This window comes from Tenacibaculum sp. M341, assembly GCF_004337695.1.
GTDB lineage: Bacteria > Bacteroidota > Bacteroidia > Flavobacteriales > Flavobacteriaceae > Polaribacter.
On record NZ_SJXJ01000003.1, the window covers coordinates 115343 to 346028 of the forward strand.

At 29.9% G+C, this 230686-nt stretch carries 222 protein-coding genes, 1 tRNA gene, 1 pseudogene and 1 riboswitch (1 of these 225 only partly in view); of the genes and pseudogenes, 102 read left to right on the plus strand and 122 right to left on the minus strand.

Annotated elements, in window-relative coordinates; all coding sequences use genetic code 11:
• From EYW44_RS04030 to EYW44_RS22085, 12 genes are all read left to right on the plus strand, one after another.
• Positions 1-993 carry the 3' portion of a hypothetical protein gene (locus tag EYW44_RS04030; protein WP_132722387.1) on the plus strand. The gene continues 387 nt to the left of window position 1, outside the view, so only the last 993 of its 1380 coding nucleotides appear in the window; its start codon lies beyond the left edge, outside the window; it ends in the stop codon at positions 991-993.
• Between the two features lie 10 nt (positions 994-1003).
• The gene (locus EYW44_RS04035; protein WP_132722388.1) at positions 1004-1723 is read left to right on the plus strand and encodes a hypothetical protein; all 720 of its coding nucleotides are present in this window, start codon (positions 1004-1006) and stop codon (positions 1721-1723) included.
• Positions 1720-2004, plus strand: coding sequence for a helix-turn-helix transcriptional regulator (locus EYW44_RS04040; protein ID WP_132722389.1), 285 nt, complete (start codon positions 1720-1722; stop codon positions 2002-2004). The genes EYW44_RS04035 and EYW44_RS04040 overlap by 4 nt, the downstream gene beginning before the upstream one ends.
• Positions 2004-2330 (plus strand): hypothetical protein, encoded by a 327-nt coding sequence (locus EYW44_RS04045; protein WP_132722390.1) that lies wholly within the window; start codon positions 2004-2006, stop codon positions 2328-2330. Before EYW44_RS04040 ends, EYW44_RS04045 begins: the two co-directional genes overlap by 1 nt.
• Positions 2331-2455: 125 nt before the next feature.
• A complete protein-coding gene (locus EYW44_RS04050; RefSeq protein WP_132722391.1) occupies positions 2456-2995 on the plus strand; it encodes a hypothetical protein in 540 nt (179 codons plus the stop codon).
• Complete coding sequence (locus tag EYW44_RS04055; protein WP_132722392.1) at positions 2992-3810, plus strand: relaxase/mobilization nuclease domain-containing protein; 819 nt, start codon at positions 2992-2994, stop codon at positions 3808-3810. Before EYW44_RS04050 ends, EYW44_RS04055 begins: the two co-directional genes overlap by 4 nt.
• Positions 3811-3821: 11 nt before the next feature.
• Positions 3822-5138, plus strand: a complete 1317-nt coding sequence (locus tag EYW44_RS04060; RefSeq protein WP_132722393.1) for a type IV secretory system conjugative DNA transfer family protein — start codon at positions 3822-3824, stop codon at positions 5136-5138.
• A gap of 18 nt (positions 5139-5156) precedes the next feature.
• Positions 5157-5471: a hypothetical protein gene (locus EYW44_RS04065; RefSeq protein ID WP_132722394.1), complete on the plus strand. Its 315-nt coding sequence runs from the start codon at positions 5157-5159 to the stop codon at positions 5469-5471.
• Positions 5472-5569: 98 nt separating this feature from the next.
• A complete protein-coding gene (locus tag EYW44_RS04070; protein WP_132722395.1) occupies positions 5570-5794 on the plus strand; it encodes a hypothetical protein in 225 nt (74 codons plus the stop codon).
• Positions 5794-6069, plus strand: coding sequence for a type II toxin-antitoxin system RelE/ParE family toxin (locus EYW44_RS22855; RefSeq protein ID WP_132722396.1), 276 nt, complete (start codon positions 5794-5796; stop codon positions 6067-6069). The genes EYW44_RS04070 and EYW44_RS22855 overlap by 1 nt, the downstream gene beginning before the upstream one ends.
• A gap of 102 nt (positions 6070-6171) precedes the next feature.
• Positions 6172-6714 (plus strand): hypothetical protein, encoded by a 543-nt coding sequence (locus EYW44_RS04080; RefSeq protein WP_132722397.1) that lies wholly within the window; start codon positions 6172-6174, stop codon positions 6712-6714.
• Positions 6715-7077: 363 nt separating this feature from the next.
• Entirely contained in the window at positions 7078-7215 is a 138-nt protein-coding gene (locus EYW44_RS22085; RefSeq protein ID WP_165872151.1) for a hypothetical protein, read from the plus strand.
• 78 nt (positions 7216-7293) lie between these two features.
• Here the strand turns inward: EYW44_RS22085 and EYW44_RS04085 are convergent, their stop codons facing one another.
• From EYW44_RS04085 to EYW44_RS04105, 5 genes are all read right to left on the minus strand, one after another.
• Positions 7294-7521, minus strand: a complete 228-nt coding sequence (locus EYW44_RS04085; protein WP_132722398.1) for a hypothetical protein — start codon at positions 7519-7521, stop codon at positions 7294-7296.
• A gap of 125 nt (positions 7522-7646) precedes the next feature.
• Positions 7647-7952, minus strand: coding sequence for a DUF2958 domain-containing protein (locus EYW44_RS04090; RefSeq protein WP_165872152.1), 306 nt, complete (start codon positions 7950-7952; stop codon positions 7647-7649).
• 212 nt (positions 7953-8164) lie between these two features.
• Entirely contained in the window at positions 8165-10231 is a 2067-nt protein-coding gene (locus EYW44_RS04095) for a hypothetical protein (protein ID WP_132722400.1), read from the minus strand.
• Between the two features lie 399 nt (positions 10232-10630).
• Complete coding sequence (locus EYW44_RS04100; protein WP_132722401.1) at positions 10631-11062, minus strand: hypothetical protein; 432 nt, start codon at positions 11060-11062, stop codon at positions 10631-10633.
• Between the two features lie 349 nt (positions 11063-11411).
• Positions 11412-11771, minus strand: a complete 360-nt coding sequence (locus EYW44_RS04105) for a hypothetical protein (RefSeq protein WP_132722402.1) — start codon at positions 11769-11771, stop codon at positions 11412-11414.
• 578 nt (positions 11772-12349) lie between these two features.
• On the opposite strand from EYW44_RS04105, the gene EYW44_RS04110 reads away from it, so the two are divergent.
• Positions 12350-13285, plus strand: a complete 936-nt coding sequence (locus EYW44_RS04110; protein WP_132722403.1) for a tyrosine-type recombinase/integrase — start codon at positions 12350-12352, stop codon at positions 13283-13285.
• Here EYW44_RS04110 and EYW44_RS04115 read toward each other — a convergent pair.
• Complete coding sequence (locus tag EYW44_RS04115; RefSeq protein WP_132722404.1) at positions 13239-14126, minus strand: tyrosine-type recombinase/integrase; 888 nt, start codon at positions 14124-14126, stop codon at positions 13239-13241. The genes EYW44_RS04110 and EYW44_RS04115 overlap by 47 nt on opposite strands.
• Positions 14127-14245: 119 nt before the next feature.
• On the minus strand, positions 14246-14710 hold the full coding sequence (locus EYW44_RS04120; RefSeq protein WP_132722405.1) for a JAB domain-containing protein: 465 nt from the start codon (positions 14708-14710) through the stop codon (positions 14246-14248).
• Between the two features lie 382 nt (positions 14711-15092).
• Between EYW44_RS04120 and EYW44_RS04125 the strand changes: the two genes are divergently transcribed.
• The 4 genes from EYW44_RS04125 to EYW44_RS04140 all read left to right on the plus strand — a co-directional run bounded on the left by EYW44_RS04125 (position 15093) and on the right by EYW44_RS04140 (position 22214).
• A complete protein-coding gene (locus EYW44_RS04125; RefSeq protein ID WP_132722406.1) occupies positions 15093-16760 on the plus strand; it encodes a UvrD-helicase domain-containing protein in 1668 nt (555 codons plus the stop codon).
• Positions 16761-16976: 216 nt separating this feature from the next.
• Entirely contained in the window at positions 16977-19694 is a 2718-nt protein-coding gene (locus EYW44_RS04130; protein ID WP_132722407.1) for a hypothetical protein, read from the plus strand.
• 15 nt (positions 19695-19709) lie between these two features.
• Entirely contained in the window at positions 19710-20966 is a 1257-nt protein-coding gene (locus tag EYW44_RS04135; RefSeq protein ID WP_132722408.1) for a phosphoribosyltransferase-like protein, read from the plus strand.
• Between the two features lie 153 nt (positions 20967-21119).
• Positions 21120-22214 carry a reverse transcriptase family protein gene (locus EYW44_RS04140; RefSeq protein ID WP_132722409.1) on the plus strand — a complete coding sequence of 365 codons (1095 nt, stop codon included), beginning with the start codon at positions 21120-21122 and terminating at the stop codon, positions 22212-22214.
• A 1-nt stretch (position 22215) separates the two neighbouring features.
• Here EYW44_RS04140 and EYW44_RS04145 read toward each other — a convergent pair whose 3' ends face one another.
• A complete protein-coding gene (locus tag EYW44_RS04145) occupies positions 22216-23556 on the minus strand; it encodes a site-specific integrase (RefSeq protein ID WP_132722410.1) in 1341 nt (446 codons plus the stop codon).
• 487 nt (positions 23557-24043) lie between these two features.
• Here EYW44_RS04145 and EYW44_RS04150 point away from each other — a divergent pair, with 487 nt between their 5' ends.
• The 7 genes from EYW44_RS04150 (at position 24044) to EYW44_RS22095 (ending at position 39269) form a co-directional block, all read left to right on the plus strand.
• Positions 24044-25699 carry a tetratricopeptide repeat protein gene (locus EYW44_RS04150; RefSeq protein WP_132722411.1) on the plus strand — a complete coding sequence of 552 codons (1656 nt, stop codon included), beginning with the start codon at positions 24044-24046 and terminating at the stop codon, positions 25697-25699.
• Between the two features lie 188 nt (positions 25700-25887).
• A complete protein-coding gene (locus EYW44_RS04155; RefSeq protein ID WP_132722412.1) occupies positions 25888-32886 on the plus strand; it encodes a hypothetical protein in 6999 nt (2332 codons plus the stop codon).
• 610 nt (positions 32887-33496) lie between these two features.
• Positions 33497-35467: a hypothetical protein gene (locus tag EYW44_RS04160; protein WP_132722413.1), complete on the plus strand. Its 1971-nt coding sequence runs from the start codon at positions 33497-33499 to the stop codon at positions 35465-35467.
• Positions 35468-35477: 10 nt separating this feature from the next.
• Complete coding sequence (locus EYW44_RS04165) at positions 35478-36344, plus strand: hemagglutinin protein (RefSeq protein WP_132722414.1); 867 nt, start codon at positions 35478-35480, stop codon at positions 36342-36344.
• A 240-nt stretch (positions 36345-36584) separates the two neighbouring features.
• Positions 36585-36749, plus strand: a complete 165-nt coding sequence (locus tag EYW44_RS22090; RefSeq protein ID WP_165872153.1) for a hypothetical protein — start codon at positions 36585-36587, stop codon at positions 36747-36749.
• 110 nt (positions 36750-36859) lie between these two features.
• Positions 36860-39082, plus strand: a complete 2223-nt coding sequence (locus tag EYW44_RS04175; RefSeq protein ID WP_165872154.1) for a T9SS type A sorting domain-containing protein — start codon at positions 36860-36862, stop codon at positions 39080-39082.
• A gap of 22 nt (positions 39083-39104) precedes the next feature.
• Positions 39105-39269 carry a hypothetical protein gene (locus tag EYW44_RS22095; RefSeq protein WP_165872155.1) on the plus strand — a complete coding sequence of 55 codons (165 nt, stop codon included), beginning with the start codon at positions 39105-39107 and terminating at the stop codon, positions 39267-39269.
• 109 nt (positions 39270-39378) lie between these two features.
• Here EYW44_RS22095 and EYW44_RS04180 read toward each other — a convergent pair whose 3' ends face one another.
• The gene (locus EYW44_RS04180; protein WP_132722417.1) at positions 39379-40227 is read right to left on the minus strand and encodes a universal stress protein; all 849 of its coding nucleotides are present in this window, start codon (positions 40225-40227) and stop codon (positions 39379-39381) included.
• 157 nt (positions 40228-40384) lie between these two features.
• Between EYW44_RS04180 and cysC the strand changes: the two genes are divergently transcribed.
• A complete protein-coding gene (gene cysC, locus EYW44_RS04185; RefSeq protein ID WP_132722418.1) occupies positions 40385-40930 on the plus strand; it encodes an adenylyl-sulfate kinase in 546 nt (181 codons plus the stop codon).
• On the opposite strand, the gene EYW44_RS04190 is transcribed toward cysC, so the two are convergent.
• From EYW44_RS04190 to EYW44_RS04215, 6 genes are read right to left on the minus strand one after another with little or no spacing between them, the layout of a single operon-like run.
• The gene (locus EYW44_RS04190) at positions 40931-42001 is read right to left on the minus strand and encodes an STM4014 family protein (RefSeq protein ID WP_132722419.1); all 1071 of its coding nucleotides are present in this window, start codon (positions 41999-42001) and stop codon (positions 40931-40933) included.
• Positions 42002-42013: 12 nt separating this feature from the next.
• The gene (locus EYW44_RS04195; RefSeq protein ID WP_132722420.1) at positions 42014-43126 is read right to left on the minus strand and encodes a WGR domain-containing protein; all 1113 of its coding nucleotides are present in this window, start codon (positions 43124-43126) and stop codon (positions 42014-42016) included.
• 3 nt (positions 43127-43129) lie between these two features.
• Entirely contained in the window at positions 43130-43978 is an 849-nt protein-coding gene (locus tag EYW44_RS04200; protein ID WP_132722421.1) for an STM4011 family radical SAM protein, read from the minus strand.
• Positions 43969-45273 (minus strand): STM4012 family radical SAM protein, encoded by a 1305-nt coding sequence (locus tag EYW44_RS04205; protein WP_132722422.1) that lies wholly within the window; start codon positions 45271-45273, stop codon positions 43969-43971. Before EYW44_RS04205 ends, EYW44_RS04200 begins: the two co-directional genes overlap by 10 nt.
• Positions 45267-46070, minus strand: a complete 804-nt coding sequence (locus tag EYW44_RS04210; protein ID WP_132722423.1) for an STM4013/SEN3800 family hydrolase — start codon at positions 46068-46070, stop codon at positions 45267-45269. Before EYW44_RS04210 ends, EYW44_RS04205 begins: the two co-directional genes overlap by 7 nt.
• Positions 46071-46072: 2 nt before the next feature.
• On the minus strand, positions 46073-46705 hold the full coding sequence (locus EYW44_RS04215; protein WP_132722424.1) for an HAD family hydrolase: 633 nt from the start codon (positions 46703-46705) through the stop codon (positions 46073-46075).
• Positions 46706-47034: 329 nt separating this feature from the next.
• On the opposite strand from EYW44_RS04215, the gene EYW44_RS04220 reads away from it, so the two are divergent.
• The 6 genes from EYW44_RS04220 (at position 47035) to EYW44_RS04245 (ending at position 53814) form a co-directional block, all read left to right on the plus strand.
• On the plus strand, positions 47035-49020 hold the full coding sequence (locus tag EYW44_RS04220; protein WP_132722425.1) for a WD40/YVTN/BNR-like repeat-containing protein: 1986 nt from the start codon (positions 47035-47037) through the stop codon (positions 49018-49020).
• A 222-nt stretch (positions 49021-49242) separates the two neighbouring features.
• Positions 49243-49824: a hypothetical protein gene (locus EYW44_RS04225; RefSeq protein WP_132722426.1), complete on the plus strand. Its 582-nt coding sequence runs from the start codon at positions 49243-49245 to the stop codon at positions 49822-49824.
• A 209-nt stretch (positions 49825-50033) separates the two neighbouring features.
• Complete coding sequence (locus tag EYW44_RS04230) at positions 50034-50480, plus strand: hypothetical protein (protein ID WP_132722427.1); 447 nt, start codon at positions 50034-50036, stop codon at positions 50478-50480.
• A gap of 224 nt (positions 50481-50704) precedes the next feature.
• The gene (locus EYW44_RS04235) at positions 50705-51421 is read left to right on the plus strand and encodes a hypothetical protein (protein ID WP_132722428.1); all 717 of its coding nucleotides are present in this window, start codon (positions 50705-50707) and stop codon (positions 51419-51421) included.
• Between the two features lie 212 nt (positions 51422-51633).
• On the plus strand, positions 51634-52302 hold the full coding sequence (locus EYW44_RS04240; RefSeq protein WP_132722429.1) for a DUF7822 domain-containing protein: 669 nt from the start codon (positions 51634-51636) through the stop codon (positions 52300-52302).
• A gap of 174 nt (positions 52303-52476) precedes the next feature.
• On the plus strand, positions 52477-53814 hold the full coding sequence (locus tag EYW44_RS04245; protein WP_132722430.1) for a toxin-antitoxin system YwqK family antitoxin: 1338 nt from the start codon (positions 52477-52479) through the stop codon (positions 53812-53814).
• A gap of 111 nt (positions 53815-53925) precedes the next feature.
• Here EYW44_RS04245 and EYW44_RS22915 read toward each other — a convergent pair.
• Positions 53926-54050 (minus strand): annotated as a pseudogene (locus tag EYW44_RS22915) (transposase); the annotation flags it as partial.
• A 199-nt stretch (positions 54051-54249) separates the two neighbouring features.
• Between EYW44_RS22915 and EYW44_RS04250 the strand changes: the two are divergent.
• The 15 genes from EYW44_RS04250 to EYW44_RS04320 all read left to right on the plus strand — a co-directional run bounded on the left by EYW44_RS04250 (position 54250) and on the right by EYW44_RS04320 (position 70484).
• Positions 54250-54783: a hypothetical protein gene (locus tag EYW44_RS04250; protein WP_132722431.1), complete on the plus strand. Its 534-nt coding sequence runs from the start codon at positions 54250-54252 to the stop codon at positions 54781-54783.
• Between the two features lie 464 nt (positions 54784-55247).
• A complete protein-coding gene (locus EYW44_RS04255) occupies positions 55248-55700 on the plus strand; it encodes a hypothetical protein (RefSeq protein ID WP_132722432.1) in 453 nt (150 codons plus the stop codon).
• A gap of 188 nt (positions 55701-55888) precedes the next feature.
• A complete protein-coding gene (locus EYW44_RS04260) occupies positions 55889-56413 on the plus strand; it encodes a hypothetical protein (protein WP_132722433.1) in 525 nt (174 codons plus the stop codon).
• Positions 56414-56463: 50 nt separating this feature from the next.
• The gene (locus EYW44_RS04265; RefSeq protein WP_132722434.1) at positions 56464-57087 is read left to right on the plus strand and encodes a hypothetical protein; all 624 of its coding nucleotides are present in this window, start codon (positions 56464-56466) and stop codon (positions 57085-57087) included.
• 322 nt (positions 57088-57409) lie between these two features.
• Positions 57410-58615: a carboxypeptidase-like regulatory domain-containing protein gene (locus EYW44_RS04270; RefSeq protein WP_132722435.1), complete on the plus strand. Its 1206-nt coding sequence runs from the start codon at positions 57410-57412 to the stop codon at positions 58613-58615.
• A gap of 146 nt (positions 58616-58761) precedes the next feature.
• Positions 58762-59571: a helix-turn-helix transcriptional regulator gene (locus tag EYW44_RS04275; RefSeq protein ID WP_132722436.1), complete on the plus strand. Its 810-nt coding sequence runs from the start codon at positions 58762-58764 to the stop codon at positions 59569-59571.
• An 80-nt stretch (positions 59572-59651) separates the two neighbouring features.
• Positions 59652-60587, plus strand: a complete 936-nt coding sequence (locus EYW44_RS04280; protein ID WP_132722437.1) for a CPBP family intramembrane glutamic endopeptidase — start codon at positions 59652-59654, stop codon at positions 60585-60587.
• A gap of 212 nt (positions 60588-60799) precedes the next feature.
• The gene (locus EYW44_RS04285; RefSeq protein WP_132722438.1) at positions 60800-61177 is read left to right on the plus strand and encodes an HU family DNA-binding protein; all 378 of its coding nucleotides are present in this window, start codon (positions 60800-60802) and stop codon (positions 61175-61177) included.
• Between the two features lie 601 nt (positions 61178-61778).
• Positions 61779-63830 (plus strand): DUF262 domain-containing protein, encoded by a 2052-nt coding sequence (locus EYW44_RS04290; protein WP_132722439.1) that lies wholly within the window; start codon positions 61779-61781, stop codon positions 63828-63830.
• Between the two features lie 155 nt (positions 63831-63985).
• Entirely contained in the window at positions 63986-64726 is a 741-nt protein-coding gene (locus EYW44_RS04295; protein WP_132722440.1) for a hypothetical protein, read from the plus strand.
• Positions 64727-65145: 419 nt separating this feature from the next.
• Positions 65146-65349, plus strand: a complete 204-nt coding sequence (locus EYW44_RS04300; RefSeq protein WP_132722441.1) for a helix-turn-helix transcriptional regulator — start codon at positions 65146-65148, stop codon at positions 65347-65349.
• Entirely contained in the window at positions 65350-66558 is a 1209-nt protein-coding gene (locus EYW44_RS04305) for a DNA cytosine methyltransferase (protein ID WP_132722442.1), read from the plus strand.
• Complete coding sequence (locus tag EYW44_RS04310) at positions 66558-69116, plus strand: sensor histidine kinase (protein ID WP_132722443.1); 2559 nt, start codon at positions 66558-66560, stop codon at positions 69114-69116. Before EYW44_RS04305 ends, EYW44_RS04310 begins: the two co-directional genes overlap by 1 nt.
• Positions 69113-69826, plus strand: a complete 714-nt coding sequence (locus EYW44_RS04315) for a hypothetical protein (protein WP_132722444.1) — start codon at positions 69113-69115, stop codon at positions 69824-69826. The genes EYW44_RS04310 and EYW44_RS04315 overlap by 4 nt, the downstream gene beginning before the upstream one ends.
• Complete coding sequence (locus tag EYW44_RS04320) at positions 69819-70484, plus strand: hypothetical protein (RefSeq protein WP_132722445.1); 666 nt, start codon at positions 69819-69821, stop codon at positions 70482-70484. Before EYW44_RS04315 ends, EYW44_RS04320 begins: the two co-directional genes overlap by 8 nt.
• Before the next feature lie 20 nt (positions 70485-70504).
• Here EYW44_RS04320 and EYW44_RS04325 read toward each other — a convergent pair whose 3' ends face one another.
• The 3 genes from EYW44_RS04325 to EYW44_RS04335 form a co-directional block, all read right to left on the minus strand.
• Positions 70505-71401 (minus strand): mechanosensitive ion channel family protein, encoded by an 897-nt coding sequence (locus tag EYW44_RS04325; RefSeq protein ID WP_132722446.1) that lies wholly within the window; start codon positions 71399-71401, stop codon positions 70505-70507.
• A gap of 60 nt (positions 71402-71461) precedes the next feature.
• A complete protein-coding gene (gene rpsU / locus EYW44_RS04330) occupies positions 71462-71656 on the minus strand; it encodes a 30S ribosomal protein S21 (RefSeq protein ID WP_132722447.1) in 195 nt (64 codons plus the stop codon).
• A gap of 82 nt (positions 71657-71738) precedes the next feature.
• Positions 71739-71900, minus strand: coding sequence for a DUF1328 domain-containing protein (locus EYW44_RS04335; RefSeq protein WP_132722448.1), 162 nt, complete (start codon positions 71898-71900; stop codon positions 71739-71741).
• Positions 71901-72095: 195 nt separating this feature from the next.
• On the opposite strand from EYW44_RS04335, the gene EYW44_RS22100 reads away from it, so the two are divergent.
• From EYW44_RS22100 to cls, 3 genes are read left to right on the plus strand one after another with little or no spacing between them, the layout of a single operon-like run.
• Positions 72096-72263 (plus strand): hypothetical protein, encoded by a 168-nt coding sequence (locus tag EYW44_RS22100; protein WP_165872156.1) that lies wholly within the window; start codon positions 72096-72098, stop codon positions 72261-72263.
• Positions 72264-72269: 6 nt separating this feature from the next.
• The gene (locus EYW44_RS04340; protein ID WP_132722449.1) at positions 72270-72902 is read left to right on the plus strand and encodes an SOS response-associated peptidase family protein; all 633 of its coding nucleotides are present in this window, start codon (positions 72270-72272) and stop codon (positions 72900-72902) included.
• Entirely contained in the window at positions 72902-74311 is a 1410-nt protein-coding gene (gene cls, locus EYW44_RS04345; RefSeq protein ID WP_132722450.1) for a cardiolipin synthase, read from the plus strand. Before EYW44_RS04340 ends, cls begins: the two co-directional genes overlap by 1 nt.
• Here cls and EYW44_RS04350 read toward each other — a convergent pair.
• Both EYW44_RS04350 and EYW44_RS04355 read right to left on the minus strand, forming a co-directional pair.
• Positions 74303-75097, minus strand: coding sequence for a patatin-like phospholipase family protein (locus EYW44_RS04350; RefSeq protein WP_132722451.1), 795 nt, complete (start codon positions 75095-75097; stop codon positions 74303-74305). The two genes, cls and EYW44_RS04350, sit on opposite strands and share 9 nt — an antisense overlap.
• A gap of 112 nt (positions 75098-75209) precedes the next feature.
• Positions 75210-76247, minus strand: coding sequence for a helix-turn-helix domain-containing protein (locus EYW44_RS04355; protein ID WP_132722452.1), 1038 nt, complete (start codon positions 76245-76247; stop codon positions 75210-75212).
• A gap of 205 nt (positions 76248-76452) precedes the next feature.
• Here EYW44_RS04355 and EYW44_RS04360 point away from each other — a divergent pair, with 205 nt between their 5' ends.
• Positions 76453-76905, plus strand: a complete 453-nt coding sequence (locus EYW44_RS04360; RefSeq protein ID WP_132722453.1) for a ferritin-like domain-containing protein — start codon at positions 76453-76455, stop codon at positions 76903-76905.
• A gap of 72 nt (positions 76906-76977) precedes the next feature.
• Here EYW44_RS04360 and EYW44_RS04365 read toward each other — a convergent pair whose 3' ends face one another.
• From EYW44_RS04365 to EYW44_RS04400, 8 genes are all read right to left on the minus strand, one after another.
• Positions 76978-77748, minus strand: a complete 771-nt coding sequence (locus EYW44_RS04365) for a class I SAM-dependent methyltransferase (RefSeq protein ID WP_132722454.1) — start codon at positions 77746-77748, stop codon at positions 76978-76980.
• 36 nt (positions 77749-77784) lie between these two features.
• The gene (gene map / locus EYW44_RS04370; RefSeq protein WP_132722455.1) at positions 77785-78597 is read right to left on the minus strand and encodes a type I methionyl aminopeptidase; all 813 of its coding nucleotides are present in this window, start codon (positions 78595-78597) and stop codon (positions 77785-77787) included.
• 72 nt (positions 78598-78669) lie between these two features.
• Positions 78670-79218 (minus strand): thioredoxin family protein, encoded by a 549-nt coding sequence (locus EYW44_RS04375; protein ID WP_132722456.1) that lies wholly within the window; start codon positions 79216-79218, stop codon positions 78670-78672.
• A gap of 1 nt (position 79219) precedes the next feature.
• Positions 79220-80737 (minus strand): 2,3-bisphosphoglycerate-independent phosphoglycerate mutase, encoded by a 1518-nt coding sequence (gene gpmI / locus EYW44_RS04380; protein ID WP_132722457.1) that lies wholly within the window; start codon positions 80735-80737, stop codon positions 79220-79222.
• A 48-nt stretch (positions 80738-80785) separates the two neighbouring features.
• Positions 80786-81052 carry a hypothetical protein gene (locus EYW44_RS04385; RefSeq protein WP_132722458.1) on the minus strand — a complete coding sequence of 89 codons (267 nt, stop codon included), beginning with the start codon at positions 81050-81052 and terminating at the stop codon, positions 80786-80788.
• A gap of 26 nt (positions 81053-81078) precedes the next feature.
• Positions 81079-81333: a hypothetical protein gene (locus EYW44_RS04390; RefSeq protein WP_132722459.1), complete on the minus strand. Its 255-nt coding sequence runs from the start codon at positions 81331-81333 to the stop codon at positions 81079-81081.
• 11 nt (positions 81334-81344) lie between these two features.
• Positions 81345-81599, minus strand: coding sequence for a hypothetical protein (locus EYW44_RS04395; protein WP_132722460.1), 255 nt, complete (start codon positions 81597-81599; stop codon positions 81345-81347).
• Positions 81600-81719: 120 nt separating this feature from the next.
• Entirely contained in the window at positions 81720-82499 is a 780-nt protein-coding gene (locus EYW44_RS04400; RefSeq protein ID WP_132722461.1) for a M48 family metalloprotease, read from the minus strand.
• Positions 82500-82606: 107 nt separating this feature from the next.
• Between EYW44_RS04400 and EYW44_RS04405 the strand changes: the two genes are divergently transcribed.
• Positions 82607-84367, plus strand: a complete 1761-nt coding sequence (locus EYW44_RS04405; protein WP_132722462.1) for an aromatic amino acid hydroxylase — start codon at positions 82607-82609, stop codon at positions 84365-84367.
• Complete coding sequence (locus EYW44_RS04410; protein WP_243643601.1) at positions 84367-84678, plus strand: rhodanese-like domain-containing protein; 312 nt, start codon at positions 84367-84369, stop codon at positions 84676-84678. Before EYW44_RS04405 ends, EYW44_RS04410 begins: the two co-directional genes overlap by 1 nt.
• Positions 84679-84858: 180 nt before the next feature.
• Here the strand turns inward: EYW44_RS04410 and EYW44_RS04415 are convergent, their stop codons facing one another.
• The 4 genes from EYW44_RS04415 to EYW44_RS04430 all read right to left on the minus strand — a co-directional run bounded on the left by EYW44_RS04415 (position 84859) and on the right by EYW44_RS04430 (position 87440).
• Entirely contained in the window at positions 84859-85404 is a 546-nt protein-coding gene (locus tag EYW44_RS04415) for a hypothetical protein (RefSeq protein WP_132722464.1), read from the minus strand.
• Between the two features lie 25 nt (positions 85405-85429).
• Positions 85430-85819 (minus strand): hypothetical protein, encoded by a 390-nt coding sequence (locus tag EYW44_RS04420; protein WP_132722465.1) that lies wholly within the window; start codon positions 85817-85819, stop codon positions 85430-85432.
• Between the two features lie 32 nt (positions 85820-85851).
• Positions 85852-86610, minus strand: coding sequence for an N-acetylmuramoyl-L-alanine amidase (locus EYW44_RS04425; RefSeq protein ID WP_132722466.1), 759 nt, complete (start codon positions 86608-86610; stop codon positions 85852-85854).
• 98 nt (positions 86611-86708) lie between these two features.
• Entirely contained in the window at positions 86709-87440 is a 732-nt protein-coding gene (locus EYW44_RS04430; protein ID WP_132722467.1) for a S24 family peptidase, read from the minus strand.
• A 654-nt stretch (positions 87441-88094) separates the two neighbouring features.
• Here EYW44_RS04430 and EYW44_RS22105 point away from each other — a divergent pair.
• The 6 genes from EYW44_RS22105 to EYW44_RS04455 all read left to right on the plus strand — a co-directional run bounded on the left by EYW44_RS22105 (position 88095) and on the right by EYW44_RS04455 (position 89864).
• On the plus strand, positions 88095-88247 hold the full coding sequence (locus tag EYW44_RS22105) for a hypothetical protein (RefSeq protein WP_165872157.1): 153 nt from the start codon (positions 88095-88097) through the stop codon (positions 88245-88247).
• Entirely contained in the window at positions 88234-88485 is a 252-nt protein-coding gene (locus tag EYW44_RS04435; protein ID WP_132722468.1) for a hypothetical protein, read from the plus strand. The genes EYW44_RS22105 and EYW44_RS04435 overlap by 14 nt, the downstream gene beginning before the upstream one ends.
• 12 nt (positions 88486-88497) lie before the next feature.
• Positions 88498-89145 carry a DUF3164 family protein gene (locus EYW44_RS04440; protein WP_132722469.1) on the plus strand — a complete coding sequence of 216 codons (648 nt, stop codon included), beginning with the start codon at positions 88498-88500 and terminating at the stop codon, positions 89143-89145.
• 4 nt (positions 89146-89149) lie between these two features.
• Entirely contained in the window at positions 89150-89335 is a 186-nt protein-coding gene (locus EYW44_RS04445) for a hypothetical protein (RefSeq protein ID WP_132722470.1), read from the plus strand.
• Positions 89322-89543, plus strand: a complete 222-nt coding sequence (locus tag EYW44_RS04450; RefSeq protein ID WP_132722471.1) for a hypothetical protein — start codon at positions 89322-89324, stop codon at positions 89541-89543. The genes EYW44_RS04445 and EYW44_RS04450 overlap by 14 nt, the downstream gene beginning before the upstream one ends.
• A gap of 108 nt (positions 89544-89651) precedes the next feature.
• Positions 89652-89864 (plus strand): hypothetical protein, encoded by a 213-nt coding sequence (locus EYW44_RS04455; protein ID WP_132722472.1) that lies wholly within the window; start codon positions 89652-89654, stop codon positions 89862-89864.
• A gap of 96 nt (positions 89865-89960) precedes the next feature.
• Here the strand turns inward: EYW44_RS04455 and EYW44_RS04460 are convergent, their stop codons facing one another.
• Positions 89961-90419 carry a hypothetical protein gene (locus EYW44_RS04460; protein WP_132722473.1) on the minus strand — a complete coding sequence of 153 codons (459 nt, stop codon included), beginning with the start codon at positions 90417-90419 and terminating at the stop codon, positions 89961-89963.
• Between the two features lie 24 nt (positions 90420-90443).
• A complete protein-coding gene (locus EYW44_RS04465) occupies positions 90444-90731 on the minus strand; it encodes an oxidase (RefSeq protein WP_132722474.1) in 288 nt (95 codons plus the stop codon).
• 278 nt (positions 90732-91009) lie between these two features.
• On the opposite strand from EYW44_RS04465, the gene EYW44_RS04470 reads away from it, so the two are divergent.
• From EYW44_RS04470 to EYW44_RS04585, 24 genes are all read left to right on the plus strand, one after another.
• A complete protein-coding gene (locus EYW44_RS04470) occupies positions 91010-91468 on the plus strand; it encodes an N-acetylmuramoyl-L-alanine amidase (protein WP_132722475.1) in 459 nt (152 codons plus the stop codon).
• 195 nt (positions 91469-91663) lie between these two features.
• Complete coding sequence (locus tag EYW44_RS04475) at positions 91664-92833, plus strand: DUF2586 family protein (RefSeq protein ID WP_132722476.1); 1170 nt, start codon at positions 91664-91666, stop codon at positions 92831-92833.
• A gap of 38 nt (positions 92834-92871) precedes the next feature.
• A complete protein-coding gene (locus tag EYW44_RS04480; protein ID WP_132722477.1) occupies positions 92872-93297 on the plus strand; it encodes a hypothetical protein in 426 nt (141 codons plus the stop codon).
• 174 nt (positions 93298-93471) lie between these two features.
• Entirely contained in the window at positions 93472-93762 is a 291-nt protein-coding gene (locus EYW44_RS04485; RefSeq protein WP_132722478.1) for a hypothetical protein, read from the plus strand.
• A gap of 168 nt (positions 93763-93930) precedes the next feature.
• Entirely contained in the window at positions 93931-95781 is a 1851-nt protein-coding gene (locus EYW44_RS04490; RefSeq protein WP_132722479.1) for a phage tail protein, read from the plus strand.
• A 2-nt stretch (positions 95782-95783) separates the two neighbouring features.
• Positions 95784-96323, plus strand: a complete 540-nt coding sequence (locus EYW44_RS04495; protein WP_132722480.1) for a DUF6046 domain-containing protein — start codon at positions 95784-95786, stop codon at positions 96321-96323.
• Between the two features lie 10 nt (positions 96324-96333).
• The gene (locus tag EYW44_RS04500; protein ID WP_132722481.1) at positions 96334-97395 is read left to right on the plus strand and encodes a late control protein; all 1062 of its coding nucleotides are present in this window, start codon (positions 96334-96336) and stop codon (positions 97393-97395) included.
• A gap of 2 nt (positions 97396-97397) precedes the next feature.
• Positions 97398-97976, plus strand: a complete 579-nt coding sequence (locus EYW44_RS04505) for a hypothetical protein (RefSeq protein ID WP_132722482.1) — start codon at positions 97398-97400, stop codon at positions 97974-97976.
• A gap of 4 nt (positions 97977-97980) precedes the next feature.
• Positions 97981-98169 (plus strand): hypothetical protein, encoded by a 189-nt coding sequence (locus EYW44_RS04510; RefSeq protein WP_132722483.1) that lies wholly within the window; start codon positions 97981-97983, stop codon positions 98167-98169.
• A 1-nt stretch (position 98170) separates the two neighbouring features.
• Positions 98171-98488 (plus strand): hypothetical protein, encoded by a 318-nt coding sequence (locus EYW44_RS04515; RefSeq protein WP_132722484.1) that lies wholly within the window; start codon positions 98171-98173, stop codon positions 98486-98488.
• Positions 98489-98601: 113 nt separating this feature from the next.
• Positions 98602-99018 (plus strand): hypothetical protein, encoded by a 417-nt coding sequence (locus tag EYW44_RS04520; protein ID WP_132722485.1) that lies wholly within the window; start codon positions 98602-98604, stop codon positions 99016-99018.
• A gap of 26 nt (positions 99019-99044) precedes the next feature.
• On the plus strand, positions 99045-99893 hold the full coding sequence (locus EYW44_RS04525; RefSeq protein ID WP_132722486.1) for a nucleotidyltransferase: 849 nt from the start codon (positions 99045-99047) through the stop codon (positions 99891-99893).
• Entirely contained in the window at positions 99883-100350 is a 468-nt protein-coding gene (locus EYW44_RS04530) for a hypothetical protein (RefSeq protein ID WP_132722487.1), read from the plus strand. The genes EYW44_RS04525 and EYW44_RS04530 overlap by 11 nt, the downstream gene beginning before the upstream one ends.
• A complete protein-coding gene (locus EYW44_RS04535) occupies positions 100347-101297 on the plus strand; it encodes a phage baseplate protein (RefSeq protein ID WP_132722488.1) in 951 nt (316 codons plus the stop codon). The genes EYW44_RS04530 and EYW44_RS04535 overlap by 4 nt, the downstream gene beginning before the upstream one ends.
• A 33-nt stretch (positions 101298-101330) precedes the next feature.
• A complete protein-coding gene (locus EYW44_RS04540) occupies positions 101331-101705 on the plus strand; it encodes a hypothetical protein (RefSeq protein WP_132722489.1) in 375 nt (124 codons plus the stop codon).
• A gap of 36 nt (positions 101706-101741) precedes the next feature.
• Positions 101742-102782 (plus strand): hypothetical protein, encoded by a 1041-nt coding sequence (locus EYW44_RS04545; protein WP_132722490.1) that lies wholly within the window; start codon positions 101742-101744, stop codon positions 102780-102782.
• Positions 102783-102784: 2 nt separating this feature from the next.
• Positions 102785-104116, plus strand: coding sequence for a hypothetical protein (locus tag EYW44_RS04550; protein ID WP_132722491.1), 1332 nt, complete (start codon positions 102785-102787; stop codon positions 104114-104116).
• A gap of 12 nt (positions 104117-104128) precedes the next feature.
• Positions 104129-106372 carry a hypothetical protein gene (locus EYW44_RS04555; RefSeq protein WP_132722492.1) on the plus strand — a complete coding sequence of 748 codons (2244 nt, stop codon included), beginning with the start codon at positions 104129-104131 and terminating at the stop codon, positions 106370-106372.
• A 7-nt stretch (positions 106373-106379) separates the two neighbouring features.
• A complete protein-coding gene (locus tag EYW44_RS04560) occupies positions 106380-107963 on the plus strand; it encodes a hypothetical protein (RefSeq protein ID WP_132722493.1) in 1584 nt (527 codons plus the stop codon).
• A gap of 49 nt (positions 107964-108012) precedes the next feature.
• A complete protein-coding gene (locus EYW44_RS04565; protein WP_132722494.1) occupies positions 108013-108894 on the plus strand; it encodes a nucleotidyltransferase in 882 nt (293 codons plus the stop codon).
• A complete protein-coding gene (locus EYW44_RS04570) occupies positions 108884-109384 on the plus strand; it encodes a hypothetical protein (protein ID WP_132722495.1) in 501 nt (166 codons plus the stop codon). The genes EYW44_RS04565 and EYW44_RS04570 overlap by 11 nt, the downstream gene beginning before the upstream one ends.
• Positions 109384-110460 carry a hypothetical protein gene (locus tag EYW44_RS04575; protein WP_132722496.1) on the plus strand — a complete coding sequence of 359 codons (1077 nt, stop codon included), beginning with the start codon at positions 109384-109386 and terminating at the stop codon, positions 110458-110460. The genes EYW44_RS04570 and EYW44_RS04575 overlap by 1 nt, the downstream gene beginning before the upstream one ends.
• 209 nt (positions 110461-110669) lie before the next feature.
• Positions 110670-111245 carry a phosphatase PAP2 family protein gene (locus tag EYW44_RS04580; RefSeq protein WP_132722497.1) on the plus strand — a complete coding sequence of 192 codons (576 nt, stop codon included), beginning with the start codon at positions 110670-110672 and terminating at the stop codon, positions 111243-111245.
• A 111-nt stretch (positions 111246-111356) separates the two neighbouring features.
• Positions 111357-111429: transfer RNA gene (locus EYW44_RS04585), tRNA-Met, on the plus strand.
• A 56-nt stretch (positions 111430-111485) separates the two neighbouring features.
• On the opposite strand, the gene EYW44_RS04590 is transcribed toward EYW44_RS04585, so the two are convergent.
• Genes EYW44_RS04590 through EYW44_RS04635 form a run of 10 tightly spaced genes read right to left on the minus strand, consistent with a single transcriptional unit; the run spans position 111486 to position 119032 of the window.
• Entirely contained in the window at positions 111486-112454 is a 969-nt protein-coding gene (locus tag EYW44_RS04590; protein ID WP_132722498.1) for a succinylglutamate desuccinylase/aspartoacylase family protein, read from the minus strand.
• Positions 112454-113878 carry a hypothetical protein gene (locus EYW44_RS04595; protein ID WP_132722499.1) on the minus strand — a complete coding sequence of 475 codons (1425 nt, stop codon included), beginning with the start codon at positions 113876-113878 and terminating at the stop codon, positions 112454-112456. The genes EYW44_RS04590 and EYW44_RS04595 overlap by 1 nt, the downstream gene beginning before the upstream one ends.
• A gap of 35 nt (positions 113879-113913) precedes the next feature.
• Positions 113914-114336: a TerB family tellurite resistance protein gene (locus tag EYW44_RS04600; RefSeq protein WP_132722500.1), complete on the minus strand. Its 423-nt coding sequence runs from the start codon at positions 114334-114336 to the stop codon at positions 113914-113916.
• Positions 114337-114374: 38 nt separating this feature from the next.
• Positions 114375-114677, minus strand: a complete 303-nt coding sequence (locus EYW44_RS04605) for a hypothetical protein (RefSeq protein WP_132722501.1) — start codon at positions 114675-114677, stop codon at positions 114375-114377.
• 47 nt (positions 114678-114724) lie between these two features.
• Entirely contained in the window at positions 114725-115135 is a 411-nt protein-coding gene (locus EYW44_RS04610) for a VOC family protein (RefSeq protein WP_132722502.1), read from the minus strand.
• A 2-nt stretch (positions 115136-115137) separates the two neighbouring features.
• Entirely contained in the window at positions 115138-115398 is a 261-nt protein-coding gene (locus EYW44_RS04615; protein ID WP_132722503.1) for a hypothetical protein, read from the minus strand.
• Positions 115399-115409: 11 nt separating this feature from the next.
• Complete coding sequence (locus EYW44_RS04620; protein WP_132722504.1) at positions 115410-115682, minus strand: hypothetical protein; 273 nt, start codon at positions 115680-115682, stop codon at positions 115410-115412.
• A 4-nt stretch (positions 115683-115686) separates the two neighbouring features.
• Positions 115687-116667 carry a deoxyhypusine synthase family protein gene (locus tag EYW44_RS04625; protein WP_132722505.1) on the minus strand — a complete coding sequence of 327 codons (981 nt, stop codon included), beginning with the start codon at positions 116665-116667 and terminating at the stop codon, positions 115687-115689.
• A 27-nt stretch (positions 116668-116694) separates the two neighbouring features.
• Positions 116695-117642 carry an agmatinase gene (gene speB, locus EYW44_RS04630; protein ID WP_132722506.1) on the minus strand — a complete coding sequence of 316 codons (948 nt, stop codon included), beginning with the start codon at positions 117640-117642 and terminating at the stop codon, positions 116695-116697.
• A complete protein-coding gene (locus tag EYW44_RS04635; protein ID WP_132722507.1) occupies positions 117629-119032 on the minus strand; it encodes an arginine decarboxylase in 1404 nt (467 codons plus the stop codon). The genes speB and EYW44_RS04635 overlap by 14 nt, the downstream gene beginning before the upstream one ends.
• A 515-nt stretch (positions 119033-119547) precedes the next feature.
• Here EYW44_RS04635 and EYW44_RS04640 point away from each other — a divergent pair.
• The 6 genes from EYW44_RS04640 (at position 119548) to EYW44_RS04665 (ending at position 129215) form a co-directional block, all read left to right on the plus strand.
• Positions 119548-121764, plus strand: coding sequence for a TonB-dependent receptor (locus tag EYW44_RS04640; protein ID WP_132722508.1), 2217 nt, complete (start codon positions 119548-119550; stop codon positions 121762-121764).
• A gap of 841 nt (positions 121765-122605) precedes the next feature.
• A complete protein-coding gene (locus tag EYW44_RS04645; protein WP_132722509.1) occupies positions 122606-124906 on the plus strand; it encodes an FdhF/YdeP family oxidoreductase in 2301 nt (766 codons plus the stop codon).
• Between the two features lie 603 nt (positions 124907-125509).
• Positions 125510-125696, plus strand: a riboswitch (cobalamin riboswitch).
• Between the two features lie 195 nt (positions 125697-125891).
• Positions 125892-126722 (plus strand): (2Fe-2S) ferredoxin domain-containing protein, encoded by an 831-nt coding sequence (locus EYW44_RS04650; RefSeq protein ID WP_132722510.1) that lies wholly within the window; start codon positions 125892-125894, stop codon positions 126720-126722.
• Positions 126712-127533, plus strand: coding sequence for an SDR family oxidoreductase (locus tag EYW44_RS04655; RefSeq protein WP_132722511.1), 822 nt, complete (start codon positions 126712-126714; stop codon positions 127531-127533). Before EYW44_RS04650 ends, EYW44_RS04655 begins: the two co-directional genes overlap by 11 nt.
• Before the next feature lie 2 nt (positions 127534-127535).
• On the plus strand, positions 127536-128273 hold the full coding sequence (gene cobA / locus EYW44_RS04660) for a uroporphyrinogen-III C-methyltransferase (protein WP_132722512.1): 738 nt from the start codon (positions 127536-127538) through the stop codon (positions 128271-128273).
• Between the two features lie 3 nt (positions 128274-128276).
• A complete protein-coding gene (locus EYW44_RS04665; protein ID WP_132722513.1) occupies positions 128277-129215 on the plus strand; it encodes a sirohydrochlorin chelatase in 939 nt (312 codons plus the stop codon).
• Positions 129216-129334: 119 nt separating this feature from the next.
• Here EYW44_RS04665 and EYW44_RS04670 read toward each other — a convergent pair whose 3' ends face one another.
• The 3 genes from EYW44_RS04670 to EYW44_RS04680 form a co-directional block, all read right to left on the minus strand.
• Positions 129335-129901: a hypothetical protein gene (locus EYW44_RS04670; RefSeq protein ID WP_132722514.1), complete on the minus strand. Its 567-nt coding sequence runs from the start codon at positions 129899-129901 to the stop codon at positions 129335-129337.
• Between the two features lie 42 nt (positions 129902-129943).
• Positions 129944-130246, minus strand: a complete 303-nt coding sequence (locus tag EYW44_RS04675; RefSeq protein ID WP_132722515.1) for a hypothetical protein — start codon at positions 130244-130246, stop codon at positions 129944-129946.
• 137 nt (positions 130247-130383) lie between these two features.
• The gene (locus EYW44_RS04680; protein WP_132722516.1) at positions 130384-131058 is read right to left on the minus strand and encodes an NAD(P)H-dependent oxidoreductase; all 675 of its coding nucleotides are present in this window, start codon (positions 131056-131058) and stop codon (positions 130384-130386) included.
• A 100-nt stretch (positions 131059-131158) separates the two neighbouring features.
• Here EYW44_RS04680 and EYW44_RS04685 point away from each other — a divergent pair, with 100 nt between their 5' ends.
• Positions 131159-131491 carry a winged helix-turn-helix transcriptional regulator gene (locus tag EYW44_RS04685; RefSeq protein WP_132722517.1) on the plus strand — a complete coding sequence of 111 codons (333 nt, stop codon included), beginning with the start codon at positions 131159-131161 and terminating at the stop codon, positions 131489-131491.
• A 47-nt stretch (positions 131492-131538) separates the two neighbouring features.
• Here EYW44_RS04685 and EYW44_RS04690 read toward each other — a convergent pair whose 3' ends face one another.
• Positions 131539-132585 (minus strand): hypothetical protein, encoded by a 1047-nt coding sequence (locus EYW44_RS04690; protein ID WP_132722518.1) that lies wholly within the window; start codon positions 132583-132585, stop codon positions 131539-131541.
• A 156-nt stretch (positions 132586-132741) separates the two neighbouring features.
• On the opposite strand from EYW44_RS04690, the gene EYW44_RS04695 reads away from it, so the two are divergent.
• Positions 132742-133401, plus strand: coding sequence for a pirin family protein (locus tag EYW44_RS04695; protein ID WP_132722519.1), 660 nt, complete (start codon positions 132742-132744; stop codon positions 133399-133401).
• Positions 133402-133553: 152 nt separating this feature from the next.
• The gene (locus EYW44_RS04700; RefSeq protein WP_132722520.1) at positions 133554-134630 is read left to right on the plus strand and encodes an energy transducer TonB; all 1077 of its coding nucleotides are present in this window, start codon (positions 133554-133556) and stop codon (positions 134628-134630) included.
• An 80-nt stretch (positions 134631-134710) separates the two neighbouring features.
• On the opposite strand, the gene EYW44_RS04705 is transcribed toward EYW44_RS04700, so the two are convergent.
• From EYW44_RS04705 to cobW, 34 genes are all read right to left on the minus strand, one after another.
• Complete coding sequence (locus EYW44_RS04705) at positions 134711-135829, minus strand: transglutaminase domain-containing protein (protein ID WP_132722521.1); 1119 nt, start codon at positions 135827-135829, stop codon at positions 134711-134713.
• Between the two features lie 70 nt (positions 135830-135899).
• A complete protein-coding gene (locus EYW44_RS04710) occupies positions 135900-136619 on the minus strand; it encodes a DUF4097 family beta strand repeat-containing protein (protein ID WP_132722522.1) in 720 nt (239 codons plus the stop codon).
• A 39-nt stretch (positions 136620-136658) separates the two neighbouring features.
• Positions 136659-137456 carry a DUF4097 family beta strand repeat-containing protein gene (locus EYW44_RS04715; protein ID WP_132722523.1) on the minus strand — a complete coding sequence of 266 codons (798 nt, stop codon included), beginning with the start codon at positions 137454-137456 and terminating at the stop codon, positions 136659-136661.
• An 8-nt stretch (positions 137457-137464) separates the two neighbouring features.
• Positions 137465-138238, minus strand: a complete 774-nt coding sequence (locus EYW44_RS04720; protein ID WP_132722524.1) for a HEAT repeat domain-containing protein — start codon at positions 138236-138238, stop codon at positions 137465-137467.
• Positions 138228-138782: an RNA polymerase sigma factor gene (locus EYW44_RS04725; RefSeq protein ID WP_132722525.1), complete on the minus strand. Its 555-nt coding sequence runs from the start codon at positions 138780-138782 to the stop codon at positions 138228-138230. The genes EYW44_RS04720 and EYW44_RS04725 overlap by 11 nt, the downstream gene beginning before the upstream one ends.
• A 213-nt stretch (positions 138783-138995) precedes the next feature.
• A complete protein-coding gene (locus EYW44_RS04730; protein ID WP_132722526.1) occupies positions 138996-139247 on the minus strand; it encodes a zinc-ribbon domain-containing protein in 252 nt (83 codons plus the stop codon).
• 643 nt (positions 139248-139890) lie between these two features.
• Positions 139891-143034 (minus strand): VPS10 domain-containing protein, encoded by a 3144-nt coding sequence (locus EYW44_RS04735; RefSeq protein WP_132722527.1) that lies wholly within the window; start codon positions 143032-143034, stop codon positions 139891-139893.
• 173 nt (positions 143035-143207) lie between these two features.
• Entirely contained in the window at positions 143208-144692 is a 1485-nt protein-coding gene (locus EYW44_RS04740) for a hypothetical protein (protein ID WP_132722528.1), read from the minus strand.
• 89 nt (positions 144693-144781) lie between these two features.
• Positions 144782-145240 (minus strand): c-type cytochrome, encoded by a 459-nt coding sequence (locus EYW44_RS04745; protein WP_132722529.1) that lies wholly within the window; start codon positions 145238-145240, stop codon positions 144782-144784.
• A gap of 13 nt (positions 145241-145253) precedes the next feature.
• The gene (locus EYW44_RS04750) at positions 145254-145469 is read right to left on the minus strand and encodes a hypothetical protein (protein WP_132722530.1); all 216 of its coding nucleotides are present in this window, start codon (positions 145467-145469) and stop codon (positions 145254-145256) included.
• Positions 145470-145502: 33 nt separating this feature from the next.
• Positions 145503-146114, minus strand: a complete 612-nt coding sequence (locus tag EYW44_RS04755; RefSeq protein WP_132722531.1) for a hypothetical protein — start codon at positions 146112-146114, stop codon at positions 145503-145505.
• A gap of 100 nt (positions 146115-146214) precedes the next feature.
• A complete protein-coding gene (locus EYW44_RS04760) occupies positions 146215-146898 on the minus strand; it encodes a VOC family protein (protein ID WP_132722532.1) in 684 nt (227 codons plus the stop codon).
• A gap of 199 nt (positions 146899-147097) precedes the next feature.
• Positions 147098-147655 (minus strand): SMI1/KNR4 family protein, encoded by a 558-nt coding sequence (locus EYW44_RS04765; RefSeq protein ID WP_132722533.1) that lies wholly within the window; start codon positions 147653-147655, stop codon positions 147098-147100.
• 399 nt (positions 147656-148054) lie between these two features.
• Positions 148055-148261, minus strand: coding sequence for a hypothetical protein (locus EYW44_RS04770; RefSeq protein ID WP_132722534.1), 207 nt, complete (start codon positions 148259-148261; stop codon positions 148055-148057).
• A 260-nt stretch (positions 148262-148521) separates the two neighbouring features.
• On the minus strand, positions 148522-149445 hold the full coding sequence (locus tag EYW44_RS04775) for an SMI1/KNR4 family protein (protein WP_132722535.1): 924 nt from the start codon (positions 149443-149445) through the stop codon (positions 148522-148524).
• A 558-nt stretch (positions 149446-150003) separates the two neighbouring features.
• Positions 150004-150204 carry a hypothetical protein gene (locus EYW44_RS04780; RefSeq protein ID WP_132722536.1) on the minus strand — a complete coding sequence of 67 codons (201 nt, stop codon included), beginning with the start codon at positions 150202-150204 and terminating at the stop codon, positions 150004-150006.
• Positions 150205-150766: 562 nt separating this feature from the next.
• Complete coding sequence (locus EYW44_RS04785; RefSeq protein WP_132722537.1) at positions 150767-152875, minus strand: reverse transcriptase domain-containing protein; 2109 nt, start codon at positions 152873-152875, stop codon at positions 150767-150769.
• A gap of 135 nt (positions 152876-153010) precedes the next feature.
• Positions 153011-156757: a cobaltochelatase subunit CobN gene (gene cobN, locus EYW44_RS04790; RefSeq protein ID WP_132722538.1), complete on the minus strand. Its 3747-nt coding sequence runs from the start codon at positions 156755-156757 to the stop codon at positions 153011-153013.
• Between the two features lie 12 nt (positions 156758-156769).
• Positions 156770-158059: a cobyrinate a,c-diamide synthase gene (locus EYW44_RS04795; RefSeq protein ID WP_132722539.1), complete on the minus strand. Its 1290-nt coding sequence runs from the start codon at positions 158057-158059 to the stop codon at positions 156770-156772.
• 3 nt (positions 158060-158062) lie between these two features.
• Positions 158063-159733 (minus strand): VWA domain-containing protein, encoded by a 1671-nt coding sequence (locus EYW44_RS04800; RefSeq protein ID WP_132722540.1) that lies wholly within the window; start codon positions 159731-159733, stop codon positions 158063-158065.
• A gap of 1 nt (position 159734) precedes the next feature.
• On the minus strand, positions 159735-160445 hold the full coding sequence (locus tag EYW44_RS04805) for a hypothetical protein (protein ID WP_132722541.1): 711 nt from the start codon (positions 160443-160445) through the stop codon (positions 159735-159737).
• Positions 160442-161542: a cobalt-precorrin-5B (C(1))-methyltransferase gene (locus EYW44_RS04810; RefSeq protein WP_132722542.1), complete on the minus strand. Its 1101-nt coding sequence runs from the start codon at positions 161540-161542 to the stop codon at positions 160442-160444. The genes EYW44_RS04805 and EYW44_RS04810 overlap by 4 nt, the downstream gene beginning before the upstream one ends.
• A gap of 190 nt (positions 161543-161732) precedes the next feature.
• A complete protein-coding gene (locus EYW44_RS04815) occupies positions 161733-162095 on the minus strand; it encodes a hypothetical protein (protein WP_132722543.1) in 363 nt (120 codons plus the stop codon).
• A 161-nt stretch (positions 162096-162256) separates the two neighbouring features.
• Positions 162257-162991 (minus strand): precorrin-6A/cobalt-precorrin-6A reductase, encoded by a 735-nt coding sequence (locus EYW44_RS04820; protein ID WP_132722544.1) that lies wholly within the window; start codon positions 162989-162991, stop codon positions 162257-162259.
• A 71-nt stretch (positions 162992-163062) separates the two neighbouring features.
• Positions 163063-164910, minus strand: a complete 1848-nt coding sequence (cobM, locus tag EYW44_RS04825) for a precorrin-4 C(11)-methyltransferase (RefSeq protein ID WP_243643602.1) — start codon at positions 164908-164910, stop codon at positions 163063-163065.
• A gap of 7 nt (positions 164911-164917) precedes the next feature.
• Positions 164918-166099: a precorrin-6y C5,15-methyltransferase (decarboxylating) subunit CbiE gene (gene cbiE, locus EYW44_RS04830; protein ID WP_132722545.1), complete on the minus strand. Its 1182-nt coding sequence runs from the start codon at positions 166097-166099 to the stop codon at positions 164918-164920.
• 11 nt (positions 166100-166110) lie between these two features.
• Positions 166111-166779: a hypothetical protein gene (locus tag EYW44_RS04835; protein WP_132722546.1), complete on the minus strand. Its 669-nt coding sequence runs from the start codon at positions 166777-166779 to the stop codon at positions 166111-166113.
• Positions 166772-169792 carry an HsdM family class I SAM-dependent methyltransferase gene (locus tag EYW44_RS04840; RefSeq protein WP_132722547.1) on the minus strand — a complete coding sequence of 1007 codons (3021 nt, stop codon included), beginning with the start codon at positions 169790-169792 and terminating at the stop codon, positions 166772-166774. Before EYW44_RS04840 ends, EYW44_RS04835 begins: the two co-directional genes overlap by 8 nt.
• A 38-nt stretch (positions 169793-169830) precedes the next feature.
• Positions 169831-170487, minus strand: coding sequence for a 5,6-dimethylbenzimidazole synthase (gene bluB / locus EYW44_RS04845; RefSeq protein WP_132722548.1), 657 nt, complete (start codon positions 170485-170487; stop codon positions 169831-169833).
• 189 nt (positions 170488-170676) lie between these two features.
• The gene (locus EYW44_RS04850) at positions 170677-170952 is read right to left on the minus strand and encodes a GIY-YIG nuclease family protein (RefSeq protein WP_165872158.1); all 276 of its coding nucleotides are present in this window, start codon (positions 170950-170952) and stop codon (positions 170677-170679) included.
• A gap of 293 nt (positions 170953-171245) precedes the next feature.
• Positions 171246-172610 carry a precorrin-3B C(17)-methyltransferase gene (gene cobJ / locus EYW44_RS04855; protein ID WP_132722549.1) on the minus strand — a complete coding sequence of 455 codons (1365 nt, stop codon included), beginning with the start codon at positions 172608-172610 and terminating at the stop codon, positions 171246-171248.
• On the minus strand, positions 172603-173349 hold the full coding sequence (gene cobI / locus EYW44_RS04860) for a precorrin-2 C(20)-methyltransferase (RefSeq protein WP_132722550.1): 747 nt from the start codon (positions 173347-173349) through the stop codon (positions 172603-172605). Before cobI ends, cobJ begins: the two co-directional genes overlap by 8 nt.
• On the minus strand, positions 173307-173891 hold the full coding sequence (locus EYW44_RS04865; protein WP_132722551.1) for a cob(I)yrinic acid a,c-diamide adenosyltransferase: 585 nt from the start codon (positions 173889-173891) through the stop codon (positions 173307-173309). Before EYW44_RS04865 ends, cobI begins: the two co-directional genes overlap by 43 nt.
• A gap of 12 nt (positions 173892-173903) precedes the next feature.
• Complete coding sequence (gene cobW / locus EYW44_RS04870; RefSeq protein ID WP_132722552.1) at positions 173904-175010, minus strand: cobalamin biosynthesis protein CobW; 1107 nt, start codon at positions 175008-175010, stop codon at positions 173904-173906.
• Positions 175011-175529: 519 nt separating this feature from the next.
• Between cobW and EYW44_RS04875 the strand changes: the two genes are divergently transcribed.
• Positions 175530-176891, plus strand: a complete 1362-nt coding sequence (locus tag EYW44_RS04875; protein WP_132722553.1) for a TlpA family protein disulfide reductase — start codon at positions 175530-175532, stop codon at positions 176889-176891.
• A gap of 113 nt (positions 176892-177004) precedes the next feature.
• Here the strand turns inward: EYW44_RS04875 and EYW44_RS04880 are convergent, their stop codons facing one another.
• The gene (locus tag EYW44_RS04880; protein WP_132722554.1) at positions 177005-179680 is read right to left on the minus strand and encodes a T9SS type A sorting domain-containing protein; all 2676 of its coding nucleotides are present in this window, start codon (positions 179678-179680) and stop codon (positions 177005-177007) included.
• Positions 179681-180235: 555 nt separating this feature from the next.
• On the opposite strand from EYW44_RS04880, the gene EYW44_RS04885 reads away from it, so the two are divergent.
• A complete protein-coding gene (locus tag EYW44_RS04885) occupies positions 180236-180730 on the plus strand; it encodes a SixA phosphatase family protein (RefSeq protein ID WP_132722555.1) in 495 nt (164 codons plus the stop codon).
• A 111-nt stretch (positions 180731-180841) separates the two neighbouring features.
• Here the strand turns inward: EYW44_RS04885 and EYW44_RS04890 are convergent, their stop codons facing one another.
• The 17 genes from EYW44_RS04890 to EYW44_RS04970 all read right to left on the minus strand — a co-directional run bounded on the left by EYW44_RS04890 (position 180842) and on the right by EYW44_RS04970 (position 199779).
• Positions 180842-182260 (minus strand): T9SS type A sorting domain-containing protein, encoded by a 1419-nt coding sequence (locus EYW44_RS04890; RefSeq protein ID WP_132722556.1) that lies wholly within the window; start codon positions 182258-182260, stop codon positions 180842-180844.
• A 585-nt stretch (positions 182261-182845) separates the two neighbouring features.
• Positions 182846-183382: an AAA family ATPase gene (locus EYW44_RS04895; RefSeq protein WP_132722557.1), complete on the minus strand. Its 537-nt coding sequence runs from the start codon at positions 183380-183382 to the stop codon at positions 182846-182848.
• A 16-nt stretch (positions 183383-183398) separates the two neighbouring features.
• Positions 183399-183893: a MepB family protein gene (locus EYW44_RS04900; RefSeq protein WP_132722558.1), complete on the minus strand. Its 495-nt coding sequence runs from the start codon at positions 183891-183893 to the stop codon at positions 183399-183401.
• 28 nt (positions 183894-183921) lie between these two features.
• Entirely contained in the window at positions 183922-184869 is a 948-nt protein-coding gene (cbiB, locus tag EYW44_RS04905) for an adenosylcobinamide-phosphate synthase CbiB (protein ID WP_132722559.1), read from the minus strand.
• Positions 184857-185882, minus strand: coding sequence for a pyridoxal phosphate-dependent aminotransferase (locus EYW44_RS04910; RefSeq protein ID WP_132722560.1), 1026 nt, complete (start codon positions 185880-185882; stop codon positions 184857-184859). The genes cbiB and EYW44_RS04910 overlap by 13 nt, the downstream gene beginning before the upstream one ends.
• Before the next feature lie 18 nt (positions 185883-185900).
• Positions 185901-187376: a cobyric acid synthase gene (locus tag EYW44_RS04915; RefSeq protein WP_207893747.1), complete on the minus strand. Its 1476-nt coding sequence runs from the start codon at positions 187374-187376 to the stop codon at positions 185901-185903.
• A gap of 89 nt (positions 187377-187465) precedes the next feature.
• Entirely contained in the window at positions 187466-190102 is a 2637-nt protein-coding gene (locus tag EYW44_RS04920) for a TonB-dependent receptor (protein ID WP_132722561.1), read from the minus strand.
• An 18-nt stretch (positions 190103-190120) separates the two neighbouring features.
• Positions 190121-191062, minus strand: coding sequence for a FecR family protein (locus EYW44_RS04925; RefSeq protein WP_132722562.1), 942 nt, complete (start codon positions 191060-191062; stop codon positions 190121-190123).
• A gap of 81 nt (positions 191063-191143) precedes the next feature.
• The gene (locus EYW44_RS04930) at positions 191144-191662 is read right to left on the minus strand and encodes an RNA polymerase sigma factor (protein ID WP_132722563.1); all 519 of its coding nucleotides are present in this window, start codon (positions 191660-191662) and stop codon (positions 191144-191146) included.
• Positions 191663-191778: 116 nt separating this feature from the next.
• Positions 191779-192576: a glutamate racemase gene (gene murI, locus EYW44_RS04935; protein WP_132722564.1), complete on the minus strand. Its 798-nt coding sequence runs from the start codon at positions 192574-192576 to the stop codon at positions 191779-191781.
• A gap of 70 nt (positions 192577-192646) precedes the next feature.
• Entirely contained in the window at positions 192647-193156 is a 510-nt protein-coding gene (locus EYW44_RS04940) for an OmpH family outer membrane protein (protein ID WP_132722565.1), read from the minus strand.
• A gap of 45 nt (positions 193157-193201) precedes the next feature.
• The gene (locus EYW44_RS04945) at positions 193202-194017 is read right to left on the minus strand and encodes an OmpH family outer membrane protein (protein WP_132722566.1); all 816 of its coding nucleotides are present in this window, start codon (positions 194015-194017) and stop codon (positions 193202-193204) included.
• 63 nt (positions 194018-194080) lie between these two features.
• Positions 194081-196642 (minus strand): outer membrane protein assembly factor BamA, encoded by a 2562-nt coding sequence (gene bamA / locus EYW44_RS04950; protein ID WP_132722567.1) that lies wholly within the window; start codon positions 196640-196642, stop codon positions 194081-194083.
• The gene (locus EYW44_RS04955; protein ID WP_132722568.1) at positions 196635-197387 is read right to left on the minus strand and encodes an isoprenyl transferase; all 753 of its coding nucleotides are present in this window, start codon (positions 197385-197387) and stop codon (positions 196635-196637) included. Before EYW44_RS04955 ends, bamA begins: the two co-directional genes overlap by 8 nt.
• A gap of 4 nt (positions 197388-197391) precedes the next feature.
• Positions 197392-198081: a DUF6089 family protein gene (locus tag EYW44_RS04960; RefSeq protein ID WP_132722569.1), complete on the minus strand. Its 690-nt coding sequence runs from the start codon at positions 198079-198081 to the stop codon at positions 197392-197394.
• A 105-nt stretch (positions 198082-198186) separates the two neighbouring features.
• Positions 198187-199086 carry an NAD kinase gene (locus EYW44_RS04965; RefSeq protein WP_132722570.1) on the minus strand — a complete coding sequence of 300 codons (900 nt, stop codon included), beginning with the start codon at positions 199084-199086 and terminating at the stop codon, positions 198187-198189.
• Between the two features lie 33 nt (positions 199087-199119).
• Positions 199120-199779 (minus strand): CBS domain-containing protein, encoded by a 660-nt coding sequence (locus tag EYW44_RS04970; protein ID WP_132722571.1) that lies wholly within the window; start codon positions 199777-199779, stop codon positions 199120-199122.
• Positions 199780-199839: 60 nt separating this feature from the next.
• Between EYW44_RS04970 and EYW44_RS04975 the strand changes: the two genes are divergently transcribed.
• Together EYW44_RS04975 and EYW44_RS04980 are read left to right on the plus strand one after the other, a co-directional pair.
• On the plus strand, positions 199840-200553 hold the full coding sequence (locus tag EYW44_RS04975) for a pyridoxine 5'-phosphate synthase (RefSeq protein ID WP_132722572.1): 714 nt from the start codon (positions 199840-199842) through the stop codon (positions 200551-200553).
• Positions 200554-200555: 2 nt separating this feature from the next.
• A complete protein-coding gene (locus tag EYW44_RS04980) occupies positions 200556-201326 on the plus strand; it encodes an alpha/beta fold hydrolase (RefSeq protein ID WP_207893748.1) in 771 nt (256 codons plus the stop codon).
• Positions 201327-201411: 85 nt separating this feature from the next.
• Here the strand turns inward: EYW44_RS04980 and EYW44_RS04985 are convergent, their stop codons facing one another.
• Both EYW44_RS04985 and EYW44_RS04990 read right to left on the minus strand, forming a co-directional pair.
• Entirely contained in the window at positions 201412-202221 is an 810-nt protein-coding gene (locus EYW44_RS04985) for a TerC family protein (protein WP_132722574.1), read from the minus strand.
• Between the two features lie 224 nt (positions 202222-202445).
• The gene (locus EYW44_RS04990; protein WP_132722575.1) at positions 202446-202703 is read right to left on the minus strand and encodes a hypothetical protein; all 258 of its coding nucleotides are present in this window, start codon (positions 202701-202703) and stop codon (positions 202446-202448) included.
• A gap of 143 nt (positions 202704-202846) precedes the next feature.
• Here EYW44_RS04990 and EYW44_RS04995 point away from each other — a divergent pair, with 143 nt between their 5' ends.
• Both EYW44_RS04995 and tig read left to right on the plus strand, forming a co-directional pair.
• Positions 202847-203233, plus strand: a complete 387-nt coding sequence (locus EYW44_RS04995) for a hypothetical protein (protein WP_132722576.1) — start codon at positions 202847-202849, stop codon at positions 203231-203233.
• A gap of 531 nt (positions 203234-203764) precedes the next feature.
• Positions 203765-205087 carry a trigger factor gene (gene tig, locus EYW44_RS05000; RefSeq protein WP_132722577.1) on the plus strand — a complete coding sequence of 441 codons (1323 nt, stop codon included), beginning with the start codon at positions 203765-203767 and terminating at the stop codon, positions 205085-205087.
• A gap of 58 nt (positions 205088-205145) precedes the next feature.
• Here the strand turns inward: tig and EYW44_RS05005 are convergent, their stop codons facing one another.
• From EYW44_RS05005 to EYW44_RS05015, 3 genes are all read right to left on the minus strand, one after another.
• Positions 205146-205808 carry a CPBP family intramembrane glutamic endopeptidase gene (locus tag EYW44_RS05005; RefSeq protein WP_132722578.1) on the minus strand — a complete coding sequence of 221 codons (663 nt, stop codon included), beginning with the start codon at positions 205806-205808 and terminating at the stop codon, positions 205146-205148.
• A gap of 118 nt (positions 205809-205926) precedes the next feature.
• Positions 205927-206736, minus strand: a complete 810-nt coding sequence (locus EYW44_RS05010; RefSeq protein WP_132722579.1) for a LytR/AlgR family response regulator transcription factor — start codon at positions 206734-206736, stop codon at positions 205927-205929.
• A 75-nt stretch (positions 206737-206811) separates the two neighbouring features.
• Entirely contained in the window at positions 206812-207273 is a 462-nt protein-coding gene (locus tag EYW44_RS05015; protein WP_132722580.1) for a Na(+)-translocating NADH-quinone reductase subunit F, read from the minus strand.
• A gap of 67 nt (positions 207274-207340) precedes the next feature.
• Here EYW44_RS05015 and EYW44_RS05020 point away from each other — a divergent pair, with 67 nt between their 5' ends.
• From EYW44_RS05020 to EYW44_RS05030, 3 genes are all read left to right on the plus strand, one after another.
• Positions 207341-208696, plus strand: coding sequence for a DEAD/DEAH box helicase (locus tag EYW44_RS05020; RefSeq protein WP_132722581.1), 1356 nt, complete (start codon positions 207341-207343; stop codon positions 208694-208696).
• A gap of 1 nt (position 208697) precedes the next feature.
• On the plus strand, positions 208698-209063 hold the full coding sequence (locus tag EYW44_RS05025; RefSeq protein ID WP_132722582.1) for a Na(+)-translocating NADH-quinone reductase subunit F: 366 nt from the start codon (positions 208698-208700) through the stop codon (positions 209061-209063).
• A gap of 326 nt (positions 209064-209389) precedes the next feature.
• Complete coding sequence (locus EYW44_RS05030) at positions 209390-209953, plus strand: uracil-DNA glycosylase family protein (protein ID WP_132722583.1); 564 nt, start codon at positions 209390-209392, stop codon at positions 209951-209953.
• Between the two features lie 70 nt (positions 209954-210023).
• On the opposite strand, the gene EYW44_RS05035 is transcribed toward EYW44_RS05030, so the two are convergent.
• The 7 genes from EYW44_RS05035 to EYW44_RS05065 form a co-directional block, all read right to left on the minus strand.
• Positions 210024-211166: a hypothetical protein gene (locus EYW44_RS05035; RefSeq protein WP_132722584.1), complete on the minus strand. Its 1143-nt coding sequence runs from the start codon at positions 211164-211166 to the stop codon at positions 210024-210026.
• 314 nt (positions 211167-211480) lie between these two features.
• A complete protein-coding gene (locus tag EYW44_RS05040) occupies positions 211481-211717 on the minus strand; it encodes a hypothetical protein (protein WP_132722585.1) in 237 nt (78 codons plus the stop codon).
• A gap of 65 nt (positions 211718-211782) precedes the next feature.
• Positions 211783-213111: a DUF6734 family protein gene (locus EYW44_RS05045; protein WP_132722586.1), complete on the minus strand. Its 1329-nt coding sequence runs from the start codon at positions 213109-213111 to the stop codon at positions 211783-211785.
• A gap of 82 nt (positions 213112-213193) precedes the next feature.
• Positions 213194-213418, minus strand: coding sequence for a hypothetical protein (locus EYW44_RS05050; RefSeq protein WP_132722587.1), 225 nt, complete (start codon positions 213416-213418; stop codon positions 213194-213196).
• A 577-nt stretch (positions 213419-213995) separates the two neighbouring features.
• Complete coding sequence (locus tag EYW44_RS05055) at positions 213996-215009, minus strand: SH3 domain-containing protein (protein ID WP_132722588.1); 1014 nt, start codon at positions 215007-215009, stop codon at positions 213996-213998.
• A 10-nt stretch (positions 215010-215019) separates the two neighbouring features.
• A complete protein-coding gene (gene polA, locus EYW44_RS05060; RefSeq protein WP_132722589.1) occupies positions 215020-217839 on the minus strand; it encodes a DNA polymerase I in 2820 nt (939 codons plus the stop codon).
• Positions 217840-218243: 404 nt separating this feature from the next.
• Positions 218244-219263, minus strand: coding sequence for a matrixin family metalloprotease (locus tag EYW44_RS05065; RefSeq protein ID WP_132722590.1), 1020 nt, complete (start codon positions 219261-219263; stop codon positions 218244-218246).
• Between the two features lie 272 nt (positions 219264-219535).
• On the opposite strand from EYW44_RS05065, the gene EYW44_RS05070 reads away from it, so the two are divergent.
• Positions 219536-220756 carry a metallophosphoesterase gene (locus EYW44_RS05070; RefSeq protein ID WP_132722591.1) on the plus strand — a complete coding sequence of 407 codons (1221 nt, stop codon included), beginning with the start codon at positions 219536-219538 and terminating at the stop codon, positions 220754-220756.
• A gap of 87 nt (positions 220757-220843) precedes the next feature.
• Complete coding sequence (locus EYW44_RS05075) at positions 220844-221137, plus strand: thioredoxin family protein (RefSeq protein WP_132722592.1); 294 nt, start codon at positions 220844-220846, stop codon at positions 221135-221137.
• A 520-nt stretch (positions 221138-221657) separates the two neighbouring features.
• On the opposite strand, the gene EYW44_RS05080 is transcribed toward EYW44_RS05075, so the two are convergent.
• From EYW44_RS05080 to EYW44_RS05120, 9 genes are all read right to left on the minus strand, one after another.
• Entirely contained in the window at positions 221658-222233 is a 576-nt protein-coding gene (locus EYW44_RS05080; RefSeq protein WP_132722593.1) for a hypothetical protein, read from the minus strand.
• Positions 222234-222395: 162 nt separating this feature from the next.
• On the minus strand, positions 222396-223631 hold the full coding sequence (locus tag EYW44_RS05085; protein WP_132722594.1) for a hypothetical protein: 1236 nt from the start codon (positions 223629-223631) through the stop codon (positions 222396-222398).
• A gap of 212 nt (positions 223632-223843) precedes the next feature.
• Complete coding sequence (locus tag EYW44_RS05090; RefSeq protein ID WP_132722595.1) at positions 223844-225679, minus strand: AIPR family protein; 1836 nt, start codon at positions 225677-225679, stop codon at positions 223844-223846.
• 334 nt (positions 225680-226013) lie between these two features.
• Positions 226014-226523, minus strand: a complete 510-nt coding sequence (locus EYW44_RS05095; RefSeq protein WP_132722596.1) for a hypothetical protein — start codon at positions 226521-226523, stop codon at positions 226014-226016.
• 41 nt (positions 226524-226564) lie between these two features.
• Complete coding sequence (locus EYW44_RS05100; protein ID WP_132722597.1) at positions 226565-227035, minus strand: DUF3291 domain-containing protein; 471 nt, start codon at positions 227033-227035, stop codon at positions 226565-226567.
• A 101-nt stretch (positions 227036-227136) separates the two neighbouring features.
• Entirely contained in the window at positions 227137-227667 is a 531-nt protein-coding gene (locus EYW44_RS05105) for a hypothetical protein (protein WP_132722598.1), read from the minus strand.
• Positions 227668-227745: 78 nt separating this feature from the next.
• Entirely contained in the window at positions 227746-228459 is a 714-nt protein-coding gene (locus EYW44_RS05110; protein WP_132722599.1) for a hypothetical protein, read from the minus strand.
• Between the two features lie 207 nt (positions 228460-228666).
• Positions 228667-229266 (minus strand): hypothetical protein, encoded by a 600-nt coding sequence (locus tag EYW44_RS05115; protein WP_132722600.1) that lies wholly within the window; start codon positions 229264-229266, stop codon positions 228667-228669.
• Positions 229267-229363: 97 nt separating this feature from the next.
• Complete coding sequence (locus EYW44_RS05120) at positions 229364-229930, minus strand: hypothetical protein (RefSeq protein ID WP_132722601.1); 567 nt, start codon at positions 229928-229930, stop codon at positions 229364-229366.
• Between the last annotated feature and the right edge of the window lie 756 nt (positions 229931-230686).

Here is a 230686-nt window from a genome sequence, read left to right on the forward strand (position 1 = left end):
AAGGAGTCAAAAATAAAACCTCAGTCTATTCCAGATGAGGTATATATCAGAAAGTACGAATTGTCGGATAAACCAAACAGATTCAAGCCCATTGAATTTAATCGTCATCTAAACGAAGAAATAGACGAGTCGGCTTACGAATTAGGAAAGACGTTTAGAGTTAATTTTCAGCATCTAGAAAAAACAGAATTACCAGAAGCCGTTGTGCCGGAAATTTTTGTTCCGAGAACTTTTAATATTCTGAATTACTTTAAATCTGTTTCGATAGCAGGATATTTTATTTCTGCTTTTGTTGGGATTATTATTGAGGGATTAATCTGGTATTTGACGGGAAGAAACGTAATGAATTTAGATTCTACAAGCTCAATTATCATTGCTTTTGGTCCTATGGTAGTGGTTTCGGCTTTGGTGCTGTTGTGTTTTAAGCGTATTGAAGTGTACCTGCGTACCATAGCAAAAGTACCAATAGCTTTTATGATTACAGTTGCCGTAACGGTACTTGTAGTATTAAGTTTTGGTGTTTTATCTGCATTTCATACTGATAAGAAAGCAGAAACAGCGCAAACAGAACGATTAGCCGAAGAACTGACCCAAAAGCAAGGAGCATTATTTCTTGATGATGAAAACACGACTTTAAAAGCAGAAATAGCAGAGCTTCAGAAGGAAATTAACGAAAGAAATAGTGAAACGAAACCTTGGCTTATAAAATTACTCAGTTACATCGCTTTGTCTCTTTTCGGTATTTGTATGCTGTTATGTTCTTTGATATTAAAGATAGTGCTGATAGTGGCAGGAAAAGTAGTATATCTACGATACTATGCCGAGCAATATACATCAGAAGCAGATAGAATTGTAAGAGATTATTCTGTTTGGTATCAGCAATTAGAAAACGCATACATACTACGAAACGAGTTGGTTCATCTTGTGTGTAAGAAACACATATGCGAGCAATTGTTAATGCAAAACCCAGAAGACAAAGATTATAACCTTTAAAAACACGTTTATGAAAAATATATTTTTAGCATTTTTTTATTTTTTTGCTGTTTTCAGCAACGCACAGAAAAATCATGTATCTATTTATGTAGACCAATCTACTTCGGTTACGATTGATAAAAAGAAACTTTCTAAATACCTCCGCCGTTATATGGTGGGGTATTTGAAAGGGAAGAAGACGGTTACGGTTGAGGTAAAACTTATTTTTGATAACACTGCAAGTCTTACTAATACTACTGTTTTTGAATTTACTCCGCCGATGTTTCGCTCCAGTTTATATTCGGAGGAGCAAAAAGGATTACAGCGCAGACTTCACAAAGCGGGAGTGCAACAGTATACGTTGCTGTTTATCAAAAAAACGGTTGATTTTATCCTCCAATTAGATGGGAAAAGTAATAGTACTGAAATCTTGGAAATACTCGTACCTCTATCAAGATTGAAGCATCCATCTACGGTTTTGATTATAAGCGATATGATTCAGGAATCTGCCATAGCAAACCTAACTAAAGAGAAAATTGAAAACGAAGCTCAAATGGTAGCTTTAGCGAACCAAAATATACAGGTTTTAAAGCAGAAATATACGCTTTCTAAGAGCTTAAAAAGTATAAGTGTAATTTGTGTCATGCCAGTTCCGCAAAGCTCGCAAAACGCTTTATATGGCTTTTTGGAATCGTATTGGACAACAGTTTTTACTTCTTTTGGTATCACTACAAAATTTGAAGTGCTATGATAGGGGATTTAAACAACATGCGAACACTGATTTTAAGCGACGAAAAAACGTTTTTCAAACTGTTAGAAAAATTCTACCAGCAATTAAAATCGAAGGACGAAATGGAGGAGTTCTATACCGAAAAAGAGGCAATGCAGTTACTAGGGATTTCGAGTAAATCTACATTGTTTCAGTATCGTAGTAACGGACTCGCTTATTATCAGATTGGCAAGCGGGTTATACTTTACAAAAAGAGTGAAGTCATTGATTTTATTGAGAAACATAAAGTATCAGGATTCTAATGGAAACAAAAGAAAATTTAGAATCTGTAAAATTATGTTTTTCAAGGGGGTATAATCTTGGGAAATTAATAACGAAAGGTGATTTTCAGGAACTACAAGAAAAGTTAGAAGCTAAGGCTTTGGATAAAAGTTCGAAGAACTACTTCAAGTTTAGAGCTTTGTCTTTGGGTTTCAACACGGCTTTGAGAGACAGAAAATTACTTCTTGAAAAACCCAAGAAACTCGAATCTTTAAAGAAACTGATTGATGTGATGCCGAATGTATGGGAAGACAAATGGAAAAAGAAGGGCAAGGATAAGGACAACGAAATGGAGATAGACTTCTAATACTCCAAGGGAATGATAAGAAAGGCGTGCAAGCCACGTCTTTTCTTTTCTATAGCAGAAAAATTTTAGCGAATATAAAAATCTATGTTAGAAGGTTTACCGCCTTCTCTCATAACAGAATACTTATGTCTAATTTTAAGGAATATTTAATTTCACTTGGCAAGCTCAATGCCTCAAAAGAGGAAAAAGAAGAGCTAAGAAAAAAGTACCGTAAAGATTACCACAAGCGTTACAACCAGAAGCGAAAAACCAACTCTAAACTTTTACAAATTTGGATGGAAGCGCCTGAATTTACAGCCCTTTCTAGTGATGCAAAAGAGCTAGGTTTGAGTGCAGGGGACTTTGTAAGAAACCTGATTAAAGCCTACAAGGAAAAGAGCTACATACTTCCAGACGAAGAAGTGATGTATGACCTCATTGTGTGTCTTTCTCAGTTGTCTACGAATCTTCAAGAAATAGCCTACTTGTGCAATACAGAAAAGGCAGTGAACTACGAACAGATTCAAGAAGTAAAGCGAATCTTTTTGAGAATAGAAGAAATGACGTTAGCTCATTTTAGACCTCTTAATTTAGAAGATTACATAAAGAATGAGGTGTCTAAAAACCCAAGATTTATAGACAATTTAGAGCGCATGATAGCAGATTATAAACGAATGGGGCTATGATTATAAAACAGATACCGTATCATGGTACTTTTGAAAAAATCATAGATTATATAGACCGTGGGGCACATAATGAAAATGATCTTTCTTTTTTTCGAAACATCCAAGTAAGTACGGGCAACACAAGGCAAGCGGTACTCAATTCTTTTATTGAAAACGACCGATATAGAGGGCGAAAAATAAGAACCCGAGGACAGCATGTTATTTTATCTTTTCATCACCTTGATAGAGACAATGTAACTCCCGAAATAATTCAGGATTTGGTTGCTAAATTCCTTGAAACACGCAGATATGACAAATGTGTAACGTATGGGCGAGTTCATGAAGAAAAAAATATTCATGTACATCTCTATGTTTCTCAGAATTATTTCTTGAAAAATAAATCTTGTGATCTTGCGAAGGTAAAATACTTAGTTCAAAATAGGACCATCTCTGAGTACTTGGAGCAGAAATACAGCAAGGAGTTACCTAATTCTTATTTGTATCACAAACCACGAGAAAAAGAGCGAAAACCTTTTCAGAAGACAAAGAAGTCTTCGCTTAAAAATGAGCTAATAGACAAATTAGAACTCATTGTGGAAGAAGCAAATAATCTCAGTCATTTGAACGAGCTTATTAAAGATAGATACCAAGATATAGAGCTTTATGAGCGAGGAAAGAATCAGTACTACGGTATCAAATACGGGAAGCTCAAATTTCGACTTGGTACGGTAATACGACCAGAGCAGTTAGAAGTATTAAAACGTCTGGAACAACTACGAGAAATCAGAGGAAGAAACCGAGAAAGAGACGATTTCTCACCATCATTAACACGTTAAAAAAAATATTTATGAGTTTATACGAAACACTTTTTAATAAACAACAAAACAATTCAGAATTTGGAGAATCTAGATTTATGAATTGGTCAGAAAAACGAAAGTTTTTCAAAACGAATGCCCGAGACGGATATTTGCTGGACGGAAAACAATCGCTCCTCAAAAAACACATCCCGACTCATTGCCTTACGGTCTCTGCTACCGGTGGAGGAAAAAGTGTGGTGCTAACGGGACAATTATTAAATCTTACGGCTAAAGATAAAGTGAGCTGTATAGTCGTTGATCCATCTGGAGAGACACAGAAAATCACTCAAGGCTGGCTTAAAAAACAAGGTTTTACCATAAAAAGCCTTAATCTTAATGATATTAACCAGAGTGAGCAATTTAACCCATTAGAAAGGGCTTTAAAGCAAGAAAACGGTATACAAGAAACAACAGTTTTACTAATTGAAGGCAAAGAGGATTTCTGGACGTTGAGCGCCCGCTCGATTACCGAATTGGTTATTGAAGCCGTTCTTAACGCCAAACAAGAAGAATTTCCAAAAAATTTATCATCGGTGTTAAAAATAATTCATCTTTTGACGGTAAAACCAGATGAGATAAACAAGTTTATGGCGAGCTATCTTTCAGATGATAAGTATTTGGCATACGCTTCATTTTTAAGCACCGAACCGAAAGTTAGGTCTAGTATACTGGCTACGGTAAAAGCGTCTCTTTCAAAGCTCAATAGTCATACTCTGCAATACATCACGGAACAAGACACCATAGATTTTGAAACGCTTAGAAAAGAAAAAACGATAATTTTTATTTCTGCCAGAGAGGATAAAGTGAAAAAATATTTTGGGTTTATTTTAAACCTCTTTGTAACCCAATTATTAGAGTACGCTTTAGAGATGCCAGAGGAAAACGATTTAGACTTACATTTCTATCTCGACGAATTTGCTACGTTCAATTTAGGTGAAAAAAGCTTCCCTGAGATACTCCCAATCCTCAGAAGAAGGCGTTGTGCTGTCTTTATGTATTTGCAAGAAGCTTTTTCTCAGTTAGAACAAAATTATGGAAAATCGGGGGCAAAAATCATTCTCGCTAATTCTTTAAATAAAATCATATTCGGAAAAACATCAGTAGAGACCTCAAAATATGTTGAATCTTTATTGGGAACTACTACGAAAGAAATCAACGGAAATTTACGAGCTATGCCACTTATGTCGGCACAAGAAGTACGAGGTATTAAGCAATGGGAGTTTTTGTATATCAATGGAGGGAATTTTAATAAGATGAAGGTTAAACCGTGGTTTAAATCCCATTTAAAACGAAGAGCAAATTTGTAAATATAAAAAGCAGAAATTATGGAATTTGAATTGATAAAACACAGTGTTATAAATTTTGTAGGAAACGTAGTTGTGTACTTTCTATTGGCAATGATGGTATCGTTTATTATTTCGATATGCTTTGGTATTAAGAATGATTATTTGCCCTTTGGCTGGGTAAAAAAGATATTTGATAGTTGGATAAAGCCAATGTTTGATTGGTTGTTTGAAAAAACACTTTTACTTGGGAAAATACTTTTCAAATTAATCGTATTTACCTTAGAAAGATTAGTTATCTTACTGGCAGATGTCTTCGGGAAGTTCTTTGAACTTTTAAGAAATCCTGAAGATTGATTTTCATTATCATGAATCAAATAGTTAACGTAAAAGCTGATAGATTTTCTATCGGCTTTTTTGTTGCGGAAACGAAAAGGTTTTATTAGAATAGAAATATGCAACAATTTACTATTGACGGCGACATACAATTTTCAAAAAAGCATTTTAATAATATAGAAGAGCTTATACTTGAAATATCTGTTCTTCATAAACCTGTATTTGAAAGAAAAGACTACGTAGTACCGGAACACCATAAAAAGCTTTTGGATAAGCTTATAAAAGAAGCAGAAGAAGACGGATATAAAGGGTATAGCCGAGAAGAGTTTATGGCAATGCTATAATGTATACATTCGTTTTTCGTAGTAAAGTCTATACAAACATAAAAGACATAGAATCTCATTACAATTCTATTGATGTAGACTTGTACAGCTCATTTTTGAGTGATTTTAATAGCTTACTCGATAGAATTATTATTTTCCCTGAAATCTATCAATTATCATATAAAAATATACGCATAGGTTTTCTGGAAGCTTTTCCTTATGGAATACATTACGAAATAATAGATGATAAAATTATTATCTATGCAATTTTACATACGAGCCAAGAAATAAAATAATAAAAATAAAGTACAATTTGACTCTTCAAATAACGCTTTGTAAGTATTGTTATAGTTGTTCTTTTTTATTAAATTTATGAGAATAACAATAAAAGTATTGATATGATAAATATAAGTTTTGGAGGAATAAAGAACACTCTTAGTTCTATAAGTTTAATTAGCTTTAAATTCGAGATAAATAAAAATAAAGTTGAACAATATAATAATGAATTTGATTGGGGAAAAGTAGAATTAATTGCTCCCATTTCGAGATTCTATGAAATTCCAGATTTTGATGTAGAGAATTCTACTATGAATCCAGATTTAGTGATTCCGTTTTATAATGTGGTAATGAAATTAATTATTGATTTTGATTTTACAGATGGAGAATTTGAATATTTTAAATCCAATTTAGGATTAAAAGAAGCTCGTAATAAATCAGAATTAATAGAAGGTGTAATTACTAAAAAAGATAATATTACGAGAAATGATTCTAGGTATCGTCTTGGTTTTAGAAGTGTATATTACATATTAAATAACAATTTAGAAGATATTAGCTACGAATACGTGTGGGAACTAAACAAAATACTAAAACCTTTTTTTACATCTTATAAGCATAAAGAGCTTTTCGTAACAGGTTTATCATTGAATGAAAATAAGTGTTAAATACTACTTTTAAAAAAGTGCATATACAAAACATAAAAAAAACACGAATTGTGTACTTACACAGTTCGTGTTTTTTTTATTCCTTATAAGCTGGGGAGTTGAGAGGGCGAAGAGCCTTCTCACAAGTACGGAATTTGAAAGTAATACATGAAAAATAGACTGCAATTTATTGTTGTTATTTTTTGTGTATTACAAATTCCTTACTTGCATGAGTATTTCTGTTGAAATCACACAATTCTAATACTCATTGTCCACGCGAAAAAAAATGAAGCGTAAAAATAATTTCAGCAAAGCTATCCGTATATTTTTTGATAATATTTTGAAAATGTTTATCTTTAAATGTAACCCGAAAAACAAAATATTATGGCTCCAAAAGGAAGTGATTATTCAAAAGATGAATTAGACAATCATTCTAATCAGTTAAATGATAATAATGATGCATACTGGCAATCTAGAGGAGAAGATGAAAGACCAGATGATTGGGAAGATAGAAATGATTAAAAAATCAAAAAGCCTTTTCGGAAGAAGAGGCTTTTTAAGTTTTACACAACGGTTACATAAACATATTTACAGAGTAAATCATTCAAACAAATCCATGGTGTAACGTTTTGTTAGTACGCTAAGAGTCTGAGAAAGTTCATGTGCTTCGTCATTTAAACTCTTTGCGCTCTCTTCATCCCGAACTGACAACGCTAGATCCGCTCCAAACTTCAGAATTTCAATTTCTTTATTTAAAAAGTGGTAGAATTTCGGGAACTCACTTGCGAAGAGTTGTGTTTTTTCTTCTATTTCTTCGATTGTATTCATAAAATATAGATTTTAATTCGTTACCCTATTTCAATACCATGAAAATCTATATTTACAGAATTTTTCTTTTGAACATAAAAAAGCTCCGGAAGGAGCTTTTTAAAAAATAGAGAAAAGAAAAATTCTTATCCGTGAATTTCTTTGATTTCCGAGAACCGTTGCTCTTCAAAAGAAACATCTCTCTCAATTCCAAGTCCAAACTGAGATTTATAGGCTTTCATTTCGGTAAGAGAAGTATAGCCCCATTCGTCATGTCCAAGATCAGTAACGTAGCAAAATATACAATTGTCTTCTGGATAGTATTCTGATACATACCAAGTACCAGAGCCAGCTGGATTAAACAGTTTTGTAACGACAATAGGGTCTCTAGTGTCGGCTTGTCTTCCGATTTCTTCAAAGCGTTTACGTATTTCATTTGTTAAAAGTTCCATGATAGAAAAAATTAAAATTATGTCCTGCGTAAACATCCTTTAAGCGTTAAAAACAAGGTGGAACTCGAAGAGGTAAAACCTTGCTTTTTATAAGTCTTACAGGATTAGCTTTGGGCGTTATTTTATTTTTCTATGAAACTTGCGCAGATGAAGGAAGAGTTATAGTAAAAAGAATAAAAGAGCCTCTTGCGAAGCTCTTTTCTGTTGAAGTTTTATTGACATTCAATTGGAGTACCATCTTCTAAAATAATTCCTAACTGAACAGATGTGTTTGGAGAAATTACGGTGAATGTACCATCATTATTATCGTTTATGAATCCTGCATCAAAATATCTTCTCTTTTCTATATTTCCATAAAAAGTTACAATATCTGAGAGTTTGAAATCTGATGATAATTTGAATATAGCTCCAATATTTTTATTATTAGAAAAATCAATACCCACAGAAGTAAAATCTCTCGAATAAGTACTTCCAAGTAACCAAAATTCTCCATTTGGTCTTTGTGAAACATTATAAAAAGTATTTGTTTGGTCTATATTATCTTGTGCTGAATTGTTGTTTGGTATTCTTTTATCCAGTCTAAAACTTTGGAGAATATTAATATTTGAATCAATTTTATAGACATCAAAATACCAAGTGCTCAAATCTGATACATTTGGAGCATTATTAATCCCAATAATAAAATTACCATCAGGTGTTTCTTGTATAAACCTCATAGATGGCGAAGTTGTTTCATTTAAGAATTTTTCTGAAGTTATTATTTTATTCTCAATATTATACCTCGCAAAATAAACACCAATGGAGCTCAATCCTTCTGATATATCTCCAGTTAGCATAATTTCACTGTCGTTCAGTACAAATATTTTTCCGATATAGGTTCTTTCTGGTCTAAATTGAGGCTCTAAAGTATCTTTGCTTATAATATTTAGATCAGAATCAAACCAATAGAAATAGGTGATAACCGTGACTAAAGTAGGAGCCTTGCTTATAACAGCCAGATATTTATCTCCTACTTTAGTGAATGAAGAACTTCTAAGGTCATTTTGGGTTGGTTCTAAATATTTACTTATAACATTACCGTTTAAATCTAATTTAACACTTCCTATATTTTTAAAGCCATGTCCAATAGCATAAATATAACCATCATCTAATACTGCATCACTAAAATAACGAAACTCATCCGGACTTTCTACTCGATATTCCCATACTTTATTTCCCTGTTTGGTAAAACGCGCTATGTACCCAAAATCATTTGAAAAACCACCTTCTTGTATACGTCCAACAGTTATAAAATCTCCATTATCCAAAAACAAAGTTTTTATACTCCCGTCTGATAGAAAGAATAACCGTTTATGAGCAGAAAATCTATCTGTTTTAATATCAATTTCGGAACTCTGAAAAACGTTTCCATCAGTTTTTTTTACTTCAAGTTTAATAGTGTAGTTTGTGTCATTTAAAACATTAAATCTATGTGTTAACTCTTGACTCGAAAGTAAGACTTCTTGATTCACGTTATTATCAGTATCTCTCACAATCAGTTTATATGAATCAACATTCAAAGCCTCATCCCATTTGATATCTAGATAACAAGCAGTAGCTTTTTCTATGCTTATATTTTTTAGTACAAAAAATATTCTGTATATAATTTCATATCTCTGATTCTTAACCGTAATATCTGTAGGTGACTGCAGTGCATTGAAAGTATCTCCAGCTTTTACGGTTGCTAAAGCTCCTTCTGAAACTTCTATTTCTTTTACCTTAATTAAGGTTGTTCCATAAGGTAGTTTTGAGTTTAATTCTATTTTTCCATCACTTACGGATGTGGTAATCTCCTCTCCATTTGCTTCAAGAACCAATTTTAAAATTTCAATTTTTGTTTCTCTAGATAGAGTTAAGGTAAACTCTTTTTTTACCTCTCTATTTTGCGCTGTAATAATAATTTTATGATTTATTTCTTCTGTCGAAAGACTTTTGCCTACTGTTATATTTGACTTTGCACCATCTGAGATTTGAATAGACTTAACCTTTAAAAACTGAATGTAAAAAGGTATCTCAGAATCCATTGTTATTTCCCCATTTGCGGATATAGAAGTAGTATACTCAACATTTTCAGCTTCTAGAGTTAAATGTATAATATTGGCTTCTTCGGATAATATCTTTTCATCTGGACTACATCCAAACACGATATTAATAAGAATTAAGACTAAAATGAGTTTCCAATTTTTAGTATTTCTAAAAAAAGAATCAAAAGTGTTCGTTTTTAATTTTAATAGATACATAATTTTATTTTTGTTGCTTACAGGAGCTAAAAGCGATTAGTAAAAGGTTGAAAAATTATGGCAACAAAAAAGTGTGCTCCTAGTACTATATTATAAACCCTACCAACTCAGGCATCGCCAAACGCCACGGAGAATAGGAATATGCATAGAAAGCACACCGAATCGGCATGCAGTCTTACTATTCTTTCTCCTAATTAAAATTGGCGATTTCGAGTTAGAGAAATAGTAACACGTTAATGTTGTATTATATGTATGTTAAAAATTACTTTCTTATAATATATTGTTTCTAAAAAATTTGATCTCAAATATAATTATTTTGCTGTATCCCTCAGCAAAAAACAAACAAAAAACCCCGTTCTAGTAAGAACGAGGTTTTCTAACTTCAGAAGTTTTAAAGAGCTACAACTCAAAATCAATAAGCTGCTTCTCAATTTCGCGTTTTCTACTTTCTAATGTAGATTTTAAATGATTGGTTACGATGTGAATCAAATTTGTATTAGTGGTCATAAAGGATAGTTTTTGTGAATCCACAATCTCGAAACTCGCCGAATCTGACTGATTGTACTTGAACTTATTCAGTTCAGAAAGTGTATTGTTTAAGCGTTCTCTTTGATGTGCTAAACCTTTCATCTGCTCAAATTTCAGCATGCGATCGTCTAGATTTACCAGTGGTTTTACAATTTCTTGTACTGGTTGCGGTTTCGAAGCTTCTTTGGTAATAGGAGTTGGTTTTTCGCCGATAGCTTCTTTTGCTAATTTTTCTTGTACATCTTTTTTCGCTGTTGTTACTTTTTTTGCACTTCCGTTTTGTTTTACTGTAGCTGTTGCCATAATGATTAAAATTTTAAATGAAACTTATTTTTTTGTGCAGATACCTGTTATATAGAAGTGGTATCAAACACATGCCAAACACAGTTGCTGGCGGATGAAAAAGACAGGTCAGAAGGAATATTATTTTGAGAAAGCGAAGCCAAAAAAATATTTCTTCTCCCGCAGGGCATGGACTTGTAAAAAGCGGTAAGAGAGCAACTAAATTGTATGTGTTTGTAGCCACTTACAACAGGTAGATGCACGAAATACGATTCGTAAATTTTGTTATAGCTACACAAAAAACATAGAAAACAGCAAAAAACACAACTTAAAAAAGCTGTATTCTTTGAATTGATAAAGAAACGAAGGACTATATTTCAAATCCTAGTTCTCCTGCAAGTTCATAAGCTGTTTGTTCAATAGCAAACCAACAGAATATAGTTTTTAGATCAAAATTTTGCTTCATAATTTCTCCAAAATAGTAAGAATGCTCTATACGAATCTCTTCTATTTCATCGTAATGTGTATCATAGAAATGATGAGTATGACGGTAAAAGATATATTTACTAATTAAATCATTAATCTGAAACATAGGTAATTCCTGAAAAAACTCTTCTATATCTTCTTTGTAGGATTCTAAAATATCTTTTGCTACTTGAGATCGTAATGAAAGAGGTTCTTTTGCTATTGCCTGTAGTTTTTCAAAGCTTGTGTTTTTTGATGCATTCATAATAAAAAAATGAAGGTTAAATACATCAAGTCTAAAATCTCGAAGGCTTAAAAGTCAAAAGGACACTCTTTGAATAAGAGGCAAACATTTGATCTTTTAAAAAGCCGAAAGAGATAGTCTTGAAATGTATGTACCGATTCTTTGTTATGAAATATGAAAGCTCACTGGAATTATAAACGTGAGTATTGTTATGAAAAAGTGTTACCCTTAAAAAGAGATAGAAATAAATTCAATCATTTTTTAAAGGTCATAGAAATTTCTTTTTAAAATGTTTTGACAGAGGTTAAAAACGGGTTAGTATTTCGACGTGCCTGATGGCTCTTGAAAGTTTTAAACATTTTAGAGAAATACAAAATCACAAAAAGCTGAACTAACCTTATAAATAAGCGAAAAAAGGCAAAAAAAATACGGCGGGATTAGCTCAGTTGGTTAGAGCACCGGGTTGTGGTTCTGACAGTCATTAAATTGTTGAAAAGTAAAAACAGTTTAAGCCTTTGTCAGAAAGTGATTATAGAGTATCTTAAAAAGTAGAAAATATTTCAAATTCGTCGGGTATATAAATTATATACTTTGAAATAATGAATTCTATTATACAATTACATCATCAATACAGTAATTTCTGTCTCACTTTTAAAGGTCATTCCCCTAATACAGTTAGGGGAGAATTTCATAATATAAAGCAATTTGTAGAGTTGCTCCAATTAGACAATATTCATCAAATAAATAAACCTTTGGTTGAAAGGTATATTATGGATAGAAGGATAAAAAAGAATTGGAAACCCTCAACAACAAGAAATAATATTCAAGCATTACAAAGTTTTCTTGAATACTGTAAACAAGAAGGATTTATCGAAGAAAATCCTATTCGAGAAATACCAATGCCCAAACTTCATAAGAAATTACCCAAAGCTTTGGATAGAGAAGATGCAATGCGATTAATTGATTGGACATACATTGCTCCTTTTCGATATGCTTTTAATAGAATTCGTTGCAGAGCAATAATAGCTATGTTTATTTACACTGGTATTCGAAAATCTGAACTACTCAATTTAAAGCTTACTGATGTAAGAATGAGAGATAAAATACTGCGAGTAGAATGTGGTAAAGGAGGAAAAGACCGTTTAATTCCTCTAAATGAAAAGTTGATTTCTATTTTGAATGAATATTTGACAGCTAGAGTTAAAAATAAGAAAACAACACCATATTTTTTTGCGTCTTTACGGAGAGATTATAGGCTTGGAGCGATGACTATTCGGAGAATATTCGACCGTTTGAAATCCGATTTGAATTTAAGTGTTTACCCTCATAAACTAAGACATACATTTGCTACATTAATGTTAGAAGGGAACTGTGATATTTATGCGTTATCAAAGATGATGGGACATAGTGATCTAAAAACAACCACTATATATTTGGCAATAACCACAAGACACTTAAAAGACCAAATCAACAAACATCCTTTGGGAGCTACAGTAGATTTGCCCCACAAAAAACTTCTTTCAGATTCTTTTTAGAGACAGATAAATAAATTTCTGTAGTTGAAACAGAAGAATGACCTAACATTTCTTTTACCATATATAGCCCTATTCCTGCATTTATTGCATTTCTAGCAAATGTATGACGTAAAGGATGTGGGCTAAATTTGATTCCAGAAATTTTACTAATCTTCTGGCAAAACCCTTGAATAGTCTTCTTGCTTATTTTTGAAGGAGTACGAAGACTTTGAAAAAACCATGAGGATTTCATTTTTATCTTTTCTCTATCTGCGAGATACCTTTTAAGTATTGGAATCAATTTTGGATAAATAGGAACTATTCGCTCTTTTCTACCTTTTCCAAAACGGATAATAATTTCTTTAGTACTTATATTAACATCTTCTAATTTGAGGTTAATAAGTTCATTTAATCTAATACCTGTAAAAAGAAAAGTAGCTATAATCGCTATATTCCTAGTTTTTTCAATATTGTACCGCCATTCAAAATATTCTGTGTGAAATAAAATAGATTGTACTTGTTCTTTGGTTAAAAAACGAGGTAATACTTTGGGTACTTTTGGTTTGCTAATTTTACAAATAGGGTTTTCTTGGATGAATCCATGTGTTCTGCAATACTCAAAAAATGTTTTTAAATATTGCCTGTTATTTCTAAATGTTCGAGAACTCCATAAACGTTTTTCTTTTTGAGAGTATAAAAAGTCTCTTGAGATTTGAGTGTCTATTTTTCTAAGATTATCAATATCAGCGAAAAGGAAAAGCTTTTTAGTTATATTTATAATGTCTTTTGTTGTTCTAGGGTTAATCTCTTTTTCATACAAAGCGTATCTTTTAAAACCAGTGATGTAGTTGTCTAAAAACATATTATAAGAGAGAAAATGTATCGTTTGTCGTTATACCTTCCTTTCTAAAAACGACCAAAAGAAAAATACCTAGAGAGAAAATCTTTCTAGGTATCTAATATTTTGAAAAAGTATTCTCATTACAAAACTCCTTCATCTGCAAAACTGTAATAACCTTGTTCTGTAATAATCAAGTGGTCTAATAATTTTAAATCTAAAACTTTGCTTGCTTCTTTAATCTTTTCAGTAAGCTGTTTATCTGAAAGTGATGGTTTAAGCTTTCCAGATGGGTGGTTGTGAACTAAAACAAAACCTACAGATCGAGTTAGTAAAGCTCCTTGCATCAAAATTCTCACATCAACTAAAGTCGAATTAATACCCCCAACAGAAAGGAGATAGTAGCCTACAATATTATTGCCATTATCCAAATATAAGGCGTACATGTATTCTCGGTAATTAATCTGCTCTACAGGAATAATTTGACGAATACATTGATTCGCTTGTTTGGAACTGCTGATTTTTTGAAAAGGGGTTTTAAGCTTCTTTGTATATGATAATTGTATTTCGTTGATTTTAAAAAGTTCTGTTGTAGGACGATTTTCCATAATACCGTTATTTTGATGAATAATTCTTTGGCATTACACTCATCTTTACAGCGGAAATAAAACAAGGAGGAACTCGAAGAGGCAAATCCTTGTTGTTTTTCGTAAAGATGAAATTCGACAAAGAATTTTCAGTGAAATGGTATTGAGACATAGTCTATAAAGAATTTTAAGTTATAGAGTTCACTTGTATGAAATAGGTTTTTTGTATAGGAAATGTAGTTCCTGTTATAATGTTCAATTCTATTAGGTCTTTATATTGTATAAAGAGCTATTTTTTTTATATTTATCTATTCATATATACCCCGAAATAGTAAAAAATAAATTAAAGCTAAATCTTTTTTTAAAAGATTTGTTTTAGCGTTTTTAATATACCAAATAATAGATGAACTTTATTCCTACAAGAGAACAGGAACAGATATTTAATTTTTTCAAAAAAAGCAATGAGAATGGAATGATAGATGCCGTTGCTGGTAGTGGAAAAACAAGTACTATTATTAAAGGGATAGATTATATCCCAAATAATAACTCAATACTCTTTTGCGCATTCAATAAGAAAATACAAGAAGAAATAAAGCAGAAAACAAAGAAGTATGATAACGTTTTTGTAAGGACAACATATTCTTTAGGATTAAAAATTTTAAAGGAAAATTATTTGTCATTTAAAAAACAAAAAGTTAATACTTCGAAGTATTTCAGTATTCTACAAGGAAAACTTAGAACAGATAGTAAAGGAAATTATCTTAATAAATTAGACCTCATAGATGACTTTGAGAATATTAAAAAAATATACTACAAAGAAAAAGATAAAGAAGAACAAGACTTGTTTTATAAAACTTTTTATTCAAATTGCTTTAGGTTAATAGATCTTCTGAGGTATACATTGAGTTATGGTAAAACTGTAGAGGTTTTTAAATCGTTAATAGATAGATATGCGATTGAAATAGATACTAATAACTTAAAATTAGTGAGTTTATATTTTTCTATTATTAATGAATTAATAATAGAAGGAAATAGCAAAGCTATTAAATTTGGAATTTTTGATTTTGCGGATATGATTTTTCTGCCTTGTGAGTTAAAACTTGTATCTAATATTAAGTATGATGTTGTTTTTATTGATGAATGTCAAGATTTATCTAATGCTCAATTAAAAATAATAAACAAATTTAAAAAAAAAGAAGGAAGAATCTTTGCAGTAGGCGATCCTTATCAATCTATATACGGCTTTGCTGGAGCATCACCTGAATCATTTAATAATATAAAGAACTTTTTTAAGCCAAAGATGTTTAAGCTGACGAACTGTTTTCGGTGTTCAAAATCAATTGTCGAGTTAGCTAAAAAGATTAGAAGTGATATTGAAACAAAAAATAAAGATGAGGGAGTGGTAATTAATATTAAGTATGAAGAACTATTGAACTATGTGAAAGCTAATGATTTTATATTATCTAGAGGAAATTCAGATTTATTTGAAGTTCTTTTTTTGTTACTTACAAATAATATAAAATGTAATATTCTTGGACGACAGGAAATACTTGCTCAACTGAAAAAAATAATCCCAGATAAGAAATTTAATGACCCTAAATATTATGAAGAATTACCTCTTCATCTTAATAAAATTTATAAATCAAAAGAAAAAAAATTAGGAAATGACCCAGGTAATTATGAAAAACTAGCGAATATAAAAGATGCTATTGATATTTTGGAAATCTGTTTTTTCAATATTGAAAGTGTTTTGACCTTAAATGCTTTATTTAAGCATATAGAACAATTAATGAGCTCTAAAAATGAAGATGCTGTAATTTTATCCTCGATTCATAGAGCAAAAGGATTAGAAGCTGAGAGAGTATTTATAATAGGATATAATAAGTTACCTATTGAGGTAGAAGGAATGTCTCAATGGCAAAAATATCAAGAAAATTGTTTAAAATATGTTGCTATAACAAGAGCAGAAAAAACATTGTTTTTAACAACAGGTATTCCAGAGGATAATAATAATTACTTTATAGAAAATAATGAGATTAGCCTTAGTGTAAGCGATGAGGATATATTTTAAAAATAAGAGAAGCAAAGAAATTATAAGGTTTTCCGTAATAATTTGCCTTGAGAAGAAATTACCTTGCAAAAGAGAATTCTAAAGATTGAGTTTAAAAAAAATGTAAAAAGAAAGAATGTATGTTTTTGACAGAATTATCAATAATTAACCATGAATATTTAATATTAGAATAGTATGTAAATCTAATATTTTAACAAAAAACTTAAAGCTATTTATATGGGAGGACAAGAAGGTCTAAGAGGGTATATAATACAAACTATTGTAGGGGTAATTGAATCTTTAGATGATAAAGAAAATTGGGAGAAAGTTACGCTAGAACCTAACGAAGAACTTGAAAAAGTTGATGTTTTGTGGGAATACTCAAATAATAAAAAAAAGGCTGTTCAAGTAAAATCTTCGATAAATGACATAGGGTATTCTGATGCATTAAAATGGATTGAAGAACTAAAAGAAGATATGCCAGACGCAAGTGAATATCAATTGTATTTAGTAGGCTCTCTTCAAAGAAAATTGAAAAATGAACTTAAGAAAAATAATGACATTATAAATGAAGCTTGTGTAAAAGTTAGAGCTCTAGAATATGATAGCTTAAATACTTTGATAGTAGATAGAATAGAGACTTTTTTATACAAGAGAGATCAAGATAAAATTGATATTAATGTTAGAAAAATCATGTCATTAGCATTAAAAGATGTGTTTATTGAAAATTCTCTAAAAGGAAAAGAGTTTACAAAAGATGGGGTGGAAGAAATTTTAATGAATATTATCAATGATATAAAAAAACAAGCAGAGAAGCATCTTTATAGTTATCTCAAAAAAGAGCCTAATAATTATTCCGAATCATTTGATTCGGAACACTTAGTGGTTGCTAATTTTTTAAGCTTGATAGGTTGGAATAATTTTAATTATAAACAAAAATATATTGAATACAACGATAAAACTGGAGTAGACGATGAGTTTATTGTAGATTTTTGCAGTTTTGATGAAGATAAACTAAAGGATAATAATTTGAATTTTATTTATGTTCAATCTTTAATAGCCAATTCATATGAGGATATAAATAAAAAAGATATAGTGAAATTATATGAATCATTAGGGAAAGTTTCCGAAGGTTTCGAAAAAAAACAATCTATTTTAGAAGACAAGACATATTCTAAACAAGCAATTCATTTTTTATTATCAAAGGAGGTAAATGAAGGGAATGATAGTTTTAAACATAAAATAAGAAGTTTTGATAATAAAAAACATAGTCTAAAGGATTATATCTATTATTCGATAGATAATAGGCAGTTATATTTTTTATACCGTTCTATCGTTACAGCTAAAGCTTATCGTTCAGATTCACCTATTAAATTTTTATATCCACAAACTGAAGATATTGTTTCTGAAAGCAAAATAGGTAAAAGAGAAAACTATCTGCCACCACAATTTTTGAGTTCATCTATTTTACCAATTGTAAAAGAAAATAAAGATAGAATTAGTATTCTGATTTTTTGTAATGATGTCTATTCTCCTGTTAACTTAAAAAAGGTTGTTTGGCTTACTATCTCAATTACTTCTGGTTTTGCTAATGAATATCTTCTATATTTTCCAGAATATATAGAAGATAATGATACAAAGAATGAGGTTAAGGATATACTTAGAGATTTTGAAGATAAATTGTTGTTAGAGAAGGTTAGTGTGCATAGGTTAAGTGAAATAAATACTAGGTTTGTTAAAGAACAACCCTTGCATATTAACAAAGATTATTACATTGATGAGTCTGTTGATGAATCTAAATTAGAAGAAGTTAATTATACTCCTAATAATGATTTTTTGAATAATTATTTACCGTACGGTAGTCTGATTAAACCATTTCTGAATTCAGAAAGAATTAAATCAGATGATTTAAGAGATTTTCTTGCAAGAGAGAAAGGTATTTATTTCAGAGGTTCTGATAAAACAAAAATTATTGAGACAATGACTAAAATCTTATTTAGTCCTTCTGATATTGAAAGTTTAACCAAGCTTGTACTTTCTAAAAAGTTAAAGACTAAAGAGGTACCTAAACTTCCTTATGTTACATTGCAGAAAATGGAAACAGAAATTTTAGAGGATATTATAAAGAAATCAATCCCTGATATTAAGTATAATATCAACGAAAAGTTAGAATCTAAGAAAGCTAAGCTAACAGATGTTCAGGTTAAAACAGAAGGTGATAACGTGATGCTGGAGATTTTTATTGAAGAATATGATCCTAATAAGCAAGCAATGTTAAGTAAGGTACAGAGTGTAGAAAGAGTTTTATTTAAAAATAAAGAAAATAGTATTGAACCTATACAGGAGTTTCAAACTATACTAGGAGGACAGTTAACTAAAACTTCTTTAAATTTAATAGAAAGTAATCTTAAGTATAGGAATATTATTAAAGAAATTACTGAGGAAATAAAATTTAAAGATGATTTTTCTTCAAATGAGGAAAGAGTTCTTTTCTTATTAAGTTTTGTAGAACTAAATAATCATAGTGTATTTAAAAGTGTTGATCTTATAGTTTCAAATTATGCCCTAGATGAAACTTTAAATATTCCCGAAGAGTTGAGGGATAAAGCCGGGAAAAATATCATTACCTCTATTAGAGGTAAAAAATTACAAGAAATTAATGAACTAAAAGATGAAAACATAAGGAAATTTATTTTGTTAGAAAAAATTAAGGTACTATATAAGTTTAATCATATTCAAACTAAAGTAAGTGGTAAGATGGAAGTAGAGATAAATTTTTCTGGAGCATTAAAGAATAAGCCAGAACCAGATGGTAGGATGAGTCTAAAGTTTCATATTACTCCTTACAGGGATAGTATGAAAAACATAACTAATCAAAAAACATTTGAGTCTACCTTGAAAGATGTTTTTTATGATTTTCAGAAAGATAAATTGAGAGAGTTTGGTAAGTTATAATAAAATGGATTTAAGATGATAATTAATGAAATTGATGAATTCCGAATTAATACTATATGTAAAAGGTTGAAAAATTCAGTAACTCAGATTGAAGTTGTGAATTGGTTAAAAAATTTTAAAGACCATGATGTAGATAAAGCATTATTAATTCTTGAAAAATTAGAATTCATAACGGAAAATGAAATTATTGAATTATATGATTCAAAATTGAAAAGAATACTTGAAAATAATCAAGATAATATAATAATACATGCAGTGTGTGATTATGGGAAGAGTAGTACACTTATGGTCTATTATTTGAAAAAAACACCAACTTATAATAAATTTGAGTATAGGATTGTGTTTTACTATCATTATTCTAATTTTAAACATAAAATTAAAAATATAAGTTCTAAAACAAGTATTGTTTTTTTAGATGACTTTTCTGGTTCAGGTAAACAGTTTGTTAATTATTATAAAACCTATGTAAAACCTCAAATTAAAAATGTTAAAAAGATAAATCAATTAACTTTTCTTACTTTGTTTTATTTAAAAAGAGCTAAATCATATATTCAAAGGTTTTGTTCAGAAATAGAAATGGTCGGTGAAGTTAGAAATCCAGCATTCCACTCAAAAGGTTCTGTATTTGGATATAGAAAATCGATGTTACCGTTAAGGAAATTCTCATATGAATATGGAAAGGAATTATTTTCTATATACAACAAGAAAGAAAAAACAAATGAAGTATATCCATTAGGATATAAGAATAGTCAAGCCTTAATAGTATTTGCATATAATCCTCCAAATAATACTTTGCCAATTATTTGGTCAAGTAAAAATTGGGTTCCATTATATCCAAGAGTTTCAGAAAATAAGATGTCTGAATCTAAAAAAATTAGAAAAAAGTTAGCTCATGAAATTGGACTTATAAAAGAAATCGAGGTGTCTAATGTTTTTTATTCTGGAGAAAAGGATTTGGGATGGAGAACAATAAACTTTATAACTAAAACAGACTTTATAACCTATTCAATAATGAAGATGATAAGACAGAAGAGAACTATACCTGTGATTTGTCAAATCTTAGGAATTACAGAAGATGATTATAAAAATATAATTTCTGAAAAAGATGAAGTTTTTGAAACAAGTAACTCATTAACTGATTATGGGGATAATATTTATTTGGAGGTTAAAAAACAATTAAAACTTGTGAGGAAAGAAATTAAGAATAATAGTTGTGTTTTCGAAATAAAAGAAAATAACTATTTACCAAAAGAATTTAAAGGAGTGACATGATAGATTTAGCTGTATTTTTACTAGAAATGGTAAAAAGCTAGGACTAGTTGTCTATAGTTGTATTAATGTTAGCTTATATCGTTTAAATAGTGCAACGCTAAAGGTTACACTATTCAAAGCAGAGCTTTGTCAAATGAGATCGTAAATTTTATCATGTCCACTTCTTTACATAAAATAGTAGAACAAATAAATCAAAGTAATCATGGGAATGATTATAAAGAAAAATTAATTGAATATTCGCAGAATTTAAGTTCTAATAATTTACCTATAATTTTTGATGCATATCACTTGGCGTATTCAATAGGAATAGAACCTTATAGATTAATAAATTTAATAAGAGATAGGGATGATTTATATAATACATATAAGGTTAGGAAAAAAAGTGGAGGATATAGGTGGATTATGAGTCCGATGGAGGAATTAAAAATTGTACAGACATGGATTAAAGTAAATATTTTAGATAAAGTTAATATTCATGAATCAGCAAATGGTTTTATTAAAGATAGATCTATTGTTACTAATGCGAATAAACATGTAAAAAAAGAGACAATTTTAAATATTGATCTTTATAGGTTCTTTGATACGATATCTGAAAAAAGAGTTTACCATTTATTTAAAAAGTTAGGTTACACAGAAAAACTGTCGTATGATTTTTCTAGGCTCTTATGTGTAAATACTCCTAAAAAATATTGGAAAGAAATCAAGAGGGAAAATAGACTAAGAAAAAAAGTTATTAGAATGAAACCTTCTGTTTTGCCTCAAGGAGCACCTACCAGTCCAATAATTTCTAATTTATTGTGTTTAAAATTAGATCAAGTTTTGTATAAATACTGTGAGAAATCAAATTTAGATTATACCAGATATGCTGATGATATAACTATTTCAGGCAACAAAAAGAGTATGCCAAAACTAAAGAAAATAAAATCGATTATTAGGCAAAATGGGTTTACAGTTAATATAAACAAAATACGCTTTACTTCAAAACATAAAAAGCAAACTGTTACTGGTTTAACAGTTAATGATGGTGTCTATGTAGATAAAAGAATTATTAAAGAAATTAATCAAGAACTTTACTATTGCATTAAATACGGATATAAGTCGCACTTAGAATTTAAGTTCAAAGATTCAAAAATTAAATCTAATTACAAAGATTGGTTATATGGTAAAATATGTTTTGTTTATTCAGTCGAAAAAGAAAAAGGGCAACAATTACTGAAAAAATTTAACATGATAGATTGGAATATTTAAGCTAAGAATTCAAAACCATATCCAAAGCATCATCAGCCTCTTTATGAATAAAATTAGCCTGATAGTTAATAGTAGTTTTTAAATTACTATGGCGATATAGTTTTTGAAGCATTAGTGGGTTTATTTTGTCTCCTGCTATGTTTCCAAAAGTATGACGAGCTATATGGTTTGAAAGATTTTTTTCAATACTGCATTTTTCAGCAATTCTTTTGAGGTATTTGTTAAAAAGCTTAGAAGCGTTACGAGTTTTTACGAAAATATCTTCTTTGCTTTTTTGGTCTGCTTTTTTCAGAAAAGGAAAAACATAGTCTGTGTTCTTTTCTTTATCCTTTGCATATAATGATAATATAGCTAAAGCTTTATCGGGAATTTTTAAGCTGACTGGTTTTTCGTTTTTGTTCATTTCATAGTAAAGCCTGCCATCTACAAAATTGAACCATTTGAGTTCTAGTACATCCGAAATACGGACACCTGCAAAATAGTAAGAGAATAAAAATACGTTTTTTGTATGCCAAATAGAGGTATGAGGCTCTAAAGTTAGTTTTTCAATCTTTTCAACCTCTTTTTTCGTAAGCCCTATTTTATTACTGGATTTAATACGTATTTTTTCATTTTCACCGGCAAAGGGATAGTTTTTATTATCAGTAATACCTTCTTTAATAGCTAAATTGTATAGTGTTCTGATAAAAATAAGCTGGTTTGTGATGGTTCTTGGCTTTTGCTCTAAGTACGAGGCACAAAATATTTTGTACTTATTGATAAAGTTCGTGTTTATATCTTGAAACATTAGAGATTTGTTTTTCGAAAAAGCTTTGATTTCATCCGAAGTAGTGTTTTGATATTTACGAGCCTTAGAAATACGCTTTTTTCTACGTTCTCTAATCTCATCCATTACCAAAAGTTTTGGTTCAACAGGATTATGGTTTAGATATTCTTGTATGTTATGTAATATAGATAGTTCAGCTTTAGCAACTGAGAAAGTTCCTTTGGTGTATTTATCATTAATTCTGTCCGAAGCTAACTGAAAAAAAGAAACATTTGAACCTTTTCGTTTTACCTTTGTTTGTATTTGCTGTGTGGTTAGGTTTTCTTCGCTTGTTTCTGCATCCAAAAGAGTAGCATGAGCTTCACTCAGCTTTTTAAGCAGTAGGTTATTAAGTCGAGTAGAATTGGGATGCGACTTTTTTACGGTAGATGATTTAGCGTTCCAATCTTTCTCAAAGATATACTCACCGGTAAATATATATCTCGGTTTTCTGTTTTTTGTAATTCTTAGTGCTAGGGGACAAGAGCCGTCTTTTTTCTTGTCGTGTTTCCAGAGTATTATTTTTACTGATGCCATAGGTGGTTTTTTACATCGTAAAGATATAAAATAGTGTTATATTTACCTAAAACATACCTAAAACATTTTTCGATTTTATATGTATTTAAACGTATCTAAATGAATTTTATAAAACTATAAATGATTGATATAAAGTACTTTAATCTTTTTTTAAACTCATAAAGACAAGGCTCATAACCCGAAGGTCACAGGTTCGAGTCCTGTTCCCGCTACTAGATTTGAAAAGCTTCCAAGAAATTGGAAGCTTTTTTTGTTAGAATAAAATTCATTTTTATGGTATTGTTTTACAAAGTACTTAAATATGAATAAAGCTAAGGTTTGTTAGTATGCTTCTAAGTAAATCAAATGTAATGTATAATTGTTTGATTTTTAGTTGTGAAATTAGTATCTTAAAATTGTTGTTTTAGAAATTAATTACATTAATGTTATTGCTTAATGTAGGTTTCAAGATGAAATAGAAAAAGTTATTTTTTAATTTTTAAATTGAATGCAAAAACTCATTTTATTATTTTTCTTTATTGGTTTTAGTTCCTTTTCACAAGAGAAGGATTCTATTGTAATAGATTTTGAAAATAAAATAAACAATGCTCCTAATGATTCTTTAAAAGTACACTACCTTTTAGGTTTAGGAACCTATCAAAAAAGTAGGAATACAGATAAATTACCTACATACCATCAGCAGATTAGAGAAATATTTAAAAGAAAGAGTTACAACAATATCAAAGATCTTAAAACATTACTCATACAATCTGGAGTATACAAAAGAAGATCTTTAGATTTTTCAGGAGCATTAAAAGATTATTTAGCAGCTCAAAAAATTATTATCGAAACAAATGATTCCATATATCTAGGGGTAAATTATGGAAATATTGCTATGCTATATAAGTTTAATAACGAGTGCGATAAAGCAATTGTTAACTTTAAAAAGGCTATTGAAACTAATACTAACAATAAAAATCACAGATTATTAGGTCTTAATTATAGCAACATTGCAAAATGTTATGCAGAAATGGACCAGATAGATTCTGCTTTTTATGCTTTTGATAAAGGAATTTATCATTCAAAATTATCTGGAGCTTATGATGTTTTGCAAGGTGTGTATGGTAATAAATCAAGTTTGTTATTAGATCAAAAAAGATATAAAGAATCGCTTCCATTGCAACTCGATTTTTTAAAATATACTAAAAATGTTAACAAGCATTTATCTGTAACCATTACTAGTAGAAATCTTGCTAAAACATATTTTCAGTTAAAAGATAATGAGAAAGCTTTGTTATACGCAAATGAAGCAATCAAGTTAGGAACCAAAATAAATATGATGAGTCGTATTTATGATGTATATAAAATAAGAGGAGAAATATACAGATCAATAGGTAAATTAGATTTAGCGTTTAATGATTTAACTACCTACAATAAAATTCAAAAGGAAATAAATGTTGTAAATAATGCGAAAAAGTTTAAAGAAATTGAAATGACGCATTCTTTTGAAAAAGTTCGAATAACAGATAGTATAGTTAATGCAGAAGAAAGAAGAAGAATAGAATTGCAATTAGAAAAAGAAGAAATACAAAAACAATTGTATTTAGCGAGTTTAGTAATTATATGCATAGTAGGTTTACTAGCGCTGTATTTAGGATATCTACTATACTTAAGAATAAAAAAGAAAAATAAAATTAAACAAGAACAGTTGTTTAATGAAATTAACGATTTAAATACAGAAGTTACCACTAAAAAAGAAGAGGTAAATGAGTTGTTAACAGAAACTCTAATTCATTTAAGAACTAAAGAAAAATTGGCAGAAGATTTATCCAAGCTTTCCAAAGACGAGGAAGGAGTAAACTTAAAAAGTATTATCGCCGATTTAAAATCAGATAAACTAGAAGATTCCAAAATTGTTGTTTTAAAACAGAATATAGAAACTCTTAATTACAACTTTTTAAAAACATTAAAAAGTAGACATCCAAATCTAACCAAAACTGATATTGAAGTTTGTTCTTTCATTAAAATAGGTCTTTCAAGAAAAGAAATTTCGAGTTTAAGAAAAACAAGTATCGATGCTATAAAATCAACACGTTTTAGATTGAAAAAAAAATTACAACTCTCCAAAGATGACTCTTTAGACAATTATATTCGATCTCTTTAAATCTTAAACTTTTTACTTTTTTAGTTCTTTTTTACAATTAAAGGAAGTGAAAATAAAAAACAAAAACCCTTGTTTAACAAGGAGTTTTGTTTTTTGCACCCTTTTTTGCACCCCGTGATTTCTTTTTCAAAACTCAAAAATGAAATAGTATTGCAGCGTATTTGAACTCAAAATCCCAAAAGTAAATTATGAAGAAAAATATACTCTTAATAACTATTTTATATTCTCTGTTTGGTTATAGTCAAGACTCTTGTACACTAGACGAAACTAAATTAACAGGGACATTTACCACAACTTCAGTTGATGGTACAAAGATTAAAGCAAGTGATGCTGCTTCAAACCATAGATTTGGAGAGCGAGTTGCTATTGATGGCAATATTGCTGTTACCGTATCTCGAAGTAATGGTGAAGCAGCAGGGAAAGTATATGTATATACTAATGATGGTGCAGGAAATTGGTCACAACAAACTATACTAACAGCTAGTGATGGCTTTGTAGGTGATAATTTTGGATCAAGTATCGCTTTACAGGGTAATTACTTAGTTGTTGGAGCTAGTGCTCAAACCAACTCCTCTGCAGTAGACACTGGCGCGGCTTATTTATTTGAATACGACGGTTCAACTACTTGGACTGAAGTAGCTATTTTCGAACCTAGTGATGGAAGTTCTGATGATCGTTTTGGAGTGTCGGCTTCTATAGAAGGAAATATGGTGTTAATTGGTGCTAGAAATGGCTCTGTGGGAGGTTGTGCCTATTTATATGAAAATGATGGAACAGGAACATTTACATATACAGAAACCAAACTAGAACCTCAAGTACAATCTAATTATTCTGGTGCTCGTTTTGGTCATGATGTGTTAATTAAAGACGGTCGTGCTTATGTTAGTGGTCCTTATGATTATTCTTCTGTAGGGAATGCTTCAGCAGGATCAGTTCAAATATGGGATCAAGCTAATGATGGAACTTGGTCACGTACACATCGTTTACGAGGGACATTAACTAATGAAGCTTTTGGATGGAGTATTGATGTAGAGGGTGATTATTTAGCAATAGGTGCTATGAAATTTGAAACCAGTTCTACCTCTACAACTAACGAAGGAAGAGTATATGTTTATAAAGCAGACATAAATGGAGATTATTTAGACTCAAATAGAGTCATGATCCAAAATACAGATAAAGATAGTTTTGCTGATCAACGTCTTGGAACAGATGTAGCCATAGAAAATGAATTTTTATATGTGGGTACTTGGGGAGACGGAAAAACTAACGGAGATGCAGTATATATTTTTAAAGATAATGGCACCAATAATTGGTCTCAATTAACAAAATTAACATCTGGTAATGGATGGGATGAGTTCTCAAATAGAGCAGTAGCAGTTTCTTATTCATATTTACTTATTGGGCAAAATGAAGATGATTCACCGTCAAATTCAGGTGCAATTCATTTTGTTCCTTTAGCAAGTACTGTAACACCAACAGCTTCAATTACTGGGTTTACTGATGCTTTTATAGGTCAAAATAATGCAACTATAACACTTAATTTTTCTGATGAAGCTACTAGAACAGAAATTCAATTTAGCGTAGATGGCGGAGTAACCTATCCTTATACATTTAACGATGATTTAGGAACAGCTGATATCACTAATTTAGGTGTAGGTTCTTATGATTTAAAAGCTAGGTTTAATAATGGTTCTTGTGAGTTAGATTTAGGAGCAGTAACTATAATCCAAGCGACTTATACAGCTATACCAGATGCAAATTTTGAAGCTCGATTAGAAGCTTTAGGATATGACGATATTTCTGGTGATGGACAAGTACCTACTTCTTTAATTGAAGTAGTTACTGAACTACAGTTAGCCGGTCAGAATATTACAGATCTTACAGGTATAGAAGATTTTACTGCATTGGAAGAGTTAAAAGCAAACGGAAATAATATTACTATGGTTGACTTATCTAGTAACACTGCTTTAAAATTGTTTCAAATGACAAGTAGTTCTTCTCTTGGTTCTATTAACGTAAGTAATAATCCAGTATTAGAAGATCTTCAAATTCGATCTTTAGCTAGTGCTATCGATATTTCTAACCTTACTGCCTTAGATCGTTTTGCCTGTGTAGACTGTACATTTACAACTTTAGATACTAGCGGTAATCCAAATCTTCGACATTTAGATCTTGAAGATACACCAGTTACTACACTGAATCTAAGCACAAATACTAAATTAGAAGTTCTAGAACTAGAAAACACAAGTTTAGTAGCATTAGATTTATCAAAAAATACTTCATTTAAATATTTGTATGCGCAAGATATCACAACACTTACATCATTAAATATCCAAAATGGAAACAATACAAATGTTAGCGCTTTTGATATTATAGGTACACCTATACTATGTGTGATTGTTGATGATTTAGCTTATAGTACAACTAACTGGACTAATATTGATATTACTACGAGTTTTAGTGATACATACTGTGAATACACTGCTATTTCAGACGCCAATTTTGAAGCTGCATTAAATACTTTAGGTTATGATGATATTGCAAATGATGGACAAGTACCAACAACATTGATTAAAGTTGTTACCTCATTAGATGTAAGTAATCAAAATATTGCTGATTTAACAGGTATTCAGGATTTCACTGAACTTACAGATTTGAATGTAGAAACGAATGTATTAACAAGTTTAGATTTAAGTAGTAATGTTAATCTTCAGAATTTAAATTTTGACAACAATAATATTACAACTTTAAATTTAGGGTCAATCTCAAAATTAGTTAGTATTGAAGGAAGGTATAATCAATTATCAACAATTGATTTAAGTCAAAATCCTGATTTAACATTTATCAACTTAAGAGATAATTTATTTACTACCGTAAATGTAGCTAGTAATCCTCTTTTAGAAACGATTAATTTAAGAGCTTGTTCGAACTTAACAAGTATTGATATTAGTAATAATCCAAACGTAAAGAGCCTATTTTTTCAAGATACCGCTTTAACAGGATTAGATGTTTCTCAGAATCCGTTATTAGAAACAATTGTAATTGAACGTGTAAACTTCAACTCAATTGATGTTTCTAATTTATCAGCTTTAACACAGCTTAGAATTGCAGATAATAATTTTACTTCTTTAGATGTTTCAAACAATCCTGCATTAGTTCGATTAGAGTGTGAGAATAACAACCTTACCTATTTAAATCTTAAAAATGGTAATAATACCAACATGCCTAATTCTGATTTTATAGCTACAGGAAATTCTTCACTGACTTGTATTTTAGTAGATGATGCAACTTGGAGTACTACAAATTGGACAAACATTGATGGAACAGCTAGTTTTAATGATAACTATTGTCGTTATACTGCTATTCCAGACGCAACTTTTGAAGCTAGATTAGAAGCTTTAGGTTATGATGATATTTCTGGAGATGGTCAAGTTCCAACGGCTTTAATTGAAACAGTAACTTCATTAACTGTAAACGACCTTGGAATTAATGAATTAACAGGAATTGAAGATTTTACGGCATTAGTTACATTAAATGCAAGGGGTAATAATTTTACTACATTAGATATGAGTCAAAATGTTGTATTAGAACACTTATACATTAATGCTAACAGTTTATCTTCAATCGATGTGTCTAAAAATATTGTTTTAAGAAATTTAAATATTGGTTCTAATAGTATTACTTCACTAGATTTATCTAACAACCCAGATCTTAGAGATTTATGGGTGCAAGGAAATAAAGGGTTAACTTCTTTAGATTTGAGTAAGAATCTTGAATTAAGAGAATTATACACTTACAGTTCTGGTGTGTCAATGTTGGATTTAAGTATTCATACAGAACTTAGAATACTTTCTGCTTATAGAACTTCAATTACTACAATTGACCTTTCTAATAATATTGAATTAAGATCATTGCGTGTTGATGAAACGAATCTTTTATCATTAGATTTAACCAATAATACGAAACTTGAATCGTTACGTGTGAATGATACAGGTATTACTAATTTAGACTTAAGTAACAATAATGTATTAGGAGGGTTGCATGCTCATGATACTAATTTAACGTATTTAAATGTAAAAAATGGAAATAATACCAATGTAGGAAATTTTAGAATAGAAAATAATCCAAGTTTAAGCTGTGTTTTAGTAGATGATGCATCTTACAGTACTACAAACTGGACAGATAAAGAAGACACTACAAGTTTTAGTGATACCTATTGTAGATATACAGCTATTCCTGATGCAAATTTTGAAGCTGCTTTAGAATCATTAGGTTATGATGATATTTCTGGTGATGGACAAGTACCTACTGTTTTGATTAATACAGTAACTAGTTTAAATGTAAATGCTAAAAATATTGCAGATCTAACTGGTATTGAAGATTTTCTTGCCTTAGAAATATTACAATGTGTTAGCAATACATTAACCAATTTAGATCTTTCAAAAAATACAGCTTTAAAGACATTATGGACTAAGTTTACACCTGTAGCAACACTTAACATTAGCGGTTGTACACAATTAGATCAGCTAGTATGTTCATTCAATAACCTTTCAAGTTTAGACATTTCAACTAATACAGCATTAACCTATTTAGAATGTAAAAACAATAACTTAACAACCTTAAATGTTTCAACTAATATTGCATTAGAAGATATACGTTGTGGAAACAACAGTTTAACAGCACTAGATGTTACTACTAATACAGCGCTAACATCTTTCTGGTGTCAAGATAATTCTATTACAGATTTAGATCTTACTAATCAGAAAGGACTAGTTTCAATTACAGTAAACAACAACAATTTATCTAGTTTAAACGTAAAAAATGGTAATAATGCTAATGTTACTGATTTTATTGCAACTGGAAATACAAATTTAACCTGTATTAATGTTGACGATACTGCTTATAGTACAACAAATTGGTTGGGAATAGATGACACTGCTAATTTTAGTAGTACAGGTTGTCGTTACACACAAATACCTGATACTAATTTTGAAACAGAGTTAGAAGCTTTAGGTTATGACGATGTTTCTGGTGACGGACAAGTACCAACAGGGTTAATTGAAGTGGTAACAAGTTTAGCACTTCCAAATAAGGGGATCAATGATTTAACAGGAATCGAAGATTTTATAGCTTTAACATCTCTAAACTGTAGATTGAATAACTTAACGGCTATAAATGTAACTCAAAACACTCTTTTAAAAACATTAACTGCTGATAGTAACTCTATCAATTCAATTGATCTGTCTAAAAATACAGCTTTAGAAATTTTAAACTTAGCGGGGAGTAACTTAACCGCATTAGATCTTACTAACAACACTTCGCTACGTAAATTATTAGTAAATGGTAATGGTGGATTAACAAGTTTAAATATTAGTCAGAATACAAAACTGGTCGAATTTAAGGGGTATTCTACGAATATTACTTCTTTTGATTTCAGCGTTCATCCTGATTTAGAAACAGTAGAATGCTACGGTACACAAATTAGTACTATTGATTTCTCTAATAATTCTGAGTTACGAGTGCTACGTGTTGATAATACAAATATTACCGAATTGGATTTAAGTAATAATCCAAAGATTGAAACATTGCGTGTAAATGATACAGATATAACATCTTTAGATTTAAGTAAGCAAACAGTTTTGAAAAATTTATATGCACATGATGCCAATTTAAGTTACTTAAATGTGAAAAACGGAAACAACACAAATGTTACCACGTTTAGGGCAGAAGATAATCCTAACTTAACTTGTGTTATTGTTGATGATGCTACATATAGCACAACAAATTGGACTGATATTGATGATACTGTAGGTTTTACTGATAATTATTGTCGTTATACAGCTATTCCAGATGCTAATTTTGAAGCTGCTTTAGAAAGCTTGGGTTATGACGATATTTCAAATGATGGACAGGTTCCAACAATATTAATTGAAGAAATTACAACGTTAAATGTAACTAATTTATCGATCACAGATTTTACAGGAATTGAAGATTTTGTAGGACTTACTTCTTTAGATGTTGGAAATAATAGTGCTATAAGTATAGATCTTACTAATTTAACTTTATTAGAGTATTTAAGATTAGATGCTATGTCGTTAACATCAATAGATCTTTCTAAAAATACAGCATTAGTTGATCTACGTCTTTCATATAATACAGGGATATCGACTCTTGATTTATCCAATAATACATTGCTAGAAACAGCACATATTGGTAACAATAGTCTAACAACTATCGACCTTAGTAAGAACGTTTTGTTATATGAATTAAGAATGTCAGGAAATGATTTAACTACTCTTGATTTATCAAGCAATACTGCATTAAAAGAATTAAACTTATCAGGTAACAAACTAACCTATTTAAACCTTAAGAGTGCCAATAACACTACTATTGAGAATATTCATCTTAGAGGCAATTTACTAAGTTGTGTTCTAGTTGATGATGCTTCATATAGTAGTACTTGGTGGTTTGATAAAGACAACGGAACAAGTTATAGTGATACAAATTGTGGAGATATTCAACTAGCATTAAAGGTGTATTTACAAGGAGCATATATAAATCCGAATTCAGGAGAAGATAGTTTAATGCGTGACGACTTAAGAGTTGTCGGGGGAACTTTTGGGAAAACTTCTCCTTATTCGGATGATGCTACCATTTCAGACGCCATTCAATTAGGTGATGCAGGGGCTGATTCTATGGTAGATTGGGTGTGGGTTGAATTGAGAGATGCCGATAATCCAAGTACAATTATAGCTGGTAAATCAGGAGTCTTACAACGTGATGGAGAAATTGTAGAGCCAACTGATGATCGTGTTACTCCGCTGTTATTTGATGTAACATCAGATGATTACTACATTGTAATAAAGCATAGAAATCATTTAAGTGTAATGACCTCATCAACTGTAAGTTTATCAACAACCACAATTAATGTAGATTTAACTACAGATAGTACTACTGTTTCAGGAGAAACAAATGCTTTAGCAGATATGGGATCTGGAATATATGCAATGATCTCTGGTGATTTTGATGAAAATGGTCAAATTCAAAATATTGATACAAATGCCATTATCCAATTACTGGGAGTGTCTGGGTATAATAAAGCTGATTTAGATATGAACGGTCAGGTACAAAATGCTGATATCAATAATTTATTAAATCCAAATGTTGGTAAAGGAGAGCAGTTTTAATATTAAAAATAGTGCTTAAAGTTCTTTTGTCACCTCGAGCGCAGTCGAGAGGTTATTTTTGGTAGCTTAATTACTAGAAATTATTACTTGGATCGCTTTCATCATAGAAGTACATTATTAAAAATTCAAATACATTTTTATAAATCAATTGTAATTACAAGAGGTAATATTATTTTCTAATAGTTATTATCTCTTGTTAAAAAAAATCAAAGTCAATACAGCAATTAGGTTTTACTAAACGAAAAATTAATTTTCTGTAAAATGAATTAGTAGTAAACTATATTCTAAACACAAATTTCACAACATTTTTATAAGTCAAAAAGTATAGGGGTGCATAAAAAACACCTCTAAATAACCAGTAAAATAAGGGGTTTTGATTTTTGCACCCTTTTTTGCACCCTATGATTTCTTTTTTAAATCTTTAAAATGAAATAGTATTGCACTGTTGTTTTACCGGAGTGTTTAAAACTTTAAAAAAGAGAAAATATTCATGAGTTTATAAAATCTGATGAGCAACAATTTTAAAAACATAAACAAGAGAAAAGTTAAAAAAAGGACCACAATTTTTCTCTGAACATAAAAATAAGAACATAAATAAAATACCCTACACATGAAACTTAAAAAAGATGTAAAAAATAATTTTAGCTCGAATGATGTGAAGAGATTGAGTGCATTTTTATGCTTATTTCTTTTTTCTTTAATCGCGTATTCACAAACTCCACAAGGATTCAATTACCAATCGGTAGTAAGAAATGCTGCGGGAGAAGTATTGTCAAGCACCAATGTAGGTGTACAATTTAAACTACATGAAGCAACAACAGACGGAACAGTGGTTTATACTGAAACTCATACAGCAACTACCAATGCATATGGGGTTTTTAATTTAATAGTAGGTCAAGGGACTACAGCAGATGCTTTTTTAACGATAGATTGGTCATCTAATAATCATTTTTTAGAAGTAAGTATCGATACTGCGGGTGGAACAACTTATGTAAGTATGGGAACAACACAGTTACTAAGTGTTCCTTATGCATTACAAGCAAAATATGTAGAAAATGGAGATGATCTTGGAAATCATACACTAACAGAAAATTTGAAAATTGGAGGTAACTGGATCTCTAATGACGGAGATGATGAAGGTTTGTTAATAGGAGATGCAGGAAGAGTAACCACTTCCAATAAATTATTTCTTGGAAGTAATATTAATTTAGATGCACACTGGATTAATGGTGATGGAACCGATAATAAAGGTATTCAATTTGATACGAATGGAAATACTAACTTAGGTGGAAATTTAAAACTAAGTGATAATTGGATTTCTAATGATGGAGATGACGAAGGTATAAAGATATTAGATAATGGTACTATTGAGCTTACAGGTAATATTAAATTAGGTGATAATTGGCTTAATAACGATGGTGGTAGCGAAGGATTACAATTTGATACTGATGGTAATGTAACTTCATCAGGAAAAGTGACTTTAGGAGGTAACTTACAAACCAACTCAAATTGGATTTCAAATGATGGAGATAATGAAGGTATTGCAATTCTAGCTAATGGAAACGTAGGAATTGGAGAATCGAATCCACAAACCAGTTTAGATGTCGCAGATACTGCGGTTATTGGTAATATTGCTGTAGGTACTCAAAGTTCTGATCAAAGCGCTTCAAATCAAAAAGATCAAGGTTTTACTACGACCAATTGGTTATATACTTCAACTATTGAATCTGTTGGAGAACGTGATAATTCTTCAACATTAATAACTGTTGGTGCAGGTAGTACATTTGGTAAAAATGACGAAATTCATTTTGTTACAAACGGAAAAGATCAAGTAAATATCAAAGATGGATTGTTAAATGTTTCGGGAGATGTAAAAACAACTGGAAATTTTGAATTTGATGGTGTTTTGACAACTACCTCTACAGAAAATCAAATCTTTGGATCATACGATGATACAAGTAACCTTTCAAACTTAAGTAATAGAAATGTAATTATAGGTCATCAAGCAGCAGAAGGTGCACAATCAGGAAGAAGTAATGTTGTAATAGGTTATTTTGCTGGATATAACTTACAAGGAGATTCTAATGTTCTTATAGGAACTGCTGCAGGAGCAGCTGGCGGAGGATTCTCTAATCAACTACATATTAGAGATCTTGTTTACGGAGAATTTGATAATGATTTATTACAGGTAAAAGGAGAATTAAAAGTTGATGAAAATATTGCGACTGACGGAAATGTAATTATTGATGAAGATGGTGATGATCTTAGAGCAGCTGGCGCAGCTAATAATGTAGAAATGATATCGCTAATTATAAGTGCAGATGGTTCTATTAATTCAAATGTTACAGGTTCAAGTGGTATTACAACTTCTTTAAGTGATGAAACATATACCATCAATTACAATAATCATTTTTCAGATATACCAGCAGTAACAATTACTTGTCTTTCAACTACAGCAAGAACTAGAATAGGTCAAATCATAACGCTTGGTCAAGGAAAAGTAACCTATAAGGTTAAAAGTGAAAATAATAATTCCGAAACAGATGCTATGACGATTGTAAACATCGTTGGTAAAAGATAATACTAATGTTATGAAAAAAAATATATTCATTTTAGCATTACTTCTTTCTACCTCTTTGTCTTCTCAAACCATAGAAAGAACTGTAATTGGATCTAGTGGTACTACTTTGAGTAATGCAAGTGCAAGTTTAGATTTTACAGTTGGGGAATTAGTAGTAGCAACAAGTTCAAATGGAACCACAATATTAAATCAAGGATTTCATCAGGAGGAAATTATACTTAAAATAAAATTGTCACCAGTAGCTTTTTTACAAGGTCCTTTAACAACATCAGGAACAACTGTAATGGATGATAGTTTAAGAAGTAATAGTTTGTTACCTACTACGAGTCCGTATGCGGATGCAATTATTTGCGATGCTGCTGTTTTTGATGTAACAGGTAATAACGCAATTATTGATTGGGTCTGGATCACTTTAAGAGATAAAAATGACAGAACAATAATTCTAGCAAGTCAGTCTGCATTATTACAAGCCGACGGTGATGTTGTGAATGTTGATGGAGTATCTGAATTAAAACTAGCGTCAGCTGCCGATAGTTATTATGTAGCTATTAATCACAGAAATCATTTAGGAGTAATGAGTGCAAGTGCAATATCTCTTAATACTACCACAACAGCCACAGTAAATCTTAGTGATGCAACAACTTCAGTATTTGGAGGAACAAATTCAGTTATTGATATGGGTAATGGAATATGGGCAATGATTTCTGGTGATTTTGATGAAAATGGTCAAATTCAAAATACAGATACCAATGCTGTGATTCAATTGTTAGGAGTTTCAACATATAATAAAGCTGATTTGAATATGAATGGGCAGGTTCAAAATTCTGATATCAATAATCTTTTGCAACCGAATATCGGTAAAGGAGAACAGTTTTAAACAATACAATTCAATGATTATATAAATTATAAAACTACTAACTACTACAAACATGGAATTTAACTGTGCTAATTTTCATGTTACTTCTGAGCATTGGGCAATATCTCTCTTAGCCCAATGCCATTCAGAATACATAAAAAAGGATGTTGATGTAAATGGTCAAAATCTAACAAACAAACATAATAAATATTCAAAATACCAATCATTGGTAAAGGAGAACAACTTTAATCCCAAACGCTTATGAGGCTAATTAAAAACAGAAGATTTACAGTTAGAAAAGTGACTAGAAAGTTTGCTTATCTACCTATAATGTACAGAGGAAGCTTATTCTGGTTATCAAAGGTTAAAATAGAGAAAGCATTCAATGGAATGTCAATGAGAGTAATCAGTATTCAAAGGGCATAAAAGCTTAAACAAACAATTAAGTCCGTTCCCCTGGTAAAATTATATCCATATATAGTTTGCGTAGGGAACCCGGGGTGAAACGGACCATTTCAAAAAATAATTTTTAGATGATGAGAAATTTACTATTCATATTTTTAGCTGTTTTTTCAACTCAGTTATTTTCACAAAACATTAGTTTTTCATTTGCAAATGCAAGAAATACTAACGACGGAACGAATGATTATTATGAAGCAGATATTTACATTGCTTCTGATACAGATTTCATAGTAGGATCAGGACAAATTTATTTCAATTACAATACAGAGGCATTTGGAGAAAATGTACATACCAATACCAATTTTGAAATGCTAAGACCTACTGGTTCAATTTTAGAAACAAGAATTTTAGGTGCAATTGATGCTTATCAATCATTTATAGTAAATGACAATACAACTTCAAGAGTTTCTACTTCGTTTCAACAATTGGCGAGTAGCGGAACTATGGGAATGCCAGTAGTAAATAGTACGCCACAGCATTTATATAGTATTAAAATTAAATATGCAGATGTAAGTAAAGATCCTAATGTTTCTTTTGAAACAGGGGGAGTGTTTTTAGATCAATTTTATACGGCTTGCGGACCAACAGCAGATACTACTTTTGCTTCTGCAAATTGTACTTCTAATCCAGGAACGCAAATAACAGGTGATAGTTATGATTCAGCAGGAGCTGCGCTTCCTATAGATGTAAACTGGACGGGTGCTTCTAGTGCTTTTTGGGGAATAACGTCAAATTGGAGTGATACAGTCATTCCAGATGCAACCAGAAATGTGACAGTTCCTGATGTAGCTAATGATCCAATTTTAAATTCTGGAAATTATGTAACGAATGATTTAATTATTAACTCAGGTGCAGATTTAACTATAGATAATAATGGACGTTTAAATGTTAATGGAAATTTATCCAATGATGGAGCTATTATTTTAAATGCTGATGCAAGTAATAGCAGTGTTTTTATAGTAGAAGGATCGGCAACAGGACAAGTTACTTTTCAGCAAGATGGTTTAGTAGCTAATGAGTGGACGGTTATTACTGCACCAGTGAGCGGACAAAGCATTAAAGAATTTGCAGAAAACGCAGCAAATGATATTCGTAAGAATACATCAGTAACCCCAAATAGATATGCAATTGCTTATTATGATGATAGCAATGCTGATGGAGCTAAATGGGTGTATTATACTGCAGATGATTTATCATCAAGCGCATTAACATTTGAATTAGGAAAAGGATACGCAATATCTAGAGCAACAAACGGAGGAGTTTCTTTTACAGGAACTATTAATACAGGAGATGTTACAGAATCTGTAGCAGAAAGTAAGTGGAATGCTGTAGGAAATCCTTATACAGCTTATCTTCCTATTAATGATATTTCAGGAGAAAATTTTATAGCTGCTAACAGCAGTAAATTCGACCCTTCTTTTATGGCTGTTTACACTTGGGATGCTACTCAAAATAAATATGCAGCAATATCATTATTAGATGCAGAAAGTAAAATAGCACCAGGACAAGGATTTTTTATTAGAACAAATTCAGGTGTTACAGATGTAACTTTTAATGCGAATCAAAGAGGGCTTCCTGTATCAACAGGATCGTCAACAAGAGGAGATAATGATAATGAAGATTTTTCAATTGAACTTTTAGCACAGTCAGGTGAAAATATGGTAGCTACTAAAATTATGTATTCAAATTCTGGGACTAAAGGATTAGATGCCGGGTATGATATCGGGAATTTTAGCGGAGCTAGTTTTGATGTTTTTTCAAAGTTAGTTGAAGGTAATTCAGAAGAGAATTATACAATTCAATCTTTACCAGCTGATGGCTATCAAGAAGTAGTAATACCAATTGGAGTGGTAGCTCAAAAAGATGAAGAGATTATATTCTCTGTAAACACCAATAAATTGCCAACAGATGCTACTATTTATTTAGAGGATAAACAAACAAACACGTTTAATGAAATTACCCAAGGTAGTTTTGCAGTTACCCTTAATGAAACATTAAAAGGTACAGGTAGATTTTATTTACACGCTTCAGGAAAAACATTAAGTTCAGATGATACAGTTATTAATAATGAAAGTATTTCAATTTTTAAATCAGCTAAAAACCAAATAACTATTACAGGAGTAGATACAAATGCAACAATAAAAGTATACTCAATATTAGGTAAAGAAGTTTCAAATACTCAAATAGTGTCTGGAACAACAGCGACAGTCAGTTTAGAGAATTTGTCAGTTGGAATTTACATAGTTAAACTTCAAACTGAACATTCAGAAATCAGTAAAAAAATTGTTTTAGAGTAGTTTTTATATAACAAAAAGAATCATGAAGAATAATAAACAACAAGATAATATTTCACGTAAAGAAGCTTTACAAAAAATAGGAAATTACGGAAAGTACACAGCATTAACAGCATTAGGTACGTATTTAATACTAAACCCTAAACAAGCTCAAGCAGCTTCGCCAGAAGCTCCAGGGGATGGATTTTAATTATTTTTTAAAAAAAAGGCTCTCAGTTTACTGAGAGCCTTTTCTGGCATTCGGGGGGCGTGTTTCCTTTACTTTCCAGAACTAGTAAAGAAAAAATATTATTAATGTTTTAATTTTTTAAATCGTGTAATGTAAGTACAGGAACGCTTGCGTTATAACCCAGCTCCTTAACCATTGGTTTGGTAAAAACAGAATCAAAAAAAGCATGCTTAGAATTAATAAAAGTGATCATTCCGCTTTCTCTACTTTGAATGAATAATTGCAAACCTTCATTAATATTTTTTGTTTTTAAATAATGAAAAGAGTATTCAATACCATCAAAACATTCTTCTAACAATAGTTTTTTATCTTTTTGTTCTTCAGATAACTCACTTTCTGCACCAACGTGTAAAACTCTTACAGGTGCATTGGTTATTTTCGATATTTCTAATAAGTAGCTTAATTCACGTTGTTTGTATGAAGTTTTAAAACTTGTAGGGAATACAATTTCGTTTGGTTTTTTAAAAACAACATCATTAGGAACAACCAGTACTGGGCAGTTTCTTACTTTTTCCATCATTTCCACGGTGTTACTACCTACAACACTATCAAGATCATTGGTCTTACCTTTGCTGCTAACAATAACTATTTCTATGTCTTTGTCATCAATAAAGTTTTTTACAGCTTCTAAAGGAGAGTTGTAAGCATTTACAGTAAAATATTCATGCTTCTCATATGGTCCATTAGCTTTTATTTGTGCTAACATTTTTTCTAGTCCCTCATAAGAAATTTCTTTTGCATTTTCATAAGCAGTGTCTCCAGGAGTAGGAACAATAAAATTAGATAAAAGGCTATCTGTTTGAAACGCGTTTAATATGTAAAAATCTACTTTTTCATATTTATATAATTCGCTGGCATAATTAATTGCTGACCAAGAATTTTTAGAGAAGTCTGTTGGTATTAATATCTTTTTTTTCATGGTGAATCTGCTTTTTAGTTAGGTCAAAAATAGATTGCTTTATCATTTTAAAAAATGACCATTATCAGTTTTTGAAAAAAGGTAGTAGAAAACAAGAAGTTTTTAATACGCCGATTTATTATCATATTTTTGATGAAGCAAGTTGATGTAAATAGTTATGAAACTAAAAAAAGGAACTGTTATTTGGCTTTTTGGTTTGTCAGGAGCCGGAAAAACTACTTTGGCAGAAGCTCTTAATGAAAAGTTAGTACAGGAAGGTTTTTTAACCAAAAGGTTAGATGGAGATGTACTTCGAAAAGGTTTAAATTCAGATTTAGGCTTTGAAGAAAGTGATAGAAAAGAAAATATTAGAAGAGTAGCAGAGGTTGCTAAGTTATTTTCAGAAATGGGAGTTATAACGATCTGTTCATTTATTACCCCCAAAGAAACATTAAGAAGTTTAGTAAAAGATATTATTGGAAGCGATAAAGTAATTGATGTTTTTGTTGATTGTTCTCTTGAAGAATGTATTAAACGAGATGTAAAAGGATTGTATAAAAAAGCCCTGAATAAAGAAATTTTAAATTTTACAGGAATTGATGCTGTTTTTGAAACTCCAGTACATCATAGCTTAACTGTGAATACAGAGAATCAAACAATTGAAAAAAGTGTATTATCAATTGAGCTATTTTTGAATGGAACTACAGTTTTAGAAACAAAGTAATTATTTAAAGAACAAAGCACATTGCTCGTGCGTAGTTAAGTTGTTTTTATTCGTAATGTTCAATAACATATCTCCAAAAGCATTAATTTCTAGTACATATACTTGTTTTTTAGGAGTTAAAAGTACATCTACACCCGCATAAAATAATTTAGGATAGCAACTCATAGCTTGTTCAGCAATTGTTTTAATCTTATGAATCGTATCAGTAGTTAAATTTAAGGAGTCTAAGTTTAATTTTTCATTCCCTAAATGCAAATTAGTTATAGTGTGTTTGCTACCTCTAGGTACTATAAATTCTGCTTTTCCATTGATAACAACTACTCTAAAATCAATATTTAAGTTTTGATGTTTAAATTTTGGCAACCATAATTCTATGTGCAAGGAATTGAAAGGTATTTTATTCCAGATATTATTGATGCTTTTTTCGGTATGATAACGTTTCAGTTTTAAACTATTGAATAAATGATGCTCTTTTAAATCAATGGTAGTATGTAACTGAATGTTTTTTTCGTCTTTGTATCTAAAAGCCATGACTCCAGAAGCAGACGATCCAGCTTTAGGTTTTAAAAATACCTGATGTATTTGTTGTTGTTGCATTATTTGTTTCAAATGCGAGTAAGAATTACAAGTCAAATGTGGAGGTACAGCTACACCATTTGTATGTAAATGTTTGGTAGTTTTAGATTTATCAAATACAGCTAAAATATCTAAAGGATCGTTAATAAATGTAATTTGATACTGTTTTTCTAAGTGTTTAATAGAAGTAAGTAAAACTTCCCATCCCTTTAGCCATAAATTAAAATCAGCAATCTGTCCGAAAAGAAAAGTTTTATTTAAAACAATGTTTCTTTCGGTTTCATTACTACAAGCTAATAATAGAATTTGTTGATAGGTTTCAAAATCTTCCCCTGCAGATTCTAAGCGAATACAGTATTTTGTGTGTTTAGAAAGAGAAAAGTTATGGTTGATAATATCAATATAACTAATAGAAATCAGCTCTTTTTGTAGAGCTGATTTCCAAAATTGAATTCGCCTTGAATTTTTAGGCGCTATTATAATGTGTTGTTCCAAATACGTTACAAATTATTCACCAACCTCAACATAATACCACTCGTCTTCAATAGCATCCTCATAATAATCTGAGTATTCAAAACTACCTTTGCTACCAAATCGCTTGCGAAGTGAATCGGTTTGCTCTTCAGTCATATAATGAAAATCACAATTTAATCGATCTAGTTGATCTAATTTTTCATTTCTTAATAATGATTCACCACCTTCTTTTTTCAAAACTCCCATTGAAATATCTAGTACCTTAATTCGGTCTAAAATTTCATGATTTTCAAGTGCTAGCACAATATCATCTTGAATTTCAGAATTCATAAGACCTAAATGTTGTAAGCTAGGGAAAGGCTTGTCTGCAAGTAATTTTTGAACAGTTTCTTTAGTTACAGTTGCACCATAATCAGAAGTTCCAAACCAAATTTCTAAATATTCTAAACTAGTTAATGAGTTTTTAGAATTAGCGATATTTTGAATTAATTCATCATCTAAACCTCCAGATTGAATCGTTAATAGTTTTAAGTTAGGTAAATCAAAATTTCCCATTGTTAAACCATTTCCTCCTTTAATTCTTAGCGTTTCTATATGGCTATAAGCTTTAAGAAAATCTTCAAAATCTGATTGTTGAATCCAAGATATTTCATTCTCTTCAGATTCAATATCACCTATGTAAAAGTGTTTCACATTAGAAAAACGGTCTTTATGCTCTACTAAAAAATCTAAAATATGTTTACTGCTTTTATCATATCCTTCTTCCCACATACCAATAATGATTTCTTCAACCTCATCACTATTTTCTTGTTTGATAAAACTGTTTAAAAGCTCTAAAATTTCAGGATCATCTTCATATTCATAAGAGATGAATTTATAAGCATATTCAGGATTCACCTTGTCGTTTAAAGAGTAGGTTTTAACAGGTCTAGAAGGAGCGCTAACAGCTTTGTAACCCTTTTTTTCTTTGGAAGCAATTAGTTTGTTCGCATCTTTTAATGCAGCTTCTTCAGAGTCAAAAGTTTTTGTTTTTTGTGTGCCTTGTGTTCCTATTTTACCATAGGTTACGGTGTGGTTATTACCGTCGACTGAAATTTCCCAAAATTTTTGAGAACTACCATCTTTAAATTCTAAATGTTTTTTCATAGTTTATGACTTTATAATTCGAGTTAATAATTCGTTTCCGTAGATTTCTTTTAAGTTAAGCTGATCCAGATTCATGTATCCAATATAACAGCCACAAGTGTTATTTGGGCATTGCGTTTTTTGAGTTAAATCGCTTAAATTATGTGTGTAAATATTACCTAGTTTACGTTTCACAAAATGGCAAGGATATACATCTCCTTCTCCAGTAATTGAAAAACTAGTATACCCAGCTTGACAAGGTTTGTTTAATGAATTATGACGTGTATTATTAATTTTAAAATACGGATCTATTTGTGATAACCAAGCTTGTTCGTTTTCACTATAATAATTTTCTTCTCTTTTGTATGCGTTAATCCAAAGATACCTATCGTTAAGAGAGGTTTTTAATTTTTCAATCGCTTCATAATGCGATTTCATTCCTACAACTCCCACACTAAATTGTATGTTTTGCTCAATTAAATACTGACATTTATTGATGAACTTTTCAAAGTCAACCTCATCAGGATGATACGTAACCCAAAGTCTAAAAGTATCAGGATTAACCTCTTTTATCCATTGTAGTTTACAAGATAAATTCGTTTGAATAGAGATAAGTTTTACTTGTTGCATATGGCTCAAATTGATCATTGCTTTTTGATAATAAGGCCTTATCAATCCTTCTCCCCAAGGAGTTAATAAAATCCTTAAGTTTTCAGTTCTTTCTTCAGCCCAATTTACAAAATTGTGTAAACATTCTTTGTCGTACGCTAATTCTTCACGCGTATTTTTCTTTTTGGCAAACGGACAATAATGACAATCGTAATTACAACTATCTAAGCTCCCTCTGTAAAGTATGTTCCAATTTACTTCCATTCAAAATCGCTCATTAATTGTTTGCTGTTTTCTGAATATAATGCCGGACCAATCACATCTTCGTAGCACATACCTTCTTGGTTTAAAGAGAAAACATTAGTCGTTATTTCTGTAAGCCAATTTCTTTCTTGAAGTTCGTTTAATATATGAAATTCTTCAAACGGACTTTTATCAAAGGTTTCCTCATAAAGAGCTATATTTAGCGTACCACCATCGGTTAAAGATTTTATTAAAAAACGACGCTTCTGTTCTTCAATATTTAAACGCACACCGTAATTAACACTTTTAAAGTGTTTGGTGCTCATGTATTCATTAATAATGGTTTTTATTTCTTTACGTTTTACAGCATAATCAGTACTGTAATGAAGATTTTTAGTGTATGAGCGTGCACCAGCACCAATACCAATCATATTGTCAGTAATTGCAGAGTAACCTGTGTTTGGGCGACAGTCAATAGCTTCTTTTCTTCTAAAACAACGCATGCTAGTTTGAATGTATCCATTGTTTAACAGAAAATCTCTTCCTGTAATATAAAGTTCAAATTGATGTTGGCTTTCTTTTTGATTTTTAACTCCAAGTCCTGTTAGTTTTCTTATATATAAAGGATATAAAAAAATCTCAGTAGGTTGGTAATGAATTGTTTTTTCTAAAGAGTATAAAAATGATTCTTTAGTTTGATTATGGGTTCCGTATATCAAATCTAAATTAAATTCTTCAACACCAGCTTGCGCTATGTTTTCAACTGCTTTTAATGTGGTTTCTATTTTTTGCGGTCTCCCTAATGCATCCATTTCATCTTGAATCCAAGACTGAATTCCCATACTCAATCTAGCTATTTTGTACGATTTAATGAGAGCTATTTTTTCTGAACTCAACGTTTTGGGTGATGCTTCAATAGACCCAAAAAATTGTTTAGGGTTTACGCCAAAATCAACAATACTCTTAAACAACAACTCAAGTTCATCAACAGTTAAAAAAGTAGGAGTACCACCACCAATTGCAAAGTTCTTTACATGTAAATTAGGAATTACTTCAGAAATTTGTGCCATTTGTAACTGTAGCGTTTCAATGTATTTAGACACTCTTTCTTTCGGATTTGAAACGGTAAAAAGGTTACAAAAACCACAACGCATTTCGCAAAACGGAATGTGTGTGTAAAAGAATGCTGAGTTTTCTTCTTTCCAAATATCTTTTAATTGAATAGGAGAGAAGGTTCTGTAAGTAGATTTATGTGGATACGAATACGTGTATCCTTGATATGGTTTTGTGATGTCTAAAGTATCGGAAACTAACATTTGCTAAGGTATTCTAAATAAGGTACAGTCATTACAGTTTCATGTGCATTTCTATGCCCCCAATGGTCATGCTCACCATAGGCAGTTCCATGATCGCTGCAAACGATAATCAATTTATTAGTGTTACGTGTTTTTAAACGCTCTTGTAATATTGATAACTGACTATCTACATATTGCAATGCAGCAGCATGGGTTTCAATATCATCGTTTTGCTTTCCTTCTAAATAAAAATGAGTGGGTTGGTGTGTAGCAGATATATTAATAAATAAACACAAAGGATTAACATCATTTAAATATTTTTCAGCTGTTTTAAATTGAAAAAAAGTAGAATCTTTTTCGGTAACACCAAGTTGTTCGTTCCATTCACTATGTTGAAACATTCCTGGTAACACATTTCCTATGGCATTTTTCTTATTAAAAAAACCAACACCTCCAATACAAACTGTTGTATAACCTTTGTTAGCAAGTGCTTCTATAAAGTTAGATTCTTTAAAAACAAAGGTGTTTTTATTGGTAGATTCACTGCCTTCAAAACTACTCGCAAAAAGGCGAGGCGTAATTTGTTGACCAATTTTGGTAGGTAAAAAACCTGAAAAAAAGGCAAGGTGTGCAGGATAGGTAAAACTAGCGGGAGTATATCTTTTTTCCCAGCCAGCGTTTGGTAACCACTTAGAAAAATTAGGTAGTTTACCTTCATTAAATAATTGCTGACTAACATCGTAACGCAATGAGTCTAATGTAATAAAGATAATATCGTAGTTAGGTATTATAGTATTAAGGTTGATATTTGCAAGCATAGCTACAGGCAATTTTTGTTTTCCCGAAGATACGGTATTAAATCGTTTAACGAAAAAATACAATCATCAATAATTGAAGTTCGGTGGTGTGATAACCATATGCTTTTCCAACCTAATTTTTTGGGTGCTAAATAATCCTGTTTGTAATGATCTCCAATAAAAATGAATTCATTTGGAGAACAATTCATTTCTTCTTGTATGTGTTTGTAAAATTCAGGATTAGGTTTTTTGTATCCTACAGCTTCAGATATGAATACACGATCTGCATATTGTAAAAGGTCAGCTTTTTTTAGCTTGTTCATTTGATTTGTAGTCCCTCCGTTGGAACCAATTACTATACGATAGCTTTTTTTTAGTGTTGCTAGTATTTCTAAAATATTTTGATTTTTACTAATGAAGTTGTGTAATTCATTAGCACATTTTTTTATTAAAAAGTCAGATGTAAAGGCAAGCTCATATTTTATGATTAACCAGTTGTAAAAATGACGGCGAGATGTATATCCCCAATTATCATAATATAAAATCAAGTCTTTGTCAATAGTGTTCAACTTTGGTAATACGTTGTTTTCTAACCATAACCAATAGGCTTTATTTCTATTGATAAGTGTGTTATCTAAGTCAAAAACTAAAATCATATGATAAATGTATTAATGAATTCATTAGTGCAATTTTTTTACTACAGTTTCAAGTTGTTTTGTGAATAATATCGTTTTAATTTTTTTCTAAATATAATTGAAAAAGAGGGTAAAAATGAAAAAGCATTTACTCTCTTTAATACTTAACTTTTATATTTGTTGTATAATGGAATAAGCACAATTGTGTTTAGGACTATGTTGCCCACAATTATGACAAAATTCCGTAACATCAATGAACTGAATAGTTAACTAACTGAAAAGCATAGTTCACTCGATCTGAATTTTTAAATTGGATAAGTAGAATTAGTTTCGTGCAAACGAATGAAACAATGAGAAAATTATTATTCATAATATTTATTTTACCACTATCTATTTTTAGTCAAGATAGCTATTTAGCAAACCTTCCAATTAGTGGAGCAATTTCTGAAATTGGTGTATCACCTTCAGAAAAAATATGGCTTGCTACGAAAGCAGGTAACACCTACTATACAGATAAAATTGGCGAATTATGGAGTTTTGGTCCGTTTGGAACAAAAGACCCTTTATCAATGGGGGGTAGAGGAACTTTTGAGCGTGTAAACTTCTTTACAGAAAAAATAATAATGATTTCTGGTTACATACATGGAGAAAATTCTAATACAGATTTTGTCTACAGGTCGGAAGATGGTGGATTAAATTGGGATAAAATAAAGTTTGGTAAAAGTAGTTGGATTGATGCTGCTTACATTAACGATAATGGAAAAGCTTGGATGAGTGGAAATTCTCAACTCATTTATTATAGTCAAGATTATGGTAAGACTTGGGAAAGCTTTGGAAAAGCAGGAAATGAAAATGCATTAAGATTCAATACAATTCATTTTGCCAAAAACGAAAAAACAGGATTGTTCGGTTCTTTTTGGAATATCATTTACAAGACCACTGACAATTGTGAATCTTGGGAGAGATTACCTACACCATTAGACCAAAAGAAATATAAAAGGCTTTCTAAAGAACATAGACCTGACATAAGAAAAACAAGAATTTTTGGCGATTATTATATTATCAATCAACAAGGGAACATCTTCTATACAAAAAGCAATACTATTAACTGGATAGAATTACCAAATATATCAGACTTTGAAACCGCATCTGATGAATTTATTTATTTAATTGACAAGGATTTGAAAATTGATTTAAGAGATTCAGAATTCCTTTCTATATGGAAATCGGATAAAAAATTGAGTAGCACACCTTCTGCTATAAACACAAAAAACAAAAGTCTTTTCGTTTTTACTTACGAAGAAATTTATAAAATCAACAAGAATGATTTTATAGTCTCAAAACTTATGACAAATGAAGTGCCAATCAGAGAACCTTATTTAAAAGTTAATTATGGAGGAGAAGAAATTGGATTCGATGGAACTTCTGTTTTAAGATTTGATAAAAATAGAACGGAATGGTATCGATATATGGAATTACCTATTAACGTTTCAAACGCTGTTATTTTCGATAACCAAATTGTAATTGCGGACAATTATTTAGAAAAAAGGTTTATTATAAATATTGATGAGCAAAAAATTTCTGAATACGAACTTCCAAAATCACTATTTAATCTATCGTTAAATAATATAGAAAAGTTCTCTATCGAAATAGGAAGTCAAGGTTGTTTTCATAACGACAGGCAATTTAGAGAGTATAGATTAAAAAACAATTCATTTAAACTCTATAAAAAAGATAAACGATTTCTATCCAAAATGGGTAAAGAAATAAATCCTCAATTATTAAATGATATAGTTGTCGAAATTGATAATTCTCGTTTTAAAAAACTAACTGCAAACGATTTAGGAGTTTCAAAAAAAGATTTGGATAACTTCAAAGATTTCATTGATAAAGAAGAACAGAAAATAAAGAAAAAAGGTTACGACCGTTTTGACAACGACAATTATTACACTTTTCCAGGTGAGAGCACAGATTTTAATTTTTACAAAAATGTAGCTGACAGATTTGATTCAATTCCAGATGCTGTCATTAACCAAGTATTTAATACTGGATATGGAAATTGGAGTACTACAATTGTTTGGAGAAAAATTACAATTGATTTTAAAAATGGAGAAGTCTTGACTATTGAAAATTCAGACGATAAACCAAATTATTTATATACACCTTGGATTATAAACTTTAATGGATTAATTATAAAAAGTAACTCTTTAAAATTAGGTAAATTGATTAATGACCTAACTAACGAAGATTTATTTTCTGATGTTTCAAAAGAAAAAAATTACGCTATCTATAAGGTCGCTGATTTTCTCTACAAACAGTCATTGAACAAAAAATAACTGTGGGCAAAAACGTGTATTAAACATAGCTAATAATTACTTAACTGAAAGGTTTTGTATATTTAGAAAGTCCGCCAAATCTTTTAATTAGGCTTTTAAAAAAGAGAAAAGTTAAAAACAGAATATAAAAAATTCGGCCCTGTGTTAATCCGAAACGTTAGTTTCTTTTTTGCTCACTACGTTTCATAAACAAGACCGTTGTAACTATTTAGAAGAAAATTAATGAAGAAACCTAAAATGATATCCAAAATTAGTATCAAAGATGATATAAATGAAGATTCTGGTTTTGGAGAAGTTCTAATAGGAATGAATATCTATTACTTTAAACAGATTTTTAATGAAAGTAAACAGTATAATTCTAAGAACAAAAAAGACTGGAACTTGTATACTTCTGAAGGATTATTACATTTTGTACACCTAGATTATAAAAATTACTTTAGGTTAGATTTTAATACTGTTATTGGTAAACTTAGTAGTGTAACTTATAAGTTGGGATATAAAGGGAAATTATGGAGTAAGGTAAAACCTGGAATCAAATTAAAAAAGCTACTAAAATATTCTCCTTATGAAGAATATGAAATTTATGATGGTATTCTAGTCTTTAAGGAACAAACAAATATCTTATTCAATATCGAAAGTGATTTTTATGGCGATGATAATCCTGAGTATAATGAGATAAAAAATAAAGTAATAATTGAAATAACGATAAGGAATCGAGAACTAGGTTATTATAATAATCAATATGGAGACATTCCTGAATTATGGGCAAAAAGTAAACCTAACGAAATAGGATTAAAAAACTAGCTACAACACGATTTGTACAATATGTTTAATGAATTTTTTTACTACAGTTTCAAGTTGTTTTGTGAATAATACTGTTTTAATTTTTTTCTAAATATAATTGAAAAAGAGGGTAAAAATGAAAAAGCATTTACTCTCTTTAATACTTAACTTTTATATTTGTTGTATAATGGAATAAACACAATTGTGTTTAGCATTACATTACCTGTAATATGAAAAACGCAATACTAATACTGACTTTATTTTTTTCAATCGTTAGTTATGCTTGCGACTGTGATGGAATTTTAACAATTGAAAAAGCATTCAAACAGTCCGAAAAAGTATTTACTGGAAAAATAATTAGTGTAGAACCTTATAATTCTACAGTGTATGAAAATGGAGATGAAACGATTGAGGAATATTCTAATGTTAAAGTGAAGATTGAATTAACTAATTCGTTTAAAGGAGATTCAAAAAATATGGTTGAAATCATAACAGGAATTGGTGGTGGAGATTGTGGATATGACTTTATTGTTGGAGAAGAATATCTGATTTTCGCATATGACAACGGAATTTATACAGATAAGAATGACGGAATTATGGAAACAACTATTTGTGATGGAAATGGAAAAGTATCTAACAGAAAAAAATGGATGAACTATTTAAAAAAACTGAAATAAATACTACAGGTAACACGGGTGTATAAAACATAGCTAATAACTGCTAAACCTGAAGATTTGTGTATGTTTAGTAAGACCGTCAAATTTTTAAATTTGGCTTTTAGAGTAGAAAAATTAAAAACAGAATATAAAAATTCGGCTCTGTGTTAATCCGAAACGTTAGTTTCTTTTTACACGCTACGTTTCATATACAAGTCCGTTAGCTACAATTAAAAAATAAAACTTTGAACAAAGAACAAAAAACAAATACTTGGAAATTACTTTTTATTATCTCTCCTGCCATATTATTTGGAAACATTGCTGAAATATTAGATGATAAGAATATAGCTTTTACCGTTGGTTTAACAATTATTGGAGTTTCATTAGGATTTTTAGCTCATTATTTAACTAAGAAAAAAACTTTGTCTATTAAAATTATAGCACTAAGTATTTTAATAATAATTCCTTTAAGTATTATTGTTTTTAATGTGGAAAATGAATTAGAAAAAAAATGGTCAAATCAGATTATAAATACAATTGAATTTTCGTCACCAACTGTGTTAAAATTAATCAATTCTGACATTCCTGAAAACCTTAAAGAATACTATAATAAACTTGAAATATACAACGACGGAAAAAAAGACAAATCAATCATTCTTTATACTATAGAGCTTAAAGATGAAAACATTGACTTAAAAAACTATTTCGAACAATACTTGGAGACTTTTAAAGTAAAAATCCCAAATATTAAAACTGTAGATATAATTGAACAGATAGAATCTGAAAATGATATTCTGACTAAATTTAAATTTAGCACAAAAAATGAGACATTGAATGGTTACTCACGTTTTATTAAAAAAGACAGAAATTTAAATATGTTTTGGTTAGTTCCTTTTTCTAAAAGTTACACGGAAAAATACATTGAAAAGTTTAATAAAAATATTTTGACACAAAAACTGTAGCTAAGAATGGCTGTAATTAATACGGGGTTTAGTGTTTAATCCAAAGTTTAGTATATTTTATATAGTCCGCCAAATCTTTTGATTTGGCTTTTAAAATGAAAAATTAAAACAAAATATAAAAATTCGGCTCTGTGTTAATCCGAAACGTTAGTTTCTTTTTTGCTCACTACATTTCATACACAAGACCGTTAGCTTTAATAAAGAAAATAAAAATGGCAAATAGAAGTTATTTATACGCAATTGATTTTGACAGAACAAAAGGTGAAAGAAAAGAAAACGAAAAAATACTCGGATTATCGGAATACCCTTATTCTATTCCACTTTCATATAAAATACTAGTAAGTCAAGACTCAAAAATATCAAATTCAATAAATTGGGATTATGAATACCCAATTGCTATTCAAGGAGATTTTGAAAAAGGAAAACAAAGATTGTTTGATTTTCTAAATAAACTTCAAAGTGAGAACTTATTTGATAAGAAAGAATTAGAGAAGCAAATAGACGAAACCAAAGACTTTTTGAATAATCATCAACTTCAAAATATAATTTTAGAGTGTGGGGAAATTTATGAAATGAATGATGAGGAGTTAGAAGATCAAAATAAAGAACTTTTCGAGAAAGATATATTGAATATTGAAAGTCAAATGAACGAATATTTAAATGGTTTTAGAAGTATGAACAAAACCATTGAAACCCTTAACAATGAAATCTCTGGTTTATCTAAATCAAAAGGATTTTTGTCAAGAATATTTTCTTCGGATAATTCGGAAAAAGTTCAGGAATTAGAGAAGAAGATTAAAAATATAGAACAAGAAAAGTGGAATATGCTTGGAGTGAATTATTGGTCTGATATTCTATATTATCACTTTGAAAATGAATAGTATCAGCTACAACAATGTATAACCGTAATTTCGTGTTGCATTCGGATGTAGTCGAATCCAAATGGCAATACTAAGGTTTGTGTTAAACTGAAAATCAATATATATTGTCTTGTAAATAAGAATTGTACGAGGCTGTTGGTTTTAAGAAAGGAAATAAAATTAGTGATGAAAAAAATGACTGAAGAACTAATTGAAATATCTAATGTTAATTCACAGGGTAAGCTTGATATAATCTATCATGATGGACTAGAGTTAGTATGGGAAAATTCTCCGTTATTAGTAAGTTGGGCTGGAGAAGGTGAATATTCTTGGAATTATTCCTTGATTAAGTCTATTAGTAATTCACTAATGAAAGACTTTAAAGAATTTGAAAAATCTATATCTAAAAAAAGCCTTTTAGATTCGAAAAAGGATATTGAAATTTTACTGTCATATTTTGTAGATGGTGAATATATAGTTGAAAAACACATTGCTTCAGAGAGTGTAGCTGGAAGATATACTCGTTTTTCAGACTATTCAATAGAGCTGCCTAAATTTCGGGTAAATAAATGTGATGAATTAAAAATAATTGATGAATTTAAACAGTATTTCATCAAACAAAGCAAGAATAACAATTATTTACAAACATTTTTAAACAATACAACAGATGTTTTTCCAACATTACAAGACACTATTATTGGCTTAAACCTTAATTCTGAAATTGATGAGGTAAATGTGAAACAATATGAAGACGATATAAAAAATTCTAATTATCCATACTGTTTAATTTTTTCATGTTTTGCAGAAAATGAAGACTCAATTAATTGTTATTGTATCGGAACAATAGAGGTAATTATGGCCTATAAGAATTTAGGAATCAAACCTAGATATGTTGAAATAAAAAAAATAGATAGTACATCATCAGGTCTTAATGATCAAGTAATTTCAAAACTAAATGAATCATTATTTAATTGGCAATTGAATTCGATATTCAACGAATATTTTAATACTCCAAACGAAATTAAGCGGATATTAGAATTGAAAGAACATCCATTTAAACAGTTTATTAGACAAGGGAAAGTAAATGAATATTGGCCAAATGGTAATTTAAAATCAACTGGTAACTATATCGATAATAAGCCTTACGGAATTATAACAAAATACTTTTTTAACGGTCAAGTTGAGTCTACTTACTTTTATGACAATGAAGGGACAAGAATTAGACCTGTAAAATTGTTTTTTGAAACAGGAGAGTTAAGGTCTGAATTCATTTACAAAGAGGGAGATGAGTACGGAATAGATAAATTATATAGGAAAGACGGTTCGATTCAAAGAATTATATATTACCTAGAAGGTATTTGTTATATCATGTTGAATGGAAAGTATTATATAAGAGATGGAAAATCTGAAATTCATTTTCATGATAATGGACAAGAGGAGCATGTGTACTATTTCAAAGATGGGCATAAAATTGATTGGCAAAAGTTTGATAGAAATGGAAAATTAATAGACGAAATGAATAAATCTTCATAACACTAGTAGTAATAAAAACTGCTTTTAATTTTGGTATAATTAAAAAGGAATATATAAAGCCTATGAATATCCAATTTGTTTTAAAAAAAACTGTTTATGGAATTAGCTTTACTTTTTAAAATTATAAGCCATTGCTGATGCATGTATTACCTATTTGCTTGCTTAATCCCTTAAGTATTTATTTTGTGAAGTCCCATAAACTGAGTTAGTGTACCAAAAACAGACTCTACTGTACTTTAACGTTTACCTTTGATATTGACTTTTGCATAAATAAAACAAGGAACTAATTAAATAACAACTCTAATCAAAGTCTATTTTTTTTGTTAATTTGTACAACAGATGCATCATATATAATTAATTGCTATGTGTGAGTTTTTTGAAAGCAATAAGAACTAATTATACACAAGCCATTACCAAAAATAAAACCCAAATACAGTGAAATTAAAAGAAGGTCAAATAAAAATCTTAGAACTTAAATTAAAAAGATATAAAATTACCTTTTATTATAAGAAAGACACTGAAGAAATTATAATTGGGAAATCTACGAATCTAAATCAAAAGCTTATCATTGGAATAATTTTTGTTTCTTTGGCTATAATTAGCTTATTATCTATAATTTTCCTAAGAATTCCTTATGGAAGAATAATTAATTATATTTTATCAGGAGGATTAGGTGTTTTTGGACTTAAAAAGATAAATGAACACTATAGTTTAAAAGAAAATAGTAAGGAAAAAATTATGTCTGATAAAGGAATTAGTATTGATAATGTTTTTTATCCGAAAGAAGAATTATTAGAAATAGGATCAAAAATGGAGTTCGATGAAGAAATGGGGCATTTTGGTTATTTATACATACAAACTTACAGAAGAAAAGAAAAAATAATTACAATATTTAATCAAGATTATAAATTTCTTAGAGATGATCTTACATACTTTAAGAAATTTTTCATTGAATACTTAGGGAAATAATTTTTTGGTAAAAACGGTAGCTATTGAATAACTCTTTTTTTGTAAAAACTAATTTTTTCAATTAAATATAGTGAGATAAAAAATAAAGTAATAATTGAAATAACGATAAGGAATCGAGAACTAGGTCATTATAATAATCAATATGGAGACATTCCTGAATTATGGGCAAAAAGTAAACCTAACGAAATAGGATTAAAAAACTAGCTACAACACGATTTGTACAATATGTTTAATGAATTTTTTTACTACAGTTTCAAGTTGTTTTGTGAATAATACTGTTTTAATTTTTTTTCTAAATATAATTGAAAAGAATACTAATAATGATTTTACACTTTTAAAATAATACAAAAAAAAGCGTAAAATGAAAAAGCATTTACTTTCTTTAATCCATAACTTTTATATTTGTTGTATAAGGTGCTAAATATAATTGTGTTTGGTACTATGTTGTAAGTAATTCAAGAAAAATGAAAAAGAATTTAAAATTAATAATTACTATAATTTTTTTATCTGTAAGCTGTAAAAGTTTTAAAATAGACAATAAAAAATCAAATCGATTGATTATTGGTAAATGGAATTTTGTCAGAGCAACCGATAGTTCTGGTACCGAATATACTTATATAAGAGGAGATCATGAATATAAAGTAGTTACTTCAAATATAGAATTTAAACCAGATAAGACTTATATAAAAGACTATGGAAAAAATAATATTACGACCTGTAATTGGCAAATAGTAAATGACTCAATTTTTCAGTTTGGTGGATTATTAGATTCTCTATCTTACGATAAACAATTTGAAGATTCAACCCAAGTAATAAGAAAAATTAACACAAATAAATTAGTCTTAGAAATGAGACCTAATTTTTATTTTCATTATGAGAAGGAAGTTATAAAACGAAACTCTAATATGATGTATTAAACACAGCTAATAGATGCTTAACCGAAAGGTTTGTGTATATTTAGAAAGTCCGCCAAATCTTTTGATTTGGCTTTTAAAAAAGAAAAAAGATAAAAACAAAATATAAAAAATTCGGCTCTGTGTTTATCCGAAAAGTCAGTGTCTTTTAGTACACAACATTTCATAAACAAGTCGTTAGCTATAATTTAATGAAACTACAACTTAAGAAATACGGTGAATTAGATTTTACACGATTCATCGATTATGATGTAACTTTTAAAAAAGAAAAAGAAACTAATACTTGGTCGGCAGTCAAAATAATAGATGATACAGAGATTGATTTTCATTTTGACGAACTAATGTTTAAGAATTGTAAAACAAATGAAATAAAAATAGACTGGGATACAATAAAATCACATCTAGATTTAGTAGATGATAATATTAATATTATCAAAACTAAATCTTTGGAGATTTTAAATCCTTTATATTTATCTGTATTTAATAAAACAATTGATAGTGTTGACGGGATGTTTGTTCTTGATGAATTAGAAATTGTCGGTTTAACCTCTGTTGTAAGTCAAAAATTTGACGAAATAATAGGTTCAGGAATTAAATTCAAACTTGGGTTTTATTTGGAATGTAAAACTAATGAAATGGTTTTGCTTGACCCTTATTTTAAGTATTACACATATTTTACTTCTAATTTAGACTTAAGTGGGGCATTTAGAGGTTAAAAATTGCTATAGCACAGCTCTAATTGAAAAAAAATAAAGTATTTAATAAAATGAAATTGAGAATAATCTTATCTATTTTAATCATAGTTTCTTGCGCTTCACAAAAAGAATATCCGATAACTTATGGTAATGTCTGTTCGGAAATAACGATATATCCAGATAAAACGTTTTATTACAGAACAGCATGTACTGGATTAGGCGGCGAATTTTTAAGAAAAGGGACTTGGAAACAAGGTGTTGCAGATACTTTGTTTTTGAATACATATGAACAACCAAAAATTGTAAAAACTACATATAAAGGAAAAGTAAATCCGAAATTAAAAGGAAAAATAAAAATACAAGTTTATGATAAGGATGGTGCTTTAGGATATGTAAATATCCAAATAAATGATAAAAAACTTGGAGTTGGAGCTAATGATGAAGGGATTGGGCTTTTTGATTCAGAAATTTTAAAAAATGTGACATATAGTTTTTTAGACCAAGAAGAGACAATTAAAATTGATAACCCTAATTATAATGAAATTACAATATTAATACGTGATTTAGATTTTGAGTTAGTTCAGAATTATTTCACAAATATGCCTATTGTACTTACTAAAAATAAAATAGTTTTTTATCCTAACAATATTGAAAAGCGACATGAAAAAAAACGAATAAAACATAAAAGAAAATAAAACCAACTTTTAATTTCGATAGTAATATTTCTCAATATGAATCGTCGTGTTTTTAACATAAAGACGAATAGCATTGAGATTAAAGCACAATACTTTTTTAGGGATAACAAATGAGAAGTTTTATTTAAAAAAAAGACTACACATTATTATGTTTAGTTAAATGGAGGCGAATACTAATTATTAAATTTGTTTTACTTAGTCAAAAGAGGAGGTAACTAATTATGGATTTTTTTAATGTGTCAATTATCTATTTTTTAAATAGAAAAATAAAGTGTTATACTCAAAAAATGTATCAAAATTAGAAGTAAATCGTTTTGTGTATATGAACAAAATATTTCAACTTATTTATTTTTCTGCGCTATTGTTTTTTTCTATTACGGTAGTTGCACAAAATAATGATAAAAAAATTTCAGGTCAACTACTAGATAAAGAAACTAAAAAGCCAATAGTTTTTGCTTCTATTTATCTAAAAGGAGAAACAATAGGAACAACTTCTAACGAAGAAGGGTATTTTACTTTTCATTTTCCTTCTTTAAATAATTCTAATGTTGTAATAATATCTAGCATAGGTTATGAGTCAGTTGAGCTAAATACTGATGATTTTATTCCTAATCAACAATTATATCTTAACTCTAAGATTGATAAATTGGACGAAGTTGTAATTACTAGTACTAAAAAGAAGAAAATTACAGCTAAACAAATTGTAAAAAAAGCATATAAACAAATAACACGAAATTATCCAGAAAAACCTTATATAACAGAAGGTTTTATAAGAGATTTACAAAATGAGGATGGTAAATATGTAGAGTATCTAGAATGTGCAGTCAAATTTTATAATGAGGCTTGTAATGTGTCTAAAGAGCCTCAGGTAGAGTTGGTTGAAGTGAAAAGTAATCAGATTGCAAATAAACATCCATGGAATACAAAATGGGAGAGAAAGAATTCGATTATTGATTTAGTAGAAGATGATTTTATTCGATTTGATTATGGTCCTATTAAAGGTAGGGGAGGTTGGAAATATAAACTTGAAGATATATTACTTTACAATAACAAATATGTTTATAAAATAATAGCTATAGATGAACCTTTTCAAAAAGCAACATTGTTTATTGATACTGAATCTTTTGCTTTTGTTAAAATAGAGCTTACAAGAACAAAAAATAAAGGAAAGTTATGGAAAAGAAGATTGTCTAATGGTCAGCAAATAGTTGATTATAGTATAATAATTGAATACCAGGAGTTTAAAGGGAAAATGTATTTAAAGTACAAAAAAGAGGAAGATACTTGGGAGATTTATGATATGCAAGATCCTAAAAAGCTTTTATTTACTAAGAATCCTAAAAAAGAACTTTTTGTAAATAAAATTGTAATAAAAGATGTAGAAAATTATCCTTTTGAAGAAAATATGAAGATTAATAGAAGTATAGAAAATCAAGCAAAAACTTACAATGCTGAGTTTTGGTTAAATTACAATGCACCAAAAAAAACAAAAGCTATAAGTAAAATAGAGTTGTACTTAAAAAACTAATAACAGATGATAAATTAAAGCGGTTAAGCAATCTAGTCTTATTGTAAAATGTAGGAGATGATTTTTTAAATCAATAAAAACAAAATAGAGTTTTCATTTTAAATCTTAATTACTTTTATAAGTAATATTTCTTAATATCAATCGTCGTGTTTTTAACACAAAGACCAATAGCATTGAGATTAAAGTACAATACTTTTTTAGGAACAACCAATGAAAAGTTTCATTTAGAAAGTTGTTCAATATCCATAGTTAATTATAGCAAACCAGTTTCAGAAGAGTGGCATTCTCATGAAGACGTTCATTTATCTTTAATTCTTCAAGGAGGAAATTTAGAATCTCGAAAAAAAGAGGATACACAAGTATTTCCTGGAAAAATTATAGCTTATAATGAAGGAGAAGTACATAGAAATAGATTCACAGCTTTTCCTTCTAAAAACCTTAATTTAGAGTTGAAAAATGATTTTTTTTCTAAAAACGATCTAAGCTTTAGTAATTTAAATTTATCAGGAACAAGAAATGTGGAAGCTTACTTTGAGTTACTTAAAATTCATAATGAACTGCATATGAATGATAGCTACACACTAGATTCGGTTACGCTTTCTTTAAAATCACTATTCTCAAATAATCATATATCATCATACAAACCTAATTGGTTAAAATTATTAAAAGAAATAATAGAAGATCGTTGGAATGAGTTTATCTCTTTAGATGAATTGGGGCTTATTTTAAATGTACATCCGGTTACAATTTCTAAGTATTTTAAAAAGTACTATAAAGGTTCATTAGGGGATTATATGAGGAAAATAAAAGTTCAAAAAGCATTAGATTACTTGTTTAATACAAACATGTCAATTACTGAAATAGCGTATGCATGTGGGTTTTCAGATCATAGCCATATGATAAGAGTATTTAAAAGATATATTGGCTATAATCCTAAAAGCATTAGAAAGTTTTAGTTTACTGACTAATTTCGTTCTATTTTAAAAAAAGGAGTACTCTTAACTTGCCATTAAATTTATAACACATCATTTACAGTATGCGAAAAATAATATTTAATTCAAAAGATAGGGTTCGACCAATATGGCGCTTATTTCTTTTTTTAATACTTACATTTTTAATAAATATTCCGTTACAATTAATACTTCAACAACTTTTAGATCAGAGTTTGTTAAGAGGATACATCTCTGCGTCAATGTATCTGATATCAGTGGTGTTTAGTTTGTTTATAGATATTAAATTTTTAGATAAATCGTCATTTAAAAAGTATGGCTTAAAAATTAATAAAATATGGTTGCAAGAGTTTTTGATGGGAGCCATAATTCCAGTTGTTCAGCTATCGATATTCTTCTTTGTATTGTACAGTACAGATAATTTAAAAGTTATAGATTTTTTTACAACAAACTCCGCTAATTATTCTTTTGACTATTCATTTTGGGCAGGGTTCTTTTCTGAAATATTTGGCTTAATAATAGGAAGTACGGTAGAAGAAATATTCTTTAGAGCTTTTATATTTTACATTGCTTATGAAGCATTTCAAGTTGTTAAAAAAGATGCTGTTAAAAGAGCAATTTTGATAGTTGTTATAATAGCACCTTTATTTGGAATTGCTCATATGGGAAACGAAGGAGCAACAACAATTTCTACAACAAATTTAGGAATTGATGCTATAGTAATGTGCTTACCTTTTTTAATAACGGGTCGACTAGGAATGTCTATAGGAATGCATTTTTCGTGGAATCTTGTAGAGGGAGCAATTTTAGGATTTGCAGTTAGTGGTAATGTTGCTAAGTCGTCAATAATTAGTGTTGAAATGCCAAATAATTTACTAACAGGCGGTGTTTTTGGACCAGAAGGAAGTATCATATTCATATTATTAGATGTGGTTGCTATTGCCTTAATTTTATATTGGAAGAGAATTAAAAACTACAATAGTTTGGTGAATCCGTATATCATAGAAAATGATATCAAGTAGGTTTCAAAATTCATTTTTACGATAAAAACGAAATACTCTATAATAGTATAGTACTACTTTTTACTGCAACTACAGATACTAGCCAACGTATTTAAACTTTAAAGCTGCATTAAATACTATTTTTGAAACGCGAGCTATATTATTTAAAAATAGCTAAAAGAAAAAAGTATCACCCGTAGTTAACATAGCGTTGCTACACAAAAACAAAAATTATGATTCATGTAAAAAGAATTCAAAAAATCAATCCACAAGACATTACCGCACCTAAAAAACATTACTTACATGCTGTAGGAAGTGGTGTGACTGATTTAGAGCGTTTAGCCTATTTAATTTCTAATCAAAGTACAGTAAGAGAAGCTGATTGTTATGCCGTAGTATTATCGTTAGTGCACAATATTTTAGATGAATTGGCACAAGGTAAAATTATAAAATTAGATACGTTAGGAACCTTTCAAATAGGAGTAAACTCATCTGGAGTGCCTACTGAAGATGAAGTTAGCATTCGATTAGTTAATAAATCGCATATCAATTTTAGACCCGATAAACGTTTAAAACAATTGTTAAAAAACGTTGAATATAAATTGGTGTAATTGGTATAACAACTTTTTAAAACGTATAACCTCAAAAATACATTGGTATTTTTGAGGTTTTTTTGTGCTTTTTTGTCAAAAAAGCTGCTGCTGCAATTTTTTTTTGCAGCTTTGCTCTTGTGTAACCGAAGCTTTGCGTCTAATCAACTGCAAAGCTGCAACCAACCAAACGCAACTTTGCTCTTGTATAACCGCAACTTTGCAAAAAATAAATGCTAAGCTGCTTTTTTTAGGGCTATTTTTAGCTGTTTTTTACTGCTACTACTGCAGTTTTTTGTACTTATTTCTTAACATTTTTCATTCTTTTACTGCAGTCTGTTCATGATGCTACTGTGTTAAAATGTTGTGTTTATTTTCTTTGTTCTATATTAAAATAATACAGTAAAGTGATGTTATTGTATGAAAATTTAATATTAAAAACATTGTGCTGCTATTATTATTTTATAAATTTAATGCTCTAAAAAAGATTAAGAAATAAGCGATTAAACCTCCTATTCCTTTTTATTTTTTCAAAACAAAATATAAATAATATAAAGGGAATAAACACAATTGTGTTTATTCCTATGTTGTCATTCATTAAAAACAGAACTCAAAATCAACAATGGATTTTTACAGAAAAACTACTTTAGGACTTTTTGATAGTTCTCAAAAATCATTTATAATTCCAGTTTATCAAAGAGCATACTCGTGGGAAAAGGAACAATGGAACACTTTTTTAAAAGATTTACTCGAACAAATTGAAGGGCAAAACAATTATTTTTTTGGAAATATTCTTTTAGAAACTTTAAAGAAAGATACGAAATACGAAATCATTGATGGACAACAGAGAATTACAACATTAACAGTATTTATTCGTGCATTATTGAACGTCTTGTTGAATCGGAAAAATGAAGATTTATTAAAAGAATTTGATTTTCAAACAAAAGAAAGCATATTTTTGAAGAATGGTGGCAATATTAAACTTCGACCTGTAGAATATGATAGAGCCTGTTATGATGCCGTAATAATAGACAATAAGGATAATTTTGAATCAAATACACTTTCACAAGACAGAATAAAAAAATCAAAAAAATTCTTTGAAAATGAACTTGATAAATTGTCAACAGAAAAAGTATTACGTGTTTTAGAAAAAATTGAAACTACAGATTTAACGATAATTGAACTTGAAGGCAAAAAAGATTCGGCCTTAATGTTTGAACTTGAAAATAATAGGGGAAAAGATTTGACAAATATGGAAAAAATCAAGTCCTATTTTATGTATCAAATGTACGTTTATAGTGACCCTGAAGAAGTAGAGTCAAATATTGAAAATGTGTCAAATATTTTCAAACTCATTTATTTAATGATAAATGATTTGAAAAAACTCAATGAAGATAGCGTTTTAATCTACCATAATAATGCGTATATCAAGGGATATAATTATAGAACATTAGAAGACTTAAAGGAAGTATTTAAGAAATCTAACAACAAAATAGAATGGATAAAAGGTTATATAACTGAACTTCACACTTCTTTTTCAAATATGAAAAAATTTGAAAATTCAAAGGATTATTACTCTCTCAAATTAGAGGAATTAAATGCACCTGCATATGTTTATCCTTTTATAATCAAAGGTTATAAGTTTTTTGGAGATGATGATAGAAAACTGAACACACTATTTAATCTACTTGAAGTTTTGACTTTTAGAGCCAAACTAATTAATAGTAGAGCGAATATCCAAGAAAGATTAAACTCTATATTACTTAGCTTCAAAGGGAATTTAACGAGTTTAATTCTAAATGTAAAAAACAAACTTAATGAAACTTGGTATTGGGGTGATAGTAATGTTAAAAGTTATTTGAATGGTGCTATGTATGGAAACAAGGTTTTGAATTACTTACTATGGCAATATGAAAATTCAATACAAAACAAAGGTTACAGCATAAAAAAATTCTCATTAGAAAATGAACAAGTAGAACATATTTCACCACAAACTCCAACAAATGGAGAACCTTTAGAAACTGGATATGAAGTTGACGAGAACAATGAATATTCGGAAGATTTTAAAACGAATATAGTTAACAGTTTAGGTAATTTAATGCTTATCTCAGGTTCACATAATGCTTCAATTGGTAACAAACCTTTTTCTGATAAAGTTAGGTCATACAATCAAAATCCTCTTTTAAATCAACAAGCTGAAATTAAAGACTATGCAATCAATGAAAACGAGCATTTTGTTTGGAAGTCAAAATCAATATTAAAGAGGCATAAATGTATTCTCGAATTTGCAACAAACTTATGGAGTTTTGAGAATATCAATTTAGAGCATTTAAAAGATGAAACTGAAAATTTGAAACTTAACCATATTTCAAATACAGAAAATAAAACTGTCGAAGAAAATAATTTAAAGTCGAAAAGTAGCAATAAATTAGTTATCAAATTGAATCCTCAACTAGAATCTGAATTTAAAGAACTTTTACTTAAAAGAAAACAAGCATATATTACAATATACTATGAGAATGGAACATTAGAACAACGAACTTGGAAAGCAAATAGTTTTAAAGAAAGTTCAGGAGTAATGGGGAATTTAAGGTCAAGACCCGAGTTCAGAAATGGAAAATGGCAGGAGAATGGAATTGAAAAAGTGTATGTTTCGATAGAAAAAAATGAATAAAAAAATAACGAAATGGCAACAAAGTATGTAAAGAATAGGCGATTTAGTAGTAGGGTTAAAGGTTTTTACTCACATCAAAATCTGTGCTTAAATGAAAATTTTGTGCTTCTAAATCGCCTACTTTTCATACATATACCGTTACACCCAATCTGAAAATGAGTCTCAATCAAAAAATAAATTCAAACCTTAAAAGTTTGTTTCTTGAAAACTTCAAGGAAATTCAATATGCATCACTTTTACAATGGCTCGATTTACTTGAAGTAGAAAATCCAGACATATACAGTATTAATGATGAAAAGATGGTTAAACTTTACGACCAATCTGTAATTGAGAATTTTAAATTAGTAAAAGGAAATAAAAAACTATTGGAATGCTATGAAAAAGCTATTGCATTTGATATTAACGAAACCGAAATTATTAATGGGTTTTCAGGGGACTTAATATCATCATTCGAAAAAATCAAAAAAGGAATTAGAAAAATTGAAGATTCTAAAATTCAAATAATCCTTCTTACTTATAGTTTTGAACCACATGCATGGATAAGTGGATTCGGAGAAGGCAATTACCCAATTTTAGAAAAACCAAAACACTTTGATTTTAACTACAAAAATGATTTCTTTGAAATGATGGGACATGTCGACTACTCAAAAATTTGGAGTAACCTAATAGAGCTTGAAGAGTGTTTAGAGGAAGCCGAGATATTTGATGATATCTTTGATACTGATTTTTTTCAAAGTTTAAGGAATTCGTACATATATAAAACCTATTTACTGCTGAATAAAGCATTCGAACAGAATAAAACGAAATTATTTAATGGACTTGATTTTAAAAAGCCACTATCTATTTATGGACACGAGCACGACTGCGAAAAGATAAACGTTTTCTGTTATGAATAAAAAACTGGCTACAACAATATTTTAGTATGACCTTTTAAAAGCATTAAAATAATACAGTAAAGTGATGTTATTGTATGAAAATTTAATATTAAAAGCATTGTACAACTATTATTATTTTATAAATTTAATGTTCTAAAAAAAGATTAAGAAATAAGCGATTAAACCTCCTATTCCTTTTTATTTTTTCAAAGCAATATATAAATATATGTAATATTAATCTAGATAGAATTGTGTTTAGTCTAGGTTAGATTTAGGTGGAAAAAACTGAACCGTATGGTTAAGTTTTTTTTAGCTGCGTGCTTCTGCCAAAAAAGGATTTTGCCTTTACACATCAGCGCATCCAGTTAAATTAACAATAACAAAAAGATTATTCCAAATAAGTTAATATATTTGTGTTTAAAGCAAATTAATTTTCAAAAGTGGAAATAAATAGAATCAAAGTTGTTCTTGCAGAGACTAAAAGAAAAAACAAATGGTTAGCTGAACAATTAAATAAGGATGAATCGACAATATCTCAATGGTGTACAAATGCTAGACAACCTTCATTAGATACATTATTAAATATAGCTAATGTATTAAATGTTGATATTAGACTTTTATTAAACTCAACAACAGATAAATAAATGGAGAATAAAAAGACATATATTGATTTATTCTCAGGGTGTGGAGGACTCTCGCTTGGACTTCATAATGCTGGCTGGAAAGGAGTTTTTGCAGTTGAAAAAAGTGAAGATGCTTTTAAAACATTAGAACATAATTTAATTAAAAAGAAAAAGCATTTTGAATGGCCTAATTGGTTGGGAAAACCAAAAAATCACGATATTAATGAAATAATAGAGCATCATTCTAAAAATTTAAAATCTTTAAGAGGTAAAATTGATTTAGTTGCGGGAGGGCCTCCTTGCCAAGGTTTTTCAATGGCAGGTAGAAGGATTGAAAATGATTCAAGAAATGATTTAATCAATTCATACGTAAAGTTTATTGATTTAGTAAAACCTAAATTAATTTTTTTTGAAAATGTAAAAGGATTTACTCAAGGCTTTAAAAAAAACAACACAAAAGGTGAAGCCTATTCTATTTATGTAAAAAAAGAACTTGAAAAAGTTGGATACTCTGTAAAAGGTCAATTAATAAACTTTGCCGATTACGGAATACCACAAAAAAGAACAAGATTTATTTTAGTAGGTATTCAAAATAGTTTTGTTGAAAGTACTCCAAACCTTAATGAAGAGACATTTTTTGAGGAAATTAAAAATAACAAAGAAGCTTTTTTAATAAATAAAAAACTTACTATTAATCCGACTTTAGAAAATGCAATTTCAGATTTACTGCAATCTAACGGAGTTATTGATTCCGAAACTCCAAATTTCAAAGCTGGAATTTATGGAGAAATAAAATCTGATTATCAAAAATATCTTAGGAAATACAAAAGGCAAGAAAGTAAAGTTGATAGTCATAGATTTGCAAAACATACAGATGTTGTAAAAAACAGATTTCAAATTGCTTTAAATGAAAACTTGACGAGTGCAACATATAGGGAACGATTTAACCTAAAAAAGAGTAGCACAAAAATTCTAGACGCAAATAAGCCTACTCCTACAATAACAACTTTACCTGATGATTATATACATTATTGCGAACCAAGAATTATGACTGTTCGCGAATATGCTCGTATACAGTCATTTCCAGATACTTATCAATTTAAAGGAAAATATACAACTGGCGGTAAAAGAAGAACACAAGAAGTTCCTAGATATTCACAAATTGGAAATGCAATTCCTCCTTTATTTGGAGAACAGGCAGGTTTAGTTTTAAAACAACTAATTCAATAATGGGAAATGAATTAGAGTTTAAAATAAGTACTGGTTTAAAAGATATCATCGGTAAGGATTTAATTACTGATGAATTTATTGCCGTTTTTGAATTAGTTAAAAATTCTTACGATGCATTTGCTAAAAATGTAATCATTACAATTGAGGATGATAAATTAATTATTTCGGATGATGGAAAAGGAATGTCCTTAGATGATTTAAAAAACAAATGGTTATTTGTCGCTTATTCAGCAAAAAAAGATAATTCTGAAGACAACAATGATTCTGGCAAAAACGAATCATATCGTGATATAATTCAAGAAAGAAAACATTATGCCGGTGCAAAAGGTATTGGTAGGTTCTCCAGTGATAGATTAGGAAAAGTACTTACCATAAAAACAAAAAAAAATGATTCAAAATTAGAAGAATTAGAAATTGATTGGTCTAAATTTGAAACCAATCAAAAAAACACATTTGAAACTGTAAAAGTTAACCACAATACACTTGATAAAACTGTAAAATTCCCTAAAAACTCTAACTCTGGAACTATCTTAGAAATCTCTAACTTATACAATGTATGGGATAGAACGAGAATATTAGCTTTAAAACACTCTCTTGAAAAACTAATAAACCCTTTTTCTGAAAAAAATGACTTCAATATTGAAATTATTTGCAAAAAGGAATTAAGCGAAGACAGAAATGGGGTTTACACAACTGGGAGTAAAGAAATTAAGGGAAAAAAATATTTTGACAGAGATAAAGTAAACGGTTCTATAAAAAATGCAATTCTTGACATTTTAGAATTAAAGACTTCTCAAATTACTTTTAAAATTTCAAAAGGTAAAATTGAAACTCAGATAATTGATAGAGGAGAATTAATTTATCACATAAAAGAACCTTCAAAAGAGTTTAAAATAATCAAAAACCTGCAAATTGATTTATATTTTTTAAATCGTTCAGCTAAACACAACTTCTCTCTAAAAATGGGAATTCAACCAATACAATTTGGTTCTATATTCTTATTTAAAAATGGATTTAGAGTGCAACCTTTTGGTGAAAAAGGTGATGATAGTTGGGGTATAGATTTTAGAGCTCAACAAGGTTATAATAGATTTTTAGGAACTAGAAACTTATTTGGACGAGTTTCAATTTCGACAAATGACACGGAACAATTCAAAGAAGTATCTAGTAGAGATGGAGGTTTAATAGAAACTCCTGGCTACTATGAATTAATGAATGCATTTAAATTAGCTCATAGAAGACTTGAAAGATATGTAGTTGGAGTACTTTGGGGTGAAGGATTTAAAAGGCAAAAATATTTTGGAAACAATGTTGATAAAGCAGAACAATATAAACTTCAATTATCAACAGATAAAGATTCTGAAAATATAGATGTTATAAAATCTAATTTAGGTAGTAAACTAGATTTTATTCAAATTATTAAAAGTTTAAGTAATAATAAAGAAGTTGAAATTATTGATTTTAATAGGGACTTCATTGATTTAGTAAATGAAAAAATTGATGAGTCACAAATTAAATTTATTTCAGATTTAAAAGATATTGCTGAAAAAACAAGTGACCACAAACTTCAAAATAAAGTAGATAATATAGAAAAAGCTTTCGAAAAGTTAAAAAAAGAAAAAGAAAAAGCCGAAAAAAGAGCAAAAGAAGAAGAAAGGAGAAGAAAAGAAGCTGAAAAAAGAGCTGAGTTAGAAAAGAAAAAAAGAGAGCTTGAAGAAAAGAAGAGAAAAGAGGCTGAAGAAAAAAAGAGAAAAGCTGAGCTAGAAACAGTAAAAAAAGAGAAAGAAAGAGCTTTAGCTGAATTAGCGCAATTAAAAGCTGAAAAAAAAGCGCGTGAAGAAAAAGAGAAAAGAAAAGACATATCAGATAAACTCTCTATTGAAACCAAAAAAAATCAGTATTTAACTGCAACAAGGAAAACATTAAGTGATGATGCAGAGCAATTAGTACATTCAATAGATTTGTATGTTGGTAATGCTTCAAAATATGTTACCGAACTACTTACATCAGATATAAATGAGCAAACCAAATCCAAAATCTACTCAATTAAGAGTAACATTGATAAGGCTATTAAAGTCTCACAAATAATTATTAAGTCTAACTTTGATTATAAGTTTACTAACCAAAGAATAAATTTACCACAATACATCAAAGAATATCTAAATGATATTAATACTTCTAGAAAAGACGTTACTATCAAAACAGGAAATTTATTTGAGAAGTACTCATTAATAAATCCAATAGACATTGACATTATTCTTGATAATTTGGTTTCCAATTCTATTAAGGCTAAATCAAAAAATATTTTAGTTGAATTTTCTAAGAACAATAAAAATTTAGAAATTCTATATTATGATGATGGAATTGGCTTAAGTGAATTACTTTCTAAAAACCCTAAATCTATCTTTGAACTGGGTGTGAGAGACTCTAAAGAGAAAGGTTCAGGTATTGGTATGTTTGATGTAAAAAAAAGAATTACAAATCTTAAGGGGTCAATTGATTTTATTGGAAATAATATAAAATTGAAAGGAGCTTCGTTTAAAATAGTTTTGAAATGAGTCAAATAGAATTAAATTATTTAGTATTCGATGATGATCCTGAAGCCATTAATCAATACCACAATAAAATTAAAATAAGTGGGTGTATTATAACACCTATTGTTATTAATCCGATAGATTTTTACGATGCTGACTTAAATAAGTTTGAAGTTGAAAAATTCAAAAAAGGAATAATTCAAAAAACAAAAGGAAGAAATATCAATCTAATTATAACTGACTGGAATATTTTACCTGAAAATGAAGGGTTTTTAGGCATTAAAGGATGGGATATAATTGAATGGGTAATAGAAACTAAAGAAAAATGGAAAAGTCGCACTTTCTTAATTTACTCATCTGATATAAAAAAAGCTTCAGATTATGTTTTGCAAAAAATTAAAAAGGAAATAGAAGAGAAACCTGGAGATATTATTCCTTCTTTAGAATTTATACGAGAAATTATTGAGTTAAAAATAAAGTTTTGTAAAAGGAATGAGCAAAGATTTGAAGAAATAAAAACTTTGTTAAAAGAATCCAATACAATTTCAAATGTAGTACTTGATTCATTAATATCATTCGATGAAAATACACTAATAAATACTGGGAATTCTGATTATGATGGTAAGAAAATATCAGAGATTTTAAATTTTAATAACCAAGATATTGGTGGCTTAAAATTCATTCGTGAATTTATTGAGTTATCAATTGCTCATTATTCTGATTTAAATGAATAATTATAAAAGTATTGTAATCATACATGCCAAGGATAACTCAACTTTATTTTTAAGTAAATTTAAAGAAGAATTTGATAATATTTATTATTCATTTTCTTCTGATGAAAAATCGATTCAAAAGGCAAAAGAATTGATTTGTGATTTAGAACCTAAATCTCTAATTATTTATTTAGGACACGGAAGTTCTTCTGGACTCTATATCCCTGATAATACATTTGACTATCAAAAATATTTTATTGATACAACTCAAGCAAATTTTTATTTTGACGAGCATGATATATTTTTATTGACTTGCAAGTCAAATGAATTTATAAAAAAAATATACAAACCTAATTTCTCAATTGGATTTGGAAATATTATAAGTTCAAAAGAAGAATTAGATCATCATAATAAATACTCTGAAATAAAAAAAATATTAAGTGTTGATGAGATTGATTTGTTTAATAATATATATGTAAAATCCTCAATTAAAGTTATCAAATTATTAATAAATGAAAAGATTCAATTCATTGATTTACCAAAATATTTACGTTTTCAATTTAACCAAGAGATAAATAAAATTTTATTAAATAAAAAAAATAATAATAGGATTGAATTAGCAAAATTACTATTTGAATTAAGGAATAAAATTGTAATCAAACAGAATTTAAGATCGTAAATAAAATCGACTATAAACTACTACTTTGTGGTATCTTCTATAGTAATAGGAATACTCTTTTGAGAATTATGGAGTTTTAGCTCTTTAATATCAGCAGGCATACTTATTCCGTTTTTAGAAATTATGTTTTTAACATTTTTAATAACCTCACTTTTGGTTTCTAAGGCACCTCTTTTATATTCTTTCGTTTTTGTCCAAAAAATCACCTTTAAGTTTACAGTACTTACCCCTAAGTTGTCAACGGTAACAAAACATTTATGTTCTTCAGTATCAATAACACCTAGTGTACCAATAACAGCCTTCAAAATTAGCTTTTTAGCAATATCAATACTATCATCATAATCAATACCTACCATAAAATCATTTCTATAATAACCATCTTCAGTATAATTGTATACCGCTTTTTTAATAATATCACTGTTAGGAATGTACACGTCTCTACCATCAAAAGTTTTAAGTTTGGTATATCTAAACTCTAACCCTTTTACTTTACCGAAAATATCATCAACTTTAACGGTGTCGTTAATATCAAAAGGTCTTTTAAAAGAAAGAATAACACCAGAAATAAAGTTTTCGCCAATATCTTTAAAAGCAAAACCAATAATTACAGTAGAGGCACCAACGGCAGCCAATAAACCAGTTGCAATACTTTGTAAGCCAGCTATTTTTAAAGCCAGCATTATTACAAGTGCTAATATTCCTAGTTTAAGAGTTCTACTTAAAAAATTAGTCATTAATTCATCGTGCGTTCTTTTAGAGATCGTTTTTTTAAATGCATTAGCAATGAATTTAGAAAGTAAGAATCCGACGGTTATTATTAAAATACTAACAATGATTTTTGGAATCATTTCAATAAGACTATTCCAGTTTTCTATAATCGTATTTTTTAGTTTTAATAAAGAGTTTTCAAAGTTCATAAGAGAAATGTTTTTTATATGATGTTTTACAAGTTTTTGGATGTTTTTTTGTGTTCTCCGTTATGACTCTTGTTCTCTTAAGTAAGCCTCTCTATATTTTGCTTTTTGAAGTTTTTCTCTGTTTTGAATAGAAGGTTTTTTGTATTCTTTTTTGTCTTTAATTTGTTGTAAAACTTTGGTTTGTCTGTATTTTCGTTTATATCTTTTTAAGGCTCTTTCTATATTTTCGCCATCTTTAATTTCAATTCGTAACATATATAGTTTTTTGTTAATATCAGTTTCTAGGGTAATAAAGGTTTTAGTAGTTTTTGTAATAAAAACTATGGGTTTACCACTTTTAAGTGGTTTTTCTACCTCTTATTAAAGAAATGATAAACAGTACTAAAAAAATAAAGAATAGAATTTTAGCTATTTCTATAGAGGTTCCGGCAACTCCTGAGAATCCTAAAACTCCTGCGATTAAAGAAATGATTAAAAAGGTGATGGTCCATCGTAACATATATTTAAAGTTTTATTGTTAATAATTGTTTTTGTGAGTTACAAAATTACAGGGACGTTAAGGTTCGTCTTAGCTCATTTGTAATAAACATTGATTCATTTGCTTTGATATGAAATGAGCAAATAATCCAATGAAATGAACAAAAGCGTCAATGTGTTTAACAGTAGTTTTGTGTAAATTTTAAATTATAAAACAATGAAACAAGGACCAGAAGATTTTAAAGTATTAAAAAAGAATGCTGAAAAAAGAGATAGAAATTACATTTTTCAAAATAATAAAATTACACGTGTAGGTTTCTATATTGTATTAACATGTATTTTAATAGGAATATCCATGGTAGTAGTATCTGGAGTTTATCAATAATAGCTTGTGAAGTATAAATTATCAAATAAAGCAAGCTTAGCTTTGTTAAAGCAAGAGTTGGGAGTAGAGGTGAAATACCCTCTAATTTACAAACCAAAATTAAAAATAGATGGAAATAAAGAACAAGTAATTTCAGTAATAACAGAAGAAGACTCAAAAGTAATTGTGCCAGCTATCTGGGGTATTTTACCTCATTTATATGAAGGTAGCTGGCGCAAGTTTCAAAAAATGAAAAATACATTACATGTAACTACAGATACCATTTTTAATAATGTATTGAGTAAAGAAGCACTACAGCAGCGTAGGTGTTTAATTGTAGTGACAGGATTTTACATATATTGTTTAAATGGAACCAAAATAAACGATCTTTTAGTAGAAAAAGAAACAGTAAAACCGTTTTATTTAGCAGGAATTTATAATGTGCTTAAAGATGGTTTTATTACCTGTGCAGTTATTAATACAGAAGCAAATGTAACGTTAACAACATCTAATAATCTGTACGATACGATGCCTTTAGAAATACCACGTTTGTTGGCAAATACTTGGTTGCATAAAAAAACACCTTTGAGTGAAATAAGGCGAATACTATCAACACCATATACAACAGAACTTAAATTAAATAAAGCAACCAAAGTTTAATGATATTATTATACAGTATATATTTTGTAAGTGTACTTTGGGCTGTTTTTAGTGTTTTACTTCATGGAGCAAGACCTACCAGATCAATAGGTTGGTTGTTAGTAGTAATAATTTTTCCTTTTTTAGGAGTCGCTATGTATCTCTTGTTTGGGCTTAATCGTAAAAAGTTTAAGTTTTTACAGTTAGATTTTTCAGCTAAACGAAAGTTGTACAATCTAAATCATAAAGGTAAAGCGAATACGAAGTTTACAATAGAAAAATATCAAAGAATAGAACAATTACTAAAGAACAGTTCAGGTTTTCCTGCAGTTGAGCACAATAATATTCAATTGTTAAAAGAAGGAAACGAAGTGTTTGATAGTATTTTTTTTGAATTATCTAAAGCTGAAAAGTTTATTCATATTCAGTATTATATAATTGAAAATGGAGCGTTATTAAATAGATTAATTAATTTGTTGATAGATAAGCTTGATAAAGGTGTTGAGGTTAGAATTTTGTATGATGCATTTGGTAGTTATGGATGGAAGAATGAAGGAGTACGAAAACTAGAGCGATTAGGGGCAGCTATTTATCCGATATTACCTTTAAAATATGAAACAGTGTTATCAACACTGAATTATAGAAATCATCAAAAAATAATAGTTATTGATGGAGTATTGGCTTTTGCAGGAGGTGTAAACATATCTGATAAGTATGTGAAAAGTACTTCAAATTTAGGGATTTGGAATGATTTACATTTAAAAATAGAGGGACCAATGGTTGATCATTTACACAGAGTTTTTATTAAGGATTACTATTTTACAACGAATAAAAAATTACTAGAAGGAGAAAAGTATTTACCTGTTCAAGAGAAGAAAGGAAATGTGTTAGGTCAAATAGTTGTAGGCGGACCAGATTTAGATTATCAATCTATATTATACCAATACACTATGATGATGCATTTGGCAGATAAAAACATTTATATTGAAAACCCTTATTTTATTCCAGATAAAACATTACTTGAAGCTATAAAAATGGCTGTTTTAAGAGGAGTGAAAGTTGTTGTTATGGTACCTAAAAAAAGTGATAGTATAATGGCTAAGAATAGTATGTATGCTAATTTTGAAAATTTATTAAAAGCAGGAGTAGAAATACGGGTATTAAAGAATGTTTTTTCTCACAGTAAATTAATAATTGTAGACAACAAAATAGCCTCCATAGGTTCAGGGAATTTTGATTACAGAAGTTTTGAGCATAATTATGAGGTGAATTCGTTATTGTATAACGAAGCGATAGCTGAAGAGTTGGCTATTGATTTTGAAAACAAAAAAGAAAGCTGTGAGATTTTAGATTACGAGTCTTTTAAAAAAAGAAATATTGGGGCTAAACTTTTGGAGGGATGCGCCAAAATATTTAGTCCGTTATTGTAATTTTTCTTCAATATATTCTTTAGCTTTTTCATAAATATCGTCTACTTCTTTTTTACTAAATCCACTAAACTCATCTAAAGGAAAGCATGCGGTAGCATAGGTTTTAAAGAATTTGTATTCTTCTGAAGCTAAAGAGAGCAATTTAAAAGAATGCTCTAATACATTTAGCGTAGAGTTTAATTTATCGTTAGTTTTAACAGAAGGATATACCACGTAACTTCCAATTACAGGATATTCTGATTTTTTGAACGGCATAAGAGGAAAATTATCAAGAACTCCTCCGTCCGAATATAATTCGCCATTAATTTCTACAGGATTAAATAAACCAGGAATTGCGCACGAAGCCAGTACAGGTTTTAATAGTTCTCCTTTACTAAAATAATGAGTAGCACCTCTGTTTAAATTGGTAGTTGAAACATACAGTGGAGTATGTAATTCTTCAAAAGTAGGTTTTATTTTGTTTTTAATTAAGCGTAAATAATTACTAGAATCAAAAATACCAGCTTTAGCAAAAGTGATCCAAGAATATTGAAAAATATCGGTAGTTCTAAAAAAGTCTAACATTTCTTCTGTAGATAGTCCAGAGGCATACATAGATCCAACCAAAGAACCAGCACTACAGGCTGAAATTGCGTTAATTTTAATGTTTCTTTCATTTAAAGCTTCAATAAAAGCAATATGTGCAACGCCTTTTTCACCTCCACCACTTAACACTAAATTTACAGGAGTATCGGGTGTAAGTTCATTCAATTTACCAATAGAACAATTAAAAGGTTTGATAATCATTAGCTTATTTTTTTCTGAATTTATTCAACTTCTTCAACACAAAAGTGTTGTTGTGGTAATTATAAACAGAATTAAAAAAGTAAACAAGAAATTCTTTAAAATAATAACTGCATCAAGCAATTTTAATATCAGCTTCTTGTTTGTTTTTTAAAAACTTACTTGGGCTAATTCCGTATTTCTTTTTAAAAATTTTAGAAAAGTAACTACGGCTACTAAATCCTATTGAATACACCACCTGAGAAATGTTGTAATCTGAATTATTTAGTAAATCGCGCGCTTCTTCTAAGCGTATATGACGCAAATATTCAATTACTGTTCTTGAAAATAGTAATTTGAATCCTTCTTGAAGTTTTGCTTGCGTTAACCCAATTTCATCAGCCAAATCACTTACAATATACTCATCAGCAACATTTTTATTAATACGCTGTGCTAGTTTTCGAATGGCTTTTATTTCTTTTTTAGTAAGCGTTGTTTGTAAATCATCATTCAGCTTAACATCTTTATTATGTTGTAAAATATGTTCAGATAAAATTTGATAAATGATACCTTCTTTTATCAGCATTCGTATCATCCCTTTTTGCTTTACCTTATTAAACTGCTTAATTAAATTGGTTAGTTTTAAATTATACGTGCCAAAATAAGCAAATACGTTTTCATGTTGCTGATCATGAAAAACTTCATATAAACGTTTGTTAAGTAAATTACCATCATTCATACGTTTCTTTAAAAATTGAATTCTACTAATTTGAATAATATGAATGTGAATTTTAATGTTTTTTTCAAAATACCCGTAGTTAAATCCACCATCTTTACTAGTAATAATAACAGATTGAAAAGTGTCTAACTTCCTTTTTTTATCTTCTTTTTCAAATCTATGAAAACAGTATCCTTCGCTGGTATAAGTAAAATGAATTGGGTTGTATTCAGAAGTGTCCATAACAAGCGTTATGTCATCTAAAAACGTAATATCATATTCTAATATGCTCGCACCCCATTCAAGAGTAAAAAAAGTAATCTTACCTTTTGCATTTTCATTATCTACATTCAACACATATTCACCCCAACGTTCGGTAATAGTTCCTCCAATAACTTCTTGAATTTGTAATACAGTACCTCTAGTGTCTTTAGCGGTAATATTGATAGTTTTCATAAGGTTGATTTAACAGGTATAAAGATAAGTAATGTTTGATTGAGTTAAAATTTAAAAAATCATAAAAGTGTTTTTTAAATGAGCAAAGATCTGAATCAAATGAACAAATAAACTACTTAAAGGCAACGTAACTTTGTAGTGCACAAAGATGTGAATAGGTAAGCATCTCAAAAGAAAATTACTGATAAATTAAAAACAAAATATTATGTACAGTTATACAGAACAAGTAGCAAGTAAATTAAATGGATTATTGAAGAAAAGTTATGATGCCGAAAAAGGATACAGAACTTTATCTGAAAACGCAGAGAGTAATGTTTTGACTAATTTTTTTGAGAGAAAAGCGAATGAACGTAAAGATTTTGGTCGTGAATTGAGAAGAGAAATTAGAGCTTTTGGTGAAGATCCAGAAAAAAATGGAAGTTTCACAGGAGTAGCACACAGAGCATGGATTAATACAAAATCATTGATATCAGTAGATAGTGATGAGGCAATGTTAGAAGAAGCTTTGAGGGGAGAAAAAGCAGCTATTAAAGAATATAATGATGTTATAAATTCTGAAGAACACTTACCTCAAGGTATTACAAACGTTTTGAAGTCTCAAAGAAACTCGATTTTACACGATGCTACAAATATTAAGGCTTTAGAGGATGTTAAATAGTTGTTTTTAGTTTTTATATGATGTTTGAGCCTCAGTCAGTTTATGGCTGGGGCTTTTTCATGTAAAAAACTATTAATTTTTATAACAAACAGGTAAAATTTCACCTTTAGCAAGAGCGTGTTTTTCTACTAAATTTGAAGATAATGTTTTGGTGTAATCAATTTCGTTAACCTCAAAACCAATAGAACGAAGTTTGTCAAAGTAATCTTTACCATATACACGCACATGATCATACTGACCAAAAATTCTAGCTCTTTCTTTAGGATCAGTTATAGAATCATCTTCAAAAGTTGTTGTTCTTGATAAATCTTGTGGAATTTGAAAAATTCCCAAACCACCAGGTTTTAAAACTCGGAAAAGTTCCTGCATGGCTTTTGTATCGTCAGGAATGTGTTCTAGCACGTGGTTGCAAAAAATAATATCAAAAGAATTGTCTTCAAAAGGTAAATTGCAAATGTCTGCTTTCACATCTGCAATAGGTGATTCTAAATCTGTTGTAGTATATATTAAGTTTTGCTGTTTTCTGAATCGTTTTAAAAAACATTGCTCAGGAGCAAAATGGAGCAGTGATTTTTTTTCAGTAGCAGTAAAAAAATCAGTCTCATTTTTTAAATACAACCATAATAAGCGATGTCTTTCTAAAGACAAAGTACTAGGAGATAATACATTTTCTCTTTGGGTTTCATATCCATATGGAAGCATCTTACGAAAAGATTTCCCATCAATAGGATCTGTAAACTTGTTTCCTTTTAGCCAAAAAGCCAAAGCAGGACGTACCAAATAGCTAGCCTTTATTAATATAGGGCGAGGTATTGTATTAAGTATAGTTTTAAAAAGAGACAACTTATTATAGAGATTTGATTCTGATTAACAGTAAAATTAACTTAAAGCTTGTCTAAACTCATCTTCTTCATTACTTTCAATACCCAAAGCATCATAAATATATTGGAAAGTAGAAAGTAATTCAGGCTTACCATTAACAATAGCTACATCGTGTTCAAAGTGAGCAGAAGGTTTGTTGTCTAAGGTTGTAATAGTCCAACCATCTTTATGCTGACGGATTTTATGAGTTCCCATATTAGTCATAGGCTCAATAGCAACAACCATTCCTTCAACAAATTTTTTACCTCTACCTCTTCTTCCGTAGTTAGGCATTTCCGGATCTTCATGCATTGTTTTACCTAATCCATGACCTACTAATTCTCTTACAACGCCGTATCCGTGTTTTTCAGTAAATTGTTGAATAGCGTACCCTACATCACCAACTCTGTTACCTACTTTAAGTTCTCTAATACCAACGTATAAACTTTCTTTAGTAACATCAAGTAATTTTTGAGTTTCAGGAGCTATTTCACCAACAGGAAAAGTATAGGCATGATCTCCATAAAAATCATTTTTAATAGCGCCACAATCTATAGAGATGATATCTCCTTCTACCAAAGGAGTATTGTTAGGAATTCCGTGTACTACTTGAGAATTCGGACTCATACACAAAGTGTTCGGAAAGTCATACAGACCTAAAAAACCAGGAATTGCTCCTTGTTCTCTAATAAACTCTTCAGCTAATTTGTCTAAAAATAATGTAGATACACCAGGTTTAACTTCTTTAGCAAGCATTCCTAATGTTTTTGAAACTACAAGAGCGCTTTCGCGCATTAATTCTATTTCTTCTCTGGTTTTTTGTATAATCATCTCTGTGTAGAAAAATTAAGTCTACAAATATAGTTCATTCATAAAAAACAAAAGAACAAACTATCAGCTTAATTATTCATAAGCGTGTTTATATCCTTTTTCAGATACTATTTGTAATATATCGTGTTCTAAAGAAGCATTATTTACAGAATGTTCTACAAATCGACCGATTTCTTTTCCTTTTTTGTAAAAAATAAAGGTAGGTACTCGTTCAATATTATAACCTTTTTCTAAGCCATTTGCTGTTTTTCCTCTGTTAACAGTTACAAAAGACAACTGTTTTTCGTCAAAATTAGTTTCTTCTAAAATTTTATAAAATTTAGGCACTTCTCTTTTACTATCACCACACCATGTACCCATAAAAGCTTTAATAGTTACATCTTTTAAATAAGGCTTTAAAGCTTCTATAGTATTTTTATCAGTGCTATAATTTCTTAAAGTACCATTAAACCAGCTACTACCAAAAGGTTCTTGTTGAAAATCTTTTTTAGTAACGTACCCTACTAAGTTTCCGCTAGCATCTTTAACAGCAGGTACTTTAGTAGTTGTATTTTGAGTTTTATTATAACTAGCACAAGAAGAAATTATTGCTACAATAGCTAATACTATTATTTTTTTCATACTAAACTAATGGTTCTTGAGTCATTTCTTTAGGTTGATCAACTCCAATTAATTTTAAAATAGTTGGAGCCATGTCTCCTAAAATACCATTTTTTATTGATTTTAATTCTTTGTCGATCAAAATTAAAGGAACCGGATTAGTGGTATGTGCTGTGTTTGGAGAACCATCTTCATTAATCATCGTTTCACAATTTCCATGATCAGCTATTAATAATGTGGTATAATCATTTGCTAAGGCAGCAGTAACTACATCATTTACACATGTGTCTACAACTTCACAGGCTTTTACAGCTGCATTAAAATCTCCTGTATGTCCAACCATATCACCATTGGCAAAGTTCAAACAAACAAAATCAGTTTCGCCTTTGTTTAATTCAGGTACAATAGCATCACGAATTTCAAAAGCACTCATTTCTGGTTGTAAATCGTAAGTAGCTACTTTTGGAGATGGACAAAGTAAACGCTTTTCACCTTCAAATTCTTTTTCTCTTCCTCCAGAGAAGAAAAAAGTAACGTGTGGATACTTTTCTGTTTCTGCAATTCTGATTTGCTTTTTAGAAGCTTTTTCTAACACTTCTCCTAAAGTGTTTTCAATGTTTTTATTATCGTAAATTACTTTAATGTCTTTAAAAGTAGCGTCATAATTTGTCATAGTAACAAAGTATAACGGAAGTTTTTTCATGTCAAACTCAGTAAAATCTCTTTGACTTAAAGCATCAGTTAATTGTCTACCTCTATCAGTTCTAAAATTAAAGAAGATCACAATATCGTCTTCATTAATAGTAGTTTTAGGTTGATTGTTAGCATCAACCATAATAATTGGTTTTATAAACTCATCAGTAACATCATTGGCATAACTTTCAGCAATACTTTTACTAGCGTCAGAAGAAAATTCACCTTTACCATTCACAAGTGCATTGTATGCTAAACTTACTCTTTCCCATCTAGTATCTCTATCCATAGCATAATATCTACCCGTAATACTTGCAAGTTCACCAGTAGTGTTTTTCATATGCTCTTGAATTTCTTCAATAAAAGATTGTCCAGATTTAGGATCAGTATCTCTTCCGTCAGTAAAAGCATGTAAAAAGATATTTTCAATATCAGCATTATCAGCAGCGGTAAGTAAACCTTTTAAATGATTGATGTGAGAATGGATTCCTCCATCAGAAACCAAACCTAATAAATGAATGTTTTTATTATTCGTTTTAGCGTATTCAAAAGCATTTACCAACTCTTGTTCTTTAGAAAGAGTGTTGTCTTTAATAGCTTTATTGATTTTAGCTAAATTCTGATATACAATTCTACCAGCACCTAAATTGATATGACCAACTTCTGAATTTCCCATTTGTCCTTCAGGAAGTCCAACAAATTCACCGTCAGTTCTTAATTCAGAATGAGGATATTTTTGATACAAAGAATCTATAAAAGGTGTATTGGCTTTGTCTACAGCAGATATTTCTGGGTTAGGAGAAATTCCCCAACCATCTAAAATCATTAAAATAACTTTCTTGTTCATTATGGTACGGTTTGAACAGTAAAAGTACTAAAGATTTTTAAGGGATTTCTAAAATTTAACGAAACCGATTGCGAGCAGAATTGCTAAGCAAAAGATAATCAAAGGTATTGCTTTAGATAACATTTCTCGGTTAGCTTCTTTTTTAGTGTTTTCTCTAATTTTTTTTAATTCATTTTCAGTAGCGTTGTTTTTAAAATATAATTCTCCTTTTTCTTTAAAGTCATATTTTTCTAATTTTTTTAAAGCGCTTACACGTTCACGTTTATTATTTTTTAAACTAGTAACCATTGCCGATACGGCTCCTCCAAAACTCATACTTTTTCTTTTTTAATTACGATTTTTTAAAATATTATAATACCAGTTAAAAACATAGCAGAAATAAAAACAAGTGAGAATACAATATAGTTGATCAATACTTCTTCTTTAGCGTCTGTTTTTGCCTGTACTTTTATGAATTCTAATTCATTTTTAGTTGCTTTATTTTTAAAATACAATTTACCTTCTTCTTTAAAATTATATTTTTCTAATTTGTCAATAACACTCACTCGAGGGCGTTTGTTGTTTTTTAAACTGACATTCATAGTTGGAAATCCCATATTTTTCTTTTTTAAAATTTTATAATTCCTGTTAATAATAAAGTAGATACAGAAATTAAAGTATACACAGCGTAATTTATTAAAGTGTCTCTTTTAGCATCTTTTAAAGCTTGTTTTCTAATTTTATTTAATAATTTAGGAGTAGCTTTGTTTTTAAAGTATAGTTTACCTTTTTCTTTAAAATTGTATTTTTTTAATTTTTCAATAGCACTTACTCTTTTTCTTTTGTTGCTTTTTATTATTGCAATCATTCCTGAAGCTGTCATATATTTTTCTTTTAAATTGTTTTATTTATCAGTAGTATATTTTTTAAAAACGTTACATATTTAGCAAAAAAAAGAGGTGAAATTATTTATTCCACCTCTTTGTTATGTATTGATATTTAGTTAGCTATACTTTCTGATAGCTTCTTTAATTTTTTGAATTCTATTTTCAGGATCAGGGTGTGTACTTTGAAATTCTGGAACTCGATTTGGACCTGCAGCTGCTTTTAAAATTTCCATTACATTAATTAAATATCTAGGATCATAACCAGCATCAAGCATTAATTTTACCCCAATTTCATCACTCTCTAATTCATCACCTCTACCATTTTTTAACAATGTTTGTTGTCCAATATTATTAGCTAAATTTCCCATGTCAGCACCAACAGAAGCTCCCATAGTAATTAATTTCCAAAAGTTAGCTTCGCTAATTCGTTCGTTAGAATGTTTTCCTAAAACATGTCCAATTTCATGCCCTAAAACTCCGGCAACCATATCTTCGTTCAATCTCCCATTGCTATCTGTAAGTTTAGAAAACAAAGCATACGTAATAAAAATTTGTCCGCCTGGTAGGGCGAAAGCATTAATTGCTCTGTCGTCTTTTAATAGGTGAAATTCATATTTATAAGCTGATTTTTTAGCGATAGAATTGTCTACCAATTTTTTTCCTATTTGATCAACATATGCTTGATATTGATTGTTAGGATACAACCCTCCATGTTGATTAGCCATGGCAGGAGCTTGTCGAATACCAATTTGAATTTCTTGTTCGGTATTCAAACTAATGGTTTGCATTTTTCCTGTATAGGGGTTCTCTTGTCGCTGACTACACTTTCGTAAATAAGCAAAAGCAACAATTGCCACACCTATAATTAAACGAAACTTTAATCCTCCTCTTCTCATGTTCTTTGATTTTATGTTATATATAAAGATACAAAAAACTCCGATTTTTAGATTGTTTTTGAGGAAATGAGTATTTTTATGCTCTGAAATAAATTCTATTTTTTTGTATGAAAACTAACTTTGAACTTAATGAAGTAACAAAAAAATTGCCTAAACATTTACATAAGTTTGTTGTAAAGCAACCTTATGATGAATATACGGCTCAAAATCAAGCAGTGTGGAGGTATGTAATGAAGATGAATGTAGATTATTTGAGTAAGGTAGCGCATGAATCATATATTGAAGGTTTACAAAAAACAGGAATTTCAATAGATACTATTCCTAGAATGGAGGGAATGAATCGTATTTTGAAAGAAATTGGCTGGGCAGCTGTTTCTGTAGATGGATTTATTCCACCAAACGCTTTTATGGAGTTTCAAGCCTATAATGTATTGGTGATAGCTTCTGATATGCGAACTATAGATCACATAAAATACACACCTGCACCAGATATTATTCATGAAGCAGCGGGGCATGCACCAATTATAGCAAACCCAGAATATGCTGAATATTTAAGAAGGTTTGGAGAAATAGGAGCAAAGGCAATTTCTTCTGCTAGAGATTATGAAATGTATGAGGCAATTCGTTTGTTATCTATTTTGAAAGAAAACCCAAATGCATCTCAAAAAGAAATTCAAGAAGCACAAGAGAAGGTTGAATGGCTTCAAAATAATATGGGAGAGCTGTCAGAAATGGCTCAGATTAGAAATTTACATTGGTGGACTGTAGAGTATGGTTTGATTGGTACTGTTGAGAATCCAAAAATTTATGGAGCAGGATTGTTATCTTCCATAGGAGAAAGTAAATGGTGTATGCAAGATGCAGTTAAAAAACTACCTTATACTTTAGAGGCGTCAAATGTTTCTTTTGATATTACAAAACCTCAACCACAATTATTTGTAACTCCAGATTTTGCACATTTAAGTTTGGTGTTAGAGCAGTATGCAAATACAATGGGAATTCGAAAAGGTGGATTAACAGGAGTAAAAAAGTTAATCGACTCAAAAAATTTGGGAACTATAGAATTGTCTACAGGAGTTCAAATTTCGGGAGTATTTTCAAATGTGATTGCAGATAAAAATAACAAACCAATTTACATTCAAACTACTGGAGGAACTGCTTTGGCTAATAGAGATAAAGAATTGATAGGTCATGGAACAGCTTATCATGCCGAAGGTTATGGTAGTCCGATAGGAAAATTAAAAGGAATTAATATTCCGATAGAAAATATGAGTCCGAGAGATTTGGAAGCGTATGGGATTTATGAAGGGAAAAATGTAGTCTTAGAGTTTGAAGGAGGAATAAAAGTTGAAGGAGAAGTAATTACAGGTACTAGAGATTTAAGAGGAAGAATTCAGTTAATTTCATTTAAGAACTGTACTGTAACTCATAATGAAATGGTGTTATTCCATCCAGATTGGGGAATTTATGACATGGCTGTTGGAGTAGAAGTAATTTCTGCATATGCAGGTCCTGCGGATGCTAATTCTTTTGAAGATATTGGTAAGGTTTCTGAAACTAAAACTCATAAAATAGATTACAGTGATACTGATAAGGAGTTGTACAAACTTTATACAGAGGTAAGAGAGATAAGAGAAAAGAATGAAGTTTCTGAAGATAAAGTTACTCTTGTTTTTAATAGGGTTAAAACTAGTTTTAATAATGACTGGTTATTGGCATTAGAATTGTATGAATTAGCTGTAATTAACGACTATGAAATAAAGAATGAAATAAAAATCTATTTAGAGGGCTTACAAGCATCAAATAAAGATTTTGAAAGTTTAATAGATAGTGGTTTATCACTATTGAATGATAAGCAAGCAGTTTAATGAATTTTTTAAAAAGAATATTTAGCGGAAAAAATATGGCAAACCAAATACAAGAATATTTAGAAAAAGGAGCAGTTGTTTTAGATGTTAGAACAATTGCTGAGTGGAATGAAGGGCATAGCGAAGGAGCAAAGCATATTGTTTTAAATACCATTCCAGAAAATATAGAAGAGATAAAATCTTGGGACAAACCAGTTATTGCGGTTTGTAGAAGTGGAGGAAGAAGCGGACAAGCTACTGAGTTTTTGCAAGGTCATGGTATTGATATTATCAATGGAGGACCTTGGGGAGATGTAGATCAATATTTATAGAGAGCGATTTTTTCAAACGAAAAGCAGTACAATAAATAACCTGTTTATTTTTAGATAGTAAAAAATTACAATATCAAAAAATAAACAGGTTATTTCGTTATACTAAATTTAGTGAGAGGTTTTTTAGTTTTGTAATTATATAGGAAACTACCAACTAAAATACAATGTGTTGAATATTAATTAAAGAGAAACACCTACCAAAATACCAGCACCAATTCCGGCAGCGCCAATAAGTATTTTTTCAAATAACCTTTTTCTTCGTTCTCGCTTTGTGGCTTTTTCAGCTATTTCTAAGCTTTTGTTGGCTTTTTCTAAACTGTTTAAGGTTAAATCTAGTGCTTTTTGAGTATTAGCAAGTGTTAATTGTGTTCGTTCATAAACAGCTCTATCTAATGAGTCGCTTTCAGAAAAATTAATTTTTAAACGACGTTCTAAATCAATGTTTTTTCGAAGTGCTTGAGCATATCTTTTTACAAGTTCTTGCGTCATTTGATCTTTATTGACGGTGCTTTCATACACATTTTTAATTGCTAAAAAAGATTTTTTATTAACTAAATAAACTTCAGGTGTTTTAAATAAGTATAAGCTGTCTTTTTTTACAGTTATTGGTTCTCCTATATGGTTGGCGTAAGAACTTGGAATTGTAATAATATTTAAAGAGTCTTTGGTTTGACTAAAACCAATATATGAGACTGCGATTAAAAGGAATAGGATTAGTTTTTTCATGATTTTTTGGCTTTTTTAGAGGTGTTTAATTGTTTTTTAAACCGAAGAGACGATCTAGAATTAATCTGTCTTCAGTTAGCTTGTCGTTGGTGATTTTTATAGAATCTTTAATTCGCATTAAATCTTCCCAATCTTTAGCATTTCTTTTTTCAAAAGAAAGAATTAAAGAATCTCTTTTATGAATAATTAAATCTTTTTGAGCTTTCATCTTTTTAAACTCCATTTGAGCATTTTTTAGCTCGTTTTGTACAGAAATAATTGTTTCTTTTGAGTTTTTAAGCTCTTCTTTGGTGTTTTTAAGTTCTGTAGAAATAATATTTAAATTATCGTTGGAACTTAAAGTAAAATAACCAATTACAATTAAAAAAACGATGACTATTATTTGGAGTATGGTGTTGATATTGGAGTTTTTCATAGGTTAATAGGTTTGTTTGGTTGATTTTTTAATTAATAGATGTTATTCCAATCAAAAGCAGGTCCAATATCCCATTTTCCTGAAGTTCTGTAATTAACATGAGAAACAATGCCTCTGAAATTTGTTAACTCGTTTTTAGATAAAGTTTCAAATCTTTTTTCTTCAGGTAAAAACTCTCTAGGTATGTTGTATTGTGCGGTTAAATAGTCTAATAATATACATAAACTTGCATACTGTTTTTTAGTGAAGTTTGCATAGTACATTTCTCCACGATATGGACTATCTAGTTTTGTGTAAAATTGAGTATCGTTTAGAGTGCAGTACACATCGTTGTCATTGTATACAGTCACTAGTTTATCATCTATCCTTTTTAAAAAGCCAATATTTGATATCTCAATAGCAATTGTTCTTTTACTGCCTTTGGTGTTACCTCCAACAGCGCCAGATCCTAAATGATAAGACCAATAAGCGGAAGACCATAGGTTAAGAATACTACCGTTTCTAGCAATAATAAAAGGTGTAGAAACATGATAGTTTGGTCTAGACAGTGCGGCTACATCGCCTTTTAAATATCCGGCTGTATAGTGAAGAACAATCTGTGTTTTTTTGTTTTTTTCTTGATAGTAAAATGAACTATCGTTGTTTTTTGGTTTGCAGTTAACATAAGACATTGTATTGGTAGTTCCTTTAATAGGTACGCTCATGTTTTTTAAAACGAACTCTTTTCCGTCGGAATCTCTTCCTGTTTCAAAAAAAGTTCGTTCATGTTTGGGTATACTTGTAGCTTTCATTTTCTTATTTGGTTTGAGCAATTAGCAAAATTACATTCGAAATATATGATTATTAATCAAATAAATAGAATTGTAATTTTACTATTATTTTTTATGTTTTACCCCATAGAATTAATTCTTACAGAAGCTTTAACTATTGCCATAGCTCTAATTGTACTAATATTAATGTCTTTAGGTTGGTGATGTTGATTTTGTGATACCAGTTTTATGTAATCATCACCTTTTTCAGATTTTTGAATATATTTTACACTGATAAACTCTTCTCCAGCTATTTCTATAGAGATTAAATACATTTCTCCCCAGAAAATTTCATTACTGAAATCGTAAATTTGTTTGTAAGCAACAATGTCTCCACTTTTTAATAAAGGGTACATGCTGTCTCCGGTAACAAATACGGCACCATCGCATTTTGGTAAATTAGGAATAGTTAAAACACCAACTGGACTAGCATCGCCATGTGATTGAAATAATTCAACTAAACCAGCAACAGCTTCAATATTATATAAAGGAACTTCTTGTTTGCTTATTTCGTGATCCGTTTTTAATTTGAAAATGTTATCTGGTACAGAGTTAATTTTCTCTAGTAAAGCCGCATTATCTTCCATGTCATTTTCATTAAATAGCATTTCTCCTTTTCCAGTTAACAGCCATAAAGAGTTGTATTGAGGGTATTGTTCAACAATTTTAGTAAGCCATTTACTTTGAATGTCTGTTTTATTATTAAATGCTCTGCTTAAAACGCCTTTACTTGCTCCAATTTGTTTTTCTAAAGCCGTAATTTTAATATTCTCATGGTCTGCCATGAGTTTGATTCGATCTATAGTACTCATTATTTTTACGATTCTTACCTGTTAGTTTTTCCTTAATGTAAATTTCTATATGTACATTTTAACAAACCTTGTTTATTAAAATTTATTTTTTAATATCAAATATCCTACTCGAGATAAACTCTTTACACATTACTTTTTTGAAAAAGAAATAATTATCGCTTTTAAAAAGCATTCAATCTGCTATAGGGAATTGTTAATTGGAAATTCTGGAGCAAAGTTACAAAAAAATAATAAAAGGAAGTTAATTATCAATAAAATAAAGTTAAAAGGTAAAAATTTTCAACATTTATTTTTATTTGTTGAAAATTTTCAACTATATTTGTGTTGATAATTAGCACCTATAAATAGATGAAAGATGAGAAACAAAGGTAAAATAACAACAAAGAATAAGAAAATATCTACAGTTAAGGTTGAATTAAAATTTTTATGAAATAACAATTCACTGCAAAAAATTATCCATAAAAAATAAAGATTTGTAGAGGTTAACTGAAAAGAAAGAAAAAGTTTGTAATCTCTAAAGTAAAAAAAGAATACAACAGAATTTTACGTAAAGCTTATAAAAGTAGGCTTTTGAATGCAGAAAATCATTAAGCGACAAATGTCGCCCTGGATGAGTATTGGAAAAAGTTAACTGAATTTAAAAACATTGAAGAAATGAAGAAATCTAAAACGCTTAAAAAACGTATTGAAGATTACGAAGCGATACTACTGCAAAATTTTGATGATGAAATTTATGCAACATTATTACAAGAGAAAATAGAATTAGAGCAAAAATTAGAAGAAACAAAGAAAGATGAGAAGAATTAACATTGAAACCAGATTAAGTGAATTACGTAACGCAATTGCTTACAGTAGAAATGAAGGCAAAATAATGTCTATTGGTGAGGGGATTTGTTGTAATCAAGAGATTGCAGCTTGGCTTCGAGTATTAGAAGATGAGCATATGGAGCCAAAATATGTAGTGAGTGAAAGTATTAATGAGAAAATTACAACCATTAATAATTGTATAGATAAAGAGAATTGGGTAAGACCAGAAATAATTTAAAAAATTAAGCTAATGAAAACCTCGATTAACCTAGAGTCATTAACAGAAGAGCAATTAACTGAAGCCTTAGCGAAGAAAAGAGAAGAAAAAAAGCGAATAAATGCTAATAGAAAGAAAATTTTTAATGAAGAGAATGATTATTTCTGTAAAAGTACTGCTGAAAAATTTATTGAAATTTCAAATGCGCTTAAAATCTTAAAGGAAGAGACCATTACTGAAGCGTATCGTTTGTATAATGAAATGTTTTTGCTAAACGATAAAAAGCCAAAGGAAGTAAAGTCTTTTATGAGGAAAAATAAAGAAGGAAATATTATGGTAGTGGTAGATGCTCATGAGCGAATTGAGTTTACTGAAGAGGCTACTGTTCATATCAATACGATTAAAGATATTTTTAAAAATAAATTTTCTTCAAGAAATAAAGGACTGTATAATATTCTTGATGGATTGCTGATTAAAGGTAGAAAAGGAGAATATGATCCTAAATTATTGGCTAAATCAAGAAGGCAGGTGAAAGATTTAGGAGATGAAACGCTAATAAAAGAGTTTGATAAATTAACCGATTGTCAGAGAGTTGTTGGAACTTCCAGGTACTGTAGAGTAAAAGTGAAGGATACAAATGATAAGTGGCAAGATATTAATGTACAATTTTCAAGTTTGTAAAATCATGGAGAAGTTTAGATTGATAATCATTGGGGCATCATGCATGGTTTTATTAATAACTGTAGCGCTTATAAATCTTACTCATTTAAGTATAGATACCTTGTTAAAAACGCAAACAGCTGCAGCTTTAATAATGATCACATTTATTTTAATTCATTTTATGTTAGAAGAAAAAGATGCAGGAAGTTAAAATAAAACCAATTACCGAATCAAGTATTGTGATAGGTAAGAAAGTGGTGTACAAAGATGAAAATAGTAATTGGGTTTCTGTATCTAAATTATCTAAGCTAGAAACCAAAGCTTTTACCCGATATAAAATAGATGTTTTAGAAAACAATATCTCCCCATTGCCTGTAAAGGTGTACGATATTTGGAAACCTAAAAGGGAAAAAGTGTAAGTGAATAAGAATATTAAAAAAGTACGATAAAAAGCTTGGGATATTAAATTCCAATCATTTTAAAACCTTTTTTAATCACAAGTTAAATCTCTAAAAAAATAAAAAAAGATGGCAAGAAATAATGATTTAATCCTATTAAGAAACAAGAAAGTGAAACAACGTTACAGTCAAATTTCAATAAAAAATCCAAAATGGAAATATGACGCTTTACTAGAAACTTTATCATATGAATTTTTTATAAGCAAACGAACAATATCCGCTATTTTAAACGATGAAGGAGTTTATAAAAATGCTAAAAAGAAAGTGAAAGAAATTGTTTAAAACTACATATAAGCCAAAACCTCGTAATACAAAATTACAAATAAAGACATCTGTTACAGAATCAACAGATGTCTTTGTTGTTTTTAGAAAAGATTTTTAAAGAATGATGTAATTATTGGCTTCTATACGTTTTACAATACCTGTAGAAAAAGACATTCTAAAAGCAGGTTTTCCATATCTAAAACTTAAATCTTCTTCAGCAACTTGAGATAATTCAGAAAAAAACTTTCCAGAAGTTCCGTGTAATTCATCTACAATGCCATCCATAATTCTTAACATTTCGAGAGTACTTGGTTTGTTTTTGTCTAAAATATCAGTGTTTTCAAATTGTCTAAAGAAAACATAAATATCAATAGTTGCATTACCTTCTACAAAATCGACAGTTGTCTCTTCATATTCAATATTGCTAATAGATACATAAGCGGCTGGGTAACTGCTAATACTATTGGCATCTTCTTCAGAAAATTGACCTTTGTAAATGTCAATAATTTCAAAAAAGTTCATGTCTTTTAACTTTGAAGACAAGGATTCAAAAATTTCTATTCTTACGCTCATATTTATTTTGTTTTTTTGTGATTTTTAGTTGTAAGGAGCATCTACAGCAATACTTCCATCTTGATCAAATTCTAGTTTTTTAATAGTCATTCCATCATATTCAAAATTTCTACGAATTTGAGTAATAATGTCTCTTGGATTTTCATCATTTAAAATGTTAGCAATACCAACACCAATTTCAGGGTACTGTTTATACTCACCTTTTTGGGCAATTATAATGTGTTCTTGGTGCTGTAAAGTGGTATCAGAAATAACAAAATCTCCATTAACAATTAGTAAATCACCTGTCTCATCTAATTTAAAATCATTCATAATATTTAGTTTAAATTCTAATACAAAATTGCTTCAAGAATCTCGATTTCTAAAACCTAAAATCAACCATTGTGTAAAAAATCTGCAACCATTGCGAGTGAATCTACAAGCTTTGATAATCAGGTTGTAAGACCTGTGAAATCATCTGATATTTGCAGTGTCGAACAACTCAAGTTAATCTAAATTATATAAACAAAAGAGGGTTTAAAAAGGCAGTTTACCTCTCTAATTTATTACAGAGGAAACTGCAAACCCTACGGGGGAAATAATTAAAAAGTATGAGAAAAATTACACACATAGTTATTCATTGCACAGCTACCGTTCAAGGAAAACATTTTACTGCTGATAATATTGATACTTGGCACAAACAAAGAGGCTGGAAAGGTATAGGTTATCATTATGTAATTGGTATTGATGGTACTATTGAAGAAGGAAGGCCAGAGCATAAAATTGGGGCTCATGTAAAAGGTCATAACAGAAATACAATAGGGATTGTTTATGTAGGAGGTTTAAATAGAAGATTGGCTCCAAAAGATACAAGAACAAGAAAGCAAAAAAGAGCGATGAAAAACTTGTTATACATTTTAAAAGATAGATATCCAGAGGCTGAAATTGTAGGACATAGAGATTTTTCTGAAGACATTAATGGAAATGGAAAAATTGAGCCTTTTGAGTTTATAAAAGCTTGTCCGTGTTTCGATGTGAAAAAAGAATACAAGTGCTTAAATGAGTACTAAAAATATAAAATCGCTTTACAATTTATAAAGGCGAGTTTTAAAAAGCTTGTAGAGTTAAAGAAAGAAATAATTAACCATAAAAAAAATTGAAAAGACAATTGCTATAAAGTCTTCGATATGAATAAGTGGGATTACGCTTGCTCTAATTCTTACAGAAATAAATATGAATTTTTTAAACTAAAAATCCTGTAAAAAATGAATGGATTACCAAAAGTAAAAATTAATGTAAATAAAGATGGTTTAGGGCAGGTTGCTCAAACCCAAGACGGTGTGTCTGCTATGGTTTTAACTGGAGATTCTGTAACAAACGGAATTCAAGTTGGAACATCTGTACAAGTATTTAATTTAGATGAAGCGATAGAAAAAGGGATTACACAAGCTGATAACCCTTATGCATATAAACACGTACAGCAATTTTATGAAGAAGCTCCTAGCGGAACAGAGCTTTGGATTATGTTAGTTGATGCTACAGTAACTATGGAAACAGTAGTTTCTTCTGATCAAGATTATGCTAAAAAATTATTAAACGATGCAAAAGGAGTGGTACGTTTATTAGCAGTATCAAGAAAATCTGACGGAACAGCTACAATTGCTAACGGAGTAGATGCAGACGTAGATGCGGCAGTAGTAAAAGCTCAATCTCTTGTAGAGGGGTATGCAATTAATTATAAAGAAGTATCTGTAATTATTGATGGTAAAGATTTTACTGGAGATGTTGGTGCTTTAGAAGATTATAAGCAATCAGATAATGAGTTTGTTTCTGTAATGTTATCAAACACAGATGGAAGTAAGAATGCAGCAGTAGGTTTATTATTAGGAAGATTAGCTAAAGATCCAGTAATGAGAAATCCAGGAAGAGTAAAATCAGGTTCTTTACCAACAATTGATGCTTACTTTACTGACGGAAAAGCTATTGAGGCTTCAGAAGGAGCTTGGGATAGTATTCACGACAAAGGTTATATCTTTTTACGTTCATTCGTAGGTCGTTCAGGTTATTTCTTCAACGATGCGCCTACATGTACTACACAAAGTAACGATTTAAATAGTATTCCAAGAGTTCGTACAATTTACAAAGCAAGACGTGTTGCTTACGGAGTATTTGTAAATGAAATCTTAGATGAAATTCCTTTAGAAGCTAACGGTAGAATTGCACCTGCTTTAATTAAGAGTTGGGAAGGTTTAGTTGATAATGCAATTAACTTAACAATGACTCAAAATGGTGAAGTTTCTGGAGTTAGAACATTTATCGATCCTGCTCAAGATGTATTAGGAACAAACGAAGTAAGAGTTTCTTTAGACATTTTACCAGTAGGTTATGCTAAATACATCACCGTTCAATTAGGTTTTACAACCAACTTATCATAATCAAGAAAAACGTTTAACAATTTAATAATTAAGACAGAATGACATTTGATAGTAATAGTCCAGAATTTCGTTGGGCAGACGTACAAGTAGTAGTATTAGGAAGAACTATTACACGTATTAGAGGAGTGAAATTCTCAGTGAAAAGAGAAAAAGAATATTTAATGGCTAGAGGAGAAGATCCTCATGCAATTCAATACGGTAATAAAACACCAGAAGGAGAATTAACATTATTACAAAGTGAAGTAGAAGCTTTACAAAAATTATTAGCTCCTTATGAAGATTTAACTGATTTACCACCATTTGATATTACAGTTTCTTTTGTTAGAGCTTCTGAGCCAGAAAAGATTGCTACTTATAGATTAATCGGAGCTGAGTTTACTGAAGATAACAGAGAATTAAAGCAAGGAGATAAGTTCATGGAAATCACACTTCCAATCATGTACTTACGCAGGTTGGCTGCTTAATAACCAATGCATAATAAAGTGTTTGTTAGTACAAAATATTAGTTTTTTAGCTAGTGTATTTGTTTCATTCTATGGGGGCGGGGCTAAAGTGAGTCCTTCACGGAGTTTTCGCTCCCTTTTAACAACACTTTTACTTAAAGAATTAAAACATACATAAACTAAAAATTAAATAAAATGGAGATTACTCAAGAACAAATTAATAACTGGAAACAACAACACGGAGATGTATTTGAAATTTCTGTAGATGAAGCAAAAGGGTATTTAAAAAAACCTGATCGTAAAACGCTTTCATATGCAATGACAAATGCACAAACAAATCCGTTAGGTTTTGCTGAGGTTATCATGGAAAACTGCTGGTTAGGAGGTGATGAAGAGATTAAAGTAAATGATGGTTATTTCTTAGCAGCAGCAGGTCAAATAGACAAATTAATAGAGATAAAAGAGGCTGAGCTAAAAAAGTGCTAACGGGTGCTCAAGGGGACCCGAAATATAATTGGATTGGATATGTAGATACGCTTATGCAGTATCATTTAAATATAGACCCTTCTGCCCTAAGCGATAAGCAATGGGCAGAAAAGTTTAAACAGCTCGAAGACATTAGGCAAAAAGAAGCGAAAGCAAATCAAGTTTAATATGGATGAATTACTTAAAGTTTTAGAAGAATTGAAAACTACTTTTGAGAGTATTGTAAAGCCAGTTACAGATACGATTCAAAAGTTAGAGAAATTAGATGAAGGGGTTAAGGAAGTTGCAAAAAACACTAATGCTTATCAGGAAAGTTTAGAAAAACTTCAAGATGGGTTTGATGATATTCAAAAAGCAGCAATACAAACTCAAAATATTTTTGCTGGGGTAGGAAGTAAAATTGGAGCTGTTCTTTCTCCTGTCACTAGTTTTGTTACAAGAGTTGCTGATAGTATTGGAGAAAAAATCACTCCAAGATTAAATGTTTTAAAGAGGGGGATTGCTACAATGGCAACTGTAGCAGTTTTAAATTTCGGTGTAGTGTCTGAATCTATTAAAGGATTTTCAGACGGTATCAAAAATGGCTATATAAGGGCGGTTACATTAGCTGAAATTGGTTTGAAAAAAATAGGGGTTTTACCTATAATTAAAAATCTTTCTTCGGGTATAAGGAAAATTGGAGGAGCTTCTTTTGATATTCTCTCGGAAAAAGTTGGAAAATTAAAGAAGAGGTTCGGAGCGTTAAAAAATGTAATTAAAATACCTAAGATTAAATTTTCTGCATTAAAAAGTGGTTTTGATAAAGCTACTGAATACGTGAAAAAGTTTGTAAATGCTTTTGGAGATCAAAAGAAATTGAAAGCTCTAAATGATTTGTATACTAGTAAAGTTAGCAAAATAACAAAAGATGTTAATGCTAGGTTTAAAGCTGCGTTAGGTCCTATAGCGAATAAAATCATAGAGTTTGCAACAAAAATAGTAAACGGATTTGATAAGTTATACCAAGCAGCAGATCCAATAATTAATGCTGTGGTTAATCTTAGTACAGTAGTAGGAGATTTTTTAATCTCATTATTTGGAATGCAAGATGCAACTAAAGCAGCAACAGTTGTTTTGGATTCATTTAAAGCACTGATTGATTTTTTAGTACAACCTATTTCGTATTTAGCTCTTGGTTTAAAAATTGTTTTTGAAGCATTAAAACCGATAGCGCCCGTGATTGGAATTATTGCTGGTGTTTGGGCAGTTTGGAATGCAATTATGGCTGTGAGTCCTATTACATGGATTGTTATTGGAGTGGTAGCTCTTATAAGTGCAATTGCAATTGTTATAAAATATACTCAAGGATGGGCTACAGCTTGGCAAGGGTTTAAAGATATTTTAAGCGCTGTATGGAATCAGCTAAAAGAAAATTTCAGCTTTTTTATAGATTCAATAGTGTTTGGGTTTCAAAAAGCATGGTACAGTGTTTTGGATTTCGGACAGAGGACAGTTCAATATGTAAAAAACATTGGTAAGGCTATTCAATTAGCTTGGGACGGAAACTTTTCTGAAGCAAAAAATACCTTAAGTCAAAAAATAACTACGAGTGCAGAGGTTAGATTAAATGAGCTTGAAAAGGATAGAAGAGAACGAGTAGAGTCTTTTAATAAGAATACAGCTTCTAATGCACTTCAGGTGATGAATGGCGTGAAGAAAATGGGAAGCTTAACTTTCGATAAAAAAGCTTTTAACAAGGATTTAGCTGGAATTCAAAAAGGATTTAAAACGCCTAAAGCACCATCAGTAAAACCTATATCTCCATTAGGTGATGGAACTCCTAATGCAGCAAATCAAGGTATTTCTAACATTACAGATGGAGGAAAAAAACAGACTCATATAAATGTTCACTTTGATAAGTTGGTAGAGAATATTACCATTCAAACACAAACATTAAAGGAGAGTGTAAATGAAATGGAAGATGAAATAGTAGCGTCTTTATTAAGAGTATTAAACTCTGCTAACCAAATGCAAGCATAATCATGATAAATAAATTCGATCCAAAAAAATTAGTGCAGAAAGCACATAATCGAAAAGGAGCATCATTTGATACTTCATTTTTAAAAAAGAATGATAAAAAGGGGTTAAGTGATTCTAAAAACTTTTTAGGAATACCTTTTTTCATGGATGTTAATGTAAATGGTGAAAGATTGCCTAATGAGCCTTTATTGACTTTTAGTACTCAAAAACGAATTGTTCAAACAGTGGTGGTTGGAAGTGAAAATAGAGGAACTGTAAAAGAGTTGATCAGTGCAAATGATTTTAAAATAAAAATAGAAGGAGTTTGCATTGAACCTGGAAAGAAAGAGTATCCTATGAGTCAGGTAAATAAAATAATTACTCTTTGTAGGCAACAAAAAGCACTTGAGTTTGAAAATGTGTTGGCACGTGAATTAGGAATTACAAAAATTGTAATTACTGGTTACAATATTGATAAGATGGAAGGAAGACCGTATTCTCAAAAATACACCATTGATGCAATTAGTGACGATGATTTTTATGCAGAATTAACCAATAGATAAAAGGAAAGTAATGTTTGTTTTAGATTGTAAAATAAAAATAGGAGAGTACCTTTTTAAACGAGTGCATAATGTGCAGGTAGTGAAGTCGGTAGATTTACTTTCTGATACAGCGGTTATAAAAATGCCGGCAAGTGCTATGTTTAAATCTGGAGTAGAAGAACAAGAACGAAAGCAATTAGAAGATGTTATAAAAGCAGGAGATCCTGTTAGTATCACCTTAGCTTACAAAGGTGTTTTTGAAAATGAAGAGTTTACTGGTTTTGTAACAAGTATAAAGCCTAAAAACCATATTGTTACTATTGAGTGTGAAGATGTTTTATACTTTATTAGAAAAGCAAGAATCAATAAAAACTTTAAAAACACCACATTAAAAGAGGTTCTTAATTTCATTCTTTCAGAAACAAATCAAAAATTGCCAGAAGGTATTCCTCCTATAAAACTGGATAAAAATTCAGGAGAAATAAATTTTGATGCACTTCCTTTAAAAGATAAAAACGGAGCTCAAGCATTAAAAAAACTTCAAGACGAATACGGACTTTCAATTTTTGTTAATGATGCTAGAGAAGTGTATGCTGGTTTAAGAATGGGAACCAATGTTTCAGATGAATTGGCAAATTATCATTTGCAAAAAAATGTAGTAAGTCACGATTTGGAATATATGAAAGAAGAGGATGTAGAAATTTATGTGAAAGTTATTGGTGTTAAGAAAGATAATCAAAGAGAAGAAGTAATTATAGGAGAGCAAGAAGGAGAGCAACGCACGCTACATTTTTATAATATTTCTGATAAAGATAAACTCAAAGAAAGAGGGGAAGAAGAGTTAGAGAAATTGAAATATGAAGGGTATAGAGGTAATTTAACAGGCTTTTTTGTTCCTCATGTAACAAGAGGAATGGGGGTAACTGTAACAGATACTAGGTATCCTTCAAGAGGAGGAAGTAATAATGCAAATAATGAAGAAAACTTAATCCGATATTTTGTACCGAAAGTGACTACCACTTTCGGGCAAAATGGAGCGAGAAGAAAAGTTGAATTAGGGGCTGTAATTAGACCCAAAGAGACAATTGGATAGATATGAGTAGAGATAAAGATTTACAAAATGCTTTTAAACATTTAGTAGCTAAAGAGCCTCAAACATTTATTGCTACAGTTACTAAAGTAGATAAAGAAACTAAAACTATTGAAGTTGTAGATACTGATGGTTTTGATTACGATAATGTTCGTCTTACCAGTGTTATTAACGATGCTAATAAAGTAGTGCAATACCCTAAAGAAGAAACTACGGTTTTAGTAAGTAGAATTGGCGATAATGATACTGCTTTGTTTGTAAGTGCCATAAGTGAGGTTGAAAGTATTGAAGGAGATATTGAAGAAACACACTTTCATATAGACAAAGACGGGTATACGATTAAAAAAGGAACAGATAATGTACTGTTTACTATTGAAGATGAAGGATACTCCATTAAAAAAGGAGAGGAGAGTTTAAAAGAAGTTTTAAACGAATGGCAAGCAGAGTTTGGAAAACTATGTGATGAGGTCAGTAAAATAGTAGTGTCTATTGGAGTAACACCAAATGTTGGAGCAATTGCAGCAATTAAACAAGCGGTAACGGGTACTCTTAAAGATAAGTTAAACACCATTTTAAAATCGTAAAACTATGCCTTTAAATAAAGCAGGATTGGAAGCGCAAATAAAAAGTATTCTAGCGCCATCAAATAATACAGAAAATAATTATGAAAAAGTAGCCAAAGATTTAGCAAACGCAATAGATACTTATGTAAAAGGTATGACTATTACTGCTACTGGTTACCAAGCTACCCCTATTAATGTAATAAGTATAACGTAAAATGAAAGAGTTTTTAATTAATCACATAGATATTATTCTTGGGTATCTATTGGGTGCTGGTGGTATTATTAGCGCTTGGACTGAAAGGAAAAAAAGAAAACAAGAGATTGCTAGAGCAGAAACACAAAACCAACAACAAGTAGTGGATTTATATCAAGAAGCATTGGATGATTTGAAAAAGAGGTATGATGAAAAGTTTAATGAGTTAGAAACAGAAATTAAACAACTAAGGTTAAATCTAGATTTATGGAAAAGTAAATATCGCGATTTAAAAGATGAGTTCAATAAATATAAAAATACACACGAGAGTGATTTCTAGATCATTGTATGTGTTGTTTGAGTTTATATTTAAGTTAAAATGAGTTAATTGTAAAAAATAACTGGGTAACGAATCTTAATATCGTCATTAAATCAATCAAATAAAAGTAAAAAATGAAACTTAGTTATCTAGAGAAACCTTCAAAGATACCTTTGGCGTATCTTAATGCAACGCAAAATAATCTAATAGTAACCGAAACAATTGAAGTTATACTATCTGATGGAAGAATACTTGAAATTCCTGAAGGATATGTGGTGAAGTTGTCAGAAAAACCTAGCTGGCTAAAATGTGTTTTAAATCCATTTGGACCTTCATGTTTAGCAGCTTTAATCCATCATCGTTTATGGACAGAACAGGTGAGTGAAATAGAAAATTTTGGGTCAATTAGAGACGCTTTTAGGTTTTCTAATGAAGAGTTTTATCGTTGGAGCAAAAAATTAGTTCCAAAGAAAAAGTATGTGAATCTTATTAAGTATCGATTGCTAAATTCTTTTGCAATGTCTTATTACATCAAGCGAAAAACATTTTAGTATAAAAAATTAAAAGACAAATAATTATGAGCACAGTGCAACAAATAAAAGACAGAATGCTTTCTGTTTTAAAAAATGAGACTGTATTATCAAGCTTAAAATTACCAAGTAGTGAAAGTAAATCGGCAATATGGGATTTATACTTATACATTATAGCCGTTTGTTCGGTAGACTTACGTGCTTATTTTGACTCGCATAGAGAAGATGTGAATGCTACTATTAAAAACGAAAAGTATGGAACGTTACCTTGGTATAGAAGAAAAGCATTAGCCTATCAAGATGGTTTCGATTTGTTAGATGAAAGTGACAAATTTGATAATGGAAATGCTACAGCTAAAGAGATTGAAGAGTCTAAGATTATTAAACACGCTGCAGTAAACGAAGGAGATACTCCAGGTACTGTAATTATCAAAATAGCTACCGAGAAAAACAATGTGTTAAAACCTGTAGAAGAGGAGATAGCAGATGCTATTAGAGTCAAGTATTTTGATAATATAAAAATAGCAGGTACGAGAGTTGTGGTGATTAACTCTTCTCCAGACAAGTTGTATTTAAACATGAAAGTACAAGTAGATCCATTAGTGTTTAAGTTGGATGGTACTTTTAAAAGAGATGGAACAAGACCTGTAGAATCAACCATTTTACAGTTTTTAAAAGAGCTTCCTTTTGATGGAGAATTGGTTTTACAAGATTTAGAGTTGCGCTTACGTCAAATTGAAGGAGTAGAAATTGCTGAAATCTTAACAGCTGAAAGTAGTTGGATTAATCCGAATACAAACACCTATAGTGTTCCTTCTTCTATTAATTCAAAGCGAATTCCTGAGAGTGGTTATTACGAAGTAGTATCATTTAATACAATTAAATATGTGGTATAAAATTGATTTTAATAGGTGGGCTATTCAATTGTTACCTACCTATTTAAGAAAACCAAAGATCCAAGCATTTTTAAAAGTATTAATGACGCCTATAAACAAATTGTATGATGAGTTTTTAAAGGCAAGAAAAGAAGATGCAGTTTTTTTAACACATAATAGTCAGGTGTGTTATTTAAGGAAAGCGCTAAATGATACGTATGATAAATCACAGCGAAGAATAAATATTATAGACGGAAATAAGTTTGCTAGACGCTATGTGTACACAAGAGTTGAACAACGACCAGTTTTTTTTGGTAAAATATTTATCAATTCGAGAGATCAGTACGCTGATACTGGTGTGGATTTTATGGTTGAAATTCCATCAGAAGTAAAAAGAATAAAAGGAGAAATAGAAATAAGGGCATTTATCAATCGATTTAATGCGGCTACAAAACGATATAATTTAATAGAAAAATGAACAATATAAATTTTCAACAGAGTATAGGGTTTCCATTAGAAACGAATACGTTTCAAGAAATGCAAGAAGCCTACAGAATGTTCAATGCAATTGGAGATTTAGCAGGAGATAAAACCATTATTAAAGGTTGTGTACAGAACGGACAGAATATTAGTGATGGTATTATTTATTTGAATGGAGAGTTATTTGAGTTTAGAGGCGGTGTTAGGCAGCAATCTGTAGTTATTAAAGAAGAAGTTACTCAAGTAGAATTTGAAGATGGAGAAAATAAAGACACTTATTTTAATAGATATGTTGAGTTTGGAACTGGTTTAGATACTTATCCATGGAGTGATTTTAAAAGAGTAGATAATTTAGTTCAGGTTAAACAGTCTTTTGCGGATGTTAATAATGATATAGCTAGCACAAATACCTACATAAGTAATGTAGACGATGATGTTGAAGCTAATAGATCGAGAATTACCAATTTACAAACTGATTTAGCTGCGACTAAAATTAGGGTTACTGCTTTAGAGAATAGAGTAACACAGCTTGAAAATCAAACTATTCATAAAGAGGTAAAGTGGGTTGGTAGAGATGTTACAAATGCAAGTTTACCGCCAAAATGGTTTATTGCAAATGGACAAAACGGAACTGATAATATTCTTGGTAGAATGATTGTTGGTAAAGATACTAGTCAATGGGAGTTCAATTCTGTAGGAAAAAGAGGAGGAGCTAAAACTCATACATTAACTATTAATGAGATGCCAAGACATAGGCACAGGCAAAATATAGTGAATGATTCTGTAAATGGATCCAATAATATCTTAGATCATTTGGTGAATAATACAAGTAATAATGATGAATCATTTAAGCCTCATGGTTATACAGATTATGTAGGTGGAGGAAGAGCACATAATAACTTACCACCTTACATTACAATGGTTCCAATTCAGTATATACAATAATGCAATTAGAAGAATTAACAACCTATAAAGTTTATGAAAAATCAAATAATAATTCGTAATAATCAATCACTGTTTGATATTGCTATTGAAACCACAGGTGTCGCTTCTAATGCATTGTCAATAGCTAAAGCAAATGATTTAGAGCCTACAGAAGTTTTAAAAGTAGGGAATACGCTAATAATTCCTGAAAGTTTGACAAAAGATACTGCTATTAAAGATTACTATTCTCAGAATGATATTCATCCTGCTACAGGTCTTACAAAAAGTGAGATTGATATTATTGATGGACTTCAAGGTATAGGTTATTGGGTAATTGATAACAATTTTGAGGTTACTGAAAATAATGAAGGTGAGTTAACTTTAGTTAGACCAGGAGGAAATGATTCAGCAGGCATCGTTCATAGGTAGTGAAATAGAAATAACAATCTTTCAAAAAAAATTATAATGAAAACAAGTGTAGATATTTTAAAAAGCTGGTTTCAAACAGGAGATAAACCTTCTGAAAGTCAATTTTCAAATTTAATAGATAGCTTTCATCACAAAGATGATGGTCAATTAATAACTAATTACAAGTTATTTTCAAACGGTAATTTATCACTTACTTTTTCTGATGGTATAACTGCTAATATTCAAAGATTTGCATTGCCAAATACAATGCCTCTAAATTTTATTGAAGGTTTAGTAGATGCTTTAAATCAGAAGGTAACAAAAACTCAAGGAAAAGATCTTTCTGATGAAAATTTCACATTAGAGTTAAAGCAAAAGTTAGAAGAGTTAGAGAATTACGTGCATCCTGATTTTCATCAAATAGAAGAAATAGAAGGTCTTCAAATATTGTTGGAAAGTAAGATGGATAGAGATGGGTTAAAGCAATTAACAGATGAAAATTTTACCTTAGAAGAAAAAGAAAAGTTAGCAGAATTAGAAAATTATACACCTCCAAGTTCTCAGCCAATTAGCTATATAGAAACATTGCAAGATACATTAGATGTTATTGAGCAAAATATAGATAATAAAGTAGAAAAAGAGGATGGAAAAGGATTGTCTGCAAACGATTTCACAAATGAAGAAAAAACAAAGTTAGCAGGTTTAACTTCAGTAAATACATTTGGAAGTATTACAGATGGAGTTAGTACGATTACAGCTTCTGAAGCTTCTGAAACCTTAACTTTTGAAGGGGTAACTATTGATGAAGATACTAAAGTTATTAAAGTTGCATCTAGTGGTTTAAAATTTAATGATTATGATGTAGCGAGTATTACAACTGATGCAACTTTTGATAATTCTGTTGTAAATGCATTAAGAAGTCTTTCTATTAATGTTACTGATGGAAATTATAGTATGGGTGTATCTCCAAGAAATGGAAGTGTTGTTAATTATACTATTCCTGACGGTTGGAAAACAAATCCAGAAGACTTTTCAGAAATTATTTTTAGAGATCATCTTATAGTGTTAAAAGGAGATCAAACCATCACATTTTACTAGTTATGAATCTTTGGAGTTGGTACATATTTAGTAGAGATAAATTCAAAGGAGAAGTATTTAATCATGTGTATAGTACTACTAGTAATAGTGGAAGTTTTTCTCATGGTTTTGTTTTTTCAGCATTTGTAAATCCAAAATTGAAAATTTATGCTAAGGGAGTAGAGGTGTTTAATGAAGAATTAGATAGTTCAAATTTTAGTGTCGATTTAAGTTTTAATACAGATAATGAAGAGTTAGAGTTTCATTTTTATGCATCCAATATTGATACTTACGCAGGAATATTAAACTTTAATGAAAAGGATTTGACTTATTTAAATGTTAGTTTCTTTAAAAGTTTAATAGGATTGTATTGTGATAAAAACAGCTTAAAAAGCATTTTTACAAATAAAACACTGAGTGTAATGAGTTGTGATTACAACCAGATTGAGAGTTTAGATGTTTCTGAAATTCCAACACTGGTTGTTTTAAACTGCAATTACAATAATTTAAGGTCTTTAATTTTAAACGATCAGTTAACAATTATTGCATGCGTAGGAAATGAACTAACAAGTTTAGATGTTTCTAAATGTGCAGGGTTGATAAACTTAAGATGTAGTGCAAATAAACTAACTAGCTTAGATGTAAGTTTAAATGAAAAGCTAACAAATTTAGATTGTTACAAGAATAATATAAAGAGTTTAGAGCTGAATGAGCAGATGGTAAATCTTGTTTGTCATGAAAACCAGATAGAAAGTTTAAACATTCAAAATAGTCTTGATTTAGTTAGAGTGGTGGCAACACAAAATAAGTTAACCAGTTTAGATGTGAGTTTGAATAAGAAGTTAACAGATCTTCGTTTTTCATACAATGAAATATCAAATATTGATGTAAGTCAAAATATAGAATTAACAACATTGTACTGTGAAAAAACAAAGCTATTGTCTTTAGATGTAAGCAAGAATACAGAGTTGCTCTATTTATACTGTGCAAGTAGTTTGTTTCCTTCTGTTGATTTAAGTCAGAATAAAAAATTAGTGAATTTTGATTGTAGGAGAAGTTTTTTTACAGTTTTAAATATTAGTGAAAATGCAGATTTAGTTAATTTAAATTGCTCAAATAATCTAATTTCTTCATTAGATGTAAGTCAAAATAAAAAATTGCTTCGCTTTCAATGTAATAACAATAAACTGAGAAGTTTAAATGTAGCGAATGGTAAAAACAAATCTTTAGCTCTTTTCCAAGCGGAAGAAAACCCAGATTTAACCTGTATTCAGGTTGATGATGAAACTTTTACTCCTCCTACAGGTTGGTCTAAAAGTGCTACGGCAACATATAGTAATGCTTGTCCGATTTAATAAAAAAAATATATGAATCTTTGGAATTGGTACATATTAAGTAATAATAAACATAAAGAAATAGGATACAATCATGTTTACACAACAACTAGCAATAGTAGTAGTTTTGTACATGGATTTCAATATAATTCTTTTGTAAATCCTAAGCTGAAAGTTTATGCAAATGGAGTAGAGGTGTTTGATGAAAAATTAGACGCTTCCAATACTTCAATAGATTTGAGTTTTAATGAAAATAAAGAAGAACTTGAGTTTCATTTATATGCTGTAAATACTGCTTATTTTGCAGGAAACTTTCATTTGTACAATAAAAATCTAACTTATTTAGATGTTAGCTTTTTTAAAAAACTACGCTATTTACAATGTGGTGTAAATCAGATTAAAAAATTAAATATTGATAAAAACAAAGAGTTGGTTCAATTGTTATGTTACAATAATCAACTAACAGAGTTAAATGTAGCTAATAATACGGCTTTGTATCAATTGCATTGTGGGGCAAATCAAATTAAAGTGTTGGACGTAGAAAAAAATACGTCATTAATAAATCTATATTGTTACAATAATCAATTAACAAGTCTTGATATTAGTAAACTATCCTTATTAGAGCATTTAAATTGTGGGAATAATCAAATAGAAGTACTAGATGTGTCTAACAGTACAAAACTGATATCTCTTGCTTGTTACAATACAGGAATAGCAAAACTAGATATAGAGAAAAGTTTAGGGCTGTTAAATCTTAATTGTTCACTAAATAATTTAAGCAGTTTAAATGTATCAACAAATGTATTGCTGAAAGATTTACATTGTTATAATAATAGTATTGAAAAATTAGATGTTAGTAATAATCCAGAGTTAGCTGTTGTAAATTGTAGTGCTAATAATTTAGGAGAATTTAGTGTTAAAGAGAATTCTAAATTAACAACACTTTATGTTGGTAAAAATCAACTAGAATCTTTTGATGTAAGTACAAATTTAGAGCTTGTAAACCTCGATGTAAGTTCTAATTTATTAGAAAGAATAAATGTTGAGAATAATCTGAATTTAGTTCGTTTGATATGTGGTTTTAACAATATCAGCAGTATTGATGTTAGCAAAAATAAAGAGCTTGAACTTTTTTACTGTGAAAAAAATAAACTCGAGATTATTGATGTCTCTAATAATTTAAAGCTAGACAATTTTAGATGTGCTATTAATAATTTGACTTCTATTGATGTAAGTAAAAATATCAATTTAGAAAAGTTAGTTTGTTATGATAATCAGTTAACATCGATAGATTTAAGTAACAATCCATTGTTGTTTGATTTTAATGCAGGACATAACAAAATTGAAACGATTGACGCTAGTTTAAATCCTAGACTAAGTAGATTATATTGTTATGATAATGATTTAAAGTCTATAAATGTTACTAATAATGAAAACCTAACATTACTTCATGTTGGAGACAATGAGTTGGAGATTTTAGATGTTTCAAATAATCTTAAACTAACACAACTTTATTGTTATCGAAATAATATCAAAGAGTTGTCTCTAGATAATCAAACGTTGTTAACGCATATTCAATCTCAACAAAATGAAATTCCAGAGTTGAATGTTTCGGGTAATGAAAACCTAACTTATTTGCATTGTGCAAACAATCTAATAGCAAGTTTAGATGTAAGGTCTAACACAAAGTTAACTCAGTTGCATTGCAATTCTAATTTACTAGAATCATTAGATGTAAGTCAAAATACTTTATTGTCGCATTTAACTTGTAATGTAAATAAGTTGACAACTATAGATGTTAATACTTTATTAGAGTTAATTCAATTGAATTGTTCTAATAACCAGTTGAATGAAGTTGCCGTAGAAAATAATTTGAAGCTTACATATCTCAATGTATCGGTCAATCAACTTGAAAAAATCAATATTGAAAAAAATATAAAGCTAGATCAATTGGCATGTAATAATAATGGTCTAACAGCATTAGATGTTCGTAAAAACACACTGTTAAAATATTTGTACTGCCAGAATAATGAACTAACAAATTTAAATGTAGTCAGTAATACTTCTTTAGAGAATTTGTATTGCTTTAATAATAAGTTACAAAGCTTAAATGTTGCTAACGGAAATAACACAGGTTTAGTTCAATTTAGAACTCATAGTAATCCGAATTTGAGTTGTATAACAGTAGATGATGAAGGTTTTACGATACCATCAGGTTGGACAAAAGAAGCACAGGCTACTTATAGTAATTCATGCATAACTAATACCATAAAATAAAATTAAAATGAAAGCAAGTGTAGACATATTAAAAAGTTGGTTTCAAACAGGAGATAAACCAACAGAAACACAGTTCGCAAACTTAATAGATAGTTTTCATCATAAAGATGATGGACAAATAATTACAAGCTATAAATTATTCGCTAACGGAAATTTATCTCTTACTTTTTCTGATGGAATAACGGCTAATATTCAAAGATTTGCTTTGCCAAATACAATGCCTTTAAATTTTATCGAAGGCTTAATTGATGCTTTAAATGAAAAAGTGACAAAGCAATCTGGAAAAGATCTTTCTGATGAAAATTTCACTTTAGAATTGAGACAAAAATTAGAAGAGCTAGAGAACTACGTGCATCCAGATTTTCATAAGATTGAAGAAATTGAAGGTTTACAAATCTTATTGGAAAGTAAAATGGATAGGGATGGATTAAAGCAGTTAACAGATGAGAATTTTACATTAGAAGAAAAAGAGAAATTAGCTGATTTAGAAAATTATACACCACCAAGTTCGCAACCAATTAGCTATATAGAAACATTACAAGATACGCTTGATTTAATTGATCAAAATATAGATAATAAAGTTGATAAAGAAGATGGAAAAGGCTTATCGTCAAATGATTTTACAAATGAAGAAAAAGATAAATTATCAAATTTAAATCAAGCTACTGGATTAGAAAGAGTTGTTGAAAACGGAAATGCTGGTTGGCGTTTATCAGGGCAAAGTGCAGATAATTATGGAGACATTGGGCAAGGAGCTGTTGATATTTCATTTAATAGTGCAACTTCAACTTTACATGGTGCGACCGGAAAATATGCCTATGCGCAAGGTGAAAGTACTACCGCATCAGGAGTAGCATCACATGCATCAGGTCATGAAAATACGGCACACTCTTACAGTGAAACAGCTATCGGAAGTTACGGTACTAATTATACAGCAAAATCTGCCGAAAGTTTTGATGGAGCCGATAGAGTTTTTAACATTGGTAATGGAGTTTCGGATGCTAGTAGAAGCGATGCATTAACAATTTTAAAAAGTGGTCAAATTACTGTTCCGTCTACAACTAAAGATTTGATAGAAAAAGGAGGAGCAAAATCTATTATTACCAAAGAATATGCTGATCAAAAATATGCAAACAGTAGCCAGGTAGTATTTGCAGAGGTTGACTTAGGAGGTTTTAATACAGATACAGAAACAGAGATTAAAGCAGTACCAATTTTTCAAAACCCAGTTAAAAATAGTTTAATCATTCCAACGCAAGTATCATTGGTAGGAAATGCAAATGGTTTTACAGATTATTTATATGATTTATCTCTAGGGTTTTCAAAAGATAAAAATTCAGCAAGTTTTAATAATTTTCATAATATCAATTTAGGAGTTTTAGGGCAGCATTATTCAAATTCACCTTATATAATAAGTATGGGCGTAAATATGATAGGACCTAATTTAGAAGAGTATCAAACAGAATTTACACATAGTATTTATTTAGTGGGGGATCCTAAAAAAGTTGTGAAAGATTTAAATGGGAAATTACTTGTTAGAATAGAGTATTTCACATTAGAAAATGTAATTCAAGGAACATTAGAATCATAAAAACAGCCGCTTAATTAACCTTCATTTTTCAAAAAAAATCAAATAAAAAATGGCAAGAAGTATTAATGAAATACAAGAAAGTATTATCGAGCAAATTAACTCTGATGTATCCTTAAATACATTAGATATTTTAACCGATAATGAAAAATCAAGTTTAAATGATAGTTTAACAAGTAGCTCTAAAGTAGCCTTATGGAGGATGTTTGTTTACATTGTTGCTGTAAGTTTTTGGACTATTGAAAAGCTGTTTGATACTTTAAAAGAAGAAATTGAAGATCTGTTGCGTTTATTAAAGCCTCACAAACCAAGCTGGTATCGTCAAAAAGTATTGAACTTTCAGTTTGGTCATGAGTTGAACGAAAAAGATTATTACGATAATACAGATGATTTATCACCTTTAGAATTAGCAAAAGCCAGAGTGGTAAAGTACGCGGCTGTAATTGAAATCAATTCAATATTATATATAAAAGTAGCAGGAGAAAAAGATGGGATTAGAGAGAAATTGTCTGATGCAGAGGAAGCTGCGTTACTTCAGTATATAAAATTGATAAGAGATGCAGGAGTAAAAGTAGTAGTGGTAAATAGAGATGCAGATTCGTTGAGGTTAGAAATTGATGCATATTACAATCCGTTAGAAATTGATGCAAATGGAGCTAGGCTAGATGGTAAAGACGGCGAGCCTTTGCAGAATAAATTGCGACAATACTTAAAAGAGTTTGAGTTTAATGGAGAGCTTGTGTTAACGAAGTTGACAGATCAACTTCAAAAAGTAAAAGGTATTGAAATGCCGGTAATTAAAGCTGCGTATTACAAATTTGGTAAACAACAAGATTGGAATTTAATTGATGAAACGTATCGATCTGATGCAGGACATATGAAAATAGATGACGATGATTTAACTATTAAATGGATACCAAGAGATGTTAGTTAGGAGAATATATAATATTGATTTTAACAAGCAGATAAGTTTGTTATTACCAACTTTTAAAAGGAAGATAAAAATAACAAGTTATTTAAAGGCATTAATTAAACCACTAACAGAGTTATATAAAAACTTAAATTCAGGAGAGTCATTTTTAGAGTTTTACAAGAATACACTTTATAAGCTTAATCATAATGGACAAGTAGTGTATTTGCAAAAAGTTTTGAATGATCGTTTTGATAAAGATTTAAGACGAATTTATATTACAGATGGACTTTTTAATACTCCAACATATGTATATCCTCATATTGTAGAAAAAGATGTTTACCTAAATACTCAATATATTTTTAGTGGTACCGATCTCGCTTTTAAAGATGTAGATTTTGTAGTGGTTTTTCCTACAGATGTAAACATATCTGATGAGGTAGGTATAAGAATCAAATCATTGATTAACTATTACAAATTAGCAAGCAAAACATACGACATAATTCAAGCATAATGAACAGACTAGATTTATTTGACGGAGGTTTTCCGTTATCAACAGAAACACTTGACTTTTTACAAGGTCAGTCTCAAATGGCAGCAACCCTTACTGCTTTAGGAGGAAGTGATACATATATATTATCGGGGGTAGCTATACAAGGTAGCAATGCTACCGATGGAATGATTGTGTATCAAGGAGAGGTTTTGCCTTTTAAAGGAGGTGCAATACAACCACAAGTAACAATCATAGAAACAAAAGAAGAGGTAACATACTTAGCAGATGATGATGGAGATGGATTGGGAGATAGTAAATCGGCATATGTTAGGCGCTACGCTGAGTTCGGTAATAGTGGAACAGTGTCTTTTGCGTTTTCTCAATTAAAACCATTTATTCATGGAGTTGCTCATGAAATGTTTACTACTTTTTTCAAAGATATTCGATTGCCTTATGTTGGAGCTATAGAAGATATTCCAGAAGGATGGGAATTATGTGAAATATTATCGGGTTCGTTTCCTGTAATTTATGATGCTTCAAATCCGGATTATAATCAGATTTTAAAGCAAGGAGGAGCTAATAGTGTTACTTTAACAGAAGCACAAATTCCTTCTCACAATCACTCTGGTACTACCAGTACAATAGGTAGTCATACACATACAGGTGATACATCAACTACAGGAAGTCACACACATACAGGAGGTACTGCAAGTGGAGGAAGTCATACGCATGGAGGTAGAACTACCACTAATGGGGCTCATACGCATGGTGTTCCTAATGATGATCATGAAACACCAAGAAATGTAGATTATAGTACAGATGAATGGGGTGGGCATACTGGAGGTATTGATAGGTATGTTAGAACAACTTCAGAAGGAAGTCACTCGCATACATTTACAACTTACAGTGCCGGATCTCATACGCATAGTTTTACAACCAATTCAGGTGGAAGTCATAAACATTCGTTTAGAACAGACGGTGCAGGAAGTCATTCTCATACGTTTACAACTCAATCAAAAGGAGGAGGACAATCACATGAAAATAGACCTTTTTATAAAGTAATAGCATTAATAAAGTACGTTGGTTTTGCAAGTTAATCATGTATACCACCAATTTATGGTAAATAAAAATCCTGTAACATTAGTTGCGGGATTTTTTATTGATGAAATAGAAAGGCTTGAATAGGTAAGGATATCACTTTTTTATAAAAAAAAACAATTGTATACTTAAATTCGTATTTTGTGGTTATGTATTCCATTCAGTGGGAATAATTTAATGCTTTTAATTTGTTAAGATAGAAATTTAGATGCGAGAACAGAAAATCACCATATTAATCACTACGCTTTTATTATTAGTAAGCATTCAATATTCGTTTTCACAAGTAACTTTAACATCTTCAGAAAAATTTCATCAAACTACAGGAGACGTATTAGTGGTATCAATGCCTGCATTTGCCTTAGCATCTGGTTTTATATGGGATGATGGTCAGAAAGGAGCTTTACAGTTTACAAAATCTTTGGTAGGTACTATAGCAGTAACTTACGGATTGAAATTTATAGTTGAAAAAGAACGACCTAATGGTGTAAGTACAAACAGTTTTCCTTCTGGGCATACAGCGGTAGCATTTGGTAGTGCTGCTTTTATTCAAAAAAGATATGGTTGGAAATACGGAATACCTGCGTATGCTTTGGCTAGCTATGTTGGGTATTCAAGAATAGAATCAAACAACCATGATGAATGGGATGTAATTGCCGGAGCTATACTAGGTGTTGGCATGAGTTATATTTTTACAAAACCCTACGATCCTGAAAAGAAGTTAAAATTAACTTCTGGACTACTAGAAAATACTCCAACTTTTGGAGTAACCTACAGTTTTAATTAATTAACAATATTTAAAGTTTTTGAAAATCAGGGTTTAAAAAGAATCTTGAAATAATTTCTTCTAAAATGTTTTTGTAGTTAGAAGAAAGGTTGTATATTTGCCGTCCAATATCGCGGGATAGAGCAGTAGGCAGCTCGTCGGGCTCATAACCCGAAGGTCACAGGTTCGAGTCCTGTTCCCGCTACTAAAGAAAAGACTTCATAATTTATGAAGTCTTTTTTGTTTTATGAAATTAAAGGTTTATTTTAAAATACCTAAATGTATAAGTCTACTACCTGTTTGTCCAATTGGATTAGTGCTTTTACCAATTACAATTCCATTTTCAGGTGCAATATATTCTTTTAAAATGTTGCCAAAAACATCTCTAATTGTAGCTATTAATTCTCCTTTTTTTAGTTTTTGAGTGAGTTCAACATGTACTTGAATAATACCACCTACATGACTATAAATCCAATATGATTTTTTACAAATGATGGCATTTTTTTCAGCTTTTTCTATAGTGTCATCATACATTTTTAAAAAAGATAAGGTGTTATATACTCCAGTTAGGCTAGAGTGAATCATGCCTTTTTGAAATTTATCAGGATCACCAACTTCAATAGTGATAGCATCAATACCTAAATCAGCAGCAGCACCTCTGAGGGTTCCATCTTTAGGAGGGGCGTTAAGAATGATTTGTGGGTTTTGAATTAGTGCTAACTGCTTAGCTATTTTAGAAGATAAATCAGCTCTAACATAATATGAATTAATTCTTCCAAAACTAGCGGTATGTAAATCTAAAAGAAAATCGAAATTCTTGATAATTCGGTTAATTACTCTACTAGCGTAAACTTTACTTCTATTACCATCTTTGTCTCCTGGCATTATTCTATTTAAATCTACTCCATCAATAAAACGACGTTCATTTACTAAAATAGAAGGAACATTTACGACAGGAATACCTATTATAGTACCAGATAGTTTTTCTAAATTAATAGAGTTGAATAAACGTTGAATAACAGACATTCCATTTAGTTCATTACCGTGTACTACAGCTGTAAGTCCTAAAACAGGTCCATCTTTAATGCCTTTACCAATGATTATAGGAATATAAATGGGTTGAGCAATTCCATTAGAAACTAAATGTAGCCAACGATATGATAGTGTATTGCTTTTGTAATCATTTAATTTTATCCTTTTAATAATTGGAATCTTTTGAAATTTAGCCATTATAAAATTTCTTTTATTAGTAATTCATCATCATTTAAAGATTTAAAAAGTTTACGTTTAAACGTTCCTTTTTTACTTAATAATTTAATAGCCATTTTATCTATAGCTATAGAGGTTAAAACGGTTTGAATGTATGCTTCTACTAAATCATCAAGACCAATACCCAAGTTATTAAACTCTTTTCTTTCCATAAGGAGAAGTCTGTTAGTGTCAGAACCCCAATCTCCATTTTCTTTTTTGTATGATAAATTAGTTCCAAGTATGTCCCATGAAGCTTTGCCTTCATCTAAGGTGTTTTTTAAAGGTAGTTTAGCTCTTCTAGAATAAATAGATATGGGTTTGTAGCCGTTTTTGGTAGCATGTATCATCATTCTAAAATCTAAAACATATGATAGACCTTTGTTATTGGGCATGGTACCGACATGATAATATTTTCCTTCAGAAGTTGTGGAACTCCAATTATAATTACCGACTAAACTTTGTACAATAAATTTATCATAATCAAAGTCCATTTTCATAAAATTATCTAACTCTTCCTCATTAACAATAGTGAAAACACCTTGTCCAGCATTACTATATGGGATTTTAACAACGGCTTTGCCTCCCATATTACTAATCCATAAAGGAATTTCATTTTTATTAACATCCCAAATGGTATGAGGAGTTATAATTTTAAGATTTTTTTCTGATAGCTCTGCATTGTAAAAAGAGTATGCTTTAGAGGCAATTAATTTATTTCTTCCACCTGCTAAGCAAACTATAGTAGGATTGATAATTTTTGTTTTGGAGAAAATAGGTAATCTATTCCATGGTTTTTGGGTTAGGTATCTAAACACTAAATCTAATTGGATCCATTTATCATTTACTTTAAGTTGAATGTATTCTCCCGAAATATCAATATGACTTTTATCTAAATTATTATAATAGGGAACAAGAAATACTTTTTTATCAAGCATATCTGCCATAGCATGAGCATAACCAGAGGCTTCCATATAATTTTTATCATAAATAACAGCTATATTGTTGTTAGCCTTCTTTTTGATCAATGGCTTTATAGTATGCTCCATAAATTGTCTATAACCACCTTGCTCTTTAAATTCGTTTAACAGAGGCATAGACTTTTGTCCAGATGGACAAGAGTTGTTTTCTATAATAACCATTTGACGCTTTCCATGTTCAGTGGTAACATGTAATAAATCTGCGCCAGATAAATGATAATGTTTAGGTTTATAACTTAATATTTCTTTTAAATCTTCTGAATTTACTTTAGGATTTAAATGGCAGTATCTTTTTATAATTCTATCGCTAGATAGGTTTAAAAAATAGCTAACCATAGGATGTATGGTAGCATTTAAAGATTTTTCATACCAATGGTTTTCAGGTTCAAAGGTATTTGGGGAAATAGTCCTTATTTTTTTGTCCATTTATATAGTTTTCTTAAACTGTTTATGGTAATTTTTTAATTTTCAATTATATTTTGATAGTTGTTAAAACTAATTTCTTCTTTAAAAAGGTCAATTGACTTTTCAATAATTTCTTGCGCTTTTTTAACAGAATAACCTAGTTCTACTGCATATATAATTACAGCTTCTATTTCAAGGTTGTTAATTTCTTTGTTAGAAGAAATGCTTTTAAATAAATCATATAATATGTATAATCTTTTAGTTGTATTATGAACAGTTTCAAGAGCATATTTACTGTGGTTGTGCATTATGTCTTTATACTCTTCATTGTTAATGTTTAAAGCAGTAGCAAAAGCATTAATAACATGTTCTTCATGTTCATCCATTAATACATCAAGAGTGGCTATATGTACTATGGCAGCAAAATGAGCAATACCGTTTCTATGCTCATTTGACTCAAATAAATCTAATATTGACATATATTTATGTTATAGGATAGGAGTTATCTTTTGATGTTCTACTCGGTTAGTTTTAATTCAGTTATTATCCATGCTAGATATATTTGTTCATCATCAATAGTAATTTCCTTTTCTTTATAAGAAATAATAAAGCTTTTACCGATGTGGCTTTCATCTTTTAAATCAAAAGAGTTTAGTACTTCGGGCTCAATGCCTTCAAAATTATAAATGTTATCATCATGAGAGAAATAATAAACATCTTGTTCGTACCCATCAAAAGAGGCAGAAAGAGTTTTAATTTCTTCTTGTTTAGAGAAATTGAGAAACATAATAAAGAATATACCTACAAGAATTGTTTTCATAAATGATTTTTTTATAATTAAAACTAAACTCTTAATTTATTTAAAGGTTACATGAAAATTTCATTACGTTTTTTGAAGGTTTTAAATTCTAAAAAGTAATTGTTTGGATCTTTTATAAAAAAAGAACTTTGTTCTCCTTTTTTATCTTCAAAAAATGTTTTTTTAATGATAGTATCAAAAGACCATTTATTAATTCTATCATATGTTTTTTCCCATTCATCATTTTCAAGTATAACTCCAAAATGAAAAGAAGGAAGTTGGTCTTTTTCTAAAGAATACATAGGGTATTGAAAATCAAATTTATCAGAGGTAACAAAAGTTATTTGATGACTAAATAAGTTAATGTCTGCCCAATTATTAGTTTTTCTGCCAATTTCTAAACCAAGTTCTTCAGTGTAAAACTTTATTGTTTTGTTGAGGTCTTTACAAGGTAATGATATATGAAATTTTGTGCTCATAATTATAACAGTGTTAATTTTTCTAGTTTTAGTACTATAAAATCTTCATCATCTAAATCGTCAAAGATTTCTTTATACTCTATTTCAAACTTTTTACCTTTTAAACTATCAGACTTTAGGTCAAATTTGACCAAGATCATTTTGTTAATTTCTTCAAAATCGATTATATCATTATTATCTAATTTAAAAATGAAATAACCATTTGTGTATCCTTTGTAAGTACCAGTTGAGGTAACTGATTGCTCTGCTCTATAATAATTCATAGTAAAAATTATTAAAAATTAGTATCATTAAAATTATCAAAATCATTGTCGTCAAAAGAGTTTTCATCTTCAATGAATTGATCCATAGTGTCTTCCAGTTTTCTGCTTATTTTAACTAAATAAATAGTGTCAATAGTTCTTACTTCTACGGCACTAATAGTTTTTCCTTCTGAATTTTGAAAAGAAATAATATCATCATAATCATATCCATCAGGATATTTTGCAACTAATAAGTTTAAGATATTCGACGTTAACTTATCATAATCAACTATAATACGTTTCATAAGGTTACATTTTTAATAAGTATGCGAAAATTAAAGGAGCAACAATTGTAGCATCACTTTCTATAACAAACTTTGGAGTATCTATATCTAGTTTTCCCCAAGTAATTTTTTCATTAGGTACAGCGCCTGAATAAGATCCATAACTTGTTGTTGAGTCAGAAATTTGACAGAAATAACTCCAAAAAGGAGTGTCTTCTCTTTCTAAATCTTGATATAACATTGGAACAACACATATAGGGAAATCTCCTGCGATACCACCACCTATTTGAAAAAAGCCTATTCCGTTTCCAGAATTCTCTGTATACCAATCAGCCAAAAAAGTCATATACTCAATACCAGATTTCATGGTTGAAGCTTTTAACTCTCCTTTCATAACATATGAAGCAAAAATATTTCCCATTGTAGAGTCTTCCCATCCAGGTACTACAATAGGTAGGTTTTTTTTGGCCGCAGCATACATCCATGAGTTTTTGATATCAATCTCGTAATATTGTTCTAATACACCAGATAATAATAGTTTGTACATAAATTCATGAGGAAAGAAACGTTCGTTATTATCTTCAGCATCTTTCCAAATTTTATAAATATGTTTTTGTAATCTTCTAAAGGCTTCTTCTTCAGGAATACAAGTGTCAGTTACTCTATTAAGTCCTTTAAGCAATAAATCCCATTCATCTTGTGGGGTTAAATCGCGGTAGTTTGGTACTCTTTTGTATTGTGAGTGGGCTACCAAATTCATAATATCTTCTTCAAGATTGGCACCAGTACAAGAGATTATATGGACTTTATCTTGTCTTATTACTTCTGCAAAAATTTTACCTAGTTCAGCTGTACTCATTGCACCTGCTAAAGAAACAAGCATTTTAGATCCTTGTTCTAATTGATTTTCATACTCTTTAGCTGCATCAACTAAAGAAGCTGCGTTAAAGTGTAAAAAGTATTTTTCTAAAAATTCAGATATTGGGTGGTTATTTACGTTTATCATGTAGCTTTCGTTTTTAATAGATATAGATTAGTCTTCTAATTCATCTTTAAACTTGTTAAGTCTGCTAAATGGAGACTCATTATCGTTTTGATCATCTTCATTAAAATCATCATTACTATCAATTGAATAAAATTTATAGCTTAACATTTTGTAGTATAGTTTAGCGGCTAAGAAGTCTGAAGATTTTTCATGTTCATTAGGGCATAATTCAACAATATCAAAGCCTACTACATTTTTTTCTTCAAAAATTCGGCGTAAAAAATCTAAGGTTTCATACCAAAATAATCCTCCTGGTTCAGGAGTACCTGTACTAGGTAAAATAGAAGGGTCAAAAGCGTCTAAATCAAATGAAATAAATACATTATCTGTTAATAAATCAATAACTTCATCTATCCAGTACTCATTAGTAGCCATTTCATGGGCGAAAAAAACTTTTTCTTCGTTCATAACTCTGGTTTCAGAAATATCCATACTTCGGATACCAACCTGAACTAAATTTGTATTTTGATTAGCTTCATACATAGCACAAGCATGATTGTATGGAGTTTCATCATATTCTTTACGTAAATCAGCATGTGCATCAATATGTAACACCGTTAAGTTATCAAAACATTCATTAAAGGCTCTAATACTACCAATTGATATTGAGTGCTCTCCACCAATAAGAGTTACAAACTTATTTCTATTAATGTATTGTTTTGTGGTTTGATGAACAGAATCAACCATAGCTCCAGAAGATCTGTTTTCGGTAATAGCTTCGGCTAAATAAATTCCTTCTTTATATACTTCAGATTTAGTTTCAATATCATAGAGTTCCATATTTTCAGAAGCTTCTAAAAAAGCATTTGGACCTTTATCAGCTCCTTTTTGCCAAGTACTTGTTCCATCATATGGAACAGGTATTAAAACTATTTTAGAAGTATCTACTTTACTGAATTGTTCTGAAATTCCTGCATAAGTTCTATTCGCTTTCATATCCTAATATTGATAGTAATTCTTTACTTTTTTGTTGTTCTTTAAATATTTCAGTGTTTATTTTTCCGTTTTTGTCTTTTTGGATCAAAATGTGTTTAGGGTGTGGAATTAGACAATGTTGTAATCCTCCAAAACCACCAATAGACTCTTGGTAAGCTCCAGTATTAAAAAAACCTATGTATAAAGGAGAGTCTTTATCATAAACAGGTAAATAAATGGCATTAACATGTTGCTCTGAATTATAGTAATCGTCACTATCACAGGTTAATCCACCAAGAAGGACACGCTCATATTGGTTATTCCATTTATTTATAGGAAGCATTATAAAGCGTTTGTTGATAGCCCAGCTATCTGGCAAAGTGGTAATGAATGAAGAATTAATCATGTTCCATTTTTCACGATCATTTTGTTTTTTTTGATATAAAACTTCATAAATAGCTCCACTACTTTCACCAACGGTAAAGCTTCCAAACTCAGTAAAAATATTTGGAGTATCTACATTTGCTTGTGTGCATGCAGTTTGAATTTGATTGATAATTTCATCAATCATATATTGATAATCATAATCAAATGCTAATGAATTTTTAATAGGAAATCCACCACCAATATTTAAACTGTTTAAGCTAGGACAGATTTTTTTTAGACTAACGTATACTTTTAAACATTTTAAAAGTTCATTCCAGTAATATGCATTATCTTTTATACCTGTATTTATAAAAAAATGTAGCATTTTGAGTTCAACTTGAGGATTGTTGGCTATTTCTCTTTCGTAAAAAGAAACGATATTTTTATAACCAATACCTAGTCTACTTGTATAAAACTCAAATTTAGGTTCTTCTTCAGATGCAATACGTATGCCTACTTTAAATTTTTTATTGGTTTCATCTAATAATAAATCAAGTTCTTCATAATTATCTATAATAGGGATACAGTTTTTGTATCCTTCCTCAATCAAGTCTACAATATTTGAAATGTATTGATCTCTTTTAAAACCATTGCATAAAATGAAGGTATGATTATTTAATTTTCCTTCTTTTTTTAGAGATTTAACAATGTCTATGTCAAAAGCAGATGAAGTCTCTAAATGAATGTCATTTTTTAAAGTTTCATTTAAAACATATTTAAAATGAGAGCTTTTAGTACAATAGGAGTAGTTATAACTACCTTTGTAGTTATGCTTTTTAATAGATTTGTTAAACCACTCTTTTGTTTTACGAATGTTTTCAGAAATTTTAGGTAGATACGTGAATTTTAGGGGAGTTCCGTATTTATTAATAAGCTCCTCTACAATATCAATATCATGGAAAAATAAATTTCCATTTTCAGTATAGAACTCCTCTTGAGGAAAATCAAAAGTTTGTTCAATTAAATCTTTATATTTTGTATTCATTTTTTTCAATAAAAATTATAGAAAGCAAACTCTATAGCTATCTGATAGCTAGGTTTGTTATAACCCAAATTGAAAATGAAAAACTAAACTAAAAGTTGTAAGTACACACCCCTTAAACGAAGATTTTGAAGTATGTCTAAAATTAAAAGATTGGAAGAAACCTTAATTTTTTCGTTGTGTTTCCAAAACACTAAACAATTTTTTATCTTCCTGTAAAAATTGTTTTCGAAATAAGCAAAACGTAACATTTTATTTTACCATAGGTAAATCAAATGTAATCTTTTTTTTTATATAAAAGAATATTACCTCTTTTTTTTGTTAATAATATTAGTAAAAAGAAGAGTTTGTTGTTGAATTCTTTATACTGGCTTGTATTCAGTGATTTATCTTGAAATTTTTAAAAAAGTTTAATCTGTTAAATTTTAAACGAAATGTTATAAACAAAAGACAAAGCCTTAGTTTTGCAGGCTGGTAAATGTATAACAACTAAATTTTAAATTTAATTATTAATAAAAATGATTAAGGTTAAACAGATAATAATCGTTTTAACTGTGTTATTTGCACAGCAAATTTTTGGACAAACTTTAAAGGGAAAAGTAGTGTCTCAAGATAATATCTCCGTTGCAGAGGTACATGTTTTAAACTCAAATGACGATCATCATACACATAGCAATGAAAGAGGAGCTTTTGTATTGCATCATGTAACTGTAGGAGATACATTAGTTATTAGTCATATCAACTACAAAAAGAAGCAGATAGTTGTAGCTAATTTTAATCCTATAACGATCACCTTAGAGGAGAACTTAGTTTCATTAGAGGAAATTACAATAGGGAAAAAATTAAATGCACTAAATGTAATTACAGCTGTTGATATTCAAACTAGTCCTGTAAACTCTTCTCAAGAAATTTTACAAAAAGTACCAGGTTTATTTATTGGTCAGCATGCAGGAGGAGGAAAAGCAGAGCAGATTTTCCTTAGAGGATTTGATATTGACCATGGTACAGATATTACAATTACTGCAGATGGTTTGCCTGTGAATATGGTGTCTCATGCTCACGGACAAGGGTATGCAGATTTACACTTTGTAATTCCAGAAACAGTAGAGAATATTGACTTTGGAAAAGGAGCTTACTATGCAGATAAAGGAAACTTTAATACTGCTGGTTATGTAGATTTTAAAACTAAAAATAGATTAACATCTAACGTTATTCAATTAGAGTCAGGTCAATTTAATTCACAACGTTTATTAGGAATGTTTAATTTAATTAACAATAACAAGCAAAGTGCTTACATTGCTTCTGAATACATTCTTACAGATGGATATTTTGATAGTCCTCAGAATTTTAACAGATTAAATGTTTTTGGAAAATATACTGTAAATGTTACTGATACTGATAAAGTAGGAGTAATAGTTTCTCATTTTACAAGTAAGTGGGATGCTTCTGGTCAAATTCCTCAGCGTGCTGTTGATAGTGGATTAATTACTCGTTTTGGTGCAATAGATGATACTGAAGGAGGTTCAACAGGTCGCACAAATGTATTGTTATCGTACGATAAAATGATTTCTGATAACTCGTCAATAAAAAATAAACTTTTTTACAACAAATATAACTTCGAGTTATTTTCAAACTTTACTTTTTTCTTAGAAGATCCTGTAAATGGAGATCAAATTAAACAAAAAGAAACGCGTAGTATTTTTGGTTTTACCAGTGATTATAAACAAGATTTTAATGATTTAGACGGAAGTTTTTCTGCAGGAATTAGTTTAAGAAATGACAGAAGTTTTAATAATGAGCTAGCTAATACATTAAACAGAAGACAAACTTTAAATAGAATTCAGTTTGGAGATATTAATGAAACTAATTTTGGAGCTTATGCAAGTGCAAACTTTAATTTCGGAAAGTTTACCATTAATCCTTCGTTACGTTTAGATTATTTCAATTTTGAATATAACGATGCTTTACAAACAAACTACGAAACACAATCAGCAACAGAAAGTATTGTAAGTCCTAAATTAAATGTGTTCTATAATCACAATGAAAATTTACAATTATACTTAAAAGGAGGAAAAGGATTTCATTCAAACGATACTCGTGTTGTAGTAGCGCAAAATGGAACAGATATTTTACCTGCTTCTTATGGTTTTGACGCTGGATTTATTTGGAAGCCAATTCCTAAATTATTAATTAATACAGCATATTGGTATTTATTTTTAGAGCAAGAGTTTGTATATGTTGGAGATGCTGGAATTGTTGAACCTAGTGGGAAAACAAACCGTCAAGGAGTTGACTTTAGTTTACGTTATGAGCCAATAAATAGATTGTTTTTTAATTTAGATGCAAACTACACACATGCAAGAGCCTCTGAAGAAGCTGCAGGGGAAGATTTTATTCCATTAGCGCCTGATTTTACCATAACAAGTGGATTAAACTATAAGAGTATTTCAGGATTTTATGGTGGTTTACAATTAAGACATATAGATGATAGACCAGCAAATGAAGATAATTCTATTGTAGCAGAAGGATATACTGTAACAGATTTTAATGTAGGTTACGAGTTTAAAAACATTACGTTAGGAGTTCAAATTCAAAACCTTTTTGATGTAGAATGGAATGAAACTCAGTTTGCAACAGAATCACGTTTACAAACTGAATTAGCTCCTGTTGAAGAAATTCATTTTACACCAGGTACACCATTCTTTATCAAAGGAATGATTACAGTAAACTTTTAATAGAGCAGTTATATAACGACTAGTATATTAATTTAGATTTTAAATAAAAAGACTTCGCTTTTAGTGAGGTCTTTTTTTTGTTGTGAATTATTGTTTTTATGAGAAAGTATAAAGGGAGTAGTTTTATTTTTTTAAGTAGTTTTTAAAAGGTGTAAACAGCTAGAAGTTTTAATAAAATAGACATATGAAACTGATTATTAAAAGATCAACTAACTGTTTACTTTTTTCATCTTCGATCTCATCAACATATATTGACAATTAATCCCCAATAACCGAAGAATCATTTATAGCTATTTTAGTCATCAAGACTTATCAATTGTATTTTCTGATAAGTAGTTCCCCAACCCCAAAATGATGTATAACTAAAAAGCTAACCCTTTGCTTACCCTTATCTATAGGCAAAAGGAATTTTTAAAATTTAAACGTATAACGAGTTTATTTTTAAATTCCGATTCTAAAGTATGAGTTTTAAAGACACAATAGATTTTATTAACTAATTTTTATAGGAATTAAACGAATAGTGTTAACAAGATTGTAATTGTTTTGAATGTAGTTGAGATGTTGGTTAAAACTTTTAACATTGTAGGTAAATAGGAAGCGATTGTAGTAGATAAGTTTTCAATTGAGCACAACAAGAATGCGATTGTAGGGCATAGATAATTGAAATAGCAAAATGAGGAAGTTATTGTGGTAGTTTATTAAAGAATTGTACAGAAGAGAGTGAAAATTGTTGATGCTTGTTTTAACTATGGAGTTGTTAAAGACTAAGTTTCGTACAATTTAGTAAGTTTAGCAAATCGATTTATACGAATTATAGTAACTTACACTAAATACCGTTTTTATGAGTAAAGGCAATCAACGAAATATTTCAGTTACAGGAACTACAGACTTTTCAGATATTAAATTAACAGCTCCAAAAGAATATGCAGCCGGAATTACTGCAGTAAAAGTAGCTTTAAATCATGTTTTTAAAGAGATGGGAGTGGTAAAAGGATTGAAAGGTTTGGGAGCAATGAATCAAAAAGAAGGATTTGATTGTCCTGGATGTGCGTGGCCAGATCCTGAAAAACCTTCTAAAGTAGCTGAATATTGTGAAAACGGAGCCAAAGCTTTTGCTGAAGAAGCAACGGATAAAAAAGTAGACGCTGAATTTTTTGCAAAATATTCTGTTGAAGAAATATCGCAATGGACAGATTATCAAATTGGAAAAAGCGGGCGTGTAGTAGAACCAATGGTGTTGTATCCAGATAAAGTTAATTACGAACCTATTTCTTGGGAAAATGCATACAAATTAATTGCCGAAAAGTTACACGAATTAGATATGCCAGATGAAGCTGTTTTTTATACCTCTGGACGCTCAAGTAATGAAGCTGCTTTTTTGTATGGATTGTTTATTAGAGCTTTCGGTACTAATAACATGCCTGACTGTTCAAATATGTGTCACGAATCTAGTGGAGTTGCATTATCAGAAACCTTAGGAATTGGTAAAGGATCTGTAAAATTAGAAGATTTTGATAAGGCAGAGGTGGTAATGGTTATTGGGCAAAACCCAGGTACCAATCATCCTAGAATGTTGTCAGCTTTACAAAAATGTAAAGAGAATGGTGGAAAAGTTATTAGTGTTAATCCATTAGAAGAAGCAGGATTAATTCGCTTTAAAAATCCGCAAGAATTTAAGGGAGTTGTATTAGGTGGCGAACAATTGACAGATGTACATTTACAAGTAAAAATTAATCAAGATATTTCATTATTAAAACTGATCATATTAAAGTTAGCAGCAATTCATCAAGAGAAAGGAAATGTTTTTGATCATGAGTTTATTAAAACTTATACTAATGGTTACGGTGAATTAATGAAGCATTTAGAAGGTTTTTCTGAAGCAGAATTATTATCAAACTGTGGTGTATCAGAAGAAAAAATAAACGAAGTAGTTAACATTTTAGCTCATAAAAATAAAATCATTATTTGTTGGGCAATGGGATTAACACAGCATAAAAATGGCGTTAATAACATTAAAGAGTGTGTGAATTTACTGTTGTTAAAAGGAAGTGTAGGAAAAGAAGGAGCAGGAACATGTCCGGTAAGAGGGCATAGCAATGTTCAAGGAGATAGAACCGTAGGGATTATGCATCACGTAAAAGAAAACTTTAACAAAGCAATTAAAGATACTTTCGGGTTTGATGCACCTGAAAAGCCAGGTTACGATGTAGTAAAATGTATTGAGGCAATGCATAAAGGCAAAGCAAAAATATTTATGGCTTTAGGAGGTAATTTTGTGTCTGCTGCCTCTGATACAGAATACACAGCACAAGCACTTCAAAACTGTGAATTAACAGTACATGTAAATACTAAATTAAATAGAACACAGCTAACTGCAGGAAAAACAAGTATTATTTTACCAACTTTAGGTCGATCAGAATTAGATGTTAAAGATGGAAAAACTCGTTTTTTAACAGTAGAAAATAGTATGGGTAAGGTGCATAGAACTAAAGGAATGCTACACCCTTCTTCTGAAAATTTAGTAAGTGAACCTGAAATTATAGGAAATATTGCCAACGCCTATTTTAAAGGAGACCATGTAGTAAATTGGAAAGCGTTAGGAAACAATTACGAATTGATTAGAGAAAAATTACAATTGGTAGTCAACGGTTTTCAAGGAATGGAAGAAAAATCAAAAGGAACTGGATTTTATTTGCCAAATAATGTAAGAAACTTAGATTTTAGTAAGTTACCTAACGGAAAAGCACAGTTTACCTGTTGTGAATTACCAAAGCATACAATTGCAGCAGATGAGTTTTTATTAATGACGATTCGTTCTCACGATCAATTTAATACAACAATCTATGGTATGAATGATAGATATAGAGGTGTTTTTAATGAACGTAGAGTTATTTTTATGAATGAAAAAGATATGGAACGTTTTGGTTTTGAGAAATTTGAAGTAGTTAACTTAACTAGTAATTACAACAATAAGCTACGAAAAGCACCTAACTTTAAAGTAATACCATATAACATTCCGCAAGGGAATTTAGGAGCCTATTTTCCAGAGACAAACTTGTTGATACCAATTCATGAATACGCAGATAAAAGTCAAACACCCATAAGTAAATCAGTAATTGTAAAAGTAGAGAAGGTTAATTAATGAGGAATTATGAATGAGGAATTACGAATTGTTTTTGTTGCTCTTTATTTGTAGGAAATCTGTGCTGTAAGAACTTTTTCAACTTTAAACTAATTAATTGAATATTAATGTGAATCTTGTCTAAGAGTAAAGGTTTTATTTTTAGTGATTTGCAGATTTGTTTGATCGAGACATGAGAAAAAAATCAAGCAGTTTTTGATGACATAAAGCTAAATTTTGATCATAAGTCTTGATTTTTGTTTCTTTTTATCAAGAAAAAGAAAGGAATGATAATCAAACTATGTGTTTTTATGTAGCTGTAAAATAATAGTTTAAAAAGAACGTCAATGGTAGTGTTATCGAGTTAAAAAGCTTTTTAACGAAGATATCTTACAAAGTAAGTCGAGATCTTTAGTAATTAGCCTACTAAAAACAACCTCTCTGCGCTCTAGGAGACAAAATGCTTTAAATAATTATTTTCACTCAAAACTTTCACGTGAAACTCTCTGTCCAAATTTAATACTGTATTTCTAATATCAACAATCTCTTCTCTCTATTCTCTTTTCTCGTCTCTAAAAAACTTAATACCTACTACTTCATACTCAGTACTAATAGAAAAGAAGTATCTTTGTAAAATCGAATGGTTTTTTACGAGGGGTAAAAATTAAAAGGGAATTTGGTGAAAATCCAAAACTGTTCCCGCAACTGTAAAATTCGAAATAGCTTCATTTATAAAGCCACTGTACAAAGTATGGGAAGGCAAATGCAAGTAGAATTAAGTCAGGAGACCTGCCATTTAGAAAATAATTTATTTAGTAACTCTCGGGTAAAGAGTTAGAAAATTATGTAAGTTATCATATTTTCTTTCCTTGCCTGCTTAATTTCATTGTAAAATGCAACATTTATTGATTTTATGCAGCGTATGGTATGTTTATGTATTAAGCACCATAGCTATTCAAAATAACAAAAATCTAAGTTTACTTAATCACTCACATATTCTTTAATTATGGGAAAAGATTTATCTAAAGTAGGAACGACTTTTCAATTTTGTGATGGAGGATCGTGTAGAAAAGCTAAAAGTGAACTGGCAGTAAGAGAAGCAAGAGCACATTTACGTAACGAAAATTTATGGGATACTACACACTCAATACGTACTCGTTGTAATGGTAGGTGTGAAGATGCGCCTACATGGATTGTGCAACCAGGAAACTATTGGTATAAAAACGTATCGCCAGAAAAAGCAGTAGAAATTGTAGCTTCTCATACCAAACAAAATAGTCCAGTTTCTGAGTATTTATTATTTAAAGATGGTGATGAGGTGTTGCAAACAGAAAATGAAAAAACAGTAGCACCCGTAGTTTTTAAATCAAAGAATGATGCTGAATTTGGAGAAAACTTAGTAGCAAGATCTTCAGCATCTGATCAATACATTTATCCAGTGTTTAAAAAGTTATTTAGTTTTGATAGTGGAGTAAGTGTTTTATATAATGACAAAGAATATACAATTACACAAAAACATTCGGTAAGTTATGCCGATGATTTTGATGTGGAAGTAATAGGAAATGAAATTGAATTTAAGTTAGCCATTGGTCCTATTACCAAGGCAATGGAAAAAGAGGTAGATGCAACTATTTTAGAAAGAAAAGTAGGAGTTGCAGAAGTAATTTGGTTAGAAAATAATTCAACATATAAAAGTGCCATTCGTTTAAAAAATAGAAAAGGGAAACATTTAATAACCGTTTTCATTGCTAAAGAAAATACCGATATTTGGCGCTACATTTTAGAAGTCTATTTAGGAATGGATGTAGAAAATCCAAGAATACTACATGAAGCATAAACAAATAAGCATACTAGGTTCTGGTTGGTTAGGTTTACCACTAGCTAAAAGCTTAGTAGCAAAAAGATATACAGTTAAAAGTTCTACTACTACAGCAGAAAAAGTAGTAGCACTGAATGAAGCAGGATTACGAGGCTATTGTTTTAAGTTAGGTACAGATGAAGGACAAAAAGTATTGTCTGATTTTGTAGCGGAGAGTGAGATTATCATTGTTAATTTTCCTCCGAAACGAAAAATAGTAGATATTGAAAAGGTATATCCAACACAAGTACAACAATTATTATCAGTAATAAATAATACGCAAAAGGTTATTTTTATAAGCTCAACCTCTGTGTATCAAAATACCAATAATACTATTGATGAATCGTTGGTAACTCAACCAGAAAAAGCTTCAGGTAAGGCGGTATTAGCAGCTGAAAACTTATTAAGAGATCAATTAAAAGACCGATTGACTGTTTTACGATTATCAGGATTGATTGGTTATGATAGATTGCCTGGTCGTTTTTTAGCAACAAAAACAAATTTAAAAAACGGAAATGCGCCTGTGAATGTAATTCATAGAGACGATTGTATTGGTTTAATTACTGCAGTGATAGCGAAAAATTGTTGGGGTGAGATAATTAATGGATGTGCAGATGAACATCCGCTTAGAAAAATTTATTACACTTTAGCAGCTGAGAGTATTGGATTAACTCCACCAACATTTGCTGATGATACAGCAGAAACTGCTTATAAAATTATCAGTAATACAAAGAGTAAAGAGTTACTTAAGTATGAATATCAACATCCTGATCCGTTAAAATTAATTTAATAATGAGGCACCCTATAGCTATTATTGGAGCGGGACCGGGAGATCCTGAATTATTAACTGTAAAAGCACACAAATTACTGGTTGACGCAGATGTAATTTTACATGATAATTTGGTTTCTGATACGATTCTTGATTTGAATACTACTGGTGAACGAATTTATGTAGGACGTAAATTTGGAGATGCTAGTGATCAAAAAGATAGACAAGATCGTATTAATGAGTTATTATATGCCCATTATTTAAAAGGACAAAAAGTAGTTCGATTAAAATCGGGTGATCCTTATATTTATGGAAGGGCAGCTGAGGAAGCACGTTTTTTAATAGAAAAGAATGCTGAGTTTAATGTAGTTCCGGGAATTTCTGCAGCCATAGCAGCAGCCAATATTTGTAATATTCCAATTACAGAAAGAAATCATTCGAATGCCATGCTTATTTGTACAGCGCATACAGCAGATTATTCTTTTGAACAATTAAACGGAATAGCTCATATGCTAAAAGCGGGAAATACTATTTCTATTTATATGGGATTGAAAAGTTTACATAGAATCATTCCGAAGTTATTAGAAGTTTGTAAAGATGAATCTATTCCTGTAAACGCAATTTCTAAGGTTTCTAGAGATCAACAAACTTTGGTAACTGGAAATTTAGGAAATATTGAAGAAAAAGTATTAGCAACAAACCTACAAATGCCAGTGGTATTTATCATTGGAGCAACACCTATACAACCTAAAAACAACTAACAGATGAAGGAAGGAATTTTATTATGTGGTCATGGAACACGCAGAGAAGCAGGAGTAAAATCATTTAAAAGATTGGTTGGAATTTTAAAAGATCGTTATCAAGATAAATATGAGGTTGATTATGGTTTTTTAGAATTTAATCACCCTACATATGAAGCTGCTGTTGAGCGTATGTACTTAAATGGTATTCGTAAAATATATGCGTTACCTGTTATATTGTTTGCTGGATCTCATGCAAAAAATGATATTCCTTATGAATTAAATACGTTACAAAGTTATCATGACGATTTAACGATTTCAATGGGTAAACACATTGGAGTGAGTTCTTTTTTATTGGATTTATCGTTAAAGCGTATTGAAGAAACTGAGAAAAATTTACCAAAGGTAGATCGAAAAGATACTTGCTTAGTGGTGGTTGGTAGAGGTACTACAGATCCTGATGCTAATAGTGATGTAGCTAAATTAACAAGTATGTTGTGGGATGGTATGGGATTTGGTTTTGCCACTACAGCGTATAGTGGAACTGCATATCCGAAGATTGATGAAGGTTTACGTATGGTTGATAAATTAGGTTTTAAACGAACAATAGTAATTCCGTTTTTCTTTTTTACTGGTGTACTGTTAGAGCGAATTTATAAGCATGTTTCTGAAATGAATGAAGAATCTGAGAGAGAATATGTGTATACCGATCCGTTTGGAGCTGATGAACTGATTTTACAAGCTTTTGATGAACGTTTGCATGAAGCTAAAAATGGAATAGCCAACATGAACTGTCAGTTATGTAAATATAGAAAGCAGGTGATTGGTTTTGAACAAGATCAAGGAAAAGAGCAAATGGGGCATCATTTAAATGTAAAAGGAATTCTGTTTGAAGAGGACGAAAAACCAAACGAAAAACAAAATACTTTTGGTAATAAGATTAAAAAGATTCTAGGAATTTAATGATTTTGAGTGTTTAGTAGGTAGTACAAAGTATTCAGTACTGAGCCTTTCGAATATCGCTTAAGACTTGCTAAAGTTGAGAATGGTTTTGTAAATTTAAATGTTTTTTCCGTTGGAATTTATTTTTTATATTGAGCAATCCAGCATCTTATGTACATGCTTTCTATTTTTTTATTAGGATGATAAACTGAGTAGATAGTGTTAGCACCATCAGAACAAGTTTTGTCATCGTATTCGTCTGGATTGGCATTCCATTGTTTTTTTAATTTTAGTTTATCATAGATGATCATCAAGTCATTATAAATATAGTATTTCTCCTTCTTTAAGTTTGTTCTATGTTTTTTGTATTGTATTTCGCGTATTTTTTTACCATTTGTTTTTCCTAATCGATACTTGATTAAAATTTCGTCATTATACAAACGAACATATACTGCTGGTCCTCCACTACTCATAAAATCATAACTCTCAACAATTATAATAGGATTTTTAGGGTGTTTTTTAGCTAACTCGATTATATCATTAATGTATTTCTCTCTGAATAAGAACTGCATATCTAATTCCTTAGACATTGATTCTTTAACTGCTCTTTGAGAATTATTAATTTTTTTATTTAAATATTTAGCAGAAGAACAGTTGCTTAAGATTAATGATGTCAGAATAATTAAGCAATACTTTTTTAATTTCATATTCAATTTTAGCATAAAGGTTTAAACAAATATATAAAATACTCAATCCTCAATTTTAATTACTTTTCCAATAACATCTTTTAGCGGAATCCAGCCATTTATTTTACCAAGGTTATTACCTATTAAGACTTTGTCTTCTTGAATTTCTTTAATAAGATGCAATAAATAATTTCCTTTCCATTTTATAAAGGCAATATCATCTATTTCAATGTTTTTCGGATCAATTTTTATAATTGTAACTAATTGACCACTTTCTATTTTTCCTTTCATAGAATTTCCAAGAGGTCTTATTTTACACTCTTCTGTTTCAGATAATTCTTTCAAAGCATCTTTAACCCATCCCATATTTTCAATATTTAATAAGTGCCAAAGTAAAGAAGAAATAAAACGTTACAAAAAAAACAGTCCGAATAAAATTTACTTTACGTAAAAATCACTCGGACTGAGAGGTAAGGGTTTTTTAGAAAACTGTTAGATAAAGATTACTTCCAGGTAACAATATCTTCTATATTTCTTCTTGTTTTTGGATGCGCAGGTTCTGCTTTTCTATATCCAAAAGCAACCATAAACGATAATCCGTATTTAGTGGTATCTACATCAAATTTTTCTTGTAGTAAAGCTTCTACCTTTTCTTGATGAAAACCTTCAATAGGACAACTATCAATTCCTGATAAAGCAGCAGCGGTCATCATATTACCTAACGCGATATAAGTTTGCTTAGATGCCCAGTCAAATAATTTTTTATCAGTATCTAAATTAAAATCACGCTCTTGAAATTCTCTATAAAACTTTGAGTACATTTCAACAACATCTTCAGGCAATTGCTTTACTTCTTTCATCATGTGATCAATGTAATCAGTATCCCATTTAGTCATAGGAGCTTTCATACTTAAACCTAAAATAAAGTGACTCGCAGTATCAAGTTTTAAAGGAGCTCCCCAAGCTACAGGCTTCAGTAATTCGCGTAATTCTTTATCTTGAACAACAATAAAATGCCAAGGTTCAAAACCAAAAGAACTTGGTGATAAGTTCGCTATTTTTAATATAAAATTAATATCACTGTCACTTAACTTTTTTGTTGCGTCAAATTCTTTAGTTGCGTGTCTGTATTTAAATGCATTTATGATTTCTTCCTGAGGAATGTTAGGTGTCTTCATTATAAATTTTAAACTATAGTTATTATAGTATCAAAATTAAGTATAGTTATTTATATTTGCAATAACGATCAAAAAGGATAGTATAAAAATAATATAGAGTATGCATACATTTAAAGGAAAAGATTACCCGTGTTGTACAAGTTTAACTATGGGAGTAATAGGAGGTAAGTGGAAGTGTGTAATATTATTTTACTTGTCTCAAGAAACGTTAAGATACAATGAACTTCGTAAGAAAATGCCTAAAGTAACAGAGCGTACTTTGAGTTTGCAATTAAAAGCATTAGAGGAAGACGGAGTGATAAAAAGGAGAGTGTATACCTCTAAACCGCCTTTAAAAGTAGAATATTCATTAACAGAGTTTGGTGAAACTTTAAAGCCTTTGGTAATCTCTATTGCAGAATGGGGAGATTATGCAGTGAAAAATTATTCATAGATAACACTCATAAAATTGTAATATAAAACCACTATTTTTAAAAGAAGTTAATTAGACTTCTTTATAGATTTTACTAATTTTTTCACCTGTTTTGCTTTTAAATTCGGAGAAAGTCCGGCTAAATAATCTCTGTATATTACTTCACCAGTTTTACTATTGGTTATTTGAAAGAAGCCTTCTGTATTATTCTGATGATATCGAGCATAGTATAACTCTTCATCATTAATTATTTTATGACTTAATTTTTCAGCATCAATAATTTCATAGTCAAATTCATACTTTTCAAAAATCTTCTTTAAACGTTTTTCTTTAACTGTTTCAATATCTTTTTGATGAATAAAATCAGTTAGTTTTAATCCAAGATGTTCTGGTATATATAGTTTTTTAGTACTCAACTCTTTTAATTCAGGTAAGTAATCATCTTTGTACATTGAGTAAGATTCACCAGAAACTAATAGGTTGTTGACTTTTTGAAGGTAGTTTTTTAAAAAACCAGGCTTGTAGTTATTGAAAATGTTTTTTGAATAGATTAAATGTTTAAAATTATCTTCATTCGCATAAAAATCTGGATTTTCAATTACGGTATCGCTAAAAGATTTATAATCTAGTGAAAGATATATTCTAGCTATTCGAATTCTATTATGATCAAGAATGTCTTTTATTTTACTTTTCTTTTTCTTGTTATTTTTAAGTTTGGCTAATTTCTTTTTTACTTTGTCAACATTATAAATAAAAGTATCTAAGTTTAAATATAAAAAATCAGAGCCCAATTTACCATCAGCTTTATAAACAGGTTTATTAATAGTGTTGATATCAACAAAAGAGTATGAGTCACATAAATAATTATGTACATCAAAATCTTCAATATTTACAATTACATAAGGAGTTACAGACCAAGATTCATCTAAAATCTTTTTATATACATCAGTTTCATAAGCATTAGAAAGAATAAAAATGGTCTTAGAATTTTTAAAACGCTCAAAATTTTCTTCACTAACTTTTTCTAAACCTCCGTTGTGAGTTTCATTTACAGAGATTTGTGAAAAAACGGATACGCTAAACAAAAGAAATATAATAGCTAGGGGAGTTCTCATAAGTTGCGTTTTAAAATTAAATAGTATAATAAGTTACTGATTTTTAGCTGAAAAACAAAGCATATTTCGTTAAATGGTATTATAAACGGTATGAATTGTAATTTTTTTTAATAACAGAGACTACATTTATAACGAATTAGCTTAAAATAATAAGATATGCTTCAAAAATTAGATAGAAATACAATAGAAACAGGTGGTTTTCATGGAATTGTTCAGAAAAGATTAATAGTGAATTCACAGTATGGTCCTCGTATGGGAGTTACAACTAGTACTTGGGAAGGTGTAGGTAATTTAGTGTATTTGGCTGATTCATGGTTTGGTAGCGGAGTAGGTACAGGATTACATCCTCATAAATTTATAGACGTACTAACTTTTGTTGTTGAAGGAACTTTAGATCACGAAGGATCTTTAGAGCATGGAGTGACTTTAGAAGCGTTGGATTTTCAAGTGCAAAAATCGGGTAGAGAAGGTTTTATGCATAATGAAATAAATAAGAAAGAACCTACTACTAGAATGTTGCAACTTTGGTTATTACCTGAAAAACAAGAAGTCAAAGCTGATTTTAGAGTTCATAAAATAACAAAAGGATCTGTTGTAGAAGTATATGGAGTACAAGATGGTAATAGTACTCAAATAGAGGCAGGATATTTAAACAACGAAACTTACACAACTCCAAAAGATAGTTTGGTATATATTGTAAAAGGAGCAGTGCAAATTCAAGATGAAATAGTTAACGAAGGAGTTTTAATCGCTGCCAATACAGAAACGATGATCATTGAGGACGAAGCTGTATTCATTGTGGCGTACAAGAAGTAGATCTACAGAAAAAATAGCTCCATAATTTTTTCTTTCACCATACAAAGCTAAAATATTCTATCCGTCTTTTCAATTGTTTATATGATTAAATAATTGTTAAAAAAAAATAAAATTCGTATATTACATAGGTGTGCTTTTAAAATATATCAACCATGTTCAAAAAAATCCTATTAATAATGTTTTTAGCTTGTGTGGCTAAAACGTTTTCGCAGTCAAATGAAACCTGTAATACCCCAAATGATGCTCCTGTTTTAGATTTAAACAGTATAACAAAATGTTCGATAGAAGATTCTGAGGATAAAGAGAAGAAAAAGATAAAAGTAGAGGTAACCTCAAGAAGAAGGGTTGTAAGAAAGAGAGATACTGTTTCGGGAATCGTGACAAACGATTATTCTCATAAATTAGCTAGTATTAAAAAGAAAACAGATATTATCAATAAAATTGACTTAAATAATTCTAAAAACTTTAAAGTTGTTCCTTTTAATTATGTAGATGAAATTCCGTTGTTTAAAAAATGTGAAAAAACGGCATTAACAAAGCAAACAAAATGCTTTATGGAATCAATGGCATCTCATGTTAGAAAACATTTTAAATATCCTTCAAAATCTTTTGAAGAAGGCATACAAGGTAGAGTTTTGGTACAGTTTAGAATACAAACAGACGGTAGTATTGGTAAAATAAATATTATTTCGCCTTATAAAGGAGAAGAATTAGGAGCTGAAGCGGAGAGAATTATAAGAAAGTTACCAAATTTTATTCCAGCAAAGCATTCAGGAAGAGAGGTAATAGTAAAATACGGCATACCAATTACATTTAAAATACCAGGTGTTAAACAAACAAATATTAGAACTAAAGCAGCAAAAGCTAAATTAGATAATTCAGGAGTTTTTGAATTTGTTGAAGTAGATAAATTACCAAAGTTTAAAAACTGTACAGCGAATGATTTAGATTGTTTTAATAAAGAATTAGTAAAACATATTCAAAGTAATTTTGCATATCCAGAGGATGCTGTTAAAAGCAATATTGAAGGAAATGTAACTGTAAGTTTTATTGTAAATAAAAGAGGAGAGGTAATTAATATTAAAGCAAAAGGAACTAATAATGCAAAGATATTAGAAGATTCTGCAATAAGTTTAGTAGCTAAGTTGCCTAATTTTGTGCCAGCTATTAAAAACGGAAGAGCTGTAAATACAAAATATACTTTTCCTGTAGCATATAAATTAGATTAACTTTTTTGTAAAAAAGTTAATAAAAAGAAATCCCTTACTTATTTAAAACAAGTAAGGGGTTTCTTTTTATTGCTACAATATTATAACACAGGATCAGCATAAAAATCAGCCAAAGAATTGGTGTATAAGAAATCATCTAAAGTCATTTTCCAAAAGTCGATTTTTGTCGGATTTTTACTTCCTTCAGGAACTAACATTAAACCACTTTTATCTGCTATTATATGAGCTTTTTCGGTAGTGTTTAAATGTCTTTGATCTAAACTAATATCAAAATAGTATAAATAATCATATACAAATTCGGTATACTCTCTTTTAGATACTTCTTCTAAACTTTTCATAACCAAATTATCGTAATCATTAGTTATTGCATTTTGTAATTCTACAGCATTTAAAGGAGTATTGTCTAACATTGGCATAATGTTATATTGACCATCTAAAAAGATCCATTTTTTTAATTCTGTTGAGTAAACTTCAGTAGCTACATGTCCTGGAGAACCTTTTCTAGCTTCTACATCTTTTGTTTTAAGATAAATAGTTCTGGCTTTAAAACCAGCATTCTCTAATTGCGATTTTAAAACAATAGCATAAGCAAAACAAGGAAAGTTCTTTCCTTCACTAGCTTCATTTAAAATAGTAATAGCATCTGATTTACTTGGAGAAACATTGCCGTTGTGTTCCCATCTATTATTTGTCCAATTTAAAACACTCAAAATTTTATCTACATCAGATGATTTATTTGCAATTACTGATTTTATAGGATATTTTTCTTCCAATTCCTTTAAATAAGGCACATTATTATTTTCTGTGTACTTAACAAATAACGATTTGTTTTTGTTTGTTTTGTTAAAAGAGATGGTTTCTCTAGGGAAAGTTTCACCAGTAATAGCAATGTACCCGTAAATTGAATCATTATACTGGGCATAAAATTCATAGGTCTTTTTTTCTTCTATTAAAAATGAAATGCTATCCACATCAGATTTAAACAAAATAGGCTCTTGTTTACTTAAACAACTTATTTTTAAAGAATCTTGTTGATTGTTTTTTTTAATCACCCAAGCGCCATTAAACCACATATTATTAAATTTAAGATCTATCGCATTCTTATTGGTTTTTAAAACAGGTAATCCTTTATAAGTTTCAGTTTTATTGGTACAGTTAATTAAAAAAACGATTAAGAATGCGTATAGAAATTTTTTCATCATGTTTAGTTTATATTTGGTCAACCAATTTATGAAAAAAACTTATGATTGCCGTTTGATTATTGTGTGTTTAAATTTTTCTCAAGTAAATATTACCACTAATTGTTTTTAAACGTAAAGAGGCAGTTCCATTTTTAACTTTACCATTAATTTTATTTTCTACTGAGTATCGTTTTTTTTCACCAAAATCAATATCTAAATTAGAATAAACAGTACCAGTTAGCGTTTGTGCTTTAAATTTAGCATCAGCCACATATACATCAATATCGCCACTAATAGTCTTTAGTTTCATGTTTTCGGAATGCTTTTTCACAGTAATATTCCCGCTAATTAAATCTAAAGTTAGTTTTCCTTTATAGCTTAAATTATTCACATCACCAGAAATACTCTTTACTTTTAAATGAACATTTTTAGGTATATAAATTGTATAATCTACAATTACTTCATTATGAGCGTAATTACAGCAATCTTCATTTTTATTAGTAGTAGTGATTATTGTTTTATGTTTTTCAAAGAAATCACCATAGTCAGACTTTATCAAATAAATGTTTCCTTTTTGTTCACCTTTTAATGAAAAATATTCATTGTGCTTATTATCATTTAAATTGGCTGAAGCTTTTACTAAAACTTCTTGTTTATCCCAATTTTTAATTTGAATATTTTGTGCAAATTTTACGTTTACTTCTACAGTTTCAATACCAGAAGTACTGTTTTTAAATTCAGTTTGTTTTTGTGCTGTTAGGTTACTATAAGACAATAGTATTCCTATGAAAAAAAGTATTCTTTTCATTTTAAATAGTTTAAGTTAAATGTTTTTTAAGAAGCTAGCTTATTTTTTGCGTAGATATATATTACCTAAGTTCGATCTTAGTTTTATTTGTACCCCACCATTGTTTAAAGTACTTTCAATTCTTTGTCTTCCTCTAACAGCTTTTAAGCCATCTTTTTTAGGTGTTTCAATTTCAAAATTGGTATAAAAAGTACCACTGGTTTTTAGTTCTAAATTTGCTTTTGTAACAGCAGGCATGGTAACATCTATTTCGCCTACATTAGAGTAAATAGTAATTGGAGAACTTTGGTTTACTTTGGTAAATTCAACATTTACATTTCCGGTGTTTGCATTAACCGTAATTGGACCAGTTACATCTTTTAGTTTAATAAAACCAACATTGGTAGAGGCTTCTATTTCTGAAGTTAAACCGATTACTTCAATGGCTCCTAAATTAGGGGTTTTAAATACAACGTTTATGTTTTTAGGTAAAGACATAAATAAACCATGACGTTTAATATGCGATTTTAAATCGACGATGTTCAATGTCTTTCCTTCCTTTTCTATAGAAAAACCTAATCCGTTAGCATCGTCTTTACCACCAGGATATATTGCGGTTAAACCTTTTGTTTTTTCGGCTAATTTTTTGCTGCGTTTTTCGTTATAATGATGTTTTTTGTGTTCTGTTTCACTTTCAGAAATGCTTAATTCATTTCCTGAAGTTGCAGTAATTTTAATTTTGGTGTCTGTTTCTATTTTTACGGTGGTTATGCCAGATAATTTATAGGTAAACTGATCTGATTGGGCATTTATAAGTATTACTAAAAATAGTAAAGCGGTTGTGATGATTTTTTTCATGATATTATTTAAATTAAATTAGGTATGCTATACGCTAATTCTTGTTTGACATAGTTTGGAGTTTCTTCATTTTCTAACAGTTTTTTCATAGGAACGAGCGCTCTTTTTTCCTGAATATCTGCTAAAATTTGTATCAACTCTATTTGAACTGATGGTTCTTGTTCTGTTTCTAAGGCTTTTATAAATGAATCTCTTACTTTTTCTATGGTTGAAAATCTAACAAGAGCTTCAACAGCGGCTAAACGTACATTGCTGTTTTTATCAATAAACATTTTATTAATTAATGCATCAATAATTCTAAAATCATCTGTAGCAGCGGTTGTTGTTTTTGAGATGGCTAAAATTCGTTTACTAGCAGATTGATTTTCTAATAAAGCAAGTACTTCTTGTTGTTGATTATCATTAGAGGTGTCTTCACTGTAATTTGACATTTTTCCTAAAAAGAATGCTCCACATACAATAGCAATACTAGCAGCAATTCTTAAAAACGATTTCCAATCATTTTTAGGGTGTAACTCAACAACAGGAGTTTCTAAACTCTTTATTTCTTCAGCTAATATATTTTCGAAATTAGCTTTTAAATTATTGCTAGGTGATTCTTCTTCAACAGTGTTTATAACAGATAAAAAAGACTTTATTTCTTCTAATTCTTGTTTACAATCATCACACGAATCAATGTGTAAACGAATTTGTTCGTTTTCAGCATCTGACAGCTCTTGCATTGCATAAGGCATCAATAATTCCTTTATTTCTGTACACTCCATCTTTCTGTTAGTTTTCATTGCTCACTGTTTTTACTGATTGAAAATAAATTTCTTTTAACTTTTTTAAAGCTCTATGAGTTTTAACTTTTACTGCATTTGCTGAGCTATCTAATATTTCAGCAATCTGTTCGTATTTTATTTCCTGAAGTTTGTTCATTACAATTAACTCTCTATCCTTATCGTTGAGTTTTAAGAGTGATTTTTGTAAATGCTCTAACTCATCTTTATTGTTACTAGTAAATAATACTTCTTCAGAACTTGTAATATCGTCTTCAATTAAATTGACTCTTTCTTTTTTCTGTTTTTGATAATAGTTTGAAAAAATATTTCGTGCAATGGTGTAAATCCAAGAAGTAAAATTACCTTCTTTATAAGAAGTTCTGTATTTTAAAACTTTCATAAAAACCTCTTGAGTTAAATCTTCACTCACCATTTTGTTTTGAGTCATTTTGTAGAAAAAATTATATATTCTTACATGATGTCTATCAAACAAAATGGATAGCTTTTTTAAGGCTCCATTAGCAACTGCTAACATTATTTCTTCATCAGTTATCTGTTTCAAGTTATTTGATAGTTTTGATTAGTTTCTATTATTAAAACCAGCTTTTTTTTAAAAGGTTACATTTTAATTTATCTTTTTTAAAAATAAATAAAATGAAAGAGTCAGTTGTCTTATGTAGAGTTGTATTCTAAAAAAGAAATAAAGTCTGTTACCAATTCTTATTCTTAAGTTAAGAAAGAAGAGGAGGGAAGTGAGGTAAAGTAAGAAAAGGAATTAAAAACTCCAGCCAAATAATTCAGCAATAAATTTAATAACGAAAGCAAAAATGATTAATGCAATAAAACAACCTAAACTAGAAAACAAATTATTTACATCATTTTGAAGTTTACTTTTCTTCTTTTGAGTTGGAGTACTAATTTTTTGTTTTGGCTTTTTTATAAAATAGCTTGGTTGAGCACCACAATTAGGACAGAAATCAGCAGAACTAGATACGTCAGATCCGCATTCACTACACATAACAATCATAATAGAAGACTTTTTATGATAAATGTAAATTATTTCGTCTTGTTAAAAAATATATTTAACAATTCCAGTGTTGTAATTTTACGTTTAAAAAAGAAGGATTTTTACAAATTATACGTTTTCAATGATTGATTTTACTACTTTTTCTAAAGTGATAATTTCATTACAGGTGACAGTATTGGAGGTTTTTATAAAAATATGGTCATTCAAATATTCTAAGGAATAGTTTTTCTTAGGTATAAGATTGATTGCTTTTGTAACAAGATTTTTATTCTCACTTTTAACCAATTTTGTTAACAAATGATCATCGAAAATTTTATGTTACTCTGTAATAAAATTTAAAAGTGTAGTATGATTACTGATAATTAGCTTTGCTGTGATGAAGCCAAGCAAATAATAAAAAAAGATGCTAAGTTTTTTCCAGAGGATTTTTGGAATCTCTTTGAAGTTTATGTTATTATCTTTTTTCCATAATGTAAAAACAATTACAGGGAGAGAAATAAGAAAAATGACTAAATAGCCAAATAAAAAATAATTCAGGATTTCCATAGTACTAGCAATTTTTTAACTCACACAAAGTTATAGAATTTTTCATAACGTTTAAAATAGGTGCTTGAACACTTTCAAGCACCTATTAATAGTATTGTTAATTTTTATCGATAATTAAAGCAGGAATATCTAAAGATTTGTAAAGAGTATTATAACTATTCATTTCGGTATTTATAATAGCATCTCTTTCATTTTTATATACTTGCCAGTCATTCATAAGGTCATTAAAACGTTCTTTAGCGCCCTTGGTAACTTTTGGATCAGGTTGGTCTATATAGTTTAATAGCTGGATCAGTTGAGAGTTCAATTTATTATTGAAATTAATAACATCTTGAAACGTTTTTTGTTTCTCTTGTATTAAATTTTCCTCCCAAGTATTGATGCGTTTTTGTAAAGCTTTCCCCTTTTCAATCAGTTCTTTTGCTTTATCATTTTCTTTTAAAAGTTTTGCATAATGATTCAATTGCTTTTTAGCTGAACGCATTTGATTTACAGATGTATGCATGTCTTTTAGAACGTTTTCAATACGAACTAATATTTTTTGTTGCTCAGTGAAATCAGTAGTTGTCGATTGAATTGCAGGATTTGATAAAATAATAGCTTCGGTTGATACTGTTTCACCATCTAAAGAAAGCTTTAAAGTATAATTTCCAGGGGAAACATTACTTCCAGAAAGTCCACCAAAAACAAAAACTTTATCAATAGCAGGAATAGCTTCACGTTTAAAATCCCAAGTAAACCTATTAAATCCTTTCTTTGAAGGTAATACTTGAGGTTTAGAAGGACCACCTGGCCATGATTTAAATTTTTTCGGTTTTTTGTTAGTGTATTTTCTAATTACTGTAGCCCTTTGTAAAACTTCTAATGTTAAGTTTAATGTATCAATGTTTTTAGGTAAATAATAATCAAAAGTTACTCCACTTTTAGGATTCGTTCCTTGTCCTGTGGCTTTAGAAACACCTCCAAAAATTCGATACGTAGGTTTAGGTGTAAATATTTGAATATTTTCTTGATTGGAAGTCATACTTTGAAGAGAGCCTAAATCATCCAAAATCCAAAATCCACGACCAGACGTAGCAGCTACCAAATCATTATCTTGAATTATTAAATCGTTAATAGCAACTACAGGTAAGTTCAATTTTAAACGTTGCCAAAAAGCTCCATCATCATTAGAAACGTATAACCCCGTTTCAGTACCAGCATATAATAAACCTTTTCGTTTTTTATCAGCTCTCACAACTCTAGCAAAACCATTAGGATCATTTAACCCTGTAACAATTTTTGTCCACGTTTTACCGTAATTAGTTGTTTTAAAAACATAAGAATTTAAATCTAAAGATTTGTACCTCATAATTACCACATAAGCGGTTGCAGGATCATGCTCTGAAATATCAATACTATTTATAATACCGTCAGAAATACCTTTAGGAGTAATGTTTTCCCAGCTAGCACCTCCGTTTTTAGTAATGTGTAACAAACCATCATCACTACCAGCATACAAAACACCTTCTTTATGTTGAGATTCCACCAAAGTAGTAAGTGTATTGTAATTTTCACCTCCAGCAGCTTCATTGGTATACGGACCACCACCAGGACCATGTTTATCTTTTTCGTTTTTTGTTAAATCAGGACTAATAGTTGTCCAGTTAATACCGCCATTAGTAGTTTTAAAAACAACATTTCCTGCATGGTAAATTGTTTTTCTATTATGTGGAGAAGAAATAATTGGAGCATTCCAATTGTATCTATATTTAGCATCTTTTGGAGCTATACTTAAACCTAATTCAGGGTATTCTTTTATTGATTTTTGTGCTCTAGATGCTCTGGTCCATTTACTAATATTTCCTTGATAGGTCCCTCCGTAAACCGTTTCAGGATTATCAGGGTCAAATGCAATAAAAGCACTTTCGCCACCAGCCACAGAATACCAATCTTTCCAATCAATTCCTCCATCATTTGTACGACTAGCAATGGCAATGGCTGAATTGTCTTGTTGACCTCCATATACATTATATGGCACTAAATTATCTGTAATTACACGATAAAATTGAGCTGTAGATTGATTTTGTTGTGTGCTCCAACTTTTTCCTCCATTAAAAGAAATATTAGCGCCTCCATCATTAGAGTTGATCATATTACTATTGTCATACGGATTAATCCAAAGATGATGATTGTCTCCATGAGGAACAGGAATGTTGGTAAAACTTTTACCTCCGTCTATCGATTTCATTACAGGTGCATTTAATACATACACAATATTTTCATTCTGTGGATCGGCAAAAATTTCCATATAATACCACGAGCGAGCAATATTCACACGATTACCATTAACTTGTTTCCATTTTTTTCCAGCATCGTCAGAACGATACACACCTCCCTTTTTACCTTCCGCTTCAATCACTGCAAAAACGCGTTCTGGATTTGCTCTAGAAACGGAGATTCCAGATTTTCCAAAGTCTTTTGGTAAACCGGTTTTCATTTGTGTCCAAGTATCGCCACCGTCAGTAGATTTATACAACCCAGAATCTTTTCCGCCTGATTCCATAATCCAAGGATAACGTTGATGTTGCCACATTGAGGCATACAAAATTCTAGGGTTGGTCATGTCCATAGACAAAGAAGAAGCTCCTGTATTTTGATTGATAAATAGTATTTTCTTCCAAGATTTTCCTCCATCATTACTTCTATAAATACCTCTTTCATTGGTAGGAGCATATTGAGCACCTTGTGCAGCTACATAAATAATATCAGGATTGGTTGGGTGAATGATGATGTCTGAAATATGACGTGTTTTTTCCAGTCCTATATGTGTCCAATTTTTTCCGGCATCCATGGATTTATAAACACCATCTCCCATAGAAGTCATTACACCACGTGCTGCATGTTCTCCCATACCTACCAATACAATATTGGTGTCACTTTCTGATACAGTAATAGCACCTACCGATCCTGTTTTAAAGAATTTATCAGAAATATTATGCCAAGTAATACCAGCATCTGTAGTTTTAAAAACACCACCACCAGTAGATCCCATATAGTAGGTATGAGGCTTTCCTATCACTCCTGTTGAGGTAACACTTCTTCCACCTCTAAACGGACCAATATTTCGCCATTTTAAACCATGAAATAAAGAATCAGTAATTTTTAAAATAGGTTCTTTGGTTTTCTTTCTTTTTTTTTGTGCTTCATTGGTTAAAGGCAACAGCAATATGCATAAAAAAACAAGTTTAAGTGTTTTCATGTAGTGGTTTTTAGGTTATTGGTTGTTGTAGCCTTAAAGGTACTTAATTCAATTGAATTTTGAGAGGAAGTCGATAATTCAAGTGAGGAAGTTAAAAAAGAAAGATATATGAAAAAAAACACAAACTTCAGCGCTTTGAAGTTTGTGTTTGTAAGAAATAAACTGTTTTTTAATTAGTTTTTTTGATTTAATTGTTTTTCTATTTTAGAAACTCTGTCTAATAAAGATTTTAAAAGAATATTTTCTTTTTCTAGTTTTTCAATTTTGGAATTTTGTTTTTTTAATTCTTTAATCTCTTTATCTTGAGCAATTGTATAAAGAGTTAACTCTTCTATTTTTTGTAATAATTTAGCATCCATTTCACCTAGGAAAATTCCGTTTTCTTCCACTTCTTTGGCGCTAGGAATGTCTTTTAAATGTCCTTTTTCATTAATGTGATTTTCTACTTCTTTAAGAGTAGGTAATTGATAATCATCGTAAAAAACAAAATCAGACCATGTATTTGCTTCTACTTTTATTTCTCTGGCACCTATTGATCCTTCTACCGCCAACTTGTGAGAGCCAGTAGTTCTGGTACCAATTCCAAATTTACCTTTATGATAGTATATTTTTTCTGTAATTCCACCATCTACAGTTTGAATAAAATTCAAAACAAAAGGATCATCATACTCAACAAAATTTAAATAAGCACTTCCAAGTTCATAAGAAGTATAAATTTTACCACCATCAGCATGATCAGTTCCTACTTTAAAAGCATTTTGAAGACTACCCTCTGCACTAATATCTAATTTAAAGCTTGGGGTACTTGTTCCAATACCAACATTTCCATCTGATGATATTCTAACTCGCTCTTCACCTAAAGTAGAAAAACCTAGAAAACCTCCAGCACCACTCGACCCTCGGTAAAAAGAAATAAATCCATTTCTTTCATCAGTATCGTATTTTAAACCTAATCTAAAAGACTCAATATTAGCTGGTTGTGTTGTAAGGGTTTTAGTGTATAAAGAGAATTTTTCTTCATCAGCATTGGCAAGTATTGCTCCATATGAATTATTGCCATTATTTATATGTAAATCTGCTTTAGGGTTTGAAGTACCAATACCCACATTATTTGTAAAAACAGTGTTTAAAGTTCCTCCTGTTCCACTTTCATATGTTCCAAATTTTGTTCGATGTTCATGAACAGTTTTATTAGGTGCTTGTCCAGTTGGTAATGGGTTAATAGTTATTTCACTACTCAAAGCTTCTACAGTAAAATAGTATTTGGCAGCACTAGGACTATCACTTTTGTATGACATAAAATAATTACCATTATCATCGCTTTCTATTTTTATAACACCTTGTGTATAGGCACCTGCAGTTGTTTTTATGAACACATCTTTATGGTGGTTCACAAGTATTTCAGCTGTAAAATTCCCAACATGACTTGCTCCATGACTGGTAGCACTTATTCTTACATTAGATGCTAATTGACCACTTTTAGTTGTTATTTGATAAATTTTAACGTAGTTGTTTGAAATATTGGTGTTAAAATAAATTTTATCGGAAGTGTTTATTTTTGAAGAAGAATGATTAGCTTTTTTTAAGTTATTGTCAGCTTTTAAAGATAAACCTAATCCCATCATAGTAATGACAGCAATTTTAAGTTTTGTTTTCATAATAATTTAAATTTATAATTCTGCAAAACTATAAATTAATAAACTACTGTACAACTACTTGTTTTATTGCATAAAATAGATCCATATAATCAATAATTAATGAGAGTTGAGAGAATCTTTAGTAGATAAAGATTGGTTATATTTTTTTCAACGAAATAATAAATATCATGTAGATCAGAATCAGATAAATTAGGAAAAGATTCCATTAAACCCCATCCTTGTTTTCTCAATTCAATAGCTATACTATCTTTATCGTTGTACATTTTTATTGAATTTCTGGTGTATTTATAAAGCCATTTTTGATCTCTTCGTTTAGTTATTCCACCTAAAGCAGGAGCAGTCATTATTTTGTCCATATCTATAGAATGACAAGAAGAGCAATAATTCTTTTCAAATAATTTTTTTCCTCTGTTAAATAAACTATCATTTTTTGTGATAGTATTTGTTTTGTTTTTAACAGAATAGTTTTCTTTTTTCTTGTTGGTATAAGTAAAAGTCAAAGTTAGAATTAGAGCAGAAGAGTAAAGTGTTTTTTTAGCTTTATTCATAACCTTTATCAAATTACTTTAATCTATTTTTTAAACTCTTAATAATAATGTAGAGAGATATTATTACAGAAGGAATTAAAAGTAATATTCCTAAAAGTTGTAATAAATGAATTAAACAACCATCACTAGCACATGGCTCACTTCCTACAATAATAAGTTGTACGGCAAATATTGCAACTACAATATTAATAAGAAGAAGTATCCAACTGATGATTCTGTATTTATTCATTTGATTGTTTTATGTTGATGGTTTTTATTAGTTTTAGTGTTTGATATTGAATTGATTGAATTCTGTTTCAATACCAAGTATAAAACCTATTTTATCACATATCTTTCTGCTAGTTTTCGTTAATTCATATATTATTTCATCTTCAGTTTTTTGAATAATTCCTGTTGGATTCACAACAAACATTTCATATTTATTCCCATATATATCTTTGCAATAGACTACACACATATATCTATATACCTTCTGATGACCATTATCACCTCCTGCTATATGTTCCTTTCTACTATCAATTATTAATGAATCTATTTCTTTAATTTTTAAAGTTTTAGATTTAAAGCGATTTATTTTTATAATGAATTGGTCCTTAGATCTGTTATATTCTATAATCTTATTGGTTGGTTTTGCATAAATACCAATAAGTTGCGAAATAAAAATAAAGAATAGAAAAGCAAAAAAGACGATTAAAATCAAATCTCCAAAACCTGAAAAATTATACAGCTCAAAATAAATAAAGACTACAAGTACAAGAGCGATTTTTATGGTTAAATGAAACGTGTGAAAATATTCAGATTTGCCTATCTGATATGAGAGTGAAAAAGTAGAAAAGTTATTTTTCCATAAGAATTTACCAATTCTTTCAGCCATTTTTTATTATTTGCTTTGATTTTTTTATATCCAAATTTTGATATGCTATTTAAGCGTGTTTTAATTATTGTTAACAGCTTCGTATAATCGTAAGCTGTGTTTATGAATTGTTGACGGTAGTTTTTATTTTTTCATTCCTGTATTCTATATGATATTCTATTTCCTTATTTTCAATAACTGCTTCAAATGGTTCAGGTTTTATTTTTATAGATGTTGGAAACCAAATATCTTTTAAGTTATAGTTTGGTAAAAGAAAAATTCCTTCTTGTGAACCATTTGTTCCAAATCGATTAATATCTCCTTTCCAATATTCCGTTTGTAATTCAGTTTTAAGTTGGTCATTTGTCTTTTTAACATTGGCTGTTGGCATTCCCATTTCATTTACTCCTAAAACTTTTGAAATATCAAATTCGTCAGAATCATCATTATTCAAATCATATCTTACAATGAATTCAGCTATATTTCCACTTGCATCATAAAAGTAAAAAGAGTCAGCATTCCAAGAGTCAAAGTTTTGAGTTTTTCTACCATTTCCAATATTTATAATTTCAGTTCTTTTTTCCATCCATTCTAAAGCTTCGTTTAATTTATTTGAAGGAATTAAAAAACAATAATGATATTTATATTCTCTTTCCGTTTTCTCGAATGATAATTCACTCCAACCAACTTTTATAGAAAAATAATTAGTGTTTTGTTCTAAAACTTTAAATCCTAGAGTCTTTGAGTAAAAATTTAATTCTGATTCTAATTTATTAGTATAAAGTTTTAATTTTTTAAATTTCATAGTTTAATTTATTCGGTTTTTTAATTACTGCTAACGTTTAATATATGTGTCGTAGTAAAGCAAAATGTTATCCCTGCTTTTCAGTGTAGTGATTACTAACTTTTCTTTATTGATAGTACTGTACTACTGCAAAATTACCAAATAATCTACTTAGTCATTTAGCTGCTATGATCACATATATGTTATCGTACAATATTTTTTATTTCCATAAGTGCTCATTTTCATCAAGCCATTTGTCTGCGAATTCATGTGGTTTAATAATATTTAAGAATTCTGAAAAAGAACTACTGATAACTTGTCCGTTTTTTATTAATTCAGAAGCATTACTTCCACAATCATGGTAGATGTATATAACCGTTGGATTTTGCTCTTTAGAGTTAATATAGAAACCATCTCCATCTTTATTGGTATTCTCCGCTATACAGATATAATTTTGTTTAATAAGTTCAGCCCCTGGGAATTCTTCTTTTGCTATTGATTCGATATTCTCAATGCTGTTGAATTCAGTATTCATATAGGGAAGTTCGCTTTGATTTTTATTTTTCAATGATTCCCATCCAAAATTAAAAGGAATTCCAATTTTTAGTTCCGCAATTGGATATTCAGTCAATAACTCGTCATACCAACCTGGAATTTTTTTTCTGACTTTTCGTCTGAATTTTTGAAAAATACTTTGTTGAGTTTTATATCCAATATTGGTCAATTCAGGATGTTTTTTGAATAAAAGTTCGATATTTTCTCTGATTTCTTTTTCCAATTTAGATTTTTCTTAAATGTTGTACAATGTAGAGCTAAACACAATTGTGTTTATTCCCATTATATCATGGTATAAATGTAGCTATTTAAAACAAACATAACAATGAATATTAAAAAAAGCAATGCACAATAGCTTTAACTTTCAAAATAAGTTTTTTAGTTATTGTCTTATCTATAAAACTGATCTACATACAAATTTGCATAGCTTCTAATAATCATTCATTCAGATCTTTTAACGATCACGAATTATGTGTTGTTACTTGAAAGGATTTAAGTAGAAAGTGAATTTATTTTAAAAACTATTGATGAGTAGAGGAGAGTTTGTGGAGAAGAAAATTAATAGAAGACCTCGCAAAAAGCGAGGTCTTCTATTAAAAAGATTTTTTAAGGTAGATGAGTCCTAAAAATAGGTAAATTGACAAGTTCCTTGACTAAACCTATTTCTTTTCTTACAGTAAACATCTGGCCATCCAAAAGTACCTCCAAAAGCAGAACAATCTGCATTTGTTGTACAAGCCTGACCTATTATAGGAAGTTGACCTCCATTAATTTCTTTTTGCTGATTTTTCGTAAGAGATTTCCCTAAGTTTTGAATGTTTTTTTTCATTATAATAGTTTTTAAAAGGTTGTTTTTGCTTTTGTTAAAAGCATTCCTTTAAATATACTTATTTTATTTTAATAAAATATTCACAACTATTGTTGACGAAAATATTAAGAGTACGATTATTTTTATTTTGAATTAAAGTAATGGCTACACATAAGAATAATAATAGATTTTCATGCATTTATTGTTTGTCGTTTATTTTATAAATTCAATATTTTTTTAGATATTAAACCGATATTATTTTATTGTAATGGAGTTAGTAATTATTCTTGTAAAAATTCATAAGGTGCTCCAACTATTGATTTAAGAATTTCGTGTTGATGGTTTTCGCTATTAAATAACTCAGGATTATTTTCAATCTTTAATAAACATAAATCAAAAAAAGAAGATAAATTTTCTGCCAGAACTGGCATTAAAGCTTCATCTCTACCAAAAATGATAATTTGCCCTTTTTTACCTTGAATATCAGGAGCTAAATCAATCCCCAAATAATTGCCACCTCCATCTGTAAAAACAGGTAACCATTTGTAATGAAAGTATTTCAATAAAATTGATTTGGGCGGATATGATTTAAATTCCATAATTGTATCCCAATCTTCATTTTTACGAATTATCTCATATTTATAATCTGAAAATATTTTGAATTCTAATTCATCCCAATTGTCCGTTGCTTTTTCTATTTCATAGAGTTCTCCACATAATTTCATAATATCATCAGTCTTTTGTCCAATTTCAATGATGATATTTGAGTCTGAATTGTTTTTATATAAATAAGGACCTCCAAATGAGATGGGAGAGCAATTAAACTCTATTCTATCCCAAGATTGAAAATTATTTTTAAGTTCTTTAAAATGACTAACAATCTTATCAAGAATCAAGTTTGATTTTTTGGGGTTCTCTAAAGTTTTTTTTTGGGGTTTAATATATCTTCTAGATTGTTTTAGCTGAGAAATAATTTCAGAAAGATCCATAAATTCTAAACCTAAAAGGATACCTGTTTCTTCACCAATTTCGCCATTAAATCTTGAATATAATTCAATAAATTCTTTGGGTAGCTTTTCTTCTAATAGAGCTTCTATATTTTCAAATAGACTTTTATCTGTCTTTTCACTTAATGAATTAGTAGGATAATTATAGTTGTTTAATGTCCAATTTTGAATTTTTAGTAATTTATCAGTTAAAGTCATTTATTAAGAATGTTACTATTATTACTGCTAACAAAAGTCTAACCACAATTGTTTAGCCTTATTATACGTATATAAATGTAACTATTTAAAATAAACAGCACAATGAGAAACTTAACATTCAAATCCTTTTTGAGTATCTAAAAGACTATAAATTTTCAAAAAGAAAAAGTAAAAAAGACAAAATATGCAAGTCGAATAGAGAAGACAAATCAAACATTTTAACACAGTAGTAACATGAACAGACTGCAGCAAAAAGAGAGAGAAAACATCATTTTAAACACAATACAACTGCAGTAGTAACAGTAAAAAACAACAAATAATGGCTGTAAAAAAAGAAGCTTAGCTTTTATTTTTTGCAAAGTTGCGGTTTAGTAAGTGCAAAGTTACTTTTGGTTGGTTGCAGCTTTGCAGTTAGTCAAGTGCAAAGCTGCGGTTACACAAGAGCAAAGCAGCAAAAAAAAATTGCAGCAGCAGCAATTTTGACAAAAAAGCACAAAAAAACCTCAAAAATACCAATGCATTTTTGAGGTTGTAGGCTTTAAAAAGTTGTAATACTAACTACACCAATTTACATTCAACGTTTTTTAATAATTGTTTCAAACGTTTATCGGATCTAAAGTTTATGCGTGATTTGTTAATTTCATCTTCAGTAGCCACTCCTAATGAGTTTATACCATTTCCAATAGCATGTAAATAGTGTTTCTTAGGTGCGGTAATATTTTGTGGATTAATCTTTTCCATTCTTTTTACATTAATCATAATTTTTTGTTTTTGTGCAATTAAAGTAATAATAAATTACTGGTGATACTTTTTTCTAATAGCTATTTTTTAAATAGTATGTCTTGTGAGTCAAAAATAGTATTTAATACAGCTTTAAGGTTTAAATACAATAGGAGTTATCTGTAGTTGCAGTAAATAGTGGTGATGTAATATTAAGTGAATTTTAATTTTTTTTAAAAAAAGATAGAAATATAGGGTAGAGTTAATAATATAATTAAAAATAGGATTGATTTTTAATGGTTGTCACCCGAAAGGAGTTGAGCGCTAAGCCTTGTTTTAATGTTATTATTCAGTTTCTATTGGCTTAGGTGGCGGTGGGGGAAAATAAAATTTCTAGTTAAGCCATATTTTTATATCAGTCTTATTTGTAGTTTGTTTGTAAGCATGAGTTAGTTTGTCAAGTGTTGAAACTAATTTCTTTGGGTCGAAATTATCATAAGAAATATAAAATAGTAATTTTTCAGGATTATCACTGGTTGACACCACTAGTTTTGAAAACTAGCGGGAGCTAGGGAGCCAGGGTAGCTGGGGACAAGTTTTTTTAATATTTGCGGTATAAACAAATTTCTTTTAAAGAATCAATTTGTTTTTCGTGTAATTTATTTAATTCGTTTTTATCTATTTTAACTCTGATTTTTCCGTATTTGTCATAAGGATGAGCTTCTGTTTTTTGATTTCGCTTTGAATTAATTTCAATCCAATATCTATTTGTTTTTGGAAGCTCTTCATTAATAATTCTTGCATCTAAATTTACTCCGAACTCATTTGCGGGCTTATTTATATTTAAACGTTCACATATTTTGTCGAAGCATAAGTTGTTGAAATTATTTAAGTTCAAAATCGCGATTGAAGGTTCACTATATCTAAACTTTTCATAAGCAAGAAGAGATTCATTTAACACATCATAAATTTCATCATTATCCCAGATATTTCTATTGAAAAATGTTTCAGGATTTGTTATACTATAAGCGTTTTTTAAAGTTTGTATAATGTAATCTTCGAATACTCCACCTTTAATTCTTTTTACATAGCTGTTATAATCATTGTTTACTTTTAAACCTAGAAATATACTCAAGTTTCGAATTGAAAGATATAAGCCTTGTAGAGCCAGTAAATCCTTTTTATTCTTTAGTAATCTAATTGTAAACAGCTTTTTGAATGTGTCGTCAGTAGAAGATATAAATTTATAATCATTTATTTTTCTTTCTATAAAATAGTTACCACCATTTCCAATTAATAATAGTTCGAATAATTCATTTTTTTTATTGTGATATAGCCAGTCAATCATATAATACCTAACAAGCCAATTTCTATTTCCTTTAGAAATATATTTTTCAAATATATTTTCGTTAAACTCAATATTTGGAAACCATTTGAATATTAAAGCTGTTAGATGATGAAATAATATATCCTCATCTTTCAATACTGAATTTAGAAATGATAGAACATCTGCGGAGTTTTTATAGTGCTTTTGTAAGTAAAATAAAATTCCCTCAAATTGAGTAAGAAGTAATTCATAATTTAAAATTATGATGTCTCTAATCTCCTTATCTTTATTTAATTTAAAAAGAGAAAAACCTATTATTGTTTTATCTAAATAGTCTTCTTTTCTTTTGTTGTCATCAATCTCAAAACAATCTAAGAATCGTTTCTTTAACTTACGATGAGTTTTGGATTTTAGTTTTTTAGATGGTTTACCATCAGTCTCTTTTAAGTATTCTTTATTTATTGCTGAAAATTTATTGTTTTGAACTTTTAGCTCTTTTTTAATATCAATTATTTCTTTAGTAAATATTTTACCTCCTTGGGGAATTAGTCCTAAGTCTCTGGAAATTAAGTCTAAAGCAGCTATAGCTTTTCTGGATACTTTTTTGTCTTTGCTGAAAATTCTTATATCATCAACATATCTTAAATATTTAATTTCTAATTTACCCTTTGTTGTGATTTCATCATCAAGATAAATTAAATACAAATCAGCTAAAAAAGCAGAAGCAAGTGGTCCTTGAGGTATTCCGTGTTTAGAAATAAAAGTTTTATGATTGAAGTCTCCTGTCCAAGTTTCTAGACAAATATCCAATAAATCAATTACAGAATTTTCAATACCATAGTTCTTTTTTAGGATTTGAAATAAGATATTATGATCAATCGTATCAAAAAAGGATGCGATGTCAAATTCGGATAAATATATATACCCTTTATTAAAATATTTCATTGAACGCTCACTAAATTTTTTCCAGCTTTTTTTCCAAGGTTGGAAGAAAAATATTTTGTCTACTTCATTAGAACTTGACGGATTTACAATATTTCCAAAAATTGTGTTTCCATACAAAGGCGCAATTTTATCATATGCTGAATCTGCAACTATGTTTACTATCGCTTGATATACTAATAAATCTGTAAATTTAAGCATTGAAAGAGGTCTAACTAATTCATTTTTTTTTGGAATGAATATTTTGTGAGCACTTTCTGGTTTATATGTTTTTGTTTTTAATTGCTCAATTAAAGTTTGAATGTTTGGTTGTAAAAAAGTCTCAAAAATTTTTAAATCTGAATAATAGATACTCTTATATAAGTTTCTTTGAGCTGTTTTTAATCTGTAAAAAGCTAATTCAAAATTCTCTAGAGTTAAGAGTTTATCGTATTGATTCATTCAATTCTTTGTAGTTTAGAGTAGGTTAAAATTTACCACAACAGAGCTAAATACAATTGTGTTTAATCTCTAAATAGGTATTTATAAATAAATGTAACTATTTAAAATAAACAAAACAATAAATATTAAAACAACCTACTCCACAACCCCTTCACCTTCCAAAAACAAATCCTCCAATTGCTGTTTCATTTCTTCAGACGGATTCGCCCACATACCACGTTGCATGGCTTCTAATAAACGTTCGCTCATATCTTTTAATGCCCACGGATTATGTTCTTTAATAAAAGCTTTGTTTTCTTCGTTTAATAGATAACTTTCCGTAATACCTTCGTACATAAAATCATCTACCAAATTGGTGGTTGCATCGTAGGCAAATAAATAATCGAGTGTAGCAGACATTTCAAAAGCACCTTTGTAGCCATGACGTTGCACACCTGCAATCCATTTCGGATTAATCACACGAGAACGATATACTTTTAGCAATTCCTCTTTCAAGGTTTTTACCTTTGGAGTTTCTGGTCGCGAATGATCTCCGAAGTAAATATCAGGATCATTTTTACTCACCGTTTTCACGGCATTTGCCAGTCCGCCCTGAAATTGATAATAATCATCACTATCTAAAATATCATGCTCTCTATTGTCCTGATTTTGCATTACAATTTGCATAGCTTTCAAACGATTCTGAAAAGATTCGTGAGCAGAAACTCCTTGCTTAGAATTTCCATAGGCATAACCACTCCAGTTGATATATACTTTCGCTAAATCCTCTTGAGTATTCCAGTTTTTTTCATCAATCACACCTTGCAAACCTGCTCCGTACGAACCTGGTTTAGAACCATACACTCTGTACAAAGCACGTTGATTACTTTCTTCTTCAGATAAACCTTGCTGTAGCCATTGCTTAGCTTCTTCTAAAAAACGTTTACGAATCGGGTTGTCATCTAAAGGTTCTTCTAAAGCAGCAACTTTACTTACTGCGGCATTGAACAAATTGATAACATCAGGAAAAGCATCTCTAAAAAAACCTGAAATACGTAAGGTAACATCAATACGAGGGCGACCCAATTTTACAATCGGAATTACTTCAAAATCGCTCACACGCCTGTTTAAACTTTTCCATACAGGGCGTACTCCCATTAAAGCCAAAGCTTGCGCAATATCGTCACCACCCGTACGCATGGTTGCGGTTCCCCAAACGGAAATACCAATGGTTTCAGGGTATTCACCATGTTCTTGTAAATAGCGTTCAATAATTAATTGTGCACTTTTTTCTCCCAATCGGTAGGCAGTTTCTGTGGGAATGGTACGAACATCTACCGAATAAAAATTTCTTCCCGTAGGTAATAAATCAATTCTACCACGAGTTGGAGCGCCAGATGGTCCTGAAGGAACGTATTTTCCATCTAAGCCAGCTAACAAATAACGAATTTCATCGGTGGTGTTTTGTACTGCTTTTAAGGTCTTATTTTTTATAGTGACGAGTATATTGTTTAACTCGGTATATTCAGTTTGTAGGGCATCAGTTTTTAAATAATCAATCAATTTTTCTTTACTGATGTCTTCTAAAGTAGCAATTACTTGTCCTACGGTATGATGTTGTTTGTTAGCAATCATCATATCCATTTTTTCAGCATAATCAAGTAATAGAATGTTTCCATCAATTCCCAAATCGTTAGCCAAGGCTTGTGTAATTCCTTTGGATTGAAAAGAGCCAGTACGATGCAAAGCAATCAATAAATCAATTAACTGTTCGTTTATAGGAGCTTTCCCAAAAATATGCAAACCATCTCTAATTTGCGCTTCTTTCAATTCGCATAAATAACCATCCAATTTAACCAACAACTCATCTACATCATCAGATTGAATACCTAAATCAACATTCAATTGCGCTTCTTTTACCACATTGGCAATCTCTTTTTCTAATACTTTGGTTCTTTTGGTATCTAAGGTAGAAGCCTCGTAGTATTCATCTACCAAATGTTCTAGTTTTAGTAAGCTACCATGATTTTCTGCCCTGGTCATTGGCGGAATTAAATGATCAATAATCACAGCTTGTGTTCGCCTTTTTGCTTGTGTTCCTTCTCCTGGATCATTGATAATAAAAGGGTAGAAGTGAGGTAAGGCACCAAAAACAGCAGCAGGAAAACAAGAAGTATCGTCTAAGGATACACTTTTCCCTGGCAACCACTCTAAATTTCCGTGTTTTCCTAAATGAATTACGGCATCGGCATTATAAGTGTCTTGCAACCAAAAATAGTAGGCTAAATATTGATAGGTTGGTGGTAAATCGGGTGAGTGATAAATAGCCTGCGGATCTTGATTGTATCCTCTTGAAGGTTGTATACTGATGAAAATATTTCCTAAAACAAATCCTGGAACAATAAAGGCATCTCCTGTAAAAAAAGGATCGTCATTAGGTGTGCCCCATTGTGTAGTGATTTTATTTTTTAATTCTTCAGATAGTGTTTCAAATCGTTTATTGAAATCTATGATTGAATAGGTAATGGCATGCGGACGCGTATCTGTAGTAGTAATGTCATTAGTTGTTAATTGTGTTAACCAATGCATTAATTCGGTACCACTTTGAGGCAAGTTATTACCTAAAGTATAGCCTGCATTTTGCAAAGCATCTAATAATACAATGCAACTTTCAGGCGTATCTAAACCAACGCCATTTGCCAAGCGACTATCTTTATTCGGATAGTTTGGTAAAATAACAGCTATCTTTTTCTCATTATTGTTGCGTTGCTGTAAATGAATCCAGTTTTTTGCCAATAACGCCATAAAATCGCAGGCAGGTTTATAAGCTTCGTATTTAATAATAGAGCTATCTGTAAGCGGATCTTTTGTGATTTCCTTTTTAAAAGAAACAGCACGACCAATAATTCTACCGTCAATTTCTGGTAATGCAATGTTCATGGCAATATCAGTAGGAGGTAAGCCAAACAGACCTTCTTCCCAAACATCTTTATTACTAGTAGAAAAAATAGTTTGTAATACAGGAATATTTAAGTTGTCAAAAATAAACTCAGCGCCTTCATCCATCGATTTTACGGTAAAACCAGTGGTGTTTAAAATAACATCCACATTTCGTTTTCCGTTGTTGGTCATCATTTTTTCAATCGCTTTCAATACCGATTGTTCTCTTAAATTATGAGCAAACAAGGTAATGGCATTACAATTCTGGGCTGCTAAAGAATCGTGTAATTCGTAAATAGGATCTAAATTATCGGCTAAATAATGCGCTCTGTAAGCAATTATAAAAGCATTCGGTTGCTTACTGTTTACATAATTATCTAAGTCTTCGTTAGCTACAATTCCGTGTTTTGGAATAAAAAAGAAGAGGTTGTCAAATGACTTCGGAGCAATAGTTGCTGTTTGCGCATCAAAATAATGATGATATAAATATTTTAGTAATGAAATAGCATTTTCTTTACCTCCTTCTTGTAAATATTGTCTGCATTGATGCACTACTTCAATCGATTCTGAAGAGCGTTTCATCAATTCATAATCGGGCTCATGTGCAGGAATAAATATTAATTTACAATCCGTTTTTTCTTGTAGTTCTAATAGCGATTCTACCAAATATTGATAATAACTCATGCCTCCCAACAAGCTACATACAATTACTTTGGCATTTTCTAGTACATCCTCTGCATAGGTATCAATAGTTAATTCTTGCTTTAGATACACCAAATTGGTCATTCGTAAACTCGGAATGTCATTATTTTCTTCGTGAAGCGTTTTGTATGCCTCATTCATGGTATGAATTTCGGTATCGCTGGCGCTTAAAAAAACAATATCACCAGGTTGTTGTTCTATATAAAAAACACCATCATCATCAGGATTCCATCCTCCAGGTATTGTAGCTATTAGATGCATAATTTTTTTCGTTTATTTGAGTATTGGATCAAATCCATTACCACCCCAGTAAAAATGTATATAACTTGCTAATACATTTTTATACTGATATATTTTTGTGTTCACTTCTTTATTTCTAGCAGAAAAAATAGAAGCTACATTAGTTGTTGTTTCGTCGTTTAATATGTTTGAGTAATGAAACTCATGTCCCCAAATTTCTTGATTGTTTAGTACAACTCTACGATAGCCCAAGCTTAATTTTTTTCGTTCCATAGAAGTGTTGAAATCAAATACATTTACCATTGAAAACTCAGTGCCTTTTTCATCGATAATACTTTTTCCTAAGTACATCATTCCGCCACATTCCGCCAATATTTTTACACCATTTTCAGCAGCTGATTTAATAGCCTTAAGCATCGTTTTATTATTCGATAACTGCTCTAAATACAGTTCAGGATAACCGCCAGCTAGATATATAAAATCTGCTTTTGGAACTTCTGTATCATGAATAGGGCTAAAGTATACGACTTCACCAAGTTGTTTAAAATAGTCGAGGTTCTCTAAATAGGTAAAGGTAAAAGCTTCATCTTTAGCAACTGCTATTTTAATGTTTTCTGAAGTTTTAGGAGTAGTAAGATTTCTTTTTTGAACTTGAATAGTAGCTATTTTAGTAAGCATGTTTTCAACAGAAATATGCTTGTTTATATGCGCTGCCGCATTTTCTATTACATCTTCAAAAGAAGTATCAATATGCAATCCTAAATGACGAGAAGGAATAGAGATTTCATCATTTGGCGGAATATATCCGAAGCTAGTCAACCCAATACTTTCGCAAGCTTCTTTTAAAAAAGCATAATGTGATTCGGTTCTAACAAAATTAAAGATAACTCCAGCAATATGTACATTCGAATCAAAATCTTTCAATCCTTTTAAAATAGGAGCTACTGTAAAAGCCATAGATTTTGCATTGACTACTAAAATAACTGGTATATTTAGTTTTTTTGCGATTTCAGAAGAACTTCCTTTGTCTTTAACAGCACCGTCAAACAGTCCCATAACTCCTTCAATAATACTAATATCAACCTTGTTGCTGTATTTAGCAAAAACATCCGTTAAGTGTTCGTCAGACATCATTACAGAGTCTAAATTTACACTCGAAATCCCCGCAGCTGAGCTGTGATGAATCGTATCAATATAGTCTGGACCACATTTAAATGGTTGTACACGAAGCCCTTTGTTTTTTAATAAACGTAACAAACCTAAAGTAATGGTTGTTTTACCAGAATTACTCCAAGGAGCTGCTATTAAAAACGATTTTTTCATGTATTACGAGTTTAATTGTGATAAAGGCATGTAACTAACCTTTAATTGAGAAGCTAAATTTTTAGCACGACCTAATTTTATGAATCCCGATTCAGTATCTATAATTGTAGTGTTTTTTAAATTGGAAAGGTATGTTTTATAGGTTTGAATAGCGATTTCAAAAGGTTGATCTCCTCCGTGATTTATTTTTCCGTCAGTCATCACAAATAACTGAACTGCTTTTTTATTAACCGATTTTAATAATTCATATACTTTTAAAAACGCATCTTTTAAGTTGGTTTTGCCTTGTGTTTTTAATTCCGAGCTTATTTCAGAAATTAAATGCGTATTCGAGGTAAAGGGCTGTACTATTTTAGAGGAGTTATTAGCTAAGGCAACCACGGCATATTTTATTTTTTTCAGCGGATTTGCTTCTATTGTTTTTAAAATAAGTCCTTTGATGTAAGCTATTTGTTTTCCTATCGCCATAGAAGCACTGGTGTCTATTAAAAATACAATGTGTAACATCGATTTTGGATGCTTGTATTTATAAATAGGAGTGACATTTCCAGTAATCAAATATTCTTTAACCGTTTTAAAAACAGCTAATGATTTATCTTCTTGCTGAGGAATATTGGTGTTTTGAATTCCTTTTAGCTTTGTTATTTCAATTCCTTTTTTTTTTACGGCACTAGAGGTAAACTTTAGTTCGTTTTTTACAGTTTCGGGTAATTGAAATTTTTGTTCACCATGTCGGTGATTTTCTTTTTCTTCGGATGATGAATCGTTGGATGATTCATTGTTATTGTTATCTTTTTGATTGTTGTTAGAAGGCGGATTGTATTCTTTTGATCTGTGTTGTAATACAAAAGGAGCTATTTTTAATACATGTTCTTCGGTAACTTCTGATTTATTTAAAAAAGAAGCATAAGCCCTTGTTGATTTTAATAACAAAATATCGGCACGCATTCCTTCTACATGATTTTGAAGTGTAAGTTGCGCACACATTTCTTTGATAGCATCAGTCAATACGATGGTTGCTAATTGTGTTTTAGCAACAGTGATTTGTTGTTGTAATGCTACTTCCTGATTTTTAAATGTTTCATAAAAAGCTTCAGGATTGGTGTCAAAAGAAAATCTATGATCGGCAATTTGCTTTCTAACAGAAATATCTTTTGGAGTTTCAATCAATACATTCAATCCAAATCGATCTAATAACTGTGGACGCAAAGCACCTTCTTCAGGATTCATAGTTCCTACTAAACAAAAACGGCTATCCAACCATTGCGAAATTCCCTCACGCTCTAAATGATAGCCTCCAGAGGCAGATGCATCCAATAATACATCCATCAAATATTCATTTAATAAGTTCACTTCATCTATGTATAAAAAACCTTGGTGCGCTTTTGCTAACAAGCCTTTTTTTACAAGTGTTTTTTGCTCTTTTAATAATACTTCTAAATTAACACTTCCTAATACACTATCTTCAGTAGCACCAATAGGTAAGTTTACAAAAGGAAAATCATTACCCATTAATTGACTTAAGGCTCTAACTGTAGTAGTTTTACCTGTTCCTTTATCTCCAGTAGCCAATACACCACCAATAGTTGGATCAATAAGATTTAAAATTAAGCATAATTTAAAATCGTCTTGCCCAACAATACCTGTAAACGGAAAATTCGTTTTGTGTTGCATATTACATTACAATTCTATAAATCCAAACGCATCCAACAATAATAGAAATAATTCCTATTGAAGCATTTAACCATTTAAAAATACTCATATTACGCTCAATAAATCGGCTCATGGTAAAAATAAGTACATAGCTATAGGCAGCCATTGCAATAATAACACCTAAAGACTCTACAACTAAAATCCAAATAGCTTCAGAAATGGTGCTCGCACTAATTACTAAGGCAGAGGTTAAGGCGCCTCCAGTTCCAGCTAATCCGTGTAACATTCCTATCCAAAAAGATCGGTTGATAGGATTCATGGCTATTTCTTCTCCTGATTTTCCATGTAAATGGATTAAGTTTCCAGGATCGTGTTCATGTTCTTCAATCTTTTTATGGTCTGCCATCATTTCTTTTAACTTATGGTTTCTTCGGATAGCAGTAATACCCAACCAAATCATAATAGGTCCTACAGCAACTTCTGCATAAAAAGAAATATCTTCTATAAAAGATAAAAGAAGTGTTCTAAATAAAAGAGCAATTCCTCCAAAAAGTAACAATGTTACAGAGTGTCCAAAAGCCCATTGCGAAGCAGTAAAAACACTTTTTAAGGTTACTTTTTTCTTTTTGATGGCATTTTCAGCAGCTAAAACAGAAACAGCAGAAATATGGTCAGGTTCAAAAGAATGTAAAACACCTGCAATTAATGGTCGTGTAAAGTTTAAAAAACTCATACTTTTTTATACGGTATAACTTGATTGTTATTGTTTATCAAATAAATATTTAGTGTTGTTTTGGGCGCTATTTTTATACAGTGCTCATAACATTTTTGAAGTAATTTTTGGTAAAAATTTTCTTCAGCATCAAAAGTAAAGATTTCTTGTAACCTACCCGCCATATTTAACGCTAAAACCTTATCGGCAGTCTCTTTATTATAGCCTGCTTCTATAGCCAATTGATGAATAAATTGTTTGTTCCAACTTGTTTTATTACTATGAGTATTGGTGTGTCCTTGTGCTAGTTTTGAGGCTTTACCAAGCATGATTCCCATATTAACTTGTTGAATCTCTTTAGAAATATGAATTTTCTCAAAAGTTTCTTGAATCCAATTACCGTAATGTATGCAAGCAGCTTCTGGAAAATTAGGAAACACATTTTTCAAAGCTTTTTCACTTCTTCCACCTGAATTGATTAGTAAAGTTTTATGCTGATTCGCTATGGCAACATCTATTCCTTGTTGAATGCTAGCAATGTAAGATGCAGCAGAAAAAGGAGTAACAATACCTGTCGTACCTAAAATAGAGATACCTCCTAAAATACCTAATCGACTATTTAAAGTTCGCTTGGCTAGTTGTTCTCCATTTTTCACTGAAATTTCTATGGTTACACCTTTGTTGGTAAGATTGTAGTCTGATAAAATTTTATGACATACAGTGGTCATCATTTTACGAGGCACAGGATTTATAGCAGGTTCGCCAACTGCTATTTCTAATCCTGGAAGAGTAACTAAACCAACACCTTCACCTTTTTTAAACTCAATAGTCCCAGTATTATTAAAAGTTACTTTTGCAGAAATTTCAGCTTTATGAGTAACATCCGGATCATCGCCTGCATCTTTAATAACTGAACAAGTAGCAGAAAGTTTAGATAATTTACATTCCTTTATATGGAAAGTAGCATCTCTTCCAATTGGTAAGGTGATAGTTATTTCGTTGGTGTTTTTTTGATTTACAAGCGCTAACAAACTAGCTTTGGTGCAGGCAGTTGCACAAGCTCCTGTAGTATATCCACTACGTAAAGGTTTGTCTGGTATTTCTTGTAAATCACTCAATATTTAGTACTTTTATTATTTTAGGTATGTCAGTTCGAGTGTTTTATTGATGATTGAATTTTTTGACTATGGTCCAAGATAAACTTTAGTCCGTATCATCAGTAAAAATGTATTGAGAATAGTTTTTTCTCTATACTTACATTAAGTAATAGCGAATAGTATTAAAAGAACTTTTAAACTTAAAACGGTATTACCAATAAATCACTTTTACATCAATTACTTTAGAAGACAAATTTACTTCTTCTTGAGGTTTATCTAAATATAAAACAAGAGATTTTGTTTTTACAGTATCTGTATTGGTATGTACTTTTGTTATTACATAACCAAGTTCGTAGTTGTTATAATTACAATGATTGTCTGGGTTTCCTAATAAAGTTAATACCTCTCCGTACGTTTTTCCTTTTAGATGGTAGTCATTGATTAAGTTGTCCAACATTTCGTCTCTACAGGTATATTCACCATCAACGTTTACCAGCCATCTATCTTTGTCAAAATCTGAATGACAGCTTATAAAAACTGCACAGATAATACAAATTAAAACTTTTTTAAACATGAGACATCCAAGATTGTAAGCACTATGAGTACTTTGGTTAGAAGATTAAGAGTGTATGGGCTCATTAATGATATAAATAGAGGGAATAATTGTTTTAGCAATTTAGAAAAAATGTAGAATACTTACAAGAAAGAGCGCGGTAAATGTTAAATATTTTAAAACTATGTTAACAAAATTTCTTTTAATTTTTTTATCGATTTGATTTGAAGGTAAATAGAAGATAGTGTTGGTTTTTTAATAATAATGATAGGGGTTTGAGTAGCAGTAGCAGCATTAATTTTTTGCTGTAATTTTCCGTTTATACCACTCTCTTTTGTGATGATAACTTCAGGTTTGTAAAGGTTGAATAATTTTATTTCTTCAGATGCTTCTTGTGGGAAACCGTAGAGTAAGTTTTCTAAAGGAAAGTTTGCGGCTAAAGCAACAGCTCTAGATTCGTCTCTATCTAAAATACGAAACCAAGCAGTATGTTTTTGCCAATACGGAGCTAGCTTTTGTATCGTGTTTACTCCAGATAATGCTAATAAACGCTGAAAGTTATGACGTTTTAAATATGCTAAAGCTTCTTCAAAAGTAGATAGATAATTAACTAAAGGATGGTTGATTCTTTCTAAAACAATACGTTCATATCGAATTTTAGGAATATCAATGTCAGCCGTAATAATATTGTTATGTAAGTTTTCGGCAAAAGGATGAGCAGCATTTATGATATGTGTGATCTTGTTTTTTTTACAAAAATTAGCAATGTCACTTGGTTCCATAGCTCCATAAATGTAAGTCCCTTTACCTTCAAACTTAATTTTTGTTTTGGTGGTATAAGTGTAGCTTAAGTTGAGATCTTCTAAAAAGTGAGCCACTTTTTTGCCTTCTGTTGTACCACCAAAAACAAGTATCATAATATATTTTTCTTTGTATTGAAACAAAGAAACAAAAGTTAATAGATTAAACTTTATCTATTGAGATCTAATTATTTCAATGCTTTTTGTTTCTTTCTAAAAATATGATGCCAATTATCATCATATAACCACGATCTGTTTTTTCTAGCACCTACAGCCTCACCAACTACGATTAAAACAGTTCTAGTTAACTTATTATCTTTAATAATCTGGCTCATTTCTGTTAGTTTACCCGTCCAAACTTCTTCGTCTTTCCAGCTAACTCTATATAAAACAGCTAAAGGAGTTTCAGGTGGATAATGTTCTAATAATTCAGCCTGAACTTTTTTAGCAATACCAGCACTTAAAAAGATACACATAGTAGCACGTAATTTTGCCATGTCGGCAATGTTTTCGTGTTCTGGAGTAGGTGTATTTCCTTCTCCACGAGTTAAAATAATGGTTTGTGCAACTTCTGGAATGGTAAATTCAGATTTTAAATAAGCAGCTGCCGCTTGGAATGATGAAATACCAGGAACGATGAAGTAGTCATATCCCTTCGCATCGAAAATAGTCATTTGCTCTTGAATAGCACCATAAATAGAAGGATCACCGGAGTGTAAGCGAACAATCTTTTTTCCTTGAGCATAATATTCATCTACAATATTTATTTGCTCTTCTAAAGTCATAGATGCTGAGTTACGTACTAAAGCACCTTCTTTAGCCATATGTGTTAATTCTTCAGGAACTAAACTACCAGCATATAAAATACAATCTGCTTCTTCTAATAATTGCTGACCTTTTAAGGTTAAAAATTCAGGATCACCAGAACCAGCTCCTACAATTGCAATTTCAGCTTTTCGTTCAAAAGAGCTTGATAAAGATAGGGCATAGGTGTACTTTTTATTAGAAGAGGTAATTCCTTTGGTTTTTTCAACTAACCAAGTTTCAGTATTTCCAATCAATGCTGCACAAGCTTCAGATACTCCGTAAACTCCCACTTTTTTCTTTACAACTTCCGAAGGATTTGCAACTTCTACAGAGTTCAATTCATCTCCATTGTAAATAATAAATGGAATCTCGTATTTTTCAGCAAAGTCTAAATAAGCTTGTTCTTCTGTTTTTATTTCAGCAGAACCAATAGCGAATACACTTTCAATGGCTATTTTTTCATTTAATAAAGCCTCCTCAATACCAGCAATTAATAATTCTGGTTCAATATCTTTTGCACAACCACTACCTAAAGCAACACATTGAGGGTAAAAACTTAGGGTAGGAATGGTAGTTGCTATCAATTCATATCCAACATAGATTAGTAACTCATGTTTAGAGAAATCCACATCATTTATATTGTAGTAGATAGAAACAAAATCTGGACACGTTTTTTCTAAATATTCCGTTCCTTTGTCTTTTACTTTTAAGACTAAAGCTGTTGGTTTTCTATTAACAAATAGAGAAATCTCGTTATTTAAATCTGTAGTGCTAGTCTTCCAATTATATTGAGAAGCAAGTGTGTCTAAAGACCAGATATTTTGTAAATCACTAGAGGTAGAAATAACAGGTTGTGCCTGTAGAATTCTACCAATTTGTAGTGTTAATTCATTTGCATTTCCAATATGTCCGCTTAAAACAGATTGTGCAAATTTTCCTTGATCATCCACATTAATTACTGCCGGATCCGTTTTTTTATCTTCAATATAGGCAGCAATGCTACGAACACAAATGCCTAATGCACCTACAAATATCCAAGCATCAAATTTTTGAAAACTCTTTTCTAAAAGCGTTTTTACCGAATCGATATGCTTTTTATCTTTTGTTTCAGTAATATTTCTTGTGGAATAAATCACACTTCTTTGGAATTCTTTCTGAAGGGTTTGCGCAATTTCAAAACCTTGATCTGTAAAGTTGATGATTCCTACTTTTAATATCTTTTCTGGCATGATTCCTTTATAGTTTGATAGCTTTTACAATCTTAATTGGATTGTGCAAATCTATGGTAATATTTGTTTTTTCTGAAATTGAAAAACCATTATTCTTACAGGTGTTTTCAAAATCGGTTTCACTTTTTTCTTTTACAGCGTTTATAACAATGATAGTTCCTTTGTCAACAATTTTGGCAATTCGTTCTATTAACTCAATTAACCTTCCTCCATGACCGCCAATAAAAATAGTATCAGGCTTCGGGAAGTTTTCAAAATTCAAATCAAAAATATCTCCCATTGCTTCCTGAATTCCCATAACCCCAAATTTGGCAGTGTTTTCTTTCAGAATAGCCTCGCATTCTGGACGTTTTTCAAAAGCGATAATGTCTAATTTCGGATTTCTGAGTTTGGCTTCAATTGCAATAGAACCTGTACAAAAACCAATGTCCCAAAGTGTTTTTGCTTCTAATACATTCAAATAATGTAATGAAGTTAAACGAATGGGCATTTTAGTAATCATATTGGGTCTTCCTTCTAACCCTTTAAAGGCATTGTTCGGAATGCCAAAAGGAATGGTTCTGTGCTGTTGTTTGTGTAATAACACACAGTTTAAGGTATGATACTCTTTGTTTAGTGCATCTGTTAAAGATAATGTTTGAACTTTTTCTTCCGTTCCATCTAAATCTTCACCAATGCTTATAGAATAATTATTGTACCCGTATTGCAATAACCGTTCAGAAATAGTTTTCGGATTCTTTTTCCCATCGGTTAATACACCAATTAACGGAAGTTGTTGCATTACAGCTCCGTCTAATGCTTTCCAGGTTCTACCATGAACACTTACCGTTGTTAATTGATTACTGTTTGTGTTTGTTTTATTTGCTAATAATTGGATTGAACTAAATGATGGAAACGTGTGAATAATTGCCTTCGGGAATTTATTTCGTAACGTATTTGAGATTCCGTAGAACAAAGGATTACCAGAAGCAAAAACAACAATGTTTTCTGATGAATTTGTATACTGGTGAAAAACTTCTTGTAATGGTCCACTAATCGAAATCCACTGATGGTTTTCTGGTAAAAAAGATTTTACTAGTTGATAATGACGTTTTCCTCCACTAAACAAAGTTGTGGATTGTATTAATTCAGTTTGTTCTGTAGTAAATACAGGTGTTTTATTTGGTATGCCAATTACGTAAAAGGTCATTTAATATTTGATTATTGCATATTAGAAGAAAAATCAAACATTAGATGGTAAATTTTGAGTTCTTGGTTTTCTATATCCATATGTTTTGAATGATAGTGAAATTCAAAATTTTTAATGAAGTTATCTTTTGTTATTTCTTCAGTCGTTTGTATTGAAGAATCAGTTGTTAGTATACTGTTGATGTGTTTTGTCGTGTTTTCATGTATATCTAATTTTTCAACAATAAAACCAATCATAGCATTCACTCTATAAAATGAAGAATAATATCTAGTTGTAAAACGAGAAATACCGTTTATTACATATTCAGCATTTAAACCTGTACGACCTTTAAGATTGTCTTTGTCTAATCTTTTACATTCAATCGTATAATATGCTTTTTGTTTCTTAAAAGTTTCTTGAGAAGTAACTTTTATATCCGTTCTCCCTTTAGAATTATCTTCTTGAACTTCTCTTTCGAAATTGTAAAGACCTACCAAACCAACTTCTTCTCGAACATCATCATTTTTTAGATATTTTAAAAGTAGAATATCTCGGATCGCGTTTTCTTTGTTTTGTAATTGAAGATGTTCTTTAGCCATTTTTTTATAACAAATGGTGATCTTTGAGAGAAGATCTTCAAAATTAGTATCATAAAAAGGAATAGCTCCAGAAAAATTAGTGGCATCTAAATTATTAAACATTGAATTTATTTTTTTTACCTGCCATTAATACAGCATCCATAAATTCATTTACATCAAGATGTCCAATTGCTTTATGCCAAAGTTTTTGTTCGTTTGGTTTTATGATGTAAAAACCGTTTTCTTCAAATCCTCTAATGTCTTTTTGAATGAAAAGTTTATCTGTAACTTTTTCAACTCCAAGTGAGGATAACAGTTTAAGAAAAACTGTGTTTTTTTCTTTTGTCTTTTTAATAGGTGTATTATTTGAGTTTAATGAGGTTAATTTAAAAAACAATCCAATTATTTGATTTGTGTACTTAATTTCAACGATTATTTGTTGATTAAGTTTTTTATAAATTGGGTTAAATGCATTAAAAAATAAATAGATATATTCTGTAATAATTTCACTGTCTAATTGTAAAGGATTAAATATTCTTTCATATCCTTTGTGTTTCATTATTAATGGAATTGTTATATCAGTAGCATAGTTTACTAAATCTCTTTCTTGTTTCGAAAAAGAAAAGGCTGATAGAATAGTATTGTCTAATTCTTGAATTTTGGTTGCTATTTTCTTATCAAAATCAATTATTTCAGTAGTATTTGAAGAATATTTCTTTTTTTTCAAATAACTTATTTCATTATATATATGTTCTATTAAGTTATTATTAGTGAAAGGTGTTGAAAATTTCTCTTTGTTATGCGATTGTTCTCTTTCTATTCCCGAAGAACTAAATGTTTGCAAATTTAAATACGTAAATACTATGGAATTTAGTATTCCAGAAATTATTTTAAGATAATCAGAATTATGATTATTAACAGATTTTATAGATGTTAAAGTATCAGTGAAAAGTACATTTTCTTCAGAATAACCAGAAACACATCTAAAAGTATTTGTGAAACCTTTAGAAATTAAAATCATAGGTCCTTCAAATAAAATGTCTTCTTTCTGTCGATGTACTATCTGTTTAGTCCATTTAGATTGAGTATTACTATTTATCCAAAAAGATTTTATGTCTTTTCTTGAATTAATATATTTTTTTCCAATATGTCTAGATACATCGTTTTCATCTCCTCCGGAAATTTGAATGCCCTGACCATACACAAAGTTTTGAGAATCTGAAATAATTTCAGAGATTGATTTGAAATTTTGATTTAACCTATTTATCAGATTAAAATCTAAATAACTCCCATACACTAATACTTTCCATAAATAATCATAGGTCTTTAACTTTTCTTGAAGAACTTCTTTATAGTCTCCTCGTTGAATAGTAAATATTTTAAATAAAGAAAAAAACTTGCTAGGCTTCAATGTAATATGTTGAACTAGGTTATTGTTTGTTTCTTGATTTTTTGTGTGTCTATAAAATAATACTGCGGCAGGGGCAATAGCACTATCGCTAGATTCATTAAAAACTTCTTTTCTAACAGGTGCTAATTCGAAAATTTTATCAACAAAGAAGTTCTCTAAAAAATATTGCCTGAATTGCTTAGCATTTAAATTATATAGCATTTTACTTGTAACAACAAGACTAATATTCGTGTTTTTTGAAGAAAAATCACTTGTTCTTAATACAAATGCTTGAGCAATTTCTTTGTTGCTAATTTTTATCTCAATATTTGATTTTCCTTTTTCTCTTTTTTGTCTATTTTTTATATATTGAATAAATAGAGGTGATTTCTCTCCTCCTTTACCTCTTTTCCAAGGAGGGTTTCCTAATATAAAATTAAATTCTATGTTTTGAAACTTTGTGTTAAAGTCAGCATTTGTATCAAAAAAATCGGATGAAAAAAAGTTTTTATTCTCTAGATTTGGAAATTTAAAATTTTCAATATCTGATGGTTTTTGATAATCTAAAAGTGTTAAATAAATAGAGAAAACAGCTACGTTAATAGCACTTTTATCTTTATCAACGCCATAAATATTATCTAGCGCTAATTTCTTTAAATCTTTTTTATAAGAATCAATATCGTTTAAATAATTTGGATTGTTTTTTTGATATTGTTCTATTATTTTACGTAAAGTTTCTACTAAAAAAATACCGGAACCACATGCAGGATCCAATACTTTACATGAGTGGTCATTATTTTTCTGAATTTTTCTTTCAACGGTTTCTGCAAGAATATAGTCTACTAAGAAAAGAGGAGTATAATAAGCACCTTGTTTTTCTTGTTGATCCTGTCCTATGAAAAGTTCATATATGTTACTAATAAATTCAACAGGAATAATTGAAAAGTCATATAAATTAAAAAGAGAAAGTTGATTTGTCGCGATTTCTTCTCCTGATAATAATTTAATAATAATAGAAAAACTTGTATAAGGAATATTTTCTATTTCATTTTGGGTTATAGGAAATAAATCACCATTGAATTTACTCTTTAAATAACTAAAAAAAGCAATGACTTTATTTTTATCATTTAAAAGATCACAAAATTCTTGATTTGTCCATTCTCTAGATTCACCTTGTTGTTCAAAATCTAGTTTAATACCTCTGTCAATTAAATAACGAACAAAGATAACTTTTCCAATAAGAGAATTAGTGAGTTCCTTAGAGAGCGAATGAGATATTAAGATATTTCTTGTAGCTTTTATATTTTCTAAAAGATAAAAATCAACTCTATTTTTAGAACCAAAACTTTTTTCATATTTCTCCCAAGTCTGTCCAGTAACTAACTCAAAATAACTAAAGTCATTTAGTTTTTCTTCATTTCCAAAAAGTTTTAAAGTTTTTTGATCAGAAAGGTATTCAAAGCCATTAAAAATTTCAATATTATCTTTTTCGCAAATAATAACAATTGGAGACTCATTAAAATTCCAAATATCCTTCAGTTTTTTTTCTTTGTATTTACCAAGGTTTTCAAAAAAAAGAATGAAAGGTTTGTTATCTATACAAAAAAAAGCATTTGGTTTAATTGTTTCTTTTAAAAGCTTTTCAATTCGATTAGAAAATAGTTTTTCTCTTTGCTCTCCAGCTATGTAGAGACCATTTTCTCGATTTAAACCAAGTTTTTCAAATATTTGTTTTAGATGTTTCAATTAAGTGAGGGCTATTTTGCAAAAGTAAGCTAATTTTTTTAATATTTCTCTTCAATAATTACTTCATTCAAAGGCTTGCGAGTGTCCCATTTTTTAAGTTCAAGTTCTGGTTGATCGTAAAACATGTCGGTATAACCAAAGCATAAATAACCAATTAATTCATTTTCTTTAGGAGAATTTAAAATGGTTTTTACTTTTTCAGGATCCAAAATACTAACCCAACCCATACCAATATTTAACGATCGTGCCATTAGCCACATGTTTTGAATTGCGCAAACAACACTATATCTTCCCATGTTAGGCATACTTGTTTGTCCTAAAACAGGAGTGTTTTTTGGTTTGTAAAATACAGCAATGTTTAACGGTGCTTCTTCAATACCTTCCAGTTTTAAATTGGTATAGGTATCTTTTTTCTCTTCGCAAAATTGGTCAGCTCCTTTCGTATTTTCGGTATTAAAAGAAGCTTTTATTTGTTGTTTTGTCTCAGGGTTTTTAACAATAACAAACTCCCAAGGTTGTGAAAAACCAACTGAAGGACCATGCAAACCTGCTTGAATAATTTTAAGCGTGGTTTCTTGATCAATTTCTTTTGGTAAAAATCGATTTCCACGGACATCACGTCTACTCATAATAATTTCAAAGAGTAAATCTTGTTCTTGCTCAGTAAAAAGACGTTGCGTAAAATCTGATTTCATGTTGTTAAATATTATAGTTGTTCGATTCTTGAATAATATTTGTGCTTCTAGTATAAATAAAATGTAGTTTCAATACGTTTATGAATTATATTAGTTACTCTAAATGACGAACTTCTCGACTGCGCTCGAAGAGACATTCATATTATTATTTCTTGAAATCATGTCCGATCGAGCGCAGTCGAGATCATTTTATTTATCTGGTTTATATTTACTATGAGTCGCATTTCTACATTCTGATAAAATTTTTATCATGTCATAGTCTCCTTGCGCTAATGCTAACTTTTTATTTCTACTCCACTTTTTAATTTTCTTTTCAAAATAGATAGCTTGTTCAATATCATTAAAAGTCTCATGAAATATCAATTCAAGAGGTCTTCTACTATACGTAAAACAATTTCTATTTAATCCTTTTTTATGTTCCTCATACCTACGTTCTATATTGTTGGTAACACCAGTATACAGCATATCATCAGAACATTTTAATTATGTATACGTAATACATTTTCATATTTTTCTTTTTGCAATTTATTTTAATTTTAGACTAATTATTGTACGGGTTATACTTATTATTCTCAACAACTTCTCGACTTACTTCGTAAACTATCTTCATTTAAAAAGCTTTTTTAAACTCGATAATGCTCAAAGAGACATAATCAAATATTATTTACTTACGATGTCCGATCGAGCGCAGTCGAGATCTTTTTTAGAGACGAATTATTTTCAACTGTGCTCGAATTGACTTTATTCTACAAATAGAACTATTGATCAATACTATCAGCTTCCTCTAAAGTAAAAGCAGCATTTACGATAGCAGCAGCAAAATTACTTCCTCCTCTACGATCTTTTACAAGCGTGTAAGGTGTGTTTTGTAACATTGATAAACGCTCTTTAGATTCAATTACATTGATAAAACCTACAGGAGCACCAATAATTCCTGTTGGATTTAAAGTTCCTTCATATACCTGATCTACAATTTCAATTAATGCGGTCGGAGCATTTCCAATCACAAATAAAGCATTCGGATATCTTTGCGCAGCCAATTTAATTCCAGCTTGCGATCGGGTTAAGTTTTCATCTTTGGCAATTTGTAATGCCTCTTCATCATTTAATAAACAAATAACTTCATTACCGTATTTACTGGTATATGCCCTTGTAATTCCAGACTTCACCATGGTAACATCAGTTACAATAGTGCCACCATTTTTTAAATATTCATGCCAAGTTGCAATAGCGTTTTTAGAAGCTTCTACATAATTGATATATTCAAAATCACCTGAGGTATGAATACAACGAATGGCAGCCCATAAAGTATCTTTATCTAAATTGTTTTCAGGTATGTTTTCTAAAATCTCATTAAAACTAGCTAATTGAATTTCAGGTCCTGTATGTGGTTTTCTATCTAAATACCCTCTCGGAGTAATTAGGTTGTCTTTGTATCTAAACGTTTGGCTATTTCCTATTAACACAACGCTAAACATATCTACTAATTCTACATCTAATTCACCTAAAGTAGTAAGCGTAATATGCTCTTCAGTTCTTCCTAATTGTTTACAAATAGAAACAGGTGTTTCCGGACTTCTATGCTCTAAATATATTTTCTTTAAAGCATTTAACTGCCAATAACGTTTTTTACTTTTCGGATTGTATAAACCCGTTACAAAATCACCAATGGCAGCACCTTTGATACGTTTTTCAATAGTAGTCCATGGTGTCATTAAATCAGATAACGAAATACAGCAAAAATCATGACCTAAAATAGCTCCTAATTTGCTTCCAGCAGTAATAAATGCCGAAATACCAGGTACGGTTTCTACTGGAATATCTAATTGTTGTTCGGCTACTTTTTGATATACAATAGATGCCATTGCATAAATACTAGCGTCTCCAGAGCCAATAACCACAACATTTTCACCTTTTAAAGCATGTTCAATGGCAATTTCTGCACGTTTTTCTTCCTGACTTAATTCTTTACCAATTCGTAAAGTGTTTTCAGAAATTAAATGTTCTATAAATTGAAAATAATAATGGTAACCAATAATAACTGTTGCTTCTTGTACAGCTGTCGTAGCCATTGGTATGATATAATCTTTATGTCCAGGTCCTAATCCTACTACTTTAATCATTCAATCCTTTCTTTATAATAAGTAACGAGAAGTATGGAATTTCTCGTGTTGATAATTCGGTTATGTTTGTGGTAATATATTCTTGAGTAGTACCTAATCGTTCGCAATAATAAAACTGCCATTCTTGTTGTACTAACTTCGGATATATTTCGCTCCAGTTTGTTTTCACCTTCATTAAAATAAGTGTATCAAAATTTTGCAAACAATCTGCTATTTCTTGAAACGTTTTAACTCTAGGTATCACGGCTATTTTTTCATTTAACAAGCTTAAAGGTACTTGATGTTGTGCACCACCTAATGAAAATGAAGAAATCCCCGGAATTAATGTTACAGGTAACTGTAATTCCTGTAATTGTTGTAAAATATATGAGAAAGAAGCATATAAACTGATGTCTCCTTCGCAAACAATGCATACTTTTTTACCTACTATTGCTAGCTTTTGAACATGCGCTACAGTTTGGTTGTATACTTCTTGTGCCTGACTTCTATTATCAGACATTTTTAAGTAAAAACCTTTTAGTTCTTTGGTGTCTAAATTATGATGTTTTAATATCGGGTATACATAACTTTTTTGTATGCCTTTTAAAATAGACCCCGGATAAAAAATTACGTCAGCCTCTTGTAATACACGCAACGCTTTTAAAGTTAATAACTCTGGATCACCAGGACCCAGAGCTACTCCGTATATAGTATGCACTATGCTTTTTTCTTCTTTCGTTTGTATAGAAATAGTTGCCATTTTTCCTCAGCTACACCTTTTTTGTCCATCTCTGCACGCGACATTGTAAAAAATAAATCAGATAACCTGTTGATATATGCCATTACATATTCTTCAACACTTTCAGGATCTTCTTGCATAAGGGTAACTAATGCACGTTCTCCTCTTCTTACTTGTGTTCTACATACATGACATAAAGCAGAAATTTCGTTTCCTCCAGGTAAAATAAAATAATCTGAAGGAGAGCTAATATTGTCTTCTAACTCATCTAACCATTGTTCGCAAAATTCAGCGCCATCAATTGGTCTTGGATTTGGATTTTCTTTTTTAGAGTTTGAAGGACGTGCCAAGTGTGACATCATATCCATCATGTCTTTTTGAATACGATGTAAGTTTGGTTGCCACTCGTGTGTTTCACCTAATTTAGCTCTTAACAAACCAATAGTAGAGTTTACTTCATCTAAGGTACCAATACATTCAATACGTGGTGAGTTTTTGTATTCACGTTTTCCACCAAATACACCTGTTTGTCCTTTATCTCCTTTACGTGTGTAAATTTTCATCAGTATGCGTTATTAAGCGGTTACAGATAATTTATTTTCAATGGCTTGTTTCATGGTGTTTTCATCTAACTTTTCGCCAATAATTACCAAACGAGTAGCTTGTAATTCACCTTCTTTCCACTTTCTATCAAAATAGTTTTCAAATCTATTAGCAACCCCTTGAACAATCATTCGCATTGGTTTACCTTCTACATGAATAATACCTTTAATTCTGTAAATCTCATATTCAGCAACTAATTCTTCTAAAGCTTTAATTAAAGCTTTTGGTTGATGAGGTACTTCTATTTTTACTACAACAGAATTAATAGTGTCGTCGTGATCGTGATCATGGTGGTGATGGTCATGGTCATGGCTGTGATGATGATCGTGGTCATGATCGTGATGGTGGTGATGGTGAGCTTCATGATGAGAGTGTTTCTCTTCAATAAAGTCTTCAGATTTAGCATCTAAACCTAATAATACATCTACAGGAATATCTCCTTTTACAGCAGGGATTAATTTAATAGTTGACCCTACTTTATTTTGAATAATATCACTTACTTCGTTAAAAGTTTCTTTGTCTACTAGGTCAGCTTTTGTCATAATAATCAAATCAGCACATGATAATTGATCTTCAAAAAGTTCTTCAATAGAAGATTCATGATCTAAACTATCATCTTCTAAACGTTGTGCTTGTACTTTGGCTCTATCACAAATTTCTCCAGTAGCTTGCCCAACAGCATCTACTACTGTTACCACAGCATCTACGGTAATTTGAGGTTTTAAATCTGGCCAGTTAAAAGCTCTTACCAAAGGTTTAGGTAATGCTAAACCAGAAGTTTCAATAATAATATGGTCAATTTGGTCTTTACGTTCCATTAATTCTAGCATGGTTGGTAAAAACTCTTCTTGTACGGTACAACATAAACAACCGTTGCTTAACTCTAAGATATTTTCTTCCTCACATCCACAGTCATTTCCTTTTAATATCTCTCCGTCCATGCCTAACTCACCAAACTCATTTACAATAATAGCTAAACGCCTACCGTTTGCATTTTTTGCTATTTGATGAATCAATGTTGTTTTACCAGAACCTAAGAATCCGGTTATAATAGTAACAGGTATTTTATTTGTAAGCATTGTTTCCGATTTATTTTGTCAAAAATACGGGTTTTATATTTCTTTTGAAGAGTTTTCTTATCTACATCACAATCAATCTAATTACAAATCTTTCGTTTAAATAAATAGTATATGAATTAACCGTCGATATTTTAAATAATATCATTATCAAAGAGTATAAGACTCTTTTTAAGTTTGTTAAAACTTAATGGGGATTAGTTAAAACGAAACACTTTATAGTTTTAAGTTTTATTGAAGAGAGGACGATGAATTGGTTGGGTAAATGATAAGTAATACACGTATGGTTTTTGTTTTTGTTGAGTTTAACTTTCTGGTATTTAGTGCTTTTTGAGTGTGTGGTTTCACTTTGTTTTTTTTTAACTAGAAGTAGCTAAAGTTAAAATTGTCACGTTTGTAATTAGTTCTCGTTTATTAATTGATTGTATGTTTATTAAATATAAATTTAAATAAGAAGTATTTAGCAATAATAATTAGATTATATTGTTACACATTTAAATCTAAAACTAATTCAAACACACTATGAAAAAAATATTTTGTGGTATTCTTTTAGTTGCATTCGCAGCATGTAAAAATTCAGAACCAGTAAATTATACGTTGTTTAAAGGAACTATTCAAAGTCCTAATAGTGAAAGAGTCATGATAATTGACGGAGATAATAACCTTGTTAAAGAAATGAAAGTTTCTGAAGCTGGTGTATTTGCAGACACTATTTTTAATGCCAATGGTTATTATACTTTTAATGATGGTAAAGAAGTAGCAACCGTTTATCTAAAAGATGGATATGATATCGATTTGAGTTTAAATACGAAAGAGTTTGATGAAAGTATTAAGTTCTCTGGAAAAGGAAGTGAAGCTAACAATTTTTTAGCTCAAAAATTATTGACTAGAGAAAAAATGGGGTCTATGGCTGACTTATATTCTTTAGAAGAAGCAGCATATTTATCTAAAATGAATGAGTTTAAAGGATCTTTAGAAAAATCATTGGAAACTGCTGAAGCTGATTTTGCTGAGAAAGAAAAATTGAATATCAAATATGAGCACCTAGGTCATTTGTCGCAATATCAGTCTGCTCATCGTTATTTTGCTAAGAAGCAAGATTTTGAAGTATCTGAATCATTTCCAGATCCTTTTGAAGGAATAGATTTAAATAATGAAGAACATTATAAAGAGTTTAATGCTTTCAAACGTCTTGTGGGATCTAATTTTGCAAAAAGCGCAAGAGAAAAGGCAGCAAAAGATAGTATTTCTTACGAAAAAGCATCTATAGCTTATTTAAAAGAGTTGAAAAGCGAAGTAATTAAGAATGATATTCTTTTAGGATTAGCTGATCAGGTAAGTATAATGAATCCTAATTCAGAAGAACTTTATAAAGCAATTATGGAGATTTCTACTGATGAGGATTTAAAAGCTAGATTAACAAAACAATACGATTTAATTTTAAAGTTAGCGAAAGGTAAAGATTCTCCAACTTTTGAAAATTATGAAAACAACGCAGGTGGAACTACTTCATTATCTGATTTAAAAGGTAAATATGTATACATAGATGTTTGGGCTACTTGGTGTAAGCCATGTATTGCAGAAATTCCTTCTTTAAAGAAAGTTGAAGCACAGTATCATGATAAAAACATTGAGTTTGTGAGTATTTCTATCGATGTTGAAAAAGATCATGATTTATGGAAACAAATGATAAAGGATGAGAATTTAGGAGGAATACAGTTATTTGCTGATGCTAACTGGGGATCTAAATTTGCTGTTGATTATCAAATTCAAGGAATTCCTAGATTTATTTTAATTGATCCAGAAGGAAAAATTGTGAATTCATTTGCGCCAAGACCATCTGATGAAAGGTTAGTAGCATTGTTTGATGAGTTAAAAATCTAATCATTATTATATACTAATTAAGTATTTAATAATATATAATCAGGGATCTAGAAAATTATCTAAATCCCTGATCTTTTCAAACTAAACTCTTTTATCCAACTAATACTTACTACTTAATCAGTTATTACAAACTTTTTAATCGTGTTCTTCGTTTTCAAAAAGTAAATTCCTGCTGGGTATCCTTTCAAATTAATATGTAAACTGTTTATGTTTTCTTTAGAAAGGTGTTTATCATACAATGTTTTACCTGTTATATCATAAATTAATACTCTTTCCAAATACGAATCGTCCTCGTTTACTACAGTGATAGCCGTTTTAGTCGGGTTTGGATACAGTTTTAGATGATCTGTTAGTTCTTGAGTTTTGGCAGTTGCTGCGTTAAAATTATATCCCTTAACATAAATTTTAATAGGTACTGCACTTGGAGCAGCAGTAGAAATACGATTAGAAATATACTCGGTGAAATTAATATACGTTCCTCTACCATCTGTAAAACTTTTTCTTCCTTTTAAAAATTTATTAATAATGTTTTGTTTATTTTTAAAAGTGTAATGTCTCACTAAATCAGCAGTGTTGTTTCTCGGAGAACGATTACCAAAATCATTTGTTCCACCTTGATCGGTAACTTTACCTCTGATGTTAAATTTAAAGTCGTTTTTATTAAGATCTATCAGGTCGTCCATATTGTTAGCTTTTCTAAAAGATACTTTATAACTAGGGTCTACCTCTTTATTCATGACTTTAATAATGTTTTTAGGGTCGTTTTTATAAGGTTTGTAATTTTTAGGACTATTTATCCAGTTAACTTTGTTGAAAATAAACTGAGCTTTAGAATCTGATTCATTTACTACAACTCCTCTTTTTTTCCAATTATAAAAGTTGGTATTATTAAAACTTAAATTATCATTACCAATATGAATAAGTAGGGGAGTGTTATTGCTGGAATTGGTGTTTACAGAATGAATTTTAGAATTATTGATTAAATACCCAAAATTAGAAGAAATATAAATTCCGAATGTGTAGATATTCCATCCCACCAAATTATCAATAACAGAATTGACTCTATGGTATGCGCCAGATTTGTTTCTTGTTTGCGACTTAAAAGTCTGTTGTGCATTAAATACAACGTTATTTTCAAATCGAATAAATGGCGCTAAAGTCCTTGTGATTTCTTCATCAAAAGGAAAAGGGTTTGCTTTTCCTGAAGCTTCATAAATACTAGTGTTTACTTTATCAGCTACCAATACACGATCGCCATTACCTTGGTAATTAAATCCTATTTGAATAGCAGCAGCAACATTATCAACCATTTCTACAGCTCTTCCTTGTAAACAGTATGCTTCAGGTAACTTAAAATCATCGTCAATAATATTTCTTAAATACCTTTTCATAGGAGCACTAAAACGTTCGTTATTAATAAACGGAACTGTAATGTCATTTTTTTCGCCAGTAACAAAATTGTGTTGCCATATTCCTGTTTCCGAACCACTTTCGGCTACCATTCCGCCGCCTTCTATATCTAATATAACGTTGTCAGAAAAATCGGCATGACTATCATGATGAACCATACCCCAACCAGGAGATCCCCAAACAACATTTCCTTTGGCAAGTACCATTTGTTCACTGTTAGCACCTCTTAACGTTTTATGAAAATGCAAGGCATATCTTCCTCTTTGATTTTCAATAAGAGAAGGATTTGTTTCTAATTCATTTTTAAAGTTAGGTAAGCGAACATCTTTTCTACCATCTTGATTAGTGATAACCTTAGGAATACCAATTTTCAAATCATCTAACATGTTACTTTTATCGGTTCTTCCTAAATCTTTAAACTGCGCATTTTGTACTCTAACATCGCCATTAAACATAAACATTACATGACCACGCCTTGTAGGATTGTTTTGTGTACTGGTGTGATCTGATCTAATAATTACGTTTCTAGTTAAATTACCAGTATAGGTAAAATAGTCAGTGCCGCTCAGATTTACACCTTGATGGCTATACTTTGTTTTTTTGTTAAGAGTAATAGTGTTTCCTGAGATTGCTTTGATGGCAAAGATTTCACTCTCTCCTTTATTTTTGGTACCTGCAACGAGTATTTGATCGCCAACTTTCCAACCACTCGGAGTTTCTTTTAATGAAATGCTATTGGCTCCTTTAGATATATTGTTTGAACATTCTGAAAAGCTTAACTTCTTCTGCCCGTTAATACGCACTTGTCCATGACTCATTAATGCTAGTGTAGCTTGTTTTGGGTCCCATTTATAACGTCCTAAAACACCAGGACCGTCAGAAGGTAAGTTTTTACCAAAATGATCTTTTACAATATTACCATCTGTATAATGATTTTTGGCAATACTGTTCCATTGAGCACCTGCTATTTGACCATTTTTTTTCTTATTAATGTTAAAAGCTTTTAGTACAATTTCTACCGTACTGTGTTCAGGTTTTCCTGCCCAAATTCTAAAGGAAGAATTTTTACCAGCCATAAAAGAATCAACAACTAGTTTAATAGGAGTGAAGGGTTGTCTAATAACAAATCCGCCGTCTACCCTTATGGCAAAAACATGTTCAGAACTATTGAGGTCATATTGAACAGTAATTCCTTCAGGAATAAAAACAATAGAAGCGAGTCCTGGTACTCCTTGACCAGAGCTCCAAGTAGTTGAATCAGACCATTTACCATTTTTAACAGCAATGTGTGTTGCGGTGTTTTCTGGAATTAGGTTTTGAAATTGTGAAATTCCAAGTAAGGGAATTAAAAAAATGAAAAATGAAATGATTTTTTTCATAATTAAAAAATTTAAAAGGTTAATAGGGTTTATATGTTATAATAATTTGTGTTAAGCCTTTTAAAACACGGTTTTAAGGTTTTTGGGTGTTAAAAAGATTAACAGCCTAAGAAATCATTACTACAATTTGTAAGAATTACAGCGTAATGTTTTTAGAAAAGAATTGAAATTATAATAAGTATAAGCTTGGTTTAGTTATTGAAAAAGAGAGTTATTGGTTGATTTTTTAGGTTGATTTATTCTCTTGTAACTAAATTTAAATAAACTTTAAACTTGGGGGTAAAATTCAAAATCTGTTAAATTATTATGTTTCAAAATTACCTTTTTACAATGCAAAAAAACATGTTCTTGGAGTATATAAAAAGTTAACAGTTAGGTATATAAAATGTATACAGAGAGTCTTGTATATTAAGTTTTTGAAGAAAAAATATCAGTATGTATGATAAAAGTATTAGTTGAACGAAAACGATTGAGAAGGCTGTTTGTTTTTTAATTAAAATTATAGATGTAATTGTTTTAGCTTAAATTAGAGGTTTAAAACCAAAATAGTTTATTATGAAAAAACTTTTCTTTATTGTAGGTATTCTGATTTCATTTAAAAGTATAGCTCAATCTAATGCTGAAACTACACAGTATTTTTTAGTTCGTCATGCTGAAAAGCAGGTAGATGGAACTAAAAATCCGCATTTAACAAAAGAAGGGTTTAAGAGAGCAGCTCAGTGGGCAAATGCATTGAAATATTATAAAATTGATGCCGTGTATGCTACAGACTATTATAGAACAAAAGAAACGGCACAACCAGTGGCAAAAGCAAATAATGTAACAATAACATCTTATCATCCACATAATATTGATTATAAGAAATTCATGTCTGACACCAAAGGAAAAAAAGTAGTGGTAGTTGGGCATAGCAATACCATACCTAATTTTGTAAATAAATTAATTGGAAAAGATAAATACAAAGAACTTTCGGAAAAAGTGTACGGAAATTTCTATATAGTAACGCTTAATAAAGATGGTAGTATTAATGATATTGTTTTAAATTTTTAGTAATTTTTAAACAAAAACACTAAACCCCACAAGTTTTAAACTTGTGGGGTTTTAGTTTAGGTATATAAAATTATTCAACCTTAATAATATAAAACTAATACCTATGAGTTTTTATTTTTCAATAACTACTTGTTTAGTAGTAGTTCCGTTTGAAGTGTTTATTTTGAAAATATACATTCCTTTTGGAAGGTCAGTATGTAAATCGTAATCTAAAACTCCGTTTTCAGTTTTTACGTTGTTTACTTTTTGAACTAAAGTTCCATCTAGTCTAAATATTTGTAAACCTACATTAGAGTCTTTAACTGTTTCTACTTTAATATGTACATCTCCGTGATTTGGGTTTGGATAAATAGAAACCTTTTCTTTTGGAAGACTCTCTCTTTCTAATCCAATAACATCATCATCAATAGAAATCAATCCTTCAGGCATGTGACATAATTGTTTAGATACTGGAGATTGCGTTCCATCAGCACAAACAGCCACTACTTGCCATACAAAACAACTACCTTTTAATTTACTAGATAAAGTTACACTGTTAGTAGCAGTTTGAATTGGAGCGATAGAGATTCCATCAGCACAACATCTAACGTTAATTCTGCTTGGAGAGCTTACAATGTATGATACAGCTCCAGGAACAGGATCCCAAGTTAAAGTACCGTTGTAGTTTTTAAGATTTATAGGTGCTTGTAAATCATCACATTTTTTTTCACACTCATAATAGAATTCAGTTTCGTAAGTACATACTCTATCGTTTGTAGAAGGAATTTCTACAGATACTGCATATGCTGTATTTACATTTGCAATTCGTGTGTTTTGGTTAGGGTATAAACCATCACTCCAAGTAATTGAATTAAAGTTAGTAATTAAGTTACCGCTACCATCTACTAATTGCATAATATAAACTCCAGACTCACATGGATCACATTCTCCAACTTTTACAAGTTTAATTTCTTCTTTACATGGAGGAATTTGACATATGTTAAGATCAGAAAGTGTAACTTCTATTTGTGGGTTTGGTGCAGCTGGATTACTTGGAGCGAACCAAATATTACTAAAGTTACTTGATGCAGTAAATGTAAATTGGTACGTTTGAGAACCATTTCCATTACTCCAAATATTCTGACTCATAATTTGTTGATTAGGAGTTGGTACTGCAGGCAAAGGATCTCCGGTACCACCTTGAACAGCGTTGATAGTATTAGGCGTTAAAAACACATTCATACTAGAGTTAGCATTAGGAAGTGCTCCATTGTTTGTTTGTGCATTTAAGGTAAAAGAAATACAGTACTCTACTCCTTGTACAAAATTGTGTCCTGAATAGTTAACACCTTCTCCATAGATTTGGTTGTTAACACTGTATGACCACATCCAAACAGAGTTAGTTCCCCAGCTTGGCGTACCGTGAGAAACACTCCATTTTCCGCTAGTACTTATAGCAATACTTTGGCAATCTCCATCTTTACATTGTTGAGATTGAATAGCTAAAAAGCTCAAAAATAAAATAACGAATAGTGATATTTTTTGTTTCATGGTTTTGTTTAATTAGTTAATTTACCTACTCTTTTTTTCGTTTTTCGGTTGCCACGACTTTTTAAATTTTATTAATAGATAGGGAGATCAATCCTATGAGCAATTGCTTGTTTCACCTTTAGGAGTATTGTTTTGTAAAAAGGTTATCCTCTTTTTTTATTTTTTTTGAAAAAAGCGTAAAAAAGTTTTTATATGCTTTGTTTTTAGGGTTTTGAGAGATGTAGTGTGGTTGAATTATACAAGTTTAAATCAATAATGTAAAGGCAATTGTTGATGTGACAAAAGCTTGAAGTAGTAATGTAATGGCGATTGTTGGAGTCACAAAAGCTTGAAACAGTAATGTAATGGTGATTGTTGATGTGACAAAAGCTTGAAGCAGTAATGTAATGGCGATTGTTGATGTTACAAAAGCTTGAAACAGTAATGTAATGGTGATTGTTGATGTGACAAAAGCTTGAAACAGTAATGTAATGGCGATTGTTGGAATGACAAAAGCTTAAAGCAGTAATGTAATGGCGATTTTTGGAGAGACAAAAGCCTAAAACAGTAATGTATTAGAAATTACATGATCTGTAAAGAAAGTATTTAAAACTTGTAATTTTTTAAAACGGTTTCAATGAAGTCAGTTCTTAGTAATACTGTTGTTTTTGGAATAACTTTAATTGCAAAACCCAAGTTAGTGTATATTTCTAAGAGTAACTTGTGTAACTTTTGGGCTTCTTCAAAAGATTGAAGTCGTTGAGCATCTTGAATATAAATTTCTTCCCAAGGCTCTAATAAAAAAACGGTTGTGTGATAGTATTTTTGATAATTGAAGTCTGTGAATTTATCATCTATTTGATAATTGTTCAATTTCAAATAGGCAATATTATCAGCCAAACCTCTGTCTACAAAAGTTATGGTGTTTGCTATGCTATTTAACTCCTCAAGTGTTTTTTCATATACTAAGTTTGTAAAGCCAACGACATCTTGCCAAGGAGTTTTATTACCGTTTATTTGTTGTTGGTTTGTAATAACTCTTCTAGATACTTCTTCAAAACAAGTGTACTTATGTGTACGTAAAGCATTAATAAGTGTTGTTTTTCCTGTTCCGGGAGCACCTGTTATGATGAATCGTTTCATTGCAATAACTAAATTTTTAAATAGGATTATACAATTTATCTACCTTTTTAAAATCAATTGTATTGTCAATTCTATAAAAATAATTCAATTGCCATTTTTGAGTTTTTTCAGCTTGTTTATTAGTAGTAGTGTCCCATTCAGGATAAACTCTAAATCCTCTTTTCCCATCTTTTTTTTGTGTTGATATGATTCCCTTTTTAATTAGTATAGACTTAGGGAAAACAAATTGACCTAATTTATTTTCTAATTGAACGTTTATAATATAAAAATCGATAAGATCAGATTCATGAAAGGGGGCTATAGTTCCATCGTTACTTCGTTTCCAAAATGTTACAAATTGACCTACTTTTTTAGGAGTAATTTTTGAGTTTCTACTAATAATATGTTTTTTATTAAGTTTAAAACTACAAGCATGATATTCTGTACTTTCTAAGTCAGTTTTAAAATCTGAAATATCAAAATTACATTTATCGAAAATACTTTTCTTTATCCTAACTAAGTTACTGTCCATTATTTATATATTGAAAATTTATATTCAATTATATTAAAGAAGAAACAAAACTATTGAAAATAGCATAAATAGTTAACAGCAATACAAAAATAAATGTGCTACTATGATTAACATCTGCCACTTGTTTAAATTCTGAAGCTTCTAAAATTCTTTCATTAGTACCAATAAAAGGTTTGTCAACTAACTTTCCATGATAATAATTTGGTCCTCCAAAACGACAATTGAGAATAGCAGCTAACGCAGCTTCAGGATATCCAGCATTTGGGCTAGAGTGGTTTTTACCTTGTTGCCAAACGAATTCAATTTTATCTAAAGTAAAAGTAACTAGTAACATTAAAATAGCGGTTAAACGAGCAGGTAGGTAATTGAAAAGATCATCTAGTTTGGCTGCAAATTTTCCAAAATTGATGTATCTATCATTTTTATAACCAATCATTGAGTCTAGTGTATTTACCATTTTGTATAGCATAGCGCCAGGCACTCCAAATAAAGCATAATAAAATAATGGGGCAATAACTCCATCACTCAAGTTTTCAGACAAGGTTTCAAAAACAGCTTTTATTATTTCTTGTGTATTTAAATTGGTGGTATCTCTACCTACAATCCATGAAAGGCGCTTTCTTCCTGTTACAATCCCTTTGCTTAATTCAGAAAATACAGCAGCACCTTCTTCAACTAAACTTTTATTGGCTAAAGCGTAAAAAAGAAAAATAGTATCAAATATAATTTGAGCGATAGGATAGGAAGTAAGTAGTGTTCTTACATAATAGAAAAACAGAAAAGTACCTGTGGTTAATAAAAGTGTAAGTATGGCACCTTTTAAAAAACGTGATTTATTTTTGTTTAATTTTCTTTCACCGAAATAAATAAGGTTTCCAAACAAACGAATTGGGTGTGGTAACCATCTAGGATCTCCTAAAAGTAAATCGAGTACATATGCCAAGGGCAATGGTAATATATATGTTAGAAATTCCATTGTTTGAGGGCATTGATTAATAATTGATTTTTTTTTGGTGTTTGACTAGCAACTCTAATGTAATGAGCGTTTAAGGTTCTAAAATTTGAAGCATCTCTAATGAGTAGCTGATAGTTGTTAACTAAGTATTCTTTTAATTCTTTGGCTTTAGGTTGCTTTAACTGAATTAAAAAATAAGATGTGTTTGAAGAAAATACCTTAAAACCATCAATATTATCGATTTGTTTTTTTAATGCAGTAGTATTTGCAAAACAAGTTGTAAAATCAGGATATAACTTATTGTAATTTTTAAAAATAAAACTAGCAGCATGCAATGCCATACTATTAACATTCCAAGGCATTTTATGGCTGGCTAATTTTTGTATAATATTAGGACTTCCTATTACATAACCTAAACGTAATCCAGGAATACAAAATAGTTTGGTTAGCGATTTTATTAAAATGATATTATGATGTTTAGCAACTAAATCAATACAAGAGATAGACGAACTGGTAAACTCCACATAGGCCTCATCAATAATAAAAAGTGTGTTGGGGAAATTTTGAAGAATCTGTGCTATTTCTTCAGGAGTATTTTCAAAGCCGTCCGGATTATTTGGATTACAAATAAAAGCGATGTCAGTGTTAAATTGATGAGTATTTATAGATTTTCGATCAATAAACTCCATTTGTAATTTATTAACCTTCGATGCTAATTCATATTCTGAAAAGGAAGGCGTACAAATAGTAACTGAACTGCTATGAAATGTATTGGTAACTAAATAAAAAGCTTCCGTAGCACCATTGGTAACTAGTACCGATTCAGGAGGTAGCTGATGGTGTTGTGTTATAAGTTCTATAATTTCCTCAGCATTTGGCGAAGGATAGTTTTCAATGCTGGTTATGGCTTCTTTTAAATGATTGGTCAATGTCTCTGGAGTACCTTTGTACCAAACATTTGAACTAAAATTAGCTTTAAAAGTTGTTTGTTTATATCTGTGTAAATCATCTCCATGTCCGTAGTCAATACTCATTTCTTAGGTTTTTTAGCTTTATCCTTCAATATTCATATCCTTTAATATTGCCTCAATGTCAATATGTTTTTCTAAATGAGCGGCTAACTTATCATAATTTTCTTCTTTATAAGCTTGATAATCGAAAGTAGTTTGAGAGGTTGTAGAGGTGTCAAATTTAGATAACAGTTCATCTATAATTAAAGAATTATCAAAAATACCGTGAATATAGGTTCCCCAACAATTTTCAGATTGATAGCCTTCTGGTTTTTGATCAATAATATTTAAATGCTGTTGATTTTCAAAGGAAGTAACTCCCATATGAATTTCGTAACCAGTACATGTTTCAGAGTTTTCTTTGAATTGGAAATTACATTGTACAGTCGTTTTTTTATCTGCTAAAATAGTGTGTGCAGGAATAATACCAAGTCCTGGAATTTCATGAATATCATTTTCTACATGATGAGGATCGGCAATAGATGTACCCAACATTTGAAATCCACCACAAATACCCACAACCATTTTATGATTATCGTGAGCATTTAAAATAGTTTTAGCAAGTGTAGAGTTTCTTAAAAATTGCATGTCTGCAATGGTGTTTTTACTACCAGGAATAATAATAATATCTGCTGTTTCAAGATCTTTAGGGTCTCTAGTATAAAATAAATGCACTCTTTCATCTTTTTCTAATCTATTAAAATCAGTGAAATTTGAAATGAAAGGGAGTAATACTACAGCAATATTTATAGTGTTTTCTTGTGAATTTTTATGTTTTTTTTCTAAGCCAAGAGAATCTTCATCTTCAATGTAAATGTCTTTGGCAAAAGGGACTACACCCAGTACAGGAACATTTGTGAGTTCTTCAATCATTTTTCGTCCCTCTTCAAATAGAGAGATATCTCCTCTAAACTTATTAATAATAATTCCCTTAATTAGTTTACGTTCTTCATCGTCTAACAAAGCAATGCTTCCATACACGCTGGCGAAAACACCACCTCTATCTATATCAGCAACTAAATAAACATTTGCATTGGCAAATTGTGCCATTCGCATATTAACAATATCACGGTGTTTTAAATTTAATTCGCTGATACTTCCTGCTCCTTCTAAAACAATAGGACTATAGTTGCTTTCTAATTTTTTAAAAGACTTTTTAACTTCTTCAAATAAATGTTGTTTGTTGTTTCCTAAAAAGTAAGAGCGAGCTGTTTGATCGCCAATAGGTTTTCCGTGTAAAACAACTTGAGATTTGTTAGCGCCAGAAGGTTTTAATAATACAGGATTCATTTCTGTACTACAATCGATTCCTGCTGCTTCTGCTTGTACAGCTTGCGCTCTACCTATTTCTAATCCATCTTTGGTAACATAGCTGTTTAAAGACATGTTTTGTGCTTTAAATGGGGCAGGAGTGTAGCCTTTTTGTTTAAAAATACGGCACATACCAGTAACAATAATACTTTTTCCTACGTCAGAACCAGTACCAACAAACATAATCGGTTGTAATACTTTAGTCATTTAATTACAATTATAAGTTTTAAATGAAAATGATAAATTCGTTTGCAAAAATACGGTAAAACTAAAAGATTGGGTGATTAGTTGTAGGGTTAGTTTAAAAAGAAAGAGAAATTAACATTAAAAACACGACCTAAGTCTGTTCTGTCAATTTCCTCAATAAAAAAAGCATTATCAACCGTTAAACGATTTAAATCTTGTATAGGATAACTTCTATTTATAATATTCCTTTTATTAAATACATTAATAATACCTAAACTAATTTTTCCGTGAATTTTCTTCTTTTTAGGATCTCCCCAATTAAATCCTATTGAAGCGTCAAATCTATGAAAGTCAGGAATTCTTGCAGAGTTTATCGGGTCTCTTTTAATGTCAAGATCATCAGGATTAAAATTATTCGGATCGATAATGAAAAAAGCTAACTCAGTTGGAGTATAAGGAATTCCAGTATGGTAATTCCAACTTAACGAAGTTTCCCACCTGTTTAGGTTTACCATAGTATGCCACTTTAGTTGATGAGGTTTGTCATTAATAGCTCTAAAGTTATTGGTGTTTATTTCTGGAAAACTCCATAGATTTTGACTTAAACTGTAAGCAATCCAGCTTCTAAGTCCTCTCCATCTTTTTTTAATCAAAAAGTCGATTCCAAGATGCTCAGAGCTACCAGTGGTAAAATTATTATTGTTAATCGTGTTTTCTGGTAATAGATTTAATGAGGTAAAGTGATTTATTTTTTTATGATATGCTTCTACTTCAAATAACCAGCCTCTTTTTTTATAAAGTACTCCTAAAAAGTATTCATTAGCACTTGGTAACGGTATGTTTTTGTCTCCAACTAAAATCCAAGTAGGAACATTAGCTACACCAAGATCAAAACTAAATTCTGGTATTTCATTAAAAAATTGGTGATTTTTACCATAACCACCTTTTAAAGCCCAGTTTGTACCTATGTCATATCTAAAATCTATTCGTGGTTCTAAATAAGTAGATTTTTTAGGCATATAATATTGAAAACGTAAACCAGAGTTGATAGAGAATTTAGGAAATAACCTCCATTTAAAAGTTCCGTATGCAATAGAACTAAATGCTTTAGTTCTGTCAGACTCTTTGGTTAATGTATTTACTAATGTGTTTTTTAATAGTTCATAATCAGAATCTAAATACTGAATTTGAGCGCCAAGATTTACTTCAAAAGATTCTGAAGCTTTCACATCGTAATTAGTTTGTAAGTTAAATTCTGATAATTTATTTCTTCGGATATCAGGAGAAACATTTAAGGCTCCAAATTTATTTTTTCCATATGCATTAAAAGAAGAAACAACTATTTGAGAGGTTAAACTACTTTTTTCTGACGGAGTATATGAATGTGTAAAACTTGTACCAAAGTTTTTTAATAACTGTTGGTCTTCTGAAAAGGTAATATTTTGATCAAGAGACAGTCTTAAATCGAAATTGTTTTGCTGATAAAAGCTACTTAGACTTAATTTATTCTCTTTATCAATACGCCATTGTATTTTTCCGTTTAATTCATGAAAGCTTAATTCTCTAACAGGAGTAAATGTTTTACTAACATTGGGTAAATCGGCAAAAACGGAAAGGAATGAACCTTTAAAAGCTTGATTTCTGTATGCTTTAAAAGTAGGAGTGAGGTATAATGAAGCATAAGAAGTTAGCCCTGAAAATTGAATATCTAGTTTATCTTTTACTAAAGGAGTTTTTACGAAAGCCTCTATTTCAGCTAAATTTATAGAAGCTCCAGCAGAAGTTTCTTTAATAATTTCATTGTCTGTGCTCATATTAATAACACCCGACAATTTTCCTCCATATTTTGCGTCAGTTTTACCTCGCCATACTTCAATGTTTTCAATTAAAGAAGATGAAAAAGATGATAAATAGCCAAATAGATGACCGTTAGCGTAAATGTTAATACCATCCCATAATATTTGAGTTTGGTCTCTACTACCACCTCTAATACTAATGTTACTAGCAGATCCATCTTCGGTATTAATTCCGGGTAACAATGTAAACGATCTAAACACATCAGTTTCAGAAAAACCAGGTATACTATTTAGTTCTTTTAACTGTATTTTTATTTCCCTTGTGTTTGTTTTAGCATTAATTCCATCAGTTAAATATTCTGTAATAGCAACAGAGTTTAATTGTTGTGATGTTGGAGTTAATGCAATGGTTGTATTTAGAGCATTATTAACCGATATTTTACGAGTGTTATAGCCTAAAAAACTTATTTGTATGCTATCATTTTCTGATGCTTTTATAGCCTTGTTAACCAAACCATCTTTAGAAGTGTAAAAACCTTTGTTTTTATAGCTAATAGTAGCATTCTCTAAAGCTGTACTATCAATTTCATTGATAACTTTAAAATAGAGATGAAAGTTTTTATGATCGTGTTTAGTAAATGGACGTAGAATTACATATTTAGAGTTGACAACTTTTACATGAATATTGTTAGCTTTAAAAAGGCATTCTTTTACAGTGGACCAATCTGCATTCTTAAAATTACAATTAACATAAGAACCAACTAATGTTTCTTCTAGATAAGAAAAGGAGATTTTATATTTCTCCTTTAATTCGTTAACAACATTTATTAATGGTGTTTTTTTATATTTTTTGGATAATTTAACGTCATTGATACTTTGAGAATTGATTTTTACAATACCAAAAACATTTAATAATAAAGCAATAAAAATTATCCTCCTGAGTTGAATCATTTAAAAGATTCTATAAAATTAGTTTTGGGATAAATATACTATTTTATTATTTCTTTTATAATCAATACCTTCAAGAGTTCCGAAAACTATATCTAAGGCGGTGTCCACATTTTCATGTGGGTATGATGTTTTAATACTTCTGTTTATGTTAAAGTTTTCAGGATATTTAACAGTTATATCAAATTGTCTTTCTAAATCAGCGATTACTTCTTTTAAAGGATTTCCATTAAAAATAGTTTTGTTTTCTAGCCAATCTAAAACATCCTCTTTGTCAAAAGTTAGTTTAGTTACTTTGTTATTGGTAAGTACCACTGATTCTCCGGGACTTAATGTCACTTCTTCAGTATTATTTTTGAATGCAACTCTAACTAATCCTGTAGTACAAGCTACTTTCATTTCATTATTTCTGTTATAAACGTTAAAGCTAGTACCTAATACAGTTACACTTCCTAAATTGGTTTCAATTTCAAAAGTTCTATTGTCTTTTTTAACGTCAAAAAAAGCTTCACCATCTAAAGTTAACAAACGAGCTGTTTCGGTATCTTTATAAGTAACTTCACTTTTTGAGTTTAAACGAATTTCAGATCCATCGGTTAAGGTTGCAATTTCTTTATCACCAAAACCAGTAGTAAACGTGTTTTTAGATGAATTTATACCAAACCAAACAGTAGCACCAATAAGTAAAACCACACTTGCTGCTGCTAGTTTTTTAGCAAAAGAGTTTAATTTAAAAACTCTTACTTTAGATTGTTTATTATTTACTTCATTTCTTTTTTCAAGAAGTGAAGCATATGATTTTTCTGTATCAAATTCAGGGTACGAAAATGTATCAGCTACTTTTATAAGTTGCTCGTAATACTCAAAATCAGACCTTGATTCAAGTTCCTGTACCTCTGTTTCAGATAGATTTCCCTCAAGCCAACGGCCAAGTATGTCTTCTTTTTGGAAATCGTTATCCATAATTTTATTTTTTAGAAATATTATGTTACCAATTCTTAAGACAATCTATTTTAATTTTACCCTACCCTTTTTTAGAGAAAATTATATAGATTGATGAATTTTTCTTAATTCTACTAATGCTTTATGCATTCTTTTTTCGACAGTTTTAATACTTATACCCAATAATTCAGCTATTTCACGATACTTTTTTCCTTCAATTCTGTTTAAAAGAAATACTTCTTTAGAATTAGGAGAAAGACTTGCAATAGCTTTTTCCAGTTTTTGTGCGAATTCTTTTTCAACAAGTTCATCGTGGGGGGAACTTGAGACTTGTTCTTCTTTAGGTATTGTTTTTTTAAACTTAATAATAACCTTTTCTCTGGTTTTTGTGTTTAAAAACAAGTTTTTACCAATGGAAAAAACATAAGCCTTGGCATTTTCAGGATTTACCTTTTTACAATTTTCCCATAGTTTTAAAAAAGCTTCTTGCATTAAATCTTCAGCTTCTTGTAGCTTGCCAGTTTTGGCATACAAGAAATTACGCAGTAGCGGTGCTACATCACTGAATAATGCTCTATAAGCATTTTCTTCACAAATGGTATGTGTTTTTTTTAAAGGCATAAATCTTGCGGTAAATCTACTTAAAAAGATTTACTTAATAACCAATAGTTGAAGATTTTACTGTTATAGTCTTGTTCTATTTTGTTAAAAAAATGATTTTATTTTATCATAATAGCTTAGAAGTCTAATTTTTCAATACTAATATTGGTGCTATCATTAAGAATTCCTGTTAACACTGTTATGTCTTTATTAGAATAAAAAGAACAATGACTTTTGTGATTGTCGTTTCGTAATAGCTGATGTTTGCTTAATATATTTTTCGTTTGCCTGGCAACAGCTTCACCAGAATCGATAATTTTTATATGATGTCCAACTATTTTTTGAATTAAAGGAGTAAGGTAAGGGTAGTGGGTACAACCTAAAACTAAACAATCTATTTTTTGATCAATCATAGGTTGAAGATATTTGTGTAAAAGATTTTCCATTTCAGAGGAGTGTATTTTACCATTTTCTATCAGCTCAACAAGACCTTGACCTACTTGTTCTATAATTGTGATATCATCATTAATTTTAGAAGATGTTTTCTCAAAGAGTTCACTATTTAGAGTTCCTTTGGTAGCTAAAATACCTACAGTATTTGTTTTTGTTTGTAACGAAGCAGGTTTTATAGCTGGCTCTATTCCTATAAAAGGAACGTTGTAATTAGCTCTTAAATATTTTATAGCATTGGTAGTAGCAGTGTTGCAAGCTACAACAATGATTTTTGAGTTTTTATTTAATAGAAACTCGGTGTTTTTGATAGATAATTGTAGAATCTCTTCTTTTGTTTTTTGACCATAAGGAGCATTAATGCTGTCAGAAAGATATATTGTGTCTTCTTGAGGTAGAAGGGTGTGAACTTCTTTCCATATTGAAGTACCACCAATACCTGAGTCAAAAATTCCTATAGGATTATTTTTAGAAGTAGATTCCATGATTGCAAAAATAAAAAATCCTACTTTTTTAATAAAAGTAGGACTTGATAATTTATAAATTAAAAGTTTTTTAGAAACCTAATTTAGCTTTTACTGCGCTATAGATATCATTTCCTTTTTCGAAAACGATTAAACCTTTACCAGGAGAAGCATCCATTACATAGATATATCCTTTTTCAGCAGCTACAGCTTTAATAGCATCTTCAGCTTTCTTTAAAATAGGAATAGTCATTTCTTGATACTTCTTGTTCATTTCTTGACTCATTGCTTGCTCTGCTTGTACAATTTTAGCACGCTCTTGTTGAACTTCTGCAAGTCTCTTTTGGTTTGTTTCTTGAGTTTGAGTTTTTCCCTCAGCGTCATATTTTTTGATCTTTGCATCTAAAGCTTTAGCCATTCCTTCGATATCAGATCTGTATGTTTTTTGTAACTTCTCTAACTCTGCTTTTAATGCCTTAGTTTCTGGCATTTCAGATAATAATTTATCGGTATTAATGTGTGCAGATTTTTGAGCATTTGCCATACCACCTAAACCAATCGTAAAAATTGCAACTAATAATAACGTTTTAAAGTGTTTCATGTTTGTTATAATTTAAATTTTAAGTTCTTTTGTCTATTTTATATATTAATTTTTTTCTTCTGCTTGTTTCTTAGCCTCCTCTTCAGCGGCTTTCTTTTTTTCTTCTCTTGCCTTTTTTAGAGCCTCTCTCTTTTCTTGTAATAATTTTCTCTTTTTATCACGAGCCTCTAAACGTTGCTTTCTTTTTTCTTCAATGTCTTTTAATTTTTTCTCTCTTTCACTTAGCTTCTTTTGTTTAATAGCTTCTTTTTTAGCTGCTATTTGTTTTTGTCTTTCAGAAGGCTCGTTGTTGCTTAAAAGTTTTTTCTTCTCAGCAAGTTTTTCAGCCTTATCTTGTTGTTTTATATCAATTTTTATCAGTTTTAAAACTAAAGAGCTGATATCATGTTTTTTATTAGAATACAACATGATAAACTCACTAGATTTATCAAAAACAAAATCATATTTTTTTCTAGAGGCAATCGTTTGTACTGCATTGTAAACTTGATCTTGAATAGGTTGTATCAATTTTTTTCTTAAAATGTACATGTCCCCATCTGTACCAAAGTAAAGCGATTCTAATTTTCTAAGAGCTTCTTGTTTTACTAAAATATCTTCTTCTCTTTCGTTAATTAACTCTTGAGTTAAGATGGCTTTTTCGTTTACAAGATCCGTTTTTAAAATTTCAATGGCTCTAGCTTCCTTATCAAGTGTCTTTCTCCATTTAGCAACCTTATCATTTAAAGCATTTTGAGCTTCTATATATTTTGGAATATTCTGAAGAATATAATCCATGTCTATATATGCTAAACGTTGGTATTTTTGTGCAAAGCTTACCCCTACAATAAGTAAAAGAACGAATGTTAATTTAATGTTTTTCATTTTGATTTATATTGTATTTAGAAAAAACCATGCCAAAAATAACAGCTTTACAAATTTAGGAATTTAGAATTGTCTACCAATAATAAAATGAGTTTGCCATCCAGATTTTTCTGTCATTCCTGGAATAGGATCAAATCCATGAGCAAAATCAATTCCTAACAAGCCAAAGGCAGGCATAAATATACGAACACCAAATCCGGCAGATCGCTTTAATTCAAACGGATTAAAGCTACCAAAATTGTTGTAAGCATTACCTGCTTCTAAAAATCCTAACGTATAAATAGATGCGGTTGGTTTATCTGTGATTGAATATCTTACTTCTAATTGAAATTTATTGTATATAGAAGAACCTTCATTCGAAGAAAGGCTATTGTTTTGATATCCTCTCAATCCTATAATTTCTCTTCCGTCCAACTGCCCTTGAGCGATACCATCACCTCCAACAAAGAAACGTTCTACTGGTGTAATACCTAATTCGTTATTGTAAAAACCTAAATAACCTAATTCAAAATTAGACATTAAAACTAATTTTTTAGCTAATGAAGTATACCACTTACCTTTAGCAGATAGTTTATAATATTCTAACCACTTGTAACGATCCGCTAAGAAATCTTGTGTTTCACTAGCTGTTAAATTATCTGGAATAGGTCCAATATCTTCACCATTTAATAAAGAATAAGGTAAAGTTGCTTTTGCTTTTAAAGTAAATTCAGAACCATAAGTAGGGAAAATTAAACTTGGTCCAGCAGAGTTTCTGCTAAGAACGGCATTATAAGCAAGGTTATTTAATTCACCTTCTTGTAACGCTACATTTGAAGAACCTACTCTATATGGGAAATTGTTTAGTCCAATTCTTTGGTAACTAATGCTTTGGGATAAAGAGAAGAAGTCGTCTGGCCACGATAAACGTTTTCCTAAACCTAAAGTTAAACCAAAAATATCTAAACTCTGGTTACGATCCACTCTGTTTGTTTGAAAGTCAAATCTATACTGATTTGAGTAGAAAATAGAGAAAGATAATGATTGAGGTCTTCTTCCACCTAACCAAGGTTCAGTAAAAGATAAACTATATGTACTATTTGTTCTACTTGCTTGTAAACGTAAAGCTAAACTTTGTCCGTCTCCCATTGGAAGTGGTTTATAAGCTTCTTTGTTAAATAAATTCTTAATAGAGAAGTTGTTAAATGAAAGTCCTAGAGTACCAATGAAAGAACCACCACCAAAACCACCTTGCAATTCAATTTGACTACCACCTTTTTCTACAACAGAAAATTCAACATCAGCAGTCTTGTTTTGATAATCAGGTTTAACATCAGGAGTTACATTAGCGTCAAAGAAACCAAGTTGGCCAATTTCACGAATAGATCTAATAATATTTTGTCTACTAAATAAATCACCAGGTTTTACACGTAATTCTCTAAAAATAACATGATCATTTGTCTTTTCATTACCTACCACTGTTACTTTTCTAATAGTAGCTGGTTCGTCTTCTCTAATTCTTACTTCTACAGTAATAGAGTCATTTTTTACTTTAGTCTCAACTGCATTTACAGAAGAGAATAAGTATCCATTATTGTGATATAGTGATTGAATATCTTGAGAGTCAGGAGTACCATCACCTGTAATTCTTTCTTTTAAAACTTTACCATTATAAACATCTCCTTTATCTATTCTTAAGTAGTTGTTTAACTGCTCATCAGTGTATTTTTTATTTCCAACAAAAAGAATTTCTTTAAAACGGTATTGTCTTCCTTCTTCTAATTCAATTTCTAAACTAATAGTGTTATCATCATTCCAAACAAGTCTGTCATTTAAAATACGAGCATCTCTATAACCTAATTCGCTATATTTTTCTAAAACAGTTTTTAAATCTTCTTTAAAATCATCTTCAATATATTTTGAAGTTTTCCAGAAACGACCTAAGAATTTACGCTTAGTGTTTTTCATGGCACCTCTAAGCTTTCCGTCAGTTAAAGCTTTGTTACCAACAAAATTGATGCTTTTAATTTTAATACGATCCCCTCTGTCTATGTGAATAAACATGTCAACCGTATTTGTATCTGTAGTATCTTTTTTAGTGTTTAGAGAAACTTTAGTTTTTAAGAAACCTTTGTCTGTGAATTGTTTTCTGAAATAGTTTCTGGTAGTTACAATTAAGTTATCTGTAACTTGTACACCTGTTTTAATTTCAGTTTCTTTTTTTAAGTCTTCAGCTTTAGATTTGCTAATACCAGTAATAGTGATATTGTTTAATCGAGGTAATTCATTTACATCAAACTGAAGATAAACAGTGTTGCCATCTATTTTAGACAAATAAACATCTACTTCGTTAAATTGTTTACTTTCATATAACTTTTTAATGGCACTTGTTAATTTGTCACCTGGTAATTTAATTGGCTGTCCAATAATTAAACCAGTGTACACTTTCACTGTTTCTTCGCTAAACTTTTGAAGTCCAGTAACAGTTATACCTCCTAAGATATACTCTTTACCTTTTTCATAATTAATTTTACCTGAAGTAACTTCTTTATTGCTAGGAATGCTGTCTTTAGGCGATTCTTGAGCTTTTGCTGTTACAAAAGAAGTAATAAATAATAATACAGTTAGAAATAAATTCTTATGCATTGGCATCAATCTGTTCACTAGTCTTTCCAAATCTTCGTTCTCTATTTTGATAATCTATTATTGCGTCGAAAAGATGCTCTTTTCTAAAGTCAGGCCACAGTACTTCTGTAAAATAAAGTTCTGCATAAGCCATTTGCCATAACAAAAAATTACTTATTCTTTGTTCCCCACTTGTCCTTATCATCAAATCAACGTCGGGCAAATTAAACGTATATAAATGATTATTTATAATTTTTTCGCTAATTTTTTTTATCTCTATTTCGTTATTAACAACTTTTTTAGATATGTTTTTGATAGCATTAACAATTTCCTCTCTACTTCCGTAACTCAAAGCAAAAGTTAATGTTATGGTTGAGTTGTTACTTGTTTTTTCAATTACCTCTTTTAAAACTTCTCTAGCTTTTTTAGGTAATTGTTCAATATTTCCAATGCTATTTACTTTAATTCCATTTTTTTGAAATTCTGGAACTTCCTTTTTTAAAGAAGTAACTAACAAACTCATCAACGCATCTACCTCTAATTTAGGGCGATTCCAATTTTCAGTAGAAAAAGCATATAGTGTAATAAATTTTGATCCGATATCACTGGCAGCAGCTACAGCTTCTCTTACAGCTGTTAATGCATTTCTGTGTCCGAAAACACGTTTCATGCCTTGTTGTTTAGCCCAGCGACCATTACCATCCATAATAATTGCAATATGGTTTGGTACTTTGTTTAGGTTGATGTTTTGTAGTTTTTCACTCATAAAATTATTCTCTTTCTGCGTAACAAGGCGGTCGTCCAAATGTATAGACCAAAGAAAAAGCGGTAAAGGTATAAAAATCATTACCATTTCCGGGGCTAAAGTTAGGAATTCTGTCTGTTACAATCTCGCTAGAAAAATCAATATCATCTGTAAATGTTAGTCTAACAGCTGCTTCAAAACCATATGCTAAATGATCTGAAATTCTTCCTTTAATTCCAACTCCAAGAGGAATTGCAACAGAAAATGTGTTTTCTAACAAAATATCTCTACCACTATTTATTAGTGCTTTAGGTTTCTTGTAATTCATTACAGCTATTTCTGTCAAGATGTAAGGAGTGAAAGATTGTTCTGGATTACGAATGTTGTAATCGAAGAAGTTATATTCAATACCAGCTGCAAATTCGTGTATTTTATTTGAGAAGTTAAAACCTCTGGATTCTCTGAATGAGTTTCCAGAATTTGCGTCATTTCCAGAAAGAGATAAATAAGTATAGGTTCCTCTAAGTGCTATTCTTGGGTTTAAATTGTATTTGTAAACTAAACCTCCAGAAACTTCGTTAGGATAAATGTAATTGGTACTACCAACATCTCCTATAAAGTTAGAACCACCCAAAAATACCCCAACCTCGTGGATTTGAGAAAACGATGTATATGCGATACACGTTAGTACTAATATTAAAATATTTTTTTTCATCTCTAGAAATAGCGTGCAAATATATGGAATTGAATTTGCTTTAAAAAGTTAATAATCTGTCTTTTTGATTAACTGTGTTTTTTGAGTTTTATTGTGATTACAGTGTTAAGATGACTGTTTGTTTCTGATATCTTCTCCCCAAAGAAGTTTTTTACGTAATGTTTTTAAATAAGATTGGTTTTCTAATAGTATGGTTTTAATGGTGAAAGGTGCTCTTCTTATAAAAACTTTAGTGTGTTGAGGAACTGTGGTGATTCTTGAATCTAATGAGATTAAGAAATCTTTTTCTCTTGCACTAACCTCTAATTGAATTGTAGTGTTTTCTGGAATAATTACTGGACGTGCATTCAAATTATGAGGTGCAATTGGAGTAATTACAATGCTAGCTGAATCTGGCATAATTACAGGTCCGCCGCAACTTAAAGAATAACCAGTAGAACCTGTAGGTGTAGATATAATTAATCCATCTGCCCAATAATTTGTCAAATACTCTTCGTTTAAATAGGTTTTAATACCTATCATAGAAGTAGTATTTCTTCTAGATATAGTAACTTCGTTTAAAGCAAAATTCAATTCAGAAAAAGTTTCTTCTTCTGGATCTGTTTTAATTTCTAAGAGTGTTCTTTCTTGTAATGAATACTTACCTTCTAATAAGCATTCTATAGATTCTTTAATTCTCTTTTTAGAAATAGTAGCTAAAAAACCTAGCCTACCAGAATTTATGCCTAAAATAGGGATGTTTAAATTTCTAGTATAAGTGGCTGCTCGTAATATAGTTCCGTCTCCACCAATAGTAAATAAAATATCAAAAGAATCTGATAAGTCGTTAAAATGAGAAAAAACAGGATATTTTTTTTCTAATAAATTATTTGTTGTAAGAAGGTTGTAAAAGTCTTTTTCAATAAAAATTACAATATTGTATTTCTCTAAACACTTAATGAGTGTTTTTATTTCTTTTTCTGCAGAAATAGTGTAAGATTGCGCGTATATTGCTGCTTTTTTCAATAGTAAAAATTTAAAAATTTAGACACATATAAATTACATGTCAAGATATTTTCTCAGATAATTAGCTCTGTCTTTCAACTCCTCTAAATAAGTGTCATCTTCATGTATGGTTAAAATAGAGTAATCATATCTTCTAAAAGTTTGTATAATTTCATTCATATCATCACTAGAAATTTTTAAAGTTACTTGAACGTTGTCTGGTGATTCTTTAGAAACATATAAACCTAAAAGTTTAGCATTATTACTTTCTACTATTTGAGATATTTGACTCATAGAAAAATCAGCTTTTGTTTTTGCAACAATTAGCGTATCATTGTCTTTGTGCATGAAGGGACTATCAGCAAAAACATCTAAAATATCTCTTAATTCGTAGTAGCCAATATAATTTTGATCTTTATCTAATACAGGGATAATATTACAGTCATTTTCAGCAAAAAGAGCAATTAACTCTAAAAGAGGTGTTTTGGTATCTGCATAAAAATGATTCAATAAAAAGCGATGTTCGTTTATGGTATCTTCTTTATTTTCAATAGTCTGAATGTCTTCTTCAGAAAAGCTTCCAATTAATTTATTAGTATCAATAACAGGAAAATGTGTTATTGGGTAATTTCTACATAAATCGTGTGCACTAGCTACAGTATCTTGTGGTACAAGTGCTTTTATTTCTGTGAGGATGTAATCGTTAATATTCATTATTACGAATATAGTTTAAAAACTTTTAATAAGTTATTTTTGCACTTATAAAATAGAACAATGACAAAGTTAAGTGTAAATATTAATAAAATAGCTACGCTAAGGAATTCTAGAGGAGGAAATGTTCCGAATTTACTTAAAGTAGCTCAAGATATTCAAGAATTTGGCGCTAAAGGTATTACAATTCACCCAAGACCAGATGAAAGACATATTAGATATCAAGATGCTTACGATTTAAAGCCTGTGGTAACTACGGAGTATAATATTGAAGGAAATCCGATTCAGAAGTTCATAGATTTAGTTTTAGAGATTAAGCCGACTCAGGTAACTTTGGTGCCAGATGGAGAAGATGTATTAACATCAAATGCGGGTTGGGATACAATTACACATCAATCATATTTACAAGAAGTTATTAGCGAATTTAAAAATGCTGGTATTAGAACTTCTATTTTTATCGAAACAGATTTAAAGTTAATTGAAGGAGCGGCTAAAACTGGAACTGATAGAATTGAGCTATATACAGAAGAGTTTGCAAGTGAGTTTGAGAAAGGCAATAAAGATGCGATAAAACCATATACTGAAGCAGCTGTTTTGGCACATGAATTAGGTTTGGGTATTAATGCAGGGCATGACTTGAATTTGGAAAACATTCGCTTTTTCAAAGAGAATATTCCTAACCTGGCTGAAGTGTCTATTGGTCATGCGTTGATTTCTGAAAGTATTTATTTAGGTATTCAGAATGTGGTGAATATGTATTTACATAGATTGAAATAAGTATGGAAAATATCTTGCATTCTAAAATATTAGGTGAAGGAAAACCTTTGTTAATACTCCATGGATTTTTTGGAATGGGGGATAACTGGAAAACTTTGGCTAATAAATTTGCTGAAGACGGTTTTCAAGTTCATTTAATTGATCAGCGAAATCATGGAAGAAGCTTTCACGCAGATGCTTTTAGTTATGAATTGTTGGTAGAAGATTTACATGAATACATTCAGCATCACAATCTAGATAAAGTGAATCTATTGGGGCACTCAATGGGTGGAAAAACGGTAATGTTGTTTGCAGTAGAGTATGCCGATTTAGTTGATAAATTGTTGGTTGCAGATATTGCTCCGAAAGCATATCCGCCCCATCATCAAGATATAATTAAAGCATTAAATTCTATTGATTTTTCTGTGCAATCGAGTAGAAAATTGATTGATGAAAAATTATCAGAGTTGATACCAGAAGTTGGTGTGCGTCAGTTTATTTTAAAAAATACCTACAGAAAAACAAAAGAACAATTGGCTTTTAGGTTTAATTTAAAATCGTTAACCGAAAACTATTCTGAAGTGGTAAAACCATTGCCATCTTTTACTACGTTTGACGGTGATGTGTTGTTTTTGAGAGGGGGGAAGTCTGGTTACATATTAGATGCTGATTTTCCACTTTTAAAAGCTCATTTTTCCAAAGCTGAAGTTGTGACCGTTCCAAATGCAGGACATTGGTTGCATGCAGAAAATCCTATCGATTTTTACACTAAAGTAATTAATTTTATAAAATAGATAACCTTCTTAATAGGTTCTGACAAAATAAAAAGAGACAGTGTTTGAAAACACTGTCTCTTTTTATTTTTATGTAAAAACTATTTTATGAAGCTTTGTTTTGCGCTTGCTCTTTTAATAATTTCTTTTGATATCTTCCTTGAACCACATCAACAATAACTAAAGCAACAATAACAAAATAGAAAGTTGTTTTACTCATTGGTTCAATCGGATTACCAAATAATTTTATGTGAGCTAAATGTCCTCCTTCAGTAATAAGCATAATACCTACCACTAATAAGATAAAAAGACCTAAAACCTCGTACATTCTGTTTTTTGCTAAAAAAGCAGAAATTCTATCAGCTAAAAATAACATTAATAGTCCGCTGGCAACAATTGCTATTGCCATAACAATAAAAGCTGTTGTAGAATTTTCTATTTCGCTAGTTAAACCAATAGCGGCTAAAATAGAGTCAAAAGAAAAAACAAGATTCATTATTACAATACTAACGATAACTGCATTTGGAGATTTTGATTTTTTTCCGTCTCCTTCAACGTTATGATCTAAATTGTTTATGGCAATCATGTGCCAAATTTCTTTAATGGCTGTGTAAATGATGAAACCACCACCAGCTAATACAATTAAACTATGTCCATTGAAAGCAAATTTAACAACGTCTTTAATTCCGCCCGATAACCAAGAAAAAGGTTCTTGGAAAAAATCAATAATTGATACTAAAACGAATAGTAATACAATTCTTAAAGCAATGGCGATTAAAATACCTACTTTTCTAACTCTTTTCTGATCTGATTCAGGAGCTTTTTTAGATTCTAAAGAAATGTATAATAAATTGTCAAAACCTAATACTGCTTGCAGTAAAACAAGCATTAAAAGCGTGAAAATGATCTGACCCATGTGAAATTTTTTTTATTTGTTTAGCGGCTAATTTAGCTGAAATAACATAAACTTTCAAACGAATTCTCTAATTCTAGATTTTAATATTGTTTTGTTTTAGGAGAAAAAAGTATGTGGTTAGGGTGATTGTTAAAAAAAACGAGACAGTAAATATTTTCATAAAGTAACCGCCTCGTTTAAAACCTCGCCTCTAAGTTTTAGATATTATGTAAAAAGAAAAAACTTTAGGGGATTTCTTTTTTAGCATGGTTTGTAATGAGGTTAATTTCGTTGTTAATTTCTTCTTGTTCTTTCATGTAGTTTTTAAAAACTGTAATTATTGCTTTTGCAATTTCTATGTTATTTCGTTTACCAGAATACACCTTTTGTATAGTTTCTAATGAAAAATGTAAGTTATTTTTGCTTAAATGTTCTTTCACTTTTTCTCTATACTTTGGAGGTTTAATTTTTTCTAGTTCTTCTCGTTGCATTGATGTAATCATAAAAACTATTTGTTGTTTTTAGGTAATAGGCATCACATTTAATTTATATTTGTACGAGTTTTGTACTTGCGATAATATAAATTTACAAACAAAATTCTAATAAAAATAACAAAAACAATATTTTTTAGAAAAAAGTTTTCTGAATGAGCGAATTTATTGACGACACATACAAGAGGGTAGAGGAAGTGATTATGTATAAGAAGTTGAAGATCAAATCTTTTGAAGATGTTATTGGTGTGTCAAATAATTCGATAGGAACTTCAATTAGAAGAAAAGCGTCGTTTAAAAGTAATGTGTTAAACAAAATTCTAAATTCTTTTCCAGAAATTAATCCAACTTGGCTACTTACAGGGAAGGAAGAAATGCTGAAAAAAGATCAAATTAAGAATCTTTTATCAGAATCGCCATTGGAATATCAAAGAGCAGATGGTATTATTAAAGATAAATTGATCAGGCTTTTATCTGATGATGCAGAAGTAGGTGAAGTGTTGATAAATAAAATTTCTGAACTTCTTAAAGATTCTAACTAGAACAAGTTTTAATTTCTATTGATTTTACTGGTGAATTGAGCCACTTTTTTAGCGGTGTTTTTTTAAATAAAAAAAGACACACAGTACACCCTTCAATCTGTATACCATGCATCTTAGAATAAATCGGCATTCCCCCGAATGCTTCTTTGTTAATACAAATATACTTTTAATTTTTACTTAAACAACTCTAAAAAGAAAAAAAGTTAATAAAAAGTAGAATTATGTTAGTTTCATGTGTTTTAATATTTAAAAATAGATCTTTTAGTAATAAGGTAAACGAACAAAAAACAATTAGAAATTAACTTTTTTCAATTTTAAAAAACGACTATTAAAATGAGTTGAAATAAGATTGTTTTTCAAATAGCACTGCAATGATTGAAGTTTTAGTTTAAAATTAAACTTTTCTTAAAATAAAAAAACTAAACTTGCCAAGATATATAAATAACTTGAATTCAATTAAATAAAACACTTGGTAGTCAAATATAAAAATAGTAATTTTGCACCCAATTTTTTTAAGAAGATAATACTAAAATGAATATTACAAAAGAAAACGTAGACGCATTAAATGCAATTGTAAAAGTTGATATTGTAGCTGAAGACTACAAAGAAAAAGTAACTGAAGTTTTAAACGATTATCGTAAAAAAGCAAACATTCCTGGATTTAGAAAAGGTCATGTACCAATGGGAATGGTAAAGAAGCAGTATGGTAAATCAGTGATGATTGATGAAATAAACAAGCTTTTACAAGAGAGTTTAAATAAGTTTTTAGTAGAAGAAAAATTAGATATTCTAGGAAATCCATTACCTGTTGTAAAAGACGATTTTTCTTGGGATGCGGATCAGTTTTCTTTTGAATTTGAATTAGGTTTAGCTCCTGAATTTGATGTTGATGTAGAAGGAAAAAACAAGATTGTAGATTATAAGATTGTTGCTACTGACGATTTATTAGATAAAGAAGTAGAAAATATTCAAACACGTTACGGTAAGTTAATAACATTAGAAACAGCTGAAGAGCATTCAAATGTTACTGGTACTTTTGTTAACGAAGAAAAAGAGATCAATAAAAAATCTACATTTTTAGTTAACGATTTAAAAGGAAAGAAAAACGAAAAGAAATTCATCGGTGCTAAGGTTGGTGATGTTATTGAGTTAGATACTAAGAAACTTTTCGAAGAAGATACTAAATTACAACAAGTTTTAGGTGTATCTGCAGAGGATGCTAAAGACTTAGATGTAAAAGTTACTTTTACTGTAGAAGAAATCAGTAAGACTGAATTAGCAGATTTAGATCAAGAGTTATTTGAAAAATTATTTGCTGATGGAAGCGTTAAGACTGTTACTGAGTTAAGAGACAAAATTAAGGCTGATGCTGAAGGACAATTCCAACAACAAGCAGATCAACAATTATTAAATGCAGTAACTGAGCATTTAGTTGATACTACTAAGTTTGATTTACCTGCAGAGTTTTTACAAAAGTGGTTACAAACTGCTGGTGAAAAAGAATTAACTTCTGAAGAAGCTTTAGAAGAGTATAACAAATCTGAAAAAGGATTACGTTATCAATTAATCGAAGGAAAGATTATGAGAGATAACGATATCAAATTAGAGTATGCTGAGTTATTAGAATACGCTAAAGGATTTATCAAGGCTCAAATGGCTCAATTCGGAAACATGAACCCATCTGAAGAGGAATTAAACGATATCGCTGGTAGAGTATTATCTAACAAAGACGAAGCACAACGTTTACAAACTCAATTATTATCTCAAAAACTTTTAGGTTTCTACAAAGAAAATATGAAGTTTAAAACTAAAGAGGTAAGCTACGAAGACTTTATTAAAGAAGTTTACAAATAAAATTAACAGATATATTTAATTATTAAAGCCGATGTTTAAACACATCGGCTTTATTTTTTTATAAGAAATCTAAATACAATGCTATTAAGGCAAATGAATCAAAAAAGCCATGAATGGCTATGTTGGTCCATAAATCATTTTTATTAAAATGAAATATAATAGAGAGTACAATACCTAGTATGCCTGTTATAATTTGACCTGTTATTCCTTGATACGAATGTAAGTACCCAAATAAAACTCCAAAAAGAAGAATATTTATAAGTAAAGCAATATTTGTTTTACCAAATAGTTTAGTGAATTGTTTCATAAAATAACCTCTCCAAACTATTTCTTCACCAAAAGCAGCAGAAATCCATATGAATATAATAGAAATAAAAAATAAAGTATAATCGTTTTTTATAGTGTCAAAATCGGAAAAATCAATAGGAGCTTTGGTGAAAAAAGTTACAGAAGGAATTAAAATATAGTAGTAAACTAAAAAAAGAACAAAGGCAATTATAGGAGCTTTAATCAGTATTTTTTTTGCGGTGAAGTTTTCAGCATTAAAACCCAGGCTTTTTATGAAGGTTTTCTTATACTCAATTAAACTAACCAATAATACAATAATTGTTGCTATTATAGTGTCAAAATAATCAATATTAAGAGGTGATTTCCATAAAATAAAAATGAAAAGTATGGTAGTTATTGGTAAAATAATAGTTTTAAATGATTGAAAATTCATAATATTGTTTATTAAATTCAACAACAAAACAAGAACAATTAAAAGGCTATAACTACTACTTTTATTGGGTTTTTACCGAATGGTAGCAAAATAATCACTGAATGGTCGTCTATATTTTTTAGATTTGGTTGTCAAACCATTCTATAAATTCCTTTTTTTTATATCGGCTAATTATGATTTCTGAATTTTCGTTTGATAGAAGGTTCGGTTGTAAAGTAATGCTAAGTTTTCCGTTGGTGTCAGGGGTTATTTTATCAACAGCTCTAGCATGAATTATTACTTGTCTGTTAGCTCTAAAAAAAAGAGTAGAAGCTAGTTTTTTTTCTAAATTCTGAAGAGTAAAATCTGAAGTAATAGATTTTTGATCGGTTGTAATAATAGAAACTATTTTATCGGTACTATAAAAATAAGCAATTTTACTATAGTCAATCATTGTAGTTTTACCATTTCTAGTTACCGCTAATTTGCCGTTATTAATATTTTTTTTGTGAATTTTATAAAGTTTTTCACCGTATAAAATTGCTATAGCAATGCTGCTCAATAACAATGTAATTAATAAGCCCACTAACAAATAGTAAAAAATAAAGCTTTCATCTGCTAAAAAAATAGCGACAAAGTAAAAAGGAATATAACAGATAGTAATATACCCTAGTGTAGTAACAAAATAATTAGCGATAGTTTTTGGAGAGATGGTTTTTGTAAAAATATTTACTTTATAATATTTAAAATTGAAGTCAGCAATAAAACCAATTACAGTACCTATTAGAATGGATGTAATTGTAGATACCCAAGGGAAATTATAAGTTTCATCATCTGAAAAATAATCATAATCAGTTAGGTGACTGGTTAATAAAGATAGTAAAACAAGAAAAACAAAGTTTCTAATTTGGCTATTACTTAATTTATATCTTGAGTTTATAAGTTTCATTAAAACGCAAAATAATAATATTAACCAATAAGAACCTTTTTAATAAAAGGATTTCTAAAAAGAATTTAAGATGTTTTATTGATAAATAACATCAAACTTGTAAACAGGATTTTCATTTTCATATTCAAAAATCTTAGAATAATCCATAACATTATTAATGTTTTCTAATTCGCATAAATAACTAACAACAGCGCATAAACCATTAAATAAAGTGTCTTTGTCGTTTGTGTTATTTGGTTTCGGATTGTAATGGTTTAAAGGAACGGTAAAGCCACAAGCTTCTAAAAATGTTTTTTCAATAAGAAGTAATTCAAGAGGAGTATAGCCATTAAAAGTTCTTCCTAATCGCTGATGAACTCTACCTACGTAGCTTAAATTTGTAGAGCCATGATCGTCAGATAAATGTTTCCAACTATCATGATTATCTAAAATATTACCTACTGCACAAGCCGAGCAACACTCAGGGTTTAACTCATCATTATGGAATGCGTTGTATAGTTTTATCAAAGCCAGTTCTAAACGTTTAGGAGTTTTCATCTACATTACTATTTTACACGTATAAATATACAAAATATTGGTTGTACCTTTGCACAAATTGAGTTAAATGACGACTTTCAACGATTTAGATTTATCTAATCCTTTAAGAAACGCAATTGAAGATTTAGGCTTTGTATCGCCAACTCCAGTTCAAGAAGAAGCTTTCCCTATAGTAAGATCAGGAAAAGACGTAGTAGGAATAGCACAAACAGGTACAGGTAAAACATTTGCCTATGTATTGCCTATTTTAAGAGATTTAAAATTTTCAAAACAACTAACACCTAGAGTAGTGATTTTAGTTCCTACTAGAGAACTAGTAATTCAGGTTGTTGAAGAAATTGAAAAGCTATCAAAATACATTACACTTAGAGTTTTAGGAGTGTATGGTGGTGTAAATTTAAATAGACACAAAGAAGCCGTGGCTCTAGGAAGCGACATTATAGTTGCTACTCCAGGACGAATATATGATTTAGCATTAAGTAGAGTTTTAAAACTAAAATCGGTACAGAAATTAGTTATTGACGAAGTAGATGTAATGTTGGATCTAGGATTTCGTTTTCAATTATTAAATATTTTCGATTTATTACCGCCAAGAAGACAAAATATTATGTTTTCTGCAACAATGACTGAAGATGTTGAAGCTTTAATTGATGATTACTTTTTATCGCCTAAAAAAATAGCAATAGCCGTAAGTGGTACTCCACTAGATAATATAGAGCAAAAAGCATATAATGTTCCTAATTTTTACACAAAAATTAATTTAATAAACCACTTACTTTTTGATAAAACAGTATATAGTAAGGTATTAATTTTTGCTCCGAATAAGAGAAATGCAGATCGAATTTTTAATTTGTTAGATGAAGAATTTCCAGGACAAACATGTGTAATTCATTCCAATAAAACTCAAAATTATCGTATTCGTTCTATAGAAAACTTTAATGAAGGAAAACATCGAATTTTAATAGCAACAGATGTAATTGCTAGAGGATTGGATTTAAAAGAGATTACACATGTAATTAATTTTAATACGCCTCATTTCCCAGAAAACTATATGCACCGAATAGGAAGAACAGGACGTGCAGAACATAAAGGAACTGCTATTTTATTATCTACAGAAAAAGAGCAGGAAGCCAAAAATAGAATAGAGGAGTTAATGGATTATACAGTGCCTCTTTCTGAAATACCTGAAACTGTGGTAATATCAAAACAACTTACAGAAGAGGAGCGTCCTAAAGAAGAAAGAGAACAATCTAAAAACAGAACTTCTCAAGAATATGTACCTGGACCAGCTTTTCACGAGAAAAAAGAAAAGAATAAAAAGGTGAATTTAGGAGGTAGTTACCGAAGAGAGATTGCAAAAAAATATAAGAAACCTAAAACAAAAGGGGACAAAAACTATAACAAAAGAAACAAGCGAAAATAAAATGCACATACTTACAGAGCAAGAGTTACATAATTTGGCAATGAATTTTATTGGCAAAAAGTTGCAAGAAATGGGCTATGAGTTTGTGGCAGTAAATAGTAAGTTAAAAAAACATCCACAGTTTGTTTTATTCAAAAAAGGAGAACCTACTATTTTTGTTTTAGTAAAGGCTACTAAAAATTTACAAAACCCAAATGATTATGATGTTTTATGGATGGAAACTTTTAAAGAACATGCTAAAAAACAACATGCAAAAGTTTGGTATGCAGGTGTTGGAATAGCCAATGCAGAGAGTGTAGATTTACCTGTTATTAAAGATAAACCATACTATATTGCTTTTGAAGACTTCTTGAAGTTATCTGGTTGATTAATAAATGATTGCATAATACACTTAATTTTAACCAAACATAATCATTTTTTAACATATAGTACAAAAAGGGTTTTTTCCTGCCATAATACCATGTTAATCAATTATATTTGTGTTGGGATTATTTTTAAATTATTAACTATTATGGGGAAATTATTACTTAAGAGAGTTAGTAGTTTTTTTAGAAGTTTTATCGTACTACTTTCAGATTTTGGTAGCGCAGCTAGCTACGCAATAAGAAATTAAGAGTTAAAAAAACTATTAACAAAGGCGCTTATTACTAAATTTGTAATAAGCGTTTTTTGTTTATCCATATCATAAATATTTTGAAAACCCTTCTAAAAAATATTCGAGAGTGCAGTTTGTGTAAAGAACATCTTACACCTAATCCTGTTATACAAGTTAGTAAAAAATCAAAGATTATTATTATTGGTCAAGCACCAGGAACTAAAGTACATGCATCAGGTATTCCATGGAACGATGCCAGTGGTAGGCAATTAAGAAAATGGTTGGATGTAACAGATGAACAGTTTTACGATGAAACTCTTTTTGGAATTGTACCAATGGGTTTCTGTTATCCTGGAAAAGGAAAAACAGGAGATTTGCCGCCAAGAAAAGAATGTGCACCTCAATGGCATCAACCTCTTTTTGATAATATGAATGAGATTGATCTAGTGTTATTGATCGGTATGTATGCTCAAAAATATTATTTAAAAGAGAATGCTAAAAAAACACTCACAGAAACGGTGAGTAATTTTGAAGAGTATTTACCTAAGTACTTTGTATTACCGCATCCTTCACCTAGAAATCGTTTTTGGCTTCAAAAAAATGGTTGGTTTGAAGATAGCGTAGTACCTATTTTAAGAAATAGAGTGAAAAAAGTACTATAATAAAAATCCGAAACAAGCATATACTAAATTCCGGACTTTAAAGTAATTTCTTTATTATAAAATAGATGTTTTAATCACAACTCCTTCTGTTTTCATCTCCTGTAGGAGAATATACTCTAATCCAATCAATTTTCATTTTAGTGTTATCTCCAGTTTTTATATCAGAACTATTCCAAAAGTTTTCAGCACCTCCATATCTCCATACTTGTGAAGCCTGACTTATAATCATATGCATTTCTCTGGTTAAACCATCACCACATTTTGTGTAGCTTCTAGGGTCAATACCATCTTCTATTCTTAAACCATTCACGGTTTTAACTAGTTTACCATCTACAAAATAGTCAAGCCTTGTAGGACTTACCCATTTTACACCAAAATAATGATAATCTTCACTCCAAACTACATCATTTTCACGAGTACAATCATTGGTAGTTTTCTTTCGAGACATCCATGTTTGTATTTTAGGCTGATAATCTTTTCTTTCTCCTCCTATATTGGCAAAAGTATGATGGCTTAAGTGTATTCTATCAGCAAAATAAGGATTAGCACATTCAGTTCCGTCTGGTAGTAATCTAGGACCATAAGCTTCAAGGTTGTCTATTTCTTCGGTGGTTCCTGGGTCATCACTTAACATCCATACAGCATTTGCTAATTGAGAACTACTTATTTTTACTTTCGCTTCCTGAAATAAAGGGTAGCTACTTTTTCCTCTACTAGTAATCATACCACAGGCTAATGTTCTATTATTTCCAACTCCGTTTTCTTTTGCTGAAAGAACTAGTGCGCGATTGCTTCCATATATGGTTTCAAATGTAACTTGCTCACCAGTCCATACAGTTGGTAATGGTCCGGTATAACTATTAACAAATCCAGGTTTCCATTTTTGATTGTATTCAGGAGAACTCTTTCCTCCAGGATAATTAAATTCATCAGATAAAGAGTTGACAATTTTCCAAGATTTCATTCCAAAAGCATTTCTATTTACTTCTTTTGGAGTGTTATTTACACGTGTATCAAAAAGAATATCATTTAAAGGACTACAGTTTGAGGTGATTGCTATATTTCCTGTTTGTGATGTTGTAGTACCTTCATTGTTAAGATGATTGCTTATGGTTAGTTCATCTGATGTTTCGTTTGAAGTAATTTCATTACTGCTACATTTAATAAGTGAAAAAGCAAGCAAAGAGTAGGATAAAAGGATGATTTTTTTCATTGATTTAGGGGTTAAAAACGGTTGAAACACTAAATTTTACCGTTTGGTTTTTTTAAATGTATTGAAAAATGAGTGCTTTTAACCTTGAATAAGCGCTATATATGATAGGTGTTTAGTTTTTGTCTAGATAATTGAGTGGTTTTTGATAGCTTAATGATTTTCTGTGTGCTTTTTTATGGTATTCGTAAAATAACTCTTTTAAATTTTTAATTAAATAATTTAAAGAAGCATGTTTTACTTTTTGTAGCTTAAATGGTATATAATTTAAAAGAGATTCTTTGTGGATAAAGAATCTCTGAAATTTGTTTTTTAGGTTATTCCCAGCAGAATAAAGATGGATTTGGTTTGTATACATAAAGTCTCCAACCATTGTTCGTTGATGGACATCCTGGCTTATATGCTCTACCAGCCGTATTTCCTGGACCACCACAAATAATAAAAGAACATGGCCAGCTATCTACATAAGAACCATCATAACCTCCTACAATAGTTTTCTTTTCTTCTTTTGTAAGGATGTTTGCCTTAATTTGTTTTAAAATGTTTTTTTTCATTTTTATAAAGTTGATTAATTAATGCCTACTCATAAAGCTTTTTGGCTACCGCTATTTAAGTATATTTATAAAGTAGCATTTGCTACATTTTGTGCTGTGTATATGCTGTTGTATGTTGATAAGAGTGGAGTAGGAATTAAAATTTCTAGCAACATAGATTTGTCCATAACAAATGATATTAATTTATCTTTTAGCTCTTTTTTGTTGGTTTGTTTCAAAAAATCTTCATCCTCACTAAGTTCATTGTATAACTCTTTTACAGAAGTTTCAGTTTCAAAATAAAGTAGAATAACCATCCAATCTTCTAGTTTTTCTTTTCGTAGTTTATTATTCTGAGGTAATTTATAGTTTATATAATACGCTTCTTCCTCTTCAATAAATTCAGCTGTTGAGTTCAGTTGAAAAGTGGTGTTAAATATATCTTCAACAGTTTTATCCTCTAGCCACTCGTAAATCTTAAATAAATAATCGAATCTTTCTTTAGTAAAATCACATTCAAAAGAACTGTCTGTAAAATGATGTTGTAGTCGATTGTTTAGTTCAGTATAGAATTCTGGATAATGGTATTTTAATCGGGCTTCTAATTGTTCACAAGCAAAAACAGATCTTTTAGCATAACCTATACAATGCACATACTGTGAGGTAAAAGGAACTATATGGAAATTAATAACTTTAGAAAAATCAGTGTCTACATCTTCTAAAAAATAATTAATAGGAATATTATTTTTCTCAGCAATGGCATAGCCTAATTGTTGTTCAAAGATAGTATTGAAAATACCGATGTCTATTTTTTCTAAAATATGAGTGTTTTTATTGATGAAATCTAACACGGTATCTTTTAATTTTTGAAAGAATTTGTAATGCTTTCCACCAATAATACCTGCGTTAAATGCATGTATTTTTTGATGTTTGTATAATGAGTTGACTAATTCTGTTGGAATCCAATCAAAGTGAATAAAAATATCGTTTAGAGCTTTTTCATAAGCAGGGAAATTTACCTCTATATTTTGAGTAAAAACTTCTGAAGATGTAAGAGATTCGGGTAATTTTTTCCAAATAAAAACATCTGAATCAGCATGAATAAAAGGTGTTTTTTGCTCAGCATACGTAAAAACTTTACCAAGTGCCCATAATTTAGAGTTGTATGAGTCAATTTCGTTTAAGGTAACATGGGTTTTAGTGTACGGAATGTTTAAAATATCTACTAAAAGTTCTTTTCCTTGTTCATCAGTATATAATTCAACATTACCATAAAACTCTTTAAAAGTTAAACAGCTTAATGCTTGGCTGTAAAAAGAATATTTCTGTTTTAGCCAACCGCCTTTAAATCTAGAATTAAGATCATCTGAATGTTCTGTACTGGGTTTCGACCAGAAACTTTGTATTACTTTCATTTAAAATAAGTGTTTAGGTAGGTGAAATTGATGAAAAGACTCTTCCAATAGAAGAGTCTTCATATATGTCGCTTTGTTTATTTTATTCCCAGCAGAATAAAGAAGGATTTGGATTGTATACATACAATCTTCTTCCAGAACTATAAGTTGGGCATCCAGGTTTGTATGCTAGTGCTCCATTATTACCACTACAAATAATAAAAGAACAGCTTCCTGTAAATGATCCATCATACCCTCCTACAATAGTTTTCTTCTCCTCTTTAGTAAGGATGTTTGCTTTGATTTGATTTAAAATGTTTTTTTTCATTTTTAAATTAATTAAGTTTGACCTACTCATATAGCTTTTCGGTTTCCGCTATCATTAGTTTTAAGACATATGTATTGGTCTTCGTTGTACAACAGTTTTAATTCTAATTTTAAAAGGTTGAACTTCTCAAAGTGTCGCTACTATTTTTAAAGAAAAAGTGAAGTAATAAAGAGGGTGTATTACAAGTTGTCTTATCAAATAGAATTTTTCATGATCCTATAACATAGTTCTCTTTAAATGTAGGATAAAAACTTAAGTAGTTTAAATGTAGGTTTTTACTATTTCGATTTCGTGTTGATAAATTCTTGTTTTTTAACTTTTTTTATCTCGATTTGTCAGAAATTGGTTGGTTTTATTATTAAAAATGAATTAGGCGTTGTTGTTTGTTAATAATTGAGCCAAATGTTATTTCGGAAAGTATTTTGTGTAACTGGGAAGTGTTTTTGAAGGTTTTTATCAGTCAATAGTTACTTTTGAGTAACATCATCAAAGATGTTAAAAGGGGATTACTACGATAAAAACCCGTTAAAACAATTGTGTTTTAGCGGGTTTTGTGTTTTGGTAATAAGATTAAATATTATTCACATGAGCAACCGAATAAATCTAGGAAGTTGTCATAGTGATGAATTATTTTATCATTTTTAATTTTAAATATTACTCTAAAAGGATCTTCTCCTTCACGTATATCAATATCATTTTGATTTCTGTAGCCAAAGTAAAGATCATTGTATTTAGCAAAAACCTTTACATGTTGGCTGTCCCCATCAAAGGAACAATCTCTCCATAGGTTTAGGTTTGTATAATTGTTTTTTTGAGCTTCAGCTTTTTTATAGTTTTTAAAGCTTAATGATAGTTTTTTTTCTGAAGCTAAAATAGGTTCGCCTAATTCAGGGTAGAGATTGTCAAAAACAAGAACACCTTGTAAGCCTTCACCACAACCATCACTTCTAAAAATAACATCACTAATGTTTACTTTTCTAACTCCTTTTTCGTAGTAAACGTACCAAAATTTATTTTTAAAATGATTGATGTTTTTTGTTATTTTTTGATTTGAAAAAAATGATCCGATAGGATTGTTAAATAAAAGTTCGTCTATTTTTACTTCAGTATCTTCATTATTAGCATGGTATTTCATGATAGCTGTATAGTCATATTCTAAGCTGTATTTTTCGAAAAAACTTTCAAGTAAAATACCATAATAGCCATGATTAAGTTCGTAAACACCTTGAAAATGATTAAGTGTTGAGTCAGATTTATACTCTATTAACTCATAAGAATTCTGAAGTTCCTCTTTAGATTTTAAAAAACCATCAAAAACATAGCTGGGAGTGTTGGTTACTTCGCTATTATCAATTTGGACCCATTCACCATATATTTTGTATCCATTTTCATTAAAAATAAACTTTTTAGATGTTTTTTGAATTACATTTATTCTCGATCTATATGATATTTTTCCAATTTTATTGCCGTTGATAGATGGTTGGTCTCTAATAACTAAACCATTAAAAGCAGTTACATATTTAAAATTTTCGTCTTGAGAAAAACAGTAAGAACTTAAAAAAAGAATAGTAACAATTAATTTCAATTTCATAGCATATTTTTTAATGCGCTTCTAACCAGTTACTACCTAAACCAATTTCAACATCTAAAGGAACAGCTAGTTTAAAAGCATTTTCCATTTCTTGTTTTATGATAGGTTGTATGGTTTCAAGTTCTTCTTTATGAGCATCAAAAACCAATTCATCATGCACTTGTAAAAGCATTTTCGATTTAAAGTTTTCTTGCTCAAAACGCTTATGAATATTAATCATGGCTAGTTTAATAATATCTGCCGCACTACCCTGAATAGGTGCATTTACCGCATTTCGTTCAGCAGCACCACGAACAATAGCGTTTCTTGAGTTAATATCTTTTAAATATCTTCTTCTACCTAAAACAGTTTCAACATATCCGTTTTCACGAGCAAAATCTACTTGAGTAGAGATGTAGTTACGTAATTTCGGATAGGTTTCATAATAGGTGTCAATTAAAGCTTTAGCCTCTTTACGAGATAAATCTGTTTGATTACTTAATCCAAAAGCAGAAACCCCATAAACAATTCCGAAGTTAACTGTTTTGGCATTACTACGTTGCTCACGAGTAACATCTTCTAAGGCAACATCAAAAACTTTTGCAGCAGTAGAAGCATGAATATCTTCGCCATCTTGGAAAGCTTTAATCATCGTTTCTTCTTCACTTAAAGCAGCAATAATTCGTAATTCTATCTGACTATAATCCGCAGCTAACAACACATAGTTTTCATCTTTAGGAACAAAAGCTTTTCTAACTTCTTGTCCTCTTTTAGTACGAATTGGAATGTTTTGTAAGTTCGGATTGTTAGAACTTAACCTTCCTGTAGCAGCTACTGCTTGTGCATAAACGGTATGTACTCTTCCTGTTTTCGGATTAATTTCAGCAGGTAAAGCATCTACATACGTACTTTGTAATTTTTTATACTGACGATATAATTGAATATCGCGGATAATTTTATGATCTTTTGCTAAGAATGATAACACATCTTCAGCAGTAGAGTATTGTCCTGTTTTAGTTTTCTTAGGTTTGTCTACCAGCTTCATATTTTCAAATAAAACAACACCTAACTGTTTTGGCGAAGCAATATTAAACTCTTCACCAGCTTGCTCATAAATACTCTTTTCTAAATCTTTAATATCATTCGATAATCCTTCAGACAGCGATTGTAAAAACTCAGTATTTAAATTAATACCTTCAATTTCCATGGCTGTTAAAACAGAAACTAATGGAGTTTCAACGGTATCAAATAAAGAAGTAACATTTCCACTTTCTAATTCTTTAGTAAAATGTTCTTTTAACTGAAAAGTTATATCAGCATCTTCAACAGCATATTCCGTTTGTTTAGAAAGCTCAACGCTTCGCATGGAAAGTTGATTTTTCCCTTTTTTACCAATAAGTTCGGTAATAGGAACAGGTTGGTAGTTTAAATATGTTTCAGAAAGAATATCCATATTATGACGCATATCTGGATTAATTAAATAATGCGCAATCATGGTATCAAACAATTTTCCTTTAACCGGAATGTTGTAGTTTGATAATACTTTAATATCGTATTTTAAGTTATGACCAATTTTTTCGATGGTTTCATTTTCAAAAAATGGTCTGAACTCTTCAATGATTTGTTGTGTTTCTTCTTGATCTTCTGGAAAGTTTACATAATATCCTTTACCTGTTTCCCAAGAAAAAGCAATACCAATTAATTCAACTTCTAAGGCTTTTAAACCAGTTGTTTCAGTATCAAAACAAACAGAAGTTTGTAATAATAATTTTTCTAACAGTAACTTTCTACCTAAAGAAGTGTTGATTAACTGATAAAAATGAGAGGTGTTTTCAATGGTTTTAAATCCGTTAACACTATTTTCTTCAGATGCGTTTCCGCTTCCTGGTTCAGCAAATAAATCAAACTGATCTGGATTTGAAGTTGATTTTTTAGTGCTACTAGCTATTTTTTCAGGAGTAGTAGCGGCTCCAAATGTTTTAGCAAAACTATCAGATAGTCTACGGAATTCTAATTCTCTAAAAATTTCAGTAGTCTTATCAATATTAGGTTGTTCAAAAACAAGCTTATCTTCTTCTAAATCTACAGGAACATCTAGCATAATAGTTGCTAGTCTTTTAGAAAGTAAACCAAGTTCAGCATTAGCCTCTACTTTTTCTTTCATCTTTCCTTTTAATTCATGAACATTTTCAAGTAAACCTTCCATACTTCCGTAGGCAGCAATAAACTTTTTAGCCGTTTTATCACCAACCCCAGGCAATCCAGGAATATTATCAACAGCATCTCCCATCATCCCCAAATAGTCTATTACTTGTTCAGGACGTTCTACTTGAAACTTCGCTTTTACTTCTTCAATTCCCCATTTCTCATATCCATTTCCCATTCTTGGCGGACGATACATAAAAATATGTTCAGAAACCAACTGAGCAAAATCCTTATCAGGCGTAACCATGTAAGTTTCTAATCCTGCTTTTTCAGCTTTTTTAGCTAAAGTTCCAATAATATCATCAGCTTCATACCCTGCTTTTACAATGGCAGGAATGTTCATAGCTTCTAATATTTGTTCTATATAAGGAACTGCTATTTTAATAGCTTCAGGAGTTTCTTGTCTGTTCGATTTATATTCAGGAAAAGCTTCAACTCTATCAACACTACCGCCTTTATCAAAACAAACAGCTAAATAATCTGGTTTTTCTCTTTTAATTACATCAAGTAAAGAGTTGGTAAAACCTAAAATAGCTGAGGTATCTAATCCTTTTGAGTTAATTCTAGGGTTCTTAATAAAAGCATAATAACCTCTAAAAATCAATGCGTAAGCGTCTAATAAAAAAAGTCTTTTTTTGGTTTCCATGTATTGTTCAAATTGAAGATTGTAAAACTACGAAATCAATAATCAATTAACAATGATCGGTGATCAATTATCAGTTTCAGTTTTTCAGTTCTCGTCTATCAATTATCATTTTGTAGTACTTCACTCGGTATTGTAACATATCCTTATTATTTAAAGCTGGTAGTTATGAGTATTTCTGAAAAAGAACTTAGAGCTTCCAACTTCAGGCTTCTAACATTTAATATTGTACTTCTAATATCAGTGGTAAAAATTAAATAACTATTTATTGATCACCGATCATTGATCATTGATAAATGAAAATTTTCTGTTAAAAAAATATCGCTCAGATTATTAATTGATACAATGGTATATAAAAAAACCTCTTAAAGCTAATTTAAGAGGTTTGTAAAATATTTTTGATTGATTTAATACCAAGGCCAAGCGCTAAACTGCTCGCAATAGATAGAGTTATCGTCTCCAGCCAAATCTCTTTTAGGGTTACCTATATAAGAAGGATTCATTACGTTAACAGGAGAAAATTGTAGAAAATCACCATCAGGTTGTCCGTTTTCGTTAACAGAAGCTATTAATACACCAGAGTGTCCTAAACCTAAAGAATGTCCAAATTCATGTAAAGCTACAGAGGCAATATCAACTGAACCAGGAGCAAGTCCATCTGCACTCCAATTAACGTTGTCGTTAAACCAAGTTTCTGTGTGCGATAAATCTATTTTTCCATCGCCATTTATATCTGTAAAGTTGCCGTTTTCATCTCTAAATCCGAAAGAGAAATTAACAGCTAAAGTATTTGTTGATGATGCTCCAATTAAATCGAAGATAAAAGCAGGAATATACCCTATAACATTATGGTCTGCTACTGGGCTAGATACACCGTCTCCTAAATTTAATATAGTACTAGGAAATCCGTCTGTTGCTAAAGAAAAAGCTTGTTTGTCAATAGCTACATTATTACAAACAGATGCATTTTCCCAAACATCATACATGTCGTCAAAAATTTGCTCAGAAGGAATTCCGCTAGGCGACGTTGCAAATTCAGAAACTACTACATAAGTTAAATTATCTCTGCCTTCTCTTCTTGGATCATTTGGAATAAATCTAAAGCCAGTTCTATATTCATTAGAAGCATCAATAATAGGTATTACCGTAAGTACGTCTTTATCGGCTAGATTATGTGCCTGATTATAGATTTCTATTTGAGCAATTCCGTAATCTTTTAATTTTGTATTAATGTCCTCAGCAACAACAAGCGTTTTATTAATTCCTTTTCCTTGAATACTTTTGGCTGTTTTAAAATTAAAAGTTAGGTCATTTTTACTTAAAGTTTGAGTTTCATCTTTAGGTAACTGTTCTTCCTCTGAATTACAAGATGATAACATAAAGCTCGCCGTAACAGCGATTGTTAAAATTGATTTAATGGTTTTCATTTTTATTAAAATTTAAAAATTGTTTCTAATTGGGAGTAAATAGTTAATTAAATTTAAATATTTAGGTTAAATGTAATTAAGTTTATAGTATATGTGTAGTGAATGTTATTGGATTCTTGATTTTTTAACCTTTTAAAATAAACTTTTAACGTTTTAAGGTGTGCTCAAAAGTTAAGGCGTTTTGAAGATGTTGTTTTTCTGTTAAAAAAATATCGCTCAGATTATAAATTGATACAATCAATTTATCTTTGTATGATTTTTAAAAGGATAATATGTCTAGATGGATAGTACTAATCATACTTATAACACTACTAATAACATTTGAGTTTTACGCTTTTCAGGCAGTAAAAACAATTACCAAAAATAAAATTATTCGCTACTCATGGTTGCTTTTTAGCTTATCTGCTTATGCTAATTTTTTCTACATGATATTTACTTACGATAGAACGTTGGGGCAAACGAAGCAGTTTCAGTGGGCTGTTGGTTTTTTACTAATAGCAATGCTACCAAAGTTATTTGCATCAATTGTTTTATTTGGAGAAGATATTGTTAGAGTGATAGGTAAAATAGCTTCTTCGTTTTCTAATGAAGCTACCAAACCGCTTGCAGGAAGAAGAAAGTTTATTTCACAGATTGCATTGGGTATTGCAGCGATTCCTTTTGCTAGTATTTTGTACGGAATTATTAAAGGACGCTATAATTTTAAAGTAATTACTTACGAATTAGCGTTTAAAGATTTACCTAAGGCTTTTGATGGTTATACCATTACTCAAATTACTGATATTCATTCAGGGAGTTTTGATAATAAAGAGAAAATTCAATATGGTGTTGATTTAATTAATGAGCAGCAATCGGATGTTATTTTATTTACAGGAGATATTGTAAATAATTTTGCGCATGAAATGGATGAATGGATTCCGCTTTTTAAAGAGTTAAAAGCACCCGACGGAAAGTTCTCTATTTTAGGAAATCATGATTATGGTGATTATGCTACTTGGAAGAATAAAGAAGATAAAGTAGCCAATTTTGAAGCTATTAAGAATATTCACCCTCAAATAGGGTTTGATTTACTATTGAATGAAAATAGGTATTTAGAGAAGAATGGCGAACGAATTGCGTTGGTTGGAGTAGAAAATTGGGGGAAAGGTTTTAACCAATCAGGTGATTTAGTAAAGGCTTCTGAAGGGATTAATAAAGAAGATTTTAAAATTTTATTAAGTCACGATCCAAGTCATTGGGATGTACAAGTAAAGGAGAACGATTTTAATTATCAATTAACATTAAGTGGTCATACACACGGATTGCAATTTGGTATTGAAATTCCTGGTTTTTTAAGATGGAGTCCTTCTCAATATGTATATAAGCAATGGGCTGGTTTATACAATGAATTCGGAAGATATATAAATGTAAATAGAGGTTTTGGGTATCATGCTTTTCCGGGAAGAGTGGGTATTTGGCCTGAAATTACTGTAATAAAGTTAAAAAAAGCTTGATTTTAATGGTTTTTTAACGAGTTATTATAGTTACTTAATAAAAAAATAGTAAATTTAGGCGCTTTACGTTAATTAATTTAATTTAAAATGACAAAGTTTGGTGAAATTATTAATATCAGTAAGCCTGTATTGATAGATTTTTATTTCGACTGGGACGACACCGATAATAGTTTAGATACTTTACGCGATGTTGCTGCGGCCTTAGGCGATAAAGCCAAAGTTATTAAAATTGATATTAAAAAAAATGAAGTGCTTGCGGAAGCTTTAAGAGTAAAAGGGAATCCTACTTTTATGATTTATAAAAATGGAGAAATGAAGTGGAGAAAAACAGGCGAGCAAGATGCCAATACGTTGATTGGTTTGGTAAAGCAATTTGTATAAGAAATATTAGCTTTTTAAGCAAATATAAAACAAGGAGGTTAAAAGCGGTTGGGGAACTATTCAACCGTTTTTTTTATGTTATAACATCAAGCTGTTTCTTGCTGCGTATTCCTAATAATATATTGATTACAAAAAGTATTTGTGCTATTAAAAACATGATCATCCCAATTCTCATTGACAGGTTGATGTTGCCTATATTTTTTTGATTATTAGATTGGGAAAAGAAACAAGTAGTATTCCTATTGTAGAAAATAATGCATGACTGAAAACTAACGAGTGTATAAGTTTTATATTTTGCTTTTTCAGTATCCAATATACAAATCCGACCATACCTAATAAATAGATAAATAAAGCATACAGGTTTAAGCGTTGCGTTGTAAAGCTACTATTCTTGTTTACAAGCGTGTTTTTAGTGTAAATATTCAAAACATCAATATTATTTATAACACCAATGGTTAGGAATAGGAATGCTAACAAAATGAAAGTGATGTGAGGAGTGAGGAGGTTTTTCATTTGAGGGTTATTTTTTCATTAGTTTTATTAGAGGGCTACGGTATTCTTCATCTTTTTCATTTAAATAAATTATTCTTTTAGAAAAATTGAAGTTCACAAATAACTCAGCGTAGTCTTCTTCATTTTCTAAGAAAATTTTGAATCTACTTGTACCGCTTTTATAATTAGTTTTTTCTTGATTTAGATTAGCACAGGTAAATATTTGAGAATCTTTAATAGATACATTGTTGTCGTTTAGTCCGTATTTGTTCGATAAAAAAGAGAGTAATCTATCACTTTCTTTTCCTTTGGAAATAAATTGAATTCCATCTTTAATAAACATATTTTTAGGTTCACCATTTACAAATCCAGCAGGAATATCTTTTTTCAATTTAACAATAATTCCAACAGTATTATCATTCAAGGTTGCACTTGTATTGTATTCAATGTATTCTCCAGATTCTTTACTGTCAATAATAGATAGGGGCACATCAATAAAACCTTCAGTTGATTTTAAATTTGTTAAATCAATTATTTTTGGTGTATCATTCTTACATCCTAATATTCCAAATGTAAGTATTGATAATAAAAGTCCTTTTTTCATATTTATATTGGTTTGTTTTGTCGTTAACAGAGCTTATTAGAAGTTAAACTTTGAACAAACAAGTTAACTAAAAAATAAGCCTCTTAAAAAGGTTTGTTTAAAAGTTTTTTTGTGAAATTATAGAGTGTTGCAACGGCTACTATAGTTGTGTGCAGTTTTTGTTTATTCAAATTGTAATGCTATCTTTTCCGATATTCTTCTAACCAAATATAAATATGGTTTAATCAGTTCATTGTTTTTTGGTGTAGGTAAAATAACTTTGTTTTCTCTCGAATGTCTTAAATGAACGACAGTATTTCTTATTTTTTCAATATTTTCTTTTACAGATTTTAGTGTTGAGTTATTAATGTGTTTAGCCTGTTCTTTATTATCAAATATTTTTTTCACAGTTAAACCACCATCAAATTTCAAATCTTTGCAAAAGAAATCAGTATTGGTTAGCAATTCATCTTTTATGTCATTTATATCAATAAAAAAGCTAATTGAACTTTCTAATTTATTCGAATCAGATTTATTCTTATAGAAATGATTTTTTAAAAGGTCTTGGACTCTTTTAGAATATTCAGATGTATTATCAGCAATATCAGGTTGTGATAATATTTTCTCTAGTTTATTACTTACGTCAGTCTCTAGGAAATAGTACGTGCAATATTCAATGATTTGAAAATAAAAAATAAACCTTAATCTTAAATCACGAGTACTATTTGCGACTTCGAAAATGTCTAGAATTGTCTCATTTATCTTTTTGGCATTTATTGTCTTTGGAAAAGATTTTTCTTTAGAAATACAAGGTCTTTTTATTTCTTCTGTTTCTTTTTCATTGTTCAATAGGACTATTTTCGGATGAGAACGCTCAAAGTAGCTCATATAAAAATTAAGAGTTTTAAGTAAAGGCGTAAATTGACCTTTAAACTTCTTAAAATTACCTTCAACAAAAAATGAAATTGGAACCCTGTCTTTATTGTATTGTTGAATGTACGCAGGTCCTTTGTTGTCAAAGTAACTTCTAAAATCTCTTAAGTTTCTATGTTCTGAATCTGTATCTGGTTTAAGAATCCTTAAGTTTTTAGCAAGAAACTCAATCGATTTTGAACAAGTGTCGAAATGACATTTATAAGATTCACCTTGATAATTGAAAGTGAATTTTTTCTTAATAATTGGGTCAGTTTTTAAACGAGGTGAAAATATGAATTCAAGTTTATCATCTTCAAAATGGTGTAAACCAATAATTTCTGGCGGAAACTTTATTTTCATTAAAACAGTAGTTCGTTTTCCTGTATCTATTTTAAAGCCAATTGAATCATCTTCCCATAAATTTTTTATGATGTGAAAGTCTTTTACTTTTTCAATTTTAACAGTTGGATTATTCTCAATTATCTTTTTTAGACCGTTATTCATAGTTTGGTTTTAATTGCACACAACGTTCAGTATAAGAAAAGTAGGGCAGATGATAAGCGATACGTTTCGGTTTGATGCCAAGTCAAATATAAATATTTTGCTTTTATCTTTTTTGTTGAAAATATCAAATTTTATATTTGGCGGACTTTATAAATAATCACAGAACTTTGGAGTTAACACAAACGCACTATGTTTTTTATACCGTGTTGTACCTAGTTTATTTCTATTTCATCTAAATTGATTAATGTATTCTTTACTTTCTCAACAATTTCAGATTGATTTTTATGTCCATCGAATAATTCTAAATAATCTTCGATTGTTCTAAATTGGGTTTGTAATTTTCTAATATTTCTTGTTTTGTTTTGAAAACTTAGGATACTAATTATAAAAGCTCCTTTATTACCAAACTTGCTCGGATCATAATCTGTTTTAGATATTATTTCTATTAACTCATATATAGAATTGTATATTGTTTTGGTCGATAAATTACTAAAATCACCTTCTAATTCATCATCAATTAATTTATATAGAAGATAAACAATATATTCATCTCCAATATTTAATAAATTGTCAAATTTGGTTGAGAAATCAGAGTCAACTGAGTTTTGGCTTTTTTTGTGCTCAGACTTGAAAATTTCGATAAGAGAATAAACAAAAAATAATTGACTATAAAATGGTGAGTCAATATCTCCTTTTAAAATTTCATAAAGAGGATGTTCAGATTTATTTGTTGCTTGAAATACTTCTTTATACATAAATTTAGGAGCACTCAACGCTATATGTGGTGATTCAAAAAAAGCAGAATACCATAATGGAATTAATGAAGTGTTATGAATTGTTTTACTTAGACTATCACTATTATTTACAAATACTTCTCCACGTTTAGTTATATAGCCAATACCTTTGTTTTCAAATAATTCTTTTGCATAAACATTAAATTTCTTATTACTTATTTTATCTCTGAAACCAATAGCACTTTGAGTATTTGTTGCATCTGTAATTAATTCTACAAGCTCTGGGTCTTCAGTTTCATAAAGACGAATAGTTATGTATACATCATCTAATATGTTTTCATCTTTAAGGTATTCTTGATAAAGAATATAAGTGGTTTGTAAACCATTTACAATTACTGGATTTTTTGTAGGTAAGTTATAAGTACCTAATTGAGGATTATATGGTAAATTAAATTCGTTACAGATTATTGTTATTCCATTATTTAAAAAAGGAAAATATACATTTTTGTCACTATTAATAGTTTCAAGTATCTTTTCATTGGTTAAATTTTTCTTACCTAAAAAACCTCTAATATTTTCTGCAAATATTTTTTCAAAAGTATCGTTTGTAGATTTTTCGAGGTCTAATAATTCACATAACTGTTTTGCTGGAATCCTAAAAATAGCAGCTTTTACTTGATAAATAGAAAAACTAATTAAGCCTTGATTATCTTTTTTTGATGTAATGTTTGAATTTTCAGGCTTAAAGACAAAGTTAATTTGTTTTCTTTTATTTAAGGATTTTACTAAGCGTCTAATTTTTTGATACAAATCATTAGAATCCCAAATTTCAAATTCATCTTCAGAGTGAAAATTATCGGTCAGTACTTTGTTTGATGTAAATTTTGGATCGTCAATTTTTCCATTATATACAAAGTATTGTTTACAATCAACAATTTTTCCAGACCTAACAATATGTTTAAATTTTTCTATTGATTTATTTAAACCTGATATATGAAGTTTATTCGATTTATTACCATCAAAAAAGATTTCTTTAAAATCATTTTTGAATTTTTCAATTTGATTTTGCCCAAATTTCTTAGAGTTTTTACATTGAAAAATATGCATTGTGTAATTACCATAATCTTCACTAAAAAAAATCCCATCGATTCCTCCATCTTCACTTCCTTTTATTAATATATTATCATATACTTCATCGAAACTTCTATCCAAAACTGCTGAAATAGAAAATACTTCGAATGCATCATTAAGACTAATATTAAATTTTTTAGATATTTTATTTAAATAACTGTCAATAAAAAGTTTACAGTTCATTTTTTTTAGTAATTAGGTACAACGTAGGGCTAAACACAATTGTGTTTATTCCCATTATATTATTTATATTTTGTTATTGAAAAATAAAAAGGAATAGGAGGTTTAGTTACATATTTCTTCATCTTTTCTTAGAACTTAAAGTTATAAAATAATAATAGTAGCACAATGTTTTTAATGTGAAATTTTAATACAATAATGTCATTTTGTTATATAATTGAAATGTTTTCTAAAAGAATAGAGTTTAAAACCTAAATAGAAAAAGATTGTCAAAATTACGTACGGTGGTGTGAGGTGGGACTCAATTATCTGAAGAGCCGTTTACTCGATTGTGTTCTTATTTTTTTAATTTAGAATCAGTTTTTAATTCTATCATTTCTATCAAAGTAATAAATCCAACACAGTCTTGATTAATTAGAGTTTTACCAGAATTAGACTTAATATATAGGTATTTTATAGAATCAATAAATTTAATTTTGATGATATCATTCCATTCAATGATTTTTTCTGTTCCTTTCCAATTTGTAATAATAATTCTTGAATCATTAAACTCAACACTGTAGTTATAATAATACATCATCATTAAAACCCCTGGAATAAAAAATAGTAGAACTCCAAAAGGTGCAATAAACTGAATTTCTTGATTCCAATTTAGAATCATAGCATATGTAAGTAATATGGAAATAAAAACAAAAATAATTCCCAAAACTTTATAGGTGAGATTAGCCTTTAGTATATACCTTCCACTAATTTCTTTTCTTAATTTTTTATTTGATTTATTCTCAGAATACCAAATTACTACCGCAAGAATACTATTTGCTACAATAAATAAAATTAAGTTGGTCATTTTTTAGTAGGTTAATTGTTTATAGACCGTGTTAGCAAATGTTATTTTTTGTATTTCTCTCCAGATTCATTATATAGTTCAGACATACTAAAAGCTGTTGGACTAGAACCATTTTGGTTAAGTAAATCCAATTTTTTTTTAGCCTCAGATATTGTAGGAATATGACCTTTGTCAATATACCACATTACTGCTTTATGTCCTTCAATTTCATTCGCCCATTTTTTTCTGCTTTTGAGAAAATAACTGTGTACAGTTTTATAGGTATACTCACTTAAAGAGGCATAATTTTCCCAAACAGACATATTTACAAAAATCAATTTATCCTCATAAGGAGTTTCCAATTCGGTAGCGCTTTCTCCACTTTCATCCTTGAGTCGCCAAATAAAACCGCTACTTTCTTCTGCCAATAAGTTAACTGGAGCTAGAAAGTCTTTAAATTCTTTAATAATAGGAGAGTTTAATTCATCTTTTAATTTGATAATATTGTACTGGGCAAGATGTTTCTTATTCATTGTTTATGTTTTTAATTTTCGTTTAAATACCAAATTTTATATTTGGCGGCATTGAATATAAGCCCAAACTGTTCAAACAATTTTAGACTCCCTTATGTTTTTTATACAATGCTACGTGTGTTTCTGATCCAACTTTTAATGATTTTATCAAATAATTTAGAAAAAGGTTCTTCTATATTACTTAAATCATTGTCGTAATCGATTTGTAATGTCAAAGGATCATTTCCTGAGTTCTTCTTAATTAACAAAAAGAAATTGTTACCATGTATAAATCCATAATCAATTGCTATAAAATTTTCAATATCAATATTTATAAATCTATAATCATCATTGTCCAATTTGAAACCATTTTCTAAATCATTGATTAAGATTTGTTGATTAGCTCTAACCATTTCAATTCCATCGTTGACTTTAATTTTTTCTATGCAAGAATTAAATCTGTCAAAGCCCATTGTCTTTCCTCCAAGAAATAAAAATTCCTCAATAGAACTAGGGATATTTCCATTAAAAGTCTGCTTAATAGAATCAATTTCTTTTTGCGAACAACCATTCATTTTGTTATGATTTATTGATTCCAGATATTTCACAGAATCTATTAAATACTGATAATGGTATTTAGTTGTTTCGTTCATTTTTTTAAGATTATACATAACGTAGGGCTAAACACAGGTGGCAGCTTTTGCTGACACTTTCCGTTTTAGCCACCGTGTTCATTCTATTTCTATTTTTGAAATTTTAAATTCATATTCTCCTTTTATTTCAATCTCTGCTAATCCAATTATCATTCTATCAGTGGAAGGGAATATTGTTTCCAAATCGGTTTCAAGTATTGTTTTCCCAACTCTTTCAATAAACTCCAATTTATAATTTTTGACAAATTGATTTTTATTGATTATTGAAGTCTTAAATTCTTTTCTTTTCTTAATTTCAATAGGGAATTTTAGGTATTTATTAAGTAATTCTTCGTAATTTTTTTGAACAAGTAACGTTTGAATTTCACTCACAAAATCTTTAGATTTTATAAATAAATTATCTGTTATTTGACCTGCTTTTACTTCTGGTTCTTCATACTCTTTGAAAAAATCAATCATTTCTTTTACTTCATTCAAATGATAACCAGAATTGCCATTTCCCGTAGTTAATATCTGATTGTTCTTTATAAACTTCATAGTTTTTGATGAAGGATTTTTTACTTCTTCTAATCTTAAGTCTGTTAGAAATTTAAAGTAAATGGGCTTTTTCTTCAATAATCCAGATCTATGAATTCCTCTAACCCATAACTTATGATGGAATCTATATTGACTATTATAAAAATGAGAAAGTACAATTTCAGTATTTGGAAGAAAATGTGGAGAACCTTTTCTCAATAATTTTTGATTTCCAAAATGGACATATTCTCGGATTTTTCCTTTTACGATATACATTTTATTTTTTCTTCCTTTTTTGTTTTCATGGTGGCTAACGTTAAATATATGACAAGTTGGGCAGAAAACAAGCGATTATTTTTCGGTTTAGCAACAAGCCAAGTCTTTTGTGTTTTGTTTTAAACTCTCTTTAATACCAAATCAAAAGATTTGGTGACTTTACAAAAAGATAGTCACCTTTCTGTTAAATACTAATCACCCAATTCGCTATATATAATATTGTGAGCCAGTATTTTCACTCAGTTTATATTTTTCTTGAACTTCATTAGAGAAAATTATTGTTAAATGGTCCGCCCAATAATAATTATCAGATTCATCTTCTTTTATCTCTAGAGTAGCAATCCAAATTTTATTTTTACCGAATGAGAATTCCCAAGTTTGAGGTAATTTGATAACAGTATTTTCGGATTTAACTATTCTATCGTTTTCATATTCTGTTGTAATTCCTTCACTAATATCCCATAAAACTCTGATTCCAGATATTTTTTCTCCAATCAGTTTTTTCCAATTTTTATTTTCCGAAACATTAAAGGTTTTAAACCCTTCTTTTTTTTTCTCTAATTTATCAATAATGGTAAATCCGACATCATAACTATAAAATTCGTTATCCCAAAATATTTGAATAAGTTTTCCGTTTTCCAATCGGAATATTACATTCATATCGACCGAGTGAATATCAGTTGAGAATTCCCAAAATTCAGATTCATCAGTTTCCCAATTAACTTCTTCATAATAAACCTCACAGATCTTTTGTCCGATTAGTTCACTTTTTATTCTTTCATAATATTTACTTTCTTTTTCGGTCATTCTATGCTTGCTTAGAACGGTTTGTGTATGAAACGTAGCGTTTAAAAAGACACTTACTTTTCGGATTAACACAGAGCCTGATTTTTATATTTTGTTTTTATTTTTCGATAAAGTCTAATCCTGGTATAAATAACTCTTTGTGTTTATAATTAGTGAAAAAAGGAGTAAGAGTTTTGTTTATAGCAGAGATATATTCATAATCGATGACGTCTATATTTTGTCGAAAAGCAAAATAGAAACTACGGAATCCTAAATAATATCTTGAGTCATTTTGTTTTAAATTAGTTTGATTTTCAGTCAAAAAATCGATCAACTCTAATTGATCATTAACTTCTTTCGCTAAAAAATTCTCTTTACAATATTTAAATTCATCATCAGTATATTTCAAGTCAAAAACTATTTTTTTAGCTGCATTATAGAATGGAGTTGTTAATACTTTATTCATTGTCGGATTGTTGATTTCAAAATCAGGAAGTTCACAAAAATCAGCGTAAGGAGAAATTAAATTCAATTTATAAAGTATCAAATCATCACCTTTTTCTCTAATTATTTCTTGTTCTTTTTTTAATATCTCTCTGAGACTGAAAGAGCCTAAATTATCTTTAATTAATTTAGTTCCTAACATTTTTGCTCCAGAAATTATCAAGCTACCAATATCAACCATTTATTTCTTTATTGTTTTTATTAATGTACTACAATGTAGGGCTAAACACAATTCTGTTTATTCCCATTATATTGTTTATATTTTGTTATAAAAAAATAAAAAGGAATAGGAAGTTTAACTACTTATTTCTTAATCTTTTTTACGTGAATTCGATGTAATTTTACCTTTACCGACTTGTAAATAAAGAAGTCTTTGCGAAGAAGTAAAACGGATGAAGCAATCTTTGTTTTTAAAACGAGATTTTAGTTATTAAACTAACAGATTACTTCTTCACTTCACTATGTTTCGTTCATCGTAATGACGTAATTCATTAATTTACATGTTTAAATTGCATTCTTAAATCGAACTCACGATAAATTTATAAAATAATAATAGTAGCACAATGTTTTTGATATTTAATTTTTAAGGAATAATATCTCTTTGTTGAGTTATTTTAATATTAAACAAATAAGACAAATTAAACATTTTAACACAGTAGTAACATGAACAGATTGCAGTAAAAAGAGTGAAAAGTCATTGCTTTAAATACCTCAAAATCGCTTTTTGAGTATGAAAAACTGCAATAGTAACAGTAAAAAGTAGCGAATTATAGCGATTAAAAAAGAAGCTTAGCTTTTATTTTTTGCAAAGTTGCGGTTATACAAGAGCAAAGTTGCGTTTGGTTGGTTGCAGCTTTGCAGTTGGTTAGGTGCAAAGCTTCGGTTACACAAGAGCAAAGCTGCAAAAAAAAATTGCAGCAGCAGCATTTTTGACAAA

Coding starts and splice junctions, on each gene's coding strand:
- EYW44_RS05100 (WP_132722597.1), bottom strand. CDS start 227,035: ATGAATAAGAAACATCTTGCCCAGTACAATATTATCAAATTAAAAGAT.
- EYW44_RS04745 (WP_132722529.1), bottom strand. CDS start 145,240: ATGAATAAAGCTAAAAAAACACTTTACTCTTCTGCTCTAATTCTAACT.
- EYW44_RS04820 (WP_132722544.1), bottom strand. CDS start 162,991: ATGATACTTGTTTTTGGTGGTACAACAGAAGGCAAAAAAGTGGCTCAC.
- EYW44_RS04760 (WP_132722532.1), bottom strand. CDS start 146,898: ATGAAATTTAAAAAATTAAAACTTTATACTAATAAATTAGAATCAGAA.
- EYW44_RS04040 (WP_132722389.1), top strand. CDS start 1,720: ATGATAGGGGATTTAAACAACATGCGAACACTGATTTTAAGCGACGAA.
- EYW44_RS04195 (WP_132722420.1), bottom strand. CDS start 43,126: ATGAAAAAACATTTAGAATTTAAAGATGGTAGTTCTCAAAAATTTTGG.
- EYW44_RS04910 (WP_132722560.1), bottom strand. CDS start 185,882: ATGAGTATTGACTACGGACATGGAGATGATTTACACAGATATAAACAA.
- EYW44_RS04505 (WP_132722482.1), top strand. CDS start 97,398: ATGAGTAGAGATAAAGATTTACAAAATGCTTTTAAACATTTAGTAGCT.
- EYW44_RS04655 (WP_132722511.1), top strand. CDS start 126,712: ATGAAGCATAAACAAATAAGCATACTAGGTTCTGGTTGGTTAGGTTTA.
- EYW44_RS04425 (WP_132722466.1), bottom strand. CDS start 86,610: ATGAAAGCTACAAGTATACCCAAACATGAACGAACTTTTTTTGAAACA.
- EYW44_RS04705 (WP_132722521.1), bottom strand. CDS start 135,829: ATGAAAAAATTTCTATACGCATTCTTAATCGTTTTTTTAATTAACTGT.
- EYW44_RS04325 (WP_132722446.1), bottom strand. CDS start 71,401: ATGAACTTTGAAAACTCTTTATTAAAACTAAAAAATACGATTATAGAA.
- EYW44_RS05095 (WP_132722596.1), bottom strand. CDS start 226,523: ATGACCAACTTAATTTTATTTATTGTAGCAAATAGTATTCTTGCGGTA.
- EYW44_RS04640 (WP_132722508.1), top strand. CDS start 119,548: ATGATTAAGGTTAAACAGATAATAATCGTTTTAACTGTGTTATTTGCA.
- EYW44_RS04615 (WP_132722503.1), bottom strand. CDS start 115,398: ATGAATTATTATAGAGCAGAGCAATCAGTTACCTCAACTGGTACTTAC.
- EYW44_RS04115 (WP_132722404.1), bottom strand. CDS start 14,126: ATGTTTTTAGACAACTACATCACTGGTTTTAAAAGATACGCTTTGTAT.
- EYW44_RS04920 (WP_132722561.1), bottom strand. CDS start 190,102: ATGATTCAACTCAGGAGGATAATTTTTATTGCTTTATTATTAAATGTT.
- EYW44_RS04600 (WP_132722500.1), bottom strand. CDS start 114,336: ATGTCAATATTAGATTTATTTGAGTCAAATGAGCATAGAAACGGTATT.
- EYW44_RS04125 (WP_132722406.1), top strand. CDS start 15,093: ATGAACTTTATTCCTACAAGAGAACAGGAACAGATATTTAATTTTTTC.
- tig (WP_132722577.1), top strand. CDS start 203,765: ATGAATATTACAAAAGAAAACGTAGACGCATTAAATGCAATTGTAAAA.
- EYW44_RS04985 (WP_132722574.1), bottom strand. CDS start 202,221: ATGGGTCAGATCATTTTCACGCTTTTAATGCTTGTTTTACTGCAAGCA.
- EYW44_RS04390 (WP_132722459.1), bottom strand. CDS start 81,333: ATGGGATTTCCAACTATGAATGTCAGTTTAAAAAACAACAAACGCCCT.
- EYW44_RS04500 (WP_132722481.1), top strand. CDS start 96,334: ATGTTTGTTTTAGATTGTAAAATAAAAATAGGAGAGTACCTTTTTAAA.
- EYW44_RS22105 (WP_165872157.1), top strand. CDS start 88,095: ATGAAGAAATCTAAAACGCTTAAAAAACGTATTGAAGATTACGAAGCG.
- EYW44_RS04730 (WP_132722526.1), bottom strand. CDS start 139,247: ATGATTGTTATGTGTAGTGAATGCGGATCTGACGTATCTAGTTCTGCT.
- EYW44_RS04420 (WP_132722465.1), bottom strand. CDS start 85,819: ATGAAAAACTCCAATATCAACACCATACTCCAAATAATAGTCATCGTT.
- EYW44_RS04060 (WP_132722393.1), top strand. CDS start 3,822: ATGAGTTTATACGAAACACTTTTTAATAAACAACAAAACAATTCAGAA.
- EYW44_RS04405 (WP_132722462.1), top strand. CDS start 82,607: ATGAAAACTAACTTTGAACTTAATGAAGTAACAAAAAAATTGCCTAAA.
- EYW44_RS04440 (WP_132722469.1), top strand. CDS start 88,498: ATGAAAACCTCGATTAACCTAGAGTCATTAACAGAAGAGCAATTAACT.
- EYW44_RS04895 (WP_132722557.1), bottom strand. CDS start 183,382: ATGAAACGATTCATCATAACAGGTGCTCCCGGAACAGGAAAAACAACA.
- EYW44_RS04470 (WP_132722475.1), top strand. CDS start 91,010: ATGAGAAAAATTACACACATAGTTATTCATTGCACAGCTACCGTTCAA.
- EYW44_RS04955 (WP_132722568.1), bottom strand. CDS start 197,387: ATGAGTGAAAAACTACAAAACATCAACCTAAACAAAGTACCAAACCAT.
- EYW44_RS04575 (WP_132722496.1), top strand. CDS start 109,384: ATGAACAGACTAGATTTATTTGACGGAGGTTTTCCGTTATCAACAGAA.
- EYW44_RS04310 (WP_132722443.1), top strand. CDS start 66,558: ATGGGAAATGAATTAGAGTTTAAAATAAGTACTGGTTTAAAAGATATC.
- EYW44_RS04675 (WP_132722515.1), bottom strand. CDS start 130,246: ATGGGATGGGTTAAAGATGCTTTGAAAGAATTATCTGAAACAGAAGAG.
- EYW44_RS04565 (WP_132722494.1), top strand. CDS start 108,013: ATGGCAAGAAGTATTAATGAAATACAAGAAAGTATTATCGAGCAAATT.
- EYW44_RS04095 (WP_132722400.1), bottom strand. CDS start 10,231: ATGTATCTATTAAAATTAAAAACGAACACTTTTGATTCTTTTTTTAGA.
- EYW44_RS05015 (WP_132722580.1), bottom strand. CDS start 207,273: ATGAAAACTCCTAAACGTTTAGAACTGGCTTTGATAAAACTATACAAC.
- EYW44_RS04740 (WP_132722528.1), bottom strand. CDS start 144,692: ATGAAAACAAAACTTAAAATTGCTGTCATTACTATGATGGGATTAGGT.
- rpsU (WP_132722447.1), bottom strand. CDS start 71,656: ATGTTACGAATTGAAATTAAAGATGGCGAAAATATAGAAAGAGCCTTA.
- EYW44_RS05080 (WP_132722593.1), bottom strand. CDS start 222,233: ATGAAAAAAGGACTTTTATTATCAATACTTACATTTGGAATATTAGGA.
- EYW44_RS05035 (WP_132722584.1), bottom strand. CDS start 211,166: ATGAAAAAAATCATCCTTTTATCCTACTCTTTGCTTGCTTTTTCACTT.
- EYW44_RS04780 (WP_132722536.1), bottom strand. CDS start 150,204: ATGATTAATGTAAAAAGAATGGAAAAGATTAATCCACAAAATATTACC.
- EYW44_RS04890 (WP_132722556.1), bottom strand. CDS start 182,260: ATGAAACAAAAAATATCACTATTCGTTATTTTATTTTTGAGCTTTTTA.
- EYW44_RS04970 (WP_132722571.1), bottom strand. CDS start 199,779: ATGAATATTAACGATTACATCCTCACAGAAATAAAAGCACTTGTACCA.
- EYW44_RS04145 (WP_132722410.1), bottom strand. CDS start 23,556: ATGGCATCAGTAAAAATAATACTCTGGAAACACGACAAGAAAAAAGAC.
- EYW44_RS04835 (WP_132722546.1), bottom strand. CDS start 166,779: ATGTTTAATAATTTAGATGCCACTAATTTTTCTGGAGCTATTCCTTTT.
- EYW44_RS04545 (WP_132722490.1), top strand. CDS start 101,742: ATGAAAACAAGTGTAGATATTTTAAAAAGCTGGTTTCAAACAGGAGAT.
- EYW44_RS04560 (WP_132722493.1), top strand. CDS start 106,380: ATGAAAGCAAGTGTAGACATATTAAAAAGTTGGTTTCAAACAGGAGAT.
- EYW44_RS04240 (WP_132722429.1), top strand. CDS start 51,634: ATGGCAAATAGAAGTTATTTATACGCAATTGATTTTGACAGAACAAAA.
- murI (WP_132722564.1), bottom strand. CDS start 192,576: ATGGAATCTACTTCTAAAAATAATCCTATAGGAATTTTTGACTCAGGT.
- EYW44_RS04530 (WP_132722487.1), top strand. CDS start 99,883: ATGTGGTATAAAATTGATTTTAATAGGTGGGCTATTCAATTGTTACCT.
- EYW44_RS04930 (WP_132722563.1), bottom strand. CDS start 191,662: ATGCCTTTAAAAAAAACACATACCATTTGTGAAGAAAATGCTTATAGA.
- EYW44_RS04795 (WP_132722539.1), bottom strand. CDS start 158,059: ATGAAAAAATCGTTTTTAATAGCAGCTCCTTGGAGTAATTCTGGTAAA.
- EYW44_RS05090 (WP_132722595.1), bottom strand. CDS start 225,679: ATGAACTGTAAACTTTTTATTGACAGTTATTTAAATAAAATATCTAAA.
- EYW44_RS04900 (WP_132722558.1), bottom strand. CDS start 183,893: ATGGACAGTAACTTAGTTAGGATAAAGAAAAGTATTTTCGATAAATGT.
- EYW44_RS05005 (WP_132722578.1), bottom strand. CDS start 205,808: ATGAATTTTCAATCATTTAAAACTATTATTTTACCAATAACTACCATA.
- EYW44_RS04450 (WP_132722471.1), top strand. CDS start 89,322: ATGCAGGAAGTTAAAATAAAACCAATTACCGAATCAAGTATTGTGATA.
- EYW44_RS04535 (WP_132722488.1), top strand. CDS start 100,347: ATGAACAATATAAATTTTCAACAGAGTATAGGGTTTCCATTAGAAACG.
- EYW44_RS04455 (WP_132722472.1), top strand. CDS start 89,652: ATGGCAAGAAATAATGATTTAATCCTATTAAGAAACAAGAAAGTGAAA.
- EYW44_RS04875 (WP_132722553.1), top strand. CDS start 175,530: ATGAAAAAAATATTTTGTGGTATTCTTTTAGTTGCATTCGCAGCATGT.
- EYW44_RS04290 (WP_132722439.1), top strand. CDS start 61,779: ATGGATTTTTACAGAAAAACTACTTTAGGACTTTTTGATAGTTCTCAA.
- EYW44_RS04695 (WP_132722519.1), top strand. CDS start 132,742: ATGCTTCAAAAATTAGATAGAAATACAATAGAAACAGGTGGTTTTCAT.
- EYW44_RS04690 (WP_132722518.1), bottom strand. CDS start 132,585: ATGAGAACTCCCCTAGCTATTATATTTCTTTTGTTTAGCGTATCCGTT.
- EYW44_RS04260 (WP_132722433.1), top strand. CDS start 55,889: ATGAAACTACAACTTAAGAAATACGGTGAATTAGATTTTACACGATTC.
- EYW44_RS04610 (WP_132722502.1), bottom strand. CDS start 115,135: ATGAGCACAAAATTTCATATATCATTACCTTGTAAAGACCTCAACAAA.
- EYW44_RS04065 (WP_132722394.1), top strand. CDS start 5,157: ATGGAATTTGAATTGATAAAACACAGTGTTATAAATTTTGTAGGAAAC.
- EYW44_RS04035 (WP_132722388.1), top strand. CDS start 1,004: ATGAAAAATATATTTTTAGCATTTTTTTATTTTTTTGCTGTTTTCAGC.
- EYW44_RS04350 (WP_132722451.1), bottom strand. CDS start 75,097: ATGATTATCAAACCTTTTAATTGTTCTATTGGTAAATTGAATGAACTT.
- EYW44_RS04805 (WP_132722541.1), bottom strand. CDS start 160,445: ATGAGTTTTTTAAACTTTACACGACCATTAATTGCAGGTGTTTTACAT.
- EYW44_RS04205 (WP_132722422.1), bottom strand. CDS start 45,273: ATGTTAGTTTCCGATACTTTAGACATCACAAAACCATATCAAGGATAC.
- EYW44_RS04865 (WP_132722551.1), bottom strand. CDS start 173,891: ATGAAAATTTACACACGTAAAGGAGATAAAGGACAAACAGGTGTATTT.
- EYW44_RS04215 (WP_132722424.1), bottom strand. CDS start 46,705: ATGATTTTAGTTTTTGACTTAGATAACACACTTATCAATAGAAATAAA.
- EYW44_RS04645 (WP_132722509.1), top strand. CDS start 122,606: ATGAGTAAAGGCAATCAACGAAATATTTCAGTTACAGGAACTACAGAC.
- EYW44_RS04200 (WP_132722421.1), bottom strand. CDS start 43,978: ATGGAAGTAAATTGGAACATACTTTACAGAGGGAGCTTAGATAGTTGT.
- cobN (WP_132722538.1), bottom strand. CDS start 156,757: ATGCATCTAATAGCTACAATACCTGGAGGATGGAATCCTGATGATGAT.
- EYW44_RS04295 (WP_132722440.1), top strand. CDS start 63,986: ATGAGTCTCAATCAAAAAATAAATTCAAACCTTAAAAGTTTGTTTCTT.
- EYW44_RS04085 (WP_132722398.1), bottom strand. CDS start 7,521: ATGAATACAATCGAAGAAATAGAAGAAAAAACACAACTCTTCGCAAGT.
- EYW44_RS04990 (WP_132722575.1), bottom strand. CDS start 202,703: ATGATTACATCAATGCAACGAGAAGAACTAGAAAAAATTAAACCTCCA.
- cbiB (WP_132722559.1), bottom strand. CDS start 184,869: ATGGAATTTCTAACATATATATTACCATTGCCCTTGGCATATGTACTC.
- EYW44_RS04925 (WP_132722562.1), bottom strand. CDS start 191,062: ATGGATAACGATTTCCAAAAAGAAGACATACTTGGCCGTTGGCTTGAG.
- EYW44_RS04620 (WP_132722504.1), bottom strand. CDS start 115,682: ATGAAACGTATTATAGTTGATTATGATAAGTTAACGTCGAATATCTTA.
- EYW44_RS04485 (WP_132722478.1), top strand. CDS start 93,472: ATGGAGATTACTCAAGAACAAATTAATAACTGGAAACAACAACACGGA.
- EYW44_RS04410 (WP_243643601.1), top strand. CDS start 84,367: ATGAATTTTTTAAAAAGAATATTTAGCGGAAAAAATATGGCAAACCAA.
- EYW44_RS04480 (WP_132722477.1), top strand. CDS start 92,872: ATGACATTTGATAGTAATAGTCCAGAATTTCGTTGGGCAGACGTACAA.
- EYW44_RS04475 (WP_132722476.1), top strand. CDS start 91,664: ATGAATGGATTACCAAAAGTAAAAATTAATGTAAATAAAGATGGTTTA.
- EYW44_RS05065 (WP_132722590.1), bottom strand. CDS start 219,263: ATGAAAACCATTAAATCAATTTTAACAATCGCTGTTACGGCGAGCTTT.
- EYW44_RS04055 (WP_132722392.1), top strand. CDS start 2,992: ATGATTATAAAACAGATACCGTATCATGGTACTTTTGAAAAAATCATA.
- EYW44_RS04700 (WP_132722520.1), top strand. CDS start 133,554: ATGTTCAAAAAAATCCTATTAATAATGTTTTTAGCTTGTGTGGCTAAA.
- EYW44_RS04135 (WP_132722408.1), top strand. CDS start 19,710: ATGATAATTAATGAAATTGATGAATTCCGAATTAATACTATATGTAAA.
- EYW44_RS04175 (WP_165872154.1), top strand. CDS start 36,860: ATGAGAAATTTACTATTCATATTTTTAGCTGTTTTTTCAACTCAGTTA.
- cobA (WP_132722512.1), top strand. CDS start 127,536: ATGAGGCACCCTATAGCTATTATTGGAGCGGGACCGGGAGATCCTGAA.
- EYW44_RS04105 (WP_132722402.1), bottom strand. CDS start 11,771: ATGAATGCATCAAAAAACACAAGCTTTGAAAAACTACAGGCAATAGCA.
- EYW44_RS04885 (WP_132722555.1), top strand. CDS start 180,236: ATGAAAAAACTTTTCTTTATTGTAGGTATTCTGATTTCATTTAAAAGT.
- EYW44_RS04155 (WP_132722412.1), top strand. CDS start 25,888: ATGAAGAAAAATATACTCTTAATAACTATTTTATATTCTCTGTTTGGT.
- EYW44_RS05010 (WP_132722579.1), bottom strand. CDS start 206,736: ATGAAACTTATAAACTCAAGATATAAATTAAGTAATAGCCAAATTAGA.
- EYW44_RS22095 (WP_165872155.1), top strand. CDS start 39,105: ATGAAGAATAATAAACAACAAGATAATATTTCACGTAAAGAAGCTTTA.
- EYW44_RS04220 (WP_132722425.1), top strand. CDS start 47,035: ATGAGAAAATTATTATTCATAATATTTATTTTACCACTATCTATTTTT.
- EYW44_RS05070 (WP_132722591.1), top strand. CDS start 219,536: ATGTCTAGATGGATAGTACTAATCATACTTATAACACTACTAATAACA.
- EYW44_RS04685 (WP_132722517.1), top strand. CDS start 131,159: ATGCATACATTTAAAGGAAAAGATTACCCGTGTTGTACAAGTTTAACT.
- EYW44_RS05105 (WP_132722598.1), bottom strand. CDS start 227,667: ATGAACGAAACAACTAAATACCATTATCAGTATTTAATAGATTCTGTG.
- EYW44_RS04995 (WP_132722576.1), top strand. CDS start 202,847: ATGAGCGAATTTATTGACGACACATACAAGAGGGTAGAGGAAGTGATT.
- EYW44_RS04270 (WP_132722435.1), top strand. CDS start 57,410: ATGAACAAAATATTTCAACTTATTTATTTTTCTGCGCTATTGTTTTTT.
- EYW44_RS04100 (WP_132722401.1), bottom strand. CDS start 11,062: ATGGCAACAGCTACAGTAAAACAAAACGGAAGTGCAAAAAAAGTAACA.
- EYW44_RS05055 (WP_132722588.1), bottom strand. CDS start 215,009: ATGAAATTGAAATTAATTGTTACTATTCTTTTTTTAAGTTCTTACTGT.
- cbiE (WP_132722545.1), bottom strand. CDS start 166,099: ATGACCTTTTACGTAATTGGCATACCAAATAAAACACCTGTATTTACT.
- EYW44_RS04280 (WP_132722437.1), top strand. CDS start 59,652: ATGCGAAAAATAATATTTAATTCAAAAGATAGGGTTCGACCAATATGG.
- EYW44_RS04625 (WP_132722505.1), bottom strand. CDS start 116,667: ATGATAAACGTAAATAACCACCCAATATCTGAATTTTTAGAAAAATAC.
- EYW44_RS04960 (WP_132722569.1), bottom strand. CDS start 198,081: ATGAAAAAAAATATTTTAATATTAGTACTAACGTGTATCGCATATACA.
- EYW44_RS04165 (WP_132722414.1), top strand. CDS start 35,478: ATGAAAAAAAATATATTCATTTTAGCATTACTTCTTTCTACCTCTTTG.
- EYW44_RS05025 (WP_132722582.1), top strand. CDS start 208,698: ATGCACATACTTACAGAGCAAGAGTTACATAATTTGGCAATGAATTTT.
- speB (WP_132722506.1), bottom strand. CDS start 117,642: ATGAAAGCGAATAGAACTTATGCAGGAATTTCAGAACAATTCAGTAAA.
- cysC (WP_132722418.1), top strand. CDS start 40,385: ATGAAACTAAAAAAAGGAACTGTTATTTGGCTTTTTGGTTTGTCAGGA.
- EYW44_RS04490 (WP_132722479.1), top strand. CDS start 93,931: ATGGATGAATTACTTAAAGTTTTAGAAGAATTGAAAACTACTTTTGAG.
- cobJ (WP_132722549.1), bottom strand. CDS start 172,610: ATGATTAAAGTAGTAGGATTAGGACCTGGACATAAAGATTATATCATA.
- EYW44_RS04670 (WP_132722514.1), bottom strand. CDS start 129,901: ATGAAATTAAAAAAGTATTGCTTAATTATTCTGACATCATTAATCTTA.
- EYW44_RS04580 (WP_132722497.1), top strand. CDS start 110,670: ATGCGAGAACAGAAAATCACCATATTAATCACTACGCTTTTATTATTA.
- EYW44_RS04320 (WP_132722445.1), top strand. CDS start 69,819: ATGAATAATTATAAAAGTATTGTAATCATACATGCCAAGGATAACTCA.
- EYW44_RS04510 (WP_132722483.1), top strand. CDS start 97,981: ATGCCTTTAAATAAAGCAGGATTGGAAGCGCAAATAAAAAGTATTCTA.
- cobM (WP_243643602.1), bottom strand. CDS start 164,910: ATGCCAGAAAAGATATTAAAAGTAGGAATCATCAACTTTACAGATCAA.
- EYW44_RS04720 (WP_132722524.1), bottom strand. CDS start 138,238: ATGAAAACTAACAGAAAGATGGAGTGTACAGAAATAAAGGAATTATTG.
- EYW44_RS04140 (WP_132722409.1), top strand. CDS start 21,120: ATGTCCACTTCTTTACATAAAATAGTAGAACAAATAAATCAAAGTAAT.
- cls (WP_132722450.1), top strand. CDS start 72,902: ATGATATTATTATACAGTATATATTTTGTAAGTGTACTTTGGGCTGTT.
- EYW44_RS04120 (WP_132722405.1), bottom strand. CDS start 14,710: ATGGAAAATCGTCCTACAACAGAACTTTTTAAAATCAACGAAATACAA.
- EYW44_RS04355 (WP_132722452.1), bottom strand. CDS start 76,247: ATGAAAACTATCAATATTACCGCTAAAGACACTAGAGGTACTGTATTA.
- EYW44_RS04815 (WP_132722543.1), bottom strand. CDS start 162,095: ATGTTTAAAAAAGTTTTAATTTGTATTATCTGTGCAGTTTTTATAAGC.
- cobI (WP_132722550.1), bottom strand. CDS start 173,349: ATGGCAACTATTTCTATACAAACGAAAGAAGAAAAAAGCATAGTGCAT.
- EYW44_RS04465 (WP_132722474.1), bottom strand. CDS start 90,731: ATGAATGATTTTAAATTAGATGAGACAGGTGATTTACTAATTGTTAAT.
- EYW44_RS04150 (WP_132722411.1), top strand. CDS start 24,044: ATGCAAAAACTCATTTTATTATTTTTCTTTATTGGTTTTAGTTCCTTT.
- EYW44_RS04770 (WP_132722534.1), bottom strand. CDS start 148,261: ATGAAAAAAAACATTCAAAACTTAGGGAAATCTCTTACGAAAAATCAG.
- EYW44_RS04385 (WP_132722458.1), bottom strand. CDS start 81,052: ATGAGTTTTGGAGGAGCCGTATCGGCAATGGTTACTAGTTTAAAAAAT.
- EYW44_RS05050 (WP_132722587.1), bottom strand. CDS start 213,418: ATGAAAAAAAACATTTTAAATCAAATCAAAGCAAACATCCTTACTAAA.
- EYW44_RS04130 (WP_132722407.1), top strand. CDS start 16,977: ATGGGAGGACAAGAAGGTCTAAGAGGGTATATAATACAAACTATTGTA.
- EYW44_RS04255 (WP_132722432.1), top strand. CDS start 55,248: ATGAAAAAGAATTTAAAATTAATAATTACTATAATTTTTTTATCTGTA.
- EYW44_RS04375 (WP_132722456.1), bottom strand. CDS start 79,218: ATGAAAAAAATAATAGTATTAGCTATTGTAGCAATAATTTCTTCTTGT.
- EYW44_RS04710 (WP_132722522.1), bottom strand. CDS start 136,619: ATGAAAAGAATACTTTTTTTCATAGGAATACTATTGTCTTATAGTAAC.
- EYW44_RS04460 (WP_132722473.1), bottom strand. CDS start 90,419: ATGAGCGTAAGAATAGAAATTTTTGAATCCTTGTCTTCAAAGTTAAAA.
- EYW44_RS05085 (WP_132722594.1), bottom strand. CDS start 223,631: ATGAATAACGGTCTAAAAAAGATAATTGAGAATAATCCAACTGTTAAA.
- EYW44_RS04680 (WP_132722516.1), bottom strand. CDS start 131,058: ATGAAGACACCTAACATTCCTCAGGAAGAAATCATAAATGCATTTAAA.
- EYW44_RS04940 (WP_132722565.1), bottom strand. CDS start 193,156: ATGAAACACTTTAAAACGTTATTATTAGTTGCAATTTTTACGATTGGT.
- bamA (WP_132722567.1), bottom strand. CDS start 196,642: ATGCATAAGAATTTATTTCTAACTGTATTATTATTTATTACTTCTTTT.
- EYW44_RS04225 (WP_132722426.1), top strand. CDS start 49,243: ATGAAGAAACCTAAAATGATATCCAAAATTAGTATCAAAGATGATATA.
- EYW44_RS04445 (WP_132722470.1), top strand. CDS start 89,150: ATGGAGAAGTTTAGATTGATAATCATTGGGGCATCATGCATGGTTTTA.
- EYW44_RS04715 (WP_132722523.1), bottom strand. CDS start 137,456: ATGAAAAAAATCATCACAACCGCTTTACTATTTTTAGTAATACTTATA.
- EYW44_RS05045 (WP_132722586.1), bottom strand. CDS start 213,111: ATGAAAGTAATACAAAGTTTCTGGTCGAAACCCAGTACAGAACATTCA.
- EYW44_RS04245 (WP_132722430.1), top strand. CDS start 52,477: ATGACTGAAGAACTAATTGAAATATCTAATGTTAATTCACAGGGTAAG.
- EYW44_RS04515 (WP_132722484.1), top strand. CDS start 98,171: ATGAAAGAGTTTTTAATTAATCACATAGATATTATTCTTGGGTATCTA.
- EYW44_RS04495 (WP_132722480.1), top strand. CDS start 95,784: ATGATAAATAAATTCGATCCAAAAAAATTAGTGCAGAAAGCACATAAT.
- EYW44_RS04595 (WP_132722499.1), bottom strand. CDS start 113,878: ATGGACAAAAAAATAAGGACTATTTCCCCAAATACCTTTGAACCTGAA.
- EYW44_RS04915 (WP_207893747.1), bottom strand. CDS start 187,376: ATGACTAAAGTATTACAACCGATTATGTTTGTTGGTACTGGTTCTGAC.
- EYW44_RS04230 (WP_132722427.1), top strand. CDS start 50,034: ATGAAAAACGCAATACTAATACTGACTTTATTTTTTTCAATCGTTAGT.
- EYW44_RS04360 (WP_132722453.1), top strand. CDS start 76,453: ATGTACAGTTATACAGAACAAGTAGCAAGTAAATTAAATGGATTATTG.
- EYW44_RS04555 (WP_132722492.1), top strand. CDS start 104,129: ATGAATCTTTGGAATTGGTACATATTAAGTAATAATAAACATAAAGAA.
- EYW44_RS04285 (WP_132722438.1), top strand. CDS start 60,800: ATGATTCATGTAAAAAGAATTCAAAAAATCAATCCACAAGACATTACC.
- EYW44_RS04210 (WP_132722423.1), bottom strand. CDS start 46,070: ATGCTTGCAAATATCAACCTTAATACTATAATACCTAACTACGATATT.
- EYW44_RS04050 (WP_132722391.1), top strand. CDS start 2,456: ATGTCTAATTTTAAGGAATATTTAATTTCACTTGGCAAGCTCAATGCC.
- EYW44_RS22085 (WP_165872151.1), top strand. CDS start 7,078: ATGGCTCCAAAAGGAAGTGATTATTCAAAAGATGAATTAGACAATCAT.
- EYW44_RS22100 (WP_165872156.1), top strand. CDS start 72,096: ATGAAACAAGGACCAGAAGATTTTAAAGTATTAAAAAAGAATGCTGAA.
- EYW44_RS04080 (WP_132722397.1), top strand. CDS start 6,172: ATGATAAATATAAGTTTTGGAGGAATAAAGAACACTCTTAGTTCTATA.
- EYW44_RS04540 (WP_132722489.1), top strand. CDS start 101,331: ATGAAAAATCAAATAATAATTCGTAATAATCAATCACTGTTTGATATT.
- EYW44_RS04570 (WP_132722495.1), top strand. CDS start 108,884: ATGTTAGTTAGGAGAATATATAATATTGATTTTAACAAGCAGATAAGT.
- EYW44_RS05120 (WP_132722601.1), bottom strand. CDS start 229,930: ATGGTTGATATTGGTAGCTTGATAATTTCTGGAGCAAAAATGTTAGGA.
- EYW44_RS05110 (WP_132722599.1), bottom strand. CDS start 228,459: ATGTATATCGTAAAAGGAAAAATCCGAGAATATGTCCATTTTGGAAAT.
- EYW44_RS04415 (WP_132722464.1), bottom strand. CDS start 85,404: ATGAAAAAACTAATCCTATTCCTTTTAATCGCAGTCTCATATATTGGT.
- EYW44_RS04785 (WP_132722537.1), bottom strand. CDS start 152,875: ATGAATCAATACGATAAACTCTTAACTCTAGAGAATTTTGAATTAGCT.
- EYW44_RS04315 (WP_132722444.1), top strand. CDS start 69,113: ATGAGTCAAATAGAATTAAATTATTTAGTATTCGATGATGATCCTGAA.
- EYW44_RS04395 (WP_132722460.1), bottom strand. CDS start 81,599: ATGACAGCTTCAGGAATGATTGCAATAATAAAAAGCAACAAAAGAAAA.
- EYW44_RS04755 (WP_132722531.1), bottom strand. CDS start 146,114: ATGGCTGAAAGAATTGGTAAATTCTTATGGAAAAATAACTTTTCTACT.
- bluB (WP_132722548.1), bottom strand. CDS start 170,487: ATGAAATCAGATTTTACGCAACGTCTTTTTACTGAGCAAGAACAAGAT.
- EYW44_RS04430 (WP_132722467.1), bottom strand. CDS start 87,440: ATGAGTACTATAGATCGAATCAAACTCATGGCAGACCATGAGAATATT.
- EYW44_RS04335 (WP_132722448.1), bottom strand. CDS start 71,900: ATGTTACGATGGACCATCACCTTTTTAATCATTTCTTTAATCGCAGGA.
- EYW44_RS04090 (WP_165872152.1), bottom strand. CDS start 7,952: ATGGAACTTTTAACAAATGAAATACGTAAACGCTTTGAAGAAATCGGA.
- EYW44_RS04435 (WP_132722468.1), top strand. CDS start 88,234: ATGAGAAGAATTAACATTGAAACCAGATTAAGTGAATTACGTAACGCA.
- EYW44_RS04665 (WP_132722513.1), top strand. CDS start 128,277: ATGAAGGAAGGAATTTTATTATGTGGTCATGGAACACGCAGAGAAGCA.
- EYW44_RS04800 (WP_132722540.1), bottom strand. CDS start 159,733: ATGCAACACAAAACGAATTTTCCGTTTACAGGTATTGTTGGGCAAGAC.
- EYW44_RS04525 (WP_132722486.1), top strand. CDS start 99,045: ATGAGCACAGTGCAACAAATAAAAGACAGAATGCTTTCTGTTTTAAAA.
- EYW44_RS04070 (WP_132722395.1), top strand. CDS start 5,570: ATGCAACAATTTACTATTGACGGCGACATACAATTTTCAAAAAAGCAT.
- EYW44_RS05040 (WP_132722585.1), bottom strand. CDS start 211,717: ATGAAAAAAAACATTTTAAAACAAATTAAGGCAAACATCCTTACAAAA.
- EYW44_RS04850 (WP_165872158.1), bottom strand. CDS start 170,952: ATGCTGTATACTGGTGTTACCAACAATATAGAACGTAGGTATGAGGAA.
- polA (WP_132722589.1), bottom strand. CDS start 217,839: ATGGAAACCAAAAAAAGACTTTTTTTATTAGACGCTTACGCATTGATT.
- EYW44_RS04045 (WP_132722390.1), top strand. CDS start 2,004: ATGGAAACAAAAGAAAATTTAGAATCTGTAAAATTATGTTTTTCAAGG.
- EYW44_RS04590 (WP_132722498.1), bottom strand. CDS start 112,454: ATGGCTAAATTTCAAAAGATTCCAATTATTAAAAGGATAAAATTAAAT.
- EYW44_RS04635 (WP_132722507.1), bottom strand. CDS start 119,032: ATGAATACAAAATATAAAGATTTAATTGAACAAACTTTTGATTTTCCT.
- EYW44_RS04650 (WP_132722510.1), top strand. CDS start 125,892: ATGGGAAAAGATTTATCTAAAGTAGGAACGACTTTTCAATTTTGTGAT.
- EYW44_RS04880 (WP_132722554.1), bottom strand. CDS start 179,680: ATGAAAAAAATCATTTCATTTTTCATTTTTTTAATTCCCTTACTTGGA.
- EYW44_RS04400 (WP_132722461.1), bottom strand. CDS start 82,499: ATGAGAAGAGGAGGATTAAAGTTTCGTTTAATTATAGGTGTGGCAATT.
- EYW44_RS04735 (WP_132722527.1), bottom strand. CDS start 143,034: ATGAAAACACTTAAACTTGTTTTTTTATGCATATTGCTGTTGCCTTTA.
- EYW44_RS04775 (WP_132722535.1), bottom strand. CDS start 149,445: ATGACTTTAACTGATAAATTACTAAAAATTCAAAATTGGACATTAAAC.
- EYW44_RS04750 (WP_132722530.1), bottom strand. CDS start 145,469: ATGAATAAATACAGAATCATCAGTTGGATACTTCTTCTTATTAATATT.
- EYW44_RS04550 (WP_132722491.1), top strand. CDS start 102,785: ATGAATCTTTGGAGTTGGTACATATTTAGTAGAGATAAATTCAAAGGA.
- EYW44_RS04110 (WP_132722403.1), top strand. CDS start 12,350: ATGAATTCTATTATACAATTACATCATCAATACAGTAATTTCTGTCTC.
- EYW44_RS04180 (WP_132722417.1), bottom strand. CDS start 40,227: ATGAAAAAAAAGATATTAATACCAACAGACTTCTCTAAAAATTCTTGG.
- EYW44_RS04265 (WP_132722434.1), top strand. CDS start 56,464: ATGAAATTGAGAATAATCTTATCTATTTTAATCATAGTTTCTTGCGCT.
- EYW44_RS05115 (WP_132722600.1), bottom strand. CDS start 229,266: ATGACCGAAAAAGAAAGTAAATATTATGAAAGAATAAAAAGTGAACTA.
- EYW44_RS05020 (WP_132722581.1), top strand. CDS start 207,341: ATGACGACTTTCAACGATTTAGATTTATCTAATCCTTTAAGAAACGCA.
- EYW44_RS04980 (WP_207893748.1), top strand. CDS start 200,556: ATGGAAAATATCTTGCATTCTAAAATATTAGGTGAAGGAAAACCTTTG.
- EYW44_RS04975 (WP_132722572.1), top strand. CDS start 199,840: ATGACAAAGTTAAGTGTAAATATTAATAAAATAGCTACGCTAAGGAAT.
- map (WP_132722455.1), bottom strand. CDS start 78,597: ATGATTATACAAAAAACCAGAGAAGAAATAGAATTAATGCGCGAAAGC.
- cobW (WP_132722552.1), bottom strand. CDS start 175,010: ATGCTTACAAATAAAATACCTGTTACTATTATAACCGGATTCTTAGGT.
- EYW44_RS04305 (WP_132722442.1), top strand. CDS start 65,350: ATGGAGAATAAAAAGACATATATTGATTTATTCTCAGGGTGTGGAGGA.
- EYW44_RS04605 (WP_132722501.1), bottom strand. CDS start 114,677: ATGAAAACAATTCTTGTAGGTATATTCTTTATTATGTTTCTCAATTTC.
- EYW44_RS04160 (WP_132722413.1), top strand. CDS start 33,497: ATGAAACTTAAAAAAGATGTAAAAAATAATTTTAGCTCGAATGATGTG.
- EYW44_RS04520 (WP_132722485.1), top strand. CDS start 98,602: ATGAAACTTAGTTATCTAGAGAAACCTTCAAAGATACCTTTGGCGTAT.
- EYW44_RS04945 (WP_132722566.1), bottom strand. CDS start 194,017: ATGAAAAACATTAAATTAACATTCGTTCTTTTACTTATTGTAGGGGTA.
- EYW44_RS05075 (WP_132722592.1), top strand. CDS start 220,844: ATGACAAAGTTTGGTGAAATTATTAATATCAGTAAGCCTGTATTGATA.
- EYW44_RS22090 (WP_165872153.1), top strand. CDS start 36,585: ATGAGGCTAATTAAAAACAGAAGATTTACAGTTAGAAAAGTGACTAGA.
- EYW44_RS22855 (WP_132722396.1), top strand. CDS start 5,794: ATGTATACATTCGTTTTTCGTAGTAAAGTCTATACAAACATAAAAGAC.
- gpmI (WP_132722457.1), bottom strand. CDS start 80,737: ATGAACAAGAAAGTTATTTTAATGATTTTAGATGGTTGGGGAATTTCT.